The sequence below is a fragment of the Pantoea sp. 1B4 genome, assembly GCF_016925765.1.
GTDB classification, from domain to species: Bacteria; Pseudomonadota; Gammaproteobacteria; order Enterobacterales; family Enterobacteriaceae; genus Pantoea; species Pantoea agglomerans.
The window spans coordinates 1,037,238-1,267,923 of sequence record NZ_JAEUWZ010000001.1; the positions used below are offsets into that span (position 1 = coordinate 1,037,238).

The window sequence follows — 230,686 nt, forward strand, 5'->3', positions numbered from 1 at the left end:
GGCCAGAGGTCTGGGCTTTAGCAATGGTTTCATCCACCAGGGCTTTGAACTGCGGATCATCTTTACGCAGCATGCAGCCATAGGCTTCTTTTGACTGTGGCGTGCCCAGAATTTCCCAGTTGTCCGGCTTTTTGGCTTTGGCGCGTTCGCCTGCCAGCAGGGCATCATCCATCATAAAGGCTACGGCACGACCGGTTTCCAGCGTACGGAAGGAGTCACCGTGATCTTTTGCGCTGATGATGCGCAGATCCAGTTTCTGTTCGTCGTTGAGTTTGTGCAGCAGCACTTCAGAGGTGGTACCTGAGGTCACCACTACGGTTTTGCCTTTCAGGTCAGTGAAATCTTTGATCGGGCCATCTTTCTTAACCAGCAGACGGGTGCCGATAACAAAAATAGTGTCTGAGAAGGCGGCCTGTTTCTGGCGCTCAAGGTTATTGGTGGTCGAGCCACACTCATAATCGTAGGTGCCGTTTTGCAGCAGCGGAATACGGTTTTGTGAGGTGATCGGGATCATTTTGACCTGCAGATCAGGCTTGTTCAGCTTTGCTTTAATCGCTTCAACGATGGCGTTTGAGTAAGCCTGTGAGTAGCCGACGACTTTTTGCTGGTTGTCATAATAAGAAAAGGGAACTGATGATTCGCGATGCCCGACCACAATGACGCCATTGTCATTGATCTTCTTCAGGGTGCCGCTGAGATCTTCCGCCTGGGCCGCTCCCGCCGCTGCGCTGATCAGCAGAAGAGATAATGCCACTTTGCGTAGTTGCATGTTCCAACTCCTTCGTATGAAAAAGGCACAGGATATAACCTGCGCTGATTATGATGTTGTGTCTGTTTTCTGCTGCGTTTCTGCTCATTCTGCGGTTTAAACGGGCGCAGAAGAGTCATTAACATAGCGGATTGTTAACGCAATGAAACAAAAAAGTTTCTTTTTTTGCGAGGTGATGCGCACCAAAAAAAGGCAATTTTTTCACCCTGCGCGTTAATGGTGCAGCAGCGTCAATTGTTTTGGTGCAACCCGCCCGGCATCAGCGCCTGCAATCAGCCTGTTTGCGAAAAGCAGTGAAACATTTTGCAATCATCGTGCCAGAAAGAGGTTATGGGTTAGAAAGACAGCAGAGTGTGCGGCGTGGGGAGTGAAAAAAACCGGAGAGTCACCATGAAAAAGGCGAAGCACGTGCTTCGCCTTCAGTGAGCACAGGAGGGGAGGTTATCGACGACGGCGCAGGAGTGCTATCACCGCCGCCAGCAGCGTCAGTGACCACACTGGCCAGATGCCAGCCCGCGCATACGGGGTTTCTCCCTGCGTTGGCGTAACCTTGCTGGTCAGCACATCGCGGGTAAACTGCGGCAGCATGGCTTCCACATCACCACTGGCATTGACCACCGCCGTCACACCATTATTGGTGCTGCGCAACAGCGGACGTCCCAGTTCCAGCGCACGCATCCTCGCCATCTGGAAGTGCTGCCATGGGCCGATAGAGTGACCAAACCAGGCATCGTTCGAAACGGTCAACAGGAAGTTGGTGTCGGGATGGAAGTTGGCCCGCACCTGTTCACCCAGCACGATCTCATAACAGATGGCGCTGGTCAGGTTATAGCCCGCCACGCTGAGTTGCGGCTGGAGGTAGTTGCCACGACTGAATGCCGACATCGGCAGATCGAAGAACGGGGCCAGCGGACGCAGCAGATCGGCCAGCGGCACAAATTCGCCAAACGGCACCAGGTGATTCTTCTGGTAACGATTGCCGCTGAAGTAGTTGTACGGCGCTTTACCGCCCAGCACGATTACGGTGTTGTAATCGTGATATCGGTTCTGCTCCAGCCGGGAGTCCACAATGCCGGTGATCAGCGAACTGCCGCGCTCACGCAGTTCGTCATCCAGCGAACGCAGGAACGGCTGCTGATTACTCTCCAGATCGGTAATTGCCGATTCAGGCCAGATAATAATCGGCGCTTTGCCCATCAGCGGCTGACTCAGACCGTTGTAAATGCGCAGGGTAGTGAGCAGCTGCTGCGGATCCCACTTCATCGATTGCGGGATGTTTCCCTGCACCAGCGCCACCTCGACGGCCCGCTCGGGCATCGGCTGAACCCACTGGATGTAGCGCAACGGCCATGGCAATGCCAGCAGCAGCAGCGCTGCTACCAGACTTCTGACGTTGCGCTGTTGCAGGGCATAAGCCAGCAGGCCAGCCACCACCATCAGCAGGAAGGTCAGCGTCTCTACGCCCGCCAGTGGGGCCAGGCCTTTTAACGGGCCATCGATCTGGCTGTAACCAAACTGCAGCCACGGAAAGCCGGTCAGCACCCAGCCGCGCAGGAACTCGGTGATCTGCCACAATGCCGGTGCCGCCAGCGCCAGGCGCCACAGCGTCGTTCGCGGCCAGATGCGATTCAGTACGCCGGCAAACAGCGCCGGGTAGATCGCCAGATAAGCCGCCAGCAGCGCTACGATAAAGACATTGACCGGGCCAGGCATGCCGCCAAAGGTGGCGACACTGACATAAACCCAGTTGATGCCACTGCCGAACAGACCTAAACCCCAGACAAACCCAATGGCGCTGGCCTGCGGGCTGGAGCGGTTAAGAGTCAACAGCTGTAAGCCACACAGCGAGAGCAGTGCAGCGGGCCAGAAATCGTAGGGAGAAAAGGCGAGGGTGCCAAGTGCACCCGTTATTAAAGCCAGCAGCAGGCGAACCCGCTGACGCGGGTAGAGTGAGGCTAAAGCCATAGACTTATTCGTCTTCCAGTTGAGGTTGTGGCGAATTTTCCGGAATAGTCACGTGAACCTGGATGATGCGGCGGCTGTCAGCCATCGCCACCTTGAACTGGTAACCCTCAATCTCGATGCTTTCACCGCGAGCGGGCAGATGACCGAAGCCCTGCATCACCAGACCACCGATGGTGTCGACTTCATCGTCACTGAACTGGGTGCCAAACACCTCGTTGAAATCTTCAATGGCGGTCAGTGCACGCACTGTAAAGGTGTGACGGTTGAGCTGACGGATATCACGATCTTCTTCGTCGTCATACTCATCTTCAATTTCACCGACGATCAGCTCCAGGATGTCTTCAATGGTCACCAGACCGGAGACACCGCCAAACTCATCAATGACGATCGCCATGTGGTAACGCTGGGAGCGGAACTCTTTCAGCATCCGGTCGACACGCTTACTTTCAGGCACAACCACCGCAGGACGCAGCACTTTCTCAATGCTGAAAGGCTCAGATTCGCTGCTCATAAACGGCAGCAGATCTTTCGCCATCAGAATCCCTTCCACATGATCTTTATCTTCGCTGATCACCGGGAAACGAGAATGGGCGGATTCGATGATGACATCCAGACACTCTTCGAGGCTCTGATTACGTTTCAGGGTGATCATTTGCGAGCGCGGGATCATGATGTCACGCACGCGCTGCTCCGCAATATCCAGTACCCCTTCGAGCATGTCGCGGGTGTCCTGGTCAATCAGCTCTTTGTTATTCGAGTCGCGGATCAGCTCCAGTAGCTCATCACGGCTTTTTGGTTCACCGTGAAAGAGTTGGTTGATCAACAGGGAGAAAAATCCCTTTTTACTACTGGGTGCATCGCTGTTTTGAGAATGGTCGTCGCTCATGGCGGTTTTTAAAGATCTCTCTGGTGAGGAATGGGTGCTGTCAGTAGCCTGTACTGACAGCAGGATTGACTGAATTCAGGATTCAGGCGTCTTCTTTCTCCGAAATGTACGGATCAGGATACCCAAGAGCAAGCATTATCTCGGTCTCCAGCCCTTCCATCTCGTCCGCTTCGTCGTCTTCAATATGGTCGTAACCCAGCAGATGCAGCGTGCCGTGTACCACCATATGTGCCCAGTGGGCTTCAACGCTTTTACCCTGTTCAGCGGCTTCCTGCTCAACGACCTGGCGGCAGATGATCAGATCGCCCAGCAGCGGCAGCTCAATGCCCGGCGGTGCTTCAAACGGGAAAGAGAGGACGTTGGTCGGCTTGTCTTTGCCGCGATAAGTCAGATTAAGCTCATGACTCTCCGCTTCATCAACCAGACGCACCGTAACTTCGCTTTCCGGCTGAAAAGGGGTGACAGCCGCTGACAGCCAGCGATGAAACTGGCTTTCATCAGGCAGGTCAGCGGTGTTGTCACAGGCGACCTGCAGGTCGAGAATCACCTCGCTCATTTGCTCTCCTGCGTGGCGCTCTGTGCAGCCAGTGCTTCACGTTTACGCTCTTCGGCCTGCTGGTCACGACGGGTCTGATCGGCCGCTTCCCAGGCTTCATAGGCAGTGACAATGCGGGCAACTACCGGATGGCGCACCACATCTTCGCTGTGGAAGAAGTTGAAGCTGATCTCTTCAACGTCCGCCAGCACCTCAATGGCATGACGCAGGCCTGACTTGACGTGACGCGGCAGGTCAATCTGGGTAACGTCGCCGGTAATCACCGCTTTAGAGTTAAAGCCGATACGCGTCAGGAACATCTTCATCTGCTCGATGGTGGTGTTCTGGCTCTCATCAAGAATGATAAACGCATCGTTCAGGGTACGACCACGCATGTAGGCCAGCGGGGCGACTTCAATGACGTTGCGCTCCATCAGCTTTTCCACCCGCTCGAAGCCGAGCATTTCGAACAGCGCATCGTAGAGCGGACGCAGATAAGGGTCGACTTTCTGGCTCAGATCGCCAGGCAGAAAGCCGAGCTTTTCACCCGCTTCGACGGCAGGGCGGGTCAGCATGATGCGGCGAATCTCCTGACGCTCCAGCGCATCCACTGCCGCGGCTACCGCCAGATAGGTTTTACCGGTACCCGCCGGGCCGACACCAAAGGTGATATCGTGGTCGAGCACATTAGCGATGTACTGGGCCTGGTTTGGGGTGCGCGGCTTGATCACACCGCGTTTGGTCTTGATATTGACCGCTTTACCGTACTCCGGCACGCTCTCAGCGGTTTGCTCCAGTACCCGGCTCTCTTTGATCGCCAGGTGAATCTGATCAGGCTCGATATCCGGGATGTCGCCACGCACAGGCGCGGTATCGACATAGAGGGTTTTCAGAATATCTGCTGCGGCATTGACGCAAAGTGGACGTCCTGACAGCTTAAAAACGTTGTCGCGACGATTGATCTCAATGCCCAGACGACGCTCAAGCTGTTTTACATTATCGTCGAAAGGCCCACACAGGCTCATCAGACGACGGTTATCAGCCGGTTCAAGGGCGATTTCACGAGTTTCGATATTCAAACGAATCCTTTGGGTCACTCAGGGCCAGTTATGGGATGTGTCTGACGCACCGTTAAGCTTAACCGGATGCACCATAACGAAATTATTTATGCCGTAACGCCTGGGCGCAAGCTTATGGAGAGATATTTGGGCGACACTTTCAGAAAGCAAGTGGTGCAAAGTGAAATTGGCGACAACGCGATGCGCGCTGCCGCACAGTAAAGCGGGCATCACGGCTGGAACAGACTCACGCCGATTTCATTTTCTTTACGGGTACGGGCGATCACGGACGCTGGGCTTTCCGCCATGCGCAGCCCCATCTCTTCTTCAGTACGCACCAGTTTGCCGCGCAGCGAGTTGGTGTAGACATCAACAATCTCAACATCCACAAAGCGGCCGATCATTTCAGGCGAGCCTTCGAAATTCACCACGCGGTTATTTTCGGTGCGGCCAGAGACTTCCATCACGTTCTTGCGGGAGATGCCTTCCACCAGAATACGCTGCACTGTGCCTACCATGCGGCGACTGATCGCCTGCGCCTGCTGGTTAATGCGGTCCTGCAGGATCCACAGACGCTGCTTTTTCTCCTCTTCGCTGACATCATCCGGCAGGTCAGCGGCGGGCGTGCCGGGACGGGCAGAGTAGATAAAGCTGAAGCTGACGTCGAAATTGATCTCGGCGATAAGCTTCATGGTCTGCTCGAAATCCTGCTGAGTTTCACCGGGGAAACCAATGATAAAGTCAGAGCTGATCTCAATATCCGGGCGCGCCGCGCGCAGCTTGCGGATAATCGACTTATACTCCAGCGCGGTATGAGCACGCTTCATCAGCGTCAGAATACGGTCTGATCCACTCTGAACCGGCAGGTGCAGGAAGCTCACCAGTTCCGGCGTATCGCGGTAGACCTCGATAATGTCATCGGTGAACTCAATCGGGTGGCTGGTGGTGAAGCGAATGCGGTCGATACCGTCGATGGCGGCGACCAGGCGCAGCAGCTCAGCGAAGGTACAGATTTCACCATCAAAGGTGGCACCACGATAGGCGTTAACGTTCTGGCCAAGCAGGTTAACTTCACGCACGCCCTGCGCCGCCAGCTGAGCGATCTCCAGCAGAATGTCATCGCTGGGACGGCTCACTTCCTCGCCACGGGTGTAAGGCACCACGCAGAAAGTACAATATTTGTTGCAGCCTTCCATGATGGAGACAAAGGCCGTCGGGCCGTCTGCGCGCGGTTCCGGCAGGCGATCAAATTTCTCGATTTCCGGGAAGCTGATGTCGACCACCGGGCTTTTGGTGCCGCGCACGGTGTTGATCATCTCCGGCAGGCGGTGCAGTGTCTGCGGACCAAAAACGATATCCACGCAGGGCGCACGCTGGCGGATATGATCCCCTTCCTGCGACGCCACGCAGCCGCCCACGCCGATAATCACATCCGGGTTGCGCTCTTTGAGTTTTCTCCAGCGTCCCAGCAGGTGGAATACCTTCTCCTGCGCTTTCTCACGAATAGAACAGGTGTTAAGCAGCAGAATATCCGCCTCTTCAGGAACCTCGGTCAGCGTATAGCCGTGCGTACTGTTCAGCAGATCAGACATCTTGGATGAATCATACTCATTCATCTGACATCCCCAGGTTTTGATATGCAGTTTTTTTTGTCATCGCGCTAACCATTGATTCAGTGCAGTGAAGTGCGGGGCGCGTATTGTAATGCTTTGATGCTGTTGTGACCAGCCTCAGGGCTTTTCTGCCAGCAATCCGGTTTTCCGGTACACTTTGCTTTATTCAGACCCGTGTTGCGCAGGCTGGCGGGAATAAGAGAGGGACATAAGCAATGCAGGATAATCAGTTTGATGTAGTGATTGTTGGCGGTGGCATGGTCGGTGCGGCGCTGGCCTGTGGACTGACGCAGCAACATTTTCGCGTTGCGGTGATTGAGCGTGCCGAACCCGCGCCTTTTGATGCCGACAGCGATCCCGATCTGCGAATTTCGGCGATTGGGTCATCCTCGGTGGGGTTGCTGAAGCAGCTCAACGTCTGGCCACGGGTAGAGGCGATGCGCAGCGCGCCCTATCGCAGGCTGGAAACCTGGGAGTGGCAGACGGCGCAGGTGAGTTTTGATGCGGCCTCGCTGGGGCTGCCCGAGCTGGGCTTTATGGTCGAGAACAGCGTGCTTCAGCGGGCGCTATGGGAGGAGATGCAGTCGCTGGGCGTGACCTGCTATTGCCCGGCCACACTGGAGAACCTGCAGCCAGAAAATGGCGGCTGGCGCATCGACCTCAACGACGGCGTTGCCTTACACGCCCGCCTGGTGGTTGGGGCTGATGGCGCGAACTCTCAGGTGCGACAGATGGCCGGGATCGGTATTCATGGCTGGAGCTATGCGCAATCCTGTTTACTGATCAGCGTGACCTGCGAACATCCGGCAGGCGATGCGACCTGGCAGCACTTTACGCCTCAGGGACCGCGCGCCTTCTTGCCGCTGTATGGCAACCGGGCCTCGCTGGTCTGGTATGACGCGCCTGCAAGAGTCCGGCAGCTACAGGCGATGCCGATGGCCCAGCTGGAAAAAGAGATAGCCAGCCATTTCCCGGCGCGGCTGGGACGTTTTAAAGCCCACGCGGCGGGCGGCTTCCCGCTGGTACGGCGTCACGCTTCACGGTATGTCCTGCCAGGACTGGCGCTGGTCGGTGATGCCGCGCATACCATTAATCCGCTGGCCGGGCAGGGCGTGAATCTGGGCTATCGCGATATTGATGCGTTGATTAATGTGCTGGTCAGCGCACGCGGTGCGGCGGAGGATTGGGCATCCGAGCGCGTATTGCAGCGCTATCACCGGCAACGTCGTAAAGACAATATGCTGATGCAGGGCGGCATGGATCTGTTCTATTTTGCCTTCAGCAATCAGCTGGCACCGCTGCGGTTTGCACGTAATCTCGGATTGATTGCCGCCGAACATTCCGGGGTACTGAAGCGGCAGGTATTGCGCTACGCGCTGGGGTTATAGCAGATTGCGCATGTTGGCTCGCCGCACGGCGGGCCTGCAATCAGGAAATCAGGAAGGGGAACGACAAAAACAACAAAGCCCGCAAAAGCGGGCCAGGTTGTGCAATTTGGCTGGGGTGCAGGGATTCGAACCCCGGAATGCTGGTATCAGAAACCAGTGCCTTACCGCTTGGCGACACCCCAATAATGGTGTTTTTCAAATTGTCTTTTGTATGGCTGGGGTGCAGGGATTCGAACCCCGGAATGCTGGTATCAGAAACCAGTGCCTTACCGCTTGGCGACACCCCAATTATATGGTGGCTACGACGGGAATCGAACCTGTGACCCCAGCATTATGAGTGCTGTGCTCTAACCAGCTGAGCTACGTAGCCAAATTGTACTGCATTTCAATGATGGCTGGGATACCTGGATTCGAACCAGGGAATGCCGGTATCAAAAACCGGTGCCTTACCGCTTGGCGATATCCCATTCGTCCGTTCTCAGCCTCGAGAATCATCGAAATTGGCTGGGATACCTGGATTCGAACCAGGGAATGCCGGTATCAAAAACCGGTGCCTTACCGCTTGGCGATATCCCATCCACGCTGCCGAATAATGAAATGGTGCGGGAGGCGAGACTTGAACTCGCACACCTTGCGGCGCCAGAACCTAAATCTGGTGCGTCTACCAATTTCGCCACTCCCGCAAAAAAAGATGGTGGCTACGACGGGAATCGAACCTGTGACCCCAGCATTATGAGTGCTGTGCTCTAACCAGCTGAGCTACGTAGCCATCTTTTTTTCGCGTTACCTTCATCGGCGTTGCGGGGCGCATTATGCGGAGTTGACCAGACAGCGTCAACAATTTTTTTACCGTTTTTTGCCAGATAATCGCTGTTTGACTGGCTTATAACCAGCCTGGATGTTTATTCGGCAATTTTTCAGTGAATACAACGCTAATCGTAAAAAAAATGGGCCGCAGCGGGCCCATTCTGGTTGCTTTCAGCCGGCTTATTTATAGGCTGACTGATGCACACCCACGGCACGACCAGAGGGATCGTCCATGTTTTTAAACGCTTCATCCCATTCAATCGCTTTGGCAGAAGAACAGGCGACCGATGGACCGCCAGGCACACACTCTGCCGCGCTCGCCAACGGGAACAGCTCTTCAAAGATCTCACGATAGAGATAGGCTTCTTTCGAACCCGGCGTGTTGAAAGGGAAGCGGAAGTGAGCGGTAGCCAGCTGCTGATCGCTGATTTGCTTCGCAGCCACTTCTTTCAGTGAGTCGATCCAGCTGTAACCCACGCCATCCGAGAACTGCTCTTTCTGACGCCACGCCACGCTCTCCGGCAGGTAAGAGGAGAAACATTCACGCAGAATGTGCTTCTCCATTTTACCGTTGCTGCCGCACATTTTATCGGCCGGGTTAATACGCATCGCCACATCCAGGAATTTTTTATCCAGGAACGGTACGCGGGCTTCAACGCCCCAGGCGGACATCGCTTTGTTGGCACGGGCGCAGTCGAACATATGCAGCGCCTGCAGTTTACGTACGTTTTCTTCGTGGAACTCTTTGGCGTTTGGCGCTTTATGGAAATAGAGATAGCCGCCGAAGACTTCATCTGCGCCTTCGCCCGACAGCACCATCTTAATGCCCATCGCTTTAATTTTACGCGACATTAAGTACATTGGCGTAGAGGCACGAATGGTGGTGACGTCATAGGTTTCAATGTGATAAATCACATCGCGAATGGCATCCAGACCTTCCTGCACGGTGAAATGAATTTCATGGTGTACGGTGCCCAGATGCTCCGCCACCGATTTCGCCGCTTTTAAGTCGGGTGAACCTTCCAGCCCTACCGCGAAGGAGTGCAGCTGTGGCCACCACGCATCACTTTTATCCTGATCTTCAACCCGCTTCGCCGCGTAACGCTTGGTCACGGCTGAAATGATGGAAGAGTCCAGACCGCCTGACAGCAGCACGCCGTAAGGCACATCTGACATCAGGTGGCTTTTCACGGACTCTTCCAGCGCATGTTTCAGGCCAGCGGCGTCGGTGGTGTTGTGCTCAACGTTTTTATATTCCATCCAGTCGCGCTGCCAGTAACGGCGGATCTCGCCATCGGTGCTGGAGAGGTAGCTTCCCGGCGGGAACTCTTTGATTGAACGGCAGGCAGGTACCAGCGCTTTCATTTCTGAAGCAACAAACAGGTTGCCATGCTCATCGTTACCCATATAGAGCGGGATGATGCCGATGTGGTCGCGACCAATCAGGTACGTTTTTTTTAACGGTGTCATAGAGGATAAAGGCGAACATGCCTTCCAGCTCATCGAGGAAATCGACACCTTTCTCCTGATAGAGCGCCAGAATCACTTCACAGTCAGAACCGGTCTGAAACGCGTAGCGATCGCTGAGTTCAGCGCGCAGTGCCTGGTGGTTATAAATTTCGCCGTTAACTGCCAGTACGTGGGTGTGATCGGCGTTGTATAGCGGCTGTGCGCCATTGTTAACGTCAACAATTGAGAGACGTTCATGCGCCAGAATAGCATGGTCATCGGCGTAGACGCCTGACCAGTCCGGGCCGCGATGACGCATTAAGCGTGAACATTCCAGCGCTTTTTTGCGCAGCTCAACAGGATCGGTTTTCAGATCCAGCACACCAAAAATTGAACACATAACTGACTCCTGAGCTCACCTTACGGCGATGTTATCTTTTGCGTTTGTCCGGCAGCCTGATGCTGCGTGATACATAAGAAAATGCGCTATTTGGTGCATTCAATGCAAGAGGAATCGTGATTTACTGATAAAAAGATTGCTTGCATGGCAATAAAATTGAATAAACGATAATTTTAAAGCCGATTCATTGATGGATCAGCAATAAAATAGCTTTTTCGAGCAGAAAGCAGACAGTAAAAGTGGGAGATATAGCGCAAAAAGGGGGGGACGCATCACAGATTAGCCGGATGCGTCATAAGAGAAATGAATCAGAACAGGTCGATATCGGCCACAGAAGGGTAGATCCAGTCCGGACGGAACGGCATGGCATCGATATCACTCAGCGTCGAGACGCCGGAGAGCACCAGCACCGTCTCCAGACCCGCCTGAAAACCGGCCAGAATATCGGTTCGCAGATTGTCACCGACAATCACGGTCTCTTCCGAGTGGGCCTGCATTTTGTTCAGCGCGGCGCGCATGATGTAGGGGCTGGGCTTGCCGACCACAAACGGGCGACGGCCTGATATCTTCTCAATACCCGCACAGAGTGCGCCACAGGCAGGAATAAAACCGCGCGCATGGGTATCCGGATTGGTGGCAATAAAGCGAGCGCCATTAGCCACGAAGAAGGCCGCTTTATGCATCATGTCCCAGTTGAACGAGCGCGTCTCCCCGACAATGACAAAATCGGGATTCACATCGGTAATGGTAAAGCCCGCTTTGTAGAGTTCATGAATCAGTGCGCCCTCACCAATCACATACGCCTTTTTGCCCTCCTGACGGCGCAGGAAGTCGGCGGTTGCCATTGCGGAGGTATAGAAAACGGAGTCGGGCACCTCGACACCGGCCGAGGCAAAGCGGTTAGCCAGATCCTGCTCGGTTTGCGAGGGATAGTTCGTCAGCACCACCAGCGGCATCTCTTTGGCCAGAATGCGCTGTAAAAACTCCTGTGCGCCGGGAACGGCCGTGTTGTCGTGCATCAGCACGCCATCGATATCACAAATTACGCTTTTAATGGTCATAGTCAGATCCGATGTGGCCCGCCACAGCAGCGGGTTAGCTTAGTCTTCCAGAAGATGTTGCAGCAGAATGCCGTTAAGCATGGCACGTTTAGCGAGCGCAAAGGCGCCAATAGCGGAACGATGATCCAGGGTGGAACGCACGACCGGCAGATTTTTACGGAAGGCCTCTAATGCCTGAGTATTAATGCAGCCCTCAATCGCGGGCAGCAGCACTTTTTCTGCTTCAGTGATCTCACCCGCCAGCACCACTTTTTGCGGATTAAACAGGTTGATCGCAATCGCGATAGCTTTGCCAAGATAACGGCCAACGTGCTCAACCACTTCGCAGGCCAGTGCATCACCCTGATTGGCCGCTTTGCAGATGTGAGATATCTGGCACGCCTCCAGCGTCAGTACGCTGGGATAGCCCTGATTCAGCAGATGGCGTACCCGATTTTCAATGGCGCCGTTGGCGGCAATAGTTTCAAGGCAGCCAAAGTTGCCGCAGTGACAGCGCTCGCCAAGCGGGTCGACCTGAATGTGGCCGATCTCGCCAACGTTGCCGTTGCTGCCGAGAAAAATATGGCCGTTGGCAATAATGCCGGCGCCCGTGCCACGGTGTAAACGCACCAGAATCGAGTCAGCACAGTCGCGGCTTGCACCGAAATAGTGCTCGGCCAGCGCCAGGCTGCGAATATCATGACCCACAAAACTGGTAACGTTAAAACGTTTTTTCAGGCTGGCGACCAGCGGCCAGCGGCTGACAGAGATGTGTGGCATATAGCGGATCACGCCGTTAATCGGATCGACCAGCCCAGGCAGGATCACTGAAATCGCGATCAGCTCGCGAATTTTACGCTGGTGCTGCTCAATGAAGCTGCTGATGGCGTTAAACAGCGCATGTTCCAGCGTCTCCTGAGTGCGTTCCGGCAGCGCATAATCTTCCTGCGCCAGCGATTTACCGCTGAGGTCAAACAGAGTCAGGGTGGCGTCGTTGCGTCCGAGGCGGACGCCGATGGTATGGAAATGGCGGGTTTCAGTGATAATGGAGATGGCGCGGCGACCACCGGTAGACGCCTGCTGGTCTACCTCTTTGATCAGGCCGCGCTCAATCAACTGACGGGTAATTTTGGTGACGCTGGCGGGCGCGAGCTGGCTAAGTTCGGCAATCTGAATGCGCGATATCGGCCCCTGTTGATCAATCAGCCGGTAAACCGCTGCGCTATTGAGTTGCTTAACAAGATCGACATTTCCTATTTGTGACTGGCCGCCAGTGGTCATTCAGTGCTTACTCGCTCAGGACGTCGTCTCCGTTGACAAACGTCTTTATGATTTTAAAGTCGCGCGTAAACACAGTCAGGTTCGCGATTTTTCCTGCTTCGATCGAGCCTGACTGCCTTTCCACGCCCATCGCCCGTGCCGGGTAGAGTGTTGCCATGCGCAACGCTTCGTCCAGTGCGATCCCTGCATGCTCAACGCTGTTTTGTACCGCTTCAATCATCGTCAGGGCAGAACCACTTAATGTGCCGTTTTCGTCGACACAGAGCCCATCGCGATAATAGATTGTTTTGCCTGCAAAAATAAACTCGCTTATGTCCGCGCCAGCCGGTGCAGTGGCATCCGTGACCAGCACCAGTTTGTCGCCTTTGATGCGTTTTGCATTGCGCACGTTAGCGTAATGTACATGTAAACCGTCCGCAATAATGCCGCAGTATACATCAGGCGAATCAAACAGCGCACCGATAAGCCCGGGTTCACGTCCGGCAAAGGTGGGCATGGCGTTGTAGAGGTGCGTCGCGAAACTCACACCAGCAGAAAAGCCCGCTTTAGCCTCTTCATAGGTCGCATTCGAGTGACCGGCTGAGACAATAATCCCGGCATCAGTCAATTGACGAATCACATCGCTACCCGCATTTTCAGGGGCAAGCGTGACTTTGGTGATGACGTCCGCGTTGTCGCACAGGTACTGCACCATTGCCGCATCCGGCAGGCGAATCAGCGCTGGATCGTGGGTGCCTTTTTTCGCTTTGCTCAGCCAGGGCCCTTCCAGATGCAGACCCAGCGCCTGATTCTGATGTTTCTGCAGGTAGGCGCGCATGGTTTCAATCGCCCGTTTCATCAGGGCGTCGCTGCTGGTTATCAGCGTCGGTAAAAAGCTGGTGCAGCCAGACTTTTCATTGGCGCGCTGCATCGTTTCCAGCGTTTCAATGCTGAGCGCCTCAAGGCTGTCATTGAATTGCACGCCACCGCAGCCATTGAGCTGGAGATCGATAAAGCCTGGCGCAATATTTGCCCCTGCCATATCCCGCTGCTCCATATCCGCCGGGAGCGCTTCACGCGGACAGACGCGCGCAATACGCCCATCGGCAACCACCACCGCGTGATTATCCAGAACCTCATGGCCACTGTAGATTCGACCGTTAACTAATGCGTACATCTTTCTTCTCCCGTCCTGGCCTGCTGTCACTCAGCGTAACAGCAGGGCATGACAATGTTCTGTTACACGCCTTTCATATTTTCCGCTTCCATTTCGCGGAAATATTTCACGGTTTTCACTTTCAGTTCCATGGTGGCCGGCTCATCGCACACTACCACCGATTTCGCGTGCAGCTGCAGGCAGCTGATGGTCCACATATGATTAACGTTGCCTTCAACCGCCGCCTGTAATGCCTGCGCTTTAACATGGCCGGTAACCAGAATCATCACTTCCTCTGCATCCAGCAGCGTACCGACGCCGACCGTTAGCGCATATTTAGGCACCTGATCAACGTCACCGTTAAAGAAGCGGGAGTTCGCCACGCGGGTGTCATGGGTCAGGGTTTTAATGCGGGTACGGGAAGCGAGAGAGGAAGCCGGTTCGTTAAAGGCGATATGACCGTCGTTGCCAACGCCGCCCATGAACAGGTGAATTTTACCCAGCGCGCGAATTTTCTCTTCGTACTGACGACATTCTGCGTCAATATCGGGGGCATTACCATTCAGCAGGTTGATATTTTCCGGTTGAATATCAACGTGATCGAAGAAATTGCGATACATGAAGCTGTGATAGCTCTCAGGATGCTCCTTTGGCAGGCCAACATATTCATCCATATTGAACGTCACGACGTTTTTAAAACTGACCTGGCCCGCTTTGTGCATATCAATCAGGTGTTTGTACGCTTCCAGTGGCGTACCGCCGGTTGGCAGACCCAGGACAAAAGGTTTATCCGCCGTCGGGTTAAACGCATTGATACGATTAACAATATGTCGGGCGGCCCATTTTCCCACCTGGGTTGGTGTCGCTAAAGGAATCAGTCTCATGTTTCACCTCAATTGAAAATAGAAAGGGGATGGCTAAGCCGTTGCGTGAGTCACCAATCTGAACAGATGATTCATTGTCGCCATGGCCAGCGCATAATTCAATATTTCGGATCATAAAATAAGTTTACGGTCATAGCCAGATGTTGCCGTATGAAACGATGTTTTTTAGTGATAAAAATCACACTTACCAGGCTTTTAATTTGCGAGGCGAATTAATTTATCATTACACTTCGCTGCGTGATATGAAGTGTATTAACGATCTTTGCAGCTGACATAACAACATTAAGCAGCGCAAAGCGACAAGTCAGGCTCATAGGGGGGAAGGGGATATGTTAGGTTACTTACAAAAGGTGGGGCGCGCACTGATGGTGCCGGTAGCAACCCTGCCAGCAGCAGCGATATTAATGGGCGTGGGCTACTGGATCGATCCAGACAGCTGGGGCGCAGGTAATGCGCTGGCGGCATTGCTGATCAAGTCGGGTGCGGCAATCATTGAGCACATGTCGGTGCTGTTTGCGATCGGTATAGCCTACGGCATGTCAAAAGATAAAGATGGTGCCGCTGCCCTGACTGGCTATGTCGGCTTTCTGGTGGTCACCACGCTCTGCTCACCAGCTGCAGTGTCGATGATTCAGAAAATTCCTTTGGATCAGGTTCCAGCAGCCTTTGGCAAAATTGAAAACCAGTTTGTCGGCATCCTTGTCGGTATTCTGTCGGCAGAGGTCTATAACCGCTTCAGCCACGTTGAACTGCCTAAGGCACTCTCTTTCTTCAGCGGACGCCGGCTGGTGCCGATTCTCGTTTCGTTCCTGATGATCTTTGTCGCTTTTATCCTGATGTATATCTGGCCCGTGGTGTTTAATGGTCTGGTTAACTTTGGTGAACATATCCAGAAGCTCGGCTCTGCCGGTGCCGGTATCTACGCCTTCTTTAACCGCCTGCTGATTCCGGTCGGTCTGCATCACGCCCTGAACTCGGTGTTCTGGTTCGATGTTGCGGGCATTAATGACATTCCTAAATTCCTTGGCGGTGCACAGTCACTGGCTGATGGATCGGCAACTGTCGGCATCACCGGTCGTTATCAGGCGGGCTTCTTCCCGATCATGATGTTTGGTCTGCCGGGTGCTGCGCTGGCTATCTACCACTGTGCGCGTCCTGAGAACCGCGTCAAAGTGGGTAGTATCATGCTGGCCGCGGCGTTTGCTGCCTTCTTTACGGGTATTACCGAACCGCTGGAGTTCTCCTTCATGTTCGTGGCACCTGTGCTTTATCTGATCCACGCCGTCCTCACCGGTATTTCTGTCTTCATCGCTGCCAGCATGCACTGGATTGCCGGATTTGGTTTCAGCGCCGGGCTGGTGGATATGGTGCTGTCGACCCGTAATCCGCTGGCGACACACTGGTACATGCTGATCCCGCAGGGTCTGGTCTTCTTCGTTATCTATTATGTGGTGTTCCGCTTTACCATCAAAAAATTCAACCTGATGACGCCGGGCCGCGAGCTGGCGGTTGATGGTGATGAAACTGATGGTTATGACGTTAACGTTGATAAAACGGATAGCGGTGAAAGTGCCACAGAGTCACTGGCGCGCCGCTACATTGGGGCGATTGGTGGTTCAGCTAACTTAACCAGCATCGATGCCTGTATCACCCGTCTGCGTCTTAACGTGAATGACTCGGCGCAGGTGAATGAGGCGGTTGCTAAGCGTCTTGGCGCGTCCGGCGTGATCCGTCTTAACAAACAGAGCGTGCAGATCATCGTAGGTACCCAGGCAGAAAGCATCGCCTCGGCCATGAAAAAAGTGCTGACCAAAGGTCCGGTCGCTGCAGCGGCTACCAGCAGTGCGCCGGCCGAGCCGGATGTTAAACCGCAGGCGGTGCTGAACAGTGAGAAGCAGGTCATCGCCACGCTGCTGGCGCCGGTCAGCGGTGAAGTCGTGGCGCTGGATGATGTGCCGGATGAAGCCTTTGCCAGCAAAGCGGTGGGCGACGGTCTGGCGATCAAGCCCAGCGACAAATGGGTAGTGGCACCGATTGCCGGTACGCTGGTGAAAATCTTTAACACCAACCACGCCTTCTGTCTGGAAACCGACAATGGCGTGGAGATTGTGGTGCACATGGGGCTGGATACCGTGGCGCTGGAAGGTAAAGGCTTCACCCGTCTGGTTGAAGAGGGGGCCAGCGTGGTCGCCGGTCAGCGAGTACTGGAGATGGACCTTGAATTCCTTAACGCCAATGCCCGCTCAATGGTGAGTCCGGTCGTGGTCAGCAACAGCGACGATTTTGCTGGTCTGACTTTACTGGCACAGGGTCAGGTAATAGCAGGGGAAACCCCGCTGTATGAAGTGAAAGGCTAATCCCCGCAACAGAACCCCACAGGCAGGAAGCGATTCCTGCCTTTTTTTGTTTTAAAGGCTTAACAAACGGTTGTTTCCCTCAGACGCTTTGTGGATCATACTCCGTTACTTCGTGGTACAAATCACCCGTTATTCGTATTGAGGATTTTTGAGATGAGTGAGGCTGAAGCCCGCCCAACTAACTTTATTCGTCAGATCATTGACGAAGATTTGGCGAGCGGTAAGCACAGCAGCGTGCATACCCGTTTTCCGCCGGAGCCCAATGGCTATCTGCATATTGGTCATGCGAAATCGATCTGTCTGAATTTTGGCATCGCCCAGGACTATCAGGGGCAATGCAACCTGCGTTTCGACGATACCAATCCGGTTAAAGAGGATATGGAATTCGTTGAATCCATCAAGCGTGACGTTCAGTGGCTGGGTTTTGAGTGGAGCGGTGAGGTCTGTTACTCATCAAACTATTTCGATCAGCTCTACAACTATGCCATCGAGCTGATTTCCAAAGGGCTGGCCTACGTTGATGAACTGAGTCCGGATGAGATTCGTGAATATCGCGGCACCCTGAAAGAGCCGGGTAAAAACAGCCCTTATCGCGATCGCAGCGTGGAAGAGAATCTGGCGCTGTTTGAGAAGATGCGAAACGGTGAGTTTGCCGAAGGCACCGCCTGTCTGCGCGCCAAAATCGACATGGCCTCTAATTTCATCGTGATGCGCGATCCGGTGCTTTACCGCATCAAGTTCGCGGAACACCACCAGACCGGCAATAAGTGGTGCATCTACCCGATGTATGACTTTACCCACTGCATCTCCGATGCGCTGGAAGGCATTACGCACTCGCTCTGTACGCTGGAGTTTCAGGACAACCGCCGTCTCTATGACTGGGTGCTGGACAACATCACTATTCCGGTTCATCCGCGTCAGTATGAATTCTCGCGCCTGAATCTGGAGTATGCGGTGATGTCGAAACGTAAACTCACTCAGCTGGTGACCGAGAAGCACGTAGAAGGGTGGGACGATCCGCGCATGCTGACCGTTTCAGGTCTGCGTCGTCGTGGTTACACCGCCGCTTCTATCCGTGAGTTCTGTCGTCGTATTGGCGTGACCAAGCAGGATAATATCGTGGAGATGGCCTCGCTGGAGTCCTGTATCCGCGATGATCTCAACGAGAATGCGCCCCGCGCCATGGCGGTTTTAGATCCGCTTAAAGTGGTGATCGAAAACCTGCCAGCAGGCCATAGCGAAATCGTCACCATGCCAAATCATCCGGGTAAACCGGAGATGGGCACGCGTGAAGTGCCGTTCAGCCGCGAGATCTGGATCGATCGCGCGGATTTCCGTGAAGAGGCGAACAAACAATATAAGCGTCTGGTGCTGGGCAAAGAAGTCCGCCTGCGTAACGCCTATGTGATTCGTGCTGAGCGGGTCGCCAAAGATGAAGCGGGCAACATTACCTGCATCTACTGCACCAGCGATGTTGATACGCTGAGCAAAGATCCAGCCGATGGCCGCAAAGTCAAAGGCGTGATTCACTGGGTTTCTGCGGATCACGCGCAGCCAGCTGAGTTCCGTCTGTATGATCGTCTGTTCAGTGTGCCAAATCCGGCTGCTGCAGAGGATTTCCTGGCGGTCATTAATCCTGAGTCACTGACCATCAAAAACGGCTTTGTTGAACCCAGCCTGCGCGATGTGGAACCAACAACACCGTTTCAGTTTGAACGTGAAGGTTATTTCTGCGCCGACAGCGTTTACTCGAAACCGACGCAACTGGTGTTTAACCGCACCGTCGGTCTTCGTGATACCTGGACCAAAACGGGCGAATAAATTTTTTGGGGCTGACCTCATAAAATGACAAAAGGGCGATTTATCGCCCTTTTTTTATTGCCCCGATTTTTACCATCGCCGACGTTTATTCTGCACTAACCACAACCGGTTCAATACCGCCTTGTGGGAGTAATCTGAGTTTAAAAAAATTAATCAATTTCAGGATGTGAATTGTCAGCTTTCAGGTAGGCTATCCGCTCTCAGAGGTTGCAAAGCGGGTTACAGAAGGAAAAAAATGACAGTTCTCGCCCAGGAAGCCAAACACAGTGTCGTCGTTTTACATCAGCTCATTGAACGTATTTTTAATCAGCCAGCCGGATCTGACGACAGTTTCCAGCTGCTGATGTCCTATTTTCATCCTGAATTTCGCATGGTGACCCCAAAGGGCAAAGAGTACAATCTGAACGAGGTCGAGGATCTTTTCCAGCAGTTACAAGGGCAGCGGGAAGGGATGCGCATTGCCACCTGTGAACATGTCATTCTCTCTCATCATGAAAAAGAGATCGTCGTACAGTATCGCGAAATGCAGATGATGAACGGCAATAACCAGAGCCGCATTTCGCTGGCCATTCTGGATTGCAGCAGCTCCATTCCACGCTGGCGCTATCTGCAGGAGACGCTGGTCGCCTGAGGTGAGGGCAGAAAACAGACGAAAAAAAACCGGTGAATTCACCGGTTTTTTTATTTCAGGCCGCGCCAGCGTTACTGGTCGTGCAGCGTTTCGTCTTCACGGCAATCGCCCAGCGTACAGTGTCCATAGAGATAGAGGCTGTGGTTGGTCAGCTTGATGCCATGGCGGGTCGCGATTTCACGCTGACGCGTTTCAATCGATTCGTCGCTGAACTCGATAACCTTGCCGCAATCCAGGCAGATCAGGTGATCGTGGTGATGCTGCTGCGTCAGTTCGAAGACAGACTTGCCGCCTTCAAAGTTGTGACGAGTCACAATACCAGCATCATCAAACTGGTTCAGAACACGGTAAACGGTCGCCAGGCCAATCTCTTCGCCAATGTCGATCAGGCGTTTATACAAATCTTCCGCACTGACGTGATGGCACTCAGGTTCCTGAAGCACTTCCAGAATTTTCAGTCTGGGCAGCGTTACTTTCAGGCCAGCCTTCTTTAATGCGGTGTTGTTGTCAGTCATGCGGATTTTGTCCTGTTACTAATATTCACTTTTGTGGCTTATCGCCTTGAATGTCGATCTGTGCTCATTCTCATTTGCGTCTCATTATAGAACTGAAGCGATGAAATGAAAACCAGAGGGCGTGTCTGAATCATCATGGGCTATTGGGGATTCGTCACCGGGCCGGGGAAGATTCTGACAGAGGTCTGTTAGCACATCACTTAGTCTTGCCGCTTGAGAAAATAAGCGGAAGATCGATGCGGGTATTCTACAGATTAAACGGAGAAAGTTAAAAAAAATGTGGCTATTATTTCTATAGGCATTTTCATTGCCTCAATGTGAGCTGGCGCTCACATTGAGTCGGGCAGGATCAGGCTTCGATGATCTCTTTCAGCTGCAGTTCATCAAAAATCTGCTTAACCCACTGGTCAACACGCTGGCTGGTCAGCTCAGGCTGGCGATCTTCGTCAATGGCCAGGCCCAGGAAGTGGGTGTCATCGGCCAGGCCTTTCGAAGCTTCGAAGTGGTAGCCTTCAGTTGGCCAGTGTCCGACAATGACGGCACCGTGCGGTTCGATAATGTCGCGAATCGTGCCCATGGCATCACAGAAATACTCTGCGTAATCTTCCTGGTCGCCACAGCCAAACAGCGCAACCAGCTTGCCGTTAAAATCGATCTCTTCCAGCGTCGGGAAAAAGTCATCCCAGTCGCACTGCGCTTCGCCGTAATACCAGGTCGGAATACCCAGCAGCAGGATATCAAACGCTTCCAGATCTTCTTTTGTGCTTTTTGCGATGTCATGGACTTCTGCAACATCTGTACCCAGCTGTTTCTGGATCATTTTTGCAATGTTTTCGGTATTGCCGGTATCGCTGCCGAAGAAGATGCCTACGAGTGCCATGAGTAAAATAACCTCTTAAATCCTGATGATGAGATGTGTGCCGCAGCACATTTCAGCGAATAATAGCAGACGAGAGAAAACCGGTGAACGGTTAAAGCCCCGACATTTGCTCCTGCGTGCGATTTGCCCACATTAATCCAGTTTGAGCTGTGCCAGTAGCATCTGTTCAATCAGTTCGCTACGGCTGAGATTGCGCTGTTCTGCCAGCGTATTGAGTGCATCGACGGCGTCACTGTTCATTTTCAGTTCGACACGACGAAGCCCGCGTCCTTTGTCACGTTTCAGTTGATTGCGCTTGTTAATGCGCAGCTGTTCATCACGCGAAAGCGGACTGGTTTTGGGTCGACCAGGGCGGCGCTCATCAGCAAAGAGATCGAGCGTCGTGCGGTCAGTCTGTTCTTTTGCCATGGCTTAGTAAAACTGAATGGGGGCGGGCGCCAGACACTCACCGCGCAGATTATAAATTATTGGCCATTGCCGCAGCAAAACTGACCCGCGGCAAAATTTTAGCGCGCCATCATACTTCACGCTTACGCCGGACGCCAATCCTAAACCTTTGCCGCCATCTATTTGCTTTTAAAGCGCAAAAAAAGCGACGGACACTGCGCAAAACGGCATCGGGTTTCTCTGCATGAACCCAGTGTCCTGCGCCACCGATCACATGCGCCTGAGCGGCCGGGAACTGCTGCAGCAACGCATCGCGATAGCTGTTATCCAGGTAGCTGGAGTCGCCGCCGCGAATAAACAGCGCCGGGTGATTCCAGGCGGGAACCGGCTGCCAGCCAGAGATCGTGGTGTAGTTATCCCACAGCACCGGGACGTTGAAGCGCCACTCCCCCCTCCTGGAAGGATTTCAGCAGGAACTGGATCACCCCTTCTTCCTCTATCAGCGTTCGCATGACCTTCGCCGCCTCGCTGCGGGATGAGACGCCCGCATCGGTGACGGCACGAATGCCGGCAAATATCTGGTCATGACGGCGCGTCTGGTAATCCACCGGGGCGATATCGATCATCACCAGGCGCTCAATGCGTTCCGGCACCAGCGCGCTCATGGTCATGGCGATTTTACCGCCCATCGAGTGTCCGATCACCGCGACACGATCAATGCCATGTGCATCCAGTGTTTCGACCATATCCTGCGCCATTACAGCGTAGTTCATCTCGTCAGATCGTGGTGAAAGTCCGTGGTTGCGGACATCTACCTGCAGCAACGGACCGGCATCTTTCAGCCCGCGCGCCAGCACGCCAAGGTTATCGAGACTGCCAAACAGACCGTGAATAAGCAGGATGGGCAGAGAATCAGCAGGGGATTGTTCAGTTTGCAGACGGGCGTTCAAAATCATAGCAAAGTTCTTAAGTTTGAGACCTGAGCTTAGGTTATCATGGTTTCACCTTTTCAGGCGCGCCGGTTCCGGCGGCATTAGGACATATTCTGACTTTTGCCCGTAAACCGTTTGTTTGCTAACAACCCGCCTGACTTTAACTTTATAATCCTGATGTTAGAACCCACACACCCTTTGAATTGCCTGACTATACTCAGAGCTTTTCAGGAAACAGGTGGTTCTGTCATGAGAAAGAACCGTACGGAATAAGATGAAAACGATCGAAGTTGACGAAGAGCTCTACCGTTATATTGCCAGCCACACGCAACACATTGGTGAAAGCGCATCCGACATTCTGCGTCGTATGCTGAAGTTCACGGCCGGTCAGACTGCACCCGCTTCGCCTGCACAGCCAGCCTCAAAAGATGCAGCGAAAGAGTCCCAGCCTGCGTCTGTGGGTTCGCGCCCGCAGGATCGTGTCCGCGCGGTGCGCGAGCTGCTGCTTTCCGATGAATATGCGGAGCAGAAGCGGGCGGTGAATCGCTTTATGCTTATCTTGTCAACGCTCTATCGTCTTGATACCGCAGCCTTTGCTGAAGCTACTGCATCTCTGCAGGGCCGCACCCGCGTCTATTTTGCAGGTGATGAGCATACGCTGTTGCAGAATGGCACCCATACTAAGCCGAAGCATGTGCCCGGCACGCCGTACTGGGTGATCACCAACACCAATACTGGTCGTAAATGCAGCATGATCGAACACATCATGCTCTCGATGCAGTTCCCTGCGGAACTGACCGAGAAAGTTTGCGGCACCATTTAAAACTTAAGCGTCAGGGAGCAGCGCCAATGGCCAATCACCCACGTGCCGGGCAACCCGCCCAGCAGAGCGATTTGATTAACGTTGCACAATTAACGTCACAATATTATGTCCTGCAGCCCGATGTGGCGAACCCGGAACATGCGGTGAAATTTGGCACGTCCGGCCATCGCGGCAGTGCAGGGCGTCAAAGCTTCAACGAGATGCACATTCTGGCGATCGCTCAGGCGATTGCCGAAGAGCGTAAAAAAGAATGGTATCACCGGGCCTTGCTACGTCGGTAAAGACACCCATGCGCTGTCAGAACCCGCCATCCTGTCTGTTCTGGAAGTGCTGGCGGCGAACGGCGTTGATGTGATTGTGCAGCAGGATAATGGCTATACGCCGACCCCTGCGATCTCGAATGCGATTCTTGAGCACAACAAAGCGGGTGGCGCGCTGGCTGACGGCATCGTGATTACGCCGTCGCATAACCCACCAGAAGATGGCGGCATCAAGTACAACCCACCTAACGGCGGACCTGCTGATACCAACGTCACCAAAGTGGTGGAAGATCGTGCCAATCAGCTGATCAAAGATGGCCTGAAAGAGGTGAAACGTCTGCCGCTGGAGCAGGCGATGGCCAGCGGTCATGTGGTCGAGAAAGATCTGATCCAGCCTTATGTTGAAGGTCTGGCAGAGATTATCGACTTCCCGGCGATTCAGAAAGCGGGCCTGAAGCTGGGTGTGGATCCACTGGGTGGTTCCGGTATTGCTTACTGGCAGCGTATTGCTGAGCACTACAAGCTGGATCTGACGCTGGTGAATGACGCGGTCGATCAGACCTTCCGCTTTATGCATCTGGATAAAGATGGCGTGGTCCGCATGGACTGCTCGTCTGAAAGCGCAATGGCAGGCCTGCTGGCTTACCGTGACAAGTTCGATCTGGCGTTCGGCAACGATCCCGATTATGACCGTCACGGCATTGTGACCCCGGCGGGTCTGATGAATCCAAACCACTATCTGGCGGTGGCGATCAACTATCTGTTCCAGCACCGTCCACAGTGGGGTCAGGATGTTGCCGTGGGTAAAACCCTGGTCTCCAGCGCCATGATTGACCGAGTGGTCAACGACATTGGTCGCAAGCTGGTGGAAGTGCCGGTGGGTTTCAAATGGTTTGTTGATGGTCTGTATGACGGCAGCCTCGGTTTCGGTGGCGAAGAGAGCGCAGGCGCTTCATTCCTGCGTTTCGACGGTACGCCGTGGTCTACGGACAAAGATGGCATCATCATGTGTCTGCTGGCCGCTGAAATTACTGCAGTGACCGGTAAAAACCCGCAGCAGCACTATGACGAACTGGCAGCGCGCTTTGGCGCACCAAGCTACAACCGTCTGCAGGCATCAGCCACCTCAGCGCAGAAAGCCGCGCTGTCGAAGCTGTCACCGGAGATGGTCAGCGCTGATACGCTGGCGGGTGATCCTATCACCGCTCGTCTGACTGCCGCGCCAGGTAATGGTGCATCTATCGGCGGTCTGAAAGTGATGACGGAGAATGGCTGGTTTGCTGCCCGTCCTTCAGGCACCGAAGACGCTTACAAAATCTACTGTGAAAGCTTCCTGGGCGCTGAACACCGCGCGCAGATTGAGAAAGAAGCCGTTGAGATTGTCAGCGAAGTGCTGAAAAACGCCTGATTAGTCGGGCAGATAAAGAGGCGCATCGCGCGCCTCAGACTGCTGGTAAAGCGCGGCCTTCATCGCTGTGAGGCCGTGTAGCTAGCTCAGGAAACGCGGCCAGATCGGAAAGACGCAAAAGCCGTCATCCATGACACGCTCGGCCCACGCCATCCCTGGCGTGGGACGCTTTCCTCTTCTGGCCGTGTTCCCTGCGCTTTGAATTTATTCATTGCGGTGAGATTCACAGGATTTGGCTTTATCAGCACTCTGAAGGCGCCTCTGGCGCCTTTTTTTATGGCATAAAGCGATAGCCGATCCCGGTTTCCGTCAGCAGATGAGCCGGTTGTGTCGGATTGGCTTCCAGTTTCTGGCGCAGATGTCCCATATAGATGCGCAGATAGTGGCTGTGCTCAACCGCATTGGGTCCCCAGACCTGGCTCAGCAACTGCCGCTGCGTCAGCACCTTGCCGGCATTGTTCAGCAGAATACTCAACAGACGAAATTCAATCGGGGTAAGGTGAATCTCGCTGCTGCCGCGCTGTACCCGTCGTGCGGCGAAATCGACGCTGACGTCGGCGAACGTCACCCTGGCATCCGGCTGCTGGCCACTATGACGACGCAGCGCAACCCGGACGCGCGCCAGCAGTTCGCCAATGCCAAAGGGTTTAGTCAGATAGTCATCTGCCCCCGCATCCAGTGCGGCGATCTTATCCTGCTCATCGCTGCGCGCTGACAGCACAATCACCGGTATGGCGCTCCACTGTCGCAGGTCACGAATGAAATCGGTGCCATCTCCATCCGGCAGACCCAGATCCAGGATCACTAAGTCCGGCTTGCGGGTCGCCGCTTCAATCAGTCCGCGTTGCAGTGTATCGGCATCAAACACCTTAAGGGCTTCATTTTCCAGCGCCAGCCGGACAAAGCGCCGGATCTCTTTTTCATCTTCAACGATCAAAACCGTGGTCACGCAATACCTGCCTTGAGTGGGGACCGAAGCGCTACTTTATCAACATTTTATGCTGGCGTCCGCGACCATAATCTGTCGGCCCTTTCAACGCTAACGCAACCAGGCGGTAACCTTTTTTGTAACTTAATTACAGGTTGATTCTTAAACAGCAAAAATAGCGGTAAATAAGTGGTCAGATGAGTAGTAAAATTACACAACCTGGCGTAAAGTTGAACACAGATCACATTCACACTATTTCACTTACCGGGAGGAGAAACCATGTATCGGGCTTATCCACGTTATAAAATTATTGCGCGACGTACGCTGGTGATTCTTCTCGGCGTACTGGCACTTCCTGTTATGCTGTTTCGACAGGATCGGGCACGTTTCTACAGCTATCTGCACCGCGTCTGGTGTAAGACCAGCGCCAAGCCGGTCTGGCTGGCGCAGGCTGAAGCGGGCGGTGGCGCGTTCTGGTGATTTCCCCTGCCGCAAAACAGGCCTGGTCATCTGACCGGGCTTTTTTTTGCGTTTTTTCTGAGAATAAGCGATCCGGAATCCCGTTTTAACCCTTTATTCCTGACCATTTTACGCTACACTTAAACCTCTACAAGATTTCAGAGGTTGTACAAGTATGAGCAAAAAAATCCCCGTTGGAATCAGTGCATGCCTGCTCGGCGACCGCGTCAGATTTGATGGTGGGCATAAGCGTCTTACTTTTGCGACCGACGATCTCACCCCATTTGTCCGTTTTGAGCCCATCTGCCCTGAGATGGCGATTGGTCTGCCAACGCCGCGCCCGGCATTGCGTCTGGTGAAGCAGGGCGATGATGAGCTGCATCTCTGCTTCAGCAAAGATGGCGGAGAAGAGGTTACGACGCAGATGCGTGACTGGTCTGCTGAGCGGGTAAAATCGCTGCATCACCTCTGTGGCTATATCCTCTGCGCCAAATCACCCAGTTGTGGCATGGAGCGGGTGCGGGTCTATGAGCCCGATAACAACAATAACCGCAAAGCAGGCACCGGTATTTTTACTGAATTCCTGCAGCGCGAGATGCCCTGGCTGCCGCTGGAAGAAGATGGTCGTCTGCACGATCCCGCGCTGCGTGAGAACTTTATCGGTCGTGTCTGCGCGCTGCATGAATTTAATCAGATGTGGGAAAGCGGTCTGACCCGGCAGGGACTGATCGCCTTCCACAGCCGTTACAAGCTGATGATGCTGGCGCATTCGCAGGAGAAATACCGCGAGCTGGGACCCTTTGTCGCCTCCATGAGCCAGTGGGAGTCGCTGGACGCGTTTGCCTTTGAGTACCGCAATCGCATGATGGAACTGATGTCACGTCCCGCCTCACGTCGCAATCACACCAATGTGCTGATGCATGTGCAGGGCTATTTCCGCACGCATCTGAGTTCACCGCAGCGCCAGGAGCTGGCAACGCTGATTGACCGCTATCGTCAGGGCACACAACCGCTGCTGGTGCCGATTACCATTCTCAAACACTACATGGCGGAGTACCCGCACCCGTGGCTGGCCCAGCAACGCTATTTCGATCCCTATCCCGAAGCCTTGTGCTTACGCTACGGACAGTAATACAGGAGGAGTATGACCACCCATCTGGTCTGGCTGCGTAACGATTTACGCGTCAACGACAATCTGGCGCTGCACGCCGCCTGCCGCGACAGCGATGCAAAAGTGATTGCGCTCTACCTTGCCACGCCAGCACAGTGGCAGCAGCATGACATGTCACCGAAGCAGGCGGCGTTTATCCACGCCAGTCTGTTGCAGGTGCAGCGTGCGCTGGCAGAGCGGGGCATTGAACTGCACTATCAGGCGTGTCACGCCTTCAGCGACAGTATTGATGCGCTGCTGCAGTTCTGCGCTAAGCAGCAGGTCGATCAGCTCTTCTACAATTACCAGTATGAAGTTAATGAACGCCAGCGCGATGCGGAGGCTGAAAAACGTCTCGACGACGCGGGCGTGATTTGCCAGGGCTTTGATGACAGCCTGTTGCTGCCGCCCGGCAGTGTGCAGAGCGGCGATCGCTCGATGTATAAGGTGTTTACCCCGTTCAGCAAAGCCTTTGTCCGCCGCTTGCAGCAGGGGCTGCCTGAGTGCGTGCCTGCGCCGAAAGCGCGCGAAGGCGCACCGCTGAAAGCCTCCCCGATTCCCGCCTTTGACTATCCAACCGAAGACTTTGATCAGGATCTGTTTCCGCCAGGCGAAGCGGCGGCGCTGAAGCGGTTGCGCCATTTCGCCACGCAACCGGTTATCGACTATCCCGCTAAGCGCGACCTTCCGGCGCTGGACGCCACCAGCCGTCTGTCGGTTTATCTGGCGACCGGCGTACTGTCGCCACGTCAGTGCCTGCATCGCGTGCTGCATGAACATCCCGATGCGCTGGAGAACAGCCGCGCGTTCACCTGGCTGAACGAGCTGATCTGGCGTGAATTCTACCGTCATCTGCTGGTTGCCTGGCCGGCGCTGTGCCGACACAAGCCGTTTATCGACTGGACGCGTAATGTTGAATGGCAGCGTAACGACGCACATTTCGACGCGTGGAAAGCGGGTAAAACCGGCTATCCGATTGTCGATGCCGCAATGCGTCAGATGAAGGCGCTGGGCTGGATGCACAACCGCTTACGGATGATCACCGCCAGTTTCCTGGTCAAAGATCTGCTGATCGACTGGCGTGAAGGTGAACGCTATTTCATGCAGCAGCTGATTGATGGTGACCTGGCCGCGAACAACGGCGGCTGGCAGTGGGCGGCCTCGACCGGCACGGACGCGGCGCCCTATTTCCGCATCTTTAACCCGACCACGCAGGGCGAGCGCTTCGATGAGAAGGGGGGATTTTATCCGTCACTATCTGCCTGAACTGGCTGGTGTCCCTGACAGTGATATTCACCAGCCCCATGTATGGGCGGAGAAGCATCATAAGAAACTCGATTATCCGGCACCAATCGTGGATCATAAGGTGGCACGTAAAAAGACATTAGACGCCTTTGAGCGCGCAAAAAGCGCAGCCTGAGGCCTCGAAGGAGCCTGAATGAACCATTACGAATTAGAGACGCTGATCAATCAGCAACTCGACAGCCACAGCTTCAGCGATTACGCCCCCAACGGTTTGCAGGTTGAGGGACGCAGCGAGATCAAAACGATTATCACCGGCGTCACTGCCTGTCAGGCGCTGCTGGATGAGGCGGTGGCGCGTCAGGCCGATGCGATTATTGTCCATCATGGCTATTTCTGGAAAAGTGAACCGGCCGCGATTAAAGGTATGAAGCGCCGTCGTCTGCGGACCCTGCTGGCCAACGATATCAATCTCTATGGCTGGCATCTGCCGCTCGACGCGCATCCTGAATTAGGCAACAACGCCCAGCTGGCGAAACTGCTGGATATCGAAGTGCGCGGCGAAGTGATGCCGCTGGTGTTCTGGGGTGAGCTGGCTGAGCCCCTGTCAGGCGAACAGCTGGCCCGCCGAATCGGTGAGCGGCTGGGACGTGAACCCCTGCATTGTGGTGACAACGCGCCAGCGCTGATCCGTCGTATTGCCTGGTGCAGCGGGGGCGGGCAGGGCTTTATCGACCAGGCCGCGGCGGCGGGCGTCGATGCCTTTATCACCGGTGAAGTCTCTGAACAGACTATTCACAGCGCGCGTGAGCAGGGGCTGCATTTCTTTGCCGCAGGCCATCACGCCACCGAGCGCGGCGGCGTAAAAGCGCTGGGCGACTGGCTGGCGCAACACCACGATCTTGATGTGACCTTCATCGATATCCCTAATCCTGCCTGACACTCTCCCTTGTCCTGCGCGCCTGCGCAGGACCTAAATCTGTTGACACATCCCTGTCACTTTCGCATAACTGTTTGCTTTACGTAGATAAGCAATGGGCTGTACCGGGCATCCGGTCAGGTCGGCCAGGCGCGATCTCAACTGAGCGGGAGGTAGCTGTTGCAACGAGCACGATGTTATTTATTGGGTGAACGCGCTGTCGTGCTGGAGCTGGAACCGCCGGTCTCACTGGAGAGCCAGCAACGAATCTGGGGACTGAATCAGCGCCTGCACGACTATGCCAGCGTGCTGGAGGTGATCCCCGGCATGAACAACATCACCCTGATCCTGCGAGATCCCCAGCAGAGCGCGCTGGACGCGATAGAGCGGCTTCAGCGCTGGTGGGAAGAGAGTGAAGCGCAGTTGCCGGAGTCGCGTCAGGTAGAGATCCCGGTGATCTATGGCGGCGAGTCTGGCCCCGATCTGACGGTGGTGGCGGAACATGCCGCGCTGACGCCCCGCCAGGTGGTTGAGCTGCACAGCAGCAGTGACTATGTGGTCTTTTTTATCGGCTTTCAGCCCGGTTTTCCCTATCTGGGCGGACTGGATCCGCGCCTGCACATTCCGCGGCGTGCTGAGCCCAGGGTTGCGGTGCCCGCCGGCTCGGTAGGCATCGGCGGCAGCCAGACCGGCGTCTATCCGCTGGCTTCGCCCGGCGGCTGGCAGTTGATTGGCCAGACGCGCACCGCGCTGTTTGATCCCCTGCAGCAACCGCCCACGCTGCTCCGTCCCGGTGACAGGGTTCGCTTTGTGCCGCAACAGGAGGGCGTATGTTAAACATTCTGCGAGCCGGCCTGGCCGCGACTATTCAGGATGCGGGCCGTTACGGCTTGCGTCAGTATGGCATCAGCCCTGGCGGTGTGCTGGATCATCCCGCGATGTTCACCGCCAATGTGCTGGTGGGCAATGATCCCGACAGCGCGGTGCTGGAGATGGTGCTCGGCCAGTTCAAAGCGGAGTTTACCCGCGATGGCTGGTTTGCGCTGACCGGCGCAGGCTGCCATGCGGAGCTTGACGGCCAGCCGGTCTGGACGGGCTGGCGCACGCCGGTGAAACGGGGGCAGCTCCTGTCACTGGCGATGCCGCAGCGCGGTATGCGCAGCTATCTGGCAGTGCAGGGCGGTTTTGATATTCCTGCGATGCTCGGCTCTGCCAGCACCGATCTAAAAGCAAAATTTGGCGGCTTTCAGGGGCGAGCCTTGCAGGATGGCGATCAGCTCCCGCTGGGTAAACCGACCCGCACGTTTGACCGTAAAGTCGGGGTGCGGCAACTGCTATGGGGCAACCGCATCCGCGCACTACCTGGCCCGGAGTATCACGAGTTCAGCCGCGAAGCGCAGCAGGCGTTCTGGCGTACCGCATGGAAACTCAGCCCGCAAAGTAACCGGATGGGATACCGGCTTGAGGGACGCAAGCTTGAGCGCGAGAGCCCGCGCGAGCTACTGTCACACGGCGTGATGCCGGGTGTGATTCAGGTGCCGCCGAACGGACAGCCTATCGTGCTGATGGCGGATGCCCAGACCACCGGCGGCTATCCGCGCATCGCCTCGGTTATCGAAGCCGATCTCTATCACCTGGCACAAATCCGGCTGGGTGAGCCGATTCATTTTATTCACTGCACCCTGCCGGAAGCGATGCTGGCACGTCAGCATCAGCAACGCGCCCTGGACCAGATGAAGTGGGGACTCAATGAAAATTGATTTAAACGCCGACCTGGGCGAGGGCTGCGCCAGCGATCAGGCGCTGCTGCAACTGGTGAGTTCCGCCAACATCGCCTGTGGCTTTCACGCAGGTGATGCGCAGACCATGCTGCAGTCGGTGCGCTGGGCACAGGCATCCGGCGTCGCGATTGGTGCACATCCCGCTTTTCCCGATCGGGAGAACTTTGGCCGCAGCGCCATGCAGCTGCCGCCGGAAACGGTCTACGCCCAGATGATCTACCAGATTGGTGCGCTGAAAAGTCTGGCGGAAAGCGAAGGTGCGCGGCTGCTTCATGTTAAACCGCACGGCATGCTCTACAACCAGGCTGCGGCCGATCCGGTGCTGGCGGACGCCATTGCCCGCGCCATCAGGGCGGTCGACAGCCAGCTGATTGTGGTGGGACTGGCTAACAGCGAATCGATTCGTGCGGCGGCGCACTACGGCTTACGCACGCGGGAAGAGGTGTTCGCCGACCGTGGCTATCTCAGTAGCGGTGCGCTGGTGCCGCGCAGCGAGCCGGGCGCGCTGATTGAAGATGAACAGCAGGCTATCAGTCAGACGCTGACGATGGTGCAGCAGGGCAAAGTAAAAAGTATCACCGGAGAATGGGTTGCGGTGAATGCACAGACCGTCTGCTTACATGGCGACGGTGCGCACGCCCTGCAATTTGCACAGCGGTTGCGTGATGCGTTTGCCGATCAGCAGATTCGTGTCACCAGCAACTGAATAACCACACTTAGCCCGGCGTATGCCGGGTTTTTCAACTCTGAGGGAAATCCATGGATAGTGCAGTAAATCTCTGGCCATTACTGGGCATCGCCGCCATCGTCGTCGGCTTCCTGTTACGATTCAATCCGGTGCTGGTGGTGATTGTCGCCGGGTTTGTGACCGGTCTGGCCGCGATGATGCCGCTGGCGGACATTCTGGAAAAGCTCGGGGCGGGTTTTCTTAACACCCGCAACCTGCCGCTGATCCTGCTGCTGCCGCTGGCGGTCATTGGCCTGCTGGAGCGTCACGGACTGAAAGAGCGGGCGCAGGCGTGGATTGCACAGATCAAAACGGCAACTGCCGGACGGCTGCTGATCGTCTACCTGTTTGTGCGCGAAATCACCGCCGCGCTGGGGTTAACCAGTCTCGGCGGACATCCGCAGATGGTGCGTCCGTTGCTGGCACCGATGGCGGAAGGAGCAACTGAAAGCCGCTATGGCGAGATCTCACCTGAGCTGCGCCACCGGCTGCGCGCGATGTCAGCGGCGACCGATAATGTCGGTCTCTTCTTTGGTGAGGATATCTTCGTGGCGTTTGGCGCGATTATCTTTATGCATAACTTTATGCAGGAGTCCGCCGGGATTCAGACCGAACCGCTGCACATCGCCTTATGGGGCATTCCGACTGCCGTCGCCGCGTTCCTGATCCACTCGGCACGTCTGGTGCGGCTGGATCGGCAACTGGCGCGTGAGCTGCAGCAGCTGAACCGTCAGGCGCTGAAAGCCAAAGGAGGTGAGTAATGTTCCAGCAACAATATCTGATGTGGCTGGCGGGCATTATCCTGCTGGTGGTGGCGGTGCTTTCCTGGCGTGACAGCGCGAATCCACGTCGCTTTACCACCGGCCTGTTCTGGGCCTTGTATGGCCTGGTTTTTCTGGTCGGTGACTGGACGACACAACTGATGAGCGCCTGGATGGGTTCAGATGCGGCGGGCACCCGTATGCTGCACATCGGCATCGGTGTCATTGTGGTGGTGATGGCGCTGATTGCCGGGTTTGGCGGTGTCAGGCTGGGTCGCTATCATCAGCGCAGCGATGAAGAGAAACAGGCCAGTGCGCTGCGTCTGCGCAATAAACTGTTTCTGCCTGCACTGTCGATTCCGGTCGTGACCGTGGTCGGTGTGCTGGCGTTTAACCATATTCCCGGTTTGCAGGATGCGGTGTTCGGCCCCGGTAACCACGCTACGTTGGTGACGCTGTTTTCAATGATGGTCGGCTGTGTGATTGGCTGGCTGGTGGCGTTAAAACTGACCCACGAGAAACCGGTGCAGTCGATGCAGGAGACCCGTCGCCTGCTGGATTCGATTGGCTGGGCTTTTATCCTGCCGCAGATCCTTGCCACCCTGGGGCTGCTGTTTACCAGCGCGGGCGTGGGCAGCGCCATTTCGCATCTGACAGAAACCTGGCTGGCGGTAGATAATCGCTTTGTCGCGGTCACCGTCTATGCCGTCGGGATGGCGCTGTTAACCATGATCATGGGTAATGCTTTTGCGGCGTTTCCGATTATCACCGCAGGCGTCGGCATCCCGATTCTGGTGTTGCAGCACGGCGGAAATCCGGCAGTGATGGCGGCAATTGGCATGTTCTCCGGCTACTGCGGCACGCTGATGACGCCGATGGCGGCCAACTTCAATATCGTCCCGGCGGCGCTGCTGGAACTGCCCGATCGTAACGCGGTGATCAAGGCTCAGATTCCGACCGGTGTGCTACTGTTAATCGTTAATATTTTCCTGCTCTATTTCCTGATGTTCCTGTGAGGTTGCATGAAAACTGTCCTGATGACCGCCTTTGAACCTTTTGGCGGTGAAACGATTAACCCTTCATGGGAAGCGGTGCGCGCGCTGGAAGGTAAACAGATTAGCGGGGCGACGATAGTGATCCGCCAGTTGCCGGTGGTATTCAGCGACGTACTCAGGGTGCTGAATCAGGCGCTGGAAGAGGTGAAACCGGATGCGATTCTGTCGGTGGGGCAGGCGGGCGGGCGAAGCGACATTACCGTTGAACGTATTGGTATTAATGTCGATGACGCCCGTATCCCGGACAACGCCGGTCATCAGCCGGTGGATGAGCCCGTTGTAGCAGGTGGCCCGGCAGCCTATTTTTCCCGTCTGCCCATCAAAGCGATTGTGGCGGCGGTGCGTGAAGCGGGGATCCCCGCTTCAGTGTCGCAAACGGCGGGCACCTTTACCTGCAACCGCGTAATGTACGGCCTGCTGCACTGGCTTGAGCAGCATGACAGTCCTGTGCGGGGAGGCTTTATCCATATTCCTTATCTGCCTGAACAGGCGGCGCAGCATCCGGGCGCACCGAGCATGGCGCTGGCGTCCATTATTCAGGCGCTGGAAATTGCGGTAAAGGTCACGCTGGAGACCGGCGAGGATATCAGACAGGCTGGCGGCGCCACCCATTAAGAGGATGAACGATGCCTGAAGGACCGGAAATTCGCCGCGTGGCGGATAAACTTGAAGACGCCATTGTGGGTCAGCCGTTAACGGAAGCGTGGTTCGCGTTTCCTCAGCTCAAAACCTATGAACCGGCATTGATTGGTGAGCAGGTTCAGGCGATTGAGACGCGGGGCAAAGCGCTGCTGACTCATTTCAGCAATGGCCTGACGCTCTACAGTCATAACCAGCTGTATGGTGTCTGGCGCATTGTAAAACCTGACACCGAACTGAATTCCACCCGTCAGTTGCGGGTGAGGCTGGCGACGGCGGGCAAAGCGATTCTGCTCTACAGCGCCTCTGATATTGAACTGCTCAATGCGGATACGCTGGCGGCGCATCCCTTTCTTAATCGTATCGGGCCGGATGTGCTGAACAGTGCGCTGACAGTGGAAGAGGTGAAAGAGCGACTGCTGTCACCCCGTTTCCGGCGGCGGCAGTTCAGTGGTCTGCTGCTGGATCAGGCTTTTCTGGCCGGGCTGGGAAACTATCTGCGCGCCGAAATTCTGTGGCTGGCGCAGCTGCTGCCAAATCATCGGGCGCAGGATCTCAGTAACGATCAGCTGACTGCTTTCAGCGAAGCGCTGCTTTCAGTGCCGCGCCATGCCTATCGGATGCGTGGAACCATGAAGAAATATCATGAGGAAGCGGCGTTTCAGTTTGAGGTTTTTCATCGGCAGGGCAAAAAATGCCGGCGCTGCGGCACGCTGATTGAGAAGGGCACGCTCTCATCACGGCCTTTTTTACTGGTGTCCGGGTTGTCAGAGATAGGCACTTGAAGAAAGCAAAAGCGGGGTAGTGTAGTTCTGGTCTGCGGTGAGATCGAGCCTGCTCAGGAAACACAGTCAGATCGGAAAGACGCAAAAGCCGTCATCCCTGACCTGCTCGGCCCGCGCGATTACGCACCTCATCCTTGAGGTGCGCCCGTAAACGGGCCAACGCTTTGCGTTGTTCAAAAGCGCTCCCGGCGCTTTTGTCCCTGGCGCGGGACGCTTTCCTCTTCTGACCGTGTTCCCTGCGCGTTAAACTTCTTCATTGCTGCCAGATGCGCCCTTATGTGGGCTTCTCAACTGGCTGAGCGGAAATCCCTCTCCGCTATCCACTGAACCTTACTTTTTCAGCTGTGAGCTGAATTCGCGCTCGGTATAACCGGTGTAGAGCTGACGCGGACGGGCAATCTTCATGCCTTCATCGTGCATCTCTTTCCAGTGTGCAATCCAGCCAACGGTACGGGCCATCGCGAAGATCACCGTAAACATGGAGGATGGAATACCCATCGCTTTCAGGATAATACCGGAGTAGAAGTCCACGTTTGGATAGAGTTTACGCTCGATGAAGTACGGGTCGTTCAGCGCAATGTGTTCCAGCTCCATCGCCACTTCCAGCAGGTCATCCTTCATACCCAGCTCATTCAGGACTTCATGGCAGGTATCGCGCATCACGGTCGCGCGTGGATCGTAATTTTTGTAAACGCGGTGACCAAAGCCCATCAGACGGAAGGAGTCATTTTTGTCTTTAGCGCGTTTAACAAATTCCGGAATGTGCTCAACGGTGCTGATCTCTTCCAGCATACGCAGGGTCGCTTCGTTGGCACCACCGTGCGCCGGTCCCCACAGGGAGGCGATCCCGGCGGCGATACAGGCAAACGGATTCGCGCCGCTTGAACCAGCGGTACGAACGGTAGAGGTTGAGGCGTTCTGCTCATGGTCAGCATGCAGGATCAGGATGCGGTCCATGGCGCGTTCCAGCACCGGATTCACTTTGTACTCTTCGCACGGCGTGGCAAACATCATGTGCAGGAAGTTACCCGCATAGGAGAGATCGTTGCGCGGATAGACAAACGGCTGGCCGATAGAATATTTGTAACACATCGCTGCCATGGTCGGCATTTTAGAAAGCAGACGGAATGCTGCGATTTCGCGGTGGCGCTCAATGTTTACATCCAGCGAATCGTGGTAAAACGCAGCCAGTGCACCAGTAACACCGCACATCACCGCCATCGGATGCGAATCGCGACGGAAGCCGTGGAACAGGCGGGTAATCTGCTCATGAATCATGGTGTGGCGGGTAACCGTGGTACGGAACTCATCAAACTGTTTCTGGTTTGGTGCTTCGCCGTTCAGCAGGATGTAGCAGACTTCCAGATAGTTAGAGTGGGTCGCCAGCTCAGAAATAGGGAAACCACGGTGCAGCAGGATACCTTCATCCCCATCGATAAAGGTGATTGCAGATTCGCAGGACGCGGTAGACGTAAAACCGGGATCGAAGGTGAACAGGCCACTTGAACCCAGAGTGCGGACATCAACGACATCCTGGCCCAGCGTACCTTTCAGCACGTCCAGTTCAATAGATGTTCCATCTTGCAGGGTTAGCGTTACTTTTTTTATCTGTCATTTTCGTCTCCATAGCGCCTTATGTAGGTAAGGATCTTTAGACACCTGAAACGCGTTCATGTTGCGGTTGGCAAAACTACACAGTATCACTCTGCGGGGATAAAACGGGTGCAGGGTACAGAGTGAGCGGCGCGTTCCCAGCGGGAACCGGTGAGCCATGGACATGCTGCATATCGCGGTTGTTAAAGATCCGGTCAGGACATAACTTCTTGGTAACCAATAACCTGATGCTTTTTAATGCTCATTATCGCAATGTTACATAACTTGCGCTTAGGGGAAAGTGTATCCCCATAACTTTTGCGCATCATAGGAATTTACAGGCTTAGTTTGTAACTGAATTGTTGAACTATTGTCAAATCAGATAATTAAAATTGTATCAATTGTGAAAATCGTGAGTAGGATCACTGTTCCACCTAAAATATACCAAAGAGTTTGTAGGGGAATTGTAATCAGAATGTGATCCTCCTATACTCCAGGCAGGTCTCCGGAACACCCTGACACCAGGAGCCACCCAGCGTTTACTACCGCGTCAATTAACACTGGATGTTGCTTTTTTTGGTGACGGTTAAAGTCTGCCACGCGTTGTGATTAGACTCCGCCTCAGGTCCGGAGGAAGCAAAATAAAAAAGAGCTGTGTGGGCAAAACCGTGAAAAAACAAAGACCTGTCAACTTGGATCTCTCGACGATCCGGTTTCCCGTTACTGCAATATCGTCCATTCTTCACCGCGTCTCCGGCGTAATCACATTGGTTGCTATTGGCATCCTGCTGTGGCTGCTCGGTCTCTCTCTCTCCTCTCCTGAAGGTTTCCAGCACGCTGCGTCCATCATGGATGGCTTCTTCGCGAAGTTCATTATGTGGGGCATTTTAACGGCGCTGGCCTATCACGCGGTGAGCGGGATTCGTCATATGTTGATGGATTTTGGTTATCTGGCCGAAACGCTGCAGGTTGGTAAGCGTTCCGCTCATATGACTTTTGTGATCACTGTCGTGCTGGCAATTCTGGCGGGAGTCCTCGTATGGTAAGCAATGCATCCGCATTGGGTCGCAACGGCATTCAGGACTGGCTGCTGCTGCGGGCAACTGCAATTCTCATTACGCTCTACATCGTCTACATCCTCGGTTTCGTGGTGATGACAGACACGCTGACTTATGACCTGTGGCGTGGCTTCTTCGCTTCCGCATTCACCAAAGTGTTCACGCTGCTGACGCTGTTCTCCATTCTGATCCACGGCTGGATTGGCATGTGGCAGGTGTTAACAGACTACGTTAAATCACTGCCAACCCGCTTGTTGTTGCAGTTTGTGATTGTCGTGGCGCTGTTGTGGTATGCGATTTATGGATTTGTTGTGGTGTGGGGTGTGTAAATGAGTTTGCCAATCAGAGAGTTCGATGCCGTGGTAATCGGCGCAGGTGGCGCAGGAATGCGAGCCGCACTGCAAATCTCCCAGGGCGGCCAGAGCTGTGCCCTGTTATCTAAAGTTTTCCCGACCCGTTCCCACACCGTATCTGCGCAGGGCGGTATTACCGTTGCGCTGGGTAATACCCATGAAGATAACTGGGAATGGCACATGTACGACACCGTCAAAGGTTCCGACTATATCGGCGACCAGGACGCGATTGAATATATGTGTAAAACCGGACCGGAAGCGATTCTGGAACTGGAACACATGGGTCTGCCTTTCTCGCGTCTGGAAGATGGTCGAGTCTATCAGCGTCCGTTTGGTGGCCAGTCAAAGAATTTCGGTGGCGAGCAGGCGGCACGTACGGCGGCTGCGGCTGACCGTACCGGTCACGCATTGCTGCACACCCTTTATCAGCAGAACCTGAAAAACAAAACCACTATCTTCTCTGAGTGGTATGCACTGGATCTGGTGAAAAACGCCGATGGCGCAGTCGTGGGTTGTACCGCTATCTGCATCGAAACCGGCGAAACCGTTTATTTCAAAGCGAAAGCGACCATTCTGGCCACCGGCGGCGCGGGCCGTATCTACCAGTCCACCACCAATGCACACATCAACACCGGTGACGGCGTAGGTATGGCACTGCGTGCGGGCGTACCGGTGCAGGATATGGAGATGTGGCAGTTCCACCCAACCGGTATCGCCGGTGCGGGCGTGCTGGTCACCGAGGGCTGCCGTGGTGAAGGCGGCTATCTGCTGAACAAACATGGCGAACGCTTCATGGAGCGTTATGCGCCGAACGCCAAAGATCTGGCGGGCCGCGACGTGGTTGCGCGCTCAATGATGATTGAAATCCGTGAAGGTCGCGGCTGTGATGGCCCGTGGGGTCCACATCTCAAACTGAAACTGGATCATCTGGGTAAAGAGGTGCTTGAGTCACGTCTGCCTGGCATCCTTGAGCTGTCACGCACCTTTGCGCACGCCGATCCGATTAAAGAACCGATTCCGGTCATTCCGACCTGCCACTACATGATGGGCGGTATTCCGACCAAAGTGACCGGCCAGGCACTGCGCGTCAATGAGCAGGGCGAAGATGTAGTGATTCCTGGCCTGTTCGCCGTCGGTGAAATCGCCTGTGTATCGGTGCATGGTGCCAACCGTCTGGGCGGTAACTCACTGCTCGACCTGGTGGTCTTTGGCCGTGCAGCGGGTCTGCATCTGCTGGCGAGTATTCAGGAGCAGGGCGACCTGCGTGATGCCACAGAAGATGAGATCGCCGGGGCGATGGCGCGTTTCAACCGCTGGGAAAACAACACCACGGGTGAAGATCCGGTTGAGATTCGTAAAGCGCTGCAACGCTGCATGCAGAATAACTTCTCGGTATTCCGTGAAGGCGAAGCGATGGCACAGGGTCTGGAAGAGCTGAAAGAGATTCGCCAGCGCCTGAAGTCAGCGCGTCTGGATGACCGCTCACCGGATTTCAACACCCAGCGTATTGAGTGCCTGGAGCTGGATAACCTGATGGAGACGGCCTTTGCCACGGCGGTAGCGGCTAACTATCGCACCGAAAGCCGCGGTGCGCACAGTCGCTTCGACTTCCCGGATCGTGATGATGAAAACTGGCTGTGCCACAGTCTTTATGTCCCGGAAACCGAAAGCATGACGCGCCGTGAGGTGAACATGCAGCCGAAACTGCGCGCGGCCTTCCCGCCGAAAGTGCGTACCTACTAATTTCGGAGACGATCATGAGACTCGAGTTTTCAATTTATCGCTACAATCCGGACGTCGATGACAAACCGCGCATGCAGGATTACACCCTGGAAGCGGAAGATGGTCGCGACATGATGCTGCTGGACGCGCTGATTCGCCTGAAAGAGAAAGATCCGACCCTGGCGTTTCGTCGCTCCTGTCGTGAAGGCGTCTGCGGTTCCGATGGCCTGAACATGAACGGTAAAAACGGACTGGCCTGCATTACGCCCGTCTCGGCGCTGGGCAACGGCAAACAGAAAATTGTTATCCGTCCGCTGCCAGGTTTACCGGTGGTGCGTGACTTGGTTGTAGACATGAGCCAGTTTTATGCACAGTATGAGAAAATTAAGCCTTTCCTGTTGAATAATGGGGAAAATCCGCCAGCTCGTGAACATCTGCAGTCGCCGGATGAGCGTGAGCACCTGGATGGCCTGTACGAATGTATACTCTGTGCCTGCTGCTCAACCTCATGCCCATCATTCTGGTGGAATCCTGAGAAGTTCATCGGTCCTGCTGGCCTGCTGGCCGCGTACCGCTTCCTGATTGACAGCCGCGACACCGAAACCGAGGCGCGTCTCGACAATCTGAATGATGCTTTCAGCGTATTCCGCTGCCATAGCATCATGAACTGTGTGAGCGTATGTCCGAAAGGGCTGAACCCGACGCGCGCCATCGGCCATATCAAGTCGATGCTACTGCAGCGCGGCGCATAAACAGTTTCTGCCGGGAACCTCAGGTTCCCGGTGTTTTACGGAAGCCTCTGTAAGCGCGGTGATTACCACGTTTACAAAGGTTCCCTTACGGGCCACGCGCGCTGCGCAAAGTGCTCGTATCGCTGAACTCACTACGGCAAACCGCGAAAGCGGCAACAAATGAAACCTCAAAAAAGCATAGCAATGCTTAAGGGATCACAATGCAGAACAGCGCGATGAAGCCCTGGCTGGACTCTTCCTGGCTGGCCGGCGCGAATCAGTCTTACATAGAGCAGCTCTATGAGGATTTCCTGACCGATCCTGACTCTGTCGATGCAGTGTGGCGCTCGATGTTCCAGCAGTTACCGGGCACCGGAATGAAACCTGAGCAGTTTCACTCCACCACACGTGAGTACTTCCGTCGCCTGGCGAAAGACGCATCTCGTTACACCTCATCTGTCTCCGATCCTGAAACCAACTCCAAGCAAGTAAAAGTGCTGCAGCTGATTAACGCGTTTCGTTTCCGCGGTCATCAGCACGCCAATCTTGACCCGCTTGGTCTGTGGAAACAGGACCGGGTAGCCGATCTCGATCCCGCTTTTCACGATCTGACCGAGGCCGATTTTCAGGAAAGCTTTAACGTCGGCTCTTTTGCCATTGGCAAAGAGACCATGAAGCTGGCCGAACTGTTCGAGGCGCTGACTCAGACTTATTGCGGCTCGATCGGTGCAGAATATATGCACATCAACAACACTGATGAGAAACGCTGGATTCAGCAGCGTCTTGAGTCAGTCGCGGGCCGTGCAGCCTTCAGCAATGAAGAGAAAAAAGGTTTCCTGAAAGAGCTGACCGCGGCCGAAGGGCTGGAAAAATATCTCGGAGCGAAATTCCCGGGTGCCAAACGCTTCTCGCTGGAAGGCGGCGATGCACTGGTTCCGATGCTGCGCGAAATGATCCGTCATGCCGGTAAGAGCGGAACCCGTGAAGTGGTACTGGGTATGGCGCACCGTGGCCGTCTCAACGTGCTGATCAACGTGCTGGGTAAAAAAGCCACAGGATCTGTTCGACGAGTTCGCCGGTAAGCACAAAGAGCATCTGGGCACCGGTGACGTGAAGTACCACATGGGCTTCTCGTCTGACGTGGAAACCGAAGGCGGCCTGGTTCACCTGGCGCTGGCGTTTAACCCGTCGCACCTGGAGATCGTCAGCCCGGTGGTCATGGGTTCAGTGCGTGCGCGTCTGGATCGTCTGGATGAGCCAGCCAGCAATAAAGTTTTACCGATCACCATTCATGGTGATGCGGCCGTGATTGGCCAGGGCGTGGTTCAGGAAACTCTGAATATGTCACAGGCGCGCGGTTATGAAGTGGGCGGTACCGTTCGCATCATCATCAACAACCAGGTTGGCTTCACCACCTCCAACCCGAAAGATGCGCGTTCGACCCCTTACTGCACCGATATCGGCAAAATGGTGCTGGCACCGATTTTCCACGTCAATGCTGACGATCCGGAAGCGGTCGCGTTTGTGACCCGACTGGCGCTCGACTATCGCAACACCTTTAAGCGTGATGTGTTTATCGATCTGGTCTGCTATCGCCGTCATGGCCACAACGAGGCGGATGAGCCAAGTGCGACCCAGCCGCTGATGTACCAGAAAATCAAAAAACACCCGACGCCGCGTAAAATCTATGCCGACCGTCTGGAAGGTGAGGCCATTGCCACGCAGGAAGATGCGACCGAAATGGTCAATCTCTACCGTGACGCGCTGGATGCGGGTGAGTGTGTGGTGCCGGAATGGCGTCCAATGAGCCTGCACTCCTTTACCTGGTCACCTTACCTGAATCATGAGTGGGATGAACCTTACCCGGCTCAGGTCGACATGAAACGTCTGAAGGAGCTGGCGCTGCGTATCAGCCAGGTGCCTGAAGAGGTGGAAGTGCAGTCACGTGTTGCCAAGATTTACAACGACCGTCGTCTGATGGCTGAAGGCGAGAAAGCCTTTGACTGGGGCGGCGCGGAAAACCTGGCATACGCCACGCTGGTTGATGAAGGCATTCCGGTACGTCTGTCGGGTGAAGATACCGGTCGCGGTACCTTCTTCCATCGTCACGCGGTGGTCCATAACCAGGCGAACGGCTCAACCTATACCCCTCTGCACCACGTGCACAGCGGTCAGGGTCAGTTCAAAGTGTGGGACTCCGTGCTGTCAGAAGAGGCGGTGCTGGCCTTTGAATATGGTTATGCCACCGCAGAGCCGCGCATCCTGACCATCTGGGAAGCGCAGTTTGGTGACTTCGCCAACGGCGCACAGGTTGTTATCGACCAGTTCATCAGCTCCGGTGAGCAGAAATGGGGCCGGATGTGTGGCCTGGTGATGCTGCTGCCGCACGGTTATGAAGGTCAGGGGCCAGAGCACTCCTCTGCGCGCCTGGAGCGTTATCTGCAACTCTGCGCTGAGCAGAACATGCAGGTCTGCGTGCCGTCTACCCCTGCGCAGGTTTACCATATGCTGCGTCGTCAGGCGCTGCGCGGTATGCGCCGTCCGCTGATTGTGATGTCGCCGAAATCACTGCTGCGTCATCCGCTGGCTATCTCCACGCTGGATGAACTGGCTAACGGCAGCTTCCAGCCTGCGATTGGCGAAGTCGATGATCTGGATCCGCAGGGCGTGAAACGCGTCGTGCTGTGCTCCGGTAAAGTCTATTACGACCTGCTGGAGCAGCGTCGTAAAAATGAGCAGACCGATGTGGCTATCGTGCGCATCGAGCAGCTCTATCCGTTCCCGCATCACGCGGTACAGGAAGCATTAAAAGCGTATGCTCACGTGCAGGATTTTGTCTGGTGTCAGGAAGAGCCACTGAATCAGGGCGCCTGGTATTGCAGTCAGCATCATTTCCGTGAAGTTGTGCCGTTTGGTGCCACCTTACGTTATGCAGGCCGCCCGGCATCCGCCTCACCGGCCGTGGGATACATGTCCGTACACCAACAACAGCAGCAAGACCTGGTTAATGACGCGCTGAACGTTAATTAATTAAAAGGAAAGATAATGAGTAGCGTAGATATTCTCGTTCCCGACCTGCCTGAATCGGTTGCCGATGCCTCTGTGGCAACCTGGCATAAAAAACCAGGCGATGCAGTCACTCGCGATGAAGTGCTGGTCGAAATCGAAACTGACAAAGTTGTACTGGAAGTGCCAGCCTCTGCGGACGGTATCCTGGAAGCCGTTCTGGAAGAAGAGGGCGCCACCGTCACTTCCCGCCAGATCCTGGGTCGTCTGAAAGAGGGCAACAGCGCCGGTAAAGAGAGCAGCGCGAAGTCTGAAAGCAAAGAGTCTACCCCGGCTCAGCGTCAGACTGCGTCACTGGAAGAAGAGAGCAACGATGCGCTCAGCCCGGCTATCCGCCGTCTGATTGCAGAGCACAATCTTGATGCCTCACAGATCAAAGGCAGCGGTGTTGGCGGTCGTCTGACCCGTGAAGATGTTGAAAAACATCTGGCCAACAAACCGCAGGCTGCCAAAGCCGCTGCGCCAGCTGCTGATGCGGCCGCCGCGCAGCAGCCAGTGGCTAACCGCAGCGAAAAACGCGTGCCGATGACCCGTCTGCGTAAGCGTGTTGCCGAGCGTCTGCTTGAAGCGAAGAACAGCACCGCGATGCTGACCACCTTCAACGAAATCAACATGAAGCCCATCATGGATCTGCGTAAGCAGTATGGTGAGGCCTTCGAGAAGCGTCACGGTGTACGTCTGGGCTTTATGTCCTTCTACATCAAAGCGGTTGTTGAAGCGCTGAAACGCTATCCGGAAGTGAATGCTTCTATCGATGGTGAAGATGTGGTTTACCACAACTACTTCGACGTCAGCATTGCGGTCTCTACGCCACGTGGTCTGGTTACACCCGTCCTGCGTGACGTGGATGCGCTGAGCATGGCGGACATCGAGAAGAAAATCAAAGAGCTGGCAGTGAAAGGCCGTGACGGCAAACTGACAGTTGAGGATCTGACCGGCGGTAACTTTACCATCACCAACGGCGGCGTCTTTGGTTCACTGATGTCCACCCCGATCATCAACCCACCGCAGAGCGCCATCCTGGGCATGCACGCCATCAAAGATCGCCCGATGGCGGTCAATGGTCAGGTTGTGGTGCTGCCGATGATGTATCTGGCGCTCTCCTACGACCACCGTCTGATCGATGGCCGTGAATCAGTTGGTTATCTGGTTGCAGTGAAAGAGATGCTGGAAGATCCGGCGCGCCTGCTGCTGGATGTCTGATTTTCACCGGGCGCGCCTTGCCGCGCGCCCAACCTCATTACTCTTTTCAGACCTGAATGGATAGAACATCATGAACTTACACGAATACCAGGCGAAACAACTGTTTGCACGGTATGGCATGCCGGCACCAACGGGTTACGCCTGTACTACACCACGTGAAGCGGAAGAAGCGGCCTCTAAAATTGGCGCAGGCCCGTGGGTAGTTAAATGTCAGGTTCATGCCGGTGGCCGCGGTAAAGCGGGCGGTGTGAAAGTGGTTAACAGCAAAGAAGAGATTCGCGCTTTTGCTGAAAACTGGCTGGGCAAACGCCTGGTTACCTATCAGACAGACGCAAACGGCCAGCCGGTAAACCAGATTCTGGTTGAAGCGGCGACCGATATCGATCAGGAGCTCTATCTGGGCGCTGTGGTCGATCGCGCAACGCGTCGCGTAATTTTCATGGCCTCCACTGAAGGCGGTGTGGAAATTGAAAAAGTGGCGGAAGAGACCCCGCACCTGATCCACAAAATGGCGCTGGATCCACTGACCGGCCCGCAGCCTTATCAGGGTCGTGAGCTGGCGTTCAAACTTGGCCTGACCGGCAAGCTGGTTGGCCAGTTCACCAAGATCTTCATGGGTCTGGCGACACTGTTCCTGGAGCGCGATCTGGCGATGGTTGAGATCAACCCGCTGGTGATCACCAAACAGGGCGACCTGATCTGCCTGGATGGCAAACTGGGTGCCGATGGCAATGCCCTGTTCCGTCAGCCAGAGCTGCGCGAAATGCGCGATCCAAGCCAGGAAGATCCGCGTGAAGCCCATGCGACACAGTGGGAACTGAACTATGTTGCGCTGGAAGGCAACATCGGTTGTATGGTTAACGGCGCAGGTCTGGCGATGGGCACCATGGACATCGTTAAACACCACGGCGGTCAACCGGCCAACTTCCTTGATGTCGGCGGCGGCGCAACCAAAGAGCGCGTGACCGAAGCCTTCAAAATCATCCTGTCTGACGATGCGGTTAAAGCCGTATTCGTTAACATCTTCGGCGGTATCGTACGCTGCGACCTGATTGCCGACGGCATCATCGGCGCAGTCGCTGAAGTGGGTGTGAACGTGCCAGTTGTGGTACGTCTGGAAGGTAACAACGCCGAGCTGGGCGCCCAGAAACTGGCGGACAGCGGTCTGAACATCATTGCAGCAACCAGCCTGACAGACGCCGCACAGCGTGTTGTTGCTGCCGCGGAGGGTAAATAATGTCCATTCTGATCGACAAAAACACCAAAGTCATTTGCCAGGGTTTCACCGGTGGCCAGGGGACTTTCCATTCTGAGCAGGCGCTGGCATACGGCACCCAACTGGTTGGCGGCGTGACGCCAGGCAAAGGTGGCACGACCCATCTCGGCCTGCCGGTGTTCAACACCGTTCGCGAAGCGGTAGAAGCAACAGGCGCGACCGCCACTGTGATCTACGTTCCGGCTCCTTTCTGTAAAGATGGCATCCTGGAAGCGATCGACGCGGGCATCAAACTGATCATCACCATCACCGAAGGCATCCCGACCCTGGATATGCTGACCGTGAAAGTGAAGCTGGATGAAGCAGGCGTGCGGATGATCGGTCCAAACTGCCCAGGCGTTATCACCCCGGGCGAATGTAAAATCGGCATTATGCCGGGTCACATTCACCAGCCGGGCCGCGTCGGTATCGTGTCACGTTCAGGCACCCTGACCTATGAAGCGGTTAAGCAGACCACGGATATCGGCTACGGCCAGTCAACCTGCGTTGGCATCGGTGGTGACCCGATCCCAGGCTCTAACTTCATCGACATCCTGAAAATGTTCCAGGATGATCCACAGACTGAAGTTATCGTGATGATCGGCGAGATCGGCGGTAGTGCAGAAGAAGAAGCTGCAGCCTTCATTAAAGAGCACGTGACCAAGCCGGTTGTAGGCTACATTGCTGGCGTCACCGCGCCGAAAGGCAAGCGTATGGGCCATGCTGGCGCCATCATTGCCGGTGGTAAAGGTACAGCAGATGAGAAATTTGCTGCGCTGGAAGCGGCAGGCGTGAAAACTGTCCGCAGCCTGGCGGATATCGGTGACGCAGTTAAAGCCGTATTACCTGCTAAATAAGTCAGCGTCATCTGAGACTAAGCCACCTTCGGGTGGCTTTTTTTTATGCCTGTAAATGAGAGGCATAACGCAGGAAGCTAAAGAGAAGAGTGCGCGGTTAAATAACGGGTCTGCGGCTCATCACGTTAAGAAAAAGTGTCAAAGGTAAATTATTTCTTCGCGCTTTATTTCATTACTGACATCTCATTAACAAGAAACCTACCTGACCCTATCTGGAAACTTATTGCGTTAATCCAGATCAATTAATCGCGACTTATATCCAACTATATCTCTGGCAAAGCGCAACGCTAAGGGCGTAAATTGCGCTGCATCAATCCAGCCTTTTACACAAATTTTCAAACGTCTGCTCAACCCGGGATAACACCCGCTTTCCTCCTGTTAAAGCACGCGTTAACGAAAGCGCTGATTGACAATTTTCTGAGCTGCTTCATTCGCTACTCGCCTGTTCGGGCAGCTCACAGACCTGTTCTGCGGGTAATAAAAAACTGGAATCAATAAACAGTCGTTGCTGACTCTGATTGCGTTCGATCTGTTCGCGCGCGTGACGGAGACAAAGCGAGGAGCAAGGAGTCCTTATGTTAGATATCGTCGAGCTGTCGCGGTTACAGTTTGCCTTAACGGCGATGTACCATTTTCTGTTCGTCCCTTTAACGCTGGGTATGGCGTTCTTGCTGGCGATCATGGAAACGGTATATGTCCTGAGCGGCAAACAAATCTATAAAGATATGACGAAGTTCTGGGGCAAGTTATTTGGTATTAACTTTGCGCTGGGTGTCGCCACCGGCCTGACCATGGAATTTCAGTTCGGGACTAACTGGTCATATTACTCTCACTACGTCGGCGATATCTTCGGCGCGCCGCTCGCCATCGAAGGTCTGATGGCGTTCTTCCTGGAATCCACCTTTGTTGGCCTGTTCTTTTTTGGCTGGGATCGCCTGGGCAAAGTGCAGCACCTCGCCGTCACCTGGCTGGTGGCGCTGGGCTCAAACATGTCGGCGCTGTGGATTCTGGTGGCTAACGGCTGGATGCAGAATCCGATCGCCTCTGAGTTCAACTTCGAAACCATGCGCATGGAGATGGTCAGCTTCTCAGAGCTGGTGCTGAACCCGGTCGCGCAGGTGAAATTCGTGCACACCGTGGCAGCCGGTTACACCACCGGTGCGATGTTTATTATGGGCATCAGCGCCTGGTACATGCTGAAAGGCCGTGACTTCGCCTTTGCTAAACGCTCGTTCGCTATCGCGGCCAGCTTTGGCATGGCGGCGGTGCTGTCAGTCATCGTTCTTGGCGATGAGTCAGGTTACGAGATGGGGGACGTGCAGAAAACCAAACTGGCCGCTATCGAAGCGGAGTGGGAAACCCAGCCGGCACCGGCGTCGTTTACCCTGTTTGGCCTGCCCGATCAGGCAACTCAGGAGAACCGATACGCAGTACAGATCCCCTGGCTGCTGGGCCTGATCGCCACCCGATCAACCGATACGCCGGTCACCGGCCTGAAAGATCTGATGGCACAGCATGAAGTGCGCATCCGCAACGGCATGAAAGCCTATGCCCTGCTGAATGAGCTGCGCGGTGGCAGCCAGGATCCGGCGGTGCGTGACGCGTTCAACAGTCATAAACAGGATCTCGGCTACGGTCTGCTGCTGAAGCGTTATACCGACAACGTGGCTGATGCGACCGAAGCGCAGATTAAACAGGCGACGCAGGACTCTATCCCGCGTGTCGCTCCGCTCTATTTCGCCTTCCGCATCATGGTGCTGTGTGGCGTACTGCTGCTGGGCATTATCGCGCTGGCGTTCTGGAGCGTACTGCGTAACCGCATCGGTAAAAATCGCTGGTTACTGAAAGCAGCGCTGTTTGGTATTCCGCTGCCGTGGATCGCTATCGAATCAGGCTGGTTTGTGGCGGAATATGGTCGTCAGCCCTGGGCTATCGGTGAAGTGCTGCCGACTGCGGTGGCCAACTCCTCCCTGACCGTTGGCGATCTGCTGTTCTCAATGATCCTGATCTGCGGACTCTACACAATGTTCCTGGTGGCTGAGATGTACCTGATGTTCAAATTCGCCCGCCTTGGGCCGAGCAGCCTGAAAACCGGGCGTTATCATCATGAGCAGATCACGGCAATCACCCAGCCGGTACAGGGATAAGGAGAGCGACCATGTTTGATTATGAAGTTCTGCGCTTTGTCTGGTGGCTGTTGATTGGCGTACTGCTGATTGGCTTTGCCGTCGCAGATGGTTTTGATATGGGTGTCGGGATGCTGACGCGCATTCTGGGCCGGAATGATACTGAACGTCGCATCATGATTAACAGTATCGCTCCACACTGGGACGGTAACCAGGTCTGGCTGATCACCGCAGGTGGCGCGCTGTTTGCCGCCTGGCCGATGGTTTACGCGGCAGCCTTCTCTGGCTTCTACGTGGCGATGATTCTGGTGCTCGCGTCGCTGTTCTTCCGTCCGGTTGGCTTCGATTACCGTTCGAAGATTGAAGACAATCGCTGGCGCGGTGCCTGGGACTGGGGGGATTTTCATTGGCAGCTTCGTGCCGCCGCTGGTGATCGGCGTAGCGTTTGGCAACCTGTTACAGGGCGTGCCGTTCCATGCCGATGAGTATCTGCGCCTGTTCTATACCGGTAACTTCTTCCAGCTGCTGAATCCGTTTGGGCTGCTGGCGGGTGTGGTCAGTGTGGCGATGATTCTGGCGCAGGGTGCAACCTATCTGCAGATGCGCACTACCGGCGAACTGCATCTGCGTTCACGCACCGCAGCACAACTTGCCGCCCTGGTGATGATGGTCTGCTTTATCCTGGCGGGCGTCTGGGTGAAATATGGTATCGATGGTTATGTGGTGACCAGCACTATGGATCACTTCGCCGCCTCTAACCCACTGGGCAAAACCGTGGTGCGCGAAGCGGGTGCCTGGATGGTCAACTTCCAGAACCACCCTGTGTTGTGGCTGTTCCCGCTGCTGGGCGCTGTGCTGCCGCTGCTGACCATACTCTGCTCGCGGGTTGAGAAGGGCGCCTGGGCGTTCCTGTTCTCCTCACTGACGCTGGCCTGCGTCATCATGACAGCCGGTATTGCAATGTTCCCGTTCATCATGCCATCCAGCACGGTGCCGGGTGTGAGCCTGACCATGTGGGACGCAACGTCCAGCCTGCTGACGCTGCAAACCATGACCGTTGCCGCCGCTATCTTTGTGCCGATCATTCTGGCCTACACCACCTGGTGCTACTGGAAGATGTTTGGTCGTATCACCAAAGAGCATATTGAAAGCAACAGTCACTCACTCTATTAATTAAGGAGACGTCGCATGTGGTATTTTGCCTGGATTCTCGGCACGTTGCTGGCCTGTGCCTTTGGTATCGTGACCGCGCTGGCGATTGAGCACATTGAAGCGCAGGATGAGCCTCACTGATGCGAACGCTAATTCGGATGCTGTATGATCTGATGGATAAGGGCCCGTTACGGGCCCTTTCACTGCTGCTGGCGCTGCTGACCGCAGGCGGCGTGATGTGGGATCCGACACGCTTTGCCAATCAGGCAGGCCATTTACCGGCTCTGCAGGGGCTGGTGCTGATCTGGGCGGTCTGCAGTGGGGTGATCCACGGTGTGGGCTTCCGGCCACAGCAAACCCGATGGCAGGCGCTGTTTGCCCCGTTACCCGCCATGCTGGTGCTATTTATTGCGCTTTACCGTTTTTATCTTTAAGACCCCGCCTCATCGGCGCTGTCAGTGAATTTTTGTCAGCGTCTGGTCAATTAATCTCCCTGAAATCGTTCCGTTTGTTACGGAGCGATAATTATTTTCGCCTGGCTCTGACGAGCCATTCCCAACCCCAATTCTCTTGCGTATAGTAACAACGTTTAAAACGAGGCCGGGATGTAGAGTGAGTACAACGCTGTTTCGCTGGCCGGTTCGGGTCTACTACGAAGATACTGATGCCGGTGGTGTGGTTTATCACGCCAGCTATATCGCTTTTTATGAACGAGCACGTACTGAAATGTTGCGACAGCACCATTTTAATCAGCAGACGCTGTTAGAACAGCAGATCGCTTTTGTGGTACGGCGTATATCGGTGGACTATCTGGCGGCGGCGCGTCTTGATGACCTTCTGGAGATCCAGAGCGAGGTTACATCAATGACACGGGCTACCATGACGTTCACTCAGCGTATCGTGAATACTGAAGGCAAAGTGCTCAATGAGGCAGAAGTCCTGATTGCCTGCATTAACCCACATCTAATGAAGCCGATTGCGCTTCCCAAGTCTATTGTCGCGGAGTTCAAGCAGTGACTGACATGAACATTCTTGATTTGTTCCTGAAGGCGAGCCTTCTGGTCAAACTTATCATGTTGATTTTGATCGGCTTTTCTATTGCCTCCTGGGCCATCATTATTCAGCGCACACGTATTCTGAATGCGGCGGGAAGAGAAGCGGAGGCGTTTGAAGACAAATTCTGGTCCGGCATCGAACTCTCGCGCCTCTATCAGGAGAGCCAGGAGCGCCGGGAAGAACTGGGTGGTTCGGAGCAGATTTTCTATTCCGGCTTTAAAGAGTTCGCCCGCCTGCATCGCGCCAACAGCCATGCGCCGGAAGCGGTCATTGATGGTGCGAGCCGTGCGATGCGTATCTCAATGAACCGTGAGCTGGAAGCGCTGGAAAACCACATCCCATTCCTCGGCACCGTCGGTTCTATCAGCCCTTATATCGGACTGTTCGGCACCGTCTGGGGGATCATGCACGCCTTTATCGCACTGGGTGCCGTGAAGCAGGCAACCCTGCAGATGGTTGCACCGGGTATCGCTGAAGCGTTGATTGCGACCGCTATCGGTCTGTTTGCCGCAATTCCGGCGGTGATGGCGTACAACCGTCTGAACCAGCGCGTAAACAAACTGGAGCAGGGCTACGACAACTTCATGGAAGAGTTCACTGCCATTCTGCATCGCCAGGCTTTCTCCAGCGATAGCGCTAAGTAAATAGAGGTTAATGATGGCCAGAGTACGTGGTCGCAAACGCCGCGACCTGAAGTCGGAAATCAACATCGTTCCGCTACTGGACGTCCTGTTGGTGCTGTTGCTGATCTTCATGGCAACGGCGCCCATTATTACCCAGAGCGTGGAAGTGGATCTGCCTGATGCGACCGATTCGAAAACCGTTGCCAGCGATGATAATCCGCCGGTGATTGTCGAAGTGGCGGGCGTGGGTCAGTACAGCCTGGTCGTGGATCACGATCGTATGGATCAACTTCCGCCAGAGCAGGTAATCAGCGAAGCGCAGCGTCGACTGGAAGCGAATCCTAAGACGGTCTTTTTGATCGGGGGCGCGAAAGAGGTGCCTTACGATGAAATTATTAAAGCGCTCAACCTGCTGCACCAGGCGGGTGTTAAATCTGTCGGTTTGATGACGCAGCCGATTTAAAATCGAACCGTTTTTTGGGAACCGAGTGTGTCGAAGGCAACCGAGCAAAACGAGAAGTTAAAGCGCGCGATAATCATTTCGGTGATTCTGCATATCGTGCTGATCGCGCTGCTGATTTGGAGCTCGTTTAATGAGCACATTGACGCCAGCAGTGCGGGTGGCGGAGGCAGTGATATTGATGCAGTGATGGTCGATCCCGGTGCCGTCGTGAGTCAATACAATCGTCAGCAGAACCAGCAAAGTGACAGCCAGCGGGCTGAGCAGCAGCGTAAAAAAGCAGGCGCAGCAGCAGGCTGAAGAGCTGCAACAGAAACAGGCTGCTGAACAGCAGCGTCTGAAAGCGCTGGAAAAAGAGCGTTTAGCCGCGCAGGAAACCGCGAAAGAAGAGGCAAAACAGCAGGCTGAGCAGCAGAAGGCTGCCGAAGACGCTGCTAAGCAGGCGCAGGAGCAGCAAAAAACGGCGGAAGCGGCGGCTGCCAAAGCCAAAGCGGATGCAAAAGCTCAGGCAGATGCGCAGGCAAAAGCCGCGGCTGAGCAGGCGAAACAGGCCGCAGCTGAAGCAAAGAAGCAGGCTGATCAGCAGGCGAAAGCCGCCGCTGCTGCTGCAAAAGAGAAAGCCGTTGCGGAAGCGAAGGCGAAATCTGAAGCAGATGCGAAAGCGGCGGCTGAGGCCAAAGTGAAAGCTGCGGCGGATGCCAAAGCCAAAGCGGCTGAAGAGGCTAAACAAAAAGCTGCTGAAGCCAAAGAAAAAGCCGCAGAGGCGGCGAAAGAGAAAGCCGCAGAAGCCGCAAAAGAGAAAGCGGAAGCGGCTAAAGAGGCCGCCAAAGAGAAGGCGGAAGCTGCCGCGAAAGCGAAAGCCGATGCCGCGGCGAAAGCCAAAGCCGATGCTGCCGCTAAGGCCAAAGCGGATGCTAAAGCGAAAGCCGCCGCCGATGCTGCCAACGACAGCGATGTCGATGATTTGCTGGGTGGACTCGCTTCCGGTAAAAATGCACCGAAAAGCGGCACCTCTGGCGGCGCAGCAGGGCAGGGAAACCAGAAGAAAGCGGGTGCATCAGGCGCGGAAATCAACTCCTACATGGGTCAGGTTGTGAGTGCGATTCAGAGCCGATTCTATGATGCGGATCTGTATCGCGGAAAAACCTGTGATTTGCGGATTAAACTTGCGCCTGATGGCTTGTTGATTGATGTTAAGTCAGAGGGTGGCGATCCCGCGCTCTGTCAGGCCGCGATTGCTGCCGCAAAACAGGCACGTATTCCGAAGCCGCCTTCGCAGGCGGTCTACGAAGTGTTTAAAAACGCCCCAATGCGTTTTAAACCGCAATAATGCAGTAACGGGCGGCAAGTTGATCTATGTTTAGCGTGCCGTACTTAAGTTGTACTCGTGGTTTCCAGGAACAGTGCCAATTATCGTGGACTGAGGTTCAGATAAGGGAGATAAAATGAAGCAAGCTCTTCGCGTTACGTTAGGCTTTTTTATCCTGCTGTGGGCAGCCATGCTGCATGCAGAAGTTCGAATTGAGATCACCCAGGGTGTCAACACTGCGCGCCCGATTGGCGTGGTGCCGTTTAAATGGGCCGGTGCTGGCGCAGCGCCGGAAGATATTGGCGGCATCGTTGCAGCTGACCTGCGCAACAGTGGCAAATTTAATCCACTGGATCGCTCGCGTCTGCCACAGCAGCCTGCCAGCGCGCAGGAAGTTCAGCCTGCCGCGTGGAGTGCACTCGGCATTGATGCCGTGGTCGTCGGTCAGGTCGCGTCTAACCCGGATGGCAGCTATCAGGTTTCGTACCAGCTGGTCGACACTGGCGGTGCTCCCGGTACCGTGCTGGCACAAAACAGTTATAAAGTGACGAAGCAGTGGCTGCGTTATGCCGCTCACACGGCCAGTGACGAAACGTTCCTGAAGCTGACCGGCATCAAGGGCGCTTTCCGTACCCGTATCGCCTATGTGGTGCAGACCAACGGCGGCCAGTTCCCGTATGAGCTGCGCGTTGCTGACTACGATGGTTACAACCAGTTTGTCGTGCATCGTTCACCACAGCCGCTGATGTCGCCAGCCTGGTCTCCGGATGGCAGCAAAGTTGCTTACGTGACCTTTGAAAGCGGCAAATCTGCGCTGGTGGTACAGACGCTGTCGAACGGTGCTATCCGTCAGATCGCCTCCTATCCACGTCACAACGGTGCCCCAGCGTTCTCGCCGGATGGCTCTAAGCTGGCGTTCGCGCTCTCTAAAACCGGCAGCCTGAACCTCTATGTGATGGATCTGGCCTCAGGTCAGACGCGTCAGATTACCGATGGTCGCTATAACAGCACCGAACCGACCTGGTTCCCGGACAGCCAGACGCTGGCTTACACCTCCGATCAGGCTGGTGCTCCACAAATCTACAAAGTCGGACTTAACGGTGGCGCGCCACAACGTATTACCTGGGAAGGCGGTCAGAACCAGGATGCGGATGTCGCAACAGATGGTAAGTCAATGGTGATGATTAGCACCAACGGTGGTGCTCAACACGTCGCCAAACAGGATCTGGAAACGGGAGCCGTTCAAACGTTAACGGACACGTTCCTGGATGAAACGCCGAGCCTGGCACCCAATGGCACAATGGTAATCTACAGCTCTACTCAGGGTATGGGTTCCGTGTTGCAGTTGGTTTCTACCGACGGCCGTTTCAAAGCGCGTCTTCCGGCAACTGATGGACAGGTAAAATTTCCTGCCTGGTCGCCGTATCTGTAATGTCTGACAGTTCAGACATCACAAACAATAAACAATAATGGGATTTTGAAATGCAACTGAACAAAGTGCTGAAGGGTTTGATGCTGGCTCTGCCGGTTCTGGCAGTAGCGGCTTGTAGCTCACACAAGAACAACAACAATGACCAGACTGGCATGGGCGCTGATGGCGGCGCTTACGGTGCAAATTCTGGCATGAACGGCAACGGCGGCAACATGTCTTCTGACGAGCAGGCTCGTCTGCAGATGCAGCAGCTGCAGCAGAACAACATCGTGTACTTCGGCCTGGACAAGTATGACGTTCAGTCTGATTACGCACAGATGCTGGATCAGCATGCAACCTTCCTGCGCAGCAACCCGTCATACAAAGTGACCATCGAAGGTCATGCGGATGAGCGCGGTACGCCGGAATACAACATCGCCCTGGGCGAACGTCGTGCTAACGCGGTTAAAATGTACCTGCAGGGCAAAGGCGTGTCGGCTGATCAGATGTCTATCGTATCTTACGGTAAAGAGAAGCCAGCCGTTCTGGGTCATGACGAAGCAGCGTATTCTAAAAACCGTCGTGCCGTTCTGGTCTACTAAGAGAATCACATGGTTAGTAACTTCAGACATCACCTGTTGAGTCTGTCGTTACTGATTGGCGTAGCGGCCCCCTGGGCCGCTAATGCCCAAGCGTCAATCAGTAGCGTTGGCTCCGGCTCGGTCGAAGACCGTGTCACCACTCTTGAACGAATTTCTAATGCCCAGGCACAGCTGATGCAGCAATTGCAGCAGCAGATGAGCGATAACCAGCGTGATATCGACGCGCTGCGTGGGCAAATCCAGCAAAACACGTATCAGTTGAATCAGGTGGTGGAGCGGCAGAAGCAGCTTTACCAGCAGATTGACAGCCTGAGCAGCGCCAGCACCAGCGGCGGTCAGCAGGCAGCCGGCAGCAGTGCCGCAGCGGATACCGGCGCAGCAGCAACCGCAGGCGGGGCAGCATCAACGGATAGCGCACCTGCGCAGACCGGTGACGCTAACAGCGATTACAATGCTGCTGTGGCGCTGATTCTGGAGAAGAAACAGTATGATCAGGCGATCAGCGCGCTCCAGGCGTGGGTAAAACGTTACCCGGATTCGACCTATCAGCCGAACGCCAATTACTGGCTGGGACAGCTGAACTATAACAAAGGCAAAAAGGACGACGCGGCTTACTATTACGCCACGGTAGTGAAAAACTATCCGAAGTCGCCAAAAGCTGCAGAAGCGTTGTTGAAAGTGGGCGTCATCATGCAGGAGAAAAAAGACACAGCGAAAGCTAAAGCGGTCTTCCAGCAGGTGATCAAACTTTATCCAGACACCGAATCTGCTAAGCAGGCGCAAAAACGTCTGACAAGTCTGTAATCTGTACGGTTCAGGCCAGATATCGTGTGATTTCTGGTCTTGCCGTATGAAAGGTAAGCAACTGAAGCATTTAGCAGAAATAAGAGTTGCGCTACCCCGCTAAATCAGTAATATATGCCGCCGTTGCCGGGACACATTGCAAAGTGTCTGGTAAGCCTGAAGATGGGTCGTTAGCTCAGTTGGTAGAGCAGTTGACTTTTAATCAATTGGTCGCAGGTTCGAATCCTGCACGACCCACCATCTTCCTCAGACGCGCTTTTACCGCGCAGTTTTAAGAAGAACACTTCAGCATTGCTTCACAACCTAAGATGGGTCGTTAGCTCAGTTGGTAGAGCAGTTGACTTTTAATCAATTGGTCGCAGGTTCGAATCCTGCACGACCCACCATCTTATCTCAGCCGCCTGGCGTGTTGAACGGTTGTAAGCCCCCAGCGGGTCGTTAGCTCAGTTGGTAGAGCAGTTGACTTTTAATCAATTGGTCGCAGGTTCGAATCCTGCACGACCCACCAATTAAGAAAAAAGCGCCCTCAGGGCGCTTTTTTTGTTTCTGCGGCACTAACTCACTTTGAAGAAGCAAAACACCTCAAGGGCTTGAGGTTGTCGCTGCCCGCTGTTTGATCGAGCCTGCGCAGAGAACAGGGTCAGATCGGAAAGACGCTAAAGCCAATCCATGACCTGCTCAACCCGCGCGATTACGCACCTCATCCCTGAGGTGCGCCCGTAGCCGGGCCAACGCGTTGCGTTGTTCAAAAACGCTCCCGGCGTTTTTGTCCCAGGCGCGGGACGCTTTCCTCTTCTGACCCTGTTCCCTGCGCGTTGAGCTTTTTCGTTGCGGCCAAATCCAGTCGGGTGCGAGTTTGTAAGCAGTCTGGAAAAGCCTCTGGCGATGGCTGTCGGCCCGCGCCATTCTCTTCTGACCCTGTTCCCTGCGCGTTGAGCTTTTTCGTTGCGGTCAGATTCAGTCGGGTGCGAGTTTGTAAGCAGTCTGGAAGAGGCTCTGCATTTTTAGTTTCTGCGATACCGACTATGCAGATCAGGGCAGACTATCTGCATCCTTACATCAACCGTCACGGCTTTTTCTTTGCCTTTGCTACTGCCAGGCTCTCCCAGATATGCATCACTGCATAGCTGCGCCAGGGACGCCATGACTGCGATCGCGCCTCCGCTTCTTTCGATGACATGCCGCCCAGGTTATTCCGGATGGCAATATCCTCTTTGGGAAAGGCATCCGGCCAGCGCAAAGCGCGCATCGCGATGTAGTGCGCGGTCCAGGGACCAATACCCGGCAGGCTGACCAGCTTTTTGATGACCTCGTCTGGCGCCTGAGCGGCACTAAGACGCAGATCTCCGCTGGCGCAGGCATTTGCAAAGGCGATGATGGCGCGGGAGCGGGCGGCACTGACAATCCCCATCGGCGCGACATCGTCTACCGTCAGTGCGGCGATGCGTTCAGGATGGGCGGTGTAGCGGGTCAGATCGGCGAACGGCGTCTCACAGGGTTCGCCAAAGGCGGCGGCAAAACGGCTGCTGACCGTGGTGGCCGCTTTGACCGTCACCTGCTGGCCGATAATGGCGCGCACGCCCAGCTCAAAGGCGTCGAATGCGCCAGGCACACGCAGACCCGGATGCGAGATCAGGCTGGGTGCCAGCAGTGGGTCCTGCGCCAGACAGGCGGCGATACGCTGCGGCTGTGCGTCGAGATCGAACAGATCGCGCAGACGGCGCAGCAGCAGAGGCAGAACCGGCGTCAGCGAGGTTGAGAGCGTCACCTGCAGCGCGTTCTTTTGCGGCAGATGCGAAACAGAAACCCAGCCCCGGCAGCGGCCGAGCACCACGGTGCGTCGCCAGCAGCCATCTTCCACCGCCTCGACCTCTTTCATCAGATGCGTCTGCAAAAACCAGAGCATCGCCGCCCAGTCATAGGGAGGGCGATAGGCCAGCCGCAGCGTCACGCGGTCGCCGGGCTGCGCACACTGAGAGCCCGTATCGTCCCTGCGCAGCGCGCCTGGCGTCATGCGGTAACGCGCCTGGAAAACATCATTAAAGCGCCGCAGGCTGCCAAAGCCGCTGGCATAGGCAACGTCAATAATCGGCAGTCGGGTTTCGGTCAGCAGTTGTTTAGCCAGCAGCATGCGCCGCGTCTGCTTCAGTTCCAGCGGCGAGACACCCAGCTCCTGCTGCACGATACGGCGCAGCTGACGCAGGCTGATACCGAATTCAGCGGCAATCGCCTCCAGTCCTTCACGTTCCTCCAGCATGCCTTCCTCGATACGCTGAACCAGCCGCTCTGCCACACGGTGCGGCTGATCAACCGGCGCATTACCGGGTGCCAGTTCGGGCCGACAGCGCAGGCAGGGGCGAAAGCGGGCTTTCTCCGCCGCTTCGGCGCTGCTGAAGAAAAGGCAGTTCTTCTGCATCGGCGCTTTGACCGGGCAGACCGGACGACAATAGATACCGGTTGAGGTCACGCCAACAAAGAAAACGCCGTCAAAGCGGGTATCACGAGAGGTCAGCGCCTGATAGGCAATGTCGGGATCGAGCATGGCAGTTCTCCGGTAAATAAGCGCAGCCTACACCGGTGAATCCCGGCAGACTGGCTGTTTTCGGACAGCACAACAGTTTATCGCCATGACCGAAAACAGCCAGTCAGGCTGATGAAAAGTGCGATAATAGGCGACAGAACCGTGACGGGAGAATCACCATGTACTACTTCAAACCGATAGTCACCCCGGTGGGTGAACTGAAACTGGTCGCCAGCGATAGCGGCCTGGCGGGTATTTTGTGGGAAAACGACGATCCAAAACGCACCCGGTTTTTGCCGCAAACGCGCGATGACGATCATCCCATTCTGATCGAAACTGAGCGTCAGCTCAGCGAGTACTTCACCGGTGCTCGTCGCTGCTTTGAGCTGCCGCTCGATTTTGTCGGCACTGAGTTTCAGAAAAAAGTCTGGCAGGCGCTGGTGGCTATCCCGTTTGGTGAGACGCGCAGCTACAGCCAGATTGCGCGGGAGATCGGCCATCCGCTGGCGGTGCGTGCCGTCGGGGCGGCCAATGGGCGTAATCCGCTCTCGATTGTCGCACCGTGCCACCGCGTGATTGGAGCCAACGGCAAGCTGACCGGCTTTGCGGGTGGGCTGGATATCAAAGCCTTTCTGCTGGCACTGGAAGCGCCGCAAAAACCGCTGGTACTGGCAGATGAAACGCAGCCCGTCAGGGTCGGCGCTGTGATGCAGACAGAATAAATATCGCACGACACAGCAAGGCTTTTCCGCTATCGTGTTTAGCATATAAAACACGATGGCGGATTCAACGCCATAAGTCGCCGGAACAGGCGATTTTCGTTAATTAGACAAAACGAGAGCTGTGTCATGAGTGTGATGTTCGATCCAGAAAGCGCCGTTTATCCCTTTCCGCCCAAACCCGCCCGTCTGAGTGACGACGAGAAGGCGTTCTACCGTGAGAAAATTAAAGCGCTGCTGAAGGCGCGAAACGCGGTGATGGTGGCGCACTACTACACCGATCCGGAAATTCAGGCGCTGGCGGAAGAGACGGGCGGCTGCGTTTCCGACTCGCTGGAGATGGCACGCTTTGGCAGCAACCATTCGGCGACGACACTGCTGGTGGCGGGCGTGCGCTTTATGGGGGAAACCGCCAAAATCCTCAGCCCGGAGAAAACCGTACTGATGCCGACGCTGCAGGCGGAGTGCTCACTGGATCTCGGCTGCCCGATTGAAGAGTTTAACGCCTTTTGCGACGCCCATCCCGATCGCACTGTGGTGGTCTACGCCAATACCTCGGCGGCGGTAAAAGCGCGGGCCGACTGGGTGGTGACCTCAAGCATTGCGGTCGAGTTGATTGAGCACCTCGACAGTCTGGGCGAAAAAATTATCTGGGCGCCGGATCGCCATCTTGGCCGCTACGTTACCCAAAAATCGGGTGCGGACGTGCTCTGCTGGCAGGGTGCCTGCATTGTGCACGACGAGTTCAAAACCCAGGCGCTGCAGCGTATGAAAGCGCTCTATCCCGACGCGGCAGTGCTGGTGCATCCTGAGTCACCGCAGGCGATTGTCGATCTGGCGGATGCGGTCGGCTCGACCAGCCAGCTGATTCAGGCCGCCAAATCCCTGCCGCATCCGCAGATGATTGTGGCGACCGATCGCGGCATCTTCTACAAAATGCAGCAGGCGGTGCCGGATAAAGAGCTGCTTGAAGCGCCGACCGCCGGTGAAGGTGCCACCTGCCGCAGCTGTGCTCACTGTCCCTGGATGGCGATGAACGGCCTTAAAGCCATCGCAGAGGCGCTGGAGTCGGGTGGGATGGAACATGAGATTCAGGTGGATGAGGCGCTGCGTGAGGCGGCGTTACTGCCGCTTAATCGCATGCTATCCTTTGCAGCGGAACTTAAACTCAACGTGAAGGGAAACGCCTAAGCGTTTTCCGGACAGGTGCTCAGCATGGACTTCTTCAGCACACACAATATTCTGGTTCACATTCCTCTGGGTGCCGGAGGCTACGATCTCTCATGGATTGAGGCTATCGGCACGCTGGCGGGCTTACTCTGCATCTGGTTTGCCAGCCTGGAAAAAATCATCAACTATCCCTTTGGCCTGATTAACGTCACGCTGTTTGCGGTGATTTTCTTTCAGATCCAGCTCTACGCCAGCCTGCTGCTGCAGCTCTTCTTTTTTGCCGCCAATATCTACGGCTGGTACGCCTGGAGTCGGCAAACCTCCGATCATCAGGCGGCGCTGAAAATCCGCTGGCTGCCGCTGCCTAAGGCGCTGGCCTGGACGGCGGGTTGTGTGATTGCGATTGCGCTGATGACCCTCTATATCGATCCGGTGTTTGCGCTGTTAACCCGTGCGGCCGTCACGCTGATGAACGGCGTTGGCCTGTCGGTGGCGATGCCCGCGCTGCAGCCGGATGCGTTCCCGTTCTGGGACTCCTGCATGATGGTGTTGTCGATTGCGGCGATGGTGCTGATGACGCGCAAATATGTTGAGAACTGGCTGCTGTGGGTCATCATCAACGTGATTAGCGTGATGATTTTTGCCCGTCAGGGCGTCTATGCGATGTCGCTGGAGTATGTGATTCTGACGCTGATTGCGCTGAACGGCTCACGCATGTGGATCCGCAGCGCGCGGCAACAGGGTTCCCGCGCGCTGTCGGCTTAGTGAGTGTGCGCTTCGCCTTTAGCATGAGCATGCTCATGGTCGTGTGAATGGCTGTGGTCATGGCCGGTGGCGGCAGCGCCGCTTAAGCCGAGTTCACACTCGGCACCGGCACAGGGCTGATACTCCATCTGCACGGTCGCATGCGCAATCTGATAGTGCTGGCGCAGATAGTCGTGGATACGATGCAGCAGCGCATCGTGATCGTAAGGCGGGATCACCTGCGCATGCAGCGTCAGCAGCGGCTTTTCGCCCACCTGCCACAGATGCACATGGTGAACATTGCGCACCTCTGCGATGTTCAGGGTGAGATCCCGTATCAGCCGGTTCACATCCAGCGAACGCGGCGCCCCTTCCAGTAACTCCTGCAGACTCTCACGCAGCAGCGCCCAAGCGCTGCGCAGCACCAGCAGTGACACCAGCAACGACAGAATCGGATCGATTGGGGTCCAGCCGGTCAGCATAATAATCACCGCCGCGACAATCGCACCCACCGAGCCAAGCAGGTCGCCCATCACATGTAGCGCCGCGGCCCGCACGTTGAGATTCTTCTCTTCGCTGCCGTGATGCAGCAGCCAGAACGACAGAATATTGGCCAGCAGGCCGCCAATAGCAATCCCCAGCATCAGGCCGCCGGTCACCGGTTGCGGGTCGGCAAAGCGGCGCACCGCCTCCCAGACGATCAGTGCGGTAATGCCCAGCAGCGCAATGGCGTTAACAAATGCGGCCAGCGTGGTCAGACGCAGCAGGCCAAAGGTGTGGCGTGCATTGGGTTTACGGCGCGAGAACTGCACCGCCAGCAGCGCCATCAGCAGCGCGGCGGCATCGGTCAGCATATGCCCGGCGTCCGCCAGCAACGCCAGTGAACCCGAGAGCCAGCCGCCAATCACTTCAGCCATCATAAAGACAACGGTCACCCCGAAGGCGGCCGCCAGACGCGTGCGATTACTATCCTGCCCGCTATGAGTGTGGGTATGTGCCATAAGATTCCAGTTTTTTCAGTAACCTGTTTGCTAATAATATCAGTAATTGCCACGTCTCAGACGTGTCCTGATGCTGTTTTGCCTGCTCCGCCAGTTGCTGGCTGAGCTGTGCGCCCTGCTCCAGTCCCACCAGTAACCAGCTTCCTTTCATCCGGTGTGCCGCTTCGGCGAACGGTATCCACGCCTCGCGCTCGCGTGCTTCGCGCATCACGGCCAGATCCTGTGTCACCGTGCTGTGCAGCGTCTGGCTCAGACGGCGGAGGAATTTCTCATTCTGCTGTGCCAGTTGCCACAAATTGTCATCCAGCGCCGCCAGCGGATCTGCCTGCCACTCTGCCAGCAGCGCGCTGAGATCGGCTAACTGCACCGGTTTTATCATTACCCGCTCCCGCGCCTCCAGCGGTCGCGACAGCAGCTGGGCATCCGCGGAGCAGAGCACCCGCATCGCCTGACGCTTCCGCTGACGGTCACGCCGCCGCAATATCCGCAGCAGCAGCGTGCCGTCAGGCCGCGGCATCATCTGGTCGATAAACAGCAGGTCATAAGGCTGCTGCGCATCGGCCTGCAGCAGTGCGCGTCCCTGCTCAAAGATGTCAGCCTGAATCGCAAAACGCGACAGCTGCTGCTGCATCACCAGCAGATTGGTCGGATGGTCATCGACAATCGCCACCCGCAGTTGTGGAAGGTCGGGCAGGGCAGTTTCATCCACGTGGTTTGCTGGTGCGCAGACCGCCAGTGGCAGCGTCACGGTGACCTGGGTGCCGTGACCGGGTTCAGAGGCGAGCCGGATGTCGCCGCCCATCCGCAGCACCATTTCCCGGCAGATAAACAGCCCCAGGCCGCTGCCCTGCACCGAAACCGATTTACCGGACGGTGCCTGATACCAGGGGTCAAACAGCTTCTGCTGCTCCTCTGGCGGAATACCGCTGCCGCTGTCGCTCACCGTCAGAATCAACTGTTGTTGCTGTGCGGCCAGCGTCAGGCGAATCGCGCCATGGCGGGTAAATTTCAGCGCATTGGTCATCAGGTTGTTGACCACCTGCTGCAGGCGATCGGCATCGATCATCACGGCATCAGGCAGCGGCGTCAGCGCCTCAACGATCAGATGCGGGCCGTCTTCGCGCATTAACGGATGATAAAAGTGCTGCTGCTGATTGAGCCACTGCGCCAGCGCCAGCGGACGGGGAGCCAGGGTAAAACTGTTGCTCTCGATGCGCGCATGATCCTGCAGATCATTCAGCAACGTCAGCAGCGATTGCGCACTGCTGTGCAGCAGCGTCAGGTTCTGGCTGCTGTGCTGCTGCTTCTCCAGCTCAAGCAGTCCGAGGATCGCCTGCATCGGCGTGCGCAGCTCATGGCTGACGGTTGCCAGGAACTGGCTCTTCATCGCATTGGCGTGCTCAGCCTGTTCACGCTGCTGACGCTCCCGGCGCTGTTGCCAGTAGCGGCGCGCCAGCAGCAACAGCAGCAGCGCAATGGCCGCACCCGCTACCGCCAGCACCATCATCGGCAGCGAACGCATCACCATCACGCTGCCGGGCTGCGGCGGGGTTGACCAGCTGTCGCGCATCTGACTCTGTGTGTCAGCCGGGATCTGCTGCAGCGCGCGATCAAGCAGGGTGCGCAGCACCGGCTGGTCAGGCGTCACACCCAGCGCGATCGGCCAGGCGATGTCGCTGGCGGCAAAGGCGAGATGGATGCGCGCATCATCGCGGCTGGCGATACGCCAGCGGGCGGAGAGCACGTTATCGACCAGCGCATCGATCTGCCCCTTTGCCAGCGCATCATAGAGGCTATTGCGATCGGCAAACTGCTGCGGCTGCAGATCTGCAGGCAGCAGACGCAGCGCCAGGTCATCCTGCAACACGCCGACCCGCTTGCCGCGCAGGTCGCGCCAGTGCGCCAGCGTATCGGGCTGCAGGCTGTAGATGCCCCACAGCGCGCGCCACACCGGCAGCGAGGTGCTCTGCATCGCATCGCCGTTCAGCGGCTGCATCAGCTGCAGCATCGCCTGCTGCTGGCCGATCAGCGTGTTCGCCTGACGCGGATTGCTGACCCACACCGGTTCAAACTGCAGGCCGGTGCTCTGGGCTATCGCTTTCAGCAAATCCACGCCATAGCCTCTGGCGGTCCCGCTGGCATCGCGATAACTCCAGGGATAGTTGTCCGGTTCGGCGGTGTAAGTAATACGCGGATGATCGGCAATCCAGGCGCGTTCAGTGGGGCTGAGCATCAGGGTCTGCGTATCCTGGTAGCGCGGCAGGGTACTGCTCCAGCGCGCCTGTAGCGTGTTCATCAGTTCTGCTGGCAACTGACGCAGGCTCTGATTAATCCAGCTGATAAGCTCCGGATCGCGGGAGACCGCGCGCAGGTTGAGCTGTCCGGCCTCGATGTGTGAGGCGATCTGATAAATCTGGCCCTGTTGCAGCTGGCTTAGCAGAAATCCGGCGCTGGTTTCATCCGCTACCACATAATCATTCTGCTGATTGAGCAGGGTATAGAGCGCCTGCAGGTCACTGCTGTAGCGTCGCCAGCTGTGGCGGGCCGCCAGCGCAGGCGGCAGTTGTGCCAGCGTGCTTTCGCTGATCGCCAGTTGGGCATTCTGGCTGTTAAACATCACGGCACGCTGGTTTTGCTGATTGCGGTAGACCCGAAGCGGGCTGCTGTACCAGTTATCGCTGCTCAGGGTGCCGGCTGGCAGGGGATAAATCCACATGCCAAGCGCAAAATCGATCTGGCCGGTGTTCAGCGCCTGCATCAGATGCGGCTGATCGCTGTAGAGGTTGAGGCTGAACTGCGCGCCAGTCAGCTGGCGCAGTGCGGAAAGATAGTCAGCATTGATGCCATACAGGTCGTTGCCGATGCGCATCGCCCAGGGGGCGTGGTTCTCTTCCAGCAGACCGACGCGCAGGATTTTGCCTTGCATGGTTTCCGCGTGTGTCATCGGCAGCATCATCGGCAGATTGATGCTGCTCACCGGACGCACCTCAGCCAGAACGGAGCCGCACAGCAACAGCAGCATCAGCAGGAGAGTTCTCACTGCTGCGCCTTCCACAGGTCAGCCAGTTCCACCACCGAACGGGCGCCGGTTTTTTCCAGAATGTTCTTTTTTATGGGTGCTGACTGTTTTGTTACTGATGTGCAACTGGGCGGCGATTTGCAGATTGGACAGGCCGCTGGCCAGCAGCGCCAGAATCTGACGCTCTTTCTGGGTCAGCGGGAGTTCCGGTTCATCATCCACCACCGGAAACGCCGTCTGACCGCCCAGCACCGCCAGGATAGCGCTAAGCAGCTGCGCCATGCGCTGGCTCTTCACCACATAACCGGCGGCACCCAGCGCCTGGGCGCGACGCACATAGTGGCGGGTCTGCTGAGCAGAGTAGATCAATACCGGACAGTCGGGTCGATGGATCTTCAGGCGACGCAGGAACTCCAGCCCATCGCTGTCCGGCAGGCCAATATCCAGCACGATGATGTCCAGTGGCTGCTGAAGCAGGGGACGGGCGGCTTTTTCACTGCTGGCAGAGAGGAGCTGAACCGGAATGGGCGACTGGCTCAGAGCGGCTTCAAGTGCCACTTCAACCAGCGGATGATCGTCAATCAGAAGCAAAACGGCCATGAAGGATTTCCTGTAAAATTCACAGGATTAGCATAGCGGAAGAGTGGGACAGAGGGGAGAAAAACCAGGAGAGCGTCAGCTCTCCTGGCTAAACAGAATTACTGGGTGGTGCCGTCGGTTTTGGTATCTACGTCACCGCCGCCCACTTTAGTCTGAACTTTTTTATTGATGTTCGGACATTTACCATCTTTACACTGGGCGTTCTGGTCCATTTCGTTAGCAGACATATTACCATGGCTGGTGGTGCTGCCAGACGTTGCAGGATTGGTATCGTTGCCAGTGTTATTAATTTTGCTGTTATCGACATTATTTGGCGGCAGATTCTCTTTCGCTCCGCCCGCTGCTGCACCTGCACTGGCTGCCTGATTCGATGTACCGTTATTGCTGCTGCTGTCTGCAGCCAGTACCGCACCGCTGCTCAGTGTCATTGCTGCTGTCAAAAAGAGTAAGGCAAACTTTTTCATCATTATGCTCCCGTTAATAAATGAAGATGCTTTAAGCCCAGAGGTGCAATTTCGGGTAAGAAAATCCCTGACGAAATATAATTCGCCGGTTGGCTTAAACAGGGTGATTTAATTTGGTAAGCGGGACGTTCCTCAGTGCTTACCATTAAAAAGTCTAGTCGCTAACCTGATTAATGCAAATATCACCCGCACATTTAACCCGCAGCGGGAATTTACACCCCAGGCGCTTCGGGCTACATTGGGCAGGTTGTGTCCGGCGGGCGCCGGGCCAGAAATAATATGGAATCAGTATGAATTACCAGAACGATGACTTACGCATCAAAGAGATTAAAGAGCTGTTACCTCCGGTTGCGCTGCTCGAAAAATTCCCGGCGACCGATCGTGCTGCACAGACCGTTTCACAGGCCCGTCAGGCGATTCATCAGATCCTGCAGGGCAAGGACGATCGCCTGCTGGTGGTGATCGGCCCCTGCTCAATTCATGACACTGAAGCGGCAAAAGAGTATGCCGACCGCCTGCTGGCGCTGCGTGATGAGCTGAAAGGCGAGCTGGAAGTGGTGATGCGGGTCTATTTTGAAAAGCCGCGCACCACGGTGGGCTGGAAAGGGCTGATCAACGATCCCTACATGGATAACAGCTACCAGCTCAATGACGGTCTGCGTCTGGCGCGTAAACTGCTGCTGGATATTAACGACAGCGGCTTACCGGCGGCGGGCGAGTTTCTGGATATGATTACCCCGCAATATGTGGCTGACCTGATGAGCTGGGGCGCGATTGGCGCGCGCACCACGGAATCCCAGGTACACCGTGAGCTGGCGTCCGGTCTCTCCTGTCCGGTCGGCTTCAAAAACGGCACCGATGGCACCATTAAGGTGGCGATCGATGCCATTAACGCGGCGGGATCGCCGCACTGTTTCCTCTCTGTGACGAAGTATGGTCACTCCGCCATTGTGGAAACCAGCGGCAACGGTGACTGCCATATCATTCTGCGCGGCGGCAAAGAGCCGAACTACAGTGCGCAGCATGTTGCAGAGGTCAAAGAGGGCCTGGCAAAAGCGGCTCTGCCACAGCAGGTGATGATCGATTTCAGCCATGCCAACAGCAGCAAGCAGTTCCAGCGTCAGATGATCGTGGCAGACGATGTCTCACAGCAGCTGATTAACGGTGAGCAGGCGATTGTCGGTGTGATGATTGAAAGTCATCTGGTGGAGGGCAACCAGAGCCTGGAGAGCGGCGAGCCGCTGGTCTATGGCAAAAGCGTCACCGACGCCTGTATCGGCTGGGAAGATACGGACAAGGTGCTGCGTCAGCTGGCGGCAGCGGTTAAACAGCGCCGCGGTTGAGTGGGATAACTGACAAGGTCTGACCCGGTTCGCGTTGAGGATTGTGCCTCTGACCATATTCCCTGCGATTTGAGCCAATCAGTTGTTGCCTGGCTCATTGATCTCTTTATTCTGACAACGAACACAGTGCGCAGCGTCCGTGCGCGCAGCCCAATAAAAAAAGGCCAGACGAAAGTCTGGCCTTTTTTGCATTTCAGCGAGAAATTACTTCGCTTTACCCTGATTCGCAACGGCTGCGGCTTTCGCGGCAATCTCATCCTGGTCGCCCAGGTAGTAGCGTTTCAGCGGTTTGAAGTTTTCATCGAACTCATAGACCAGCGGTACGCCGGTAGGGATGTTCAGTTCGAGGATTTCATCTTCGCTCAGGTTATCCAGATATTTCACCAGCGCACGCAGTGAGTTGCCGTGTGCGGCAATGATCACTTTCTCACCGCTTTTGATGCGCGGCAGAATGGTTTCGTTCCAGTAAGGGATAACGCGGTCGATGGTCAGCGCCAGGCTTTCGGTGGTTGGCAGCTGCTCTGGGGTCAGTTTCGCGTAACGCGGATCATGGCCCGGGAAGCGCTCATCTGAACGATCCAGCTCTGGCGGAGTAACGGCAAAGCCGCGACGCCACTGCTTAACCTGCTCATCACCATATTTGGCAGCGGTTTCCGCTTTATCCAGACCCTGCAGCGCACCGTAGTGACGCTCGTTCAGACGCCAGGTTTTCTCAACCGGCAGCCAGGCCTGATCCAGCTCATCCAGCACATTCCACAGCGTGTGAATGGCACGCTTCAGTACTGAGGTGTAAGCGAAATCGAAAACAAAGCCCTCTTTTTTCAGCAGCTGACCTGCTGATTTGGCTTCGCCACGACCTTTCTCAGAAAGGTCAACATCATACCAACCGGTAAAGCGGTTTTCGTTGTTCCACTGGCTTTCGCCGTGTCGCACCAGAACCAGCTTAGTTACAGCCATAGCTTAACTCCTTAATACTGTGATGTTTCTGTGAGATTGGAAACCTGCTGCTGCCCGCCTGACACGCGAGCTGATTGCGCCATACCATAACGGAAAAGCGGGCAGCGCGTAAGCCTGTGTGTGACGCACTGCGCGTTTTTCAGCCGGAGGCTCAGCGTGGCGTGAAGCGATAACGCGTCACGGATTCCCAGCGATCTCCCGGCTGCAGCCAGCAATCAGGCTGAGGCCACTCAGCATGATTAGGCGAATCCGGTAAAAATTCGCTCTCCAGCGCAATACCCTGAAATGCAGTATAGCTCGCCTGCTCGCGGGCACGGGTGCCCGCCAGGTAGTTGCCGGAGTAGAACTGCAATGCCGGTGCCGAAGTGGTCACGCTGAGTTGCAGTCTGCCATCTTCCGACCAGAGTTCTGCCGCAGGCTGAGTGTCGTCGCCTGTGCTGTTGAGCAGAAACGCATGGTCATAGCCCTTCACCGCCCGCTGGTCGTCGTCTGCCAGAAACTCCTGTGCCACGACTTTGGCCTCGCGGAAATCAAAACTGGTTCCGGCAACCTCTTTCAGCGGCGCATTCGGGATGCCTTCGCTGTCGACCGGCAGATAATGGTCGGCGTGCAGTTGTAAGCGATGCTGGCGAGCGTCGCCATGATGCGCATCAAGGTTAAAGTAGGCGTGGTTAGTCAGATTGACCGGGCAGGGCTGATCGCAGCGCGCTTCATAGCTAATGCTCAGGCAGTTCTGGTCATCCAGCTGGTAGCGCAGATCGGCAATCAGATTGCCGGGATAGCCCTGATCGCCATCAGGCGAATCAATGCGGTAGTGCACCTCACTGTCAGACTGGCTGACAATCTGCCAGCGGCACTTATCAAAGCCTTCTGGTCCGCCATGCAGCTGATGTGCGCCCTGGTTCGGCACCAGCTGGCGATTCAGTTTATTCAGTTTCGCCCCGGCGATGCGGTTAGCGTAGCGGCCGACCGTCGCGCCCAGATAGGCATCCTGATGCAGATAGTCAGAGGGCGTGGCGCAGCCGAGCAGCGCTTCACGCACCGTGCCATCCTGCATCGGCACGCGGGCGGAGAGCCAGGTTGCGCCCCAGTCCATAAAGGTGGCCAGCATGCCGTTGGCATTGCGCAGCACCGTTATGCGCCACGGCTGACCGTCGGGCGCATGGGAGTTGACGTCGTTCAGCATTGGCCAGCTCCTTCAGAGGCTTTGCAGACGTAGAAGGTCTCTTTGATGCCGGTTGCTGCTTCATACTGCTCCGCTACGGCGGCTTTGACCTGATCGACCAGGTCCAGTGGCATCAGCGCGACGATACAGCCACCAAAGCCGCCGCCGGTCATACGCACGCCGCCGCGCTCACCGATCTGCGCTTTCACGATCTCTACCAGGGTATCGATCGGTGGCACGGTGATCTCGAAGTCGTCACGCATCGAGGCGTGAGATTCGGCCATCAGCTGGCCCATACGGGTCAGGTCGCCCTGCGTCAGCGCATCGGCTGCTTCCAGGGTGCGGGCGTTCTCGGTCAGAACGTGACGCACGCGTTTTGCCACCTGCGGGTCGAGCTGCGCCTGTGCCGCTTCAAACTCGGCCAGTTCAACGTCACGCAGTGCCTTCTTATTGAAGAAACGCGCGCCCGCTTCACACTGCTCACGACGCGTGTTGTATTCGCTGCCAACCAGGGTACGACGGAAGTTGGAGTTGATGATCACCACCGCGATATCTTCCGGCATCGACACCGGACGCGTGCCCAGCGTGCGGCAGTCGAGCAGCATGGCGTGATCTTTCCGGCCCAGCGCGGAGATCAACTGGTCCATGATGCCGCAGTTACAGCCGACGAACTGGTTTTCCGCTTCCTGACCATTCACGGCAATGGCGGCGCCATCCAGCGGCAGATTATAGAGCTGCTGCACCACGGTGCCGACCGCCACTTCCAGCGACGCAGATGAGCTGAGGCCCGCGCCCTGAGGCACGTTGCCGCTGATCACCATATCGATACCGCCGAAATCGGCATGTCGCTGCTGCAGATGTTTCACCACGCCGCGCACATAGTTGGCCCACATCGGTTCCTGCAGGCTGACGATCTCTTCATCGAGAGAGAATGTGTCCTGCGCATTTTCATAATCCGCCGCGACCACCCGAATCTGGCGATCGTCACGGCGGGCACAGGCAATCACCGTCTGGTAATCGATGGCGCACGGCAGCACAAAGCCGTCGTTATAGTCGGTATGCTCGCCAATCAGGTTAACGCGGCCCGGTGCCTGAATGGTATGCGTAGCGGCGTAACCGAAGGTGTCAGAGAAAAGCTGCTGCGTGATGGTTTTTAAGCTCATTGTTGTGCCTCACGGAAGTGAACGTCGCTGACAGAACGCAGACGTTCCGCCGCCTGTTCCGCCGTTAAATCGCGTTGGGTTTCGGCCAGCATTTCATAGCCAACCATAAATTTACGCACCGTTGCTGAGCGCAGCAGCGGCGGATAGAAGTGAGCATGCAACTGCCAGTGATCGTTGGCTTCGTCGTTAAACGGCGCGCCGTGCCAGCCCATGGAGTAGGGGAATGAGCACTGGAACAGGTTGTCGTAGCGGCTGGTCAGCAGCTTAAGCGCCAGCGCCAGGTCGGTACGCTGCGCCTCATTGAGGTCGGTAATTCGTTTGACGTGCGCTTTCGGCAGCAGCAGGGTTTCAAACGGCCAGGCGGCCCACCACGGCACCACCGCCAGCCAGTGATCGGTTTCCACCACGGTGCGGCTGCCATCCTGCTGTTCACGTGCCAGATAATCGACCAGCATCGGCGAGCCATGTTTAGCGAAATAGTCGCGCTGATGATCATCTTCACGCTGCGCTTCATTCGGCAGGAAGCTGTTGGCCCAGATCTGACCATGCGGATGCGGGTTGGAGCAGCCCATCGCCGCGCCTTTGTTCTCAAACACCTGCACCCAGGGATAGTGCTGACCCAGATCGGCGGTCTCTGCCTGCCAGGTACGCACCACCTCTTCCAGCGCGTTCAGCGACATCTCCGGCAGGGTTTTGCTGTGATCGGGCGAGAAGCAGATGACCCGACTGGTGCCGCGAGCGCTTTCACAACGCATCAGGATATCGTCGCTCTCAGGCGCGTCTGGCGTGTCGGTCATCAGCGCAGCAAAGTCATTGGTAAAGACGTAGGTGCCCGCATAGTCCGGGTTTTTGTCGCCGGTGATGCGGGTGTTTCCGGCACACAGGAAGCAGTCCGGATCGTGCGCCGGTAACGTATTGACCGCCGGGGTTTCCTGCGCGCCTTGCCACGGACGTTTGGCCCGATGAGGTGAAACTAAAATCCATTGATCAATCAGTGGATTGTAACGGCGATGCGGGTGATCGACCGGGTTGAATTTTTCCATGTTAGATCCTGGTAAGCGTCAAAAGCCAAAGAGGCATCGGTAAAAAAGTAGCACATCAGCGCGCCCGAAAGCGTGATCAAGTCTGGATAAATGGTATCGTTTACACAAGCTGAATATTCTTATTTCGTGGCATTGTGTGCGGATATATGGCGTGAAAGGTGATGTGGAATGGTAGCGCTTACACAAGGGTGCTTTAAAACGCCGCAGCAGCGGCGTGGGGTGACGCGTTACAAGAGCCTTAGTGCAGGGTTTCCTGCTGATAGTGATAGCCGCCGTCATGGGCGATAAAGCTCAGGCGATGTGTGATGCAGGCGGGCGCATCTTCCGCGTGATGCGAAACAAACAGCAGCTGAGTCCGTCCCTCGCCAATCAGCACATCGACAAAGCGCCGCACGAGCTGGCGGTTAATCGGGTCGAGCCCCTGTAGTGGCTCATCCAGTATCAGCAGCGTCGGATGCTTAACCAGCGCGCGGGCAATCAGCACCAGCCGCTGCTGTCCCCATGAGAGCGAGTGGAACGGCGCATCGGCCTGTCCGTTATCCATCCCCAGCAGTGCCAGCCACTGCTGCGCCAGCGCTTTTTGTCGGTCAGAAGCCGCCTGATAGAGACCAATAGAGTCGAAGAAGCCCGACAGGATCACCGTGCGCACATTGGTGCTGACGCGGTAATCGAGATGCAGGCTGCTGCTGACATAGCCAATATGCTGCTTGATATCCCAGATGGTTTCACCACTGCCGCGACGGCGGCCAAACAGGGTTAAATCATTGCTGTAGCCCTGAGGATGATCGCCGGTCACCAGGCTGAGCAGAGTCGATTTTCCGGCGCCGTTCGGGCCGGTAATCTGCCAGTGCTCGCCGGCGTTGACCTGCCAGTTCAGCCCCTGAATTACTGGCTTATCGTTATACGAGACGGTGCCGTTGCGCAGGATAACGCGCGGCGCATCATCCGCCAGCGATGGCAGCTGATCCGGCACATCCGCCTCAGGTAACGCCATTCCCATCAGCTGTTCACTGTGTGCCAGCTGCGCCACCAGCGCTTCCGTTAAAATGGCCTGGCGTGGCCCGCTGTGGGTGAGGGTGCACTCCGCCAGCACGCCAACCTGCTGAATGAAATCGGGAATATCGTCAAAGCGATTGAGCACCAGCACCAGGGTAAATGTCGGCTGCTGCAGGCCGCGCAGCGTGTCGGTCAGGCTGGCGCGCGACGCCACATCCAGCCCGTCAAACGGCTCATCCAGAATCAGCAAATCTGGCTGGTTCATCAATGCCTGACAGAGCAGGGTTTTGCGGGTTTCGCCGGTAGAGAGAAATTTGAAGCGGCGTGAAAGCAGCGCTTCGATGCCGAACTGCTGTGCCAGCTGCTCGCAGCGCTCGGGCTGCTGCACCTCCGCCTGAATCACCTCTGCCACGGTCAGCCCGGTATCCTCTTCACCTTCGCTGAGCATATCGGTGTTGTTGCGCTGCCACTCCTGCGCCACCAGGGTTTGTAGCTGCTCCAGCGACAGCCGGACCGGCCGTCTGAAGTCGCTGCTGACTGAACCGGCCAGCGGCGGAAGTTCACCAGAGAGTGCGCGCGCCAGTGATGATTTGCCGCTGCCGTTGGCTCCGACAAACGCCCAGCTTTCGCCGCGCTGCAGTTCCACCTGATTCAGACTCAGTATCCGGGTATCGCTAAGACGAAACGTGCCTTGCGAAATGTGCAATGAAGCCATGATCTGTTCCATTTTTTGCATCGTGTCACTGAGTTGTAACCATTGCCCTTAATGAAGTCAAATCAACCGCTAGAGCAGGGTGGCGACGATGGCGTGTTCGGCATTGAAACTGGCGATCACTGCGTCGCCGGGCTGCAGCGTCAGTTGCTGCAGCTGATCGTTGCTCAGGGTCGCGCACAGGGTTTCGCCGCTGGGGAGCTTCATCAGCACTTCACTCATCTGCTCGCCGGGTTCGATGGCACTGACCGTCGCTGCCAGCTGATTGTCATCCTGTGCGGCGTCACGACTGATGCGGATCCACGGCGCCTTGATCAGCACCAGCACCTCTTTACCTGCGGCCAGTTGCAGGCGATCGGCGCTGCGCTGGGTCAGCGCCACATTAAGCTGCGTGACGCCATCGGCCAGTTGAATCAGCAGATGCTGGACCACCTGCTGCGCATCGTTACTGACGACGGTGCCAAACAGCTGGTTACGGGCGCTGGTCTGCAGCGAGAAGCGGGCGATGGCCGCCAGCAGACTGTCGAGCGGTAACGTATCCTGCTGCAGCGCATCAAAGGCTTTCTGCTGGATCTGCTCCATCAGCTGGAACAGCTGAATCAGGCGTTCACCGTAGCGGGTGAGCGTGGCACCGCCGCCGCCTTTGCCACCGGTGGCCCGCTCCACCAGCGTTTCATCCGCCATCTGGTTCATCTCATTAATCGCATCCCAGGCACTTTTGTAGCTGATACCGGCCAGCTTCGCCCCCTGACTGATCGACCCGGTCTGCTGTACGCGTTTCAGCAGCTCAATACGTCGCGGATCGGCAAACAGTTTCTGTTGTAAACGGATATGAAGGGACAGTTCGGCTTCCATGACAGCTCCGGCAAAGGGTTAAGGCGAAGGCCGATGATAGCGGCGTTTTGTGACCAAAGTAAAAGCACGAAAAGGGCTGCGCAAAATTTTGCTGACCCGTTACAATCTCTTTTTTTGTTAGCAGAGTGAGACTCTCCATGCTGGAATTACTTAAAAGCCTCGCCGTTGCCATACTGATGGTGCCTGTCGTGATGGCGCTGATGCTGGGCATGATTTATGGCCTGGGTGAAGTGTTTAACGTCATCTCTAAAATTGGTCATCGCGAAAAATCCTCAGCCCGTTCGCACAATTAATTGCTGCCACGCCCGCCATCTGCGCGGGCGTGGTCGTTTTTATCTCTCCTGATTTAACCTTTTGTTCCCCCCTGCCGATAATTTACTGAACCTCACTGACATTGCGCTATATTATCCGCTACACAACGAATAGCCGGAGAAAATCATGTCATTTAAACACTATCGCTGGGGCGTCGCGGCCCTGATCACCGTTTCGCTGGCCGGGCAGGCTGTGGCCGCCGACAACATCACTGTGTTTGCCGCGGCTTCTCTGACCAACGCGATGCAGGATATTGCCAGCCGTTACAAGCAGGAAAAGGGGGTGGCGGTGGTCTCTTCGTTTGCCTCCTCTTCAACGCTGGCGCGCCAGATTGAGCAGGGTGCTCCTGCCGATCTCTTTATCTCTGCCGATCAGCAGTGGATGGATGATGCGGTGGCGAAAAAAGTGTGATTACCAGCAGCCGCTATACCCTGCTGGGCAACGATCTGGTATTGATTGCGCCACGCAGTGCCGCCGCGAAAGCGGTGACGCTGGACCCGCAGACTGACTGGAAAACCTTGCTGCACGGTGAGCGTCTGGCAGTCGGCGATCCGGACCACGTTCCTGCGGGCATCTACGCCAAAGAGGCGCTGCAAAAGCTGGGTGCCTGGGAAGGCGTTGCGCCTTCGTTAGCGCCAGCCAATAATGTGCGGGCAGCGCTGGCGCTGGTCGAGCGTAATGAAACGCCCTATGGCATTGTCTACGGGTCTGACGCGGTCGCCAGCGATAAAGTGCAGGTCGTCGGGCATTTTCCGGCAACCAGCCATAAACCCGTAGAATATCCGATGGCGATCGTGAACGATCACGACAACGCTGCCGTTAAAGCGTTTTATGATTATCTGAAAGGGCCTCAGGCCGCGGCTATCTTTAAACATTACGGATTCACACCGACGAAATGATACTCAGCGATCCCGAATGGCAGGCGGTACTGCTTAGCCTTAAAGTCTCTGGCATAGCCGTGATAGGCAGTCTGCCGTTTGGCATCCTGATGGCCTGGATTCTGGTGCGCTGCCGTTTTCCTGGTAAAGCGCTGCTCGACAGCCTGATCCACCTGCCGCTGGTGCTGCCGCCGGTGGTGGTGGGTTATCTGCTGCTGATTAGCCTTGGGCGGCGCGGCATCATAGGCGAAAAGCTTTATGACTGGTTCGGCTTCAGCTTTGCTTTCAGCTGGCGTGGTGCCGCACTGGCCTCTGCCGTGATCGCTTTTCCATTGATGGTGCGCGCCATCCGGCTGGCGCTGGAGGCGGTGGATTGCCGGCTGGAGCAGGCGGCGCGCACGCTGGGCGCCGGACGCTGGCGGGTCTTTTTTCACCATTACGCTCCCGCTGACCTTGCCGGGCGTGATCGTCGGAACGGTGCTGGCGTTTGCCCGATCGCTGGGCGAGTTCGGCGCCACCATCACCTTTGTTTCCAATATTCCCGGCGAGACGCGCACGCTGCCGCTGGCGATGTTTACCCTGATAGAGACACCGGGCGCGGAAGGGGCGGCGGCACGGCTCTGCGTCATCGCGATCGTGCTGGCCCTGGCGTCACTGCTGGCGTCGGAATGGCTGGCACGCGCAGGCCGTAAGCGGATGGGAAACTGATGCTATCACTCAACGTTATGCAGCAGCAGGGCGATCACGTGCTGGAGGTCGATCTGCAGATCCCGGCCAAAGGGATCACCGCTATTTTCGGCGTGTCAGGCGCCGGAAAAACCTCCCTGATCAACGCGATCAGCGGACTGACCCAGCCGCAGCGGGGACGGATCCAGCTGCACAATCGTCTGCTGTTTGATGCGGAGCAGAAGATTGCGCTGCCGCCGGAAAAACGGCGTATCGGTTATGTGTTCCAGGATGCGCGGCTGTTCCCGCACTATCGGGTCCGAGGCAACCTGCAATATGGTATGGCACCTAAGATGAAAGTGCAGTTCGACAGTCTGGTCTCTCTGCTGGGTCTGGAGGCGCTGCTGCCGCGCTTTCCGCTGTCGCTGTCGGGCGGGGAAAAGCAGCGGGTCGCGATTGGCCGTGCGCTGCTGACCGCACCGGATATGCTGCTGCTGGATGAGCCGCTGGCGTCACTGGATCTGCCACGCAAACGTGAACTGATGCCCTATCTGCAAAAGCTGGCGAAGCAGGTCGATATTCCGATGCTCTACGTTTCGCACAGTCTGGAGGAGATCCTGCAGCTGGCTGATAACGTGCTGGTGCTGGATGCGGGCAAGGTCAAAGCCTTTGGTCCGCTGGAGCGGGTCTGGAGCAGCAGCGCGATGCGGCCCTGGCTGCCGGTGAGTGAACTGACCAGCGTGCTGCGGGTGCAGGTGCTGGAACAGCATCCCGACTATCCGATGACCGCGCTGTCGCTGGGCGATCAGCACATCTGGGTCAGCCGGGTGAATCAGCCGGTTAAAACCCCGCTGCGTATTCGCATTGCCTCGGCCGATGTCTCGCTGGCGCTGCAACCGCCGCAACACAGCTCCATCCGCAACATTTTACCGGCACAGGTGGTGGAATTGCTGGAGGTCGGGGACCAGGTTGAGGTGAAGCTGCGCATCGGCATCAGCGAACTCTGGGCGCGCATTACGCCGTGGGCGCGGGATGAGCTGGGCATCCGGCCAGATCAGTGGCTTTATGCCCAGATCAAAAGCGTCTCGGTGACGCCCTGATTACAACACGTACTGATAGAGGGTATCGGCAATACCGGTTTCAAGGTTGGTGCCGATGACCATTTTCGCCCGCGCTTTGATCGCCTCATCGGCATTGCCCATCGCCACGCCCAGTCCGGCCGTTTCCAGCATGCTGAGATCGTTATAGTTATCACCGAACGCGATCACATCGGACATACTCAGCCCCAGTGATTCAACCCACTGCGCCAGTCGTTTGCCTTTGCTGTTGCCGCCTTTGGCGATATCGACCTGATCGTGCCACGACCATTCGCAGGCCAGCCCCAGTTCCGCTTCCACTCTGGTGGCGAACTGCTGCAGTTCCGGAATGTTGTTGTGCGACAGGGCAAACTTCCAGATCGAACCGGCGTCGCGTGCCGCCTGGGCTAAGTCGGGCACCTGGCGGAACAGTGGACGCTGGTGGGCGGGCAGCGATTCGGCCCACTTCAGGGTGCGCATCACGTGGCCGGTCGGGGTCTGATAGAGCATCGCATCATCCACGTAGAGCAAACCGTGAATCTGCTGCTGATTCAGCATCTCAATCACCTGCAACGCCAGTTGCGGGTCGAGGGGATCGGACGCCAGCACCTTTTTCGCCTGGTAATCATACAAATAGGTGCCATTACAGCAGATTGCGGGTGTATCCAGCTGTAACGCCTGATAAAAAGGGTGGATAGCGCAGTGATGGCGTCCGGTCACGATAGCGACATGAACGCCCGCCTGGCGTGCCTGATTTAGCGCTTCGATTGACTGCGGCAGAATCGTTTTGGCTGGGGTCAGCAGCGTGCCGTCGAGGTCGAGGGCAATTACACGGTAGTTCATTAATCCTCTCGTTTTTCCTGGTTTGCAGGGGCTGAAGTCTACACCTCACCACGGTCCGGAGACAAAAAACAGGGCACAAATGATCCCAGCGTAGGGCAATAAAACAGGCTACAGTGATTCACAGATCATGATCAGGCAGCAAAAAAGGAGAATGCATGAAACAAGTTGTCTACACCGCCAGTCCCGAGAGCCAGCAGATCCACGTCTGGCAGATGAATGATGAGGGCGGGCTGACGTTGCTTCAGGTGACCGATGTCGCCGGCCAGGTTCAGCCGATGGTGGTGAGTCCGAACCGCGATTTTCTCTATGTCGGTGTGCGTCCCAATTTCCGCGTGCTGGCGTTTCGCATTGCCGCCGATGGCACGCTGACCGAAGCGGGTCAGGCGCCGTTGCCCGGCAGTCCGACTCACATTTCCACCGATCGCCAGGGCAGATTCCTGTTCTGCGGCTCCTACAATGATGCCTGCGTCAGCGTCAGCCCGATTGGCGATGACGGCATTCCGCAGGCCCCGCTGCAGGTGATCAGCGGACTGGATGGCTGTCACTCGGCCAACATCGATAATGACAACAAGACGCTCTACGTGCCGGCTCTGAAGCAGGACCGTATCTGTCTGTTTAAGCTGGGCGAAGACGGTCAGCTGACGCCGCGTAAACAGGCTCAGGTCACGACAGTAGAAGGCGCTGGCCCGCGTCATATGCAGTTCCATCCGGGCGGCCAGTACGCTTACTGCGTGAACGAGCTCGACAGCACGGTTGAGGTGTGGGCATTAAATACGGGCGAAGGCGAAGCAGAAAGCGTGCAGACGCTGGATATGATGCCGCCTGATTTCAGCGGTACGCGCTGGGCAGCCGATATTCATCTGACGCCGGATGGCCGTTTCCTCTATGCCTGCGATCGCACCAGCAGCACGCTGGCGGTCTTCAGCGTCAGCGACCTGGGCGATGAGCTGACCCTGGAAGGGTTCCAGCCGACGGAAACGCAGCCGCGCGGATTTAATATCGATCACAGCGGACGCTATCTGGTGGCGGCGGGACAGAAATCTCATCACATCGAAGTTTATGCGATTACCGAACCGAAAGGGCTGTTAAAGCCGCTGGGACGTTATGCGGTGGGGCAGGGCCCGATGTGGGTTGTGATTCATCAGTTACAGGCGTAACCCGCTACGAAAAACGCCTCTCCTGTCAGGGAGAGGTATGAGATAGTTGACGAAGTCTGCCGCAGCCCAGCTGTGAGATCGAGCAGACACAGGGAACGGCGTCAGATCGGAAAGACGCAAAAACCGCCATCCATGGCACGCTCTGCCCCCGCCATCCATGGCGTGGGACGCTTTCCTCTTCTGACGCCGTTCCCTGCGTTTTGAGCTAATACGTTGCTGCCAGGTCACCCAGCCTTGGGTTGGCCAGTAGTCTGGCGTGCTGAATTACTGATAATTCACGGTCAGCGAGGCGCTCGCCAGTGCGTGGAAATGCACATTAAAGCCGACCATTGCGCCACTGGCGCCTTCATCTACTTCAATCGTCTCCACATCCAGCGCATGCACGGTGAAAATGTAGCGATGGGTTTCGCCCTGTGGCGGCGCCGCGCCACCGTAGCCCGCCTGACCGAAATCGGTACGGGTCTGGATTGCGCCTGCTGGCAGTGATGCTTTGCCGGAACCGGCACCCTGCGGCAGTGACGTCGTGCTGGCCGGAATATTCGCTACCACCCAGTGCCACCAGCCGGAACCGGTCGGGGCATCAGGATCGTAGCAGGTCACCACAAAACTTTTGGTACCCTCTGGTGCCGCTTCCCAGGCAAGATGGGGAGAGATATTCTCGCCCTGATAACCCATGCCGTTGAAAACATGCTTTTCAGGCATTTTCTCGCCGTCATTAAAATCCTGACTAAAAACGCGCATCACATCTCCTTAATTGTCGATGAATAGCCTGTCATCATAACCAAAAGTGCCGTCAGTGCCAGCGGTCAGCCCGCTTCAGGCGGCAAAATGTTGAGAATGCTCCAGCGCGCCGCCAATCGCCTGCACCAGCCTGCTCAGCGCCTGCGGCGTGATGATGTAGGGTGGCATCAGGTAGATCAGCCGGCCAAAAGGCCGGATCCAGACGCCCTGTTCAACAAAGAACTGCTGCAGCGCCGCCATATTTACCGCCTGATGGGTTTCCACTACGCCAATCGCGCCCAGCACGCGCACATCGGCCACCTGCGGTGAACTGCGCAGTGGCAGCAGCTCAGCCCGTAACTGCTGTTCGATCGCCGCCACCTGGCGCTGCCAGTGACCTTCCGCCAGCATGGTCAGGCTCTCCGCCGCGACCGCGCAGGCCAGCGGATTGCCCATAAAGGTCGGGCCATGCATAAAGCAGCCCGCCGCGCTGCGGCTGATGGTGTCCGCGACCTCGCGGGTAGTCAGGGTCGCCGCCAGCGTCATCATGCCACCGGTCAGCGCTTTGCCGACGCAGAGAATATCCGGGGTAATGCCCGCATGCTCGCAGGCAAAGAGTTTGCCGGTACGGCCAAAGCCGGTGGCGATCTCATCCGCAATCAACAGCACGCCATAGCGATCACAGGCTTCCCGTACCTGCTGCAGATAGCGCGGATGGTAGAAACGCATGCCGCCCGCACCCTGCACAATCGGCTCCAGAATGACGGCTGCCAGTTGCCGGTGATGCTGTTCTATCAGCTTGGCGAAATCATCGAAATCAGGCTGGTGCCATTCATCATCAAAGCCGCAGGCCGGGGCCGCCGCAAAGTGATGCTCGGGCAGATAGCCGCGCCACAGGCTGTGCATTGAGTTCTCGGGGTCGCACACCGACATCGCTGCAAAGGTATCGCCGTGATAGCCGCGTTTCAGCGTCAGGAACTGCTGGCGCGTCTGGCCACGCCCCAGCCAGTACTGCAGCGCCATCTTCATCGACACTTCCACCGCCACCGAGCCTGAATCGGCCAGGAAGACGCACTCCAGCGCCTCAGGCGTCATCGCCACCAGCTGACGGCAGAGCGCCACCGCCGCCGGATGGGTAATGCCGCCAAACATCACGTGCGACATCTGTGTGACCTGCTCTGTCAGCGCCCGGTTCAGGCGCGGATGGTTGTAACCGTGGATCGCCGCCCACCACGAGGACATCCCATCCACCAGCTCACGGCCATCGGCCAGTTGCAGCTGAAAACCCTGTGCGGCGACCACCGGGTAGCAGGGCAGCGGATCCTGCATCGAGGTGTAGGGATGCCAGATATGCTGGCGGTCAAAGCGGGCATCGTCTGAGGAGAAAACGGGGATAGTCATCGGAGTTGTAAACCAAAATAAAAAAATATAGTTTACAAGTATAACCCTGCTTTTCGTCGGGATGACACCCTTTTTTGGAGTAAGTAATGGCTCAACGCTGGACAATTGCACAGGCGCAAGCGCTGTTTGATCAACCCTTTCTTGAACTGATGTTTAACGCGCAGCAGGTGCATCGGCAGCACTTCGATCCGCGCCAGGTGCAGGTCAGTACCCTGCTGTCGATTAAAACCGGTGCCTGTCCGGAAGATTGTAAATACTGCCCGCAGAGCGCGCGCTACAAGACCGGCCTGGAGTCGGAGCGGCTGATGGAAGTGGAAGAGGTACTGACCTCAGCGCGTCAGGCCAAAGCCGCCGGTTCAACCCGTTTCTGCATGGGTGCCGCGTGGAAAAATCCGCACGAGCGCGATATGCCCTATCTGGAGAAGATGGTGGAAGGCGTGAAGGCGATGGGAATGGAAACCTGCATGACGCTGGGCACGCTCAGCGAGCACCAGGCGCAGCGACTGGCGGGCGCGGGTCTCGATTTTTACAATCATAACCTCGACACCTCACCGGAATTCTACGGCTCCATCATCACCACCCGCAGCTATCAGGAACGTCTGGATACGCTGGGCAAAGTGCGCGACGCCGGCATTAAAGTCTGTTCGGGTGGCATTGTCGGCCTGGGCGAAACCGTTAACGACCGCGCCGGTCTGCTGGTGCAGTTAGCCAATCTGCCAACGCCGCCGGAGAGTGTACCGATCAATATGCTGGTGAAGGTAAAAGGCACGCCGCTGGCGGATAACGATGATGTGGAACCGTTCGATTTTATCCGCACCATCGCGGTGGCGCGCATCATGATGCCGACCTCGCATGTGCGCCTCTCAGCGGGCCGTGAGCAGATGAGCGAACAGACCCAGGCGATGTGCTTTATGGCCGGGGCGAACTCGATTTTCTACGGCTGCAAACTGCTGACCACGCCGAATCCGGAAGAGGATAAAGACCGCGTGCTGTTCCGCAAACTGGGTCTTAACCCGGAGCATACTCACACTCAGCACGGCGATCAGCAGCAGGAGCAGCAACTCAGCGAGCAGCTATTCCATGCCGACACTGAACAGTTCTACAACGCGGCGCTGTAATGGGCTGGCAGCAACGTATCCGTCAGGCGCTGACGCAGCGCCGTGCGGCCAATGGCTGGCGGCAGCGACGGGTGATCGATCAGCAATCGACCCGCACGCTGCACAGCGGCGGCCGCAGCTATCTCCACTTCTCCAGCAATGATTATCTCGGCTTAACCCAGCATCCGGCGGTGATTGCGGGCTGGCAACAGGGCGCGGCGCAGGCGGGCGCAGGTGCCGGTGCTTCAGGGCATGTCACGGGTTATCACCGTCAGCACGCCGATCTTGAGGCGCAGCTGGCCGACTGGCTCGGCTACGACCGTGCGCTGCTGTTTATCTCTGGCTTTGCGGCCAATCAGGCGATCATTCATCTGCTGGGCGAGAAAAACGATCGCATCCTGGCCGATAAACTCAGCCACGCCTCGCTGCTCGACGCCGCCAGCCATAGTCCGGCACAGCTACGACGTTTCCATCACAACGCGCCGGAGAGCCTGGCAGCCCGGCTCGCCTCTCCCTGCGAGGGCGAAACGCTGGTGGTGACGGAAGGTATTTTCAGCATGGATGGCGACAGTGCGCCGCTGGCCGCCCTGGCGCAACAGACGCGCCAGGCAGAGGGCTGGCTGCTGGTGGATGATGCGCACGGCATCGGCGTAGTGGGTGAGCAGGGGCGCGGCAGCTGCTGGCAGCAGGGCGTTAAACCGGAACTACTGGTGGTCACCTTTGGCAAAGCCTTTGGCGTCAGCGGTGCCGCGCTGCTGTGCGACGCAGCCACCGCCGACTATTTTCTGCAGTTCAGCCGACATCTGATCTACTCCACCGCGATGCCCGCGGCGCAGGCGAGCGCGCTGCAGGCGGCGCTGCGTGAAGTTCAGCAGGGCGATGCCCTGCGGCAGCAACTGCAACAGAACATCGGGCATTTCCGGCGCGGTGCGGCCTCGCTGCCGTGGCAACTGATGGACTCCGGCAGCGCGATTCAGCCGCTGCTGGTGGGCGAAAATGGCGATGCGATGGCGCTCTCCCAGCGGCTGGCTGAGGCGGGCTGCTGGGTCAGCGCGATCCGGCCACCGACCGTGCCGCCGGGGACGGCCCGGCTGCGCATCACTCTGACCGCGGCTCATCGCCCCGAGGATATTGACCGGTTACTGGAGGCGCTGCATGACGCTGCGGGTTGACAAGCAGGCGGTGGCACGCGCCTTTGGCCGGGCGGCCAGCCATTACGATGCCCATGCGGCGCTGCAACGCCTCAGCGGCGATGCCCTGCTGGCACTGGCGCCCGCACAGAGTGGTCTGCAACTGCTGGATGCCGGTTGTGGCACCGGCTGGTACAGCAGGCTGTGGCGCGAACGTGGCAAACAGGTAACGGCTCTGGATCTCTCTCCGCAGATGCTGCAACAGGCGCGGGACAATGACGCGGCACAGCACTATCTGGCCGGTGATATCGACGCGCTGCCGCTGGCGGATAACACGATTGATCTGGTGTGGAGCAACCTGGCGGTGCAGTGGAGCGAGGATCTGCCCGGCGCGCTGAGCCAGTTCCGGCGGGTGCTGCGGCCCGATGGCACGCTGCTGTTTTCCACTCTGGGCGACGGGTCTCTGCAGGAGGTTCATGAAGCCTGGTCCCATCTGGATGCGCTGCCTCACGCCAATCGCTTTCTCAGCGAGCCGCAGATTGCGGCGGCCTGCCACGCAGAGCAGCTGCGCTGTACCTCAGAGGTGGTGACCCTGCATTTTCCCGATGCGCTCAGCGCCATGCGCTCCCTGAAGGGGATTGGCGCGACCCATCTGCACCAGGGGCGTGACGGGCAGGTATTAACCCGACAACGGCTCAACCAGTTAGAGGCGCACTGGCCGCGCGATCGGCACGGCTATCGCCTGAGTTACCATTTAATCTATGGAGTAAGTGCATCATGAAACGCCTGTTTATCACTGGCACCGACACCGAGGTCGGTAAAACCGTGGCCAGCGGCGGGCTGCTGCAGGCGGCAGCCGCAGCGGGCTATCGCTGTGCGGGCTATAAGCCGGTTGCCTCAGGCTGTGAGATGACGCCAGAGGGCATCCGTAACAGCGATGCGCTGGCGCTGCAGCGTTACAGCAGCGTGCCGTTAACCTATCAGCAGGTCAATCCGCTGGCGTTTCTCGAGCCGACATCGCCGCACATCGTCAGCGCCGAAGAGGGCAGGCCGATTACCCATCAGGCGCTGTCGGCGGGTCTGGCGGCGCTGCAACCGCTGGCAGACTGGATTCTGGTAGAGGGCGCGGGCGGCTGGTATACCCCGTTGTCAGAGACGCACACCTATGCGGACTGGGTGGTCAGCGAAAAGCTGCCCGTGATTCTGGTGGTGGGAATTAAGCTCGGCTGCATCAATCACGCCATGCTCACCGCTGACGCGGTGCGGGCAAGCGGCCTGCCGCTGGTGGGCTGGATCGCCAACACCGTCGAATCCCCGGGTAAACGCTATCAGGAGTATCTCACCAGCCTGAAAAATCGACTGCCTGCGCCCTGTCTGGGCACCATCCCGTTTCTCACCGATGCGGCGCAGCAGGCGTCCTGTGGTCAATACCTGACGCTGCCGGAGTAACCTCCTGGCCTGGCTATTTTATTTGTCGTGCTGAATCCGGGCAGTGCTCTCCATCCTTGCGCGCTGTGTACACGCTCCGATGGTTCTGTGCTTTCCGTCTCCAGCCTGCCTGCAACACTTACGCTCGGTGGGGCAGGCGCTGAGTGTCAGGCCACCGTCAGCCATTTATCGACGGTGTGGTCATCGAGCTGTTCCATGCTGCCCTGCGCCACATTGCGGCCGCGGTGCAGCAGCAGGAAATAGTCCGCCACGCGACGGATCAGCGACAGGCGCTGCTCCAGCAGCAGGATGGTCAGTCCGTAGTCGAGGTTAAGCCGACGGATCAGATTGCCCATCTCCTCTTCCAGCCACGGCGACATCCCGTCGGTCGGCTCATCCAGAATCAGCAGTTTGGGCTGCAGCACCAGCGCGCGCGCCAGGGCCAGCTGTTGCTGCTGATCGATCGGCAGATCGCCGCTGCGCTGCTGGCGCAGAGAGTAGAGCGCCGGGAAGAGGTCGAACACCATTTCGGGAATGGCGCGATGGCTGGCACCCGCCAGCAGGGCAATCAGCAGATTATCTTCCACGCTCATCTGGGTAAAAATATGGCGGCCCTGCGGCACATAGCCAATCCCCATCTGCGCCCGCTGTTCAGCCGGTTGCAGCAGCAGATCTTCCGGCGGCGAGCCATCCTCTTTCCAGGAGATAGAGCCGCTGTTAATCGGCAATCTGCCCATGATGCAGTTCACCAGCGTGGTTTTACCCATGCCAGGTCGGCCCAGAATGCCGGTGCAGGTGCCAGGCGACAGATCCAGGTCCACATCCCACAGAATATGGTTTTGACCGTAAAATTGATTTACCGAACGTAAACTCAGCATCTGACACTCTCCTTCCCGATCGTTAGCCTGATTGCTTCCGCGCTCTGTCGTCTGGCAAACAAGTCATCAGCAATGGCAGCCTCGCCATTGCAGCACAGTGCGCGTTCCGCGCGGTGACGCAACTGACTCCTGCAATTCCCAGGCCAGATCTAAAAACGGCCCTGTTTCCTGCTGCAGCGCCACGTATCAGGGATGAAAGGTGAGAAAAACTTATCAATTCCCCACGGTGACCACGCATCTGCACTTTTGCAGTGCCCTGGAGCGCTGTTTCTGGTGCAGACGTACTGTAACGTGGCAGGAAGTCCGATTAAGAATCTTAGTATGAGGCGTGCAAATTTGCGTACGACACCCGGTGACAGATTAAAATTGCAGAATAATCCGTCAGCAGGCGACGCGAAATTTAACGCAAAAAAAATTATTTTCACGGTAGTGAGAAGGCAGGGAAAAATTATACACAGCAGATGGCGTCGGGGCTGCCATCACTTATCCACCATTCCTGTGGATAACCTTGTGCATTAGGTAATGAAAACCAGTTGGAAGCGAGGAAATACGCGGCCTGGTAACATAATGACGAGAATCTGGCCTCATAGTCTTATGTCAGTAAAATCAGTTGCTTATCAAAAAACAAGCCTGAGAATTATCTGTCAGGTAACCGTACTGTAATTTTGTGACACTCTATTGACAAATGTTAAATCAGATCCCTTCCTGGGGATAACATTGCGCAACATGCTGAGCGATAACGCTGCCAGCCTGCAGGGACATCAGGTGCCATCCTGCTGGCGTTAACATTGCACCAATACTGTTTTTATATCCAGTATTATTTTCTGGCAAAATCACCATAGCAGAGTAAAATAAGTGCCTGCCCGCCGACTTCTCCAGCAGGAACTGCATTCATGAGCAAAGCCTTTAAATTGAACTCCGCCTTTAAACCTTCGGGCGACCAGCCTGAGGCGATACGTCGCCTGGAAGAGGGGCTGGAGGATGGACTGGCCCATCAGACCTTATTAGGCGTAACCGGCTCTGGTAAAACGTTTACCGTCGCCAACGTGATTGCCGACCTCAACCGTCCGACCATGGTGCTGGCGCCCAACAAGACGCTGGCCGCCCAGCTCTATGGCGAGATGAAAGAGTTTTTCCCGGATAACGCCGTCGAGTTTTTCGTCTCTTACTACGACTACTACCAGCCTGAAGCCTATGTGCCGAGCTCCGACACCTTTATCGAAAAGGATGCGTCGGTGAACGAACATATCGAACAGATGCGTCTGTCGGCCACCAAGGCGCTGCTGGAACGGCGCGATGTCATTGTGGTGGCATCGGTTTCGGCTATCTACGGTCTGGGCGATCCCGATCTCTATCTGAAAATGATGCTCCACCTGACCCGCGGCATGATTATCGATCAGCGCAGTATTCTGCGCCGTCTGTCAGAGCTGCAGTACACCCGCAACGACCAGGCGTTCCAGCGCGGCACATTCCGGGTGCGCGGCGAAGTGATCGATATCTTCCCGGCGGAGTCGGACGATATTGCGCTGCGCGTCGAGCTGTTTGACGAAGAGGTTGAGCGTCTGTCGCTGTTTGACCCGCTGACCGGCCAGATCGATTCGGTCGTGCCGCGCTTTACCATCTACCCCAAGACGCACTACGTCACGCCGCGTGAGCGTATTCTGCAGGCGATGGAAGATATCAAAGTTGAGCTGGCGGACCGCCGCCGGGTGCTGCTGGAGAACAATAAGCTGCTGGAAGAGCAGCGCATTACCCAGCGTACCCAGTTTGACCTGGAGATGATGAGTGAGCTGGGTTACTGCTCTGGCATTGAGAACTACTCACGCTACCTCTCCGCACGCGGACCGGGCGAAGCGCCGCCGACGCTGTTTGACTATCTGCCCGCCGATGGCCTGCTGGTGGTGGATGAGTCGCACGTGACCATTCCGCAGATTGGCGGCATGTACAAAGGCGACCGGGCGCGTAAAGAGACGCTGGTGGAGTATGGCTTCCGCCTGCCGTCGGCGCTGGATAACCGTCCGATGAAGTTTGAAGAGTTTGAGGCGCTGGCCCCGCAGACCATCTATGTTTCGGCGACGCCGGGCAAATATGAGCTGGAAAAGTCGGGCGACGAAGTGATCGATCAGGTGGTGCGTCCTACCGGTCTGCTGGATCCGATCATCGAAGTGCGTCCGGTCGGTACCCAGGTCGACGATCTGCTGTCAGAAATCCGTCAGCGCGTGGCGATCAACGAACGTGTACTGGTGACGGTGCTGACCAAACGCATGGCGGAAGATCTCACCGAATATCTGTCTGAGCATGGTGAGAAGGTGCGTTATCTGCACTCCGATATCGACACGGTAGAGCGTATGGAGATTATCCGCGACTTACGTCTGGGCGAGTTTGATGTGCTGGTGGGCATCAACTTACTGCGTGAGGGGCTGGATATGCCGGAAGTGTCGCTGGTGGCGATTCTCGATGCGGATAAAGAGGGCTTCCTGCGCTCCGAACGCTCGCTGATTCAGACCATTGGCCGTGCGGCGCGTAACATCAACGGTAAGGCGATTCTCTACGGGGATAAAATCACGCCGTCGATGGCGCGCGCCATTGAAGAGACCGAGCGCCGCCGTGAGAAACAGCAGCTGCACAACGAAGAGAACGGCATCGTGCCGCAGGGCCTGAATAAGAAGATCACCGATATTCTGGAACTGGGCAAAAACGTGGTGAAAACCCGCGGCAAAGCGAAACCCGCCCGTCCTGGCGAAGCCCAGGCGCTGGCCGATTTCCAGCTGTTAACGCCGCAGGCTCTGCAGAAGAAGATCCACGAGCTGGAAGGGCAGATGCAGCAGCATGCGCAGAACCTGGAGTTCGAACAGGCGGCCAACGTGCGCGATCAGCTGCATGAACTGCGAACGCTGTTTATTGCGGCCTCGTAGCGCCGTTAAAGCCCTGAATGGCGTGTTCCAGCGCCACCCGTAACAGCTGGCGGTCGTGACGATATTGGATATCGGCGGCCTCCAGCGGTTCACGGACAATCAGTCGGTTTTCAATGCCACGGGTGTCCACTGCCGGGCTGACGACCAGCGCATCAATCACCCGCTTGCCGATATAACGCTCCATCATCTGCAGCTTGTCAGCCACTGAGAGACTGGCGGCGGCAGGACTCAGCTCGCGGCCCAGATTGCCGATAAACACCATAGTGGCAGGCGTGCGACGCAAGGCCTGCGCCATCTCTTCCATCAGCAGAATCGGCATCAGGCTGGTGTAAAAGCTGCCGGGTCCAATCAGGATCAGATCCGCTTCACCAACCGCCTGCAGCGCTTCCCGCGTTGGCTGGACGTTGGGATGCAGCATCAGCTCCTGCGGCGGCTGCTTCATCTCGTCAATTGCGGTTTCGCCATAAACCATGTTGCCTTCAACATCCATCGCCACCAAATCCACCGGCTGCTCCGACATCGGGATTAAAAAGGCGTCGACCTTCAGCAGGTTACGGATAATGTTGATCGCTTCCAGCGGACGAACGCTGAGATGATCCAGCGCCCGCAGCATCAGATTACCCAGGTTGTGTCCGGCCAGTTCGCCATTACCGGCAAAACGGTACTCAAACATCGCCGAAGCGACGCTGGGTTCTGCAATCAGCTGGTTAAGGCAGTTACGCATATCGCCCCAGGCGATACCACCTTCTGAGCGACGAATACGGCCGGTTGATCCGCCGTTGTCGGTGGTGGTGACGATGCCGGTGAGACGCGAGCCCAGCGGGGAAAGGGCAGACATGACGCGGCCTAAACCGTGTCCGCCTCCCAGTGCCACAACGCGATCAAGATCGGCCAGAGTGCGATTCATACTTCTCCTTAATATCCGTTCGCGTGGCGTGGCTCTAATCGCTAAGCCCGCGCGGATGACTTACGTCAAAATCTGGATCGCATTTTAACGTATCCTGTCGCGAAAATGCGGTGAAAATTCGATATGTATAAGAATATATAGCGAAAACAGCAAATGGAAGAGTGACGAAAATCACGCTACCATCATGCTTACCGCGCTGATCAACGGGTCAGCGTACACTCAAGCCTGAATGCCTACGTCTGCGGATAGGGGATTCAGGCCGTAGCCATCGAGCTGCCAGGGTGCAGGAAGAAATGACTGCATCTCCCAATCTGGAAAGGTGTTCTGGTGTCACAATTTACTGATGCATACGCGCGTAAGTTCTATTACCTGCGCCTGTCGGTCACGGATGTCTGTAATTTCCGCTGTACCTACTGTCTTCCTGACGGCTACAAACCGCAGGGAATTCGTAACAAAAGCTTTCTCTCGCTGGATGAAATCCGCCGCGTCACGCGGGCCTTTGCCGCTGCCGGAACGGAAAAAGTGCGGCTGACCGGCGGTGAGCCGTCGCTGCGCCGTGATTTCACCGACATCATTGCGGCGGTGCGCGAAAACGCCTCCATTCGCCAGATCGCGGTAACCACCAATGGCTACCGGCTGGCGCGTGACGTGAAACAGTGGCGTGACGCGGGGTTAACCGCACTCAACGTCAGCGTCGACAGCCTGGATGCCCGTCAGTTTCACGCCATTACCGGCCAGGATAAATTCCATCAGGTGATGAGTGGTATTGATGCTGCCCTCGACGCCGGTTTTCGCCAGGTCAAAGTCAACAGCGTGCTGATGCGCGATCTCAACAGCCGTAATCTGGCCACGTTCCTCGACTGGATCCGTACCCGTCCGATTCAGCTGCGCTTTATCGAGCTGATGGAGACCGGCGACGGCGGCACGCTGTTCCGCGATCAGCATGTTTCCGGCATGGTCATCCGCGATCAGCTGATCGCCCAAGGCTGGCAGCGTCGGGAGAGCGGACGCAGCGACGGCCCGGCGCAGGTCTTTTACCATCCCGATTATGTCGGCGAGATTGGTCTGATCATGCCTTATGCCAAAGATTTCTGTGCCAGCTGCAACCGTCTGCGCGTTTCGGCGCACGGTAATCTGCATCTATGCCTGTTTGGTGACGGCGGTGTGCCGCTGCGCGATCTGCTGGCGTCAGACGACCAGCAGGCCGAACTGCAGGCGCGCATCGCCAGCAGCCTGGGGCAGAAAAAGCAGACGCACTTTCTGCATCAGGGCAACACCGGCATCACACAGAATCTCTCTTACATTGGCGGCTAATTTCAGGAGGCAGTATGGGTAAACCAGCCAGCGAATTTCAGGCAGTGCAGATTGCGGTGATGACAGTGTCAGATCGTCGCGATGCCAGTGACGATACCTCCGGCGACTATCTGCGCGAAGCCGCAGCCGAAGCGGGGCATGAGGTGGTCGATCACGCTATCGTGCCGGATAATCTCTATCGTATTCGCGCCACCGTGTCGCGCTGGATCGCCAGTGAAGATGTTCAGGTCGTGATTATTAATGGCGGAACCGGCTTTAACCTGAAAAACAGCACGCCGGAAGCGCTGCTGCCGCTGTTCGACCGCGAGATTGATGGATTTGGCGAACTGTTCCGGATGATCTCCTATGAAGAGATTGGCGGTTCGACATTGCAGTCGCGCGCGATTGCCGGTCTGGCTAATCAGACGCTGATCCTGGCCGTGCCGGGTTCCACCAGCGCCTGCCGCACCGCCTGGGAACGCATTATCGCTGACCAGCTTGATGCGCGAACCGCGCCCTGTAATTTTGTCTCACATCTCAAGAAACGGTAAGTATGTCTCAACTCACACACATTAACGCCGCGGGCGAAGCGCACATGGTGGATGTCTCCGCCAAGGCGGAAACCGTGCGCGAAGCGCGGGCAGAAGTGCTGGTGCTGATGCAGCCGGAAACGCTGCAGATGATTATCGAAGGCAGCCACCACAAAGGGGATGTCTTTGCCACCGCGCGCATCGCCGGTATTCAGGCGGCGAAACGCACCTGGGAACTGATTCCGCTCTGTCATCCGCTGATGCTGAGCAAAGTGGAAGTGAACCTGGAGGCTGAACCGGACCATAACCGGGTCCGCATCACCACGCTCTGTCGCCTGACCGGCAAAACCGGCGTGGAGATGGAAGCGCTGACGGCCGCATCGGTTGCCGCGCTGACTATCTACGACATGTGCAAAGCGGTGCAGAAAGATATCGTTATCGATCAGCTGCGGTTAATCAGCAAGAGCGGTGGCAAAAGCGGCGATTTCCAGGCGGTCGCGCATGATTAAGGTGCTGTTTTTCGCCCAGGTCCGTGAGCTGATCGGCACCTCATCGCTTGAGGTCGGTGCTGATTATCCGGATGTGGCCGCGCTGCGCAGTGCGCTGGCAGATCGCGATGACCGCTGGGCGCTGGCGCTCGAGTCGGGCAAGCTGCTGGCGGCGGTGAATCAGACGCTGGTGCCGATGAGTCATCCGCTGCACGCCGGTGATGAAGTGGCCTTTTTCCCGCCCGTGACCGGAGGCTAAGATGGAAACGCAGATTCGCGTCGGTCCCGCGCCCTTTGATATGGCGGAAGCCTATCGCTGGCTGGCGGCCTGTGATGAAGATGGTGCGGTAGTGACCTTTACCGGCAAAGTCCGTAACCACAATCTGGGCAACGACGTCGCGGCACTGACGCTGGAGCACTATCCCGGCATGACCGAAAAAGCGCTACAGGAGATTGTTGATGCGGCGCGCGAACGCTGGCCGCTGCAGCGCGTCACGGTGATCCATCGCGTGGGCGAACTGTTTCCCGGCGATGAAATCGTGCTGGTGGGCGTGACCAGTGCCCATCGTGGCAGCGCCTTTTCCGCTGCAGAGTTCATCATGGATTACCTGAAAACCCGCGCGCCGTTCTGGAAGCGAGAAGCGACAGAGCAGGGCGATCGCTGGGTGGATGCCCGCGACAGCGACCATCAGGCGGCTCAGCGCTGGGACTAAGCTGCATTAACGGCTTAGCGGGCAGAAGTGTCTGCGCCCGCTGAGCCGTTAACCGCAGACACGCCGCTGCCCGCATCCCCGGACATCACGACGCTTAGGGCGGGATTAAGGCTGCTTTAGCTGCTCAGCCGGACCAAAACCGGTCTGACCGTGGCTGTGTTCGCCGCCGCCGGCGGTGCGCTTCAGCTGAATGACCTGGCCCTGTTGCCAGGCATTGGCACCTGCTGCGGCAGGATGCGCCACGATATCCGCACGCTGGGCGCGGATCTTTTTTGCTGTCGACGTCAAAACGACGATCGCGGTCCGCCAGCAGTCGCGAGTCCATCTGACCATCCTCCGTAAAGCCCATCATCAGCGCCGGAATGCCGATCGGCAGCGTTTTGTCGCGATCGGTGTGCCAGGTGTGCCAGGTTTTCCCGTAGGTGTTCACAATGCGCTTCATCAGGGCGTGGTCGGCGGCTTCCGGTAAGCCTGGTGCAATCAGCGTGCCCGATTTCACCTCATACTGATGGCTGTGCCAGAGCTTCTTCTCTTCGGGCGGCAGGGTGTTAAACAGCCGTTCGCTGATAATGTACTCCACGCCCATCAGCCGTGCATCGCGCGTGTTGCCGTCGTAAATCACCGCCTGCATCACATCGTCGTTCAGCACGGTGACATAGTGGTGCGCCTCCATCTGACCGTTCTTATCGCCGTTATAAAAATGGAATCCGTCGAGATAGGTGTTGATGGCGTCGATGGGCGGACGTGACTGCATCACGCTGGCGCCGGTCTCCAGCACCTTAAGCGAGGAGGAGGTGGGGGGCGCCCGGTGATTTTACCTGGGCAGGCGTATTATTGGCGCCGCAGCCGGTTAATAACAGGCTGAACGCCGCAACAGGCCAGAGTTTAAACATCGTAAGTTCCTTTAACGGTAAAAAAGATAACCTTAGTTCAGTTCTCGCCTGCCTGTGAAACTCTGGCAATGGTAGAGTAGAGCTTTGGTTCATTCTGAGGACAGGCATGTCATCCACCCCGATTCTGCAACGTCTGACACTGGTCGCCGCACTGGTGCTGGCAGGTTGTAGCAGCAAGAAAACCCCTGAGGCGCCGGTGCGGCAGCCTGAAGATGTCAAAGCGCAGATCCAGCGGCTATTGCCGTCGCACGTCAGCAATAAAGCGGCATGGAGCGACGATATCTACACCACCTTCCGCACTCAGCAGATCGATCCCAGCGCCAGCAACCTCTGCGCGGTGATCGCCGTGGCGGATCAGGAGAGCAACTTCAGCGCGGAGGCCGCCGTACCGGGTCTGCCAAAAATCGCATGGGGCGAGATCAACCGCCGTGCGGCGCAGGTGCACGTCCCGGCATTCCTGGTGCGTACCGCGCTGCAGATCAAATCGCCCACCGGTGAAAGCTACGCCGCCCGGCTGGACAAAGTGCGCAGTGAGAAAGAGCTGAGCGCTATTTTCGATGACCTGATCGATATGGTGCCGATGGGCCAGACGCTGTTCGGCAATCTCAATCCGATCCACACCGGCGGGCCGATGCAGGTCAGCATTGCGTTTGCCGAAGCGCATGCCAAGGGCTACCCGTGGCCGATTGATGGCACCATCCGGCGTGAAGTCTTTACCCGCCACGGCGGGATCTACTTCGGGACGATGCACCTGCTCGGCTATCCGGCTGACTACAGCCAGCCACTCTACCGCTTTGCCGACTACAATGCGGGCTGGTATGCCAGCCGCAATGCGGCTTTCCAGGCGGCGGTGTCGCGCGCTACCGGCATGAAGCTGGCGCTGGATGGCGATCTGATTCTTTATGGATCGGATGCGGCGGGTGGCACCGAACTGGCGGTGCGCACGCTGTCGAAGCAGATCGATATGAGCAACAGCGACATTCGCCGCGATCTGGAGAAAGGGGAGAAAGCGTCGTTCAGCGACAGCGAACTCTGGAAACAGGTCTTTACCCTGGCGGATAAAATGGCGGGTAGAAAGTTACCGCGTGAAATGCTGCCGGGCATCAAGCTGGAAAGTCCGAAAATTACCCGTAATCTCACCACGGCGTGGTTTGCGCAGCGTGTCGACAGCCGTTATCAGCAGTGCCTGTCGCGACGTTAAGCGGCATGTTGTGGCGCAGTTGAGCTGAGCTGTGCCACACTTAGAGCCAGTTCCGGGCGACTTTTATTGTTATTCTGGCCCTGAACTGTGCGCATCCTCATAAGGCCGTATGAGCCCGTGGCGGTTGTGTCGCGCTGTCGCTGGCCCAACGGGCTGAAACAGAAACAACGTATGCCTGCCAGACCAGGTTATTCATCCGGTTCCCTGTGTGGAGCCGGTCCTAATCCGTTTAACAAGAGGTGCATCATGGACCGATATCCACGAAATGATTCCATCGTTCAATCCGCATCTCGCGGTTTACAAGCCTATATGGCGCAGGTCTATGGCTGGATGACCTGCGGTCTGTTACTGACGGCGTTTGTCTCCTGGTACGCTGCGCGCACGCCAGCGATCATGGAGCTGGTGTTTGCTAACCGCATCACCTTCTTCGGACTGATTATCGTGCAGCTGGGGCTGGTCTTCTTCCTGTCAGGCATGGTGCATCGCCTGAGCGGGGCCGTGGCAACCGGGCTGTTTATGCTCTATTCGGCGCTGACCGGCCTGACCATGGCGAGTATCTTCCTGGTTTACACCAACTCTTCGATCGCCAGCACCTTCTTTATCACGGCGGGGATGTTTGGCGCGATGAGCTTCTACGGCTATACCACCAAACGCGATCTCAGCCGTTTTGGCAGCCTGCTGTTTATGGCGCTGATTGGCATCGTGCTGGCGTCGCTGGTGAACTTCTGGCTGAAAAGCCCGGCGCTGATGTGGGCGATTACCTACATCGGGGTGGTGGTATTTGTGGGGTTAACGGCCTATGACACGCAGAAGCTGAAAAATATCGGTGAGCAGATCGATGCCCGCGATACGGAAAACCTGCGTCGCTACTCGATTATGGGCGCACTGACGCTGTATCTCGACTTTATCAACCTGTTCCTGATGCTGCTGCGGATTTTCGGCAACCGCCGTTAAGCCTGAGGGAGTAGCGGGGGGAGGCGCACTGTCTGCGCCTCCCCTTTTTTTATTACGACTTCTGCAACTTCTGCTCGTTCTTCTGACGCAGATGCTTCGCCCGACTCTCCAGCCCCAGATAGAGCACCAGCGCTAACAGCAGCGGCAGGATAAAGTAGAGCACGCGATAAGCCAGCAGCGCCGCAATGATAGTGCCATGCGAGGCGTGCTGACCGCTAAGCAGCGCCAGGAAGACCGCTTCCAGTACGCCAATGCCCGCCGGAATATGAATGATTACCCCGGCAATACTGCTGATCAGCAGCACGCCCAGCACCATCGGATAATCGACGTCTCGTCCCAGCAGCAGCCAGATAATCGCCCCCCATCACCATCCAGTTGGCACAGGAAACCGCAAACTGCAGCAGCGCCATGCGCAGCGAGGGCAGCTGCAGCGTCTGACCTTTTACCGTCCAGCGCCGCTGTTTTGAGAAGGCACAGGCCCAGAGGTAGACCGCCACCAGCACCAGCAGAGCGCCACCAATCAGCCGCAGGGTAGTTTCACCAATAAACCAGCCGCTGGGGATTGACACCATGCCCGCACTGAATACCACGCCCGCCAGCAGAATATAGCCCAGCCAGTTAGTGGCGATGCTCAGAGAGAAGATGCGGGTAATGGTGCCGCTATCCAGCCCTAACCGTGAATAGAGCCGGTAGCGCATCGCGACGCCACCCACCCAGGTGCTCAGCGTCAGGTTGAAGGCGTAACAGATAAACGACACCAGCATTACCTGCCGCTTCGCCAGCTTATGGCCGCAGTAGGCGCGTCCAATCAGGTCATAGCAGCCATACACCAGGTAACTCAGCACCACCAGTCCGGCGGCGGTCAGTACCACAAAGCGGTTGTAGTTAACGATGACGTCATAAACATCTTCCCAGTTCACTTTGCGGGCATAGACCACCAGCAGAACCACCACCGCGATGAAAAAGAGCACGGTGAGGATTTTTTCGCCAGTTGCCAGCGTGGATGTTTTTTTGCCATCAGGATTTTGCTCCCGAGTTATCAGTTTCAACGCGATCCTGCGTCTCCATTTCAGGCTGTACCGGCTCACCCACCTGGGCCAGCAGCGGCGTATGCGCCGGCAGCCAGCCAGCGATGGCCGGGAAATGGCGCAGGAAGTGGAATACCACCACGCTTTTACTCAGTTGCCACCAGTTGCGCGGCGGTAAGCGATCTTCCTGCACGCGCTGGCAATCGTTGGCCAGCAGCGCTTCCAGGTTATCGCGCAGCGTCTGGTTAAACGGCCTGTCGTGGATGATCAGATTGGCTTCAAGGTTAAGTGACAGGCTGAGCGGATCGAGATTGCTGGAGCCGACGGTGGCCCAGTAGTCGTCTTTTACCGCGATCTTGCCGTGCAGCGGGCGACGGATATATTCGTAGACTTCGACCCCGCCATCGACCAGATAGTTGTAGAGCAGCTCCGCGCCCACTTTCACAATCGGCATATCCGGTTCGCCCTGCACAATCAGTCGCACCCGGACGCCACGCTGCGCGGCGTTGCGCATCTCACGCAGCAGCCGGTAACCCGGGAAGAAGTAGGCATTGGCGATAATCACATCCCGCTTCGCCTCACGCAGCATCTCCAGGTAGTGGACTTCGATGTCGTCACGATGCTCGTCGTTATCGCGATAAACATAGAGCACCTGAGCATCGCCTGGCGTGGCGTTGACCGCCGGACGATGAGAGCGCGATCCCCACCAGCGGCGGGTATTCTGTTCGCTGCCAATCGCCTGTTGCAGATAGCGGGCGATGTCACCCACCACCGGGCCTTTGACCTGTACCGCATAATCCTGTTTCGCTTCCGGGCCATAATCCGTGTTGTGCTCGGCCGAGAAGTTAATGCCGCCCACAAAGGCCACCACGTCATCCACCACCACGGTTTTGCGGTGCAGGCGGCGGAAAACGTTGGTGCGCATCCCCATCACCAGCGGACGCGGATCGTAATAGATGAAACGCACGCCAGCGCTGGTCAGGCTGTTAACAAATTTGTCGGAGAGTTCGGCAGAGCCATAACCATCGACCATCACTTCGACCCGCACGCCGCGCTGGGCTGCCGCCAGCAGTTCGCGGTGCAGGGCGTTGCCCACGTCATCCTCAAACAGAATAAAGGTTTCGATTAATACCGTACGTTCCGCCCGCTGGATCGCGCCAAAGACCCGCGGGAAAAACGCTTCGCCATTTTCCAGCAACAGCAGCCGGTTGCCTTCCTGCCAGCTAAAATTCATAGGTGAATCTCCACCGCCAGCGGCGCATGGTCGGAAAGATGGGACCAGGGCTTGCGCGGCAGCGCCCACGGATGACTGACGGTGGCGTTGCGGACATAGATGCGGTCAAGCCGCAGGATCGGGAAGCGCGCCGGGAAGGTGCGCGCCGGGCGTCCGGTTTTCATGCTGAATACCTCTTTCAGGCCTGCGCCATGTTTCAGAATGGAGTTAGCGCGTCGCTGCCAGTCGTTGAAATCGCCCGCCACCACCACCGGCGCGTCGGGCGGCAGTGAGTTAACCATTTCACATATTTTCTTCATCTGCGCGTGACGATGGGCCACTTTCAGACCCAGATGAACGCAGATGACATGCAGCGTGCCGTGCGGCTCGGGCAGGGCGATCTGGCAGTGCAGCATGCCGCGGTTTTCACTGCCCGCCACCGAGATATCCCGGTTCTCATAGTCGGCGATCGGGAAGCGAGACAGCACCGCATTGCCGTGATGCCCCTCCGGATAGACCGCATTACGCCCATAGGCGAAATCGTTCCATATGGTGTCGGCCAGAAACTCATAATGAGGAGAATCGGGCCACTCCTCATGGTTAAGGGAGTGGATGGCATGCGTGCCCATCACCTCCTGCAGAAAGACCACATCCGCCTCCGTCGCGCGAACGGCGTCGCGTAATTCGGGCAGGATGAAGCGGCGATTGAAAGGGGCGAAACCCTTATGTGTATTGATCGTCAGGACTTTTATTGAAAATCCTTGCTTGTTTTGTGGCATACTCGCGACGCACTCCTTTTCATCATCAATAGAATCAAAGTGTAGTCTTTGTCACAAATGGGTGGTGAAAGAGGGCGAAAATTAGGGCGTTATCCGAAAATTGTTTTACATTGAGGAAATCGTTTCCGGCTTGTGCCGGTAGCACTTGGGCGACCTGTTGGGTCTGCCAGGAGAACTGAATGAAATGGTCTAATCGTATTCAAATTATCACGGGTCAAACGTTGTTGCATATTGCTATGCATCTGCTGGTGATCGCTGCACTGATCTGGGGCTGGAAGCACAAAGCGCTGGTTGATGTGTGCAGTACGCTGGTGGCGATGTACGCACTGGTTTTTGTTGCCATGCTGGTGACACAGCGCATTGCCCGTTTACGTACTCTCGGCGATTATCTTGAAGAAGCGACCACCACTTACTACTTTGGCGCCGCCATGATGACACTGTTCCTGGTGTCGCGGATTTACCACAACAACCTGCTGCTGGCGTGTCTCGGCGTAGTGATGTTGCTGGGTCCGGCGCTGGTCTCGCTGCTGGCGAAAGAGCCACCGCGACGAATCGAAAACAAACGTAGTTAAGTTGAAGGCCACCGGAAGGTGGCCTTCCTGTTTTCAGGCGGTTAAGTTGTGTCAGGAAATGTGAGCTATCTCGCACACTTCTCTTAAAGCTGTTACACTCGCCCGCTTACGCATCGTAGTTTGCGCCCTTTTCACGCGTCAGCCCTGGCTGGCGTCACTATCCCTCTGAAAACTACACCGTGAATCACGGTCAGAGCGGACCGGAGTAAATCACTTAATGTCTTTTGACTCTCTCGGCCTGAGTGCCGATATTTTGCGCGCGGTCGCCGAACAAGGCTACAGCGAACCCACTCCTATCCAGCGCCAGGCGATTCCTGTTGTGCTGGCAGGCCGCGATCTGCTGGCGAGCGCCCAGACCGGCACCGGCAAAACAGCCGGCTTTACCTTACCGATGTTACAAAAACTCTCTGCCACTGCCACGCCCATCCGCGGTCGTCGCCCGGTGCGCGCCCTGATCCTGACCCCAACCCGTGAACTCGCGGCGCAGGTCGGCGAAAACGTCAGCGACTACAGCAAATATCTCTCGCTGCGTTCCATGGTGGTGTTTGGTGGCGTCAGCATCAATCCACAGATGGTAAAACTGCGTGGCGGCGTCGATATCCTGGTGGCAACGCCTGGACGCCTGCTGGATCTGGCACAACAGAATGCGGTTGACCTGTCACAGGTCGAAATTCTGGTGCTGGATGAAGCGGACCGTATGCTGGATATGGGCTTTATCCACGACATCCGTCGCGTACTGGCACGTCTGCCGGCCAAACGTCAGAACCTGCTGTTCTCTGCCACCTTCTCTGATGAGATCAAAGGCCTGGCTGAGAAACTGCTGACCAACCCGGAAATGATTGAAGTGGCTCGCCGCAACACCGCCTCCGAGCAGGTCGCGCAGCAGGTGGCTTTCGTTGATAAGAAGCGTAAGCGTGAATTGTTGTCTCAGCTGATTGGCGAAGGCAACTGGCAGCAGGTGCTGGTCTTTACCCGTACCAAACACGGCGCGAACCACCTTGCCGAGCAACTGGGTAAAGATGGTATCTCCGCTGCCGCGATCCATGGCAACAAAAGCCAGGGTGCACGTACCCGCGCGCTGGCCGACTTTAAGTCAGGCGGAATTCGCGTCCTGGTTGCCACCGATATCGCGGCCCGTGGCCTGGATATCGAAGAGCTGCCACACGTCGTGAACTATGAGCTGCCTAACGTCGCCGAAGATTACGTTCACCGTATTGGCCGTACCGGCCGTGCGGCGGCGACAGGTGTCGCACTGTCGCTGGTTTGCGTCGATGAGCATAAACTGCTGCGTGATATCGAACGTCTGCTGAAGCGTGAAATCCCGCGTCTGGCCGTTGAGGGTTATGAACCCGATCCGAGCATCAAAGCGGAGCCGATCATCAACGGTCGTCAGCAGCAGTCTCGCGGCGGTGCAGGTGGCGGCGGCGGCGGCCGTGGTCGCAGCCAGGGCGGACAGGGTGCAGGCGCATCGCGCTCATCTTCATCCGGCGAAAAGCGTCCTCAGGCGCGTCGTCAGAGCCAGGCCGCTCCTCAGGGCGATAGGCCCGCAGCCCGTCCGCGTCGTCCGGCAGCAGCGAAGCGTACCGGAAACGTCTGAGTATGAGGGTTTTACTGGCACCGATGGAGGGCGTGCTGGATTCACTGGTGCGCCAGCTGTTATCGGAAGTAAACGACTACGATCTCTGCATCACTGAGTTTTTGCGCGTGGTCGATCAACTGCTGCCGGTAAAATCTTTCTACCGTCTCTGCCCCGAACTGCATAACGCCAGCCGCACGCCTTCCGGCACGCGGGTGCGTATGCAGCTGCTGGGGCAGCATCCCGAATGGTTAGCCGAAAACGCCGCACGTGCGGTGGAGCTGGGCTCATGGGGTGTGGATCTCAACTGTGGTTGTCCTTCTAAGCTGGTCAACGGCAGCGGAGGCGGCGCAACTCTTCTTAAAGATCCCGATCTGATCTATCGCGGCGCGAAAGCGATGCGTGAAGCGGTGCCTGCAGATTTGCCGGTAACGGTGAAAGTGCGGCTCGGCTGGGACTCCAGCGCCCGCAGTCTGGAGATTGCCGATGCGGTGCAACAGGCCGGTGCCAGCGAGCTGGCGGTGCATGGGCGGACCAAAGAAGAGGGCTATCGCGCAGAGGCGATCAACTGGCAGGCGATTGGCGACATTCGTCAGCGGCTGCGCATTCCGGTGATTGCCAATGGCGAAATCTGGGACTGGCAAAGCGCGCAACACTGTATGGCGGTAACCGGCTGCGATGCGGTGATGATTGGCCGTGGCGCACTGAACATCCCCAACCTGAGCCGGGTAGTGAAATATAACGAGCCGCCGATGGCCTGGCCTGATGTGGTGCGGTTATTACAGAAATACAGCCGGCTGGAAAAGCAGGGCGATACCGGTCTCTATCACGTGGCGCGTATCAAACAGTGGCTCGGTTATCTGCGCAAAGCCTATGGCGAAGCCGATGGCTTATTCAGCGAAATCCGTGCGTTAAAATCGTCGGGCGACATTGCACAGGCGATTGATCGTCACGCACATGTTCATGGTTTGTGATAAAAAATCAGGCGACCCCTTAGCGGCCTGACGGTATAGTGGGAAAAATTTCCTGGACCCCTTGCCTGCTATGTCTGACTCCGCTGTGTTGAGCAACAGCCAGCTCAACAAACGAATCCTCTCTGTTATTATCTTCACCTTCTTCTGCTATCTCTCTGTCGGACTGCCGCTGGCCGTGCTGCCAGGCTTCGTCAAAAATCATCTTGGCTTCAGCTCCTTTATCGCCGGACTGATTATCAGCATTCAATACTTTGCGACGCTGCTCAGCCGTCCGCAGTCGGGCCGTCTGGCCGATCGCCTTGGGCCAAAGCGGGTGGTGATGCTGGGACTGCTCTGCTGCGGTATGAGCGGGGTGCTGACTATCGTGGCCGCACTGCTGAGCGGCTGGCCGTGGCTGAGTCTGGCGCTGCTGGCCATCGGACGGCTGTTTCTCGGCGTAGGTGAAAGCTTCAGCAGCACCGGCTCTACCCTGTGGGGTATGAACATCGTCGGGCCAATGCAGACCGCGCGCGTGATCTCCTGGAACGGTGTTGCGACCTATCTGGCCATGGCCGTCGGTGCACCGCTGGGCGTGCTGCTGAACAGTGAATTTGGTATGAGTGGATTTGCCGGGCTGATTGCGCTGATGGGCGTGGCGGGCTATCTGATGGCCAGTCGCAAACCGGCGGTGACGGTCAGTGTGGGCGAGCGCATTCCGTTTCACCGCGTCTTTTCGCGCGTCTGGCTTTATGGCCTGGCGCTGGGCTTCGGCACCATCGGTTTTGGCGTTATCGCCACCTTTATCACCCTCTATTTTGCCAGCCGTGACTGGCAGGGCGCGGCCTATGCGCTGACGCTGTTCAGCCTGGGTTTTGTGCTGGTGCGTCTGGGGTTTGGTCGCTTTATTACCCGTTTCGGCGGGCTGCGCGTGTCGCTCTTCTCATTCCTGCTGGAATGTCTGGGACTACTGATTATCTGGCAGGCGGACAGCGCCTGGCTGGTAGGGGCGGGCGCATTCCTTACCGGCAGCGGATTTTCGCTGGTCTTTCCGGCGCTGGGCGTTGAGGCGGTTAAACGGGTTGAGCGCCAGGATCAGGGCTCTGCGCTGGGCACCTATTCCGCTTTTCTCGATCTGGGCCTGGGTTTAACCGGCCCGGTGGCGGGATTGCTTATCGGACACTGGGGGGATGCAGTCAGTCTATCTGGCGGCGGCGTTGATGGTGCTGGGAGCGCTACTGATTACCCTGCGGCTTTACTGGCAGCAGCGGCTTATCGCCTGAATGACGATAAGCCGCAAACCGTTAAAAATGGCTGAACGCCCAGTAGAGCAGGGCAGAGAGCAGAATAGAAACCGGCAGCGTTAAAATCCAGGCGACGGCCAGGTTACGCAGCGTCGAGAGCTGCAAGCCGGAACGGTTCGCCGCCATGGTGCCCGCCACGCCGGATGAGAGCACGTGGGTGGTAGAAACCGGTAAACCGAAACCGTCTGCCGCGCCGATGGTCATCATCGCCACCAGTTCGGCGCTGGCGCCCTGGGCATAGCTCAGATGGGTTTTACCGATCCGTTCTCCCACTGTGACTACAATCCGGCGCCAGCCGACCATGGTGCCCAGTCCCAGCGCAATCGCCACCACCACTTTCACCCACATCGGAATAAAGCGGGTGGCGCTGTCGAGTTCCGTTTTCACTGCCTTAAGGTTGCGTTCCGTCTCCTGCGGCAGTCTGACCTCGGCGCTCTGCAGATGCTTGATCGATTCTGACGCCAGATACATCTGGTTGCGGGTATTGGTCACCGCCTGGGCTGGAATGTTTTCCATTGAACCGTAACGACGAATCTCATCGCCGACTTCGCGCAGCGTCATCGCCAGCGCGGGCAGCACGTCGGGATTCATGCTGTTGCTGCCAACAAAGCCGGTCAGTACCTCACGGGCCGGAGGAGGGTTCGCCGAAGCGGGTTGCAGTTGCAGCAGCTGATGGGCGGTCACTTCGTTCAGCGCCGCGACGCGCGGGATCTGATCGGGTGGCAGCGATCGGTTCAGGGCGTAGGCGATCGGCATGGTGCCCACCAGGATCAGCATAATCAGCCCCATTCCTTTCTGACCATCGTTAGAGCCGTGCGCAAACGACACGCCGGTACAGGTCAGGATCAGCAGGCCGCGGATCCAGACCGGTGGCGGCTGATTGCTTTCTGGCGCCTGATAAAGCTGGCGATTGCGGATAAACAGTTTCATCACCCACAGCAGCAGCCCGGCGCAGACAAAGCCGACCACCGGCGACAGCAGCAGTGCATAGCCGACCTTCAGTGCCTGATCCCAGTCAACCCCGCTCAGACCGCTGCGTCCGTGCAGCATCGCATTGGCAACGCCGACGCCGATGATCGAGCCGATCAGCGTATGGGACGACGACGACGGCAGCCCTAAATACCAGGTGCCCAGGTTCCAGATAATCGCTGAGAAGAGCAGCGCATAGACCATGGCAAACCCGCTGCCGCTGCTGGCCTGCAGGATCAACTCCACCGGCAGCAGTGAGATAATGCCAAACGCCACCACGCCGCTGGAGAGCAGCACACCCAGAAAGTTACAGAAACCGGACCAGACCACCGCGACGCCGGGCGTCAGCGAATGGGTGTAGATCACGGTCGCCACGGCATTGGCGGTATCGTGAAAGCCATTCACGAACTCAAAGCCGAGCGCAATCAGCAGTGCCAGCCCCAGCAGAAAGAACGGCAGATAGCTGGTGACCGGCATATTGGTCTCTTCAACATCGCTGACCAGATTGAGACCGGCGAACGCCAGTCCGGCAACCAGCAGAATAAAGAACAGCGGTTTACTGAAACGGCTATTTTTGCCGTTGAAATCGGGGCGACCTCGGGCTGATGAGGAGGAGAGACTGTTTTCGCTCATGGTGTACCTCTGGTGGCTGATGCCGGATGCTGATTTGCACCGGGTCAACGCAGTGTGATACGCGCTTTATATGACAGATTAATGATCGTCGGACGGGGCATTCTGAGCGGAGTGCGGGGAAAAACGCAGAAACGCAGGCAATAAAAAAAGCCAGCGACAGGCGCTGGCTTCTGAAAGCAGGACGGCAATTACGAGCTGGTATTGGCCGCGGCTGCAGGGGCTGCTGGTGTTACCGGAGCGGCCGGTGCGGCTGGCTCAGTGGCCGGCTGCTGTGGCTGCGCGGCATCACTGTTTGCGCCCTGAGAGGTGACTGGCGTCATTGGCTCTTCCTGTGGCACAGCCTGCGGATTTTCCGGCATCGGAACTGGCGCAGTCTGGATGTTGTTCTCCACGCCGTTCACTTTTACTGGCATACCGGTACGGCGCTGAATCGCGCCATTAACCTGATCCTGATTGACGCTGGCATCAACCAGAACTTTGCTCACCGCCTGATTCAGCGTAATCGGCACCAGCTCACGCGAGTTGAACTGCTCTTCGGTGGTCGACAGCGGGTTATGCACTTCTACATACCGTGAACCGTCTGGCTCCACGGTCGCTTTTACCGGCTGATCAACGAACTGTACGCGCGTACCGACCGGCACGTTCTGATACAGCCATTTGATATCGTCAGCGCGCAGACGCACACAACCATGGCTCACGCGCAGGCCGATACCGAAGTTGGCGTTGGTGCCGTGAATCGCATAGAGGCGACCGATATAGAGCGCATACAGGCCCATCGGGTTATCCGGGCCTGGCGGGAAGACCGCTGGCAGGGTTTCACCGCGCGCCGCGTAATCCGCATGCATGCCTTTGGTTGGCGTCCAGGTCGGGCCATCTTTTTTTACGTTCTACCGCTGTGGTCCAGTTAATCGGGGTATCTTTACCCAGTTCACCGATACCAATAGGCAACACCACCACGGTTTTGCTGCCTTTCGGATAGTAGTAAAGACGCATCTCCGCGCTGTTAATCACAATGCCTTCACGCGGTGCGTCCGGCAGGATCAGCTGCTGTGGGATGATCATTTTGCTGCCAGCCTTAGGCAGATAAACGTCAACACCCGGATTGGCTTCCAGCATATTGCTGAGGCCCATCTGGTACTGCGCCGCAAAAGCTTCCAGCGGCAGTTTGCTGTCTTCAGGGACAGTAATTTCGATATTTTCGCCGATCAGACGGCTGTTGGCCGGCGGTAACGGGTAAACCACAGCAAAGGCTGACTGGCTGAAGGCCGCCAGAGCCAGTGCGATTGAAGCGAAAGCGCGAATGATTTTCATATTTTACAATTCTTTATCGCCATATTTCAGGCTGTTCAGTGTGTCGAATTCATGCTGGCCAATGTGACCTGCTGCGCATTATATGTTCATTAATCTGACGTTGTGAATCGGGATTTTAACCTGCCTGCAATACTTTACGTAAATTCACCGCGGATGTTAGCGCATTTCCGGAAAGCAGGGCGCTAAAAATGGGGCTTTCCGGGCTTATCGCTGACTAAGGTTGCCACTGTGTTTGTTCGCCGCTGAGTTTGCGGTTCAGGAAAAAGGCGGCACTGATTAACGCCAGATGGGTCAGCGCCTGCGGCGTGTTGCCCAGCGCATGGCCGTGGCTGTCAAACTCCTCCGCGTAGAGGCCCAGTGGATTGGCGTAGCTCAGCAACTTTTCAAATTCAAAATGCGCTTCCTGAATCCGGCCCGCGCGCGCCAGACACTCGACATACCAGAAGGAGCAGGCTCCGAACGACCCTTCTGAACCTTTCAGGCCATCGGCGGGCGTCTCATGCGTATTGTAACGGCGCACCATACCGTCGCTGACCAGATTGGTTTTGATCGCATCCAGCGTGGCAATCCAGTCCGGGTCGGTGGCTCCCACAAAACGCACCAGCGGCATCAGCAGCATTGAGGCGTCGAGATATTCGCCATGACGGGTCGAAGAGAAGTGACCCTTCTCACTGTTCCAGAAGTTAGCCCAGATATCTTCGCGGATCTCCCGGCGCGCCCGATCCCAGCGTTCATAAGGCATTGGCAGCGATCGCTTCATGCCCAGACGCAGCGCGCGATCCATCGCCACCCAGCACATCAGACGAGAGTGCAGGAAATGTTCCGGTTCACCGCGCATCTCCCAGATACCGGCATCGGGCTGATCCCAGTTCTCACACAGCCAGTCGATCATTTTGACGACATGTTCCCAGCCGCGCTGGGAGATCGCCTCACCATATTTATTGGCCAGATAGACCGCATCCATCAGCTCGCCATAGATGTCGAGCTGGGTCTGCTGCCAGGCGTCATTGCCGATGCGCACCGGACGGGAGTCGGCATAGCCGGAGAGATTCAGCAGCTCCATCTCGTGTAGCTCGGTGCCGCTGTCCAGCCGGTACATGACCTGCAGGCGCATCTCATCGTGATGGCTGTTTTCAACGCAGCGACCAACCCAGTGGGTAAAGAGTTTGGCTTCATCAATATAGCCCAGCCGCATCAGGGCATACATGCTGAACGAGGCGTCACGGATCCAGGAGGCGCGATAGTCCCAGTTGCGTTCACCGCCCAGCTCTTCGGGCAGGCCAAAGGTTGCCGCCGCCGCAATAGAGCCGTGCTGATGTGAGGTCAGCAGTTTGAGGACCAGCGCCGAACGCTGCACCATTTCGCGCCAGCGTCCCTGATAGTTACTGTGGGCGCTCCAGCGTCGCCAGTAGTTCAGCGTCTCTTCAAAGCAGTGTTCGGTGGTCAGCGCTTCGATATGCGCATCATCCACGCTGCCAAATTCAAACTGCGCATGTTCACCGGGTTGTAACGTGAAGAGGGCGGTCGCGCTCTCATCCTCCAGCGTCATCACCACGCTGGCGGCGAGACGCAACGACGGCTGGCCTTCGGCATGAAAATCGATACAGCCGTTGTGCGCCTCTGCGCGGGTCTGCGCCCGGGCATAGTCGTGGCGCGGTGAACAGCGCAGGCTAAAGGTCGCGCTGCCGCGTACCATTTTGACCCGCCGGATCAGACGCGGCAGCTTGTCCTTGTCATCACAAATCGGCATGTAGTCGGTAATCTCCGCCACGCCTTCATCATCCAGCCAGCGGGTCTGCAGGATGTTGGTATCGGGCAGGTAGAGCTGCTGACGTCGCGCATTGGGCCAGTCAGGGGCCAGGGAGAAAAGCCCGGCATCATCGCTGTCGAGCAGGGCGGCAAAGACCGACGGGCTGTCGAGTTCCGGCCAGCAGAGATAATCAATGGTGCCATCATTCGCGACCAGTGCGCAGGTGCGCAAATCTCCGATCACGCCATGGTCTTCAATCTTACGTTTTACCTTACTCATCCTCATCTCCCTGTCAGTGTCCATCCTAACTATAGCTGAGCCATCTGATGCGGCTTCGTTTGGGCACAGATGGTTAACGTACGGTTGAATGAGGCAGGGAAGGGGTGAGGGCGGGTGAAACATGGGAAATCGCCAGCAGGGTCGCCTGTCGCTGCTCAGCGTCGGCGACCTTTGCCACCGGTCAGCTCACTCTCATAGCCGGTGGCGTCTGCTGGCGAATCCGTGGTTCATTTATTCCTGATCGGCACGACGATTGTGCCAGCGGCGGATCACCCAGCGCAGCGCAAAGGCGAAAACCACTGCGCCGACCAGCCACAGCAGATGCTTCAGATGCTGGTCGAGTTTATGCAGCCACGGCGCGATGATGCCGCCCGCGAAATAGCCCAGGGTGACAAAGATCAGCGCCCAGATGGCCGCCCCGATGACGTTAAGAATAAAAAACTTCATCGGATTGAGGCGGCTGGCCCCAATGATGATTGGGCCAATCAGTCGAAAGCCATACATAAAGCGCACGCCAATCACAAACAGGCTGGGACGGCGTTTAATCAGGCGGTTCGCCTTGACCACTTTATCCTGATGCTTTTTAAAGCGGCGCAGGATCTGTGTGCCCCAGCGGCGACCGACCCAGTAGAGCAGTTGATCGCCGACAATACCGCCACCCATCGCGGCCAGCACCACCCCTACATAATGCAGCAGCCCCTCATGCGCGGCGACGCCGCCCAGCAACGTAAATGTTTCCCCCTCGGCGATACAGCCAATAAAAAGTGCCAGATAACCGTACTGCGTAATTAATGCGTTGATATCCAGATGCAAAATGACCCTCCCTGTTCAGTGACTGTTTCTTCAAGTCTATACGCGATTTGGCTTCGCTTCCGCCCATGGCTCATGGGGCGTTTATTTATGCTGTTTTTTTTGTCCGGTCACCACGAAAGTTTCGCTGCCGTTTATACTTGAGAGGACGCTGCCCCCAAAGACGGATGCATTATCGGGCGGCCCACTGCATCAGAGGAGTGAATCTATGAATCATGTCTGGGGTCTGCTGGCGCATCCGAATCAGGAAATGCGTCATATCAAGCAAGAGAATGAGAGCGTATCTCACCATTACACCCACCATGTTCTGCTGATGGCGGCGATTCCGGTGATCTGCGCCTTTATCGGTACAACTCAGCTGGGCTGGAATCTGGGCGAGGGGCAATATGTGCAACTCAACCTGTTGACCGGGATTGGGCTTGGCATTCTGTTCTATCTGATTATTCTGGGTGGCGTCGCGGTAATGGGACGCGTGATTCACTGGATGGCACGTGATTATCCGCAGCGCCCCGGCGTACAGCGCTGTACGGTGTTTGCGGGCTATGTGGCCACGCCGCTGTTTCTCAGCGGGCTGGTGGCGCTCTATCCGCTGGTCTGGCTCTGCGTGCTGGCGGGCGCCCTGGCGCTGCTCTACACCGGCTATCTGCTCTATATCGGTATTCCACTATTTCTTAATATTGACCGTGACGAGAGTCTGCGCTTTTCCGGTTCAACGCTGGCCATCGGCGTGCTGGTATTTGAAGTATTACTGGCATTAACCGTGGTGCTGTGGGGATACGGACCGCATCTGTTCTGACCGACCGCTGCCGCCACTCTGGCGGCAGTTCTCTTTTTTACGCCCGGAAACACTCTCACCAGGAAATTTCTTAACCTTACGGGTATGATATCGCCGCCAGCCCGCGCTCTGACCTCACTGAAGCGGGCGGCCTGTGTCGGTCTGACACAGTACATATTCATAACCGGGTTTTTTCTACGATGCCTGCAAAAATTCGTTCCACCCTGCTTTCGCTGGCGCTGCTCGTTTCAGGGCAGATTGTTTCACTTCCGGCGCAGGCGACGACGTCGCTGTCGCAACTGGCGCCGATTGCTCAGCCGCAGATCGCCTCTGGCAGTGCGATGATTGTCGATCTCACGACCAATAAAGTGCTGTTTTCAAGCCACCCTGATCGGGTCAGGCCCATTGCCTCCATCACCAAGCTGATGACTGCTATGGTGGTGCTGGATGCGCATCTGCCGATGAACGAGATGATAACTGTCGATGTCAGCCAGACGCCGGAAATGCGGGGTGTATTCTCACGCGTTAAGCTCAACAGCCAGATCAGCCGCCGGAATATGCTGCTGCTGGCGCTGATGTCCTCAGAAAACCGCGCCGCCGCCAGCCTGGCTCATGCTTATCCGGGCGGCTATAACGCTTTTATCCGGGCGATGAACGCGAAAGCGCGGTCACTGGGCATGAAACAGACCCGCTACGTGGAGCCAACCGGCCTGTCGACGCAAAACGTCTCCAGCGCGCAGGATCTGGTTAAACTACTCAAAGCGACGCGGGAATATCCGCTGCTTGGCGCGCTCAGCACCACTAAAGAGGAGACGGCGGTGTTTGCCCATCCGAGCTATGCGCTGCCGTTCCGCAACACCAACCATCTGGTCTATAAAGATGACTGGCATATTCAGCTGACTAAAACCGGCTACACCGATGAGGCGGGCCACTGCCTGGTGATGCGCACCATGATTAATAATCGTCCGGTGGCGCTGGTGGTGCTGGATGCCTTTGGCAAATATACCCACTTTGCCGACGCTAACCGTCTGCGCAGCTGGATTGAGACCGGTAAAGCGGCGCCGGTGCCGGCTGCCGCACTGGCCTATAAAAAACAGAAGTCGGGCCAGGTTGCCAGTAATGGGGCCAGCAGCGCCGACGTTGAGTAGAATATAGCCGGTGTTGCGCGCTGCGGACACTGGCATTACCTGCAGGCTGAGCGGGTATCCGGGATGATGCAGGCAGAGGCGTACAGCGATTTTCACGCTTCTGTCTGCACCGAATTAGCCCGAAAAATGCCCGTTATTCCTATATTGCCATCCCTTGCAAAGCCCTACACTACGCGCGACTGGCGAGGGACGATCGCCTGATTTAAGCTGCCGGAATCTTACTCATATGTTTAAGCTACGATCCTTTTTTTGCATTGTTAATGCTGGCGCTGGTGGCGTTTGCCCCGGCGCTGACGCTGGCCGCGGATGATAAGGCCACTGCTGCTCAGGAACAGGATGCTCCGCCGAAGCTGAATGCTGCGGTTGAACTGCCGAAAATGCAGAAGATCCTCGATAAAATCAAAAGTCAGGTCTCCGTTGATGCTGGCGAAAACAAGCTGACTCAGCTGAATGAAATGGCGCTTGAGCTCTCAGGCAGTGCCGACACGCTGGGCCAGGCGCTGCTCCCCGATCGCCAGCAACTGGAAGCCCAGTTGCAGGTTCTGGGGCCGGCACCTAAAGCCGACAGCGGCGTAAAAGAGACGTCGGAAGTGACGCGCAAGCGTAACGCGCTGGAGAGTCAGAAAAGCAAACTCGACGACCAGATCAAACAGGCCGAAGGCATTAAAAATGGCGCGCTGATGCTCTCCTCGCAGATTGTTAACCTGCGCCGCGATCAGCTGAAAAGCCAACTGGCGCTGAACTCCGGCACCATTCTGGGGCCGCGCTTCTGGTCACCGCTGCTCAATAGTCAGGATCTGGATGGCGAGAAAATCGGTGAATTCCTGCAGGAGTTGCAGGACACTGCGGCACTCTCATGGGAGCCGGGCTGGCGCGTGGGCAGTGTCTTCTGGCTGTTGGCTGCGATGCTGGTGATGACGGCTGGCCGTCGTTACAGCGAAGAGTTTCTGGCCTGGATTAGCATTCACAAACTGCCGGAAGGGAAGCTGCGCCGCAGTTTCCTGGCGGCAGCGATAGCCCTGACCACCCTGGTGGCTGTCGTCCTCACCTTTAACTTTATCGCCCTGGCCTTTACCCGCCGTGATGAGGTTTCTGAAAACGTTCAGGACTTTGTGGATCAACTGGTTCGGCTCAGTGTCTTTTGTGGCCTGATTGCCGGACTGGGACGCGCTTTCCTCTCTACCCGTCGACCCAGCTGGCGGTTACCGACCATCTCCAATGAAGTGGCGATGGCGTTAAAACCGTTTCCACCGATTACCGCCGTGCTGGTCTTTATCTTCCAGACGGTCGAAGCGTTTAACTACAGCGTCGGCACCAGCCTGAATACCACCATTTTTGCCAACGGGCTGACGGCACTGCTGATTGGTACTACCGCGCTGGCGATCAGCATGCGCACCAACCGGGTTCGTCGCCGTATGACCCAGGCGGGCACACCACCAGAGGCTCGTTCTACGCTGGTCGGACTGATCCAGATGGGCCTGACGCTGACCGGCATCGCCATTCTGGTGTCGCTGCTCATCGGTTACGTCACGCTGGCACGCTTCCTGAGTTATGAAGTGATCTGGTGCGGCCTGCTGTTTGGTTCGTTCTACTTCCTCAGTCATCTGCTCAACGATGGCTGTGAGAGCCTGTTCTCGACCAGTAACGCAACCGGTCGCCGTATTCAGAGTTCGCTTAACATCAATGAGCGCCATCTGCAGCAAACGGCTACGTTGCTGACGGCCATCGGTAAAACCTTCCTGGTGCTGGTTGTGGCGCTGGCGCTGGTCAACGGGACCTTTGCCTCTTCAACGCCGATTGAACTGCTGCAAAAAGTGATTGAGTTCTGGGGCGGTAAAGGGCTTGAATCCCTGAATATCGTCCCGGCGCATATGGTGAATGCGATTATCTGCCTGATCGTCGGCATCTATGTGCTGCGAACGGTGCGCCGCTGGCTCGACACTGATTTTCTGCCGAAAACCACCATGGATGTGGGCATGCGGGTGTCGCTGGTGACGCTGTTCAGCAACATCGGTTATGTACTGGTCATCCTGCTGACGTTGTCGATCATGGGTCTGCAGTGGAATAAGCTGGCCTGGATCGTCAGTGCCTTGTCGGTAGGTATCGGTTTTGGCTTACAGGAGATTGTGAAGAATTTTATCTCGGGGCTGATTCTGTTGACCGAGCGGCCAGTGAAGGTTGGCGATCTGGTGAGCATCAGCGGTATCGAAGGGGATATCCGCCGGATTAACGTGCGCGCTACCGAGATCCAGCTGGGCGATAAATCCACGGTGATTGTGCCGAACTCGCAGTTTATCTCGCAGAACGTGCGAAATGCCACCATGGGTAATGCGCAGGGGGTGGTCACGATTACGCTGACGTTCCCGCTCGACATCGATCCGGCGAAAGTGCGCGATATCCTGCTGGAAGTCTACAACGAAAATGAACGCATTCTGGAGACGCCAGAGCCATCCGTTTCGTTTAAAGATCTGACTCAGCAGGGAATTATACTGAGCGTCACCGGTAACGTGGCGGGTCAGCGCCAGATCGCAGGGGCGAAGAGCGATCTGCTGTTCGATATTCTGACGCGTCTGCGTAAAGAGGGCATTCTGCTTTCCACACCGCAAACCATGATTATCGAGCGCCGTCAGCAGATGGCGGGTGCGGAGCCGGTCCCCGAAGAGAAGCTGGTTTAGGTGTGAAAGGGCCGACTTCTGTCTAATGCTGATCAGTTAAGATCAGATTTGTAAAGGCTGCCACGGTCAAACGTGGCAGCCTTTTTTCTGGGCGAGCGAGCAGCAGCGGCGCTCAGGCCTTCACTATCGTGCCCTTTTTAACAATACACACTGAAGTTTCAGAGCAGGCTGGGGCCGGGCAGGGGCAGGTAATCCGCAGCGCTGAACAGAATGAGTCTGCCAGGAGAGCCCGCAGGACGCGGGCGAAAGGCGGGGCGGCACAGGATGTGCCATCCCCGGCGGTCCGTCAGGCAGGCGAATGAAGTGAAGGAACCGCGCAGCGGCGCGAGGACCGCCAGCCCCTGCCCGGCACCAGACTGCGTTATCCCCTGTCGCTTAACTGACTGCCATTAGACTTCTGTCGGCCTTTTTCATATTCAAACGCTGGCTTCTCAGCCCGTTCACACTTCGCTTTCTACAGGGATTCAACGCGGCTGGTGTGCTGCCCGTCTCGGCTCACCGAGCGAATTGCCACCGCACCGCTGACCTGCGGCGGTCTGGTGGCATCGTAGCGCTGCCAGTTTGTGCCCTTGTCCAGGCTGTACTCCAGAGTAACGCCCGGTAAGGCCACGTTCATCGACAGGATGCCATCAACGATTCTGGCTCCCGGCACCGGCAGGCGATAATCGATACCCGCCTTATCCAGCTTCGCCAGTTCCCGCTGTCCCAGCAGATTGGCAAATCGCTGCCAGTCATTCAGGCGTGCCTGCAGATCGACGAGATGGGTTTTACCCCCCCGCATACTCCTGACCCGCCTTGTAATCCTGCTCCCAGCTGGCGCGGTGCCAGCTTCGTTCCGCTGCTGCAAACAGGCGAGGATAGATCATGTGCTCCATTTGAGCATCAGTGCGTACCGTTTCGCTCCACAGCTGGGCCGAAATGCCGTAAGCACCGCTCCAGAGCTTCTCTGATTTGGCGCTGAAAAAGTTGCCGTCGCGATCCACCGAGGTTTCAGCATTCTGCGGCAGGTTGTCCGGCGCGAAGCCAAAGATTTTGCGCTCGTCGTTGAAGCGCGTGCCCCAGTAATAGCCGCGTTCCAGCGGGTTAACTTCATACGGAAAATCCAGATAGAGATAGTCGGGGCTGGAGATCACCACGTCGTAACCTTTCTGTGACCAGTCGCTGGCTGTGTCAAAACCGCCCCAGTAGAGGGTGTCCCAGAAGTTGACCGCGACGCGCGGTGTGGCAAAGGCTGCTGAATCTTTGGCATGTTTTAAACCATCCTGCCAGGCCTGCATTTTGCCAATACCGTGCCGGTTAACAATGTCACTGACGGTCAGGGCAAAGTAGCTCGGCAGGTGCGCCAGATCGTCCACTTTGCCGCTCTTCACCAGCGCCTGACAAACCTGCGATTTCGCCCACGGCAGATCTTCTTTACTCCAGTCGCGCAGACCGGTGCCCGGTTTAGGGTCGCGTTTATCCGAGTAGCCAGCACCCAGCCGGATATTCTTCGCTTCGTCACCGCCAAAATGCCAGACACCGAGCGGCTGTCCCGCTTCCCGGTGCATTGCCTGCATCTCACCGATCACTTTATCGACAAACCGCTGCGAACCCGCAATGCAGGGATTGAGATAGCTGGTGCGATCATAGAGCTGCACCGAGGTGGTATTGGAGTCGTCGGTGGGATCGATCAGGCGATACGCACTGGCCTGTTCAGATTGTCCCTCCTTCATCAGCCGCTGATAGCGCGCTTCCATGGCGATGACGGCGGCACGGGCATGGGCGGGCATATCGATTTCCGGGATCACCTGGATGTGACGGGCCTGCGCATACTTCACAATCTCGATGTAGTCGGCACGGCTGAAGTAGCCGCTGCCGTTGTTATCGCTGAACGGACCGGAACCGAGCTGCGGCAGCAGGCAGCGCTGTTCGCTCAGGTCATGGCAGCGTTTAGCCCCCACGTCAGTCAGTTCCGGTAAGCCGGGAATCTCAATCCGCCAGCCCTCATCGTCACTGAGGTGAAAGTGGAAGCGGTTCATCTTCCAGGCCGCCATCTGATCAAGCAGCCGCATGACCGCCTGTTTACTGTGAAAGTTACGGGCAACGTCGAGAAACGCGCCGCGATAGGCAAAGCGTGGCGCATCATGGGCTTCCAGCGTGGCAAAACGCGGCGCGCCTTCTGTAGGAATCAGCGAGAGAATCGACATCAGACCGTAGAACGCACCGGCAGCATCGTAGCCCACCACAATGGCACGGCGTGGGGTGATATCCAGATCGTATGCGCCCGGTTTAGCCTGTTTGCCGCTGAAGTGACCCGGTTTGATCTGCGTCCTGATGGCAAATCCGGCAGGATCTTCTTTCAGGCCGAGCAGGGTCAGACGCTGCTTCACCGCCTCACCGGTTTCACGGGTCAGCCCGGTCAGAGACAGACTGACGCCACGGCTGAGATCGGCATCCTGCGGACGCAGTTTTACCGCAAGCGGCGTGGGTGTGATTTGACCGCGCAGCGCGGAGGCGGGCAGGGTGGCAACATCGCTGTTTTTATCAAACCGGCTGGCGGGTTGCATCAGGATATTCCGGTCATCGGCACTGCGTCGCCAGTTATCCCCCAACGGCAACACAAACTGGCTGGGATCTTCATGATCGGTGCTGGCAATAATTTTGGGGGTGGCCTGCCCGGACGTCACATACCAGCGCGGCATCACATCCGTGGCAAACAGCTGCCAGTATTCGTTAACGATCGGAATCTGCACCGATTCGCCCGCGCCAATGCCGGTGAACTTCTCAGTCGGCTCCAGCCGGGTCAGGTCGCCGACCAGATGGGTCATTTTAAACTGTTCGTTATCGACCCGCAGCGTCTGGTGGACGTTGCTCATGTAGATTGCCCAGTGTTTATCGGTCAGGGCTGGGCCGTTATTGATCAGGGTAATGATGGCGCGATTGCAGGCGGCATAGTCGGCACCCAGCGCAGCGCAGTCGGTGCCATGCAGTGCGGCCTGATTATCGTTCACCTGATAAGTGACGCCAAACTGGCTGATCTGATTCACCACCTGCTGCGCTGACGAGCTGGCGTGGCCTGTGGCTGCAGCGCCCAGCAGAGTGAGCGCGATAAGGCTTAACTTAAACATATTGATTCATCCTTGCTGCTGAAGAGATATCCGGGAGTCTGCAGGGCGTCAGAACAGCGTAAACGGCACGATAACCATAAATTTGATGTCCTTCTCGTCCTGAAAAATGTTGCCGTAACCGCCGCTGTAACTGGGCAGATTGCTGTGATTGTCGTAGCGGGTGTAATGCAGTTTAAACAGGGTATCTTTGGCGCGGCCCTGCTGGATTTGATAGCTCAGATCAAGGTTCCAGGCGGACTCTTTCAGCCGCTGGCTCTGGTCAACGGTGGGCAGCGTGGCGGGTCTGGCATCCCAGCCCCAGACGTACGATGCGCCCACTTTCCATCCCGCCAGTTGCCACGGCGTTAAGTCGAGCATCGCCCCGGCAAAGATCGCTTTTTCGCCATTGGCGTTCCAGTCGGAACGGGCATCCCACCAGATATCCAGTCGTCCATTGGAGCTGGCGTAGCCTGGCGTCATGCGCTGCAGGAAGAAGCCCTGATTCCCCTCTGCTTTGACCCAGTTGCCTTCCAGGCGCAGATCAACCGGGCCGACGGTGTAACCGACCGTGATCGCCTGTAACCAGGCCAGGCCGTCATAGACATCACGGGGATTAGCGGCACCGCCCGCTACTTTGTCGTGCGCCCCATAAAACTGATAGCTGGTGTAAAGTGCATTGCCACCGGGCGTGGCTGACCACGAGGCTTTGGCAAAATATTGATCCATATAATCCGCCGCCTGGCCAAATGCGCCCTCAAGCACCAGGTTATTTTTGAAGTCATATTTCATACCGAACGAATGCAGGTAGCTGACAGATGTTTTGCCATCAGCCTGGCGAAAATTATATAAATCACGATACCAGGGCGCTTTATATTTGTCGCTCCACATCCAGGAGAGCGATAATGTACCAGCCTGCTGGAAATCATACAGCGCACCGACTTCGATGCCGCGATAAGTTCCGGGTAAAAAACTCCAGTGTGGCGCAATAATTGTCTGGCCGGTTGGCTGAATATAACCGGCACGCAACCAGTAATCGTTATATTTTAATTTCAGTGCGGCTTTATAAACAGAAGCACCGCCGCTGTCGCCATTCCACTTTTCATCCCAGCGGGTACGCGCCTTACTGAAGCCAATTTCATTGGGTGCGGCGGGGCCGCTGTTGGAAAGCTCAGCAGCACCGAAAATCGCGAGGTCCAGACCAATCCACTCTCCGGCATAGCCTGACTGATAGTCGAGATTACTGTTGAGCGAGGCATGATGTAAATTAGCCCGATACTGCCCCTGATATTCACTAGCGGGATTGGTGTCTCTGCGATCTCGCTGACGCTGCCAGTAAAAAAACATTACCTTTAAGCGATGAGTCCTCAATAAATCCGCTGGCGTAAGCCGGTGATGAACTTATTGCAGTTAACGCTATTAATACGGTGGCTATTTCAACTAACGCTAATGCGTAATTAATTTTTCGCATGATTATTCCTCCCTGAATGCAATCCGGATAATTAAGCAGAATATTATTATTGTGGCGTTAATCTATTTTTCGCGACGCGAATTATCAATTGGCAGCGTGGTGATTTGTGAACTATTGCGCAGAACCCGATGAGATAAAATAAAGCAGGTGCAATATGGGAGGGGAGATTAATTTTCTGATGAAAATGTTAGCTATTGGCAGGACTGTTGCAATGGGAAGCTGGTGGTGCGAACGGGCCTCCCGGTTGTATGACAATCAGCCTGCTCAGATAAGCAGGCTAATCCATAAGGCGATTAAACCTGCTTCACCGCCCATCCCTTTTGCTTACTGGTTTTGCCAATCCCAGGATTGAAGCTGTTGGTGGGATCGAGCTGGCGATAGAACGCCGCCAGCTGCGGTTTGGCCTGATAAAGATGTCCGACGTTATGTTCAGCGGGATATTCCGCGCCCCGCGCCTGAAGAATCTCCAGCATCTGAGCTTTGAGCGCATGCACATCGACGCCTTTTCTGACGATGTAATCCTGATGAAACACATGACAGAAGAAGTGACCATAGTAGAGACGATGGCTCAGCGAGGCGCGGATCTCATCGGGCAGGGTTTCGAACCAGTCCGCATCATTACGACGCAGGGCGATATCCAGCGCCAGAATGTCCTCGACCTCATCAGAATGCACTGCGTGGTAGCGCACCGCCGCACCCGCCGCTGCGAAGCGATGCAGAAAGGCGTGCGCACCTTCTTTGCCTTCACACTCGAAGAATTCGCCACCGCCTTCACGGAAGTAGTCGCGCAGATAGTTACGCGCTTCCGCCACGCCGTCGCCAGACATCTTCAGCATCAGATGGTGTTCATATTTGTCGCGATACTGCTTCATGCGTTTCGGCAGATGCGCCGGAAACAGTTTACTCAGGCGCTGCAACAGGCGATCGCTGAAGTGTGGTTTAACAAAAGAGAGTTTGCTCAGCCAGGCATCAACCCGCCCCTTCAGCGTGAAAAACAGCGGCATCTTGTCGGTGCCCAGCTTGTCGATCATCAGGAAGGTATCTTTGCCGTAGACTTCCGCAATGTCATAGATGTCGCGGTGCATATATTCGCCCGCCACCGGCAGATGGGTGAAATGCGCCAGCATGTGACGGCGGATATCGCTGAGAACGCCGGGCTCGTTGGTGCCGATGTAAAACACCTGCTGCTGCGGTTCGCTGGCGAAGGTATCGAGTCGCACCGCGAAGACCGCCAGCTTCCCGGCACAACCGGAGGCTTCAAACAGGCGACGCGCATCGGCGTTATAGCGGGCGGGCGTATCCGCATCCACTTCACGAACCCGGTCGGCATATTCATGATCGGAGGCGTGACGGCCATCGTGCTGCACATCTTTGGGCTGCCAGCGGTCATCATCCAGCCGCCCCAGAATCTCTTCCGGTGACGTCCCAAGATCGATACCGAGATGGTTCACCAGCTTCAGTTTTCCCTGCGCATCAATCTGGGCAAACAGCGCCATTTCACTGTAGGCCGGTCCGCGTTTGATCAGCGATCCGCCGGAGTTATTACAGATGCCGCCCAGCACCGAGGCACCAATGCAGGAGGAGCCAATCACCGAGTGGGGTTCACGCCCCAGCGGCTTCAGTGCTTTTTCCAGCTGATAGAGTGTGCTGCCGGGGAACGCCAGCACCTGCTGGCCTTCGTCGATCAGCTGAAGCTTATCCAGCCGCAGGGTACTGACAATCACCAGCGGACGATCATAATCGTCGCCATGCGGCGTCGAGCCCTCGGTCAGGCCGGTATTCGCCGCCTGCATCAGGATAATGACATCGGCATTTACCAGCGTTTGCAGTACCCGCCAGAGCTCCAGCAGCGTACCGGGAAACGCCACCGCCAGCGCCTCGCCTTCGCCGGAGCGAAAGCCTTTGCGATAGCGCGCGGTCTGTTCAGGTTCAGTCAGCAGATGGGTGGGGCCGACCAGGCGGCGCAGGTCAGAAAGCAGGGCAGAGGTTTGTATCATGAGCAATTCCCTTGTCTTATCAGTGCGTCCTAACTGTAGCACGTCAACTCACCTCAACGCAGTGTGACAGCGGCAGCTACCTGCTATTCTCATCTTGTGGCACACTGCCGCCTGTTTATTCGATATTGCGCAGTTACTTAAGAGAACCCAACCTGATGAAATGGATTTACTCTGTTAGTCTCGCTGTCTCCCTCGCGATGCAACCCGCATTGGCTGAGACAGTGCCAGGTAACCACCCGATGACCGAACAGGCGCGGGATGCCTTCGTCAACCAACTGCTTAAAAAAATGACGCTGGACGAGAAGATCGGCCAGCTGCGTTTAATCAGCGTCGGACCTGATAATCCGAAAGAAGTGATTCGCGACATGATTCAGAAGAGTCAGGTTGGCGCGATTTTTAATACCGTAACCCGTCAGGATATCCGCGCGATGCAGGATCAGGCGATGCAGCTCAGCCGCCTGAAGATCCCGCTGTTTTTCGCCTACGACGTTATTCATGGTCAGCGCACCATTTTCCCGATTCCTTTGGCGCTGGCGTCGAGCTGGGATCTGGATGCGGTGAAAGAAGTGGGGCGCGTCTCTGCCTATGAAGCGGCCGATGATGGCCTGAACATGACCTGGGCGCCGATGGTGGATGTCAGCCGTGAACCGCGCTGGGGCCGTGGCTCCGAAGGTTTCGGTGAGGATACGTATCTCACCAGCGAAATGGGTCGCAGCATGGTGCAGTCGATGCAGGGCAAAAGTGCTGCCGATCGCTACAGCGTGATGACCAGCGTGAAGCACTTCGCACTTTATGGCGCAGTGGAAGGCGGACGCGATTACAACACCGTGGACATGAGCCCGCAGCGCATGTTCCAGGACTATCTGCCGCCCTATAAAGCTTCACTGGATGCCGGCAGCGGCGGCGTGATGGTGGCACTGAACTCGATCAATGGCGTACCCGCCACGGCGGACAGCTGGTTGCTGAAAGATCTGCTGCGCGATAAGTGGAAGTTCAAAGGCATCACCATCAGCGACCATGGCGCAATCAAAGAGCTGATCAAGCATGGCGTCGCCAGCGATCCGCAGGAAGCGGTGCGCATCGCCCTGAAGTCGGGCGTCGATATGAGCATGAGCGACGAATATTACAGCAAGTATCTGCCCGCTCTGGTGAAGAGCGGCGACGTCACCATGGCAGAGATTGACGATGCGGCGCGCCATGTGCTCAATGTCAAATATGACATGGGCCTGTTTAACGATCCCTACAGCCATTTAGGTCCGAAAGAGAGCGATCCGCAGGACACCAATGCGGAAAGCCGTCTGCACCGGGCTGAAGCGCGCGACGTCGCGCGTAAGAGCATCGTGTTGCTGAAAAACCGCCTGGAAACGCTGCCGCTGAAAAAATCGGGCACCATTGCCCTGATTGGTCCGCTGGCAGACAGTCAGCGCGACATTATGGGCAGCTGGTCCGCCGCTGGCGTGGCGAAGCAATCCGTTTCGCTGCTGCAGGGCATGCGCAATGCCACCGAAGGCAAGGCTACGCTGCTCTATGAGAAGGGCGCCAACGTTACCGATAACAAAGGGATTCAGGACTTCCTGAACCTCTATGAGCAGGCGGTTTCCGTGGATACGCGTTCACCGCAGCAGTTGATTGATGACGCGGTTGCCAAAGCGAAGCAGGCCGATGTGGTGGTTGCCGCCGTGGGCGAAGCGCAGGGTATGGCGCACGAAGCCTCCAGCCGCAGTGACCTGGTGATCCCGCCGAGCCAGCAGAAGCTGTTAGCAGCACTGAAAGCCACCGGTAAGCCGCTGGTGATTGTGCTGATGAACGGACGCCCGCTGTCAGTGGTGAATGAAGATCGGATGGCCGATGCGATGCTGGAAACCTGGTTCAGCGGCACCGAAGGCGGCAACGCCATCGCCGATGTGCTGTTCGGCGACTACAACCCGTCGGGCAAGCTGCCGGTTTCCTTCCCGCGTTCAGTGGGTCAGATTCCTATCTACTACAACCATCTGCCAACTGGCCGCCCTTACAACTTTGCTAAGCCGAACAAATACACGTCGCACTACTACGACGCGGCTAATGGCCCGCTCTATCCGTTTGGTTACGGCCTGAGCTACACCACTTTCACCGTGTCGCCGGTAAAAATGTCCTCACCGACTATGCCGCGTAACGGCAGCATTGAAGCCAGCGTGACCGTGACCAACAGCGGTAAACGCGATGGCGCGACGGTGGTGCAGATGTACCTCAACGATCCGGTCGCTTCCATCAGCCGTCCGGTGCAGGAGCTGCGTGGCTTTAAGCGCATCATGCTAAAAGCGGGCGAGTCGCAAACCGTGACCTTTAAAATCGACGTGGATGCGCTGAAGTTCTGGAACCAGCAGATGCAGCATGTTGCAGAACCCGGCACATTCAACGTGATGATTGGACTCGATTCCGTTCGTACCGAGGATGGGCAGTTCAACTATTTATAACCGTCAGCCTTTCCCCTGACGTCAGGGGAAGGTGATGCGGCGCGTCGTTAGCGTCCTGCTACGGCGCGCCGCGTCATATCCACTATCAGAGCCATCATGATTAATCTGCGTGACCGCATTCAGCAGCAGGTATTCCGCCTTAACGGCCTGTCGATGAATGAATTTGACCTCTCTCAACCGCCTGGCGATCCCGGCCTGTTTGGCCCGGACAGCGTGATCTGGCGCGTCCACGGTGACTTCACCTCCATGATGTGCGGTGGGATCAGCGCGCTGCTGTTGCAGATGCTGCATCCGGCGGCGCTGGCGGGCGTCTGGGATCACTCCAATTTCCGCGAAGATATGATGGGCCGCCTGCGGCGCACCAGTCAGTTTATCGCGGTGACCACCTACGGTAATTCGCAGGATGCACAGACGCTGATTGACCGGGTGAAACGCATTCACCTGAAAGTCAGCGGCGTCGACAGCGAAGGCAAACCCTATGCCGCCAGCGATCCGCATCTGCTGACCTGGGTGCATGTGGCGGAGACCAGCCGTTTTCTGGCCGCCCATCTGCGCTACAAAAATCCACACCTCACCCGCGCCGGGCAGGATCAGTACTATCAGGAAGCGGCGCAGATTGCCGAAGCGCTGGGGGCGGAGAAGGTACCGAAAAGCGTTGTCGACGTCGCGGATTATCTGCAACAGATGCGTTCAGAGCTGCGCTTTGATCATCGCACTGCCGAAGTGACGCGATTGCTGATGAATGCCCCCGCACCCAGCTGGCAGGCAAAACCGGTGATGAAAATCATGCTGAAGTCAGGGTTCGGGCTGATGCCAGCCTGGGCGCAGGCAATGTCCGGTACGGAGATCGGCCGCTTTCAGCAGGCGATCATTGACCGGAAGATTAATGCGATTGCGGTGGGATTAAGGTGGTCGATTCAGCGCGGAGCCTGGTATCGGGCAATGGTGCGGATGGGAAGGGTGGGGTGAGGTGTTTAGTTGTAAAAGGATAGATTGATGTAGCCCATAAAAGATTCCTCAACCGCAGTGATAGATACCGGGGCCCGGGCAGGTGCTTTTGTGCAGACGTTAACTTATTGGGTTTAGCAATAATAGGCTACTTGACTTAAGTCGCAATGTTCTCTTTTTGTCAAAAAAAACATTGCTAAAGAAAGTTGAGTTAAGTTATAGACAGCAAGTTATGCTAGCCCTGAACATACTTTATGATCAATGGGGGCGACTAATTGAACGAAATTATCTACTGAGCTTAAAGTTTTTTAAGTCATGATAAATTTCTAACTTTAAGTTGGCCCCCCTTTTAATAAAGATTGCTAGGGTGTTTGGGGCTTTTGTTCGGCTTCAGTTGGTTCAGTAAGGGCTTTAACAATATTGGCCACAAATTCTGTTCCTTTAGCTGTAGTGTCGTCACCACCTAATAGATCATATTCAGTCCATACCAAAGAGAAGACCTCTGCAAAATATTCCTTAGTAATCCTGCTATTATCAAATTCACCAACAAATCTAGGGATGTCATCCCGTTTGCCATCAGCGATAGCTAATTTAAAAACTACAGCCATTGCTGTGTGATAAATTACATTATTAAAGTCTCTTTTGCTATCAAACTCATAGGCTTTCAATAGTTCAGTGCATTTTTTTAAAATCAAGTAAGAGTTCAAATAAAGTGCAAGCGGGTTTTTTTTATTAAATATTTGTCCATATCGCGTATTGTCATTTATTAGTGTTGAGGGTCTTGCCCTTGCATTATTCGGTTGAAGAAGAACAGTAGTTATGACGCATTGTGATAAGTATGGTATAGATACGATGCGAGAGGCAGGCTTGCCCTCATTTTTGTATAAATTTTTTCTTCGATCGTAGAAATAACCATTAGCTTTGAAGAAATCCTCTATATCACGATGTATTACGTCTGCACTTCTTAAGGAAGCCGGAGGGATACTAGTCTGACTATTAGTTGCCCTTATTATTTTATCTCTCGATTCAGCATTACCCTCACAAATAACACGAACCAATACATTTCTTACTTCATGGTTATCTTCTTCCAAATTAGAAAAATAGTTATAAATTTCGTGTGATGTTTGTAGTCCATTAACCACTTGCGGGTTTTCTATAGTTAAGGTTTTACCTGAGAGAACAGCTTTTGATGTGATTACCGTCACACCATTATTTAAAAACCAAAAATCTTCCTTACCTGAGGTCAGAGTTTCTTGAATAGCTACGTTTACTACAACATCTCCATTATGATCTCTCACGTTTGACTCAAAAATGCTTCTCGAAAGAGAATCGTTATCAGAAATAAACTCGTAGTATTTTTTCAGGTTAACTAGGCAAAGATAGCTACCAGTAACTGTTGCAATAGGCGATTCAGCTAACTCCATCATCCGTGATGTGCTTTTTACCTTCCTGTTTAATTCAACTAAATTACTTGCACCGACAAAATCTAATGAGAACTTGGAACCTGTAAACATTCTTAGAATTGTTTCTTTTAAAGGGTTCCCTTTATCGACAACATTAGGATGAACTTCTTCTCCCAGAGTTGAGTAATAATATGAGAAAGTTAAATCAGGAAAGTTCTTCATTAAATTGCTATAGACATCTCTAAAAATAGAAACTCTTCCTCTAAGATCATCATTATATCTTCTTTTTAAAGTTTCGCTACCTATATCCGCAGATATATTGAATAAGTCTCTAGTTACTTCGTTGAATTTGATAATTGCATCTTCGCCAAATTTCTTAGATGTTTTTGATTGTATGATAACAACTTCAATTTTGTTATGTTTTCCGGATTTAGAGTAATCAGTATCTTCTTTTATTAGTTCACCATTGAGGAATGTATAAAAAAGAGTCTACACCGCCATCTCCACCATCCCCAACTATGCTATATTCAATGTCTGAATATGTTACATCATAATCCTTCAGTATCTGTGATGCAGTATATAATTCAAAGTAATCTGAAAAATGTGCACCCTGCTCTGCTGCTTCTTCCTTGATTATTTTTTCCATTATTATTTGGGAGTTAGTGAATTCACTCATTATTTCAGTATCCTTTTTTTTAGATTAAAGTTTATAAATAATAAAGATTTCGTTAATAACATTGGGTTTTAATCTTATCTGTATATTTATTCAATTATGTAAGTTTTATCTAAGCAAATCTGAGTTTCAATGGTGATAATATCTTCATCCTCTACACGAAAATTTATTTTTCGGACATTCTTGTACATCAACGTGTACTATGAGGCCGAAGCTGACATCACTCCTACAACACTGTGCCAGACAACATTAAACGTAAGAAACAAATCTATCTCATCATGAATATCGTCACACTTTAGCGCTTAAAAAGCGAGCTAGAGCAATGGGGTATTTATCATCTCAAATTTTTAATTTCAATTAACTCATTAAAAGGTATCCTTAGGAAAAATCCTATCATCGCCTTTTACGGGCAAAAGTGCTACTCATATGTTCAATAAAACTTAACTATTTTCATTCAGACGAGAATCGCTGCTTTAAGCTTAAAGGAGTATCTAAGACCGACAATGGCCACATGCCTGAAGTGCTGCATCTCATCGAAAACCTCCCCCCGTCTCCAACTCCCACACTTTGAGACTATTACCCTTGTCTCAGATAGCCGCAGCCAGGATCCTGCTCTATTCTCGGGGAAAATGGATTCCTCCAGGCTTTGTCGAGGCACTATGACGTACAAATCCCTGATTGCTGAAGTCCACAATCAGCAGCGCACCCTGACCGCCATTGTCGAACAGGATGAGCGCACTGCCTATTTTTACATCTGGCCAACCGACCTGTTCCGCAGCCAGTATGCGGTACGCGGCTGCTGGCTACGAAACCTGCTGCCGGCACCGGCGCAGGAAGATCGCGAGGCGATGGAGCAGGGCATAGCGCCGCTGCTCAGCGCCGAGTATTGCCGTAATCTGGAATCGGAACCCGCGCTGGATCCAGCTGGTCTGCAGGTGCTATGGGAGCCGAGCGATGATGGCGCGGCGCTGTGGTACTACGGCCAGCTGCTGGCGGTGATCCCCGGCTGGAGTCTCTATCAGGAGAAGCAGGTGAGCTTCTCCGCGGGCTGCATCAAAAAGAACCGGCTGACGGCACCGCTGGGATCGGCATCAACCAATGACTACTACGCCCGTGCAGAGCATCAGCGTCAGTTCTGGCGCGAATGGCACGACGGCAGCGAGTGGGATAAGGTGCAGAACGATCTGATGGCCTGCTATCAGGCGCGCTTTGGCGAGTCAGTGAAGTATTACGCTATCGATCAGGGCAGCTGGCCGCCGATGGCAATCTCCCAGCACTGGCATCAGGGCGTCTGGTATTTCCTGACCATCGGCATGAGCATCCGGCCGATGCCGCAGGTCGATTATCTGTTTGATGAACTGGCACCGCAGTATCGCCGCATTGAACTCGGCATGGCGGTTGACGGTGAAGTCATGACCGAAGGCAACGCGGTGCAGATGGCCAGCGCGCTGGCGGAGTTCGTGCATCTGCCGTGGGCGCGGCTGACCTGGCTGGGCGAGGGCCATACGCTGGCGTCGGAAGTGGCCCCCGTCGGCTTTGAAAGCTTCCTGCTGGCCAATGAGCTGGCAACCGATCAGGCGCAGTTCTCGCTGCCAAAACGCGACGGCGATCGCCCGACTCTGCTCTGGACTACGCCGATTACGGAAGCGGAACGGCAGTTCGCGCAGGCGGATGAACATGGCGGTCAGAAGTTACGGGAATTGTTAACGGCGGATGGCAATAATCACATCTTCCGCCCGCGCCAGCAGGTCGTCAGTTCAGAAGAGTAGGCCAGCAATAATGCACCTGTTCGCCCATTCCCCGGCGCCCGCCGGGGAAGTGATAGTTCCGCTCTGAAATTAAATTTTTACAAAAATCAAACATTTCTTAAATATGTGATCCTGCTCATCTCAAGTTCCCGCTTGCCGCGCCGTTAAACCCGATCAGGCAATCGCGCCGCACCAGGTTCAGGGGAACGAAGATGTTTAAAACAACACAATCCCGCTTCACCGCAACAATGATCGCGTTCTTTGTTGCGCTTTTACTCGTTACAGTCTGGGTTATTAATCAGTTTGTCGCGCCACAGCTGGTCGATAGCGAAAGCCGTCTGGTTCGCTATCAGGTGGATTCGCTGGCTTCCGGTATCGTTGAACAGATGAACCGCGTTCAGGCCCAGCAGCGCGCCATTACCGAAGCCGCATCCGTCATGGACAGCGCCACTATCGACACCCTGTTACCGACGCTGGTTAACCAGTATCAGGACAGCAATGTGTTTGGTGGCGGGATCTGGCCACTGCCAAACCGTCGTGATCCGGCCAAAGAGAAGGACAGCAGCTTCTTTGCCCGTAATACCAGCAATGAACTGCAGGTGAACACTTACTGGAACTCCGACGCGGCTGACAAATACTGGGAGCAACCCTGGTACAAAGATGGCATGGCCGCTCCAAAAGGCCAGTGTGCCTGGGCAAAAGCCTATCAGGATGCCGCCAGCCCGCAGCCGCGCACCAACTGTGCGATGGCTATCTACAAAAACGGCACGGCCTGGGGTGTCGCCACCATCGACGTGACGCTGGGGTTCTTTAACCAGCTGGCGAAGCAGATGGGTGAAACCATTCAGGGCAACGTCCTGATCGTCGAAGCTGACGGTAAAGTCGTAGGCAATGGCGCACTGGTGAATGCTGCACCGAAGCTCGAAAACCTGGCTGACGTGCAGATGCCGATGGCAGCACCGCTGAAAACGCTGCTTAACGGTGTTGGCAATCAGCCGCTGGAAACCACCTATGACAGCAGTGAAGGCGAGCAGACGCTGTTCGTGCAGGCCATTCCTGGCAGCCCGTGGTATCTCGCCAGTAGCCTGCCAACCAGCCTGCTGAAAGCGCAGTCGCATAACATGCTGACCCGCCTGGGTCTGGTGCAGATCCCTCTGGCGGTAATCCTGCTGCTGGTGTCGCTGGGCTTTGTCCGCGCCATGATGAAACGTCTTAACGTGCTGAACAGCAACATCGAAGCGCTGTCGACCGGTGGTGCGGATCTGACTCAGCGTCTGCCAGCCAGCAACAGCCCGGAGTTCAACGCCGTCGCGCAGAGCTTTAACCAGTTCATCAGCTATCTGCAGGGGCTGCTCCAGCAGGTGGGCGACAGCGCGCTGGCGATCACCGCCGCGTCGCGGGAAATTGCCAGCGGCAACGCCAATCTCTCCTCCCGTACCGAAGATCAGGCCAGCTCGATTGTAGAAACGGCCGCGTCGATGGAGCAACTGACCGGCACCGTGCGTCAGAACGCCGACAACGCGACTCACGCTAACCAGCTGGCGGGTGATGCCTCGCAGGTGGCCGCACGTGGCACTGAAGTGGTCCGTCAGGTGGTCACCACCATGGGCGAGATTCATCACTCATCCCGTAAAGTGGTCGATATCATCAGCGTGATCGACAGCATCGCATTCCAGACCAATATCCTGGCGCTGAACGCCGCAGTAGAAGCCGCTCGTGCCGGTGAACAGGGTCGCGGTTTTGCGGTGGTGGCATCGGAAGTGCGTAATCTGGCACAGCGTTCAGCCAACTCTGCGCGTGAGATTAAAAAGTTAATCGAAGAGTCGGTGGCGAACATCGATACCGGCAGCGCGCTGGTCGAGCAGGCGGGTCAGACCATGGATGAGCTGATGAAGGGCGTGAGCAGTGTGACAACGCTGATGAGTGAAATCATGTCAGCCAGCCGCGAACAGAGCCTGGGCATCGAACAGGTTAACGTTGCGATTACCCAGCTGGATGGCACCACGCAGCAGAACGCCGTGCTGGTGGAGCAGGTTTCTGCTGCCGCGCAGGCGATGGAATCGCAGAGCACTCAGCTTGAGCGGGTGGTTCAGAGCTTCCGACTGTAATCCCTCTCCAGGCCAGCCTTGCTGGCCTGATTTTCTCTCTGCTTCATCCGCTTATCTCCGCCTGACCCGGGTAAAAAATCCTCGATGATCCGCCCAAACCGATAATTCTGTGCCAGAATAGTTGGGAATAATCTCAAGGAAACGCCATGTCTGCTATTGAAGTTATCCTCGTTGACCACCTCGATCGTCCCACCGGCAAGATGGAAAAGCTGGAAGTGCATGAAAAAGGATTACTGCACCGCGCGGTGACGGTCTACGTCTTCAATTCCCGGCAGGAGCTGTTGCTACAACGGCGTGCCAGCGATAAATATCATTGTGGTGGCTTGTGGAGTAATACCTGCTGTGGTCATCCTTATCCCCATGAATCAACCCGCGACGCCGCCGAGCGCCGCCTGCGTGAAGAGATGGGGATGGTGGTGACGCTGACGCCGGTGTTTGAGCTGAGCTACAACCTGAAACTGAGCAATGGCCTGACTGAACATGAGTATGGTCACGTCTTTTTTTGCCGTCTGCGACAGCCTGCCGCAGCTGAATCCGCAGGAAGCGGATGCCTGGGATTATCGCCCGATGGCGCTGATTGAGCAGCAGATGCAGCAGCAGCCACAGCAGTTCACACCGTGGTTTTTGCATACCTTCCCGCGCATCCCGGACTATCTGGAGCAGTTTCCTTTCCCGGCAGTTACCGCATAAAAAAACCGCACTAAGGTGCGGTTTCAATGCTGGCCGGAGAAGTCGGGCCGGGGTAAACAATGCGCCAGGGTTATGAGCCCGTTTGCTTCCTGAGCCGGCGCGCTATCCACGCCCTGACCGTTGATTATCGCTGCAGCTCGAAATCTTCCGCATCCACATCATAACCCGACGGTTCCCAGCGGATCGCCAGCAGCGCCAGCAGGCCCGCCAGTGGTGCCAGGAAGATCACCCAGAACACGCCGGTGCCCAGCGCCGCGACCAGCACCGGAAACAGAAACAGCGAAACGGTAGAGCTGCCGCGCATCAGCGTCTGATTAAAGCCGACACCCACGCCGCGCAGCGACGTCGGGTAGCTCAGCGAAGCAAAAGTCATGGTATGCGAACCTGGCCCGAATCCCTGTCCAAACAGGAACAGCGCCAGCATGCCGATCGCCAGCGCGGCTTCCTGACCGCCTTCCGGACGACCAATCAGCGCCAGCCCGAGCAGCGCCACGCACTGACAGGCATAACCCGCCACCGACATCTTCCACGCCCCGAGGCGCGGCACCAGTCGCACCGCCAGTATCCCGCCGACAAAGGCGAACAGCAGATTCAGCGCCAGCGACACCAGAATGGTGGTAAGCATTGACTGGGCAAAGAAGCTGGAGATGATCACCGGCAAGCCAAACGCCACCGCGTTATAAGCAAAAGATGAGGCAATGGAAGTGATGGTCGCCAGCAGGGTACGGCGGCGATAAACGCCCTGTAACAGCGCGCCATAGTTACGCCAGCTCGCCTTGCGCACCGGCGTGGCAGGCGTCAGCGCGGCGTCGGGTGCCACCTGGGCATTAATACTCCACGCACTGCGTAAAATCGCCGCGGCACCTTTCAGGTCGCCCTGATTCGCCGCCCAAACCGGGGATTCGCTCATGTAACGGCTACGGATGGCGATGATGATAATCGCCGGAACGGCACCAAAACCAAGGATCAGCCGCCAGAGCCAGTCGGTGTGGCTTTCGGGTAACACGGCATAGAGCAAGAGCACCAGCAGATAAGAGATGCTGATCGCCGCATACCAGGTTGGGCACCACATCGCCACGCTGGCCGCTTTATTCCCCTTGCCACGCAGCCTGGAAAACTCCGCCAGAAACGCCATCGCCACCGGCAGATCGATTCCGACCCCCAGGCCCATCACAAAACGCGCGCCGGCCAGCACATACTCATTGGGGGCAAACGCACAGGCGATAGCCGCCACCACGAAAAAGAACATATCGGCCATAAACACCCGATAACGGCCAATTTTATCCGTGAGATAGCCGCCGATCAGTGCGCCGATAATGGCCCCGAAGGTGATTGCCGAGGCGACCATGCCGGTGCCGGTCGGGGTGAGATTGAATTCGCGCGTGATGTCTTTGATGCCAAAGGCCAGCGCACCCAGGTCGTAGGCGTCAAGGAAGACGCCCCCCAGCGCAATCGCCACCACAATGCGGGCATTATTACGGGCGCTGTCGCCACTGTTCACTAATCGGGAGACGTCAGCTGCGCTGCGGATCCACTGTGTTTCGCCACCGGGCGAACTCCCTGCTGTTGCCACGTGGGCGGAAGAGGTCAGGTCGGACATGATGTTGTGCGTCTTTTATTATAAAAACAGATTTCCGAGAATAGCCGTTTAGACGCCCAGACGTAAATTCATTTCGGTTATATGAGATGAATTTATAATCTCAAATCGTTATCAATTTGCGATAAAGTCAGCTACATCGCCGCTGCGCCAGGCTACGCTTTTAAGGCAGATAATTTCCGCTGTACGCCTTGCCAGCCTCCCGCAGAGTGGCAGGAGGGCAGCCTGAACGCGCAGGCGCACAACGCCTTGTTAATCATCACGCACGAACAAAACGTAAAAACAACACACTGCGATAAGGAAAAAGCCATGGTCAGAATTCGGGGTTGGATGGGCGTCAGCGCTTTGCTGCTCAGCATGGGGATAGCACAGGCGGCGGACCCGGTGCGGGTCGGCTCAAAAATTGATACCGAAGGATCGCTGCTGGGCAATGTGATTCTTCAGGTGCTGGAAAAGCACGGGGTAAAAACCGTCAATAAAATTCAGCTCGGCACCACGCAGGTGGTGCGCGGTGCCATCACGGCGGGCGAACTTGATATCTATCCGGAATATACCGGCAACGGTGCATTTTTCTTCAATGATGAGAAAGACAGCGCCTGGAAAAATGCCACCGAAGGCTACGAGAAAGTGAAGAAGCTGGATGCGGAGAAAAACCATCTGGTCTGGCTGACACCCGCTCCGGCCAATAACACCTGGACCATCGCTGTGCGAAAAGATCTGGCTGAAAAAAATCAGCTCAACTCTCTGGCGGACCTCAGCGCCTGGCTGAAAAAAGGCGGCACCTTCAAACTGGCGGCCTCAGCAGAATTTATTGAACGCAGCGATGCCTTACCCGCCTTTGAAAAAGCCTATGGCTTTGACCTCAAGCAGGACCAGCTGCTGTCGCTGGCTGGCGGCGATACCGCTGTTACCATCAGCGCAGCGGCACAGCAGACTTCCGGCGTAAACGCAGCGATGGCGTACGGCACCGACGGTCCGGTAGCGGCATTAGGTCTGCAGACGCTCAGCGATCCTAAAGGGGTTCAGCCGATTTATGCACCGACGCCGGTGATCCGTGAATCGGTACTCAAAGCCTATCCAGAGATTGCAGAGTGGCTGAAGCCGGTGTTCAGCGCGCTTGATGAGAAGACGCTGCAGCAGCTTAACGCCAAAATCGCGGTCGACGGTCAGGATGCCAGCAGCGTAGCGACCGAATGGCTGCAGCAGAAAAAGCTGCTGTAACCGATGCAGATATCGCGGGAAGCGATACGCCGTCCGGTTGAGCAGCCGGTGGCACTGCTGCTGCTGACGCTGCTGACTCTGGCGCTGGTGGCATTGCCGTTTCTGAACTTCGCCCCGAACCGCCTGGTGGCGGGTGAACCGCTGATGGGCTGGCAGATTAGCCGCTTCGGGCTGTTGCTGCTGCCGCTGGTGACGCTGTGGCTGCTGCTGTGGCGGCATCCGACCCGCATCACGCTGATGCTGGCGCTGCTGGCGGCAGAGCTGATGCTGGCGGCGATCATCTGGCTCAGCGGTCATCAGGCCACTTTACTCAGCCAGCAGGGCAGCCGTCTGGCGCGCACCAGCTTTGCCAGCGGCCTGTGGTGCAGCGGCGCGCTGATCCTGCTGCTGATCACCGATCAGGTGCGGCAACTGACCCGCCATCGGCTGGCACAGCTGCTGCTCAATCTGCAGGTCTGGCTGTTGCCGCTGCTTCTGCTGTTCAGTGGCCAGCTCAGCGATCTCTCCCTGCTGAAAGAGTATGCCAACCGCCACGCGGTGTTTGATGCCGCGCTGAGCCGTCATCTCATCCTGCTGGCGGGAACGGTGGTGCCTGCGCTGATGATTGCGCTGCCGCTGGGCGTCACACTGTTCAGGCGGCCTGGCTGGCAGGGCGGGGTGTTCGGCGTGCTGAATGTGATTCAGACTGTGCCCTCGGTGGCGCTGTTTGGTCTGCTGATTGCGCCGCTGGCCGGACTGGCTCAGCAGTTTCCGTGGCTCGGCGACTGGGGCATCAGCGGCATTGGGATGGCTCCGGCGCTGATCGCGCTGGTGCTTTACGCCCTGCTGCCGCTGGTGCGCAGCGTGGTGGTGGGGCTGCAACAGGTGCCGCACGAGGTGCGTGAGAGTGCACGTGGCGTCGGCATGGGTAGCTGGCAGCAGTTTATTGCGGTGGATGTGCCGCTGGCGCTGCCGGTCTGGCTGGCGGGCCTGCGGGTAGTGGTGGTGCAGACGCTGGGCATGGCGGTGGTTGCGGCGCTGATTGGCGCGGGCGGCTTTGGCGCGATTATTTTCCAGGGACTGCTAAGCAGTGCGCTTGATTTGGTGTTGCTGGGTGTGATCCCAGTGATTGCGCTGGCGGTGGTCATCGATGCGCTGTTCCGCCTGCTGATCTCACTGCTGGAGAGAAAAGATGATTGAGTTTGACGGCGTTTCCCGCGCGTTTAACGGTAAAGCGGCGGTGAAAGATCTGTCGTTACAGGTGGCGAAAGGGGAATTTTGCGTGCTGCTTGGCACCTCCGGTTCGGGCAAATCGACCACCCTGAAGATGATCAACCGGCTGGTGGAGTTTGACAGTGGTGAAATCCGCTTTGCCGGAGAGTCGATTCGCCAGCTCGATGCCCGCACGCTGCGGCGGCGCATGGGCTACGCGATCCAGTCGATTGGTCTGTTTCCGCACTGGACGGTGCGGAAGAATATCGCCACGGTGCCAGTGCTGCTGGGCTGGCCCCGGGCACAGGTCAATGAACGTATCACGGCGCTGCTGGCGCTGCTGAATCTCGATGCGCAGCTGCTGGACCGCTATCCGCATCAGCTCTCGGGTGGGCAGCAGCAGCGCATCGGCGTGGCACGGGCGCTGGCGGCGGATCCGGAAGTGTTACTGATGGATGAGCCGTTTGGTGCACTCGATCCGGTGACGCGTGGGGTGCTGCAACAGGAGATGTTGCGCATTCATCAACTGTCGGGCCGCACCATCGTGCTGGTGACGCATGACATCGACGAAGCGCTGACGCTGGCAGACCGTATTGTGCTGATGGATAACGGCGAGATTGTTCAGCAGGGCAGGCCAGTCGAGCTGCTGACCCAGCCGAAAAATGATTTTGTGCGCGACTTCTTTGGTCGCAGCGAAATGGGGGTACGGCTGTTGTCGCTGGAGCAGGTCGGTAATGCCGTGCGGCGCGGCGAGTGGCTGCCGGGCGAACCGATCGCTGCGGCACTGACGCTGCGCGATGCCCTGTCGCAGTTTATCGCCCGGCGTACCGATAAACTGCCGGTCATTGACGATCAGCAGCGGCCGCTGGGCGTGCTCCACTTTGGCGATCTGCTGCAACTGCGCGAGGATTTAACATGCGCAGGCTAAGGGATCCGCTGCTGTGGCTGGTGCTGTTCTACGGCGCGCTGCTGACCCTGATGCCTTACAGCGGGCCGCTGTTTCACCGCTGGTTTCCCGAACTGGCGCGGCCTCTCTATCAGCAGGAGAGCTTCTGGCAGCTGACGCTGGCGCATCTGTTTCTGGTGATCACCGCCAGCCTGCTGGCGATTGTGATTGGCATTGGCAGTGGTGAGCTGGTGACACGGCGGGCGGGGCGGGCCTTCCGGCCGTTGATGGAAACCATTGTGGCGGCAGGGCAGACGATTCCGCCGGTGGCGGTGCTGGCAATTGCGGTGCCGGTGATGGGATTTGGCGCCTGGCCCGCAGTCGTGGCGCTGCTGCTCTATGGATTGCTGCCGATTTTACAGGGGACGCTGGCGGGTATTGATAGCGTACCGGCCAGCAGCCGGGAGATCGCCATCGGGGTCGGCATGAGTAGCTGGCAACGGCTGTGGCAGATTGAGCTGGCGCTGGCTGCGCCGGTCATCATCGCCGGGATACGCACCTCGGTGATCATCAACATCGGCACCGCTGCCATCGCCTCGACGGTCGGCGCGAAAAGTCTGGGATCGCCGGTGATTATCGGCTTAAGCGGCTTTAATACAGCCTATGTCATTCAGGGGGCATTACTGGTGGCGCTGCTGGCGATAGTCAGCGATCGCCTGTTTGAACGCCTGCAGCGCTGGCTTAGCGTGAGTGAACGATGAGAGAGTATCCCACCAGCATCAGACCGCCGGTGCCACCTGCCGCCATAATAAAAAACAGCGTGGCGAAGAAAGCTTTTTTACAGTTCATGGGTAAAACCTGAGCTCGTTAACAGTGAGGCGGGGATAATAGCGCGCGCAAGGCAGCAGGCAAAGTGCCCGGCGTGCGTTTTTGTTATCAGGCGGGATCGTGCAACCGCACGGCATAACCCTGTTCCTGCCAGTGTGACAGCTGTTCCTGCTGGCGGCGGGTCAGTTTTTTTACCGGTAAAGACAAACATATTCATGCCGGGAAAGAGTTCAGGACGCGGTAAATCCAGCGGTTCTGCCAGCACATCAATCCGCCAGCCATGCTGCGACAGACGCCAGCCTTCCAGCCAGATTCGGGTACGATCGTCGATACCCCAGCCAATAATCAGCGCATCTTTACCCGATTTTTTGCGGCTGCCGGTCAGGCAGAACGCGACATAATCGATCAGCAAACCATCCAGCAGACTGCACATGGTGCGAGCGGTGTTCTGGTCCAGACTCAGCTTCTGGCGCACCGGCATAAAAACATGGTCGATCAGTGCATCAATCGGATGTTCGCGACCAATCGCGGCAATTTTATTACGAAGTTTAGCGGGTCTGACGTGACGCAGGACGCTGATCAGCTCATCCTGGAGTGTGGTCCAGCCGTCATGGGCATCAACATCGCCACCTTCCAGCAGTGCCTTAACTTTACCGACCGGCACGCCGCTTTCAATCCAGCGCATAATCTCTTCGATGCGATGAACATCTTCTTCGTCAAACTGACGATGTCCGCCTTCGGTACGTTGCGGCTTCAGTAAGCCATAACGACGCTGCCAGGCGCGCAGGGTGACTGGGTTTATGCCACAGCGCTCGGCGACGTCACCGATACTGTATAAGGTCATAAATTCCTCTTTCGATTGGTCTGAGTGCAATTACCATAACGAAGCCGACTAAGTTGTACAATACATTTCTCGATGTACAACTTGACTGATACGCCGTTTCTCCGTTATATCTCATATAAGAGAATTATTCCCAAATATGAGAAATCACCATGTCAGAGCTGAATACAGAGCAACGACTGGCGGTGAGGCTGGCAGAATTACGCCTGCAACGCGGCTGGTCGCTGGATGAACTTGCTGTCGCAACGGGCATCAGTCGTGCGTCATTATCGCGCATTGAGCGAAGCGAGACCAGCCCTACTGCTGCGCTGCTTAACCGTCTGTGCGTTGCCTACGGATTAACGATGTCGCGCCTGCTCAGTGAAGTGGAGGAGGAGTCCAGCCTGCTGATCAGAGATGACCAGCAGCCCGTGTGGCAGGATGAATCCAGCGGATTTATTCGCCGGAATGTCTCACCCCCTGCGCTTCATTTCCGATGCGAACTGGTTGAGGGCAGATTACGGCCTGGTGCACGTATAGATTACGATGCGCCACCCATTCAGGGGCTGGAGCAGCATATCTGGCTACGCGAGGGCGGCCTCACCGTCACGATGGGGGCGCAGCAGTGGGCGCTGAAGCCCGGTGACTGCTTACGTTTTCATCTGGTCGGGAAATCGGCTTTTGAGGCGCACCTGACTGACGGCGCGCGCTATTTACTGGTGGTGGCGAAACCATGATCGATTACACAATACTTCGCGCCGACGAAGCGCAACAGCAACTGGGCGAACTTACAGCGGTGCTGCAGGCCTGTGTGGCAGACGGCGCCAGCGTCGGCTTTATTGATGCTGAAGACGAAGAGGTGATGACGCGATTCTGGCAGCAGCGGATTGCCGGTCTGGCAGACGGCGACAGCGAACTATTCGTTGCGCGGCAGCACGGTCGCATCGTGGGCACGGTCATTCTCAATGGCAGCGCCATGCCTAATGGCCGACACCGGGCGGAGATCAGCAAACTGCTGGTGCATCCGCAGGCGCGCCGTCAGGGCATCGCGCGTGAGCTGATGCAGCGCGCTGAGCAGCAGGCCCGTGCGCAGGGCAAAACGCTGCTGGTGCTGGATACGCGCAGCGGCGATGTCGCCAGCGATCTCTATCGCTCGCTGGGCTGGCAGGTGGCGGGGTCGATCCCGTTTTATGCCGAATCCACCGCAGGCGTGCTGGATGCCACCACCTATATGTACAAAGTGCTGGCGTAGCCAGCCGCTAGCTCATGCGGCTGGCCTTTCTTCGTGCCGGACCGGCCCGGGTTGACGGGCTGCCCGCACGACCCTGAAACGGGCAACTGCTGAAATTTACGACGTCGCACGAAAAATTCGGCGCGAAAGCTGACGCCAACAGGATACTGTGTAAAAATACAGGCCATATTTTCGGTGTGGTAACGCAAATCATGGCCCTGACAGCCGCAGTAAAAAGCCAGATAGCGCAATGGTATAAAGCGCTTCAGGAGCAGGTGCCTGACTTCATCCCACGTGCGCCGCAGCGCCAGATGATCGCCGAAGTGGCGAAATGCCTGGCGGGCGACGATTCGCGCCATCTGGCGGTTGAAGCGCCAACCGGCGTGGGCAAAACCCTCTCTTATCTGATCCCGGGCATCGCGGCCAGCCGCGCCCAGGAGAAGCGGCTGGTGATCAGCACCGCCAACGTGGCGCTGCAGGATCAAATCTTCACCAAAGATCTGCCGCTGCTGAAAAAAATCATTCCCGATCTCACCTTTACCGCCGCCTTTGGTCGCGGGCGCTATGTCTGTCCGCGTAATCTGGCGGCGATGGCGGCTGATGACGATGAGCAGGGCGATCTGCTGCTTTATCTGGACGATGACGCCGTCAGCAGCACTAAAGAGGAGCAGACGCAGTGTGGCCGGTTGCAGAAATCGCTGGATCGCTATCAGTGGGACGGCCTGCGCGATCACAGCGACGAGAACGTCAGCGACAGCCTGTGGCAGCGGCTCTCCACCGACAAAGCGAGCTGCCTTGGCGCACACTGTCGCTGGTATCGTGAATGCCCGTTCTTTGTGGCGCGGCGCGAAATCGAGCAGGTCGATGTAGTGGTGGCGAACCATGCGCTGGTCATGGCAGCAATGGAGAATGAGTCGGTGCTGCCACCGGCAAAAAACCTGATGCTGGTGCTGGATGAAGGGCATCACCTGCCGGAAGTGGCCCGCGATGCGCTGGAGATGAGCGCCGACATCACGCCGGGCTGGAGCAGCCTGCAGCTCGACCTCTTTATCAAGCTGGTAGAGAGCATTATGACGCAGATGCGGCCAAAATCGCCGCCGCCGCTGGCTAACCCGGAGCGGCTGAAAGCGCACTGCGATGAGCTGCGTGAACTGCTGACGATTACCGCTCAGGCGCTGAATCCGCTGCTGCCACCGCATAATCAGCCGGGCGAATTCCGCTTTGTGCTGGGGGCGTTGCCCCAGGAGTTGCTGGATCTCTGCGCCCGGCTCTTTAAGCTCAGCGATGCGCTGCGCGGCCTGAGTGAAGGTTTGATTAATGCGCTGAGCGAGCAGACCGGCAAGGTGGATGTGGTGCGACTGCATCGCAATCTGCTGCAGCTCAATCGCCAGTTTGGCTGGTTTGAATCGGTCAGCAAACTGTGGCGGCTGGCGGCGATGGAAAAAGCCTCTGGCGCGCCGGTGTCGAAGTGGATCACCCGCGAGCTGCGCGAAGGTCAGGCGCACCTGCTGTTTCACTGCGCTGGCATCCGCGTCAGCGACCAGCTGGAGAAGATGCTGTGGCGTAAAATTCCGCACGTGGTCGTGACCTCCGCCACGCTGCGATCGCTTAACAGTTTCAACCGCCTGCAGGAGATGTCGGGACTCAGCGAGAAAGCGGGCGACCGCTTTGTGGCGCTGGACTCCCCGTTTAACCACGTGGAGCAGGGCAAGCTGGTGATCCCGCAGATGCGCTATGAGCCGCTGATGACGCACGAAGCGGAGCATATCGCGGAGATGGCCGGTTTCTTCCGGCAGCAGATGGCGGAGAAAAAGCACAAAGGCGTGCTGGTGCTGTTTGCCAGCAACCGGGCGATGCAGCAGTTTGTCGCCTGTCTGCCCGACCTGCGCCTCTCAATGCTGGTTCAGGGCGATCAGCCGCGCAGCCGCCTGGTCGATCTGCATCGTCAGCGCGTCGCCAAAGGAGAAACCAGCATCCTGATTGGCCTGCAGTCGTTTGCCGAAGGGCTGGATCTCAAAGGCGATCTGCTGAGTCAGGTGCATATCCATAAAATCGCTTTTCCCCCGGTAGACAGTCCGGTAATTTTGACCGAAGGCGAATGGCTGAAAAGCCTGAAACGCTATCCGTTTGAGGTGCAGAGCTTACCCAGCGCCTCTTTTACCCTGATTCAACAGGTCGGACGCCTGATTCGCAGCCATCAATGTTATGGCGAAATCGTCATTTACGACCGCCGTCTGCTGAGCAAATCTTACGGCAGCCGGCTGTTAGCGGCGCTGCCGATCTTCCCGATTGAGCAGCCGGAAACGCCAGAGCCGGCAGCGATACCGGCCACCGTGGTGCCAAAAAATACGGTGCGTAAACGACGTCCCACGCGGCGCTGAGCCGCGCACTTAACCGGAAGCGAGTGATGGAACTGAATAAAATCATTAAAGAGATTGGTCGCGGTAAAAATCATGCCCGCGATATCGACTTTGATACTGCCGTGGCGCTCTATGGCGCGATGCTGGCGGGCGAGGTGCCGGACATGGAGCTGGGCGGCATTCTGATTGCGCTGCGTATCAAAGGCGAAGGCGAAGCGGAAATGCGCGGCTTTTATCAGGCGATGCAGGCGCAGATGATGCAACTGCAGGCGCCGGAAAACCGCCCGATGCCGATTGTGATCCCCAGCTACAACGGTGCGCGTCGGCAGGGCAATCTCACGCCGTTGCTGGCGCTGCTGCTGGTGAAACTCGGCTTCCCGGTGCTGGTGCATGGCGTCAGCGACGACGCGACGCGCATCACCAGTGAAGCGGTGTTTGCCGCGCTGGGTATTACCCCCGTCACCACCGCAGAGGCGGCGCAGGCAAAACTCGATCAGGGCGAACTCGCCTTTATCACCATCGATCATCTCTGCCCGCCAATGGCGAAACAGCTGTCGCTGCGCTGGCGAATGGGCGTGCGTAACAGCGCGCATACGCTGGCAAAACTGGCGACCCCGTTTGCCGAACGTGCGGCGCTGCGTCTGTCGAGCGTGTCGCATCCGGAGTATGTGCCGCGTGTGGCGAAATTCTTCAGTGACATCGATGCGCCTGCGATACTGCTCAATGGCACCGAAGGGGAAGTCTATGCCAATCCACAGCGCTGCCCGGCGATCAGCATGATTCAGGGCGCAGGCGCAGAAGCGGAAGTGTGGGTTGAGCGTCAGCCCGAAGTGGCCGTTGAACTGCCGGCCGATAAGACGGCAGAGGTAACCGCGCGCTGGATTGAGCAGGTGCTGAATCAGCAGCGGCCGGTGCCCGCATCAATGCGACTGCAGCTCGCCTGCTGCCTGCGCGCCAGCGGCCAGTGCGACTCGCTGGCGGCGGCAGAGCAGCAGATCCTCGCCGCCGGTTACTGACTCAGGCTGCTGGCAGCGCCTGTTCAACCAGGTTCTGCCAGAAAGTAATGCCAATTGGCAGCAGCGCGTCGTTGAAGTCATAGCGGGCGTTGTGCAGCGGGGCGGAAGGCGTGTCGCCATCCGCGCCCAGCCAGAAGTAAGCACCCGGACAGGCCTCCATCATGCAGGCAAAATCTTCAGACGCCATCGACGGATTAACCTGCCACTGAACCTGTTCGGCCCCCAGCGACGCCAGCGCCACCTCGCGTACCTGCTCAGCCGGGACCGCATGGTTGGCGGTCACCGGATAGCCCGGTAACCACTCAATCTCACCGCTGACGCCAAACGGACGTGGCAGGGTAGCGACAAATTCATCAATCAGTCCGCGTACTTTTTCGCGCACGCTGGTCTGCAGGCAACGCACCGTGCCGCGCAGCACAATCTGTTCCGGGATCACGTTGATCGCTTCGCCACCGTGGATCTGCGTCACGCTAACCACCGCCGAGGCGAGCGGCGAGAGGCGACGTGACGGAATCGTCTGCAGCGCCAGAATCAGCTCAGCCGCTACCACCATTGGATCGGCACCGCTTTCCGGCATCGCCGCGTGGCAGCTTTTGCCGTGCAGGGTAATCTCAAACGAATCCAGCGACGCCATCATGGCGCCAGGGTTAACCGCCAGTGACCCCAGCGGCAGGCCCGGCCAGTTGTGCATCGCATAGATCGCATCCATCGGGAAGCGCTGGAACAGTCCCTCTTCCACCATTTTGCGCGCACCGCCCAGGTTCTCTTCGGCAGGCTGAAAAATGAAATGTACCGTGCCGCTGAACTGGCGTGTGGCGGCCAGCTGTCGGGCGGCGGCCAGCAGAATGGCGCTGTGACCGTCGTGCCCGCAGGCGTGCATCACGCCGGGAGTGGCGGAGCGCCATTCAGTGTCGCCTTTTTCCGTAATCGGCAGCGCATCCATATCCGCACGCAGCCCGATAACCGGGCCGGGACCGTTTTCCAGCGTGCCGATCACGCCGGTGCCCGCCAGACCACGAAACACCTGCAATCCCGCCCGCTCTAACTCATCAGCGATAAACTGGCTGGTTTGCTGTTCCTGGTAACCTAATTCGGGGTGGCGATGAAACTCACGGCGCCAGCGCAGGGCATCTTCAAGCAGGGCAGGGGAAAGGGTCATGCAGAGTCGCGCTCCATACAGAATGAGAAGATTTCACTTTAGAGGTCGGGTGGCGCTGCGTCTATCGCCGGCAGGACGAAATCTGGCTATAGGCTAAATCAAAATGGAATAAGTAATAAGGAAGTGATGTCCGGGCAGGGCTTCAGAAGGGAAAAACGCGAAGAAAACGGGGCAAGCCGCTGCCCGCCCCGTTCAGCGTATTACTTCTGCATCGGCAGGTTCAGTTCATGCTCTGCCGCGCAACTTTGTGCCAGCTCATAACCCGCGTCGGCATGACGCATCACGCCGGTGGCCGGGTCATTCCACAACACCCGACCCAGACGCGCATCCGCCTCTTTGCTGCCGTCACAGACAATCACCATACCGGCGTGCTGCGAGAAGCCCATGCCAACACCGCCGCCGTGATGCAGGCTGACCCAGGTCGCACCGCCTGCGGTATTCAGCAGCGCGTTGAGCAGCGGCCAGTCTGAGATCGCATCCGAGCCATCCTTCATCGCTTCGGTTTCACGGTTAGGTGAGGCAACCGAGCCGCAGTCGAGATGGTCGCGGCCAATCACCACCGGCGCTTTCAGCTCGCCGTTGCGCACCATTTCATTGAACGCCAGACCGGCAAGATGCCGTTCGCCCAGTCCCAGCCAGCAGATACGTGCTGGTAGTCCCTGGAAGGCGATGCGCTCCTGCGCCATATCCAGCCAGCGATGCAGCGTTTTGTGGTGCGGAAACAGTTCTTTGAGTTTTGCGTCGGTCTTGTAGATATCTTCCGGATCGCCGGACAGCGCCACCCAGCGGAACGGGCCTTTTCCTTCGCAGAACAGCGGACGGATGTAGGCCGGTACAAAGCCAGGGAAGTCGAAGGCGTTGCTGACACCCTCATCCAGCGCGACCTGACGGATATTGTTGCCGTAGTCCACGGTCGGGATGCCCATATGACAGAAGTCGAGCATTGCCTGCACGTGGACCGCCATTGAGGCACGCGCCGCTTTCTCCACTGCCTTCGGCTGTGAGACGCGTTCCTGCTGCCAGCGCGCCAGATCCCAGCCAGCCGGCAGATAGCCATTAATTGGATCGTGTGCCGAGGTCTGATCGGTCACGATGTCCGGTTTTGGCCCTCCCGCCCGGGCGCGTTTCACCAGCTCCGGCAGGATCTCGGCGGCATTGCCCAGCAGCCCGACCGAAATCGCTTTTTTCGCCGCGGTCGCTTCGCTGATTAACGCCAGCGCTTCATCCAGCGTAGTGGCTTTGTAATCTACATAGCGGGTACGCAGGCGGAAATCGATGCGCGACTCCTGACACTCAATCGCCAGCACACAGGCCCCGGCCAGAACGCCCGCCAGCGGTTGCGCGCCGCCCATGCCGCCCAGCCCGGCGGTGAGGATCCAGCGTCCGCTGAGGTCGTTGTTGTAGTGCTGACGTCCCGCTTCCACGAAGGTTTCGTAGGTGCCCTGCACGATGCCCTGCGCGCCGATATAGATCCAGGAACCGGCGGTCATCTGGCCGTACATCATCAGGCCCGCTTTATCCAGCTCATGAAAGTGATCCCAGGTCGCCCAGTGCGGCACCAGATTGGAGTTCGCCAGCAGCACGCGGGGTGCATCCGCGTGGGTGCGGAAGATGCCGACCGGCTTGCCACTCTGGATCAGCAGGGTTTCATCCGGCTGCAGTGCCCGCAGCGAACGCAGGATCTGCTCGAAGCACTCCCAGTTACGCGCCGCCTTACCGATGCCGCCGTAAACCACCAGATCTTCCGGCCGCTCGGCAACATCGGGATCGAGGTTGTTCTGAATCATGCGGTAAGCGGCTTCAATCAGCCAGTTGGCGCAGTGCAGCGTGGTACCGTGAGGCGCGCGAATTTCACGTGCCACAGCCTGAGAAAGAGTTTCGCTCATGAAAGATTCCTTAATTCAAGAAGTTGGGCGCATGCTCGGCAGCAGCGCGGTCAATGCCTGAGGCCAGTCAGTGCGACTTGCCCACTGACGCATTGCCTCGATATCGGGAGCCAGCAGGCGATCCTCCTCAAGGAAGGCGACCTGCTCGCGAATGGTGTCGATGGCCTGCTCAATCAGCGCAGAGCTTTTCAGCGGCCGGTTGAATTCAATGCCCTGTGCGGCGGCCATCGCCTCAATGCCGACTACCGCGGCGCTGTTAAAGCACATGCTGCCGAGACGGCGGGCGGCGTAGGTTGCCATCGAGACGTGATCTTCCTGATTAGCGGAGGTCGGCAGGCTGTCGACGCTGCCCGGATGGGCCAGCGATTTGTTCTCAGAGGCCAGGGCTGCGGCGGTCACCTGGGCGATCATAAAGCCGGAGTTTACGCCGCCGTCGCGCACCAGGAAGGGCGGCAAACCCGACAAGCCGCTGTCCAGCAGCAGCGCCAGCCGCCGCTCGGAGATGGCCCCGACTTCGGCAATCGCCAGCGCCAGGATGTCCGCGGCAAAGGCCACCGGTTCGGCGTGGAAGTTGCCGCCGGAGATCACATCGCCGCTGTCACTGAACACCAGCGGGTTGTCAGAGGCCGCGTTCGCTTCGATTTCCAGAATCCGCGCGGCGTGGCTGAAGTTGTCCAGGCAGGCACCCATCACCTGTGGCACGCAGCGGATGGAGTAGGGATCCTGAACGCGGCCGCAATGCGTATGCGACAGCACTATTTCACTGCCCTCAATCAGGGTGCTGACGGCAGCGGCGACCGCAATCTGACCATGCTGACCGCGCGCCTGATGGATACGGGCGTCGAACGGTTTTAGCGAGCCTTTAATCGCCTCCAGCGACAGCGCACCGGCCATCAGACCAGCGGCAAACAGGTTTTCACCCTCAAACAGGCCGCGCAGCGCCAGCGCAGTTGAGACCTGGGTGCCGTTAAGCAGCGCCAGTCCCTCTTTCGGGCCGAGTACAAACGGCGACAGACCTACGCTTGCCAGGCCTTCGGTTGCCGGGATCAACTCACCCCTGAGCCGGACCTGACCTTCGCCCAGCAGCATCAGGGACATGTGCGCCAGCGGCGCCAGATCGCCGGAGGCACCGACCGAGCCTTTTTCCGGGATGCAGGGCATGACACCCGCATTGAACAGCGCCAGCAGCGCCTCAACCAGTTCGATTCGCACGCCAGAGTGACCGCGTGCCAGGCTGATGATTTTGGTGGCGACCACCAGACGGGTAACATTGTCGGGCAGCAGATCGCCCAGCCCGACGCTGTGTGACAGCACCAGATTACGCTGCAGATCCGCCAGCCGGTTGGCCGGGATTTGCGTCTGCGCCAGCTTGCCGAAGCCGGTATTAATGCCATACACCACGTTGCCGGAGGCGACAATCGCATCCACGGTCTGCTGCGCCGCCGCAATCGCCTGACGCGCGGGCTCATCAAGCGTGAGCGTGACGTTGCCCTGATAGATAGCGCGTAATGTGGCGAGGTCCACCTCGCCTGGCACCAGGCGCAAAACCTGAAACGAACCTGACATAGTCTACTCCTGTCTATACAAGTGTGCTGGTGTGGCTAAACTGCTCTCCTTGCCCTGATCCAGCGGAATAATACGAGTGAAACATAAGCGTTAATTCTTGTCTATGCTTGTCTATACAATCAAAGGGAGCAAGCAAGTGCCGTGCCAGGCCGATCACAAAAATCGATTGCCCGTCCGCTGCGGGTTGACTATTTAGCGCTACTCAGAGGCTGCACCATCAGGATGCGCAGACTGCACCATTGGGGCACCGCGCAGCGTACTGGATGTATATACATTCACACGGTGAGACAGTAAACTTAGGGGACTTTCAGCATAAGGAACAGCAAATGGTTGAGCATACGGCACTGGCACAACTGGCGGCGGCAATGAGCGATGAGCCTGCCCCGATTTATCAGCGGGTGAAGCAGGCCATCGTCAGCCAGATCCGTGAAGGGTTGTGGAAAGCGAATCAGCGTGTGCCATCAGAAAGTGAACTGGTTAATGAACTGGGCGTCAGCCGCATGACCATTAACCGGGCGCTGCGTGAACTCACCAGCGAAGGCTTTCTGGTGCGGATGCAGGGCGTCGGAACCTTCGTGGCGGAGATGAAAGGCTACACCGCCATGCTGGAGGTGCATAACATCGCCGATGAGATCGCTCAGCGCGGCCATCAGCACAGCTGCAAAATTCTCGCCATCGGCCAGGACAAAGCCGATCCTGAGCAGGCGGCGGTGCTGGGACTGACCACCGGGCAGACGCTTTATCATTCGCTGATTGTGCATTACGAAAATGATCTGCCGGTGCAGCTGGAGGACCGTCTGGTCAATCCGCTGGTCGCGCCCGATTACCTGACGCAGGATTATCAGCAGATGACGCCTTACACCTATCTGATGCGCGTTGCGCCGCTGACGGCGGGCGAGCACATTGTTGAAGCGGTGTTGCCCGATGCGCGTCAGCGTAAACATCTGTCGGTGGATGAGCACGAACCCTGCCTTCTGATTCGCCGTCAGACCTGGAGCGACACTAAAATCGTGACCTATGCGCGGCTGCTCTATCCCGGCTCACGTTACAAACTACTGGGCCGCTTCAGGGGACACGGTTAAGACGGGTAAACAGCAGCCGGGCATCGGTATCGCACGGGCTGAGTGCTGTTTCTTCATCGACCCACCACGCGCCCTGCTGCGCAGTCAGCCGTTCCCCGTCAGCCGTCTGCCAGGTGCCAGCCAGCACCCAGGCAACGCCATGCAGAGTGCTGACCGGCGTGGTCACCATCTCCACCGCTGCCTGCCATTCCCCGCGCCGCGTCATAATATTAAAATCTTCGCTGACGCTGCCCTGCAGCTTTGCCGTTAAGGCGAGTTCGCCGGCAAACGCCCAGGGCTGCTGAGGCGTCAGTAAGTGCTGCCCGCCCGGCGCGGTCAGCAACACCGGATCGCCATGCAGCAGGGTAATCACCCGATCAATGTCAGGAAAGGCAGAGAAGGGACCATCCTGCGCCAGCGTCGCAATGCTGGCGCGCCAGCCGAAGCGCTCCGCGCCGGGTGGAAAGCTGATGATTTCGCGGGTTTCGCCGCCGCCGTTGCGCCAGCGGCTGACCGCCAGCTCCGCGTACGTGAACCGGGCGATCATCGCAGCGCCTCCATCGCCTGAGCAAAGCGGGCGGCACACGACGTCTGGTGCGGATGCACCCCATCTTCTACCACGGCTTTACCCGCCACATAAACGTCCCGAATCTGATCGCGCTGCCCGGCAAAGAGCCAGCGGTTGAGGACGGCGTGCGACCCGACGCTGCCGAGCCACGCCTCATCCCGCAGCACCAGCCAGTCGGCACGTTGTCCCACCGCCAGCGTGCCCTGCTGAATGCCACACGCCTGCGCACCGCCTGCTGATGCCTGTTGCCACAGCAGATCGCCTACCGACGGCTGGCCGGGCAGGGTAATCCGGTTGCGGCGCTGGTCGCGCAGTCGCTGAGCATACTCCAGCCAGCGCAGCTCTTCCCGGGCGCTCAGCGAGACGTGACTGTCAGAGCCGATGCCCCAGCGTCCGCCCTGCGCGATGTACTCCACTGCCGGGAAGATGCCGTCACCGAGGTTGGCTTCGGTGGTCGGGCAGAGACCCGCCACTGCGCCACTGCGGGCGAGACGCACCAGCTCACTCTCATCCAGATGGGTGGCGTGGATCAGGCACCAGCGCGCATCCACCTCAAAGCGGTTCAGCAGCCAGGCCACCGGACGCTCGCCGCTCCACGCCAGCGAGTCATTCACCTCTTTCTGCTGTTCAGCCACATGGATATGTACCGGCAGTGTCAGATCACTGGCCGCCAGCACGTCCTGCATCTGGCTTTCACTCACCGCCCGCAGTGAATGGAAACAGAGGCCACGGTTCAGCAGTGGCCTTTGCCGCTGCCACGCATCAAGCCGCGCCTGCTGTTGCAGATAGCGGTCGGTCTGCTGGATAAAACGCTTCTGACCCGCCGACGCTGGCTGGCTGCCGAAGCCGCTGTAGCTGTAGAGCACCGGCAGCAGCGTCTGGCCGATACCGGCGATCTCCGCCGCTTCAATCAGCTGTTGCAGCATCGCATCATCACTGTAGGGCGCACCCTGTGTGTCGTGGTGCAGGTAGTGAAACTCTGCCACCTGGGTGTAGCCGCCTTTCAGCATCTCGATGTAGAGCAGGGCGGCAATATCGCCCACCTGTTGCGGCGTCAGGCGCTGCACCATGCGGTACATCAGATCCCGCCACGTCCAGAAACTGTCCTGAGGATCGCCCGCTACTTCAGCCAGACCCGCCATGGCACGCTGGAAGGCGTGCGAGTGCAGGTTGGCGATTGCCGGGATCACCTCGCCGTTGAGCCGGATAGCCTGATCAGCGTGGCTATCCGGGGTAATGGAGTCGATAAAACCGGCCTGATTGACCGTGATACGCACCTGCTGCTGCCAGCCCTCCGCCAGCAGGGCACGCGAGGCAAAAAAAGTCGCCATGGTTGATCCTCATCGGATGTGGTTGTATATACATATACATACTTTGAGGCACAGTGTAAACGGCGGAGGCATGAGGCAGCGATGGCAGAAGAGATGCGCGTAGAGACGGTGTGGACCGGGGCTGACCTGGTCACCATGCGTGACGGAAAGTACCATCTTATCCCGCAGGGCGCGCTGGCGGTGCGGGCGGGCAGGCTGGTGTGGGTCGGGCCGCAGGCGGAGATGCCCGCGTTCGTCGCCGATCAGCATCATCATCTGCCGGGCGGCATCGTGACCCCGGGGCTGGTGGATTGTCATACCCATCTGGTGTTTGGCGGCGACCGCAGCCAGGAGTTTGAACAGCGCCTGAATGGCGTCAGCTATGCAGAGATTGCCGCGCAGGGCGGTGGCATCCTCTCAACCGTGCGCGCTACCCGCGCCGCCACTGAAGAGGAACTGGTGGCATCGGCTCGCTGGCGGCTTAACCGCCTGCTGGCCGAGGGCGTCACCACCGTGGAGATCAAGTCCGGCTATGGTCTGGATGAAGAGAGCGAACTGCGGATGCTGCGGGCGATTCGCGGGCTGGGAGAGAGCGTAGCCGCTGACGTGCGCGCCACCTGTCTGGCGGCACATGCTTTTCCGCCGGAGTTTAAGCACGACCCGGATGGCTGGGTCGATATCATCTGCGAACGGCTGCTGCCGCAGGTGCAGGCACTGGGACTGGCGGATGCGGTGGATGCGTTCTGCGAGCATCTCGCCTTTTCACCGCAGCAGGTGGCGCGGGTGTTTGATCGGGCGGTGGCGCTTGGCATGCCGGTGAAACTGCATGCTGAGCAGCTCTCGGCGTCAGGTGGCGCAGCACTGGCGGCGCGCTATGGGGCGCTCTCTGCCGACCACCTTGAATATGCCACCGAGGAGGATGCCAGAGCGATGGCACAGCATGGCACCGTGGCGGTGCTGCTGCCTGGTGCATTTTATCTGCTGCGGGAGACGCAGCGTCCGCCGGTAGATCTCTTCCGGCGCTATGGCGTGCCGATGGCGCTGGCCAGCGATGCCAATCCCGGCACCTCGCCTGCGCTGTCGCTGCGTCTGATGCTTAATATGGGCTGTACCCTGTTTGGCATGACGCCGGAAGAGGCGCTGGCGGGCGTCACGCTGTGGGGGGCAAAAGCGCTGGGGCTGGCTGACAGTCACGGCTCGCTGGAGGCGGGAAAAGTGGCGAACTTCGTTCACTGGCCGCTGGCCCGTCCGGCAGAACTGGTTTACTGGCTGGGTGGTGAACTGCCCTGTACCGTTATCTATCGTGGAGAACCGCAATGAACCCTTTCCATTTTACCCAGGGCAGTCTGCCGCTGCTGGTCAGCATTCCCCACGCCGGTACCGAGCTGACGCCCGACGTGGAAGCCGGACTGAGTGAGGCCGCGCGCGGCTTACCCGACACCGACTGGCATATTCCCCTGCTGTATGATTTTGTGCGTGATCTCGGAGCCAGCGTGTTAATCGGCCGCTACTCCCGCTTTGTGGTCGATCTCAATCGCCCGCCCGATAACCAGCCGCTCTACACCAGCGCCACCACCGGCCTGTTCCCGGAAACCCTGTTCGACGGTACACCGACCTTTGCACCAGGCAAAACACCCGACGACACGGCGCGTCAGGGCTACATCGATCAGATCTGGCAGCCCTATCATCAGCAGATTCAACAGGAGCTGGCGCGGCTCAAAGCGCAGCATGGCTATGCGCTGCTGTTTGACGCCCACTCTATCGCCAGTGAAATTCCCCGCCTGTTTGACGGCCGTCTGCCCGATATCAACATCGGCACCAACGACGGCGCAAGCTGCACGCCTGCAATGAGTGCGGCGCTGGAGGCCGTGTGCGCGGCGCAGAACGACTACAGCTGGGTGATTAACGGGCGCTTTAAAGGCGGTTACATCACCCGCGCCTACGGTCAGCCGCAGCAGCAGATTGAGTCGGTCCAGCTGGAGCTGGCGCAGCTCAACTATATGGATGAAACCCCGCCTTACGCCTGGCAGCAGGCGCGTGCCGCCCGGTTGCAGAACGTGCTGAAGGCATTGATCCACGCCATGCTGGCGCAGGCTAAATCGCAATAAAACTCACCAGAGCGATGCGCCACTCCGGTGCATCGCTGCCCTGATTAAGTGCAGCGGCGGGCAGGTCGCCTGCCCGCTCCCAGGCTACCGCCGCTTTTTTCCACCTCTGCAGAGCTGGCATAACCTTTGCTTGGTTGTATGTACAAGTGCAGCAGCACCGCCATCTGCGTAATAAATTCTGTCTGGCTCACAAAACGATAAAGCCGGCAATGAACTGCGCTGCGTTAACTTGTATATACATGACATATCATCCTGTGAAATTTATGTTAAATCTCGTCAGGGCGATCACCAGGCCGCTACTTTCAGGAGAACCGTATGACGCACCCTCTGACTCTTCGTCGTTTATGTCTCACTACGCTGGTTTCCAGCCTGCTGCTCTGTGGCGTCAGCGCCCAGGCCAAAGAGTGGAAGTCGATCACCATTGCCACCGAAGGCAGTTATGAACCCTGGAACCTCACCCTGCCAGGCGGCAAGCTGGGCGGTTTTGAACCGGAGCTGATGGCCGATCTCTGCCAGCGTATGGCAATACAGTGCAAGCTGGTGGTGCAGAACTGGGATGGAATGATCGCCGGTCTGAATGCCGGAAAATATGATGTGATCATGGATGCAATTGTGATCACCCCCCGAGCGCAAGAAAGTGATCAATTTCACCGTGCCCTACGCCTCTACGCCCGCCACCTTCATCACGGTGAAAGGGTCGTTGCTGCCTGCCGACAGTAAGATCATCAAACTCACCGACGATGAGAAAACCGTGGAGCCAGCCATCGCACCCCTGAAAGCGGCGCTGAAGGGCAAAACCATCGGAATCGCCTCTGGCACCGTCTACACGCCGTTTATCGACAAGTACTTCAAAGAGGTGGCGGATGTCCGGGAATACACCAGCTCAGCCGATGCGATCCTCGATTTGCAGGCGGGGCGTATTGACGCGGTGTTTGACGATGTGACCTTTGCGCAGTCGATGCTGGCGCGACCGGATAACCGTAACCTCAGCTTTAGCGGTCCGCAGCTGGGTGGCCCAATCTGGGGTGAGGGCGAGGCGATGGGCGTGCGCATGGCAGACAACGATCTGAAAGCCCGGCTGGATCAGGCGATCAAAGCCGCGCTGGCCGATGGCACAGTGAAAAAGCTGAGCGAGAAGTGGTTCAAAACTGACGTCACACCCTGAGTGAGGTAACTGATGATAAGCCTGCTGAGTTTTGGCCCGGAGGGCTGGGGACGGTTGATTCTGAGTGCCACGCTGACGACGTTGCTGCTCTCATTTGCCGCGCTGCTGGTCGGTGCGGTAGTGGGATCGGGCGTTGCCGCTGCAAAGTTATCCCCGCACCGCGCGGTGCGCTGGGCAGGGGAAGGCTACTCGGTGATCTTTCGTGGCATCCCTGAGCTGCTGGTGATCTACCTGTTCTACTTCGGCGGATCGGGATTGATCACGCAGATCGGACAACTGTTTGGCGCGGACGGGTTTATCGAAGCGCCACCGTTTCTGATCGGGGCGCTGGCCATCGGGCTTATTTCCGGCTCTTACCAGGCGGAAGTCTATCGTGCCGCACGGCTGGCCCTGGCGAAAGGGGAGATCGAAGCCGCTGTCGCTATTGGTATGCCGCGCTGGCGCATCCGGCAACGCATCCTGCTGCCGCAGGTAGCGCGCTATGCGCTGCCCGGCCTGTCAAACGTCTGGCAGATGAGCCTGAAAGACTCGGCGCTGGTGTCAGTGACCGGCATTGTCGAGCTGATGCGGGCCAGCCAGATTGCGGCCGGCTCCACCCGTGATTACTTCTCCTTTTATCTGGTGGGCGGTGCCTGTTATCTGCTGCTGACGCTGCTGTCGAACCGCGCCTTTCTGCGGGCTGAATCCCGTCTTGGTCGCGCCTGGCAAAGCCGCACCGCTGCACAGCATTAAGGAGACTTATGATCGATTTCGCGTTCCTCACTGACACCTTCCTGAAACTCAGCGCCGCGTTGCCGGTTACGCTGGGCCTGTTTATCAGCGCCTTTCTGTGTGGTGGCGTGCTGGCGGTGGGTATTCTGGCGCTGCGCATGAGCCGCTGGCGTCTGCTGAGTGCTTTTGCCCGTGGCTACATTCTGGTGTTTCGCGGCTCGCCGCTGATGATCCAGCTGTTCCTGATCTACTACGGTCTGGGGCAGTTTGGTGTGATCCGGCACAGTCTCTTCTGGCCGTTTCTGCGTGAGCCCTTTACCTGTGCGGTGCTGGCGCTGTCGCTCTGCACCGCCGCCTACACCGCGGAGATCCTGCGCGGTGCGCTGCTGGCTGTGCCGCCCGGTCAGGTGGAGGCGGGGATGGCGTGCGGCATGTCGCGCGGGCTGCTGCTGCGGCGCATTATCGCGCCGGTGATGCTGCGTTATGCGCTGCCCGCTTACTCCACCGAGGCGATTCTGCTGGTGAAGTCGACCGCGCTGGCCAGTCTGGTCACGGTCTGGGATGTCACCGGGGTGGCGCAGCAGATTATCCAGCGTACTTACCGCACCATGGAGGTGTTTCTCTGTGCGGCGGCAATCTACCTGATCCTCAACTTCATCATTGTGCAACTCTATGCCCTGCTGGAGCGGCGTCTGACGCCGGTTCATAAACCGGAAAAAAGCCGTTACCGGCCGCTAAGCCGATTCCTGGAGGAAAATAAACATGTCTGAACTGCCACCCGTCACGCTGTCGGCCAGCGATATCCATAAATCCTTTGGCGCCATGGAGGTGCTGAAAGGCATCTCGCTGCAGGCGCACCAGGGCGATGTTATCTCAATACTCGGTGCCAGCGGCTCGGGCAAAAGTACGCTGCTGCGCTGCATTAATCTGCTTGAGACGCCTGACGCGGGCGTGGTCAGCGTGGGCGGTGAAACCATTGAGATGAAGCGCCATGCCCGGGGACACCAGCTGGCGGCTAACCCGCGTCAGATTGAGCGGCTGCGCTCCCGGCTCGGTATGGTGTTTCAGAGCTTTAACCTCTGGTCGCACCTGACGGTGCTGCAGAATGTCATTGAAGGGCCGCACTACGTCCTCAAGCGCGATAAAAAAAGCCTGTATTGCCCAGGCGGAACAGCTGCTTGATCGGGTCGGTCTGCTGAATCGCAAAGATTTCTATCCCGCCCAGCTTTCAGGCGGTCAGCAGCAGCGGGTGGCGATCGCCCGGGCGCTGGCAATGGACCCGGAGGTGATGCTGTTTGATGAGCCAACTTCGGCACTCGATCCGGAACTGGTAGGCGAGGTGCTGAAGGTCATGCGCAGCCTGGCGGAAGAGGGCCGCACCATGCTGGTGGTGACCCATGAGATGGGTTTTGCCCGCAACGTCTCTAACCGGGTGGTGTTTATGCATCAGGGCACTATTGATTGTCAGGGCACGCCAGAGGCGATGTTCGGCGAGGCGGGATCGGCGCGCTTTAAGCAGTTTATCTCCAGTCATCATCAGGTGGAGCCGGTGGTATGAGCGACGTAATACGTCAGACGCTGGTCTGGGGCGATGGCTCGCTGAAATGGCAGGCGCTGGTGCAGGTCGCCCGGCACGGCGCCACCCTGACGCTGAGCGACAGTGCCTGGCAGCGCATTGCGCAGAGCCGTGAAATCGTCGGTAATATCGTGGCGGCGGGGCAGGTGGCTTACGGCATCAATACCGGGCTGGGGGCGTTGTGTAACATCACCCTGTCTGAAGATGAGCTGAGCCAGCTGTCGCGCAATACACTGCTGAGCCATGCCTGTGGCGTCGGGCCGGTGCTGGCAAAATCCGAGGTCCGCGCCATTCTGTGCGCTGCGATTGCGAACTACAGCCACGGAAAATCAGGTGTTTCAGTGGCGCTGGTGCAACATCTCCTGGCGCTGCTAAACCTGCAGATTACGCCACAGGTACCGTCGCAGGGATCGGTGGGATATCTGACCCACATGGCGCATATCGGCCTGGCGCTGATTGGCATCGGCGAGGTGGAGTGGCAGGGTGAAATCATGCCCGCGCAGCAGGCGCTGGCCCAGGCGGGATTAGCCCCTTACCGGCCTGGTGCCAAAGAGGGGCTGAGCCTGGTCAACGGCACGCCCTGCATGACCGGCTTAGCCTGTCTGGCGCTGGACGATGCCGAACGGCTGCTGGACTGGGCAGACGTCACCGGTGCGATGAGCTTTGAAGCGCTGCGCGGTCAGCTGGTGGCGTTTGACCCTGAGGTGCTGGCGATGAAGGCCAGCCCGGGGATTCAGCGCAGCGGCGAACGCCTGCGCCAGTTGCTGAGTGACAGCCCGCTGCTGAAAGCCAGCGTTGGCATCCGGACTCAGGATGCACTCAGTCTGCGCTCGATGCCGCAGGTGCACGGCGCCTGTCGCGATCAGTTTAGTCATGCTGTCCGTCAGGTGGAGACCGAACTCAACGCCTGTACCGACAATCCGCTGGTGCTGGGGACGCCGCAGGCCTGGCGGGTGGTGTCACAGTCCAATCCGCATGGCGAGTCGGTGGCAATGGCCTGCGACCTGCTGGCGATTGCGATGGCGGAGCTGGGCAGCATCGCCGAGCGGCGGCTTGATCGGCTGGTGAATCCGCTGGTCAGCGGCCTGCCGCCGTTTCTGGTGGCCGAGCCGGGCGTCAATTCCGGCATGATGATTGCGCAGTACGTGGCGGCATCACTCTGCGCGGAGAACCGTCAGCTGGCGCAGCCTGCGGTGCTTGATAACTATGTCACTTCAGGATTACAGGAGGATCATCTGAGCCTCGGCACCGGCTCGGCGCTGAAGCTGCTGAAACTGGTCAGCAATGTTGATCACATTATCGCGATTGAGTATCTGCTGGCGGCGCAGGCGCTGGAGTTTCACGGTGAGTCACAGCTGGCAGCAGGCACGCGGCGCGCCTGGCAGCATTTGCGGCAGGTTGTTGAGCGCTGGCAGCAGGATCGCTGGCTGGCACCCGACATCGCCTGCGCGGTAGCTCAGATTAAAGCGCACCGGGCCGATGCGCTTGTGGGGTAAGGATTATCTGCGGCGTGCGTCCGGACGGACTAAATCAAAACGTTGCGCTTCGCTGATGCCGTAATAGGCGCTGGGGCCGCCCGCGCGCAGAATCGGCTCGGCTTTAGCGGTCTGATAAATGCCCTCTTCCAGCAGCGATTCATCGATGTGAATCGCCACCGCTTCCCCCAGCACCAGCCAGCTGTCGATCAGATTGCCGCTGGCATCCTGCAGCTGAATCAGTTGCGTCAGGCGGCACTCGAAGTTGACCGGGCTCTCTGCCACCAGACTGGCGCTGACCTGAGAAGCCGCCAGCGGCGTTAAACCGGCAAAGGCGAACTCATCCTGATCGGCAGGCAGCGAGGCGGAACTTTCGTTCATCGCTTCCGCCAGCGGACGGGTCGCCAGGTTCCAGACAAACTCTTTGGTCTCAGCAATATTTCTCACGCTGTCTTTCCAGCCGCTGCTGGCGAAACCGATAATCGGCGGATGATAGTTGAAGCAGTTAAAGAAGCTGTAAGGTGCCAGATTGTGCTGGCCGCTGCTGCTCACTGAGCTAATCCAGCCGATCGGGCGCGGCCCGATAATGGCGTTCAGCGGATCGTGCGGCAGACCGTGACCAGCACGGGGTTGATAGGAATAGCGTTTCCGGGTCATAACTTCTCCAGCAGGGAATTTTATTTATCTTAGCCCGACAGCATCGCCCGACGGAATCGGAAAGAGGTAAGCGGATGGTGCGGGTTTATTTTCCGCCGCCTACAGCGTATTGTACGCGCGCCTGAATAATTGAGAGAACGTATGAAAAAGTCAGCCAGCACGTCGCCCTTCCACGCCCGCAATCGCCATCAGGGCGAATACGATTTTGCCGCGTTAACCGCTGCCCATCCGCTGCTGAAAGCCAAAGTCCGGCCCAATGGTTATGGCGTGCAGTCCGTGGATTTCGCGGACCCGGAGGCGGTGATGCTGCTGAACCAGGCGCTGATCAAACTATTTTACGACATCGACTGGCAAGCTGGCTCCCGGCTCACTCTGCCCGCCCGTGCCGGGACGCGCCGATTATCTGCACTACCTTGCCGATCTGCTGGCGCTGGATAACAACGGCGTGATCCCGACGGCGGACGTTCTGGATGTCGGCTGCGGTGCAAACTGCATCTATCCGCTGATTGGCGCGGCAGAATATGGCTGGCGCTTTACCGGCACCGAGGTCGATGAAGCCGCCATCAAAGCTGCTAACCGTATTGTTGCGGCCAATCCGCGCCTGACGCGCCAGATCCGTCTGCGTCGTCAGAAAAACAGCGATGCAGTGCTGGCTGGTGTAGTCAGTAAAACTGAATTTTTCAGTGCAGTGATGTGTAATCCGCCATTCCACGCGTCGGCGGAAGAGGCGGTATCGGGATCGCAGCGTAAGGTCCGCAATCTCGGACTGGATAAGAGTGCGCCGCTCAACTTTGGCGGCCAGCACAATGAATTATGGTATCCCGGTGGCGAAAAGGGCTTTATCGGCAAGATGATCGCCGAGAGCGTGGCGTTTGGTCGTCAGATCGGCTGGTTTACCTCGCTGGTGTCGCGCAAAGAGAACTTACCGGCGCTGGAAAAACAGCTGCAGGCGCTCGACGTGGCGGAGATGCGGGTGGTTAATATGGCGCAGGGTCAGAAGCAGAGTCGCTTCCTGGCGTGGAGTTTTATGCCTGCCGCCCAGCGCACTAAACTACTGAGTCGCCTGGGGAACTGAGGTGTCGCTTTACATGGGTAACAGGTGTATCTGTGGGCGAAGAGTAAAATAGAACGGGCCGCGATGCGGCCCGTTTTGATTGTTGACAACGCCCGACTCGGTGGAGGTAAGACCGAGCTGGCACAGGGAACCCGGTCAGATCGGAAAGACGCAAAGGCTGTCATCCATGACACGCTCGGCCCGCGCCGTCCCTGGCGCGGGACGCTTTCCTCTTCTGACCGGGTTCCCTGTGCTTCGGGTTTATTCGTTGCTGCCAGATTTACCCTGGTTTGGATTGTCATCAGTTTTAACGGGCCGCTTAGCGGCCCATTTTGATCAGGAGACGTGCTGCAGGAATTCGCGCAGACGCTCGCTCGGTGGGTTGCTGATCAGGCTGTCGGGATCGCCATCTTCCGCAATCCGGCCTTTATCGATAAAGATCAGCCGTGAGGCCACCTTCTGTGCGAAGCCTACTTCGTGCGTCACAATCACCATCGTCATGCCTTCTTCCGCCAGATCCTGCATCACCTTCAGCACTTCGTGACGCAGTTCCGGGTCGAGCGCTGAGGTTGGCTCATCAAACAGCATCATTTTCGGCTTAACTGCCAGTGCACGGGCAATCGCCACGCGCTGCTGCTGACCGCCGGAAAGCTCAGACGGAAAGTGGTGCGCGCGCTCGGCGAGGCCCACTTTGCCCAGCAACTCACGCGCCAGCTGGCGTGCCGCCTCTTTGCTGGCACCGCGCACACGGATAGGACCAAAGGCGACGTTATCCAGCGCACTCATCTGTGGGAACAGATGAAACTGCTGAAACACCATGCCCGCTTCCTGACGAATCAGGCGGTCATCGACTTTCGGATCATTGACGCGCAGGCCATCGACAATCAGTTCGCCACTGGTGATCTCTTCCAGCTTGTTAATACAGCGCAGCAGGGTTGATTTACCGGAACCGGATGGGCCGATAATCACCACCACTTCGCCCTGGTTAATCTTCAGGTCGATATTGTGCAGCACCTGGGTCTGGCCAAAATGTTTGGAGACATCTTTAAATTCAATCACAGGATTTTCACCCTTTTCTCAATGCGGCGCAGCACAAAGCTCAACACCAGCGTAATAACCAGATAGATAATCGCGACGGCGCTCCAGATTTCCAGCGCGCGGAAGTTACCGGCAATAATCTCCTGACCCTGACGGGTCAGTTCAGCCACACCAATAACGATAAACAGCGAAGTATCTTTGATGCTGACAATCCACTGGTTGCCCAGCGGTGGCAGCATGCGGCGCAGCGCCAGCGGCATAATCACGTAGCGCAGCGTCTCGCGGCTCGACAGGCCAAGCGCCAGTCCGGCTTCGCGGAAGCCCTTGTTGATCGACAGCACGGCACCACGGGTAATCTCGGCAATGTAAGCGCCGGAGTTAATCATGATGGTCACCACCGCCGCGCTGAAGGGATCAATGCGCAGGTCGGGGAACGCCATCGGCAAAGCAAAATAGATAAACATCACCTGCACCACGATAGGGGTGCCGCGAATGATTTCGATAAACACCAGTGCGATGTTATTGGTGATCCAGCCACCGTAAGCGCGGGCAAAGCCCGCTACCAGGCCGATGAAGAGGCCGCCAACCAGTCCAATAATTGAGATAATTAAGGTCAGTTTAGCGCCTTCAAGCAGCGCTGGCATGGCGGGCCAGATGACGCTCCAGTCAAACTCCATGGTGTCACTCCAGATATGTTGCGATGGAAAAAAGCAGGGAAAAGGTTTCCCTGCTGAAATCAGATAACGGGCAAATTATTATTTAGGTTCGGTGCCAAACCATTTTTTATAGAGCGTGTTATAGGTGCCGTTCTCTTTCAGGGTTTTCAGTGCGCCGTTGACTTTTTCACGTAAATCGTCGCTGCCTTTCGGGAAGGCGATACCATACTGCTGCGCTTCAATTGAATCGCCTACCGCTTTAAAGCGGCCTTTACCGGCGGTATGGATGAAGTAAAGGATGTTAGGCGTGTCATGCAGCACGGCGTCCGCACGGTTGGTGCCCAGCTCCATATAGGCGCTGTCGATATTCGGGAACTGACGCAGATCTTTGGATTTGATGTTGGCTTTCGCGTATTCCACGGAGCCGGTGCCGCTTTTCACTGCGACCACTTTACCGTTCAGATCGCTGATGCCTTTGATGTCGTTTTCATTGTTACGCACCATCACCTGCAGACCGCTTTTGTAATAGCCGTCAGAGAACTCAATCGCTTTTTTTACGCTCCTCGGTAATGGTGATACCCGCCAGTGCCAGATCGACATTGCGCGTTTGCAGTGCAGGGATAATGCCGCTGAAGTCCATTGGCTTCAGGGTGTAATCGAGCTTCAGCTCTTTCGCAATGGCATCCCACAGATCCACATCGAAGCCGACATATTTATCACCCTGTTTAAATTCAAACGGAACAAAGGCGGTATCCGTGGCGACGACCAGCTTTTTGTCTGCTGCAGTGGAAGAGAGGGAGAAGGCCAGCGCCAGCGCGGCCACAGAAACTTTTAACAGTGACTTCATCATTTTTCCTTTTTTTACTACCAGGCGGCAGGGCCTGCGTTTGCGGCTTGTCATATGAAAGAATTATGCCAACTTTGCAAAATCCGCGAAATCAGAGAGTTAAATAACATAGCTGACACGATTTTGCAGTTAATTCTGCCATTGCACTATTTTGGTGCTCAGTTTTGGTGCAGGTGGCTGTTTTGGTGCAAGCGGTAGTGTGCCTCAGATGTTAAGGCTGTGAAGCGGAGGAGGGAAGAACTGTTAACAGGGTCATAAAAATGCGGTAACACAGACGTAAAAAAAGGCGGGTTTCCCCGCCTGACAGACTGCATTGAGTCTTATTCGATGTTCGCTTCGATAAACCACAGGAATTTATCAAGGTCACGTGATGCCGCAGTAAAGATATCAGCGGTATCTTCGTCTTTTACTTCAGTGATCGCTTTACGGGTGTCATTCGCGACAACGCTGTAACGATCTGCCAGCGCTTTCAGATGATCCTGAACGCTGTGAATATTCAGCGGATAGCTCTTCAGCGGAGTCGTATCGTTAACGACCTGCGTGGTGCCCAGTGCCACGCCACCCAGCTGAACCACACGCTCGGCAATAGTATCCTGATGATCGGTAATCGCGGTGCGGAAGCCGTCCAGCATCTCATGCACACCGATAAAATTAGCACCGCGCATGTTCCAGTGCGCCTGCTTAGTGATCAATGACAGGTCAATAAACTCGACTACCAGACGGTTTAACACCGCGATGGTGGCTTTTTTTATCGTCTTCGGCCACATCATTGCGGGTATAAATCAGGTCAGAAGATTTAGTTTTAACCAATTTAGCGGTACTCATCGTTTCAGTCCTCTCTTTGATGGTTGTCCTAATCAAGTACCGGATAAGTATAGCAGCGCTTTTCAGCTTTGCAGAAACGACTTTGTCGATGGATGAAATAGCGAGCGTCTTTAGTCAGAGCAGGGCTGGGCTAAGAAGGTTAATGCCATGTTAAAATATAAAATCAAATAAATAGATAATTAAATCATTAGGTTATTCTATTATGTAAATAACTGGTAAGTGTCTGTTTCAAAATAGACAACGCAGGAAGGAGCGAAGATTAGGAATAATTCTCATGATGAGCATGATTATTATTTAGCCCCGCCAGCAGGCGGGGCGGATAGCGTTTATTTTTGGATATCGTCTGATAATTCAACGCTGTTTAACTGACTCTTTTTCGGCCGCATGGTCAGCGTTGAACCTGCCGAGGCGATGATGATCGCCAGCAGCGCCAGCCACTGAAGTCCGGTCAGGGTTTCCCCCAGAAACAGCATGCCGGAAAAGGCAGCCATGGCGGGTTCCAGACTCATCAGCGTGCCGAAGATGCGCGCCGGTAAGCGGGTGAGGGCGATCATCTCCAGCGAATAGGGGATGGCGCTGGAGAGCAGGGCAACCAGCAACGCGATCGGCATAACGGCCCATGTCCAGATGCCACTTTCTGCGAACGTCAGCCCCAGCGGTACAAAAATCACTGAGGCAATCAGCGACCCGATAGCTACTGTCGCCGGGCCATGTTCTGCGCCTGCCCGCTGTCCCGCCAGGATATAGATCGCCCAGCAGGCGCCTGCACTCACTGCCAGCGCAGCGCCCAGCGGATCAATCGCAGTCATGCCTGTGCCAAAAGGCAGCAGGAACCACAGACCAATCACGGCCAGCAGCACCCAGACAAAATCCAGTGGCCGGCGCGATCCGAATAGCGCCAGCGCCAGTGGGCCGGTAAATTCCAGTCCCACCGCCACACCCAGCGGCACGGTACGAATCGCCAGATAGAACGTGAAATTCATTGTGCCCAGCGCCAGTCCATACATCAGGAGTGGCAGACGTTGCTCCCGGCTAAAGCGTAAACGCCAGGGTTTGAAGATAATACAGAGTATCAGGGTGCCAAATCCCAGACGCAGCGCGGTGATGCCAGTGGCACCGACGGCAGGAAACAGGCTTTTCGCCAGCGAAGCACCGCCCTGAAGCGACAGCATCGCAATCAGCAGTACGGCAATCGGCATCACTATCGGGGCAAGGTTTTTAGAAGCGGGAGAGGCAGACATCCTGTGTACTTTTCCTGGTCATCAACGTAATGAGTCAGCCAGTGTAAAGGAAATAGCAGGCAAAAAATCACGGAATGGGGTTTTAAATTTCTCTCAAGTGAGCGATTTTTGGCCAGAATCAGGGCCAATTAGGTAAAGAAATGTCAGGTTTTTTTAGGATTTAACTTAAAGAACGAAATGAGCACGAAATGATTATTGCAGAAAGATGACGGATTTTATAAGAAAAATGAATGACATAGGTTGTCGCATTAACTTCCTGTTACACCAAACATTCTGTTAGACAACAAAATCCGGGCAGAGTTTCTCGCTATTTTTTGTTATATTTTCAGCGTTGTCAGGAGAGAAGTATTTTCACATTTGAGGTGGTTATGAAAAAAATTGCATGTCTTTCAGCATTAGCCTGTGTACTGGCAGTATCTGCAGGTTCAGCAATGGCACAGAGCACCGTAACTGGTGGCTATGCTCAGAGCGACTATCAGGGCGTAGCTAACAAAGCTAACGGCTTCAACCTGAAATACCGCTACGAAGACGGTTCTAACCCACTGGGTTGGATCGGTTCATTCACCTACACAGAAAAAGATAACACCGATTCTGGCATTTATAACAAAGGCCAGTACTACGGTGTGACCGGTGGTCCTGCTTTCCGTCTGAACGACTGGGCAAGCATCTACGGTGTTGTGGGTATCGGCTACGGTAAATTCCAGCAGAACGATACTTCATCACGCGATAAAACTGATTCAAGCGACGTAGGTTTCTCTTACGGCGCAGGTCTGCAGTTTAACCCAGTTCAGGACTTCGCAGTTGACGTTGGTTACGAGCAGAGCCGTATCCGTAACGTTGACGTTGGCACCTGGATTGCTGGCGTAGGTTACAGCTTCTAAGTTTAGCTTAGCTGACCTGCAAAAAAAGCGGCCCCTTGTGGGCCGTTTTTTTATTGTGCTGATTTACTCACCCTTCTCTCGTATCTGCACGTTTCCCGACTTTTCCGGATCGCTGTAGCCGATCAGCAACCATGCTGGTTGAAGCCGCAGGTCATATTGATTCGATGGGGAAACAGGAAAAAGAGAGAGCAGAAAGGGAGAGTGCGCCTCTCAGCCAGCGGCTGAAAGGCATAGAATCAGGATTAGCCGCGCCAGATGAGATTCTCACAGCGACGATCGTCAGACTTATGGCCCAGCAGTTTTTCCAGCAACATCAGACGCAGTGTGAACGGTGAACGCGTCAGCAGGCACAGCCAGGATTTCATCTCCGTGGTTGTTTTCTTCTCAGCCTGGAAGCATTTACTGCAATCTAAGCAACATTTCAGGGTGCTCATAGAATCACCTCCCAATCATTGTCGACGCGGTAGTCAGCAGCCTGCGGTGAGAGGCGTCATCATCACCGGAGCAACAGAGGATCAACTGGGATCGCTCTTTTGCTGCTTACATTATCGTCAAATATAGCACTGGCTATATCCTTTAGCCAAGGCTAATGACGAAAAATTTGAGCTTCTTTGCGGCTGGTTTACAATGAGCGCAGCTAAATCCGTACAGCAGTGACAGTACGGGAAAAAATAATGAGGAAGCTGAATGAGTCGTCGTGCTAAAAGCGTGGTTTCTGCGCCAAAAGGACCACTGAAAGATATTGAAGAGCATGTCGAAGGTTTTCGGCAGGTGCGTGAAGCGCATCGTCGGGAATTAATTGATGACTACGTTGAGTTAATCTCTGATTTGATTGGTGAATTTGGCGAAGCGCGTCAGGTTGATATGGCGGCCCGCCTGGGCGTTTCACAACCGACCGTAGCGAAAATGCTGAAGCGGCTTGGCAGTGCCGGGCTGGTTGAACAAGTGCCTTACCGCGGTGTCTTTCTGACTGGTGAAGGAGAGAAACTGGCAGAGGAGAGTCGCGCCCGTCATCACATTGTTGAAAGTTTTCTGCTGGCGTTAGGCATCAGTCCCGAAACTGCCCGACGTGATTCAGAAGGTATTGAGCATCACGTCAGTGATGAAACGCTGGCCGTATTTAAGAAATTCTCCGAAACCCGCTAACGCTAAGGCGTACCTTCATCATGCCTCAACTGCTTCGATCTTTTTTTGCATGACTCTGTTTTGCATTTATTAATCGTGATTGGTGTAGTTCTGGCATTTCTGGCGGATTTTCGCTGGGCCGATCTGCCCGGTGCCGTAGACTGGCATACCATTATTACGCTCACCGGGTTGTTGATCCTGACCAAAGGGCTGGAAACCAGTGGCTACTTTGACGTGCTGGGGGGGACGACTGATTGCGCGTTTCCGGCACGAACGTGCGCTGGCGCTGTTTATGGTGCTGGCTGCCGCGTTGCTCTCTACGTTTCTGACCAATGATGTGGCGCTGTTTATTCTGGTGCCGCTGACGCTGACGCTGCGAAAGTTCTCTCACTTACCCATCTCGCGACTAATCATCTTCGAAGCGCTGGCGGTCAACGCCGGATCCCTGCTGACGCCGGTCGGCAACCCGCAAAACATTCTGCTGTGGAGCCACGGCAAATTAAGCGTTGTCGCGTTTATTGTTCAGATGCTGCCGCTGGCCGCCTGGCTGCTGCTTAGCCTGATGGTATTAACCTGGTTCAGCTTTTCAAAGCGGTCGATTGACAAGCATGACAATCCGGAACAGCCGCAGTGGCAGAAGCCACTGTTTATTGTCAGCGTGGTGTTATATCTGCTGTTTATCGCCGGCCTGGAGCTGGAAATCACCGGTTGGGTCCTGCTGCTGATTCTTGCCACGTTCCTGGTGATGGCGCGTCCGGTGCTGCTGCGCATCGACTGGAGCCTGCTGGCGGTGTTTATCGCCATGTTTATTGACGTCTTCCTGATGACGCGTCTGCCGGTGATGCAGGCTCACTTTGATGCGGTTTCTCATTTCGGTCAGGGGCAGCTCTACCTGCTGGCGATTGGTCTGTCACAGGTGATCAGCAACGTTCCGGCGACGATTCTGCTGCTGCAAAAAGTCCCGCCTGGCGATGTGCTGGCCTGGGCGGTCAATATTGGCGGATTCGGTCTGCTGCCGGGTTCGCTCGCTAACCTTATTGCCCTGCGTATGGCGAAAGATCGGGCCGTCTGGTGGCATTTCCATCTCTTTTCTCTCCCTCTGCTTGCCTGGTCGATGGCCAGCGGCTGGCTGCTGTTGCGGCTGCTCAATTAGGCCCGACGCATCCTGCTACCCGCCACAGGTGGCAGGATGTGCGCCATTTCTCAAGTTTCGTAAAGTTGCGCTGGATTTTGTCAGTTTCCGATATAAGGTTAACAGGACCTTTATGCCCGGGAATTAGGGCCTTAGCCAGTGATGGGAACTATGAGCGAGAATAACCAACGCGATCCACACCAGCAGGACGCAGAAAATGCGACGGATAAAAACCGTCAGTCAGAGGAAAATCAGGACAACGACCAGCAGCCTGAGCGTAAACGCCCCGGTAAAAAGCCGCTGATTATTCTGGCGGTAGTGGTGGTGATTATGCTGATTGTCGGCTTCTGGTTCTGGTTCACTACCCGCAATATTGAAACTACCGACGACGCCTTTACCGAAGGCGATGCCGTTACCATTGCGCCTAAAGCCTCCGGCTATGTCGTGAAGTTGCTGGTGAAAGATAACCAGCGGGTGAAGAAGGGCGATCTGCTGGTGGAGATCGATCCCAGCGACAATCGTGCCCAGCGTGAACAGGCGAATGCGCAGCTCGGTTTAGCTGTCGCACAGCTGCATCAGGCGCAGGCTCAGCTGGCGCTGTCAAAGGTACAGTATCCGGCACAGCGCGATCAGGCGCTGGCAGATCAGGCGAAAGCCGAAGCGAATCTGCTTAATGCGCAGGCGGATTATCGTCGCCAGCGCGGCGTCGATCCGCGTGCGACCAGTCAGCGTAATATCGACAGCGCGTCCGCGCAGTTACGTTCGGCGCAGGCGCAGTTACAAAGCGCGAAAGCACAGGTTGAAGTGGCGTCACAGGTTGCTCTGCAGATTCGCCAGCAGGAGACCAATGTTGAAGCGCGTCAGCAACAGGTTGAGCAGGCTAAGGCGCAGTTAAGCACGGCCGATCTTAATCTCTCCTATACCCAGGTTCGCGCGCCCTATGACGGGTTTGTCACCAAGCGTAACGTTCAGCTGGGCACACTGGTGCAGGCGGGATCGTCGCTGTTTTCGCTGGTCTCGCCTGAGATCTGGGTCACCGCTAACTTCAAAGAGTCTCAGCTGCAACACATGAATCCTGGCGACAAAGTTGAAATCAGCGTCGATGCCTGGCCGGATATGAAGCTGGAAGGGCATGTTGACAGTATTCAGATGGGCTCTGGTTCACGCTTCTCGACTTTCCCGTCAGAAAACGCCACCGGTAACTATGTGAAAATCGTTCAGCGCGTGCCGGTGAAAATCATCATCGACAAGGGCCTTGATCCGAACCATCCTCTGCCGCTGGGTCTCTCTGTTGAACCGAAGGTAACGGTGGAATGAGTACGGCGCAGAGCTGGAAACCCGCCAGTAATCCGTGGTTAGTGGCGATCACGGTCACGCTGGCGGTGTTTATGGAGATCCTCGACACCACCATTGTTAACGTGGCGCTGCCGCATATCGCCGGTTCGCTCTCCTCCAGTTACGATGAGTCAACCTGGGTGCTGACCTCTTATCTGGTGGCGAACGGCATTGTGCTGCCTATCTCTGCGTTCTTCAGCCGACTGTTTGGCCGTAAACAGTTTTTCCTGATCTGCATCGTGATGTTTACCATCTGCTCCTTCCTGTGCGGCATCGCTACCGAACTGTGGCAAATCATTCTGTTCCGCGTGCTGCAGGGCTTTTTTTGGTGGCGGATTGCAGCCGGTTCAGCAGTCTGTGCTGCTGGACTACTTCAAGGCGGAAGATCGCGGCAAGGCATTTGGGCTCTCCTCTATCGCCATTATTGTCGCGCCGGTGATTGGTCCGACATTAGGTGGCTGGATTACCGACAACTACAGCTGGCGCTGGGTGTTCTTTATCAACATTCCGGTCGGCGTACTTACCGTGCTGGCGATCTATCAGCTGCTGGAAGATCCACCGTGGGAGCGTAAATGGGCCAAAGGTAAACTGAAGATCGACTATATCGGTATCAGCCTGATTACCTTAGGACTGGGTTGTCTGCAAGTGATGCTGGATCGCGGAGAGGATGAGGACTGGTTTGCCTCGCACTTTATCGTGCTGTTCGCCATTCTGGCCTTGATTGGCATCGTCGGCGCCATCTACTGGCTGATGTATGCCCGTAAGCCAGTGGTCGATATTCTGGTGATGAAAGACCGCAACTTCTGGGTCGCCGGGCTGTTGATGGCGGGGATGGCGATGATTCTGTATGGCAGCTCCGTAGTGCTGCCACAGCTGGCGCAGCAGGATCTGGGGTACACCGCCACCTGGTCAGGTCTGGTGCTGTCGCCTGGCGCGGTGCTGATTGTGCTGACCATACCGCTGGTGCTGAAACTGATGCCAATCGTTCAGACGCGCTACATCATTGCCTTTGGCTTTAGCTGTCTGGCCGTGGCGTTTCTCTACTCCGCCACCTTAACGCCCAACGTTGATTTCACCACTTTAGTGTTGATGCGCAGCGCACAGTCAATCGGGCTGGGTTTCCTGTTTGTCCCGCTGACGACTATCGCTTTTGTCACCATTCCGCAGCGGCTTAATGCTGACGCCTCGGCGCTGTTTACCATGTTCCGTAACGTTGCCGGATCGATTGGGATTTCACTCTCGACCGCTGCCATTACCGAGCGCGAACAGGTGCGGTCAGCGCACATGGTGCATAACATGACGCCGCTGAATGAGCCGTTCAACATTACGCTTCAGCACTGGGCGCAGGCGATACGCGACTTTACCTCGGCGGTGGGCGATCCCGTCACGCTGGCAACCGGTCAGCTCTATCAGGAGATGATTGCGCAGTCGCGTATCCTCGCTTACATCGATGTCTTCTCAGGCCTGAGTATTGTCGCCCTGATTTTGATTCCATTTTGTTGGCTGCTGTCGCCGATTAAGAGCGAAGGCAGTGCAGGAGCACACTAACATGAAGGTTTTTTACTCTCATCGCCTGAAACCCCTGAGTTTACTGCTGGCCCTCGGGCTGGCGGGCTGCGCTGTCGGACCTGACTATCAGGCGCCGAAACCTGCCGTGCCGGGTGGCTACAACACCCTGGATTCGCAGGAGGCGTCAAAGCCACAAAACGCCGCGATTAATTCACGCTGGTGGCGCAGCTTCAATGATCCGCAGCTCGACAGTCTGATTGAACGGGCGATTGCGGGCAACCTGAGCCTGCAGCAGACGGTGCTGCGCATTGCCGGAGCACGTGAACAGCTGACGCAGGCGCAGGGCAGCCTGTTCCCCACCCTGGGCGGTTCAGCCAAAGTGACGCGTCAGCAGCTCGGGCTGGAAGGCTTGCTTAAATCCAATGGCGCAACCGATCAGCTCGACAGCAACGTGGCCAGCCAGCTCAATGGATTGACCCAGCCGGTTAACCTCTACCAGGGCAGCTTCGATGCCAGCTGGGAGCTGGATCTGTGGGGCAAAGTGCGCCGTCAGGTTGAGGCAGCTAATGCCCAGCAGCAGGCAGCGATAGAACAGCGCAACGATGCGCTGGTCTCACTGGAGGCCGAAGTGGCGCGTGCCTGGCTGCAACTGCGCGGCGCGCAGAGCACGATTCAGACGCTGCAACAGCAGATTGAGGTGGCGCAGCAGACGACCGAGCTGACCCAAAGCCAGCAGCGTAATGGCCTGGCCCCGCTGACCGATGTGGAAAATGCGCGTGCCCAGCTCAGCACGCTGCAGGCGCAGCTGCCGCAGTATCAGTCGCAGGCACGGCAGGCGATGAATGGGTTAGCGGTGCTGCTCGGCAAGACACCGGGGGGCGCTGGATGCTGAACTCAGTACGCCAAAAGCGTTACCCCCGCTGCCACAGTTTGTCCCGGTAGGCATTCCTTCTACGCTGGCACGTCGTCGTCCTGATATTCGTCAGGCTGAAGCGACGCTGCATGCACAAACCGCTGAGATTGGGGTTTCTGTCGCGCAGCTTTTCCCGAGCCTGTCACTGACCGGCCAGCTGGGCGTGCGCAACACCGATGTCAGCTATCTGGATAACTGGAGCAGCCATTTCTACAGTTATGGCCCGTCGTTATCGATTCCGATTTTCCAGGGCGGACAGCTGGTGTCGAGCGTGAAGTTAGCGCGGGCACAGCAGGCCAGTGCCGCGCTGGATTATCGCCAGACGGTGCTGACGGCGTTGCAGGATGTGGAGAATGCGCTGGTCAGCTATCGCGCCGATCAGCAGCGGGTCACCGCGCTGGATGAGACAACCGGTGCGCTTCAGCGCGCCTTTGATCTCGCCAGCGACAGTTATCGCCAGGGGCTCTCGACCTTCCTGGAGGTGCTGGATGCGCAGCGTCAGCTGGCTCAGGCAGAGGAGCAGGCGACACAGGCGCGGATGCAGAGTGCACTCGATTTAGTGGCGCTCTATAAAGCGCTGGGCGGCGGCTGGGAGACTTACCAGAACGTGGATATGCCGCAATATCCGGTATTTGGCCCGGCCACGCAGGCGAATTAGTCATCCGGCGGTAGCTGCCTCTGCGCAGTTACCGCTTTATCTCTCCTCCGGCAGCGTTTAAACCGGTGCTGCCTGCCTCTCCATGTTGTTCATCATGATCTAACCCGTTGATAAAGAGAGCTTCTGAGCATCACTGGAACGGGTGCAGCCAGCAGAAAATAAAACAGTGATAATCGCAGGGTTATTATCAGCGCCTCTGGCGAGCGATTATTTTCATGTTGCTGGCACTTTCCGCATTCAGGTTTTTGAGCTCTGTCACCTTTCTCAGTTTATTTCTTTGACGTTTTTTTAAGGCAACTTACGACTGAACGAGTGGGGGCGCGTAAGGCTATTCAATCAGCCTGAGCCGGGCGGAACTGTTATTGCGCAGCTAAGCGATCTGCGAATAATCCGACTCTGCTATAAATCGCAGCGGCAAAAATGGTTAACAGGTGGCAAAGGGCATAATTAAAAAAAGCCACCAGAGCGTTAATTCTTTTGCGCTATTTAACGGTGCCGGGGGTGGCTTTTTTAAGCATAATCTGTAAGCTGGTGTGACTGGGGTCACGTGCAGGCACATTTTTAATCTGTTATCTCCGGCCCGTAAGCGTAAATAATGAGGCTGCATGGCCCGCATTTAGTAGATAGCGTTAACTGCCTTCTGCCGGGATAATCTGCCTGAAATCGTTTTCAACTCCTGAGTAAAAGTGCCATTTGTTGTTAATTCAGCGTTAATAAAAGGTCAGGCACGCCCGATTTTAATAGCTCTGTTTTGCCCGAATTAATACTTAGGAATTATCTGTAGCGTAAAAATAATTTATTTTTTTATTTGAATTAGGTAGTCTTGGCGCTACAGTTTTATTAACCCCCCCTTAATCAAGGACATTGTGATGAGTGACGCATTTAAGGTACTGAACAATATTCGCACATTACGTGCCCAGGCTCGTGAACTGCCACTGACCGATCTTGAAGAGATCCTGGAAAAATTAACGGTTGTTGTTACTGAGCGCCGTGAAGAAGCAGAAGCGGAAGAGACGCAGAATCGCGAAAAAGAAGAAAAGCTTTCTAAATATCGCGAAATGCTGCTGGCTGACGGCATCGATCCTAATGAATTATTAGGTGCACTGGAAAGCGGAAAAAAACGTACCAAGCGTGCGCCGCGTCCGGCTAAATATTCTTACACCGACGAAAATGGTGAGCAGAAATCCTGGACTGGCCAGGGCCGTACCCCGGCAGCGATTAAAAAAAGCGCTGGATTCCGGTAAAAGCCTGGACAGTTTCCTGATCGATTGATCAACACAATCCTTGTAAGTGGGAGCCGGGGGGCCATCATGGCCTTCCGGCTTTTTTATTTCTGCCGGGATATCAATCACCCCGCAAGGAATCCACGGCTGACGCTGGCGTGCGCTGCGTCACATCTGGCATAATAGCCGCCGTTTTTTCATCCATTCTCTTCACAAAGGTCAATGCCGTGTTAGTTAGCAGCAATATCACCATGCAGTTTGGCAGCAAGCCACTGTTCGAAAATATCTCCGTTAAATTTGGCGGCGGTAATCGTTACGGTTTAATCGGTGCGAACGGCAGCGGAAAATCCACCTTCATGAAGATTTTGGGTGGCGATCTGGTGCCTTCAGGCGGCAATGTTTCTTACGATCCCAACGAGCGCATCGGTAAGTTGCGTCAGGATCAGTTCGCCTTTGAACAATTTAGCGTACTGGACACCGTTATCATGGGTCACCATGAGTTATGGGAAGTGAAGCAGGAGCGCGACCGTATTTATTCTTTGCCAGAAATGAGCGAAGAAGAGGGGTATAAAGTCGGCGATCTTGAGGCACTTTACGGTGAGATGGACGGCTATAGCGCGGAGTCTCGTGCCGGTGAGTTATTACTCGGCGTCGGCATTCCGGTTGAGCAGCATTATGGCCCGATGAGCGAAATTGCGCCGGGCTTTAAATTACGTGTGCTGCTGGCGCAGGCGCTGTTTTCTAATCCTGATATTCTGTTACTCGACGAACCGACGAACAACCTGGACATCGATACTATTCGCTGGCTGGAGCAGGTGCTGAACGAGCGTGACAGCACCATGATTATCATTTCGCATGACCGTCACTTCCTTAATATGGTCTGTACGCACATGGCTGATTTGGATTATGGCGAGCTGCGGGTTTATTCCGGTAATTATGACGAATATATGACCGCGGCGACCCAGGCGCGTGAACGTCTGTTATCCGATAACGCCAAGAAAAAAGCGCAGATTGCTGACTTACAATCGTTCGTCAGTCGTTTTAGCGCCAACGCCTCTAAATCGCGTCAGGCGACATCACGCGCTAAGCAGATGGATAAAATTAAACTGGATGAAGTGAAAGCCTCCAGCCGTCAGAACCCGTTTATCCGTTTTGAGCAGGACAAGAAGTTGTTCCGTAATGCGCTGGAAGTGGAAGGTTTGACCAAAGGATTTGATAACGGTCCGCTGTTTAAGAATTTAAATCTGCTGCTGGAAGTGGGTGAGAAGCTGGCGGTGATCGGTGCCAACGGTATCGGTAAATCAACACTGTTAAAATCGCTGGTGGGTCAGCTGACGCCAGATAACGGCAGCGTTAAATGGTCAGAGAATGCACGTATTGGTTATTACGCTCAGGATCACGCCGATGATTTTGCCAATGACCTGACGGTATTTGACTGGATGAGTCAGTGGAAACAGCCTGGCGATGATGAGCAGACCATTCGCGGTATTCTGGGTCGCCTGCTGTTTTCGCAGGATGATATTAAGAAGCCGGCCAAAGTGCTTTCTGGTGGAGAGAAGGGTCGTATGCTGTTCGGTAAGCTGATGATGGAAAAACCGAACATTCTGATTATGGATGAGCCGACCAACCACCTTGATATGGAGTCGATTGAATCGCTCAATATGGCGCTGGAGATGTATGAAGGCACGCTGGTGTTTGTTTCACACGACCGTGAATTTGTCAGTTCGCTGGCAACCCGCGTGATAGAGCTGAAAGCAGATCGCGTTGTGGACTTCACCGGTAATTACGAAGATTACCTGCGGAGTCAGGGTATCGTCTGATTGAAACGGGGTGGCGCAGGTCACCCCGTTTTTTTTGGTGGTTTGTTGGTTCAGCACGGGCTTCAGGGAGCAGAGGCGTTCCTGCCGATGCTACTCGCTACCACCACATACTTCACAGTGCGCATCCTGCGCCACCTTCATGCTGCGGAACTCCGCGCTCATTGCATCGTACATCAGCAACCGGCTGGTGGCGGGCGTGCCAAATGCCGTCAGCACTTTAATCGCTTCCATCGCCTGCATCGCACCAATCACGCCAACCAGCGGAGCCATGACGCCCGCTTCCACGCAACTCAGGGTTTGTTCCCCAAACAGGCGGCTGATGCAACGATAGCAGGGTGTGCCGGGCTGCCAGTTGAATACACTGATCTGACCTTCCATCCGAATCGCGGCGCCGGAGACCAGTGGCACCCGCTGCTGACGGCAGAGTCGGTTAAGCTGCTCACGCACCGCAACGTTGTCGGTGCAGTCCAGCACCACCTGCTGCCGGGCGATCAGCGCCAGCAGCGCTGCATCGTCCAGCTGTCCATTAACCGGATGCAGCTGACAGTGCGGATTGATGGCGGCCAGGCTTTGTGCGGCGGAGTCCACTTTGGCGCGGCTAATGTCAGCATCGTGATGCAGGATCTGCCGTTGCAGGTTAGAGTGCGATACGGTATCGAAGTCGAGCAGCGTCAGGCTACCGACACCGGCAGCCGCCAGATAGGGCGCAGCGGCGCAGCCGAGTCCGCCCAGCCCCACGACCAGCGCGTGACTCGCTTTCAGCAGCTCCTGACCGTCGAAATCAAAGCCGCGCAATACAATCTGCCGGTTGTAGCGCAGCATCTCCTCATCGCTTAATTCAGGCAGCATTTACGCCTCCAGCAGGGCGTTGAACGGTTCCACCTCGACCCATTCGCCCGGTTCAACATTGCCGCGATCCCGTTCCAGCACAATAAAACAATTTGCCTGGGCGAAGGAGCTGAAGACGTGCGAACCCTGCATCCCGGTGGTTTCCACCTCCAGTTCACCCTGTGCGTTCTGTCGCAGGATACCGCGCTGGAAATCGAGCCGGCCTGGTGACTTTTTCAGCCGCGAGGCGCAGCGCACTTTCTGACGTGGCGGCAATGCTGATTTTTGCTGGCCGGTGAGGGTGGCAAGCAGCGGCTGAACGAGCTGATAAAAGGTCACGGCGGCGGAGACCGGATTACCTGGCAGGCCGCAGAACCAGCTGCTGTTGAGGCGGCCAAAGGCAAATGGCTTGCCAGGCTTGATCGCCAGCTTCCAGAAGCTGATGGCACCAAGCTCCTCCAGCATCGTTTTGGTAAAGTCCGCTTCGCCCACCGAGACGCCGCCGGTAGTAATCACGACATCCGCCTGCCGATCGGCCTCGGTGAAAGCAGCACGCAGTGCGGCCGGGTCATCTTTGATGATGCCAAGGTCGATGACTTCGCAACCCAGCTTATGCAGCATCAGTGATACCGCAAAGCGGTTGGTGTCGTAGATCTGGCCTTCGGCCAGCGGCTCGCCTACCGGCTGGAGTTCATCACCGGTGGAGAAGATAGCGACCCGCAGTTTTCGCAGCACGCTGACCTGCGCGATACCCAGTGAGGCGAGCAGTGGCAGCTCCGCCGCGCCCAGCCGCGTTCCTGCTTCCAGCACCACGGTGCCTGGCTGAATATCATCGCCGATGAGACGAATGTTCTGTCCGGGACGGACCGGCGCGGTGATCATAATCGCATCACCCTGTGTTTCGGTCTGCTCCTGCATCACTACTGCTTCACAGCCTGCAGGCACCGGCGCACCGGTCATGATGCGAATCACGCTGCCCTGCGGCCACTCACCGTTAAACGGTGCGCCGGCAAAGGCTTTACCCGCCACTGGCAGCGGCTGACCGCTGCTGGCGTCTGCCAGCCTGACGGCGTAGCCATCCATCGCAGAGTTATCAAATGGCGGGACGGCAATCGGTGAGGTCACCGCTTTGGCGGTGATACGCCCGACCGCTTCGGCCAGCGGCACGCTAAGAGAGTCGGTGACGGGCGTCAGCTGTGACAGCATTTTTTGTTGTGCCTCCTCAAGGGAGATCAAGCCTGCAGTAAAACTTTCCATGGATATTCCAGCCTGGTTATCTCAGATGCTGCCTATTATGGTGGGAATTAGCCGCTGAGTCACATCGGTGTCGGCCTGACTTGCCTGTTGTTGTGGCCAAAGTGAAATATGGCGGTAAGAAAAGGTTATAACCACAGGAACAGTTTCCGCTTTACAACACTTAGCAGGCTTTCTATAGTCAAAAATCACCAAAAATGGGTGAAAACCATTTTAAATCAGTGTTTTTCGTCCTGATGCAACCACAGGGTAGATCGTTATGGTCAATGCAGTGATCGCCATTCATGGAGGCGCCGGTGCCATTACGCGCTCAGCAATGAGCGCCGAAAAAGAGCAACTCTATCGTCAGGCGCTACACGATATTGTCACTCAGGGCCAGCAGATACTGGCTCAGGGCGGCAGCGCACTCGATGCGGTGACCGAAGCGGTGCGGCTGCTGGAAGAGTGCCCGCTGTTCAACGCCGGTAAAGGCGCGGTCTTCACCCATCAGGGCACCCATGAACTCGATGCCTGCATCATGGATGGCCGCACGCTGGGTGCAGGGGCGGTCGCGGGCGTAACGCGGGTACGTAATCCGGTGCTGGCGGCACGTGCCGTGCTGGAACATAGCGAGCATGTCCTGTTTATCGGCGAGGGCGCAGAGCAGTTTACTGAGGCGCACGGGCTGGAAATGGTCACGCCTGATTACTTCTCGACCCCGGAACGCTGGGAGCAGTTGCAGCGCGCGCTGAACAGCGATACGGCAGTGCTGGACCATGATGGAGCCGCGCACAGCGATGACCCGCTCGACCCGGACCGTAAGTTTGGTACGGTGGGGGCCGTCGCGCTGGATCTTGAGGGCAACCTCGCGGCCGCCACGTCAACGGGCGGTATGACCAACAAGCAGGCCGGGCGGGTCGGCGACTCGCCGCTGCCGGGCGCAGGCTGCTACGCCAGCAACGACAGCGTGGCGGTCTCCTGTACCGGCACTGGTGAAGTCTTTATGCGGACGCTGGCGGCCTATGATGTGGCAGCCCAGATGCGCTACGCCGGGCGCTCACTGCAGCAGGCCACAGTTAATGTCATTCATGACAGCGTGCTGGAGCTGGGCGGCAGCGCGGGGGGCTGATTGCCGTCGACCGCGCAGGCAACGTAGCGCTGCCGTTCAACAGCGAAGGGATGTATCGCGGTGTGGCGCGGGTTGGCGAAGTGGCAGACGTCGCTATCTATCGCGAAAGTTAAGGAGCAGAGATGAGCGACAGGCAAACGTTACCGCCGCTGGCCCCTGAGCAGGTCCTGGCGGTGCGCGATCTCAATGTGCGTTTTCAGCACGAAACCACCGTCACTGACGCGGTGCGTCATTTGTCACTCGATCTGTTTCGCGGCGAAACGCTGGCGCTGGTGGGGGGAGTCAGGCTCGGGGAAATCAGTGACCTCGCTGGCGCTGATGCGGCTGATTGAGCAGGCTGGCGGGAGGGTCAGCGGCGAGGTGCTGTTACGGCGTCGCAACGGCGACGTGCTGGATCTGATGCGCGCCTCAAAAGGTCAGATGCGGCGGGTGCGCGGTGCGGATATGGCGATGATCTTTCAGGAGCCGATGACCTCGCTGAATCCGGTCTTCTCCGTGGGCGAGCAGATTGCGGAATCCATCCGTCTGCATCAGGGCCTGAGCCACGCCGGCGCGCTGGCCGAGGCGCGCCGGATGCTGGATCTGGTACGAATCCCGGATGCGCAAAATGTGTTATCCCGCTTCCCGCATCAGCTGTCGGGCGGGATGCGTCAGCGCGTGATGATCGCCATGGCGCTCTGCTGCAAACCGGCTCTGCTGATTGCCGATGAGCCGACCACCGCGCTCGACGTCACCATTCAGGCGCAGATTCTGCAGCTTATCCGCGTGCTGCAAAAAGAGATGCAGATGGGGGTGATTTTTATCACTCACGATATGGGCGTGGTCGCCGAAATGGCCGATCGGGTTCAGGTGATGTACCGCGGCGAAGTAGTAGAAAATGCCCCGGTAGCCAGGCTGTTCAGCGCCCCGCAGCAGCCCTATACCCAGGCGCTGCTGGCGGCGGTGCCAAAGCTCGGTTCGATGCAGGGCCAGCCCCTGCCGGCCAAATTTCCGTTGCTGCACAGCGATGCCGTTGATGACGTACCGCAGGATACAGTTCGCCGCCTGCAGCCACCCATTTTGCAGGTGCGCGATCTGGTCACCCGCTTTGATATTCGCGGCGGCCTGCTGAACCGCGTCAAAAGCCGGGTGCATGCCGTCGAAAAAGTCAGTTTTGATCTCTATGCCGGTGAGACGCTGGCGCTGGTGGGCGAGTCTGGCTGTGGTAAATCGACCACCGGGCGATCGCTGCTGAAGCTGGTTGCCAGTCAGGGTGGCACCCTCACCTTTGACGGGCAGCGGATAGACCATTTGTCGGGTGCCGCGCTGGCCCATCTGCGACGCGACATTCAGTTTATCTTCCAGGATCCCTACGCCTCGCTCGATCCCCGGCTGACGGTTGGCTTCTCCATTATGGAGCCGCTGCTGGTTCACAAGGCGATGCCGCGTCGCGAGGTGGAGCAGCGCGTTGCCTGGCTGCTGGATAAAGTGGGTCTGCTGCCGGAACATGCTCAGCGCTATCCCCATGAGTTTTCCGGCGGCCAGCGTCAGCGCATCTGTATAGCCCGCGCGCTGGCGCTAAACCCCAAAGTGGTGATCGCCGATGAGTCCGTCTCGGCGCTGGATGTGTCAATTCAGGCGCAGATTATTAATCTGATGCTCGACCTGCAGCGCGAGTTTGGCATCGCCTTCCTGTTTATTTCTCACGATATGGCGGTGGTGGAGCGTATCAGCCACCGCGTGGCGGTGATGTATCTCGGTCAGATTGTCGAGATGGGGCCGCGTCAGGCGGTGTTTGAGCAGCCTCAGCACCCTTATACCCGAAAACTCATGGCGGCGGTGCCGGTAGCCGATCCGGCTCACCGGCGTCGCGAACGAGCCTTACTGGTCGATGAGATCCCCAGCCCGATTCATGCGTTAGGGGATGAACCTGAAGTGGCGCCGCTGATGGAGGTGGCTCCGGGCCATTTCGTCGCCCGCCACGTTATCAGTGCGACCTGAACAGTGACGATGTCGCCCCGGCGACCAACCCGACAGGGATTACAGGAGAACAAGATGCAGATTACGATGCGTAAAGGGTTACTGGCGGCTGGCGTGTTAAGCAGCGCAATGGCATTGCCCGCCTGGGCAGCACAGGATGCGGTGATTGCCGTCGCGTCCAACTTCACCACTCTCGATCCCTATGACGCCAACGACACGCTGTCGCAGGCTGTCGCGAAATCCTTCTATCAGGGCCTGTTTGGCTTTGATAAAGAGATGAAGCTCACTAACGTGCTGGCTGAGAGCTATCAGGCCAGCGCCGACGGCCTGACCTATACCATTAAGCTGCGTTCCGGAGTTAAATTCCAGGATGGCACTGACTTCAATGCGGAAGCGGTAAAGGTCAACCTCGATCGCGCCAGCAATCCGGATAACCATCTCAAGCGCTACAACCTGTTTAAACATATCGCCAGCACCGAAGTGGTGGATCCAACTACGGTAAAAGTAACGCTGAAAGAGCCGTTCTCCGCCTTTATCAACATTCTGGCCCATCCGGCGGCGGCGATGATTTCGCCCACCGCGCTGAAAAAATATGGCAAAGAGATCGGTTTCCATCCGGTAGGAACCGGCCCGTTTGTGTTTGAAACCTGGAACCAGACCGATTTTGTGAAGGTGAAGAAGTGGGACGGCTACTGGAAGCCGGGCTATCCGAAGCTGGACAGCATTACCTGGCGACCGGTGGTGGATAACAACACCCGCGCGGCGATGCTGCAGACCGGCGAAGCGAACTTTGCTTTCCCGGTGCCCTATGAGCAGGCAAAACTGCTGGAGAAGAACAGCAAGCTTGCTGTGGTAACGACGCCATCGATTATGCAGCGTTACATCAGCCTTAACGTCACTCAGAAGCCGTTCGATAATCCGAAGGTGCGTGAAGCGCTGGAATATGCCATCAACCGTCAGGCGCTGGCGAAAGTGGCGTTCTCCGGTTACGCCACGCCTGCTACCGGCATCGTGCCGCCCACCATCGACTTCGCTCAGACCTATCCGGCCATCAGCTACGATCCAGCCAAAGCGAAAGCCCTGCTGAAAGAGGCGGGTTACCCGAACGGGTTTGAAACCACGCTCTGGTCGTCACACAACCACAGCACCGCGCAGAAAGTGTTGCAGTTCACCCAGCAGCAGCTGGCGCAGGTTGGCGTGAAAGTTAAAGTTACGGCGATGGATGCGGGTCAGCGTGCCGCTGAAGTAGAAGGCAAGGGCCAGAAAGAGAGCGGCGTGCGCATGTTCTACACCGGCTGGTCCGCCTCCACCGGCGAAGCGGACTGGGCACTGACGCCACTGTTTGCTACTACGGCCTGGCCACCGGCGATCTTCAATACCGCGTTTTACAGCAATCCTAAGGTCGATAAAGATCTGGCAGATGCGCTGAAAACCACCGATCGTGCTGAGAAAGCGCGTCTCTACAAAGATGCGCAGGATACCATCTGGCAGGATCACCCATGGATCCCACTGGTGGTTGAGCAGCTGGTTTCTGCCAACAGCAAAAACCTCAGCGGTTTTTATGTAATGCCCGATACCTCATTCAATTTCGATGAGGCAACTCTGAAGTAACGGAGCCGGCCAGCCCGTGAGGCTGGCCGCAGCTGCAGGATGTTGCATGTTTAACTATTTTCTCAAACGACTCTTTGGGCTGATCCCCACGCTGCTGATTGTGGCGGTGCTGGTGTTCCTGTTTGTTCACCTGCTGCCGGGCGACCCGGCGCGTCTGATCGCCGGGCCGGAAGCCGATGCTTCGGTGGTGGCGCTGGTGCGTCAGGAGCTGGGACTCGACCTGCCGCTGCCGCAGCAGTTCTGGCACTTTATGCTGAATGCGCTGCAGGGCGATTTCGGCCAGTCGATGGTCTCGAAGCGGCCGGTCGCGGAGGAGATCGCCTCACGCTTTATGCCGACCCTGTGGCTGACGCTGGTCAGCATGATCTGGGCAGTGATTTTTGGCATGGCAATCGGCATCGTTTCTGCTGTCTGGCGCAATCGCTGGCCCGATCGACTGGGGATGACGCTGGCGGTGTCGGGCATTTCGTTTCCCGCCTTTGCGCTGGGCATGCTGCTGATGCAGGTCTTCTCAGTTGAACTGGGATGGCTGCCAACCGTCGGTGCAGAGAGCTGGAAACATTACATTCTGCCCTCCATCACCCTGGGTGCGGCGGTGGCGGCGGTGATGGCGCGCTTTACCCGTGCCTCGTTCGTGGAGGTGATGCAGGAAGATTATATGCGGACCGCCCGGGCCAAAGGGGTGCGCGAGTCGCTGGTGGTGGTGAAGCATGGCCTGCGCAACGCCATGATCCCGGTGGTGACGATGATGGGGCTGCAGTTTGGTTTCCTGCTGGGCGGATCGATCGTGGTCGAGGTGGTGTTTAACTGGCCGGGCCTGGGGCGACTGCTGGTCGATTCCGTGGCGATGCGCGACTACCCGGTTATTCAGGCGGAAGTTTTGCTGTTTTCATTGGAGTTTATTCTGATCAACCTGTTTGTCGACATGCTCTATGCGGTGATTAATCCCGCTATTCGCTTTAAGGAGTCGCGATGAAAAACTGGCGACGCGAAGCGGCACTGAAAACGATGCCGCTGATTGCGGAGAATCGGGTGCGAACGCCGTGGCGTGAATTCTGGCGGCGTTTCAGAGGGCAGCCGGTGGCGCTGCTGGCCGGGCTGTTTGTGCTGGTACTGATTGTGCTGGCGGTTATTGCCCCGTGGATTGCGCCGTTCGACGCAGAGAACTACTTCGATTATGACCGGCTCAATGACGGCCCCTCGCTGATGCATCTGTTTGGCGTCGATTCGCTGGGGCGTGACATTTTCAGTCGGGTGCTGGTCGGCACGCGGATTTCCCTGATTGCGGGCTTCTTTTCGGTAGTGATCGGCGCGCTGATCGGCACATTCTTTGGTCTGTTAGCCGGCTATTACGAAGGCTGGTGGGACCGCATCACCATGCGTATCTGCGATGTGCTGTTTGCCTTTCCCGGCATTCTGCTGGCGATTGCGGTGGTGGCGATTATGGGCAGCGGCATGAGTAATGTGATTGTGGCAGTCGCTATCTTCAGTATCCCGGCTTTTGCCCGGCTGGTTCGCGGCAATACGCTGGTGCTGAAGCATCAGACCTATATTGAGTCGGCACGCAGCATCGGCGCTTCTGACTGGACTATCCTGATGCGGCATATCCTGCCCGGCACGGTATCGCCGATTGTGGTCTATTTCACCATGCGGGTCGGTACCTCAATCATTACCGCGGCCAGCCTGTCATTTCTGGGGCTGGGCGCACAACCGCCTACGCCGGAGTGGGGTGCAATGCTGAATGAGGCGCGGGCCGACATGGTTATCGCGCCTCACGTGGCAATTTTCCCCAGCCTGGCCATCTTCCTCACCGTTCTGGCATTTAATTTACTCGGAGACGGGCTGCGCGACGCACTTGATCCTAAACTAAAGAGATGAAACCTTTCGATTATGATCAGGACTTCAGCACTATCGACTTCCGCCAGCACCCCGAGCTTTATCAGGTCGGGCGTGGTGAGCAGGGCGTGCTGATGGTCGAGCCTTATAAAGGCGAAATACTGCCACACTGGCGTTTTCGTACCGTTCCCATTGCTGAAGAGTCGGCTGAGAAAATCATGGCGCTGTTTGAGGAGTATCGGCGCAAAGATGATTTTGTCGGCATGGATATGGCGCGTAAATTTATTCAGATGGGGTATACCCGTGCGCGCCGTTACAGCAACCATAAGGGCGGACGTAAATATGACGCAGATGGCAAGGAGCTGCCGCGCGGCATCAACGAGGAAAAAGCCGCGGCGGCGGCTGTTTTCAAAGGCTACTGGGACAAACTTCGTGCAGATGAAGACTATCTGCGACGTAAAAAAAGCGCATCAGCAGCAGTATGGCTAAGCGTTAATCCTGCTCTCCCGGCAGCCGCTAACCCCTGCTGCCGGGGTTGTTTTAATGAACCCGTCCTGCTCTCTCTTATCCCTCATTCCTTGTCTGCAACGGTTCTGCTGCAGCGCCCGTGCTGCCAGATGCGCAGCCGTTTCGCCACGCCCTAAAACGCCGTAGCCCGCCACGCTTGCCAGATAAGGTCAGACGGCAGCAGAAGAGAAACCTTTTCTGCTGGCGAGCCGGGGGGCGTAAAGTAGTGAAAAAACGCGTAAAAGCCGATCCACAGCACAGGCAAAAAAACGGGCGGTTCAAACCGTGCTTTTTCCAATAACTTCCCGTGCTATAAAAAGAAATTGGCTGCGGAGCCTCTGACTGATGAACAAGCGAAACGCTGACAGTGGCCGCTGTTTAGAGCATCCGGTAAAAGGCGGGTTGATATTCACTTGTTTTCATTAATAATAAACGGGCAAACCCCACTGAGGGGGCTATGCCCCTCAGGTAATGAAATGGATAATGTGAGAGCTAAATAATGAAAGAGATCATCAACGGATTTCTGAATTTCCAGCAGAATGTGTTTCCTGAAAGGAAGGATCTTTTCAAAAGCCTGGCATCAAATCAAAATCCGAAAGCGCTGTTCATCTCCTGTTCAGACAGTCGTCTGGTGCCTGAACTGGTGACGCAGCAGGAGCCAGGAGAGCTGTTCGTTATCCGCAATGCGGGCAACATCGTTCCCTCATTCGGCCCGGAGCCAGGCGGTGTCTCCGCCACTATCGAATATGCGGTGGTCGCGCTGGGCGTCTCCGACATCATCATCTGTGGTCACTCTAACTGTGGTGCCATGAACGCCATCGCCTCCTGCGCCTGCATGGATACCATGCCTGCGGTTGAGCACTGGCTGCGCTATGCCGATGCGGCAAAAGCGGTGGTTGAGCAGCGTGAGTATGACTCACCAGAGAAGAAGCTGAACGAGATGGTCAAAGAGAACGTTATTGCCCAGCTGAACAACATGAAAACCCATCCTTCCGTGTCCGTCGCGCTGCGTAACGGTAAGCTGCGTCTGCACGGCTGGGTTTACGATATCGAAAGCGGCACCATTATGGCGCTGACCCAGGGTGGCAAACAGTTCATCACCCTGTCTGAGAATCCTGATACCTGCTTTGAGTAATCTTTTTCGCCCGCTGTGCTCTGCAGCGGGTTTTCCTGCTATTTATTCTGCATAACAGCGTTAAATCGCCTCTGTTATTCTGCATTTCCCCTCTGGCTTATCTATGCTTGCTTAAACCTTCCTGATACAAGCGAGTTGATGATGCGTAAAACTTCCGTTGCTGCTCTTCTGGCGGTCTCTGCCGTGCTGCTCAGTGGTTGTACTTCTCATGTTGCTGATAAGCAGCAATATTCAGGTTTTTTAAGCGATTACAGCCAGTTGCAACCGACGTCGTCAGCCAGTGGTGAACCGACTCTGCGCTGGATATCACCCGACTATCAAAGCAGCCATTATAAAGATGTGCTTTATACATCGCTGGTCTACTACCCGGCGGCGCACCCCACGCCACGCGTCACTCAGCAAACGCTGGATCAGGTGCTCAGTTACACCGAGATCCAGCTAAAAGGCGCGATAGCCACCCGCCTGCCGCTGGTGAATCAGGCTACGCCGCATACCCTGAAGGTAAGGGCCGCCATTACCGCCGTGTCAGCAGAAAATCAGGGCGTGCAGTTTTATGAAGTGGTACCGGTTGCCGCGGTCGTTGCCAGCACCATGGCGGCGTCAGGGCATCGTACTCAGAACAGCGAACTGTTTCTGGAGATAGAAGCCAGCGATGCGGTGACGGGCAAACCGATGATCCGGGTGGTTCGCAAAGCCTTTGGCAAAACGGTCAGTAACAGCAATACGCCGATCACCTTTGACGAGCTGAAGCCTGGTATCGATACGATGGTGCGTGACACGGTAAGTTTTAACGCGCCCTGACTCTGACGGGCGACAGCAGAGCGCTGTCGCCCTGATTAATCTTTTGTAAATCCTCAACATCATTGCAGAGGGGCTGACTACGCTTAAGGGCATTCTATTCCGTCAGGAGATCGTTATGGCCCGTTTCTCAACTACCTTGTTGCTAAGTGGCTCCCTGTTTTGTACCGCCCCCCTGTTTGCCGCCGACGTAAAGGTCGAGGTATTACAGGATAAGTTACAACATCCATGGTCCGTCGCCTTCCTGCCCGACAACAAAACGCTGCTGATTACCGAACGTAGCGGACAACTGCGCAGCTGGAGCCCGGAGAGCGGCCTGTCGCAGCCGATCCAGGGCGTGCCAAAGGTCTGGGCAGAACGGCAGAGTGGCCTGCTGGACGTGGTGCTGGCACCCGATTTTGCCACCAGTCGTCGCGTCTGGCTTAGCTATACCGAAGCGAACAGCAGTGGCAAAGCGGGCGCGGTGGTAGGCGTTGGCACGCTGAGCAAGGATAACCGGCAACTCAGCGATTTCCGCGAGGTGATTCGGCAGACGCCGATGCTCTCCAGCGGCAACAACATCGGTACCCGGCTGGCGTTTGATACCCAGGGCTATCTCTGGATCGCCTTCGGCGATAACTTTGCCAGCAGCGCTGCGCAGGATCTCGATAAGCTGCAGGGCAAACTGCTGCGGCTCAACGCCGATGGCAGCGTGCCGGACGATAACCCGTTTGCGAAACAGCGCGGCGCACGGCCAGAGCTCTGGGCCTTTGGTTTGCGTAATCCGCAGGGGCTGGCGCTTAACCCCCTGGACCGGCAAGATATGGGAAAATGAACATGGCCCGCGCGGCGGCGATGAAGTGAATATCATGGAGCGGGGCAAGAATTACGGCTGGCCGCTGGCAACCTACGGCATCGACTATAGCGGTGACAAAGTGCCGGAGTCACAAGGCACACAGGTTGCGGGTACCGAACCGCCGCTTTATCACTGGAAGGATTCTCCGGCCATCAGCGGCATGGCGTTCTACAATAGCGCCCGTTTTCCGCAGTGGAAAAACTCGCTGTTTATCGGCGCTCTGAAAGAGAAAAACCTGATTCGTCTGAGTATCAACGGCGAGAAAGTGGTGGAAGAGCAGCGTCTGCTGGACGATCAGAAGGCGCGCATTCGCGATGTTCGCCAGGGGCCGGATGGTTGGCTCTATGTGCTGACCGATGAGGCCAATGGCAAGCTGCTGAAAGTGGGATTAGCGCAGGACGCTGGTGCGTCCCGCGGCTAAGAGCCTGTCCCCAGGCTATTTTATTGGTCAGTCTGGGCCAGGGCAGTGCTCACACAGGCTGCTTTAGCAACCTGAACGCCCGTCAGGGCGGCCCTGAAGGGGCGAGCGCAGCGAGTAATCCTCACGGACTACGTGTACTACGGATTATTCCGCGCTGTCCGTGTCCAGGCTGCCAGCAACAGTTACGCCTTATGGAATAAGCTCGGAGTCAGCGCGCCCAGTGATAAACCTGCCAGCCGCGGTTTAACGCTTCCTTGTGTAACTGTTCGTCAGGGTTGATGACATGGGCATGATCGGCCTGTTCCAGTAGCGGCAGGTCGTTCATCGAATCGCTGTAGGCCCAGGTGCGGTCAAAGGCCTCGTCCTGCTGCAGCGCTTTCCAGTCACCCAGTCGCGTGACTTTGCCCTCTTTATAGGTCATGGTGCCGTAAGTGTTGCCGCTGTAGCGCTCGTCCACGATTTCAACGCCAATCGCCAGCGCGCCGCAGGCACCCAGCTTTTCTGCAATCGGCACCACCAGATGCTCGCCGCTGGCGGAGATGATCATGACCTTGTCGCCACGCGCCCGGTGCCACTCAATCCGCTCGCGGGCTGCAGGATAAACGCGTGGCATGATGTCGCGGTGAATGAAGCGGCGCACCCAGCCTTCAACGGTAAGCGTGGCCATGCCCGCCAGGGGGGGAGAGTGTTTTATTCATATACTCTTCAATCGACAGCGTACCGGCATAGTACTGGCTCATTAATGCCTGTTCCTGATCAATCAGTTCACTGGGAGCGAATCCCTGTGATACCAGCCAGCGCAGCCACAGGCTGGTGCTGTCTTCACAAATGAGTGTTTCATCCAGATCAAAAAGGGCTAAGTCCATGGTCGGTCTCCTCGGCTGACTGGCGTTCAGGTTAACTGATATTTGTGACGGGCTTAACTCTTCTGCGAAAAATCGGAATTTCACGCAGTTTTGATAGCGACAGAATCGGGGAAAAGCGGCACGCGCGCAGCACTTATGCCAGGGTTACTCTACTAAACTCTAAAAAACTTTACGATTCGACGGTTTTTTTCGCTGCCGTCAAGGGTTAGCGTTTGAGTGAGAATTTTCTGCCCCTGGAATTTCGATTTAACAAGGACAATCCGGCCAAGCCCATGACAAACACTCGCTTCACATCTCGCCTGCGGCACCTTGCTGCCACTTCATTACTGATTCTTGCCCCCGTCAGCGTTTTTGCTGAGCAGGCTCCCGCCGCGCCAGGCATTGATGCTAAAGCGTGGATTCTGATCGACTACGCCAGCGGTAAGGTGTTAACCGAATCCAGTGCCGATCAGCGCCTCGACCCCGCCAGTCTGACTAAAATGATGACCAGCTATGTTGTGGGTCAGGCGATTAAAGCGGGGAAAATCAAGCCGGATGACCTGGTTACCGTCGGACAGGATGCCTGGGCCACCGGCAACCCTAAGCTGCGCGGCTCGTCGCTGATGTTCCTCAAGCCGGGCGATCGTATTCCGGTGCATGAGCTGAATAAGGGAATCGTGATCCAGTCCGGCAATGACGCCTGTATTGCGCTGGCGGATTATGTGGCGGGCAGTCAGGATTCGTTTATCGGCCTGATGAACAACTATGTGAAGGCGCTGGGACTGCAGAATACCCACTTTATGACGGTGCATGGTCTGGATGCAGAAGGGCAGTACAGCACCGCGCGTGATATGGCGCTGATTGCTCAGGCGCTAATCCGCGATGTGCCCGAAGAGTACGCGCTGAATAAAGAGAAAGAGTTCACCTTCAATAATATTCGCCAGATCAACCGCAACCGCCTGTTGTGGAGCACCAACCTCAAGGTTGATGGCGTCAAAACCGGCCACACCTCGGGCGCGGGGAATAATCTGGTCGCTTCAGCAACCGAAGGGGATATGCGTCTGATCTCGGTGGTGCTGGGCACCGCCAGCGATGCGATTCGTTTCCGCGAAAGTGAAAAGCTGCTGACATGGGGCTTCCGTTTCTTTGAAACGGTTACGCCGATTAAAGCGGATGCGCCGTTTGCGCAGCAGCGGGTCTGGTTTGGTGATCGCAGCCAGGTCAATCTGGGCGTGGCGAAAGATGCTGCGCTGACCATCCCTAAAGGGCAGATGAAGAATCTGAAGGCGAGTTTCAGACTCACTACGCCGCAGCTGGAAGCTCCGCTGAAGAAGAATCAGGTGGTCGGCACCATCGATTTCCAGCTGGACGGGAAAACCATTGAGCAGCGGCCGCTGGTGGTGATGCAGGATGTGCCGGAAGGCGGGTTCTTCAGCCGGATGATTGATTTCGTGATGATGAAATTCAATGGCTGGTTCGGGAAGTGGTTTTCATAAGTAAGCAGGGACGCAGGCTCGTACTGCGTTGAGCCCGAGCCTGCACAGGGAACAGGGTCAGATCGGAAAGACGCAAAATCCGTCATCCATGACACGCTCGGCCCGCGCCGTCCCTGGCGCGGGACGCTTTCCTCCTCTGACCCTGTTCCCTGCGCTTTAAGCTTATTCGCTGCGGTAAATCCGGGTTTGCCACAGTGCTGGGGACGCTAACGCGTCCCTTTCTTAATCCTGCGTCCAGCCTTTGCGAATCGGCACGGCAAACAGCGACCGATAGAGTGGATTGATTACCGCCAGCATCCGCTCGCCATAGAACTGCCACGCCAGATGCGAAGCCAGACAGCTCAGCAGCCCCACCAGGAACCCGCCCAGCATATCCATTGGCCAGTGAACGCCAAGGTAGACCCGCGACCAGGCAATAGCGCAACCGGCCACCATCAGAACCACACCTGACCAGAGGCGATGCCAGAAGATAAAGGCCAGTGCAAAGGTGAAGATCGTGGTGCCGTGATCGCTGGGATAGGAGTCATCGGCGGCGTGATGCAGGAACTGATAACCAAAACCGATAGCGAAAGGGCGGGGATGCGGCAACAGCTGGCCCACAGACCAGGAGATCGCCAGCGCATAGATCAGCGCCATACCGGTTTTCAGTACCAGCACCCGCTGCGAAGAAACCTGATCGCGCGGTCCCCAGAGCCACATCGCCACGATTAACAGCGGCACGATGGCGATCAGATCTTTGGCAAAAAACGTCGCCAGCTGCAGTAACCAGGCGGGTGAAGCCGGTGTGGCATTAATGGCAGTAAACAGTAAATGGTTCAGCTCTTCCATTTCGGGATAAATTCCTCAGCAGACAGTCCGGTTAACGGCAGCTGGCAGCATCCCGCCAGCCCGGTCCGATAACAGCGGCAAAAAAAACGGTCAGCGACAGCACGCTCACCCAATCAGCCAGCACAAATTGCTAACTAAACAGCGGTCTATCCTGCTTTTTACCGTTTTGTTCGTCTATAGAAAGGCTCTTAATCTGCCGTTGAGTTGTGTAACGGTTTAAGTTTTATGACACATGCAGTTGCGAATCAGGGGGGGAATGACGGGCAGGGACGAAAAAAAGGCATAAAAAAACCCGCCGGGAAAAAGACCAGCGGGCTCCACAATTTGGGGATTTCAAAGAAAAGCAGTGGCACTTATTATGACTATCCCTTAACAATAAAGTTCTGGACGCAGGCAAAAAAATTTTATAGGGGCAATATCGGCCAGATAATCACAATCAGCGTTCCCGCCAGCGTCAGCAACACGTTGGCGATGGCATAGGTCCCGGCATAGCCCAGCGCCGGGATATTGCTGCGTGCCGTATCACTGATGATCTCCATGGCCGGTGCGCAGGTACGTGCGCCCATGATGGCGCCAAACAGCAGGGCGCGGTTCATCCGCAATACATAAGCACCAAACAGATAGCAGATGATCACCGGAATCAGGCTGACCAGCAGGCCGCACAGCAGCATCAGCGCACCGTCGCTGCTCAGGCCGTGATTAATGCCGCTACCGGCACTCAATCCCACTCCCGCCATAAACACCATCAGACCGAACTCTTTCACCATAGTGAGCGCGCCCTGCGGAATATAACCAAAGGTTGGATGGTTGGCGCGCAGGAAGCCGAGCATGATACCGGCGAACAGGAGGCCCGCGGCGTTACCAATACCAAAACTGAAATTGCTGAACTGGAAGGTGATCAGACCAATCATCAGACCCACGATAAAGAAGGCGCAGAAGGCTAAAAGATCGGTCATCTGACTGTGAATCGCGATAAAGCCAATGCGATCCGCCACGCTTTTCACTCGTCGTGCCTCGCCGCTGACCTGCAGCACATCACCTTTGTTCAGCATGATACTGTCGTCGATCGGCATCTCAATCTGACTGCGTATCACCCGGTTCAGGAAGCAGCCGTGATCGGTGAGGTTTAACTTGCTGAGGCGTTTGTTTACCGCATTGTGGTTTTTCACCACGATCTCTTCAGTGACGATGCGCATATCCAGCAGGTCGCGGTCAAAAACCTCTTTGCCGTTGCGGAAGCTGGGGTCTAGCCGGGCGTGAGCATCGGGATAGCCCACCAGCGAGATATCATCACCGAGCTGTAACACCGCATCGCCATCGGGACTGGCGAGAATACCGTTGCGGCGGATGCGCTCAATGTAGCAACCGGTCTGACGATAGATACCCAGTTCGCGCAGGTTTTTGCCGCCGCTCCATGCCACCAGTTCCGGACCGACGCGATAGGCGCGGATCACCGGCAGGAAAACTTTGCGCTGGCTGTCCGCATCCAGACCGCGTTCCCGGGCGATCTGCTGGGCGCAGGTGGGCAGATCCTGATGTTGCAGACGGGGCAGATAACGTGCGCCGAAAATCAGACTGACCAGGCCTATCAGATAGGTCACGGCATAACCGAGGCTCAGCTGATCCTGCATCAGTCCAAGCTGTTTCGGATCGCTGATGCTTTGCCGCAGGGTATCGCCCGCTCCGACCAGCACCGGCGTTGAGGTCATCGACCCCGCCAGCATGCCGGCGGTGAGGCCGATATCCCAGCCAAAGAGTTTGCCCAGTCCCAGCGCCAGCAACAGTGCGCTGACCACCATGACGATGGCGAGCATGAAATAGTTTTTGCCGTCGCGAAAGAAAATGGAAAAAAAGTTGGGACCCGCTTCGACGCCGACACAAAAAATAAACAGCATAAAGCCCAGACTCAATGCATCGGTATTGATCGTAAAGTGCTGCTGGCCTAATAAGAGCGAAACCACTAATACGCCAATCGAATTTCCCAGCTGAACCGAGCCCAGACGCAACTTACCCAGACAGAGGCCGAGCGCTAAAACGACAAACAATAACAAAATGTCATTTCCGCTTAACAATCCTGCGACGTTAATATTCACTGTTTAACTTCTTGTTTACATGTAACCTATTGAAGAGTAGCCTGTTTTTCGCTATCGTGAGCAGGCCGTTGAGGTGCTGTTGCATCAGTACTGCAAATGGAACCTTTACCGCGGCGCTATTCTAATCACAAATATCTTTCACAGCCATTGGCTGTTTTCATTCGTTGCCACAGCGAACTGTTTCTTTTTTATTTCCATCTGAACGCATCAGGGTTATCAGCAGGTTATTGTCGGGGTTACTTTTAATCAGTGGGGTGGTATGCCGCAGCGTTCTTATCTCTGGACTACCCGCCTGTGCGGCGTGGTGTTGTATAGTCTGGTGTTTGTCTTTACCTGTCATTTCTGGCAGGTCGGTCCCGGCCCGCTTCGCGGTCAGCCCGAATTACTGCTCTTTATGTTGCCCGGTATCGTGATGGCATTGGTGCAGGTGGAAAGCCCGTTAAAAAAGCACTCTGCTGATGGGGCTATGGGGAACGTTACTGGCAGCACTGCTGTTAAACAGCAGCCTGTTTATCCACAGCAATGCACTTTTTGTGGTCGCATGGAGCCTTAGCGCGCTGTTCTGGGCAGGCTGCGGGGCTTTGCTGGTGCGGTTGATGCAGATAGTGATGGCCTCACTCAATTAAACAGTGCCGGGTGACGGGTGTCAGGCAGAGCGCAAAAAGGCGAGACAGGAAAATCCTGGCTCGCCTTTTTCATTCCGGCTATCAGCGCTTACGCGGCAAATCCCAGATTCTCTTTGGTCCAGGCCGCAAACTCGGTGTAGCCACCGATATGTTTTTCGTCGACGAAAATCTGTGGCACGGTGCTGACCGGTTTACCGGCGCTCGCTTCCAGGTCGGCTTTAGTAATGCCTTCTGCGTTAATATCGACATACTGGTAGCTAAAATCATCACGTTCAGCGGTTAGTTTGTCGGCCAGTTCATGGGCACGCACACAGTAGGGACAGCCCGGACGACCAAAAATAACAGCAATCATTGAGAACTCCTTGCAGCGACTATTATGTGATGTGTATCACACAATGAAACAGAGAATGGCAACCATGATGCCCGCTCGTATCGCTTAAGGAAAGCAGGATTTGCCTGTTAGTCTGATGCCCGCACGCTATCGCTGCCCGGTCAGGAAGCCTCTGAATCAGAGGCTTTTTCGCGCCGGCAGCCCGTGTATCTCGCGCAATTTTTGGGTTGTTGACCATAATTGACGCTCAGTCAGCCGCTAAGGCAGGAGGATATCATGCAGAGTGTAGCCAGATTACCCCGGTTTGTGGTGGTGCTGGAGGCGGCTGGCGGCCTGTTAATCGTGGCCGCGCTGCTGCTGATCAACCACTGGCTTCCGCTGCCAGACAAGGCGGATGTAAAAACGCTGGCCACTGTGCTGTTTATTGCTGGCGTGGTTCTGATGCTGCCTGCTGCCTGGCTGTTAATGTGGCGCACCGCGAAAGCGATAGCACCACAGCTGTTTAATCAAACTGACAAAAAAAGATAATATTGCTGGAGACTTTATGACACCGACCATTGATCTACTGTGCAGCCATCGTTCAATCCGCGCCTTTACTGACCAGCCGGTCAGCGAAGCACAGCGTGAAGCGATTATTACTGCGGCGCAATCGGCGTCCACATCCAGTTTTTTACAGTGTTCTTCCATTATCCGTATCACCGACAAAGCCCTGCGCGACAAGCTGGTGACGCTGACGGGCGGACAGACCTGGGTCGCGGATGCGCCTGAGTTCTGGATCTTCTGCGCTGACTTTAATCGCCACCTGCAGATTTGCCCTGATGCGCAGCTGGGTCGTGCCGAGCAGTTGCTGCTGGGCTGCGTCGATACCGCGCTGATGGGTCAGAATGCCATGGTCGCAGCGGAATCGCTGGATCTGGGCGGCGTCTTTATCGGCGGAATCCGTAACAGTATCGTGGAAGTAACCGAACTGCTGGGCCTGCCGAAATTTGTTCTGCCGTTGTTTGGTTTTTGCCTGGGCCATCCGGAGTCAAAGCCGGACGTCAAACCGCGTATGCCGCATGCGATGCTGGTGCATGAGAACCGCTATCAGCCGCTGGATCCGGCGGTACTGGCCGAATACGATAGCCGCACAGAACTCTATTATCAGCAGCGCGGCAGCAACCAGCGCAGCGAAACCTGGAGTGAGCTGATCCAGCGCCTGATCATTAAAGAGACGCGTCCGTTTATGCTCGATTATCTGCATCAGCAGGGCTGGGCCACGCGTTAAGCCAGTAAGGGAGAGCAGCGATGAAGATAGCTATCCTGTCACGTGATGAGACGCTCTACTCCAGTCGGCGACTGCGTGAGGAGGCCGCCGCACGCGGCCACCAGGTTCAGATCATCGATCCGCTCTCCTGCTATATGAATATTAATCCCGCCTCACCGGCGGTTCACTACTGTGGTGAACCGCTTGGCCATTTTGATGCGGTTATCCCGCGCATCGGCAACCCTATCACTTTTTATGGCACGGCCGTGCTGCGACAGTTTGAGATGTGCGGCAGCTATCCGCTGAATGAGTCCGCCGCCATTACCCGCACCCGTGACAAATTGCGCTCGCTGCAGCTGCTGGCACGGGAAGGCATCGACATGCCGGTCACCGGCTTTGCCTCCTCACCCGATGACACCGCTGATCTGATCGCCCTTGTCGGCGGTGCGCCGCTGGTGGTCAAGCTGGTGGAAGGTACCCAGGGCATTGGCGTGGTGCTGGCGGAAACGCGGCAGGCGGCAGAAAGCGTTATCGATGCCTTTCGCGGCCTGAACGCCCATATTCTGGTGCAGGAGTTTATTAAAGAAGCGCAGGGTCGTGATGTTCGCTGTCTGGTGATTGGCAATCAGGTGGTGGCAGCGATTGAGCGGGTGGCGAAAGAGGGCGACTTTCGCTCTAATCTGCATCGCGGCGGCAAAGCTTATCCCGTCGTCATTACGCAACAGGAGCGCCAGATCGCCGTGAAAGCGGCGGCTACGCTCGGGCTGGAAGTGGCGGGCGTCGATATTCTGCGCGCCCATCGCGGCCCGCTGGTGATGGAAGTTAACGCCTCGCCCGGTCTTGAAGGCATTGAAACCAGCAGTGACCTTAACATCGCCGCCCTGATGATCGAGCGGATTGAGCAGCAGGCCATCCCCGGGCTCCGTCCTAAAACCGCTGGCTGACACGCGCTTTTCAGCGGTTTTCATGGCATCGTCGCGCATTTTTCCGTAAGCTAAGTCGCCTGTTTATCACCCCACTGGGATTTTACGATGGATTCTCTTGTCGTTCCGGATATCGACCTGCTGCGTCGCTGGCTGGATCAGCAAAATATCACCTGGTTCGAATGCGATGCCTGTCAGGCACTTCATCTGCCGCACATGCAAAACTTCGATGGGGTGTTTGACGCCAAAATCGATCTGGTCGACAACGTCATTCTGTTTTCGGCGCTGGCTGAAGTGAAGCCGACGGCGCTGATTCCACTGGTTGGCGATTTGTCGCAGATCAATGCCAGTTCGCTGACGGTGAAAGCATTTATCGACATTCAGGATGATAATCTGCCGAAACTCATTGTCTGTCAGTCAATGATTACCACCGCCGGGTTAACCTTTGGTCAGTTCTCGCACTTTATGAAACAGAGTGAAGAGCAGATCTCCATGGTGATCCTGGAAGCCTTTGCCAACAATCTGTTGATCGTGGGCGAAGAAGAAGAGCACGTTCCGGTGACCAGCGTTCATTCTGTGCTGCACTAAGCCCGACATGGTCACACACTAAGCCGTCCCTGAGACGGCTTTTTTTATGCCCGCCATCCGCTGCCGCGATAATTTTTTATTCTGCATTTTGCCCTTTAACGCCAGATATTAGTCGTGGTTTATGCCATCAAAGCCGAACCTCATAGCTCAAACATGCATAAAATATCGCTTTCAGGCGTTTTTTACGCTGGGGTCTGGTGAAGCCTCACGGGGGGGGGGCTATGCTTGCGGGGCTGTAACAGGCGCGTAACTGCGCCTCAGCTATAGGTTTTTGCTATTAAACTCCCGCTGAATAATGATTCATTGTGTCACTGACGTCTTGTACAGAACGCAATGCAGGGATCTCTGGTTTGCAGCGTTGTAATGACCCGCTCAGGAGGATGGAAAAATATGTTCAACTCACGTCAGAAATGGCTGTCAGCTGTGGTAGCTGCTGCGCTGATGGCCGCATCGGCCAGCAGCATGGCGGAAGATAAAACGCTGCACGTCTACAACTGGTCCGATTATATTTCGCCAGATACCGTGCCGAACTTTGAAAAGCAGTCCGGCATCAAAGTGGTCTACGATGTGTTTGACTCTAACGAAGTCCTGGAAGGCAAACTGATGGCGGGCAGCACCGGCTATGATGTGGTGGTGCCATCCTCCAGCTTCCTGGCGCGTCAGCTGCAGTCCGGGGTATTCCAGCCGCTGGATAAGAGCAAACTGCCTAACTACAAAAACCTCGATCCGGCGCTGATGGAAAAAGTGGCGCAGCACGATCCGGGTAATAAATATGCCATTCCCTATCTGTGGGGCACTACCGGTATCGGCTACAACGTCGACAAGGTCAAGGCCGCACTGGGCGCCGATGCGCCGGTCAACAGCTGGGATCTGGTGCTGAAGCCGGAAAACCTGGAGAAGCTGAAAAGCTGCGGCGTCTCCTTCCTGGATGCGCCAGAAGAGATTTTCGCCACGGTGCTCAACTACCTGGGCAAAGATCCCAATACCTCTGATGCCAAAGAGTATTCCGGCGCGGCCACTGACCTGCTGCTGAAACTGCGTCCGAATATCCGCTACTTCCATTCATCGCAGTACATCAACGATCTGGCCAACGGTAATATCTGCGTCGCCATTGGCTGGTCGGGCGATATTCTGCAGGCGAAAAACCGTGCTGATGCGGCGAAAAATGGCGTGCATCTGGGCTACAGCGTACCGAAAGAGGGCGCACTGGCCTTCTTCGATATGATGGCGATCCCGAAAGATGCGAAAAACCTCGATGGTGCTTACGCCTGGCTGAACTACATCATGGATCCGAAAGTGATCGCCGATGTCTCCAACAAAATGAACTACGCCAACGGCAACAAAGCGTCGCTGCCGTTGATCAATGCCGACGTCCGCAACAACCCGGGTATCTTCCCGACGCCAGAAGCGATGTCGAAATTGTTTGTGCTGAAAGTCCAGGATCCTAAACTGGATCGTGTGCGTACGCGCGCATGGACTAAAGTAAAAAGTGGTAAGTAATTCGTCCTTAACGGATTGACCTGTCATGTATCAGCAACAGAGGCGCGGTGTCGGCCTCTGTTGTGCCATTTTTAGCGGCAAATTTTGTCGCCATGTTCCGCCTGGCTCCGGAGAGAACCTTTGTGAACGATGCCATTCCCCGTCCTCAAAATAAAACCGCAAAGGCGTTAACGCCACTGCTGGAAATTCGCAATCTGACCAAATCCTTTGACGGGCAACACGCCGTGGATGATGTCAGCCTGACTATTTATAAAGGTGAGATCTTTGCCCTGCTGGGCGCATCGGGCTGTGGTAAATCAACGCTGCTGCGCATGCTGGCCGGTTTTGAGCCGCCAACCAGCGGGCAGATTGTGCTGGATGGCCAGGATCTGTCCCACGTTGCTCCCTATCAGCGCCCGATCAACATGATGTTCCAGTCCTACGCGCTGTTTCCCCACATGACGGTGGAGCAGAATATCGCCTTTGGTCTGAAACAGGATCGGCTGCCGAAAGGAGAGATCACCAGCCGGGTAGCAGAGATGCTGGCGCTGGTGCATATGCAGGAGTTTGCTAAACGCAAACCGCACCAGCTCTCCGGTGGTCAGCGTCAGCGTGTGGCGCTGGCCCGCAGCCTGGCGAAACGGCCAAAACTGCTGCTGCTGGATGAGCCGATGGGGGCACTGGACAAGAAGCTGCGCGACAGAATGCAGCTGGAAGTGGTCGATATTCTGGAGCGTGTTGGCGCTACCTGCGTGATGGTGACGCACGATCAGGAAGAGGCGATGACCATGGCGGGCCGTATCGCGATTATGAATCGCGGCAAGTTCGTGCAGATTGGTGAACCGGAGGAGATCTACGAGCATCCTACCAGCCGCTACAGCGCGGAATTTATCGGTTCGGTTAACGTCTTCGAAGGCTTACTGCGTGAACGTCAGGCGGATGGCCTGGTGATCGACAGTCCCGGCCTGATGCATCCGCTGAAAGTCGACTCCGATGTCTCGGTGGTGGATAACGTTCCGGTCCATGTCGCACTGCGCCCGGAAAAAGTGATGTTGTGCGATGAGGTGCCTGCCGATGGCTGTAACTTTGCGGTGGGTGAAGTGGTCCACATCGCCTATCTCGGCGACCTCTCTATCTTCCATGTCCGTCTGCACAGCGGACAGATGATCAGCGCACAGTTGCAAAACGCGCATCGCTACCGCAAAGGGTTGCCGACCTGGGGTGATGAAGTCCGCCTCTGCTGGGAATGCGACAGCTGCGTGGTGTTGACGGTTTAAGGAGCGGCTATGAGCCAGATTTTCCAACGCGCTAAAGCGCCTGCCCGACTGGTCGGCACGCCGCTGCAACGCTGGGCCACGCGGATAAAAATGCAGCATGGCCGCAAGCTGGTGATCGCCTTGCCTTATGTCTGGCTGGTGCTGTTGTTTCTGCTGCCGTTTCTGACGGTGCTGAAGATCAGCTTCGCGGACATTGCGCGTGCGATTCCCCCCCTACACCGAGCTGGTGAGCTGGGCTGATGACCAGTTCAGCATTGTGCTCAATTTCGGCAACTACCTGACGCTGACCGACGATCCGCTCTACGTCGATGCCTATCTGCAATCGCTGAAAGTGGCGGCGATCTCCACGGTGATCTGTCTGCTGATTGGCTACCCGCTCGCGTGGGCCGTGGCGCACAGCAAGCCATCCATGCGCACCATTCTGCTGCTGCTGGTGATCCTGCCGTCATGGACCTCATTTCTGGTCCGCGTCTACGCCTGGATGGGGCTGCTTAACAACAACGGTATTCTGAACCGGTTCCTGCTGTGGCTGGGGGGTGATCGATCATCCGCTGGTGATCCTCTACACCAATACAGCGGTCTATATCGGTATCGTCTACTGCTATCTGCCGTTTATGGTGCTGCCAATCTACACCGCGCTGACCCGCATTGATTACTCGCTGGTGGAAGCCTCACTGGACTTGGGTGCGCGTCCGCTGAAGACCTTTTTCAGCGTAATTGTCCCGCTGACCAAAGGGGGGCATTATCGCCGGATCGATGCTGGTGTTTATCCCGGCGGTGGGGGGAGTACGTGATCCCTGAACTGCTGGGTGGCCCGGACAGCATCATGATTGGCCGTATCCTGTGGCAGGAGTTCTTTAACAACCGCGACTGGCCGGTGGCCTCCGCGCTGGCGGTTATCATTCTGTTGATCCTGATTCTGCCGATCATCTGGTTCCATAAGCATCAAAACCGTGAAATGGGAGAGAAGGCATGAATAATTTGCCAACCATTCGCTCACCCTGGCGTACCGGTATTCTGGTCTGCTGCTTCCTGTTCCTCTATGCGCCGATGCTGTTGCTGGTGGTTTACTCCTTCAACAGCTCACCGCTGGTGACGGTGTGGGAGAGCTTCTCGTTCCACTGGTACAGGGTGCTCTTCCAGGACAGCGCGATGATTGACGCCGTTCTGCTGAGTCTGAGCATTGCCGGTCTCTCCGCCACCATGGCGGTGGTGCTGGGCACGCTGGCGGCGGTGATTATCGTGCGCTTTGGTCGCTTCCGCGGCCACAACGGTTTTGCCTTCATGCTGACCGCGCCGCTGGTGATGCCCGACGTCATCACCGGACTGTCGCTGCTGCTGCTGTTTGTGGCAATGGGCAACGCCTTTGGCTGGCCGAGCGAACGCGGCATGCTGACCATCTGGCTGGCCCACGTCACCTTCTGTACCGCCTATGTGGCCGTGGTGATTAACTCGCGTCTGCGTGAGCTGGACCGCTCCATCGAAGAGGCGGCGATGGATTTAGGCGCAACGCCGCTGAAGGTCTTTTTTGTGATTACCGTGCCCATGATTGCACCGGCTATTGTGACCGGCTGGCTGCTGGCGTTTACCCTGTCACTCGACGATCTGGTGATTGCCAGCTTTGTGACCGGGCCGGGTGCCACCACATTGCCGATGGCGATCTTCGCCACCGTGCGACGCGGCGTTAACCCGGAAATCAATGCGCTGGCTTCATTGATCCTGTTTGTGGTCGGTTTAGTGGGTTTTATCGCCTGGCGGGTGATGGCACACGAAGAAAAACAACGTTTAAGCGATATTCAGAAAGCTAAACGTGGCTGAAATCCGTAACCTTTGCCACTATATGAACGGGCCGGTCTGACCGGCCCGTTTTTCGATCAGGTGGAGTCACGGACTATGTCAGAAATCTTCAAAAGCAGTGCCACGCTTTCAATCGCGCCGGTTCCGGTGACGGTTGCGGGCATTGCTATTATTGCGACCCGCTGCCTGAGCGTCCTGATGCTGGCAAACGAGCTGGGTTACAGTGAACTCGCCAATTTTGTTCACCGCAGCGCCCAGTCCTGGGACGCGACACTCATCTTTGTCGCCAGCCAGCTGATCTTCCTGTTCGAACTGCGCTGCGCCTTTACCCTGATGCGCGGCAGTAACCGTGGACGCTGGGGCTATGTGGCGACGCAGGTGATTGTGCTCAGCTATATGCTGGTCGCCTCGCTGGGCTGGATCTACCCCGAGATTTTCAGCATTGATGGCGAAAACAACGTCCAGATTGTCCACCATACCCTGTCGCAGAAAATCCCCGATCTGCTGGTGCTCCTGCTGCTGTTTCTGCCTGCCAGCAGCCGCGCTTTTTTCAGGAAGCGATGATACAATCGCGCTCCGCCCGACCCCATCGTTAAGGCTTTACCATGCACTGCGCGCTTTATGACGCTAACCGCTGCCGCTCCTGTCAGTGGCTGGAAAAACCCTATCCCACTCAGCTGAACGACAAACAGTCGCTGCTGGAACAGTTACTGGCTGAGCAGCCGGTCGCTGCCTGGTTGCCGCCGATCGCATCACCGCAGCAGGCATTTCGTAATAAAGCCAAAATGGTGGTGAGTGGCAGCGTCGAGCGTCCGGTGCTGGGATTAATCCATCGTGATGGTGAAGCTGTGGATCTGTGCGATTGTCCGCTCTATCCCGCCAGCTTCCAGCCGGTTTTTGCTGCACTTAAGCCCTTTATCGCCCGTGCCGGACTGACGCCCTATAACGTGGCGCGCAAACGCGGCGAACTCAAATTCCTGCTGATAACCGAAAGCCAGCAGGGCGGCGTGATGCTGCGCTTTGTCCTGCGTTCAACCGCGAAACTGGAACAGCTGCGCGCCGCATTGCCGTGGCTGCAACAGCAACTGCCGCAGCTGGCGGTGATCTCTGCCAATATTCAGCCGGTGCATATGGCGATTCTGGAGGGGGAAGAGGAGATTGCGCTGACGCCCGCGCAGTCGCTGGCAGAGAACTTCAACGGCGTGCCGCTGTGGATCCGCCCGCAAAGCTTCTTCCAGACCAACCCGCAGGTTGCCAGCGCACTCTATGCCACCGCGCGCGACTGGGTCAGGGCGCTGCCGGTCAACAGCATGTGGGATCTCTTCTGCGGCGTGGGCGGTTTTGGTCTGCACTGCGCGACAGCGGAGATGGAACTGACGGGCATTGAGATCAGCGCCGAGGCGATAAAATGCGCCCAACGTTCCGCTGAGATGCTGGGGCTGGAAAAAGTGCAGTTTGCGGCGCTGGATTCTACGGCGTTTGCGACCGGACGCGATGCGGTGCCGCAGCTGGTGCTGGTTAATCCACCGCGTCGTGGGATTGGTGAGGCGCTGTGTAACTATCTCAGCCAGATGGCTCCGGATTATCTGCTCTATTCAAGCTGCAATCCGCAGACCATGGCGCAGGATATTGCCCGACTGAGCGCCTATGAGGTGACGAAGGTGCAACTGTTCGATATGTTTCCCCACACCGCCCATTTTGAAGTGCTGACGCTGTTAACCCGCCGTCAGCACGAGTCCGGGAAAGCATCGGCAGAGGCTGCCTCAGCCGGTAATTACTCCGGGAACCACTTCTGATTAAGCTGCTGCCAGCTGCCGTTGGCTTTCAGTTCGTTCAGCGCCTGATTAAACTGATCGCGAAGCGCCGTATTGCCTTTGCGTACGGCAATGCCGAGACCGGTGCCAAAGTAGTCCGCATCCGTAACATGTTCACCGACAGTGGCGAGATCCGCATTGGTCTTCAGCCACTGATTCACCACCGCGCTGTCGCCAAACACGCCATCCAGCCGGCCACTTTTCATATCCAGAATCGCATTCTGATAGCTGTCATAGGCTACCACTTTCACTTCCGGATGCTTATCCTGCAGGTACTTCTGGTGAGTGGTGCCGTTTTCCACGCCGATGCGTTTGCCCTTAAGCTCAGCAAAGCTGCTGAACTGGCCTTTACGGGCGATCACGATGGCGGAGTTAGCGTAATAAGGCTGGGTAAAATCGACCTGCTTGCTGCGCTCAGTGGTGATATCCATGCCGGAAATCACTGCGTCATAGCGGCGGAACTTCAGTGACGGGATCAGGCTGTCGAAGGCATTGTTGGTAAAGGTACACTCCGCTTTCATCTGCTGGCACAGCGCTTTGGCCAGATCGATATCGAATCCCACCAGGTTATTTTCCCGATCCAGGGATTCAAACGGCGGGTAGGTCGCTGAGGCGGCGAAGCGAATCTTTTCCGCTGCCTGGGCGGTAAGTGCCAGTGAAGCCAGCGCAGCGGCAACAATCCATTTTTTCATTTTATGATTCCTGTGATGTGGTCAGCCAGAGAAGGCGATACCCTGCCATAAAATGCATTTTTATGCAATTAGTGTGATTTTTCAGGCGAAAAGGGCGAGGGGCCTCGCCCGGATATCAGTTACGTCGTTCGAAGGCCAGGGCGCGCTTTTCGATCAGCCGCATCATCAGCGTCAGCAAACCGTTAACGCAGAGATAAACCAGACCCGCCGCGGCATAGACTGTGATGTCGTAGGTGCGGCCATAGAGCAACTGGCCGTGTCCCATGACTTCCATCAGGGTGATGGTGTAGGCCAGCGAGGTGCCTTTGAACACCAGCACCACTTCATTGGAGTAGGAGGAGAGGGCGCGTTTAAATGCATATGGCAGCAGAATGCGCAGCGTATCTTTGCGGCTCATGCCGAGCGCGGCACACGATTGCCACTGTCCGGAAGGAATCGCACGCACCGCACCGTAAAACAGCTGCGTGGTGTAAGCCGCGCTGTTCAGCGACAGCGCCAGCATCGCGCACAGCCAGGGCTGCGACAGTAAATGCCACAGCCAGGGGATCTGCTGGATCGAGGGAAACTGTCCCGGACCGTAATAGATCAGGAAGATCTGCACCAGCAGCGGTGTGCCGGTAAACAGTGTAATAAAGCCTTTGACCAGCGGGTTGAACACCGGCGTTTTCAGCGACAGCATCACGGTGAAGAGCAGCGCCAGCAGCAGGGCCACGACCAGCGAGGCTGCCGTCAGCGTCAGGCTGGTATGCAACCCTTTCAGGAGTTCAGGCAGATAGGCCAGCATTAGCTGTTCCCCCGTTCAAAGCGGGTGGTGCGCAGTTCGATGCGGCGTAACACCGCCTGGCTGAACAGCGTGATCACTAAGTAGATAGCGGCCGCCACCAGGAACCAGGTAAACGGCTCCTGCGTGCGGGTGGCGATACTTTTGGTTTGCAGCATCAGATCGTTGACGCTAATCAGCGAGACCAGCGCGGTATCTTTCAGCAGCACCAGCCACTGATTGCCCAGACCGGGCAGGGCGTGACGCCACATCTGCGGCATAATCAGCCGGAGAAAGATGGCCGATTTTTTCATGCCCAGCGCCTGACCCGACTCCCACTGACCCATCGGCACCGCTTTCAGCGCGCCGCGCAGCGTCTGCGAGGCGTAGGCGGCATAGAGCATCGCCAGCGCTATCACACCGCACAGGAACGGACTGACGTCGAAGTTTTCAATTTCAACCTGAATCGGTAACTGAAACAGGCCGAAATTCAGGGTGAAGCCGTCAGAGAGGGTGAGCAGCAGCTGTGAGGCGCCAAAATAGATAAACAGCACCACCAGAATTTCCGGCAGGCCGCGGATCAGCGTCACCAGGCCGGTGCCAATCCACGCCAGCGGTTTCAGGCGCAGTGACTCCCAGCCAGCGAAAATCATCGCCAGCACCAGGCCAGCGATGAGAGCACAAACAGCAAGGCCGACGGTCATGCCGGCGGCGCTTGCGAGGGTCATCATTTCATTCATCAGAGATTACTGCTGGAACCATTTGCTGTAGATGGTTTTGTACGTGCCGTCTGCTTTGATCTTATCCAGCGCGCCATTGAATCTGGTCTGCAGATCGGTGTTACCGGTACGTACCGCAATGCCCAGGCCGGTACCAAAGTAGGCTTTGTCCGTGACTTTCTCACCAACGGCAGCCAGCGCGGCATTTTGCTTCAGCCATTCGTTGACGACTGCGGTGTCACCGAACACAGCATCAATACGGCCATTTTTCAGATCCAGCACCGCATTCTGATAGCTGTCGTAAGGAACGGTGGTGATTTCGTTGTGTTTCTCAGTCAGGTATTTCTGATGGGTGGTGCCGTTCTGGACGCCAACCCGCTTGCCTTTCAGCGCTTCCACGCTGGCGACTTTGCCTTTCTGGGCAACAAACAGCGCGGAGTTGTCGTAGTAAGGCTTGGTGAACAGGACCTGTTTTTCACGATCTGGCGTGATATCCATGCCCGCCATCACCGCATCAAAACGACGGAATTTCAGGCTTGGGATCAGGCTGTCGAACGCCTGATTGGTGAAGGTGCAGGTCGCGTCAATCTCTTTACACAGCGCATTGGCCAGATCGACATCAAAGCCCTGAATCTTGTTGTCCGCATCCACAAACTCAAAAGGAGGATAAGAGGCTTCGGTCGCAAAACGAATCGTCTGTGCCGCCGTAGCGCTCAGGCTAAAACCAGCAAGCAGTGCAGCAAGTACCATTTTTTTCATTTTTAGCATCCTGACTTAGTGCGAAAGATAGTGAGCAAACGCCTCGGTTTGCGGCTGTGTAAAGCGGCTGGCATCGCCCTGTTCCACAATGTGACCGTTCTCCATATAGACGACGCGGCTGGCCGTTTTACGTGCCACCTCCACTTCATGGGTCACAATCACCTGGGTAATGCGGGTCTGGGCCAGTTCGCGAATGATACTGACAATCTGTGCGGTAATTTCAGGGTCCAGCGCGGCTGTCGGCTCATCGAACAGCAGCACCTGCGGCTCCATCATCAGCGCGCGGGCAATTGCCACACGCTGCTGCTGACCACCGGAGAGATGCAGCGGAAAGCGATCGCTGTAGGGCGTCAGGCGCAGCCGGTCAAGCAGCTTGTCGGCGCGGGCGCGGGCGTCACTTTTGCTGAGACCCAGTACCCGGCAGGGCGCTTCAATCAGATTCTGCAGCACGGTAAGATGCGGCCAGAGATTGTACTGCTGAAACACCATACCGACGTTCTGACGCAGTTCGCGAATCGCAGCATCGGAGGGTTTCTGGCTGAAGTCGAACTGATTACCGGCAATCTGCAACTGACCTGAACGCGGTTGCTCCAGCAAGTTAAGCACCCGCAGCAGCGAACTCTTACCCGCACCGCTGGGACCCAGCAGTACCAGGGTCTCGCCTTGCGGACACTCAAGGTTAATGTCGAACAGCGCCTGATGAGCACCGTAGAAGCAGTTTATTGCGTTTAGTTGAATACTCATGCGCCAGATTTGAATAGCTATTAGTGTCGCGGATTTTAACGTCACCAGAATAGTTATGCAAATAAGGTGGGTTAAAATTTGTAAAACAGCAGGCTAACCGCAAAAGCTTAGCACAATATCATGCGCTGCCTGGGGGCAGCGCGCTGCAGCGGGACGGGCGGCGGAAATAAAAAAAGCGCAGCGCCCGGAGGCGACTGCGCTTCTCTGAACGGTTAAGCCTGAGGTTATTTTTTCGATTTCTCAAGCATCTGGCTCAGGCTGCCACCCTCTGCATGCGCAGGGTTGGCCATGTAGCGCACATCATCCACCACCCAGCAACTGCCCTGATGGATCATCAGCACTTCATCCTGCCACTGCTTGCCGTCGCGGCTCAGATCGACCCGCAGCGGGATGTTGCGCGCATCGCGGTTCGGAATGGTGGAAGCATCAGCGACGCTGGCGGCGGTCGGACCCTGTGACAGGCTGGAGAAGAGATCGCCATTGCGCCACTGTGCGCCTGCATTGCTGCCGCTGGCCGCCTGCAATGAGTGGTACAGCGCATCACTCAGATAAGGGCGATATTTTGCCAGGGTGTTGCTGTCGGGCAGACCCTGCGTAGGCTGTTCGATACGCAGGTCGTAAAACTGCTGGGCCACCTGGTCAGGACCGCCTTCAATGCACGGTGCGGTACGAGGGCCATTATCCTTAATCACTGGCTCAACGGTGGTACAGGCGCTGAGCAGCAGGGCCGCCGGGATCATTAGCGCAAACGCGTTGTTTCTCATCTCGATTTCCTTATGGTTCTCTGGCAAGGTGCCCTTTTTAGCATAGAGTATAGCCGTGCTTTTTAGTCGAAAGAGCCTTAGCCCGGTTTTCAACAAGGAGAATGCGATGAAATTTTCAACAACCCCCACGCTGGAAGGTCACAGCATCAGCGAATATTGTGGCGTCGTCACCGGTGAAGCGATTCTGGGTGCCAACATCTTCCGTGACTTTTTCGCTGGCATCCGTGATGTGGTCGGTGGCCGCTCCGGTGCTTACGAGAAAGAGCTGCGTAAAGCGCGAGAGATCGCGTTTGAAGAGCTGGAGGAGCAGGCAAAAGCGCTGGGCGCCAACGCAGTGGTCGGTATCGATATTGACTACGAAACGGTCGGCAAAGATGGCAGCATGCTGATGGTGAGCGTCAGCGGCACGGCGGTGATCATTCGTTGAAACGGTGGCTGTGGCTGATACTGGCGCTGCTGCTGGCGGGCTGCCAGTCCGGGATAGAATCCCGTGACGGCTACTGGGCCGATCTGCGGCATCCGGCGCAGGGCGCGCGACCGAGGGTGAAGGTGATTGTGATCCACTACACCGCCGAAGATTTTTCTTCGTCGCTGGCGACCCTGACCGATCGGGAAGTCAGCGCCCACTATCTGATCCCCCGCCAGCCGCCACAGCGCGCCGGGAAAGGTGTTATCTGGCAACTGGTGCCGGAGCAGCAGCTCGCCTGGCATGCCGGTCCAAGCTTCTGGCGCGGAGCCAGCCGCATCAATGACACATCGATTGGTATCGAACTGGTAAACCAGGGTTATCGCCGGACCCTGACCGGTCTTGAATGGCAGCCGTTTACCGCTGCGCAGATCACCACGCTGGAGGCGCTGCTGCGCGATATTGCACAGCGCTACGGCATCACACCGGAAAATATTGTCGGTCACAGTGATATCGCGCCGCAGCGTAAGCAGGATCCAGGCCCACTCTTTCCGTGGCATCAGCTGGCCCAGCGCGGAATGGGTGCCTGGCCCGAAGCCGGACGAGTGCAGTTTCATTTAGCGGGTCAGGATCCGCACGCGGTGGTGCCCGTGGAGCCACTACTGGAAAGTTTGCAGCGCTATGGCTATCCGGTGACGGCAGAGATGAGCGCGCGTGAACAGCAGAGGGTGATCGCCGCGTTTCAGATGCATTTCCGGCCTGCGGATTATCGCGGGCAGCCCGATGCAGAAACCGCCGCGATAGCCGCCGCGCTACTGGATAAATATGGCGCGGCGCAATAGCGGATTATTGGTGTAAAAACGCCTTCCAGTGGGCGACGACCTGCGCCAGTGCCGCACGATCAGCATCCAGATGGGTGACCAGACGGGTGCGGGTTCCTGCGCTGATTAACACCCCGCGCGCCTTCATCCACTCACCTAATGGTTTGACCTGGGCTTCCGGCACCGCCACAAACAGCATGTTGGTCTGCTGATCGATGACCTGAACGCCCAGCTCATGCAACTGCTGTCCCAGCCAGGCGGCATTGTCATGATCCTCCTGCAGCCGCGCCACATTGTGTTCTAACGCATAGAGACCCGCCGCGGCCAGAATACCGGCCTGGCGCATGCCGCCGCCGGTCATTTTACGCCAGCGACGTGCGCGCTCAATCAGCGCCGTGTCGCCACACAGCAGAGAACCGACAGGCGTGCCCAGACCTTTAGAGAGACAGATGGTCAGGGTGTCGCAGTAGCGGGCAATCGCCGCCAGCATGGTCTGCTGCGCGACTACCGCATTGAAAATGCGTGCGCCATCAATGTGCAGCGCCAGCTGGTGCTCGCGGGTAAAGGTCCACGCCTGTTCCAGATACGCCAGCGGCAAAACTTTACCGTGATGCGTGTTCTCCAGACTCAGCAGGCGGGTGCGGGCAAAGTGAATGTCGTCCGGCTTGATGGCGGCCGCTACTACGTCGAGCGGCAGCGTACCATCGTCGGCGGCCAGAATCGGCTGTGGCTGAATACTACCCAGCACCGCCGCGCCGCCCGCCTCATATTTGTAGTTGTGCGCCTGCTGACCCACGATATATTCATCGCCGCGTTCGCAATGGCTGAGTAGCGCCACCAGATTCGCCTGGGTGCCGGTCGGGAAAAACAGCGCCGCTGCTTTGCCGCTCAGCCTTGCGGCTTCCGCCTCCAGAGCATTTACGGTGGGGTCGTCACGGTATACGTCATCACCGGTTTCGGCAGACATCATCGCGCTTAACATGGCGGCGCTGGGCCGGGTTACGGTATCACTGCGTAAATCGATCACCCTATGCTCCTGAACGTGGCGGAAGAAAAAAAGGCGGGCATCGCGCCCGCCTGGATGGAGTCTCTGTTTTACCGCAGCCAGTTGGTTTTCGCCAGTTCTACTACCTCATCACCGCGACCATTCATAATGGCGCGCAGCATGTAGAGACTGAAGCCTTTAGCCTGCTCCATTTTGATCTCGGGCGGCATCGCCAGTTCCTCTTTGGCGGTAATGACATCCACCAGCACCGGGCCATCGTGGGCAAACGCCTGCTCCAGCGCGCCATTGAGATCGGATGCCTTTTCCACCCGGATACCCCGGATACCGCAGGCCTCGGCGATAGCGGCAAAGTCAGGATTCTCCAGCTCGGTGCCATCGGTAAGATAGCCACCCGCTTTCATTTCCATCGCCACAAAGCCCAGCACGCTGTTGTTGAAAATCACCAGTTTGACCGGCATTTTCAGTTGCGCCAGCGAGATAAAATCCCCCCATCAGCATGCTGAAGCCGCCGTCGCCACACAGTGCTACCACCTGACGATTGCGATCAATCGACTGCGCGCCCAGCGCCTGTGGCATCGCGTTCGCCATTGAGCCGTGGTTAAACGAACCCAGCAGGCGACGTCTGCCGTTCATCTTCAGATAGCGCGCCGCCCAGACGGTCGGTGTCCCGACATCGCAGGTAAAGATGGCGTCATCACTGGCGTAGTGGCTGATCTGCTGTGCCAGATATTGCGGATGGATCGGCTGCTTGTCGTTGGGCTGCGCCAGCTCGTCCAGACTTTTTGCGCGCCTCGCCATAGTGCTTAACCGCGCTGTCGAGATGGCTGCGATCGCTTTTGTGTGTCAGTTGCGGCAGCAGCACCTGCAGTGTGCTTTTCACATCGCCGACATAGGCCTGATCGACGTGACAATGTGACCCAAGGCTGCCCGGATTGATGTCGATCTGGATGATTTTAGCCTTTTCCGGATAGAAGGCGCGATAGGGGAACTGCGTGCCCAGCAACACCAGCGTCCCGGCATTCATCATGGCGTGGAAACCGGATGAGAAACCGATCAGTCCGGTCATGCCGACATCATAAGGGTTGTCATATTCGATGTGTTCTTTGCCGCGCAGCGCATGGACGATAGGGGCTTTCAGCGCTTCTGCCAGCGCTACCACCTCCTGATGCGCTCCGGCGCAGCCACTGCCGCACAACAGCGTAATATCGCTGGCTTCGTTCAGCGTCTGCGCCAGCTGCGCCAGTTCGGCGGGCTGTGGCAGGACCTGCGGCAACTGTGGCGGATACCATTCCGCGCTGGCGCTCTCTGGCGCCAGTTTAAGCGCGACCTCCCCAGGCAGCACCACCACCGAGACACCACGATTCAGAATCGCTTTACGCATCGCGATGCCCAGCACCTGCGGGAGCTGCTCAGGGTTCGAAACCAGTTCGCAGTAGTGGCTGCATTCGCGGAACAGCTCCTGCGGATGGGTTTCCTGAAAATAGCCGCTGCCGATTTCGCTGGAGGGAATATGTGCCGCAATCGCCAGAACAGGAACGCGGTTACGATGGCAATCGAATAGACCGTTGATCAGATGTAAGTTGCCTGGCCCACAGGAGCCGGCGCAGACCGCCAGTTCACCGCTGATGTGCGCTTCCGCGCCCGCTGCGAATGCGGCGACTTCTTCATGGCGCGTCGGCATCCATTCAATGGTGCCCATGCGATTAAGACTGTCGCTCAGGCCGTTAAGGGAATCCCCGGTGACGCCCCAGATGCGTTTTACGCCCGCGCTTTCCAGCGTTTTGGCGACCAGCGCCGCGACGGTTTGTTTCATGCTCTTCTCCTTTGTCGGCCCGCCCTGAAGAGTGACGTGACCAGAACCGAAAAAAGAAGCGTAGACGACACGGCAGAAAAGCAGGCGTGAAAAAATGCGCTGGCAGAGCTCAGCGCATATCAGACAGGATTCAGGCGGAGAAGAGGGCGATAAGAATCGGGGCCAGCAGGCTCATCACAAAGCCGTGCACAATGGCGGCCGGGACGATCTCATTGCCGCCCGCCCGCTGCAGCACCGGCAGGGTAAAGTCCATTGAAGTGGCGCCACACAGGCCCAGTGCGCTGGAGCGATGACGGCCAATCAGCGCCGGAATGAGCATGATTGCCACCAGTTCACGTATCAGGTCGTTGAAGAAGGCGGCGCTGCCGATGACCGGACCAAAAGCTTCGGTCATCAGAATGCCGGAGAGAGAGTACCAGCCAAAACCGCTGGCTAACGCCAGACCGGTTTTCAGCGGCACGCCCAGCAGCAACGCCGCAATCATGCCGCCGATAAGCGCGCTGACCAGCACCACGCTGGCAACCAGCAGGCCACGACGGTTCAGGATAATCTGACGCAGCGTCATGCCGCTGCCGCGCAGCTGAATGCCAACCAGAAACAGCAGGAAGATCAGCGCATATTCGCTGGCCGTTGAGGCGTGGTGCAGCAGTGGCCACTGGGTCAGGCCAAGCAGAAAACCGATGACAACCACGCCGCACAGCTTCAGAGAGTCCAGCGCCATATGCAGCCGCGAGGGCAGTTTCTCCTGCCGGTGCGCATGCTGCCAGGGGGCATATTTTTCCAGCCCGCGCAGCGCCAGCAGGTTGCACAGCAGAATGCAGAAGGCCGCTACCAGCGCGGTGTGAAATACCGCCAGCAGATTGCTGCTCAGGTTGTCGAGAAAGGCCAGGCTGATGCCCATAAAGAACAGAATGACGTAAACCATCCAGCCCAGCAGCTGATTGACCCGGCGCAGGGTTGAAGTTTGACGGAACGGTAGCAGCCAGCCGGCGATCAGCGGCAGAAGAATAATCAGGAGTCCGGAGTACATAGCGATAAGGGCCATCCATGGTGGAAGAGGCCACACGCTAGCGAAAAAGCGTAACGGAGTAAACCCTGAGAAAGCGGCTTGACCGGCTCGCTGGCGGCAACCATGCTGTTTATAAACTGAGGATGGACGCCTATGATTCTGGAACATATCGACATTCGCGGTTTCCGCGGCATCAATAAGCTCTCACTGCCTTTAACCCAGACCAATCTGCTGATTGGTGAGAACGCCTGGGGCAAATCCAGTCTGCTGGATGCCCTGAGCCTGTTACTTTCGCCCCATGAACCGGCCTATGTTTTTACCGAGGCTGATTTCCATTTCACCCCAGGCGATGTGACCGATGCGATGCGCCGCCTGTCGGTGGTGTTCCACTTTCGCGATGACGGCAACGACCCGGATGCGGTGCTCTCGACCTTCTGGCAGCGTGATGCTCAGGGCCAGCGTCAGCTCTGTTACAGCGTCAGCGCCACCTGGCGTGACAGCGGTATCGAAACCCGCCGCCGTTTTGTTGACCTGAACTATCAGCTGTTGCCTGAGCAGAACTGCGCGGCGGCCATCGATCTTTTGCTGAAACGGTATCCGGTTCTGCGATTGCGCGATGCGCGTTTCAGTAAGCGGACGCGGAGTAGTGCACCGCTCCCCACCGCACATCCTGAGCTACTGGCGGGTATGGAGACGCTGGCGCGCGATCTGGAGCACCATCCGCAACAGCTCAGCGATGAGGTGCTGCGGCAGGGGCTGAAGACGATGCAGCAACTGATGCAGCACTACTTCCTGGTACAGCCGCCCGATGCGGGCAACGAGGTCAGGCTACGGGATCCTCAGACGCGTGAGGGGGAACAGGGATGGCGGGCGCTGGATCACCTGAATCAGCTGATTGCCGGAACCGACTCCCGCAGCCGTCAGCTGATACTGCTGCAGATGTTTACCCTGCTGATTGAGGCACGAGGAGACGTCCCGCTGGCCGCCGGTGCCCGCCCGCTGCTGCTGATTGAAGATCCGGAAACCCGGCTGCATCCGATTATGCTGTCGGTAGCATGGAATCTGCTGAGGCTGCTGCCGCTGCAAAAAATCGCCACCACTAATTCGCCGGAGCTGCTGTCGCAGGTGCCGGTGGAAAACGTCTGTCGTCTGGTGCGTGGACCCTCGCGCGTAGCGGCCTGGCGCATCGGTCCGGAGGGACTGAGTGCCGAAGAGAGCCGGCGCATCGGCTTCCATATTCGGGTCAACCGGCCTGCTGCGCTGTTCGCCCGTTGCTGGCTGCTGGTGGAGGGAGAAACCGAAGTCTGGATCATGAATGAGCTGGCGCAGCAGTGCGGTTACAACTTCGCCGCTGAAGGCGTGAAGGTGATTGAGTTTGCGCAGTCGGGGTTAAAACCGCTACTGAAGTTTGCCCGGCGCATGGGTATCGCCTGGCATGTCCTGACTGACGGTGATCAGGCGGGGAATAAATATGCCAGTACGGCACGCACTCAGTTACAGCCGGGTGAACCGGAGCCGCGTTTTCTGACGCAGTTACCAGCGCTGGATATGGAAAATTTTCTCTATCAGCACGGCTTTCAGGATGTCTATCATCAGATGGCGCACCTGCCGTTAAACGTTCCGATGAGTTCCAGGCGTATTATTACTAAAGCGATTCACCAGAGCTCCAAGCCGGAACTGGCGATCGCAGTGGCTACGTCGGCGGCGGAACGCGGGCCAGAGGCCATCCCGCCATTGATGCGGCAGATGTTTGCCCGGGTGATTGGACTGGCGCAGGGCCAGGCAGATTAGGTGACATCGAACAGGAAAATGCCAGCGGCACTGGCTGGCATTTTTGGGTCTTTGTTCAGAAAGGCGATATGTGTCAGGCCACAGCCTGCACCTCGACCGGCACGATCAGGCTGGCGTGATTGCCTTTCGGGCCTTCGTGGACATCGAACTGAACCTGCTGGCCTGCCTTAAGCGTGCGGTAGCCTTCCATCTGAATGGTGGAGTAGTGCGCAAAAATATCTTCGCCACCGCCAATCGGACAGATAAAGCCAAAGCCTTTGGAATTGTTGAACCATTTAACTGTGCCCGTCTCCATGCTTTTACTTCCCTCGCAAGACATTTTATAAGTAGGTGAGGTCATCGAAGCTGTGAGTCGGATTTGATTAAAACTCAATCAGCCTGTGCAGCTAGAATGTAGAGAAAGCGCGGCTGACGTCAAGCAAACCACCGGGCCAGGTGGGGAAAAAATCATCAAAATTTGAGGCAGTTAACGCTATTGCAAATTTTGTGATGCAGGTCGCGCAGGGGAATTTCTGAATAAATTTTCAGCAGCGGCATGCGGCTTGACAGGCATGTTAAACTCTCAATATGTAGCTACTTAAAGGCTAAAAGCAAAATCTCAACGGAACACTATGGCAAATGCAAACGACTGGCTTAACTTTGAACATCTGGCCGACGATAAAGTACGTGAAGGGTTAAAGCCGCCTTCTATGTATAAAGTCATTCTGAATAATGACGATTATACACCTATGGAATTTGTTATTGACGTTGTACAAAAGTTCTTTTCTTATGATGTTGAACGTGCAACGCAGCTGATGTTGAAAGTTCACTATCACGGCAAGGCGATCTGTGGTGTATTTACTGCAGAAGTCGCCGAAACAAAAGCGGCCCAGGTGAACAACTATGCACGGGAAAATCATCATCCGTTGCTGTGTACGCTGGAAAAGGCCTGAACCCGTCTCCATATAGGAAACAGGTAAGGGCGATAATTGGGGGGAGGTGCCTAATGCTCAATCAAGAACTGGAACTCAGTTTAAATATGGCTTTCGCCAGAGCGCGTGAGCACCGTCATGAGTTTATGACCGTCGAGCATCTGTTACTAGCGTTGCTCAGTAACCCGTCGGCCAGAGAGGCACTGGAAGCCTGTACGGTGGACATTGTGGCTCTGCGGCAGGAACTCGAAGCCTTCATCGAACAAACTACGCCCGTGCTGCCTGCCAGCGAAGAGGAGCGTGATACACAACCCACGCTTAGCTTCCAGCGCGTCCTGCAGCGTGCGGTTTTCCATGTCCAGTCATCCGGTCGCAGCGAAGTCTCCGGTGCGAATGTGCTGGTCGCCATTTTCAGCGAGCAGGAGTCGCAAGCGGCTTATCTGCTACGCAAACATGAAGTGAGCCGCCTTGATGTGGTGAACTTCATCTCTCACGGTACGCGTAAAGATGAGTCCGGCCAGGCGCCAGGCGCAGAAAATCCGGTTAACGAAGAGCAAGCAGGCGGGGAGGAGCGTATGGAAAACTTCACCACCAATCTTAATCAGCTTGCTCGCGTCGGTGGTATTGATCCACTGATTGGTCGCGATAAAGAGCTGGAACGTACCGTTCAGGTGCTATGTCGTCGCCGTAAAAATAACCCGCTGCTGGTGGGTGAGTCGGGTGTGGGTAAAACCGCCATTGCTGAAGGTCTCGCCTGGCGCATAGAGCAGGGCGATGTACCGGAAGTGATGAAAGACTGCACGATCTACTCGCTGGATATCGGTTCGTTATTAGCCGGCACCAAGTACCGTGGTGACTTTGAAAAACGTTTCAAAGCGCTGCTGAAGCAGCTGGAGCAGGACGAACACAGCATTCTGTTTATCGATGAGATCCATACCATCATCGGTGCGGGTGCGGCATCCGGCGGCCAGGTCGATGCTGCGAACCTGATCAAACCTCTTCTTTCCTCTGGCAAGATTCGGGTGATGGGTTCCACCACCTATCAGGAATTCAGCAACATCTTTGAAAAAGATCGTGCCCTGGCGCGTCGCTTCCAGAAGATCGATATTACGGAGCCTTCACCAGAAGAGACCGTGCAGATCCTGAATGGCCTGAAGACCAAGTACGAAGCGCATCACGATGTGCGCTATACCGCGAAAGCGGTGCGCGCAGCCGTGGAACTGGCGGTGAAATATATCAACGACCGTCATCTGCCTGACAAGGCGATTGATGTGATTGATGAAGCGGGTGCGCGAGCGCGCCTGATGCCAGCCAGTAAGCGCAAGAAAACCATCAACGTCTCTGACATTGAAACGGTGGTGGCTCGTATTGCCCGTATTCCTGAGCAAAGCGTGTCAGCAAGCGACCGAGATACGCTGAAAAATCTGGGCGATCGTCTGAAGATGCTGGTGTTTGGTCAGGACAACGCCATTGAGGCGCTGACGGAAGCGATCAAAATGAGCCGTGCAGGTCTGGGTCAGGATCGTAAGCCGGTCGGTTCCTTCCTGTTTGCCGGGCCTACCGGTGTCGGTAAAACGGAAGTCACCGTGCAGCTGGCGAAAGCGCTGGGCATTGAGTTGCTGCGCTTTGATATGTCCGAGTATATGGAGCGTCACACCGTCAGCCGTTTGATTGGTGCGCCTCCGGGTTACGTCGGTTTTGATCAGGGCGGCCTGCTGACGGATGCAGTGATTAAGCATCCTCATGCGGTGGTGTTGCTGGATGAGATTGAGAAAGCACACCCGGATGTCTTCAACCTGCTGCTGCAGGTGATGGATAACGGTATGCTGACCGACAACAACGGTCGCAAAGCGGACTTCCGCAACGTGGTGCTGGTCATGACCACTAACGCCGGTGTCCGCGAGACTGAACGTAAGTCGATTGGCCTGATTCATCAGGACAACAGCACCGATGCCATGGAAGAGATCAAAAAAGATGTTTTCTCCAGAGTTTCGTAACCGTCTCGACAACATTATCTGGTTCAGCCACCTGTCACCAGAGGTGATCCATCAGGTGGTCGACAAGTTCATTGTCGAGTTGCAGGCGCAGCTGGATGCCAAAGGCGTGTCGCTGGAAGTCAGCGATGAAGCACGCGACTGGCTTGCTGAGAAAGGCTACGACAAAGCGATGGGCGCTCGTCCGATGGCGCGCACCGTGCAGGACAGCCTGAAGAAACCGTTAGCCAATGAACTGCTGTTTGGTTCGCTGGTGGATGGCGGCTCGGTGTCAGTGGCGCTGGATCGTGAGAAAGGTGAACTGACCTATCACTTCCTGAGTGCTGAAAAACGCAAAACCGAAGGCACTGTTCATTAATCACCTGCTGCAGATATGAAAAAGGCCGGATTAAAATCCGGCCTTTTTTTTCGCTGCAAATTGCAGAGCGATGAGATTACTGCAAATTAGCGACTACGGAAGACAATGCGGCCTTTGCTCAGGTCGTACGGGGTCAGCTCAACGGTCACTTTATCACCCGTCAGGATGCGGATGTAGTTTTTGCGCATTTTACCGGAGATATGAGCAGTAACCACGTGTCCGTTCTCAAGTTCTACGCGGAACATGGTGTTAGGTAACGTATCCAGTACGGTACCTTGCATTTCAATATTGTCTTCTTTGGCCATCGAATCCTCTGGGTGTACTACCTTTCAGTTGAACCGGCAAGATAATGCCCAATTCAACGATTTATGTAAAGAACCGTCGGCGATTTTGCCAACGCTTTGCAGGGGTGCACGTCAGTCGCGCGCATCCGGTAAAATTAGGGTGTTTATGTGACGTCTGCGGGGGGATTAGCGGGCTAAGAATCTGTATCAACCGGTTACACGCGCACGATTGAAAACAGTTCCGAGAGTGCGTTGAGATTCCCAGCCTGGCAATTCCGGCTCGTTATTGCGAAGCGCGGACGACATACCAAACTCGACCATTATACCACTTAATACGCCTTTATGTGTGCAAAACATCTCTGTGCGACTAAAAAAAGGGTTTGTGTCTGCCAGCAGCCATCGCTGACAGGCTGGCACGCAAGGCTTTGTACATATTGCAGATAGTCAGCGCGCGGTATCTCCTGCGCGCCCAACGAGGCCGTATGAGGGTTAAGTACCTGACAATCCACCAGACGGCCCTGATGTCTGAGGAAATGCTGACAAAATACCCAAAGTGCGGTTTTTGACGCATTCTGCTGACGGCTGAACATTGATTCGCCGCAGAAGATTTGCCCCATCGCCAGCCCATACATGCCACCTGCTAGCTGATGTTCGTCCCATACTTCAATGGAGTGAGCGTGGCCCAGTTCATACAATCGCAACCAGGCGCGCTTCATTTCAAAGGTGATCCAGGTGCCTTCCTCACGACCGGTGGCACAGCCCTCGATCACCTCGGCAAATGACTCATTCATCGTCACCCGATAGGGCGAACGGCTGTGGAAACGCTTCATGCTCCGGCTGAGATGAAACTGCTCAGGCAACAGCACTGCACGGGGATCGGGCGACCACCAGAGAATCGGGTCGCCAGAAGAAAACCACGGAAAGATGCCGCGCTGATAAGCGTTAAGTAACCGGGCAGGGGGAGAGATCACCCCCCCATGGCCAGCAGGCCGTTTGGCTCGCGCAGCGCCATCTCCGGTGGGGGAAATTGCAAAGATTCCCGTGACAGTTGTACCAGTCTCATCGCGTTATGTTACCTATCAGCATTTCGCTAAGACTATAGCGCAATCCGCTGTCGGAAACGCCAGTACCGACCCGCTTTTGAGATTAATTCGGCATGACTTCCCTGTTCCACAATCACGCCATTATCCATCACGCAGATGCGATCCATCTGCTCCAGGCCGCTGAGACGGTGCGTGACCATTATCACGGTCTTGCCAGCGGTCAGCCGCTGCAGCAGGGTGAGGATATGCTGCTCGGTTGTGGCATCCAGTCCTTCGGTGGGTTCATCCAGCAGCCAGAGATCGCCGTCATGCAGTAACGCACGCGCCAGCGCCAGCCGACGCAGTTCACCGCCTGACAGCGGGCGACCGCCTTCTCCCATCCAGGCGTTTAATCCTTCCGGGCTCTCAAGCAGGCGCTGCAGGCCGACGTCATTCAGCACGCGGCGTAACTGCTCATCAGTAGCATCGGGACAGGCCAGCAGTAAGTTATCACGCAGGCTCTGACTGAAGAGATGCACCCGCTGAGTCACTACACTGATGCGCTGACGCAGCGCTGGCTCTGACCATGCGGTGATCGGCAGGTCATTCAGGCTGATGACACCGTGCTGGCTATCCCAGCCACGGGTTAACAGCGCCAGCAGAGTGGATTTACCGCAGCCGGTCGGCCCCAGCAGTGCAATGTGTTCACCGGCTGCCACCTTAAGGGTAAAGCGGTTCAGCACCTTATCCGGGCGGTCGGGATAGCTGAAGTCGAGCTGATCGATATCGACCGCGAGACGTCCTGGCCGGGCATCTGAATCTGCCGGAAAGGTGATAGCGGGTGACTGATCGATAATGTCATTGACCCGCTGAGCGGCATTGATCACCTGCGACATGGGCAGAAAGGCCCCTGCAACCGGTGCCAGCGCCTCGAAAGCAGCCAGCGCGCAAAACACCACCAGGGCAATCAGCGAGCCGGGCAACTGCTGCTGGCTGATTGTCGCCGCACTGAGCCAGAGCAACAGTGTGACGGTTACGCCGCTGATCAGCAGCAGCAGGCTCTGTGCCGCAGCCTGCAAGCGCTGTTGCTGGCTCTGAGCCTGCTGCCAGCGCTGTTCATCTTCATCAAGTTGCTGACGCCAGCCCTGCGAGGCACCGTACAGGGTGAGTTCAGCCTGAGCCGCCAGCCACTGCATCAGCTGCAAGCGCCAGCGGGCGCGCCCACGGGCAATAGCGCCGCCTGCCGGCGATCCCAGACGGTAAAACAGCGCTGGCATCACCACCAGCGTACTCAGCATAATGCCGCCCAGCGTCAGTGCCAGCTGAACATCGATGAAGCTCATTCCGAAGGTAACCACGACAATCACCACCAGTGCGCCGAACAGCGGCGAGATGACGCGCAGATAGAGGTGATCCAGCGTATCGACATCGGCCACGAAGCGGTTGAGCAGGTCCGCCTGCCGGAACCGCGAAAGCTGGCCTGGCGAAAGGGCCATCAGGCGACTGAAGGTGTGGACACGCAGATGCTGAAGAACCCTGAATGTTGCATCGTGGCTGACCAGCCGTTCAGCATAGCGTGCGGCAGTGCGAATGATGGCGGCGCCACGCACGCCTGCCGCAGGCAGCATATAGTTGAAGGTATAGAGACCGGCTACGCCTGCCACTGACGAGGCGGCCAGAAACCAGCCTGAAAGCGTCAGCAGGCCGATGCTGGCCAGCAGGGTAACAATCGCCAGCACGATGCCCAGCGCCAGGCGATAAGGGTGGCGCAGCCAGAGACGAAGAAAAGGACGCAAGGCGGACATCAGCGAATCTCCTGTTGACGATGCTTCAGCATCTCACTGAACGCACCCGGCTGTTGCGACAGCTGCTGCCAGTTACCCTGTTGCACCAGCTTACCGGCTTCCATTACCCAGAGGGTCTGCCAGTGACTTAGCGTATCAATCTGATGGGTTATCATCAGCGTAGTCTGGCGGGCTGCCGCCTGGTTCAGCGCCAGCATCACATGACGTTCACTGAGCGCATCCAGGCTGGCTGCGGGTTCATCGAGCAGCAAAAAATGCGAGGATTTATAGAGTGCGCGCGCGACCGCGACCCGCTGCGCCTGACCCACCGACAGCTGATTACCGCCATCGCCTGGCAGGGTGTCAATGCCCTGGGGCAGACGAGGCAGGAACTCATTAATGCCGCACGACTCCAGCAGTGCCGCAAAACGCTCGTCATCCCAGGCCGCATTCATCACGATATTGTCGCGCAAGGTGGCGGCCGGTAACTGAGGATTCTGTCCTACCCAACTGAGCTGCTGATGCCAGTCACTCCGTCGTATATCGCGAAGTTCAACGCCATTCGCTTTCAGCGAACCCTGATAAGGCAGAAAACCGAGCAGGGCGTTCATCAGGGCCGTTTTACCGGCCCCGCTTTGACCGACCAGCGCAATCTGTTCGCCGGGGGGCGACAGTAAAAGAGAGCGGGCCGCACAACACCTGACCATCAGGCGCACTGACACGCAGATCTTCGGCGATAAGTGCGATTGAGCGATCGGCAGTGAAGGGCAACTGGCCTTCCTGCGGCGCGGTGGCAGGCGTCGCCTGCATAAAGGCTTCAAGGGCATCGGCACCGCCTACAGCCTGGGCTTTGGCGTGATAGAAAGCGCCGAGATCGCGCAGCGGCTGGAAAAACTCCGGGGCGAGGATCAGCACCAGAAAGCCGGCAAACAGCGTCACGCCCTGGCCGTAATCACCAAAATGCAATTCGCCCAGATAGGAGAAGCCAAAGTAGACGGCCACCACGGCAATCGCCAGCGAGGCAAAAAACTCCAGTACGGCAGAGGAGAGAAAGGCTAAGCGCAGCACTTCCATGGTGCGCTGGCGAAAATCGGTGGTGGCGGCGGCAACCGCCTGCTGCTCAGCTGCGCCACGATGAAACAGCCGCAGCGTCTCTCTGCCGCGCAGGCGGTCGAGAAAGTTACCGCTCAGGCGGGCCAGCACCAGGAAGTTCCGGCGGTTGGCCTCGGCCGCACCCATCCCGACCAGCGCCATAAACAGCGGAATCAGTGGCGCGGTGGCAAACAGGATCAGACCCGCCGTCCAGTTGAGCGGAAAAATAGTCAGCAGAATGCAGCAGGGGATCAGCACCGCCAGGGTCATCTGCGGCAGATAGCGCGAGTAATACTCCTGCATCTCTTCGATCTGCTCCAGCAGCAGCGTCGCCCAGCTGCCGGCTGGCTTTCCCTGAATCCACGCCGGCCCCAGATCAGATAACCGATCTAATACCTGCTGACGTAAAGCCTGACGGATAGCCTGTCCGGCACGATAACCGGTCAGTTCACGGGCATAGTTAATCAGGGCGCGGAGCACAAAGCAGAGCAGTAACAGCAGGATGCTGACTGTCAGGGATTCACGCGGCTGCTGGTCAACAATCAGAGCCTGCAGCAGCGAGGCCAGTAAACCCGCCTGAGCAATGATCAGAAGTGCACTTGCCATGCCCAGCAGGGTGTTGAGTCGCAACCAGCGACCGGCGAAATGACGTTGCTGACGAAGCCAGCGGGTAAGATGCTGCTGCCGCGATTTGTCCATGCGAGACCATGATGAATGTCGATGACGGGTGAAAATGGAAAGACATTTCCATCTCTTCAGGCGCAAGAATCTAGCATGAGAGCAATAAAAAAAGGCGACGGAAAAACCGTCGCCAGGAACATTTGAGATCAGAGGGTTAACAACTTACTGATCGTTTTTAACCAGTCCGTCAAGAAAGCGTTCGGCGTCTAACGCGGCCATACAGCCGGTGCCCGCAGAGGTGATCGCCTGACGATAGATATGGTCCATCACATCGCCTGCCGCAAAGACGCCAGGGATGCTGGTCTGAGTGGCGTTGCCGTGCAGACCTGACTGAACTTTGATGTAACCGTTCTCCAGCGCCAGCTGACCCTCAAAAATGGCCGTATTCGGGCTGTGTCCGATAGCAACAAAAAAGACCCGCCACCTCCAGCGCTTCTGTCTCATCACTGTTCTGGGTAGAACGCAGCGTCAGACCGGTGACACCCATCTGATCGCCCACCACTTCTTCCAGCGTGCGATGGGTGTGCAGCACGATATTGCCATTGCGCACTTTTTCCATCAGGCGGTCGATCAGGATCTTCTCTGCGCGGAAGCTGTCACGACGGTGAATAAGGTGCACTTCAGCCGCAATATTCGCCAGGTAGAGCGCCTCTTCCACAGCCGTGTTGCCACCGCCAATCACCGCGACTTTCTGGTTGCGATAGAAGAAGCCGTCACAGGTTGCACAGGCAGAGACGCCTTTGCCTTTAAAGGCCTCTTCGGAAGGCAGACCGAGGTAGCGCGCTGACGCACCGGTGGCGATGATCAGGGCATCTGCCGTGTATTCGCCACTGTCACCCGTGAGGCGGAACGGACGGTTCTGCAAATCGACGGTGTGAATGTGATCGAAAATGATCTCAGTATTAAATTTTTCGGCATGCTCATGCATCCGCTCCATCAGCGATGGACCTGTCAGATCGTGCGGGTCGCCCGGCCAGTTCTCCACCTCGGTGGTAGTGGTCAGCTGTCCGCCTTTTTCCAGACCCGTGATCAGTACCGGGTTCAGGTTGGCGCGTGCAGCATAAACGGCTGCGGTATAACCCGCTGGGCCGGAGCCCAGAATGAGTAACTTACTGTGTTTGGCCGTACTCATGCGTTCCTCAGTTTCATTCGGCTGACATAGCCTGCGATTGTAGGGAATATCCGGCGACAATGACAAGGCTTAGGCAATTTTGTTAACGATAGCTGCAAACGGCGTAGACGATGAGCGACGGTTTTGCCTGGCCAATGCGCCAAAAGGGGGGCAAAACTCGGGTTAGAGGGGTGCAATAGTGGAAAAATAGTCATTTAAAAACAGATACCCAGCGGACTGTCTGGCATCTTGTCCTGAATTTGGTGATTTTACTTTGACAATCGCCTGCGCTTTTGCGAAAACATTATCAGAAGCGAATAACATTTATCGGAACAAAACAGGTTTTCATCGCCCGTTTTGCACGTAACGCCGAATAAAAGCAGCCTGATATGGATAATGACGCATGATGTGGACAGACAACATGCGTCATATCGATAGGTGTCAGAACACAGGCTCTGTTAGCTCACTTCAGAAATGCCCCGAACAATGAGCGTTTTCAGGGCGTGGCAGGTAAAGGGAAGGAATTAAGAGAGACAATAATAATGGTAGACAATAAGAAACGCCCCGGGAAAGACCTCGACAGAATTGACAGGAACATTCTGAATGAACTTCAGAAAGATGGTCGCATTTCAAACGTAGAGCTTTCCAAACGCGTAGGCTTATCGCCTACGCCATGTCTTGAACGCGTGCGTCGTCTCGAACGTCAGGGATTTATTCTTGGCTACACCGCGCAGTTGAACCCGCACTATCTGGATGCGTCGCTGCTGGTGTTCGTTGAGATTACTCTGAATCGTGGTGCACCGGATGTGTTTGAGCAATTTAACGCCGCTGTGCAAAAACTTGAGGAAACTCAAGAGTGTCACCTCGTTTCCGGCGATTTCGACTACCTGCTGAAAACGCGCGTACCTGATATGTCAGCCTACCGTAAGCTGCTGGGTGAAACCCTGTTGCGCCTGCCGGGCGTAAACGACACGCGTACATATGTGGTGATGGAAGAGGTTAAACAGAGCAATCGACTGGTGATCAAAACTCGCTGATGCAGGGCAGGTGCAAAACCTGTGAGATTTCGGTACACTCCTGTGCATTCATACAGGATCAGCGTCGGGCTCGCCCGGCGCTGTTGCTTCTTACTTTACAGGCACCTGGAGAGTCCTCTTGAGCCAGGAATATACAGAAGATAAAGACGTTTCGTTACAATCGATGAGCAGTGGACGTCGTCTGCTGGAAGCAATGCTCATTCTGGTGGCGCTGTTTGCCATCTACCTGATGGTTTCTCTGGTCAGTTTTAACCCTTCCGACCCGAGCTGGTCGCAAACGGCCTGGCATGAACCTATCCATAATATCGGCGGCAGCGTCGGTGCCTGGCTGGCTGACACCTTACTCTTCATCTTTGGTGTGATGGCGTATGCTATTCCGCCCGTCATCCTGGGTCTGTGCTGGATTGCTTTCCGTCAGCGCGACAGCCAGGACTACTTTGACTACTTTGCCGTCGGGCTGCGCTTAATTGGCGTCCTCGCGCTGGTGGTGACGACCTGTGGTATGGCGGCGCTGAACGCCGATGATATCTGGTACTTTGCTTCGGGCGGCGTGATCGGCAGCCTGGTCAGTAATGCTATTGCACCCTGGTTCAGTCCGGCTGGCGGCACGCTGATGCTGCTCTGCGTCTGGGCGGCGGGCATTACCCTTTACACCGGCTGGTCATGGCTCACCATTGCAGAAAGAATTGGTGGCGTAGTCATGGGCGTACTGACGTTTGCCAGCAACCGCTCACGTCACGATGAACCCTGGCAGGAAGAGGATGACGAGCGGGACGCGCGTGAATACGCGGATGTGCCTGAGCTTCATGCCGCCGATCAGGATGATGATGTGCTGCTTTCTGCCCCACGTGCAGCTGCTGAGCCTGCGACGTCACAACAGGATCCGCTGCTGGCTAAAGCTGCAGCAGCCACCAGTGCGGCAGTCGCGGCTACCGCTGAAGCCGCCGAGGTGACCCTCGCCCCGGCAGCCACGGTGACGCCTGCACCTGTCGCCGCATCTGCTGCTGCTGTGGTTTCAGCTTCGGCGCCTGCCGCGTCAGCGACATCCATTCCTGCATCGCCGTCTGCACAACCTGCGCCTGCGTACGCACAGAGCGCGCCAGCTCCGCAGAGTGTGGCGAACTCCCCGACGCCGCCGCAGAGTGCTTCTGCACCCGCAGACTCACCACCGCTTTATCACTTTGAAATGCCAGACGACGCTCCGGCTACGCCGTCGTTCAGTGCTTACGACGATGATGAACCTAAAATGGGTAACTGGCGGGATACGTCAGCCATCCCCGCGGCATCGGCATCGGCGGCAGCCGCTGCAACGGCAGCCCAGGCAACAACGCGTACTGCGCCTGTTTTTGATTTAGCCCCTGAAACCAATCTCAATCCGCAGGTTAAACAAGGTATCGGCCCGGCACTGCCGCGTCCTAACCCGGTAAAACTGCCAACCCGTCGTGAGCTGGCCTCTTATGGCATTAAGCTGCCTTCTCAGCGCATGGCAGCAGAGAAAGCGAAAACGGAAGAGACCGAACCGGTTAGTGCTGGCTCCGTTTCCTCGACTCCGGATGCTGAAGAGGCGTTGCAGCAGGCTGAACTGCGACAGGCTTTCCAGTCTGAACAGCAGCAGCGTTACGGCACCAGCTGGCAGCAGGACGAGGAAGATGAACAGGATGCACTGCAGCAGGATGCACTGGCCCGTCAGTTCGCAGAGCAGCAACAGCAGCGCTATGAGCCAGAAGTGAAAAAAGAGCCGGTATTCAATATTGATACCGCCTCAGCGTTTGATTTTTCACCGATGAAAGATCTGGTGGATGACGGTCCTTCTGAACCGCTGTTTACCATTGCGGCGACGCCAGAACCTGAAGCCCCAGCGGTTTCACACGAACCCTGGCAGCAGGTGAGTGAGGTTTCAAGACCTCAGGCTCCGGCTCATGTTCCTGCACCAGCCAGCTTTGCCCCGGCAGAGCCTGCCTATAGCGCCCCGGCAGCACCGTCTGAACCTGACTATGCTGCGCCTGCGGCGACCTCTGCGCCCGCTTATGGTGCCCCTGCAACTCCTCAGGCTCCGGCCTACTCTGCGCCTGGCTATGGCACGCCAGCGGCAGCGCCGGTTCAGCCGGTGGAAGAGGCGAAACCTTCACTGCATGACAGCCTGATTCATCCTTTCCTGATGCGCCATGAGCAGCCGCTGGAGAAACCTTCCACGCCACTGCCTTCGCTGGATCTGCTGACCGCACCGCCTGAAGAGGAAGAGCCGGTTGATATGTTCTCGCTGGAGCAGACTGCCCGTCTGGTGGAGTCGCGCTTAGGCGATTATCGCGTCAAAGCGGAGGTGGTCGGTATCTCGCCTGGCCCGGTTATTACCCGTTTCGAACTTGACCTGGCACCAGGCGTTAAAGCGGCGCGTATCTCCAACCTGTCCCGCGATCTGGCGCGTTCGCTGTCGACAGTAGCGGTTCGTGTGGTGGAAGTGATCCCAGGCAAACCTTACGTGGGTCTGGAACTGCCAAACAAGCATCGTCAGACCGTCTATCTGCGTGAAGTGCTGGATTGCCCTAAATTCCGCGACAACCCTTCACCACTGGCCGTCGTGCTGGGTAAAGACATTGCCGGTCAGCCGGTGGTGGCCGATCTGGCGAAAATGCCACACTTACTGGTCGCCGGTACCACCGGTTCCGGTAAATCTGTGGGCGTGAACGCCATGATTATCAGCATGCTGTATAAGGCGACGCCGGAAGAAGTTCGCTTCATCATGATCGACCCGAAAATGCTTGAGCTGTCGGTCTATGAAGGTATTCCGCATCTGCTGACCGAAGTGGTCACAGACATGAAGGATGCTGCCAATGCGCTGCGCTGGAGCGTCGGTGAAATGGAGCGTCGCTACAAGCTGATGTCGGCGCTGGGCGTGCGTAATCTGGCGGGCTACAACGAAAAAGTGGAACAGGCCGAAGCGATGGGTCGTCCGATTCCCGATCCGTTCTGGAAGCCGGGCGACAGCATGGATATGACGCCGCCGGTTCTGGAGAAGCTGCCTTATATTGTTGTGATGGTCGATGAGTTTGCTGACCTGATCATGGCAGTCGGTAAAAAGGTGGAAGAGCTGATTGCCCGCCTGGCACAGAAAGCCCGTGCTGCCGGCATCCATCTGGTACTGGCGACACAGCGTCCATCCGTGGATGTCATTACCGGTCTGATCAAAGCGAACATTCCGACGCGTATCGCCTTTACCGTTTCCAGCAAAATTGACTCACGTACCATTCTCGATCAGGGCGGCGCGGAGTCATTGCTGGGTATGGGTGACATGCTCTACATGCCGCCGAACTCCTCGCTGCCGATTCGTGTTCACGGTGCGTTTGTTCGTGACCAGGAAGTGCATGCAGTGGTTCAGGACTGGAAAGCGCGTGGTCGTCCGCAATATATCGACAGCATTACGGCGGGCGAAGAGAGCGAAAATGCCGGTGGCATCGACAGTGATGAAGAGCTCGATCCGCTGTTCGATCAGGCGGTCGGTTTTGTGGTCGATAAGCGCCGTGCGTCGATTTCAGGCGTTCAGCGTCAGTTCCGCATCGGCTATAACCGCGCGGCACGTATCATTGAACAGATGGAAGCGCAGGGCATCGTTTCTGCACCTGGACACAATGGTAACCGTGAAGTGCTGTCGCCACCGCCACACGATATGTAGTGGCTAAATGTTTTGAAACACAACGCAATGAGCCAGTTCCGACTGGCTCATTGTTTTTATGCGGTTAAACCCCATATCTGAATCAGCTTTCGGTTTTTTCCTCTGTTCTGATGGCGGAACGGCGGCCAGGCTTAATGCAGTTATCGATGGGAACGTTTAAATAAGGAATTGAAGCAGATGAAATTACGCGTAATCGCTCTGGGCCTGTTGGCCACCTTTTCTTCAGCCAGCGTTCTGGCTGATGCTTCCAGTGATCTGCAACAGCGCCTGAACAAGGTCAGCAGCTTCCACGCCAGCTTCACCCAAAAAGTGACCGACAGCAGCGGCGCGAATGTGCAGGACGGCGAAGGCGAATTGTGGGTAAAACGTCCCAGCCTGTTTAACTGGCACATGACCGCGCCGGACGAAAGCATCATCATCTCCGACGGTAAATCGCTGTGGTTCTACAACCCGTTTGTTGAGCAGGCGACAGTCAGCCTGTTGCAGAATGCGACCAGCAACACGCCCTTTATGCTGATTGCCCGCAACCAGTCAAATGACTGGAAGCAGTACAATATCAAACAGCAGGGTGACAATTTTGAACTGACACCTAAGAACAGCGACGGCAATCTGAAACAGTTCACCATCCAGGTGACGTCCAGCGGGACCATCAACCGCTTCAGTGCTATCGAGCAGGATGGCCAGCGCAGCGATTACCAGCTGAAAAGCCAGCAGAATGGCGCTATCAGCCCGGATAAATTCACGTTCACACCGCCAAAAGGCGTGACGGTGGACGACCAACGTCAGTGAGGTCACGGTGAGTAACCTGTCCCTGGATTTTTCCACCGAAAATTTCAAACCTCTGGCCGCGCGTATGCGGCCAGAAACATTGAAACAGTACATTGGTCAGCAACATCTGCTGGGCGCAGGCAAACCTCTGCCGCGCGCGATTGAAGCAGGGCACCTGCATTCAATGATCCTGTGGGGACCTCCCGGGACCGGCAAGACCACGCTGGCTGAGATCATTGCCCATTACGGTAACGCCGATGTGGAGCGTATTTCGGCCGTCACCTCCGGCGTAAAAGAGATCCGTGAGGCGATTGAGCGGGCCCGTCAGAATAAACATGCCGGGCGGCGCACGATCCTGTTTGTGGACGAGGTCCATCGGTTCAACAAGAGCCAGCAGGATGCCTTTCTGCCCCATATCGAAGATGGCACCATTACCTTTATTGGTGCGACCACCGAAAACCCCTCTTTTGAACTTAACTCTGCGTTGTTGTCACGCGCCCGCGTTTACCTGCTGAAATCACTGACTCTGGAAGATATTGAGCAGGTGCTGGATCAGGCGATGCAGGATAAAGCGCGAGGTTATGGGGACAGTGACATCGTGCTGCCGGACAACACACGCAGGATGATCGCTGAACTGGTTAATGGTGATGCACGTCGGGCGCTGAACACGCTGGAGATGATGGCTGATATGGCCGAAATCACCGCATCAGGTCAGCGAGAACTGACGCCGCAGCTGCTTAACGAAGTCTCTGGTGAGCGATCCGCGCGGTTTGATAATAAAGGCGATCGTTTTTACGATCTGATTTCCGCACTGCACAAATCGGTACGCGGCTCCGCACCGGATGCGGCGCTCTACTGGTATGCGCGCATTATCACTGCGGGCGGCGATCCGCTCTATGTGGCTCGTCGGTTGCTGGCTATTGCCTCCGAAGATGTCGGCAATGCCGATCCGCGCGGTATGCAGGTGGCGATTGCGGCCTGGGATTGCTTCACGCGCGTCGGTCCGGCAGAAGGGGAGCGCGCGATTGCCCAGGCCATTGTTTATCTGGCTTGCGCGCCTAAAAGTAATGCGGTCTACAACGCGTTTAAAGCCGCAATGCGTGATGCGCGCGACCATCCCGATTACGATGTGCCGGAACATCTGCGCAATGCCCCGACTAAGCTGATGAAAGAGATGGGCCTGGGTAAAGAGTACCGTTATGCCCATGATGAAACCAACGCCTATGCTGCTGGCGAAGTCTATTTCCCGCAGGAACTGGCCAGCGCGCGCTATTACACCCCAACCCAGCGCGGGCTTGAGGGTAAGATTGGTGAAAAGCTAAGCTGGCTGGCCGAGCAGGATCAAAATAGCCCGACAAAACGCTACCGCTGAAACAGACGTTACGGTAATGTGGGCAATGTTTTCAACGCATTCCGCTGGAATGCGTCCCTTCTTTCAACCAACTTTTTATACACAGGATAAGCATGCTCGATCCCAATCTGCTGCGTAACGAGCCAGACGCAGTCGCAGAAAAACTGGCACGCCGGGGATACAAACTGGATGTGGAAACGCTGCGTTCGCTTGAAGAGCGTCGCAAAGTGTTGCAGGTGGAAACAGAAAATCTGCAGGCAGAGCGTAACTCCCGATCCAAATCCATCGGTCAGGCCAAAGCACGTGGGGAAGACATCGAGCCGCTGCGTCAGGAAGTGAACGCGCTGGGCGAACGCCTGGATGCCGCAAAAGCAGAACTGGATGAACTGCAGAATCAAATCCGTGACTTCTCACTGGCACTGCCGAACATTCCGGCTGATGAAGTGCCGCTGGGCAAAGATGACAGCGAAAATCAGGAAGTGAGCCGCTGGGGTACCCCGCGCGAGTTCAGCTTCCCAGTTAAAGATCACGTTGAGCTGGGTGAAGCGGCTAAAGGCCTGGATTTTGCGTCTGCCGTGAAACTGACCGGTTCACGCTTTGTGGTCATGCAGGGGCAGATTGCCCGCCTGCACCGTGCACTGAGTCAGTTTATGATTGACCTGCACACCGAGCAGCATGGCTACCTTGAAACCTACGTGCCTTATCTGGTTAACCACGAAACGCTTTACGGTACCGGACAGCTGCCTAAGTTTGGCGAAGACCTGTTCCACACCCGTCCGCTGGAAGAGGAGTCAGACAGCAGCAACTATGCGTTGATTCCTACTGCGGAAGTGCCGCTGACTAACCTGGTGCGCGATGAGATCCTCGAAGAGGATAGCCTGCCGGTTAAACTGACCGCGCATACGCCGTGCTTCCGTTCTGAAGCGGGTTCTTACGGTCGTGACACGCGTGGCCTGATCCGTATGCACCAGTTCGACAAAGTTGAAATGGTGCAGATCGTCACGCCGGAGCATTCAATGGATGCCCTGGAAGAGCTGACCGGTCACGCTGAGAAAGTGCTGCAGCTGCTGAACTTGCCATATCGTAAGGTTTTACTCTGCACCGGCGATATGGGCTTTGGATCGACTAAAACTTACGATCTGGAAGTCTGGCTACCGGCGCAGAATACCTATCGTGAAATTTCATCCTGTTCCAACATGGGTGATTTCCAGGCGCGTCGTATGCAGGCGCGTTGCCGCAACAAACAGGATAAGAAACCGCGTCTGGTTCATACCCTGAATGGCTCAGGGCTGGCCGTAGGCCGTACCCTGGTGGCGGTGCTGGAAAATTATCAGCAGGAAGATGGCCGCATCACTGTGCCTGAGGTTTTACGCCCTTATATGAATGGCGTCGAAATTATCGGCTAAGCAACTGTAACTCTCTGAACCCGGCCATGGCCGGGTTTTTTTATGTTATTGCTCAGGAAAAACTGTTTAGTCAGGCCTCAATTTAATCACAAATAAACGTTATCGATACCAGCCAGGCCGGAATGGCTAAAAACCTAGTTTTTCATAGAGATAGCATTTAGCGACCTGCCGCTTCTTACGATTGTAACCCACTGAAGATTAGTAAATTAAATTGTCGCACAGCAAAATGTGCTGCCGTTAAAATTCGCCCATTGACTTTAAAAAAAGCCAATGGCAAACTGCGCGCAATTTCCTTCATTT

At 56.6% G+C, this 230,686-nt stretch carries 167 protein-coding genes, 10 tRNA genes, 41 pseudogenes and 1 riboswitch (1 of these 219 running past the window's edge); of the genes and pseudogenes, 128 read left to right on the forward strand and 90 right to left on the reverse strand.

Annotation, left to right across the window (positions count from 1 at the left end; all coding sequences use genetic code 11):
• From JNO11_RS05050 to miaB, 6 genes are all read right to left on the reverse strand, one after another.
• Nucleotides 1–769, reverse strand: the 5' portion of a protein-coding gene (locus JNO11_RS05050) for an amino acid ABC transporter substrate-binding protein (protein ID WP_325177032.1). Its footprint begins 128 nt before the window's first position; only the first 769 of its 897 coding nucleotides appear in the window; it begins with the start codon at nt 767–769; the stop codon falls past the left edge of the window.
• Nucleotides 770–1,210: 441 nt separating this feature from the next.
• Nucleotides 1,211–2,734 carry an apolipoprotein N-acyltransferase gene (lnt, locus tag JNO11_RS05055; protein ID WP_010258955.1) on the reverse strand — a complete coding sequence of 508 codons (1,524 nt, stop codon included), beginning with the start codon at nt 2,732–2,734 and terminating at the stop codon, nt 1,211–1,213.
• A gap of 4 nt (nt 2,735–2,738) precedes the next feature.
• Nucleotides 2,739–3,620: a CNNM family magnesium/cobalt transport protein CorC gene (corC, locus tag JNO11_RS05060; protein WP_008925004.1), complete on the reverse strand. Its 882-nt coding sequence runs from the start codon at nt 3,618–3,620 to the stop codon at nt 2,739–2,741.
• 82 nt (nt 3,621–3,702) lie between these two features.
• Nucleotides 3,703–4,176 (reverse strand): rRNA maturation RNase YbeY, encoded by a 474-nt coding sequence (gene ybeY / locus JNO11_RS05065; RefSeq protein ID WP_033785461.1) that lies wholly within the window; start codon nt 4,174–4,176, stop codon nt 3,703–3,705.
• A complete protein-coding gene (locus JNO11_RS05070) occupies nt 4,173–5,234 on the reverse strand; it encodes a PhoH family protein (protein ID WP_010258952.1) in 1,062 nt (353 codons plus the stop codon). Before JNO11_RS05070 ends, ybeY begins: the two co-directional genes overlap by 4 nt.
• A gap of 209 nt (nt 5,235–5,443) precedes the next feature.
• A complete protein-coding gene (miaB, locus tag JNO11_RS05075) occupies nt 5,444–6,856 on the reverse strand; it encodes a tRNA (N6-isopentenyl adenosine(37)-C2)-methylthiotransferase MiaB (RefSeq protein ID WP_325177646.1) in 1,413 nt (470 codons plus the stop codon).
• Nucleotides 6,857–7,041: 185 nt separating this feature from the next.
• Between miaB and ubiF the strand changes: the two genes are divergently transcribed.
• Nucleotides 7,042–8,214 carry a 3-demethoxyubiquinol 3-hydroxylase gene (ubiF, locus tag JNO11_RS05080; RefSeq protein ID WP_022626049.1) on the forward strand — a complete coding sequence of 391 codons (1,173 nt, stop codon included), beginning with the start codon at nt 7,042–7,044 and terminating at the stop codon, nt 8,212–8,214.
• Nucleotides 8,215–8,321: 107 nt separating this feature from the next.
• Here the strand turns inward: ubiF and JNO11_RS05085 are convergent.
• The 12 genes and pseudogenes from JNO11_RS05085 to nagB form a co-directional block, all read right to left on the reverse strand.
• Nucleotides 8,322–8,396, reverse strand: a tRNA-Gln gene (locus JNO11_RS05085).
• A 30-nt stretch (nt 8,397–8,426) separates the two neighbouring features.
• Nucleotides 8,427–8,501, reverse strand: a tRNA-Gln gene (locus JNO11_RS05090).
• 6 nt (nt 8,502–8,507) lie between these two features.
• Nucleotides 8,508–8,584 (reverse strand) — tRNA-Met (locus tag JNO11_RS05095).
• 22 nt (nt 8,585–8,606) lie between these two features.
• Nucleotides 8,607–8,681 (reverse strand) — tRNA-Gln (locus tag JNO11_RS05100).
• A gap of 34 nt (nt 8,682–8,715) precedes the next feature.
• Nucleotides 8,716–8,790 (reverse strand) — tRNA-Gln (locus tag JNO11_RS05105).
• A gap of 22 nt (nt 8,791–8,812) precedes the next feature.
• Nucleotides 8,813–8,897 (reverse strand) — tRNA-Leu (locus tag JNO11_RS05110).
• A gap of 9 nt (nt 8,898–8,906) precedes the next feature.
• Nucleotides 8,907–8,983, reverse strand: a tRNA-Met gene (locus JNO11_RS05115).
• Between the two features lie 218 nt (nt 8,984–9,201).
• Nucleotides 9,202–10,870: pseudogene (gene asnB / locus JNO11_RS05120) on the reverse strand (asparagine synthase B).
• 308 nt (nt 10,871–11,178) lie between these two features.
• On the reverse strand, nt 11,179–11,931 hold the full coding sequence (locus tag JNO11_RS05125; protein WP_010260664.1) for an HAD-IIA family hydrolase: 753 nt from the start codon (nt 11,929–11,931) through the stop codon (nt 11,179–11,181).
• Nucleotides 11,932–11,970: 39 nt separating this feature from the next.
• Nucleotides 11,971–13,191 (reverse strand): N-acetylglucosamine repressor, encoded by a 1,221-nt coding sequence (locus tag JNO11_RS05130; protein WP_010260667.1) that lies wholly within the window; start codon nt 13,189–13,191, stop codon nt 11,971–11,973.
• 7 nt (nt 13,192–13,198) lie between these two features.
• On the reverse strand, nt 13,199–14,347 hold the full coding sequence (gene nagA / locus JNO11_RS05135; protein ID WP_060679664.1) for an N-acetylglucosamine-6-phosphate deacetylase: 1,149 nt from the start codon (nt 14,345–14,347) through the stop codon (nt 13,199–13,201).
• Between the two features lie 62 nt (nt 14,348–14,409).
• Nucleotides 14,410–15,210, reverse strand: coding sequence for a glucosamine-6-phosphate deaminase (nagB, locus tag JNO11_RS05140; RefSeq protein WP_010260676.1), 801 nt, complete (start codon nt 15,208–15,210; stop codon nt 14,410–14,412).
• 329 nt (nt 15,211–15,539) lie between these two features.
• Here nagB and nagE point away from each other — a divergent pair, with 329 nt between their 5' ends.
• The 3 genes from nagE (at nt 15,540) to JNO11_RS05155 (ending at nt 20,019) form a co-directional block, all read left to right on the forward strand.
• Nucleotides 15,540–17,567 carry an N-acetylglucosamine-specific PTS transporter subunit IIBC gene (gene nagE / locus JNO11_RS05145; protein WP_033771135.1) on the forward strand — a complete coding sequence of 676 codons (2,028 nt, stop codon included), beginning with the start codon at nt 15,540–15,542 and terminating at the stop codon, nt 17,565–17,567.
• Nucleotides 17,568–17,720: 153 nt separating this feature from the next.
• Nucleotides 17,721–19,388 carry a glutamine--tRNA ligase gene (gene glnS, locus JNO11_RS05150; protein WP_010671287.1) on the forward strand — a complete coding sequence of 556 codons (1,668 nt, stop codon included), beginning with the start codon at nt 17,721–17,723 and terminating at the stop codon, nt 19,386–19,388.
• 235 nt (nt 19,389–19,623) lie between these two features.
• Nucleotides 19,624–20,019 (forward strand): hypothetical protein, encoded by a 396-nt coding sequence (locus tag JNO11_RS05155; RefSeq protein ID WP_010260686.1) that lies wholly within the window; start codon nt 19,624–19,626, stop codon nt 20,017–20,019.
• Nucleotides 20,020–20,090: 71 nt separating this feature from the next.
• Here the strand turns inward: JNO11_RS05155 and fur are convergent, their stop codons facing one another.
• The 4 genes and pseudogenes from fur to ybfF all read right to left on the reverse strand — a co-directional run.
• The gene (gene fur / locus JNO11_RS05160; RefSeq protein ID WP_009091454.1) at nt 20,091–20,534 is read right to left on the reverse strand and encodes a ferric iron uptake transcriptional regulator; all 444 of its coding nucleotides are present in this window, start codon (nt 20,532–20,534) and stop codon (nt 20,091–20,093) included.
• A 349-nt stretch (nt 20,535–20,883) separates the two neighbouring features.
• Complete coding sequence (fldA, locus tag JNO11_RS05165; RefSeq protein WP_010260687.1) at nt 20,884–21,414, reverse strand: flavodoxin FldA; 531 nt, start codon at nt 21,412–21,414, stop codon at nt 20,884–20,886.
• Between the two features lie 132 nt (nt 21,415–21,546).
• On the reverse strand, nt 21,547–21,822 hold the full coding sequence (gene ybfE, locus JNO11_RS05170) for a LexA regulated protein (RefSeq protein WP_010260688.1): 276 nt from the start codon (nt 21,820–21,822) through the stop codon (nt 21,547–21,549).
• A 178-nt stretch (nt 21,823–22,000) separates the two neighbouring features.
• A pseudogene (gene ybfF, locus JNO11_RS05175) lies at nt 22,001–22,757 on the reverse strand (esterase); the annotation flags it as partial.
• Nucleotides 22,758–23,007: 250 nt separating this feature from the next.
• On the opposite strand from ybfF, the gene seqA reads away from it, so the two are divergent.
• Nucleotides 23,008–23,556 carry a replication initiation negative regulator SeqA gene (gene seqA / locus JNO11_RS05180; protein ID WP_010260690.1) on the forward strand — a complete coding sequence of 183 codons (549 nt, stop codon included), beginning with the start codon at nt 23,008–23,010 and terminating at the stop codon, nt 23,554–23,556.
• Between the two features lie 26 nt (nt 23,557–23,582).
• Nucleotides 23,583–25,224: pseudogene (gene pgm / locus JNO11_RS05185) on the forward strand (phosphoglucomutase (alpha-D-glucose-1,6-bisphosphate-dependent)).
• 274 nt (nt 25,225–25,498) lie between these two features.
• Here the strand turns inward: pgm and kdpE are convergent.
• Nucleotides 25,499–26,173, reverse strand: a complete 675-nt coding sequence (kdpE, locus tag JNO11_RS05190; RefSeq protein WP_010260694.1) for a two-component system response regulator KdpE — start codon at nt 26,171–26,173, stop codon at nt 25,499–25,501.
• Between the two features lie 258 nt (nt 26,174–26,431).
• Here kdpE and JNO11_RS05195 point away from each other — a divergent pair, with 258 nt between their 5' ends.
• The 11 genes and pseudogenes from JNO11_RS05195 to nei all read left to right on the forward strand — a co-directional run bounded on the left by JNO11_RS05195 (nt 26,432) and on the right by nei (nt 35,662).
• Nucleotides 26,432–26,632, forward strand: coding sequence for a YbfA family protein (locus JNO11_RS05195; protein WP_325177033.1), 201 nt, complete (start codon nt 26,432–26,434; stop codon nt 26,630–26,632).
• A 154-nt stretch (nt 26,633–26,786) separates the two neighbouring features.
• Entirely contained in the window at nt 26,787–27,743 is a 957-nt protein-coding gene (locus JNO11_RS05200; protein WP_010260698.1) for a 2-thiouracil desulfurase family protein, read from the forward strand.
• Nucleotides 27,744–27,755: 12 nt separating this feature from the next.
• Nucleotides 27,756–29,181: pseudogene (gene phrB / locus JNO11_RS05205) on the forward strand (deoxyribodipyrimidine photo-lyase).
• 18 nt (nt 29,182–29,199) lie between these two features.
• Nucleotides 29,200–29,943 carry a type 2 GTP cyclohydrolase I gene (locus JNO11_RS05210; RefSeq protein WP_010260703.1) on the forward strand — a complete coding sequence of 248 codons (744 nt, stop codon included), beginning with the start codon at nt 29,200–29,202 and terminating at the stop codon, nt 29,941–29,943.
• Between the two features lie 159 nt (nt 29,944–30,102).
• Entirely contained in the window at nt 30,103–30,759 is a 657-nt protein-coding gene (pxpB, locus tag JNO11_RS05215; RefSeq protein ID WP_033771143.1) for a 5-oxoprolinase subunit PxpB, read from the forward strand.
• Nucleotides 30,753–31,682, forward strand: a complete 930-nt coding sequence (gene pxpC, locus JNO11_RS05220; protein WP_325177034.1) for a 5-oxoprolinase subunit PxpC — start codon at nt 30,753–30,755, stop codon at nt 31,680–31,682. The genes pxpB and pxpC overlap by 7 nt, the downstream gene beginning before the upstream one ends.
• Nucleotides 31,672–32,409, forward strand: coding sequence for a 5-oxoprolinase subunit PxpA (gene pxpA / locus JNO11_RS05225; protein ID WP_010260713.1), 738 nt, complete (start codon nt 31,672–31,674; stop codon nt 32,407–32,409). Before pxpC ends, pxpA begins: the two co-directional genes overlap by 11 nt.
• Before the next feature lie 53 nt (nt 32,410–32,462).
• Nucleotides 32,463–33,191, forward strand: coding sequence for a DUF969 domain-containing protein (locus JNO11_RS05230; RefSeq protein ID WP_010671295.1), 729 nt, complete (start codon nt 32,463–32,465; stop codon nt 33,189–33,191).
• Complete coding sequence (locus tag JNO11_RS05235) at nt 33,191–34,207, forward strand: DUF979 domain-containing protein (RefSeq protein ID WP_031592206.1); 1,017 nt, start codon at nt 33,191–33,193, stop codon at nt 34,205–34,207. The genes JNO11_RS05230 and JNO11_RS05235 overlap by 1 nt, the downstream gene beginning before the upstream one ends.
• Before the next feature lie 6 nt (nt 34,208–34,213).
• The gene (gene pcp, locus JNO11_RS05240; RefSeq protein ID WP_010671296.1) at nt 34,214–34,861 is read left to right on the forward strand and encodes a pyroglutamyl-peptidase I; all 648 of its coding nucleotides are present in this window, start codon (nt 34,214–34,216) and stop codon (nt 34,859–34,861) included.
• Between the two features lie 11 nt (nt 34,862–34,872).
• A pseudogene (nei, locus tag JNO11_RS05245) lies at nt 34,873–35,662 on the forward strand (endonuclease VIII).
• A gap of 338 nt (nt 35,663–36,000) precedes the next feature.
• On the opposite strand, the gene JNO11_RS05250 reads toward nei, so the two are convergent.
• Complete coding sequence (locus JNO11_RS05250) at nt 36,001–37,278, reverse strand: citrate synthase (protein ID WP_325177647.1); 1,278 nt, start codon at nt 37,276–37,278, stop codon at nt 36,001–36,003.
• A 641-nt stretch (nt 37,279–37,919) separates the two neighbouring features.
• Between JNO11_RS05250 and sdhC the strand changes: the two genes are divergently transcribed.
• The 22 genes and pseudogenes from sdhC to JNO11_RS05360 all read left to right on the forward strand — a co-directional run bounded on the left by sdhC (nt 37,920) and on the right by JNO11_RS05360 (nt 57,559).
• Complete coding sequence (gene sdhC, locus JNO11_RS05255; protein ID WP_029519433.1) at nt 37,920–38,309, forward strand: succinate dehydrogenase cytochrome b556 subunit; 390 nt, start codon at nt 37,920–37,922, stop codon at nt 38,307–38,309.
• Complete coding sequence (gene sdhD, locus JNO11_RS05260; protein ID WP_009091417.1) at nt 38,303–38,650, forward strand: succinate dehydrogenase membrane anchor subunit; 348 nt, start codon at nt 38,303–38,305, stop codon at nt 38,648–38,650. The genes sdhC and sdhD overlap by 7 nt, the downstream gene beginning before the upstream one ends.
• Nucleotides 38,651–40,417, forward strand: a complete 1,767-nt coding sequence (sdhA, locus tag JNO11_RS05265) for a succinate dehydrogenase flavoprotein subunit (protein WP_022626042.1) — start codon at nt 38,651–38,653, stop codon at nt 40,415–40,417.
• A 14-nt stretch (nt 40,418–40,431) separates the two neighbouring features.
• Entirely contained in the window at nt 40,432–41,148 is a 717-nt protein-coding gene (locus tag JNO11_RS05270; protein ID WP_010260736.1) for a succinate dehydrogenase iron-sulfur subunit, read from the forward strand.
• Between the two features lie 200 nt (nt 41,149–41,348).
• Nucleotides 41,349–44,157 (forward strand): annotated as a pseudogene (sucA, locus tag JNO11_RS05275) (2-oxoglutarate dehydrogenase E1 component).
• A gap of 15 nt (nt 44,158–44,172) precedes the next feature.
• Nucleotides 44,173–45,396 carry a 2-oxoglutarate dehydrogenase complex dihydrolipoyllysine-residue succinyltransferase gene (odhB, locus tag JNO11_RS05280; RefSeq protein WP_010260740.1) on the forward strand — a complete coding sequence of 408 codons (1,224 nt, stop codon included), beginning with the start codon at nt 44,173–44,175 and terminating at the stop codon, nt 45,394–45,396.
• Between the two features lie 70 nt (nt 45,397–45,466).
• Nucleotides 45,467–46,633: an ADP-forming succinate--CoA ligase subunit beta gene (gene sucC, locus JNO11_RS05285; RefSeq protein ID WP_003853151.1), complete on the forward strand. Its 1,167-nt coding sequence runs from the start codon at nt 45,467–45,469 to the stop codon at nt 46,631–46,633.
• Nucleotides 46,633–47,508 (forward strand): succinate--CoA ligase subunit alpha, encoded by an 876-nt coding sequence (gene sucD / locus JNO11_RS05290; protein WP_010260744.1) that lies wholly within the window; start codon nt 46,633–46,635, stop codon nt 47,506–47,508. The genes sucC and sucD overlap by 1 nt, the downstream gene beginning before the upstream one ends.
• 575 nt (nt 47,509–48,083) lie before the next feature.
• Nucleotides 48,084–49,655 (forward strand): cytochrome ubiquinol oxidase subunit I, encoded by a 1,572-nt coding sequence (cydA, locus tag JNO11_RS05295; RefSeq protein ID WP_010260749.1) that lies wholly within the window; start codon nt 48,084–48,086, stop codon nt 49,653–49,655.
• Between the two features lie 11 nt (nt 49,656–49,666).
• Nucleotides 49,667–50,807: pseudogene (gene cydB / locus JNO11_RS05300) on the forward strand (cytochrome d ubiquinol oxidase subunit II).
• Nucleotides 50,808–50,822: 15 nt separating this feature from the next.
• Complete coding sequence (gene cydX, locus JNO11_RS05305; RefSeq protein ID WP_010260755.1) at nt 50,823–50,927, forward strand: cytochrome bd-I oxidase subunit CydX; 105 nt, start codon at nt 50,823–50,825, stop codon at nt 50,925–50,927.
• Entirely contained in the window at nt 50,927–51,220 is a 294-nt protein-coding gene (ybgE, locus tag JNO11_RS05310; protein WP_249654389.1) for a cyd operon protein YbgE, read from the forward strand. Before cydX ends, ybgE begins: the two co-directional genes overlap by 1 nt.
• A gap of 178 nt (nt 51,221–51,398) precedes the next feature.
• Entirely contained in the window at nt 51,399–51,803 is a 405-nt protein-coding gene (gene ybgC / locus JNO11_RS05315; protein WP_010260759.1) for a tol-pal system-associated acyl-CoA thioesterase, read from the forward strand.
• On the forward strand, nt 51,800–52,486 hold the full coding sequence (tolQ, locus tag JNO11_RS05320; protein ID WP_010260762.1) for a Tol-Pal system protein TolQ: 687 nt from the start codon (nt 51,800–51,802) through the stop codon (nt 52,484–52,486). Before ybgC ends, tolQ begins: the two co-directional genes overlap by 4 nt.
• A gap of 13 nt (nt 52,487–52,499) precedes the next feature.
• The gene (tolR, locus tag JNO11_RS05325) at nt 52,500–52,928 is read left to right on the forward strand and encodes a colicin uptake protein TolR (RefSeq protein ID WP_010260764.1); all 429 of its coding nucleotides are present in this window, start codon (nt 52,500–52,502) and stop codon (nt 52,926–52,928) included.
• 27 nt (nt 52,929–52,955) lie between these two features.
• Nucleotides 52,956–54,255: pseudogene (tolA, locus tag JNO11_RS05330) on the forward strand (cell envelope integrity protein TolA).
• A gap of 115 nt (nt 54,256–54,370) precedes the next feature.
• Nucleotides 54,371–55,666 carry a Tol-Pal system beta propeller repeat protein TolB gene (tolB, locus tag JNO11_RS05335; protein WP_010260769.1) on the forward strand — a complete coding sequence of 432 codons (1,296 nt, stop codon included), beginning with the start codon at nt 54,371–54,373 and terminating at the stop codon, nt 55,664–55,666.
• Between the two features lie 50 nt (nt 55,667–55,716).
• Nucleotides 55,717–56,247, forward strand: coding sequence for a peptidoglycan-associated lipoprotein Pal (pal, locus tag JNO11_RS05340; protein ID WP_010260771.1), 531 nt, complete (start codon nt 55,717–55,719; stop codon nt 56,245–56,247).
• 9 nt (nt 56,248–56,256) lie between these two features.
• On the forward strand, nt 56,257–57,051 hold the full coding sequence (gene cpoB / locus JNO11_RS05345; RefSeq protein ID WP_045140667.1) for a cell division protein CpoB: 795 nt from the start codon (nt 56,257–56,259) through the stop codon (nt 57,049–57,051).
• Between the two features lie 164 nt (nt 57,052–57,215).
• Nucleotides 57,216–57,291: transfer RNA gene (locus JNO11_RS05350), tRNA-Lys, on the forward strand.
• Between the two features lie 70 nt (nt 57,292–57,361).
• Nucleotides 57,362–57,437 (forward strand) — tRNA-Lys (locus tag JNO11_RS05355).
• A 46-nt stretch (nt 57,438–57,483) separates the two neighbouring features.
• Nucleotides 57,484–57,559 (forward strand) — tRNA-Lys (locus JNO11_RS05360).
• 558 nt (nt 57,560–58,117) lie between these two features.
• Here JNO11_RS05360 and JNO11_RS05365 read toward each other — a convergent pair.
• Nucleotides 58,118–59,593 carry an AlkA N-terminal domain-containing protein gene (locus JNO11_RS05365; RefSeq protein ID WP_325177035.1) on the reverse strand — a complete coding sequence of 492 codons (1,476 nt, stop codon included), beginning with the start codon at nt 59,591–59,593 and terminating at the stop codon, nt 58,118–58,120.
• A gap of 158 nt (nt 59,594–59,751) precedes the next feature.
• Between JNO11_RS05365 and JNO11_RS05370 the strand changes: the two genes are divergently transcribed.
• From JNO11_RS05370 to pnuC, 3 genes are all read left to right on the forward strand, one after another.
• Nucleotides 59,752–60,294 carry a methylated-DNA--[protein]-cysteine S-methyltransferase gene (locus tag JNO11_RS05370; protein ID WP_325177036.1) on the forward strand — a complete coding sequence of 181 codons (543 nt, stop codon included), beginning with the start codon at nt 59,752–59,754 and terminating at the stop codon, nt 60,292–60,294.
• A gap of 126 nt (nt 60,295–60,420) precedes the next feature.
• Nucleotides 60,421–61,482, forward strand: a complete 1,062-nt coding sequence (gene nadA / locus JNO11_RS05375; RefSeq protein WP_010260151.1) for a quinolinate synthase NadA — start codon at nt 60,421–60,423, stop codon at nt 61,480–61,482.
• Between the two features lie 24 nt (nt 61,483–61,506).
• On the forward strand, nt 61,507–62,226 hold the full coding sequence (gene pnuC, locus JNO11_RS05380) for a nicotinamide riboside transporter PnuC (protein WP_325177037.1): 720 nt from the start codon (nt 61,507–61,509) through the stop codon (nt 62,224–62,226).
• Here pnuC and zitB read toward each other — a convergent pair.
• The 4 genes and pseudogenes from zitB to JNO11_RS05400 form a co-directional block, all read right to left on the reverse strand.
• Nucleotides 62,223–63,206, reverse strand: a complete 984-nt coding sequence (gene zitB, locus JNO11_RS05385; RefSeq protein ID WP_325177038.1) for a CDF family zinc transporter ZitB — start codon at nt 63,204–63,206, stop codon at nt 62,223–62,225. The genes pnuC and zitB overlap by 4 nt on opposite strands.
• The gene (locus JNO11_RS05390; RefSeq protein ID WP_325177648.1) at nt 63,184–66,228 is read right to left on the reverse strand and encodes an ATP-binding protein; all 3,045 of its coding nucleotides are present in this window, start codon (nt 66,226–66,228) and stop codon (nt 63,184–63,186) included. Before JNO11_RS05390 ends, zitB begins: the two co-directional genes overlap by 23 nt.
• 14 nt (nt 66,229–66,242) lie before the next feature.
• Nucleotides 66,243–66,825, reverse strand: a pseudogene (locus tag JNO11_RS05395) (response regulator transcription factor).
• Nucleotides 66,826–66,923: 98 nt separating this feature from the next.
• Nucleotides 66,924–67,292 (reverse strand): YbgS-like family protein, encoded by a 369-nt coding sequence (locus JNO11_RS05400; protein ID WP_022626030.1) that lies wholly within the window; start codon nt 67,290–67,292, stop codon nt 66,924–66,926.
• Nucleotides 67,293–67,579: 287 nt separating this feature from the next.
• Between JNO11_RS05400 and aroG the strand changes: the two genes are divergently transcribed.
• Entirely contained in the window at nt 67,580–68,632 is a 1,053-nt protein-coding gene (gene aroG, locus JNO11_RS05405) for a 3-deoxy-7-phosphoheptulonate synthase AroG (protein ID WP_325177039.1), read from the forward strand.
• Nucleotides 68,633–68,836: 204 nt separating this feature from the next.
• Here the strand turns inward: aroG and gpmA are convergent, their stop codons facing one another.
• From gpmA to modE, 6 genes are all read right to left on the reverse strand, one after another.
• The gene (gene gpmA, locus JNO11_RS05410; RefSeq protein ID WP_033756988.1) at nt 68,837–69,589 is read right to left on the reverse strand and encodes a 2,3-diphosphoglycerate-dependent phosphoglycerate mutase; all 753 of its coding nucleotides are present in this window, start codon (nt 69,587–69,589) and stop codon (nt 68,837–68,839) included.
• A gap of 151 nt (nt 69,590–69,740) precedes the next feature.
• Nucleotides 69,741–70,775: a galactose-1-epimerase gene (gene galM / locus JNO11_RS05415; RefSeq protein WP_325177040.1), complete on the reverse strand. Its 1,035-nt coding sequence runs from the start codon at nt 70,773–70,775 to the stop codon at nt 69,741–69,743.
• Nucleotides 70,769–71,917, reverse strand: coding sequence for a galactokinase (gene galK, locus JNO11_RS05420; RefSeq protein ID WP_010669660.1), 1,149 nt, complete (start codon nt 71,915–71,917; stop codon nt 70,769–70,771). Before galK ends, galM begins: the two co-directional genes overlap by 7 nt.
• A complete protein-coding gene (galT, locus tag JNO11_RS05425; protein WP_089414463.1) occupies nt 71,914–72,960 on the reverse strand; it encodes a galactose-1-phosphate uridylyltransferase in 1,047 nt (348 codons plus the stop codon). The genes galK and galT overlap by 4 nt, the downstream gene beginning before the upstream one ends.
• A gap of 238 nt (nt 72,961–73,198) precedes the next feature.
• A complete protein-coding gene (modF, locus tag JNO11_RS05430) occupies nt 73,199–74,671 on the reverse strand; it encodes a molybdate ABC transporter ATP-binding protein ModF (protein ID WP_325177041.1) in 1,473 nt (490 codons plus the stop codon).
• A 69-nt stretch (nt 74,672–74,740) separates the two neighbouring features.
• On the reverse strand, nt 74,741–75,523 hold the full coding sequence (gene modE / locus JNO11_RS05435; protein WP_052270815.1) for a molybdenum-dependent transcriptional regulator: 783 nt from the start codon (nt 75,521–75,523) through the stop codon (nt 74,741–74,743).
• Nucleotides 75,524–75,660: 137 nt separating this feature from the next.
• Between modE and JNO11_RS05440 the strand changes: the two genes are divergently transcribed.
• The 4 genes and pseudogenes from JNO11_RS05440 (at nt 75,661) to modC (ending at nt 78,479) form a co-directional block, all read left to right on the forward strand.
• A complete protein-coding gene (locus JNO11_RS05440) occupies nt 75,661–75,816 on the forward strand; it encodes an AcrZ family multidrug efflux pump-associated protein (protein ID WP_010260183.1) in 156 nt (51 codons plus the stop codon).
• A gap of 145 nt (nt 75,817–75,961) precedes the next feature.
• Nucleotides 75,962–76,734 (forward strand): annotated as a pseudogene (gene modA, locus JNO11_RS05445) (molybdate ABC transporter substrate-binding protein).
• Nucleotides 76,731–77,421, forward strand: a pseudogene (gene modB, locus JNO11_RS05450) (molybdate ABC transporter permease subunit). The pseudogenes modA and modB overlap by 4 nt, the downstream one beginning before the upstream one ends.
• Nucleotides 77,421–78,479 carry a molybdenum ABC transporter ATP-binding protein ModC gene (gene modC, locus JNO11_RS05455; RefSeq protein ID WP_325177042.1) on the forward strand — a complete coding sequence of 353 codons (1,059 nt, stop codon included), beginning with the start codon at nt 77,421–77,423 and terminating at the stop codon, nt 78,477–78,479. Before modB ends, modC begins: the two are co-directional and overlap by 1 nt.
• Here modC and JNO11_RS05460 read toward each other — a convergent pair whose 3' ends face one another.
• Nucleotides 78,480–79,298 carry a pyridoxal phosphatase gene (locus JNO11_RS05460; RefSeq protein WP_010260198.1) on the reverse strand — a complete coding sequence of 273 codons (819 nt, stop codon included), beginning with the start codon at nt 79,296–79,298 and terminating at the stop codon, nt 78,480–78,482. It abuts the gene before it with no gap.
• A 155-nt stretch (nt 79,299–79,453) separates the two neighbouring features.
• Between JNO11_RS05460 and pgl the strand changes: the two genes are divergently transcribed.
• Complete coding sequence (pgl, locus tag JNO11_RS05465) at nt 79,454–80,455, forward strand: 6-phosphogluconolactonase (protein ID WP_022626021.1); 1,002 nt, start codon at nt 79,454–79,456, stop codon at nt 80,453–80,455.
• Nucleotides 80,456–80,719: 264 nt separating this feature from the next.
• Here pgl and JNO11_RS05470 read toward each other — a convergent pair whose 3' ends face one another.
• A complete protein-coding gene (locus JNO11_RS05470) occupies nt 80,720–81,196 on the reverse strand; it encodes a kinase inhibitor (protein WP_013357177.1) in 477 nt (158 codons plus the stop codon).
• Nucleotides 81,197–81,271: 75 nt separating this feature from the next.
• Nucleotides 81,272–82,576 (reverse strand): adenosylmethionine--8-amino-7-oxononanoate transaminase, encoded by a 1,305-nt coding sequence (gene bioA / locus JNO11_RS05475; RefSeq protein ID WP_325177043.1) that lies wholly within the window; start codon nt 82,574–82,576, stop codon nt 81,272–81,274.
• 86 nt (nt 82,577–82,662) lie between these two features.
• Here bioA and bioB point away from each other — a divergent pair, with 86 nt between their 5' ends.
• The 4 genes from bioB to bioD are packed head-to-tail and all read left to right on the forward strand — an operon-like array spanning nt 82,663 to nt 86,252.
• Nucleotides 82,663–83,694 (forward strand): biotin synthase BioB, encoded by a 1,032-nt coding sequence (gene bioB, locus JNO11_RS05480; RefSeq protein WP_122459028.1) that lies wholly within the window; start codon nt 82,663–82,665, stop codon nt 83,692–83,694.
• Nucleotides 83,694–84,845: an 8-amino-7-oxononanoate synthase gene (gene bioF / locus JNO11_RS05485; protein ID WP_325177044.1), complete on the forward strand. Its 1,152-nt coding sequence runs from the start codon at nt 83,694–83,696 to the stop codon at nt 84,843–84,845. The genes bioB and bioF overlap by 1 nt, the downstream gene beginning before the upstream one ends.
• Nucleotides 84,829–85,584: a malonyl-ACP O-methyltransferase BioC gene (bioC, locus tag JNO11_RS05490; protein ID WP_022626017.1), complete on the forward strand. Its 756-nt coding sequence runs from the start codon at nt 84,829–84,831 to the stop codon at nt 85,582–85,584. Before bioF ends, bioC begins: the two co-directional genes overlap by 17 nt.
• Complete coding sequence (gene bioD / locus JNO11_RS05495) at nt 85,581–86,252, forward strand: dethiobiotin synthase (protein WP_325177045.1); 672 nt, start codon at nt 85,581–85,583, stop codon at nt 86,250–86,252. The genes bioC and bioD overlap by 4 nt, the downstream gene beginning before the upstream one ends.
• A gap of 146 nt (nt 86,253–86,398) precedes the next feature.
• Here bioD and JNO11_RS05500 read toward each other — a convergent pair whose 3' ends face one another.
• Both JNO11_RS05500 and JNO11_RS05505 read right to left on the reverse strand, forming a co-directional pair.
• On the reverse strand, nt 86,399–87,109 hold the full coding sequence (locus tag JNO11_RS05500; RefSeq protein ID WP_325177046.1) for an ATP-binding cassette domain-containing protein: 711 nt from the start codon (nt 87,107–87,109) through the stop codon (nt 86,399–86,401).
• Between the two features lie 693 nt (nt 87,110–87,802).
• Nucleotides 87,803–88,000 (reverse strand): hypothetical protein, encoded by a 198-nt coding sequence (locus JNO11_RS05505; protein ID WP_010669673.1) that lies wholly within the window; start codon nt 87,998–88,000, stop codon nt 87,803–87,805.
• Nucleotides 88,001–88,002: 2 nt separating this feature from the next.
• Here JNO11_RS05505 and uvrB point away from each other — a divergent pair, with 2 nt between their 5' ends.
• Nucleotides 88,003–90,024, forward strand: coding sequence for an excinuclease ABC subunit UvrB (uvrB, locus tag JNO11_RS05510; protein ID WP_010260230.1), 2,022 nt, complete (start codon nt 88,003–88,005; stop codon nt 90,022–90,024).
• Here the strand turns inward: uvrB and yvcK are convergent.
• Nucleotides 90,008–90,931, reverse strand: a complete 924-nt coding sequence (gene yvcK / locus JNO11_RS05515; RefSeq protein WP_010260233.1) for a uridine diphosphate-N-acetylglucosamine-binding protein YvcK — start codon at nt 90,929–90,931, stop codon at nt 90,008–90,010. The genes uvrB and yvcK overlap by 17 nt on opposite strands.
• 204 nt (nt 90,932–91,135) lie before the next feature.
• A riboswitch (molybdenum cofactor riboswitch) is annotated at nt 91,136–91,269 on the forward strand.
• Here yvcK and moaA point away from each other — a divergent pair.
• The 5 genes from moaA (at nt 91,259) to moaE (ending at nt 93,955) form a co-directional block, all read left to right on the forward strand.
• Nucleotides 91,259–92,245, forward strand: coding sequence for a GTP 3',8-cyclase MoaA (gene moaA, locus JNO11_RS05520; protein WP_022626014.1), 987 nt, complete (start codon nt 91,259–91,261; stop codon nt 92,243–92,245). It overlaps the preceding riboswitch by 11 nt.
• A 14-nt stretch (nt 92,246–92,259) precedes the next feature.
• Nucleotides 92,260–92,775: a molybdenum cofactor biosynthesis protein B gene (gene moaB, locus JNO11_RS05525; RefSeq protein WP_022626013.1), complete on the forward strand. Its 516-nt coding sequence runs from the start codon at nt 92,260–92,262 to the stop codon at nt 92,773–92,775.
• A gap of 2 nt (nt 92,776–92,777) precedes the next feature.
• On the forward strand, nt 92,778–93,263 hold the full coding sequence (gene moaC, locus JNO11_RS05530; protein ID WP_050680592.1) for a cyclic pyranopterin monophosphate synthase MoaC: 486 nt from the start codon (nt 92,778–92,780) through the stop codon (nt 93,261–93,263).
• Entirely contained in the window at nt 93,256–93,501 is a 246-nt protein-coding gene (moaD, locus tag JNO11_RS05535) for a molybdopterin synthase sulfur carrier subunit (protein ID WP_010260243.1), read from the forward strand. The genes moaC and moaD overlap by 8 nt, the downstream gene beginning before the upstream one ends.
• A gap of 1 nt (nt 93,502) precedes the next feature.
• The gene (gene moaE / locus JNO11_RS05540; protein WP_010260246.1) at nt 93,503–93,955 is read left to right on the forward strand and encodes a molybdopterin synthase catalytic subunit MoaE; all 453 of its coding nucleotides are present in this window, start codon (nt 93,503–93,505) and stop codon (nt 93,953–93,955) included.
• A 105-nt stretch (nt 93,956–94,060) separates the two neighbouring features.
• Here moaE and JNO11_RS05545 read toward each other — a convergent pair.
• Nucleotides 94,061–94,848: pseudogene (locus JNO11_RS05545) on the reverse strand (OBAP family protein).
• A 106-nt stretch (nt 94,849–94,954) separates the two neighbouring features.
• Here JNO11_RS05545 and JNO11_RS05550 point away from each other — a divergent pair.
• Together JNO11_RS05550 and JNO11_RS05555 are read left to right on the forward strand one after the other, a co-directional pair.
• A complete protein-coding gene (locus JNO11_RS05550; protein ID WP_010669679.1) occupies nt 94,955–96,049 on the forward strand; it encodes a DUF1615 domain-containing protein in 1,095 nt (364 codons plus the stop codon).
• Nucleotides 96,050–96,295: 246 nt separating this feature from the next.
• Complete coding sequence (locus JNO11_RS05555) at nt 96,296–97,003, forward strand: Bax inhibitor-1/YccA family protein (RefSeq protein ID WP_010260256.1); 708 nt, start codon at nt 96,296–96,298, stop codon at nt 97,001–97,003.
• 52 nt (nt 97,004–97,055) lie between these two features.
• Here the strand turns inward: JNO11_RS05555 and JNO11_RS05560 are convergent.
• From JNO11_RS05560 to JNO11_RS05570, 3 genes and pseudogenes are all read right to left on the reverse strand, one after another.
• Nucleotides 97,056–98,021: pseudogene (locus JNO11_RS05560) on the reverse strand (lysylphosphatidylglycerol synthase domain-containing protein).
• A complete protein-coding gene (clsB, locus tag JNO11_RS05565; RefSeq protein ID WP_325177047.1) occupies nt 98,021–99,265 on the reverse strand; it encodes a cardiolipin synthase ClsB in 1,245 nt (414 codons plus the stop codon). The pseudogene JNO11_RS05560 and the gene clsB overlap by 1 nt, the downstream one beginning before the upstream one ends.
• Nucleotides 99,262–100,023: an endonuclease/exonuclease/phosphatase family protein gene (locus JNO11_RS05570; RefSeq protein ID WP_022626009.1), complete on the reverse strand. Its 762-nt coding sequence runs from the start codon at nt 100,021–100,023 to the stop codon at nt 99,262–99,264. Before JNO11_RS05570 ends, clsB begins: the two co-directional genes overlap by 4 nt.
• 179 nt (nt 100,024–100,202) lie before the next feature.
• On the opposite strand from JNO11_RS05570, the gene JNO11_RS05575 reads away from it, so the two are divergent.
• From JNO11_RS05575 to JNO11_RS05590, 4 genes and pseudogenes are all read left to right on the forward strand, one after another.
• Nucleotides 100,203–100,595 (forward strand): YbhQ family protein, encoded by a 393-nt coding sequence (locus tag JNO11_RS05575; protein WP_031594396.1) that lies wholly within the window; start codon nt 100,203–100,205, stop codon nt 100,593–100,595.
• 217 nt (nt 100,596–100,812) lie between these two features.
• Nucleotides 100,813–102,192: an ATP-dependent RNA helicase RhlE gene (gene rhlE / locus JNO11_RS05580; RefSeq protein ID WP_022626008.1), complete on the forward strand. Its 1,380-nt coding sequence runs from the start codon at nt 100,813–100,815 to the stop codon at nt 102,190–102,192.
• A gap of 2 nt (nt 102,193–102,194) precedes the next feature.
• On the forward strand, nt 102,195–103,145 hold the full coding sequence (dusC, locus tag JNO11_RS05585) for a tRNA dihydrouridine(16) synthase DusC (protein WP_022626007.1): 951 nt from the start codon (nt 102,195–102,197) through the stop codon (nt 103,143–103,145).
• A 70-nt stretch (nt 103,146–103,215) separates the two neighbouring features.
• Nucleotides 103,216–104,404: pseudogene (locus tag JNO11_RS05590) on the forward strand (MFS transporter).
• Nucleotides 104,405–104,425: 21 nt separating this feature from the next.
• Here the strand turns inward: JNO11_RS05590 and JNO11_RS05595 are convergent.
• From JNO11_RS05595 to JNO11_RS05610, 4 genes and pseudogenes are all read right to left on the reverse strand, one after another.
• The gene (locus JNO11_RS05595; RefSeq protein ID WP_060679790.1) at nt 104,426–106,027 is read right to left on the reverse strand and encodes an inorganic phosphate transporter; all 1,602 of its coding nucleotides are present in this window, start codon (nt 106,025–106,027) and stop codon (nt 104,426–104,428) included.
• A 188-nt stretch (nt 106,028–106,215) separates the two neighbouring features.
• Nucleotides 106,216–107,338, reverse strand: a pseudogene (locus JNO11_RS05600) (L,D-transpeptidase family protein).
• 214 nt (nt 107,339–107,552) lie between these two features.
• Nucleotides 107,553–109,367 (reverse strand): glycoside hydrolase family 15 protein, encoded by a 1,815-nt coding sequence (locus JNO11_RS05605; protein WP_325177048.1) that lies wholly within the window; start codon nt 109,365–109,367, stop codon nt 107,553–107,555.
• Between the two features lie 231 nt (nt 109,368–109,598).
• The gene (locus JNO11_RS05610) at nt 109,599–110,180 is read right to left on the reverse strand and encodes a DedA family protein (RefSeq protein WP_010260294.1); all 582 of its coding nucleotides are present in this window, start codon (nt 110,178–110,180) and stop codon (nt 109,599–109,601) included.
• 205 nt (nt 110,181–110,385) lie between these two features.
• On the opposite strand from JNO11_RS05610, the gene JNO11_RS05615 reads away from it, so the two are divergent.
• From JNO11_RS05615 to JNO11_RS05625, 3 genes are all read left to right on the forward strand, one after another.
• Nucleotides 110,386–110,973, forward strand: a complete 588-nt coding sequence (locus tag JNO11_RS05615) for a Yip1 family protein (RefSeq protein WP_191922009.1) — start codon at nt 110,386–110,388, stop codon at nt 110,971–110,973.
• A 179-nt stretch (nt 110,974–111,152) separates the two neighbouring features.
• Nucleotides 111,153–112,100, forward strand: coding sequence for a D-alanyl-D-alanine endopeptidase (gene pbpG / locus JNO11_RS05620; protein ID WP_010669685.1), 948 nt, complete (start codon nt 111,153–111,155; stop codon nt 112,098–112,100).
• A gap of 260 nt (nt 112,101–112,360) precedes the next feature.
• Nucleotides 112,361–114,775, forward strand: a complete 2,415-nt coding sequence (locus JNO11_RS05625; protein WP_325177049.1) for a DUF3772 domain-containing protein — start codon at nt 112,361–112,363, stop codon at nt 114,773–114,775.
• A 454-nt stretch (nt 114,776–115,229) separates the two neighbouring features.
• Here the strand turns inward: JNO11_RS05625 and JNO11_RS05630 are convergent.
• The 3 genes and pseudogenes from JNO11_RS05630 to dld all read right to left on the reverse strand — a co-directional run bounded on the left by JNO11_RS05630 (nt 115,230) and on the right by dld (nt 121,326).
• Nucleotides 115,230–117,882, reverse strand: a pseudogene (locus JNO11_RS05630) (beta-N-acetylhexosaminidase).
• Nucleotides 117,883–117,930: 48 nt separating this feature from the next.
• Nucleotides 117,931–119,329 (reverse strand): annotated as a pseudogene (locus JNO11_RS05635) (OprD family outer membrane porin).
• A 293-nt stretch (nt 119,330–119,622) separates the two neighbouring features.
• Nucleotides 119,623–121,326 (reverse strand): D-lactate dehydrogenase, encoded by a 1,704-nt coding sequence (gene dld / locus JNO11_RS05640; RefSeq protein WP_010260312.1) that lies wholly within the window; start codon nt 121,324–121,326, stop codon nt 119,623–119,625.
• Between the two features lie 155 nt (nt 121,327–121,481).
• Here dld and bglX point away from each other — a divergent pair, with 155 nt between their 5' ends.
• Both bglX and JNO11_RS05650 read left to right on the forward strand, forming a co-directional pair.
• Nucleotides 121,482–123,779, forward strand: coding sequence for a beta-glucosidase BglX (gene bglX / locus JNO11_RS05645; protein WP_325177050.1), 2,298 nt, complete (start codon nt 121,482–121,484; stop codon nt 123,777–123,779).
• Nucleotides 123,780–123,875: 96 nt separating this feature from the next.
• Nucleotides 123,876–124,748: an oxygenase MpaB family protein gene (locus JNO11_RS05650; RefSeq protein WP_325177051.1), complete on the forward strand. Its 873-nt coding sequence runs from the start codon at nt 123,876–123,878 to the stop codon at nt 124,746–124,748.
• A 341-nt stretch (nt 124,749–125,089) separates the two neighbouring features.
• Here the strand turns inward: JNO11_RS05650 and JNO11_RS05655 are convergent, their stop codons facing one another.
• Both JNO11_RS05655 and JNO11_RS05660 read right to left on the reverse strand, forming a co-directional pair.
• The gene (locus JNO11_RS05655; protein ID WP_325177052.1) at nt 125,090–126,352 is read right to left on the reverse strand and encodes an AIPR family protein; all 1,263 of its coding nucleotides are present in this window, start codon (nt 126,350–126,352) and stop codon (nt 125,090–125,092) included.
• A 238-nt stretch (nt 126,353–126,590) separates the two neighbouring features.
• Nucleotides 126,591–126,806 carry a hypothetical protein gene (locus JNO11_RS05660; protein WP_325177053.1) on the reverse strand — a complete coding sequence of 72 codons (216 nt, stop codon included), beginning with the start codon at nt 126,804–126,806 and terminating at the stop codon, nt 126,591–126,593.
• Nucleotides 126,807–127,462: 656 nt separating this feature from the next.
• On the opposite strand from JNO11_RS05660, the gene JNO11_RS05665 reads away from it, so the two are divergent.
• The 3 genes and pseudogenes from JNO11_RS05665 to idi all read left to right on the forward strand — a co-directional run bounded on the left by JNO11_RS05665 (nt 127,463) and on the right by idi (nt 131,349).
• Complete coding sequence (locus JNO11_RS05665; RefSeq protein WP_033771207.1) at nt 127,463–128,572, forward strand: suppressor of fused domain protein; 1,110 nt, start codon at nt 127,463–127,465, stop codon at nt 128,570–128,572.
• A gap of 191 nt (nt 128,573–128,763) precedes the next feature.
• On the forward strand, nt 128,764–130,659 hold the full coding sequence (locus JNO11_RS05670) for a methyl-accepting chemotaxis protein (protein ID WP_325177054.1): 1,896 nt from the start codon (nt 128,764–128,766) through the stop codon (nt 130,657–130,659).
• Between the two features lie 146 nt (nt 130,660–130,805).
• Nucleotides 130,806–131,349 (forward strand): annotated as a pseudogene (gene idi / locus JNO11_RS05675) (isopentenyl-diphosphate Delta-isomerase).
• A 124-nt stretch (nt 131,350–131,473) separates the two neighbouring features.
• Here the strand turns inward: idi and JNO11_RS05680 are convergent.
• Nucleotides 131,474–132,949, reverse strand: a complete 1,476-nt coding sequence (locus JNO11_RS05680; protein ID WP_033785500.1) for an MFS transporter — start codon at nt 132,947–132,949, stop codon at nt 131,474–131,476.
• 306 nt (nt 132,950–133,255) lie between these two features.
• Between JNO11_RS05680 and JNO11_RS05685 the strand changes: the two genes are divergently transcribed.
• The 4 genes from JNO11_RS05685 to JNO11_RS05700 are packed head-to-tail and all read left to right on the forward strand — an operon-like array spanning nt 133,256 to nt 137,005.
• The gene (locus JNO11_RS05685) at nt 133,256–134,167 is read left to right on the forward strand and encodes an ABC transporter substrate-binding protein (protein WP_062758107.1); all 912 of its coding nucleotides are present in this window, start codon (nt 133,256–133,258) and stop codon (nt 134,165–134,167) included.
• Between the two features lie 3 nt (nt 134,168–134,170).
• The gene (locus JNO11_RS05690) at nt 134,171–135,346 is read left to right on the forward strand and encodes an ABC transporter permease (RefSeq protein ID WP_325177055.1); all 1,176 of its coding nucleotides are present in this window, start codon (nt 134,171–134,173) and stop codon (nt 135,344–135,346) included.
• A complete protein-coding gene (locus JNO11_RS05695) occupies nt 135,339–136,286 on the forward strand; it encodes an ABC transporter ATP-binding protein (RefSeq protein WP_010254263.1) in 948 nt (315 codons plus the stop codon). Before JNO11_RS05690 ends, JNO11_RS05695 begins: the two co-directional genes overlap by 8 nt.
• Entirely contained in the window at nt 136,274–137,005 is a 732-nt protein-coding gene (locus JNO11_RS05700) for an ABC transporter permease (RefSeq protein ID WP_325177056.1), read from the forward strand. The genes JNO11_RS05695 and JNO11_RS05700 overlap by 13 nt, the downstream gene beginning before the upstream one ends.
• Nucleotides 137,006–137,180: 175 nt before the next feature.
• Here JNO11_RS05700 and JNO11_RS05705 read toward each other — a convergent pair.
• A pseudogene (locus JNO11_RS05705) lies at nt 137,181–137,916 on the reverse strand (MerR family transcriptional regulator).
• A gap of 149 nt (nt 137,917–138,065) precedes the next feature.
• On the opposite strand from JNO11_RS05705, the gene JNO11_RS05710 reads away from it, so the two are divergent.
• From JNO11_RS05710 to ybiB, 4 genes are all read left to right on the forward strand, one after another.
• A complete protein-coding gene (locus tag JNO11_RS05710) occupies nt 138,066–138,629 on the forward strand; it encodes an XRE family transcriptional regulator (RefSeq protein WP_122458995.1) in 564 nt (187 codons plus the stop codon).
• Nucleotides 138,626–139,144, forward strand: a complete 519-nt coding sequence (locus JNO11_RS05715) for a GNAT family N-acetyltransferase (RefSeq protein WP_325177057.1) — start codon at nt 138,626–138,628, stop codon at nt 139,142–139,144. The genes JNO11_RS05710 and JNO11_RS05715 overlap by 4 nt, the downstream gene beginning before the upstream one ends.
• A 191-nt stretch (nt 139,145–139,335) precedes the next feature.
• Nucleotides 139,336–141,504 (forward strand): ATP-dependent DNA helicase DinG, encoded by a 2,169-nt coding sequence (dinG, locus tag JNO11_RS05720; protein ID WP_033767358.1) that lies wholly within the window; start codon nt 139,336–139,338, stop codon nt 141,502–141,504.
• A 26-nt stretch (nt 141,505–141,530) separates the two neighbouring features.
• The gene (gene ybiB / locus JNO11_RS05725) at nt 141,531–142,499 is read left to right on the forward strand and encodes a DNA-binding protein YbiB (RefSeq protein WP_325177058.1); all 969 of its coding nucleotides are present in this window, start codon (nt 141,531–141,533) and stop codon (nt 142,497–142,499) included.
• 1 nt (nt 142,500) lies between these two features.
• Here ybiB and JNO11_RS05730 read toward each other — a convergent pair whose 3' ends face one another.
• The 3 genes from JNO11_RS05730 to hutH (JNO11_RS05740) all read right to left on the reverse strand — a co-directional run bounded on the left by JNO11_RS05730 (nt 142,501) and on the right by hutH (JNO11_RS05740) (nt 147,110).
• Nucleotides 142,501–143,658 carry a M20 family metallopeptidase gene (locus JNO11_RS05730; protein ID WP_325177059.1) on the reverse strand — a complete coding sequence of 386 codons (1,158 nt, stop codon included), beginning with the start codon at nt 143,656–143,658 and terminating at the stop codon, nt 142,501–142,503.
• Between the two features lie 200 nt (nt 143,659–143,858).
• Complete coding sequence (hutU, locus tag JNO11_RS05735; RefSeq protein WP_033757077.1) at nt 143,859–145,544, reverse strand: urocanate hydratase; 1,686 nt, start codon at nt 145,542–145,544, stop codon at nt 143,859–143,861.
• 15 nt (nt 145,545–145,559) lie between these two features.
• Nucleotides 145,560–147,110, reverse strand: coding sequence for a histidine ammonia-lyase (hutH, locus tag JNO11_RS05740; protein WP_325177060.1), 1,551 nt, complete (start codon nt 147,108–147,110; stop codon nt 145,560–145,562).
• A gap of 326 nt (nt 147,111–147,436) precedes the next feature.
• Here hutH (JNO11_RS05740) and hutC point away from each other — a divergent pair, with 326 nt between their 5' ends.
• Complete coding sequence (gene hutC / locus JNO11_RS05745) at nt 147,437–148,192, forward strand: histidine utilization repressor (protein WP_010254300.1); 756 nt, start codon at nt 147,437–147,439, stop codon at nt 148,190–148,192.
• Here hutC and JNO11_RS05750 read toward each other — a convergent pair.
• Both JNO11_RS05750 and JNO11_RS05755 read right to left on the reverse strand, forming a co-directional pair.
• On the reverse strand, nt 148,176–148,718 hold the full coding sequence (locus JNO11_RS05750; protein WP_256849420.1) for a HutD family protein: 543 nt from the start codon (nt 148,716–148,718) through the stop codon (nt 148,176–148,178). The genes hutC and JNO11_RS05750 overlap by 17 nt on opposite strands.
• Entirely contained in the window at nt 148,715–150,070 is a 1,356-nt protein-coding gene (locus JNO11_RS05755; protein WP_325177061.1) for a formimidoylglutamate deiminase, read from the reverse strand. Before JNO11_RS05755 ends, JNO11_RS05750 begins: the two co-directional genes overlap by 4 nt.
• Before the next feature lie 81 nt (nt 150,071–150,151).
• Between JNO11_RS05755 and hutI the strand changes: the two genes are divergently transcribed.
• Together hutI and hutG are read left to right on the forward strand one after the other, a co-directional pair.
• The gene (hutI, locus tag JNO11_RS05760) at nt 150,152–151,369 is read left to right on the forward strand and encodes an imidazolonepropionase (RefSeq protein ID WP_325177062.1); all 1,218 of its coding nucleotides are present in this window, start codon (nt 150,152–150,154) and stop codon (nt 151,367–151,369) included.
• Entirely contained in the window at nt 151,366–152,157 is a 792-nt protein-coding gene (hutG, locus tag JNO11_RS05765; RefSeq protein ID WP_033771222.1) for an N-formylglutamate deformylase, read from the forward strand. Before hutI ends, hutG begins: the two co-directional genes overlap by 4 nt.
• Here the strand turns inward: hutG and JNO11_RS05770 are convergent.
• Complete coding sequence (locus JNO11_RS05770; RefSeq protein ID WP_274605509.1) at nt 152,144–152,278, reverse strand: hypothetical protein; 135 nt, start codon at nt 152,276–152,278, stop codon at nt 152,144–152,146. The genes hutG and JNO11_RS05770 overlap by 14 nt on opposite strands.
• Nucleotides 152,279–152,472: 194 nt before the next feature.
• On the opposite strand from JNO11_RS05770, the pseudogene JNO11_RS05775 reads away from it, so the two are divergent.
• From JNO11_RS05775 to hutH (JNO11_RS05795), 5 genes and pseudogenes are all read left to right on the forward strand, one after another.
• A pseudogene (locus JNO11_RS05775) lies at nt 152,473–153,322 on the forward strand (transporter substrate-binding domain-containing protein).
• Between the two features lie 12 nt (nt 153,323–153,334).
• Complete coding sequence (locus JNO11_RS05780) at nt 153,335–154,054, forward strand: ABC transporter permease subunit (RefSeq protein WP_010254310.1); 720 nt, start codon at nt 153,335–153,337, stop codon at nt 154,052–154,054.
• Nucleotides 154,055–154,062: 8 nt separating this feature from the next.
• Nucleotides 154,063–154,793 (forward strand): annotated as a pseudogene (locus JNO11_RS05785) (ABC transporter permease subunit).
• Nucleotides 154,794–154,795: 2 nt separating this feature from the next.
• Nucleotides 154,796–155,591 (forward strand): annotated as a pseudogene (locus JNO11_RS05790) (ATP-binding cassette domain-containing protein).
• Nucleotides 155,588–157,105: a histidine ammonia-lyase gene (hutH, locus tag JNO11_RS05795; protein ID WP_325177063.1), complete on the forward strand. Its 1,518-nt coding sequence runs from the start codon at nt 155,588–155,590 to the stop codon at nt 157,103–157,105. The pseudogene JNO11_RS05790 and the gene hutH (JNO11_RS05795) overlap by 4 nt, the downstream one beginning before the upstream one ends.
• 3 nt (nt 157,106–157,108) lie before the next feature.
• Here the strand turns inward: hutH (JNO11_RS05795) and JNO11_RS05800 are convergent, their stop codons facing one another.
• A complete protein-coding gene (locus JNO11_RS05800) occupies nt 157,109–157,741 on the reverse strand; it encodes a flavin reductase family protein (protein ID WP_022625978.1) in 633 nt (210 codons plus the stop codon).
• Between the two features lie 141 nt (nt 157,742–157,882).
• Between JNO11_RS05800 and rlmF the strand changes: the two are divergent.
• A pseudogene (gene rlmF / locus JNO11_RS05805) lies at nt 157,883–158,816 on the forward strand (23S rRNA (adenine(1618)-N(6))-methyltransferase RlmF).
• Between the two features lie 315 nt (nt 158,817–159,131).
• Here the strand turns inward: rlmF and glnQ are convergent.
• The 5 genes and pseudogenes from glnQ to rhtA all read right to left on the reverse strand — a co-directional run bounded on the left by glnQ (nt 159,132) and on the right by rhtA (nt 163,402).
• Nucleotides 159,132–159,854: a glutamine ABC transporter ATP-binding protein GlnQ gene (glnQ, locus tag JNO11_RS05810; RefSeq protein ID WP_010254327.1), complete on the reverse strand. Its 723-nt coding sequence runs from the start codon at nt 159,852–159,854 to the stop codon at nt 159,132–159,134.
• Nucleotides 159,851–160,510: a glutamine ABC transporter permease GlnP gene (glnP, locus tag JNO11_RS05815; RefSeq protein WP_022625976.1), complete on the reverse strand. Its 660-nt coding sequence runs from the start codon at nt 160,508–160,510 to the stop codon at nt 159,851–159,853. The genes glnQ and glnP overlap by 4 nt, the downstream gene beginning before the upstream one ends.
• 78 nt (nt 160,511–160,588) lie before the next feature.
• Nucleotides 160,589–161,336 (reverse strand): annotated as a pseudogene (gene glnH, locus JNO11_RS05820) (glutamine ABC transporter substrate-binding protein GlnH).
• Between the two features lie 320 nt (nt 161,337–161,656).
• Nucleotides 161,657–162,161, reverse strand: a pseudogene (gene dps / locus JNO11_RS05825) (DNA starvation/stationary phase protection protein Dps).
• Nucleotides 162,162–162,487: 326 nt separating this feature from the next.
• Nucleotides 162,488–163,402, reverse strand: a complete 915-nt coding sequence (gene rhtA, locus JNO11_RS05830; RefSeq protein WP_010254339.1) for a threonine/homoserine exporter RhtA — start codon at nt 163,400–163,402, stop codon at nt 162,488–162,490.
• Between the two features lie 368 nt (nt 163,403–163,770).
• On the opposite strand from rhtA, the gene ompX reads away from it, so the two are divergent.
• On the forward strand, nt 163,771–164,283 hold the full coding sequence (gene ompX / locus JNO11_RS05835; RefSeq protein ID WP_010254344.1) for an outer membrane protein OmpX: 513 nt from the start codon (nt 163,771–163,773) through the stop codon (nt 164,281–164,283).
• A gap of 242 nt (nt 164,284–164,525) precedes the next feature.
• Here the strand turns inward: ompX and JNO11_RS05840 are convergent, their stop codons facing one another.
• The gene (locus JNO11_RS05840; protein WP_122458979.1) at nt 164,526–164,717 is read right to left on the reverse strand and encodes a hypothetical protein; all 192 of its coding nucleotides are present in this window, start codon (nt 164,715–164,717) and stop codon (nt 164,526–164,528) included.
• A gap of 253 nt (nt 164,718–164,970) precedes the next feature.
• Here JNO11_RS05840 and mntR point away from each other — a divergent pair, with 253 nt between their 5' ends.
• From mntR to JNO11_RS05875, 7 genes and pseudogenes are all read left to right on the forward strand, one after another.
• Nucleotides 164,971–165,429 (forward strand): manganese-binding transcriptional regulator MntR, encoded by a 459-nt coding sequence (mntR, locus tag JNO11_RS05845; RefSeq protein ID WP_010254350.1) that lies wholly within the window; start codon nt 164,971–164,973, stop codon nt 165,427–165,429.
• A gap of 20 nt (nt 165,430–165,449) precedes the next feature.
• Nucleotides 165,450–166,561, forward strand: a pseudogene (locus JNO11_RS05850) (SLC13 family permease).
• Between the two features lie 150 nt (nt 166,562–166,711).
• Nucleotides 166,712–167,857: an HlyD family secretion protein gene (locus JNO11_RS05855; RefSeq protein WP_325177064.1), complete on the forward strand. Its 1,146-nt coding sequence runs from the start codon at nt 166,712–166,714 to the stop codon at nt 167,855–167,857.
• A pseudogene (locus JNO11_RS05860) lies at nt 167,854–169,423 on the forward strand (DHA2 family efflux MFS transporter permease subunit). The gene JNO11_RS05855 and the pseudogene JNO11_RS05860 overlap by 4 nt, the downstream one beginning before the upstream one ends.
• A gap of 1 nt (nt 169,424) precedes the next feature.
• Nucleotides 169,425–170,955, forward strand: a pseudogene (locus JNO11_RS05865) (efflux transporter outer membrane subunit).
• 869 nt (nt 170,956–171,824) lie between these two features.
• Nucleotides 171,825–172,227: pseudogene (locus JNO11_RS05870) on the forward strand (H-NS family nucleoid-associated regulatory protein).
• Between the two features lie 178 nt (nt 172,228–172,405).
• On the forward strand, nt 172,406–173,998 hold the full coding sequence (locus tag JNO11_RS05875) for an ABC-F family ATPase (RefSeq protein ID WP_010254366.1): 1,593 nt from the start codon (nt 172,406–172,408) through the stop codon (nt 173,996–173,998).
• A gap of 90 nt (nt 173,999–174,088) precedes the next feature.
• Here JNO11_RS05875 and moeB read toward each other — a convergent pair whose 3' ends face one another.
• Together moeB and moeA are read right to left on the reverse strand one after the other, a co-directional pair.
• Nucleotides 174,089–174,847: a molybdopterin-synthase adenylyltransferase MoeB gene (moeB, locus tag JNO11_RS05880; protein WP_325177065.1), complete on the reverse strand. Its 759-nt coding sequence runs from the start codon at nt 174,845–174,847 to the stop codon at nt 174,089–174,091.
• A complete protein-coding gene (gene moeA / locus JNO11_RS05885) occupies nt 174,848–176,083 on the reverse strand; it encodes a molybdopterin molybdotransferase MoeA (RefSeq protein WP_163637315.1) in 1,236 nt (411 codons plus the stop codon). It lies immediately after the preceding gene.
• A 256-nt stretch (nt 176,084–176,339) separates the two neighbouring features.
• Here moeA and JNO11_RS05890 point away from each other — a divergent pair.
• The 9 genes and pseudogenes from JNO11_RS05890 (at nt 176,340) to JNO11_RS05930 (ending at nt 186,290) form a co-directional block, all read left to right on the forward strand.
• Nucleotides 176,340–177,301 (forward strand): annotated as a pseudogene (locus JNO11_RS05890) (isoaspartyl peptidase/L-asparaginase).
• A 9-nt stretch (nt 177,302–177,310) separates the two neighbouring features.
• Nucleotides 177,311–179,168 (forward strand): annotated as a pseudogene (locus JNO11_RS05895) (dipeptide ABC transporter ATP-binding protein).
• 54 nt (nt 179,169–179,222) lie between these two features.
• Entirely contained in the window at nt 179,223–180,758 is a 1,536-nt protein-coding gene (gene gsiB / locus JNO11_RS05900) for a glutathione ABC transporter substrate-binding protein GsiB (protein WP_010669736.1), read from the forward strand.
• 46 nt (nt 180,759–180,804) lie between these two features.
• A complete protein-coding gene (gene gsiC / locus JNO11_RS05905) occupies nt 180,805–181,734 on the forward strand; it encodes a glutathione ABC transporter permease GsiC (protein ID WP_010254376.1) in 930 nt (309 codons plus the stop codon).
• Nucleotides 181,731–182,636 carry a glutathione ABC transporter permease GsiD gene (gene gsiD / locus JNO11_RS05910; protein ID WP_010254377.1) on the forward strand — a complete coding sequence of 302 codons (906 nt, stop codon included), beginning with the start codon at nt 181,731–181,733 and terminating at the stop codon, nt 182,634–182,636. The genes gsiC and gsiD overlap by 4 nt, the downstream gene beginning before the upstream one ends.
• Nucleotides 182,633–183,083 (forward strand): annotated as a pseudogene (locus tag JNO11_RS05915) (DUF4385 domain-containing protein). Before gsiD ends, JNO11_RS05915 begins: the two are co-directional and overlap by 4 nt.
• Nucleotides 183,084–183,600: 517 nt before the next feature.
• Nucleotides 183,601–184,236 carry a carbonic anhydrase gene (locus tag JNO11_RS05920; RefSeq protein ID WP_010254395.1) on the forward strand — a complete coding sequence of 212 codons (636 nt, stop codon included), beginning with the start codon at nt 183,601–183,603 and terminating at the stop codon, nt 184,234–184,236.
• A 141-nt stretch (nt 184,237–184,377) separates the two neighbouring features.
• Complete coding sequence (locus JNO11_RS05925) at nt 184,378–185,037, forward strand: DUF3313 domain-containing protein (RefSeq protein WP_050679483.1); 660 nt, start codon at nt 184,378–184,380, stop codon at nt 185,035–185,037.
• Between the two features lie 115 nt (nt 185,038–185,152).
• A pseudogene (locus tag JNO11_RS05930) lies at nt 185,153–186,290 on the forward strand (PQQ-dependent sugar dehydrogenase).
• A gap of 208 nt (nt 186,291–186,498) precedes the next feature.
• Here the strand turns inward: JNO11_RS05930 and JNO11_RS05935 are convergent.
• Nucleotides 186,499–187,156, reverse strand: a pseudogene (locus JNO11_RS05935) (HAD family hydrolase).
• 272 nt (nt 187,157–187,428) lie between these two features.
• Here JNO11_RS05935 and JNO11_RS05940 point away from each other — a divergent pair.
• Complete coding sequence (locus tag JNO11_RS05940) at nt 187,429–188,631, forward strand: serine hydrolase (protein WP_010254406.1); 1,203 nt, start codon at nt 187,429–187,431, stop codon at nt 188,629–188,631.
• A gap of 222 nt (nt 188,632–188,853) precedes the next feature.
• Here JNO11_RS05940 and ybjG read toward each other — a convergent pair whose 3' ends face one another.
• Nucleotides 188,854–189,459, reverse strand: coding sequence for an undecaprenyl-diphosphate phosphatase (ybjG, locus tag JNO11_RS05945; RefSeq protein WP_325177066.1), 606 nt, complete (start codon nt 189,457–189,459; stop codon nt 188,854–188,856).
• Between the two features lie 404 nt (nt 189,460–189,863).
• Nucleotides 189,864–191,552 (reverse strand): aspartate:alanine antiporter, encoded by a 1,689-nt coding sequence (locus JNO11_RS05950; RefSeq protein ID WP_010254410.1) that lies wholly within the window; start codon nt 191,550–191,552, stop codon nt 189,864–189,866.
• Between the two features lie 259 nt (nt 191,553–191,811).
• Between JNO11_RS05950 and ybjM the strand changes: the two are divergent.
• Nucleotides 191,812–192,178: pseudogene (gene ybjM / locus JNO11_RS24760) on the forward strand (inner membrane protein YbjM).
• Nucleotides 192,179–192,266: 88 nt separating this feature from the next.
• On the opposite strand, the gene JNO11_RS05965 reads toward ybjM, so the two are convergent.
• The gene (locus JNO11_RS05965; protein WP_010254413.1) at nt 192,267–192,530 is read right to left on the reverse strand and encodes a GrxA family glutaredoxin; all 264 of its coding nucleotides are present in this window, start codon (nt 192,528–192,530) and stop codon (nt 192,267–192,269) included.
• Between the two features lie 255 nt (nt 192,531–192,785).
• On the opposite strand from JNO11_RS05965, the gene JNO11_RS05970 reads away from it, so the two are divergent.
• The 10 genes and pseudogenes from JNO11_RS05970 to rlmC all read left to right on the forward strand — a co-directional run bounded on the left by JNO11_RS05970 (nt 192,786) and on the right by rlmC (nt 201,615).
• A complete protein-coding gene (locus tag JNO11_RS05970; protein ID WP_010254414.1) occupies nt 192,786–193,037 on the forward strand; it encodes a DUF1418 family protein in 252 nt (83 codons plus the stop codon).
• 16 nt (nt 193,038–193,053) lie between these two features.
• Nucleotides 193,054–193,776 carry an oxygen-insensitive NADPH nitroreductase gene (gene nfsA / locus JNO11_RS05975; protein WP_050679485.1) on the forward strand — a complete coding sequence of 241 codons (723 nt, stop codon included), beginning with the start codon at nt 193,054–193,056 and terminating at the stop codon, nt 193,774–193,776.
• Nucleotides 193,777–193,796: 20 nt separating this feature from the next.
• Nucleotides 193,797–194,699, forward strand: coding sequence for a 30S ribosomal protein S6--L-glutamate ligase (gene rimK / locus JNO11_RS05980; RefSeq protein WP_010254416.1), 903 nt, complete (start codon nt 193,797–193,799; stop codon nt 194,697–194,699).
• Between the two features lie 87 nt (nt 194,700–194,786).
• Nucleotides 194,787–195,266 (forward strand): YbjN domain-containing protein, encoded by a 480-nt coding sequence (locus JNO11_RS05985; RefSeq protein WP_022625960.1) that lies wholly within the window; start codon nt 194,787–194,789, stop codon nt 195,264–195,266.
• A 390-nt stretch (nt 195,267–195,656) separates the two neighbouring features.
• On the forward strand, nt 195,657–196,766 hold the full coding sequence (potF, locus tag JNO11_RS05990) for a spermidine/putrescine ABC transporter substrate-binding protein PotF (RefSeq protein WP_010254418.1): 1,110 nt from the start codon (nt 195,657–195,659) through the stop codon (nt 196,764–196,766).
• Nucleotides 196,767–196,888: 122 nt separating this feature from the next.
• Nucleotides 196,889–198,022 carry a putrescine ABC transporter ATP-binding subunit PotG gene (gene potG / locus JNO11_RS05995; RefSeq protein ID WP_010254420.1) on the forward strand — a complete coding sequence of 378 codons (1,134 nt, stop codon included), beginning with the start codon at nt 196,889–196,891 and terminating at the stop codon, nt 198,020–198,022.
• Nucleotides 198,023–198,112: 90 nt separating this feature from the next.
• Nucleotides 198,113–198,998 (forward strand): annotated as a pseudogene (potH, locus tag JNO11_RS06000) (putrescine ABC transporter permease PotH).
• On the forward strand, nt 198,995–199,840 hold the full coding sequence (potI, locus tag JNO11_RS06005) for a putrescine ABC transporter permease PotI (protein WP_010254422.1): 846 nt from the start codon (nt 198,995–198,997) through the stop codon (nt 199,838–199,840). The pseudogene potH and the gene potI overlap by 4 nt, the downstream one beginning before the upstream one ends.
• A 75-nt stretch (nt 199,841–199,915) precedes the next feature.
• Nucleotides 199,916–200,383 carry a YbjO family protein gene (locus JNO11_RS06010; protein WP_325177068.1) on the forward strand — a complete coding sequence of 156 codons (468 nt, stop codon included), beginning with the start codon at nt 199,916–199,918 and terminating at the stop codon, nt 200,381–200,383.
• Nucleotides 200,384–200,424: 41 nt separating this feature from the next.
• Nucleotides 200,425–201,615 carry a 23S rRNA (uracil(747)-C(5))-methyltransferase RlmC gene (rlmC, locus tag JNO11_RS06015; protein WP_325177069.1) on the forward strand — a complete coding sequence of 397 codons (1,191 nt, stop codon included), beginning with the start codon at nt 200,425–200,427 and terminating at the stop codon, nt 201,613–201,615.
• Here rlmC and JNO11_RS06020 read toward each other — a convergent pair.
• The 6 genes from JNO11_RS06020 to JNO11_RS06045 all read right to left on the reverse strand — a co-directional run bounded on the left by JNO11_RS06020 (nt 201,594) and on the right by JNO11_RS06045 (nt 206,071).
• The gene (locus tag JNO11_RS06020; protein ID WP_010254425.1) at nt 201,594–202,325 is read right to left on the reverse strand and encodes an arginine ABC transporter substrate-binding protein; all 732 of its coding nucleotides are present in this window, start codon (nt 202,323–202,325) and stop codon (nt 201,594–201,596) included. The two genes, rlmC and JNO11_RS06020, sit on opposite strands and share 22 nt — an antisense overlap.
• Nucleotides 202,326–202,440: 115 nt before the next feature.
• Complete coding sequence (gene artM, locus JNO11_RS06025) at nt 202,441–203,109, reverse strand: arginine ABC transporter permease ArtM (RefSeq protein WP_325177070.1); 669 nt, start codon at nt 203,107–203,109, stop codon at nt 202,441–202,443.
• Nucleotides 203,109–203,825 carry an arginine ABC transporter permease ArtQ gene (gene artQ / locus JNO11_RS06030; RefSeq protein ID WP_010254430.1) on the reverse strand — a complete coding sequence of 239 codons (717 nt, stop codon included), beginning with the start codon at nt 203,823–203,825 and terminating at the stop codon, nt 203,109–203,111. Before artQ ends, artM begins: the two co-directional genes overlap by 1 nt.
• Nucleotides 203,826–203,831: 6 nt before the next feature.
• The gene (artJ, locus tag JNO11_RS06035; protein ID WP_325177071.1) at nt 203,832–204,563 is read right to left on the reverse strand and encodes an arginine ABC transporter substrate-binding protein; all 732 of its coding nucleotides are present in this window, start codon (nt 204,561–204,563) and stop codon (nt 203,832–203,834) included.
• A 15-nt stretch (nt 204,564–204,578) separates the two neighbouring features.
• Nucleotides 204,579–205,307 carry an arginine ABC transporter ATP-binding protein ArtP gene (artP, locus tag JNO11_RS06040; RefSeq protein WP_010254433.1) on the reverse strand — a complete coding sequence of 243 codons (729 nt, stop codon included), beginning with the start codon at nt 205,305–205,307 and terminating at the stop codon, nt 204,579–204,581.
• 224 nt (nt 205,308–205,531) lie between these two features.
• The gene (locus JNO11_RS06045) at nt 205,532–206,071 is read right to left on the reverse strand and encodes a lipoprotein (protein WP_010254434.1); all 540 of its coding nucleotides are present in this window, start codon (nt 206,069–206,071) and stop codon (nt 205,532–205,534) included.
• A gap of 106 nt (nt 206,072–206,177) precedes the next feature.
• Between JNO11_RS06045 and JNO11_RS06050 the strand changes: the two genes are divergently transcribed.
• Together JNO11_RS06050 and JNO11_RS06055 are read left to right on the forward strand one after the other, a co-directional pair.
• Entirely contained in the window at nt 206,178–206,498 is a 321-nt protein-coding gene (locus JNO11_RS06050) for a heavy metal-binding domain-containing protein (RefSeq protein ID WP_003849304.1), read from the forward strand.
• Nucleotides 206,495–207,319 (forward strand): N-acetylmuramoyl-L-alanine amidase, encoded by an 825-nt coding sequence (locus tag JNO11_RS06055; RefSeq protein WP_325177072.1) that lies wholly within the window; start codon nt 206,495–206,497, stop codon nt 207,317–207,319. The genes JNO11_RS06050 and JNO11_RS06055 overlap by 4 nt, the downstream gene beginning before the upstream one ends.
• Before the next feature lie 4 nt (nt 207,320–207,323).
• Here JNO11_RS06055 and ltaE read toward each other — a convergent pair whose 3' ends face one another.
• From ltaE to JNO11_RS06070, 3 genes and pseudogenes are all read right to left on the reverse strand, one after another.
• The gene (ltaE, locus tag JNO11_RS06060; RefSeq protein ID WP_325177073.1) at nt 207,324–208,325 is read right to left on the reverse strand and encodes a low-specificity L-threonine aldolase; all 1,002 of its coding nucleotides are present in this window, start codon (nt 208,323–208,325) and stop codon (nt 207,324–207,326) included.
• 68 nt (nt 208,326–208,393) lie between these two features.
• Nucleotides 208,394–210,117, reverse strand: a pseudogene (gene poxB, locus JNO11_RS06065) (ubiquinone-dependent pyruvate dehydrogenase).
• Between the two features lie 130 nt (nt 210,118–210,247).
• Nucleotides 210,248–211,147, reverse strand: a complete 900-nt coding sequence (locus tag JNO11_RS06070; RefSeq protein WP_010669750.1) for a lysine exporter LysO family protein — start codon at nt 211,145–211,147, stop codon at nt 210,248–210,250.
• A gap of 132 nt (nt 211,148–211,279) precedes the next feature.
• On the opposite strand from JNO11_RS06070, the gene JNO11_RS06075 reads away from it, so the two are divergent.
• Complete coding sequence (locus tag JNO11_RS06075; RefSeq protein ID WP_167429933.1) at nt 211,280–212,917, forward strand: ATP-dependent endonuclease; 1,638 nt, start codon at nt 211,280–211,282, stop codon at nt 212,915–212,917.
• 73 nt (nt 212,918–212,990) lie between these two features.
• Here JNO11_RS06075 and cspD read toward each other — a convergent pair whose 3' ends face one another.
• Nucleotides 212,991–213,212: a cold shock-like protein CspD gene (cspD, locus tag JNO11_RS06080; protein ID WP_010254451.1), complete on the reverse strand. Its 222-nt coding sequence runs from the start codon at nt 213,210–213,212 to the stop codon at nt 212,991–212,993.
• A 316-nt stretch (nt 213,213–213,528) separates the two neighbouring features.
• Between cspD and clpS the strand changes: the two genes are divergently transcribed.
• The gene (clpS, locus tag JNO11_RS06085; RefSeq protein ID WP_010254453.1) at nt 213,529–213,849 is read left to right on the forward strand and encodes an ATP-dependent Clp protease adapter ClpS; all 321 of its coding nucleotides are present in this window, start codon (nt 213,529–213,531) and stop codon (nt 213,847–213,849) included.
• Nucleotides 213,850–213,902: 53 nt separating this feature from the next.
• Nucleotides 213,903–216,180: pseudogene (gene clpA / locus JNO11_RS06090) on the forward strand (ATP-dependent Clp protease ATP-binding subunit ClpA).
• A gap of 86 nt (nt 216,181–216,266) precedes the next feature.
• Here clpA and infA read toward each other — a convergent pair.
• The 5 genes and pseudogenes from infA to trxB all read right to left on the reverse strand — a co-directional run bounded on the left by infA (nt 216,267) and on the right by trxB (nt 222,175).
• The gene (gene infA / locus JNO11_RS06095; RefSeq protein WP_002211347.1) at nt 216,267–216,485 is read right to left on the reverse strand and encodes a translation initiation factor IF-1; all 219 of its coding nucleotides are present in this window, start codon (nt 216,483–216,485) and stop codon (nt 216,267–216,269) included.
• A gap of 308 nt (nt 216,486–216,793) precedes the next feature.
• Nucleotides 216,794–217,527 (reverse strand): annotated as a pseudogene (gene aat / locus JNO11_RS06100) (leucyl/phenylalanyl-tRNA--protein transferase).
• A 33-nt stretch (nt 217,528–217,560) separates the two neighbouring features.
• The gene (cydC, locus tag JNO11_RS06105; protein ID WP_325177074.1) at nt 217,561–219,291 is read right to left on the reverse strand and encodes a cysteine/glutathione ABC transporter ATP-binding protein/permease CydC; all 1,731 of its coding nucleotides are present in this window, start codon (nt 219,289–219,291) and stop codon (nt 217,561–217,563) included.
• Nucleotides 219,291–221,061, reverse strand: a pseudogene (cydD, locus tag JNO11_RS06110) (cysteine/glutathione ABC transporter permease/ATP-binding protein CydD). Before cydD ends, cydC begins: the two are co-directional and overlap by 1 nt.
• Nucleotides 221,062–221,205: 144 nt before the next feature.
• Nucleotides 221,206–222,175: pseudogene (gene trxB / locus JNO11_RS06115) on the reverse strand (thioredoxin-disulfide reductase).
• 521 nt (nt 222,176–222,696) lie between these two features.
• On the opposite strand from trxB, the gene lrp reads away from it, so the two are divergent.
• From lrp to serS, 5 genes are all read left to right on the forward strand, one after another.
• Nucleotides 222,697–223,191, forward strand: coding sequence for a leucine-responsive transcriptional regulator Lrp (lrp, locus tag JNO11_RS06120; protein ID WP_006118610.1), 495 nt, complete (start codon nt 222,697–222,699; stop codon nt 223,189–223,191).
• Between the two features lie 118 nt (nt 223,192–223,309).
• Nucleotides 223,310–226,861, forward strand: coding sequence for a DNA translocase FtsK 4TM domain-containing protein (locus tag JNO11_RS06125; protein ID WP_325177075.1), 3,552 nt, complete (start codon nt 223,310–223,312; stop codon nt 226,859–226,861).
• 177 nt (nt 226,862–227,038) lie between these two features.
• Nucleotides 227,039–227,650, forward strand: coding sequence for an outer membrane lipoprotein chaperone LolA (lolA, locus tag JNO11_RS06130; RefSeq protein WP_003849334.1), 612 nt, complete (start codon nt 227,039–227,041; stop codon nt 227,648–227,650).
• A 7-nt stretch (nt 227,651–227,657) separates the two neighbouring features.
• A complete protein-coding gene (locus JNO11_RS06135) occupies nt 227,658–229,001 on the forward strand; it encodes a replication-associated recombination protein A (protein ID WP_033757131.1) in 1,344 nt (447 codons plus the stop codon).
• 92 nt (nt 229,002–229,093) lie between these two features.
• Complete coding sequence (serS, locus tag JNO11_RS06140; RefSeq protein ID WP_033779489.1) at nt 229,094–230,386, forward strand: serine--tRNA ligase; 1,293 nt, start codon at nt 229,094–229,096, stop codon at nt 230,384–230,386.
• Nucleotides 230,387–230,686 lie beyond the last annotated feature (300 nt).

Excerpts from the sequence above, each read along its gene's own strand:
- JNO11_RS05925 (WP_050679483.1), top strand. The coding sequence starts at position 184,378 with ATGCGTAAAACTTCCGTTGCTGCTCTTCTGGCGGTCTCTGCCGTGCTG.
- JNO11_RS05665 (WP_033771207.1), top strand. The coding sequence starts at position 127,463 with ATGACGTACAAATCCCTGATTGCTGAAGTCCACAATCAGCAGCGCACC.
- pxpC (WP_325177034.1), top strand. The coding sequence starts at position 30,753 with ATGTTAAACATTCTGCGAGCCGGCCTGGCCGCGACTATTCAGGATGCG.
- JNO11_RS05230 (WP_010671295.1), top strand. The coding sequence starts at position 32,463 with ATGGATAGTGCAGTAAATCTCTGGCCATTACTGGGCATCGCCGCCATC.
- JNO11_RS05730 (WP_325177059.1), bottom strand. The coding sequence starts at position 143,658 with ATGACCCTTTCCCCTGCCCTGCTTGAAGATGCCCTGCGCTGGCGCCGT.
- JNO11_RS06020 (WP_010254425.1), bottom strand. The coding sequence starts at position 202,325 with ATGAAAAAATGGATTGTTGCCGCTGCGCTGGCTTCACTGGCACTTACC.
- moaE (WP_010260246.1), top strand. The coding sequence starts at position 93,503 with ATGGAAACGCAGATTCGCGTCGGTCCCGCGCCCTTTGATATGGCGGAA.
- ybeY (WP_033785461.1), bottom strand. The coding sequence starts at position 4,176 with ATGAGCGAGGTGATTCTCGACCTGCAGGTCGCCTGTGACAACACCGCT.
- JNO11_RS05920 (WP_010254395.1), top strand. The coding sequence starts at position 183,601 with ATGAAAGAGATCATCAACGGATTTCTGAATTTCCAGCAGAATGTGTTT.
- JNO11_RS05970 (WP_010254414.1), top strand. The coding sequence starts at position 192,786 with ATGCAGAGTGTAGCCAGATTACCCCGGTTTGTGGTGGTGCTGGAGGCG.
- cydA (WP_010260749.1), top strand. The coding sequence starts at position 48,084 with ATGTTAGATATCGTCGAGCTGTCGCGGTTACAGTTTGCCTTAACGGCG.
- nagB (WP_010260676.1), bottom strand. The coding sequence starts at position 15,210 with ATGAGACTGATTCCTTTAGCGACACCAACCCAGGTGGGAAAATGGGCC.
- JNO11_RS06045 (WP_010254434.1), bottom strand. The coding sequence starts at position 206,071 with ATGAGAAACAACGCGTTTGCGCTAATGATCCCGGCGGCCCTGCTGCTC.
- dinG (WP_033767358.1), top strand. The coding sequence starts at position 139,336 with ATGGCCCTGACAGCCGCAGTAAAAAGCCAGATAGCGCAATGGTATAAA.
- JNO11_RS05575 (WP_031594396.1), top strand. The coding sequence starts at position 100,203 with ATGAAATGGTCTAATCGTATTCAAATTATCACGGGTCAAACGTTGTTG.
- nfsA (WP_050679485.1), top strand. The coding sequence starts at position 193,054 with ATGACACCGACCATTGATCTACTGTGCAGCCATCGTTCAATCCGCGCC.
- cydC (WP_325177074.1), bottom strand. The coding sequence starts at position 219,291 with ATGTCCGCCTTGCGTCCTTTTCTTCGTCTCTGGCTGCGCCACCCTTAT.
- JNO11_RS05365 (WP_325177035.1), bottom strand. The coding sequence starts at position 59,593 with ATGCTCGATCCCGACATTGCCTATCAGGCGCTGACCTCTCGTGATACC.
- pcp (WP_010671296.1), top strand. The coding sequence starts at position 34,214 with ATGAAAACTGTCCTGATGACCGCCTTTGAACCTTTTGGCGGTGAAACG.
- JNO11_RS05470 (WP_013357177.1), bottom strand. The coding sequence starts at position 81,196 with ATGCGCGTTTTTAGTCAGGATTTTAATGACGGCGAGAAAATGCCTGAA.
- JNO11_RS05840 (WP_122458979.1), bottom strand. The coding sequence starts at position 164,717 with ATGAGCACCCTGAAATGTTGCTTAGATTGCAGTAAATGCTTCCAGGCT.
- pnuC (WP_325177037.1), top strand. The coding sequence starts at position 61,507 with ATGGACTTCTTCAGCACACACAATATTCTGGTTCACATTCCTCTGGGT.
- bioF (WP_325177044.1), top strand. The coding sequence starts at position 83,694 with ATGGGCTGGCAGCAACGTATCCGTCAGGCGCTGACGCAGCGCCGTGCG.
- JNO11_RS05625 (WP_325177049.1), top strand. The coding sequence starts at position 112,361 with ATGCTGGCGCTGGTGGCGTTTGCCCCGGCGCTGACGCTGGCCGCGGAT.
- modC (WP_325177042.1), top strand. The coding sequence starts at position 77,421 with ATGCTATCACTCAACGTTATGCAGCAGCAGGGCGATCACGTGCTGGAG.
- JNO11_RS05780 (WP_010254310.1), top strand. The coding sequence starts at position 153,335 with ATGATAAGCCTGCTGAGTTTTGGCCCGGAGGGCTGGGGACGGTTGATT.
- bioA (WP_325177043.1), bottom strand. The coding sequence starts at position 82,576 with ATGACTATCCCCGTTTTCTCCTCAGACGATGCCCGCTTTGACCGCCAG.
- JNO11_RS05460 (WP_010260198.1), bottom strand. The coding sequence starts at position 79,298 with ATGAACTACCGTGTAATTGCCCTCGACCTCGACGGCACGCTGCTGACC.
- galT (WP_089414463.1), bottom strand. The coding sequence starts at position 72,960 with ATGGAAAAATTCAACCCGGTCGATCACCCGCATCGCCGTTACAATCCA.
- sucD (WP_010260744.1), top strand. The coding sequence starts at position 46,633 with ATGTCCATTCTGATCGACAAAAACACCAAAGTCATTTGCCAGGGTTTC.
- ybiB (WP_325177058.1), top strand. The coding sequence starts at position 141,531 with ATGGAACTGAATAAAATCATTAAAGAGATTGGTCGCGGTAAAAATCAT.
- tolB (WP_010260769.1), top strand. The coding sequence starts at position 54,371 with ATGAAGCAAGCTCTTCGCGTTACGTTAGGCTTTTTTATCCTGCTGTGG.
- bglX (WP_325177050.1), top strand. The coding sequence starts at position 121,482 with ATGAAATGGATTTACTCTGTTAGTCTCGCTGTCTCCCTCGCGATGCAA.
- JNO11_RS05550 (WP_010669679.1), top strand. The coding sequence starts at position 94,955 with ATGTCATCCACCCCGATTCTGCAACGTCTGACACTGGTCGCCGCACTG.
- JNO11_RS05685 (WP_062758107.1), top strand. The coding sequence starts at position 133,256 with ATGGTCAGAATTCGGGGTTGGATGGGCGTCAGCGCTTTGCTGCTCAGC.
- pal (WP_010260771.1), top strand. The coding sequence starts at position 55,717 with ATGCAACTGAACAAAGTGCTGAAGGGTTTGATGCTGGCTCTGCCGGTT.
- JNO11_RS05400 (WP_022626030.1), bottom strand. The coding sequence starts at position 67,292 with ATGATGAAAAAGTTTGCCTTACTCTTTTTGACAGCAGCAATGACACTG.
- infA (WP_002211347.1), bottom strand. The coding sequence starts at position 216,485 with ATGGCCAAAGAAGACAATATTGAAATGCAAGGTACCGTACTGGATACG.
- gsiB (WP_010669736.1), top strand. The coding sequence starts at position 179,223 with ATGCAGATTACGATGCGTAAAGGGTTACTGGCGGCTGGCGTGTTAAGC.
- potF (WP_010254418.1), top strand. The coding sequence starts at position 195,657 with ATGTTCAACTCACGTCAGAAATGGCTGTCAGCTGTGGTAGCTGCTGCG.
- dld (WP_010260312.1), bottom strand. The coding sequence starts at position 121,326 with ATGATACAAACCTCTGCCCTGCTTTCTGACCTGCGCCGCCTGGTCGGC.
- clsB (WP_325177047.1), bottom strand. The coding sequence starts at position 99,265 with ATGAATTTTAGCTGGCAGGAAGGCAACCGGCTGCTGTTGCTGGAAAAT.
- moaB (WP_022626013.1), top strand. The coding sequence starts at position 92,260 with ATGGGTAAACCAGCCAGCGAATTTCAGGCAGTGCAGATTGCGGTGATG.
- dusC (WP_022626007.1), top strand. The coding sequence starts at position 102,195 with ATGAGGGTTTTACTGGCACCGATGGAGGGCGTGCTGGATTCACTGGTG.
- serS (WP_033779489.1), top strand. The coding sequence starts at position 229,094 with ATGCTCGATCCCAATCTGCTGCGTAACGAGCCAGACGCAGTCGCAGAA.
- artM (WP_325177070.1), bottom strand. The coding sequence starts at position 203,109 with ATGCTGGCCTATCTGCCTGAACTCCTGAAAGGGTTGCATACCAGCCTG.
- JNO11_RS06070 (WP_010669750.1), bottom strand. The coding sequence starts at position 211,147 with ATGTACTCCGGACTCCTGATTATTCTTCTGCCGCTGATCGCCGGCTGG.
- JNO11_RS05855 (WP_325177064.1), top strand. The coding sequence starts at position 166,712 with ATGAGCGAGAATAACCAACGCGATCCACACCAGCAGGACGCAGAAAAT.
- moaC (WP_050680592.1), top strand. The coding sequence starts at position 92,778 with ATGTCTCAACTCACACACATTAACGCCGCGGGCGAAGCGCACATGGTG.
- sucC (WP_003853151.1), top strand. The coding sequence starts at position 45,467 with ATGAACTTACACGAATACCAGGCGAAACAACTGTTTGCACGGTATGGC.
- JNO11_RS05440 (WP_010260183.1), top strand. The coding sequence starts at position 75,661 with ATGCTGGAATTACTTAAAAGCCTCGCCGTTGCCATACTGATGGTGCCT.
- glnP (WP_022625976.1), bottom strand. The coding sequence starts at position 160,510 with ATGGAGTTTGACTGGAGCGTCATCTGGCCCGCCATGCCAGCGCTGCTT.
- glnS (WP_010671287.1), top strand. The coding sequence starts at position 17,721 with ATGAGTGAGGCTGAAGCCCGCCCAACTAACTTTATTCGTCAGATCATT.
- odhB (WP_010260740.1), top strand. The coding sequence starts at position 44,173 with ATGAGTAGCGTAGATATTCTCGTTCCCGACCTGCCTGAATCGGTTGCC.
- JNO11_RS06075 (WP_167429933.1), top strand. The coding sequence starts at position 211,280 with ATGATTCTGGAACATATCGACATTCGCGGTTTCCGCGGCATCAATAAG.
- hutH (WP_325177060.1), bottom strand. The coding sequence starts at position 147,110 with ATGTCAGGTTCGTTTCAGGTTTTGCGCCTGGTGCCAGGCGAGGTGGAC.
- JNO11_RS05965 (WP_010254413.1), bottom strand. The coding sequence starts at position 192,530 with ATGATTGCTGTTATTTTTGGTCGTCCGGGCTGTCCCTACTGTGTGCGT.
- ybjG (WP_325177066.1), bottom strand. The coding sequence starts at position 189,459 with ATGGAAGAGCTGAACCATTTACTGTTTACTGCCATTAATGCCACACCG.
- JNO11_RS05155 (WP_010260686.1), top strand. The coding sequence starts at position 19,624 with ATGACAGTTCTCGCCCAGGAAGCCAAACACAGTGTCGTCGTTTTACAT.
- hutH (WP_325177063.1), top strand. The coding sequence starts at position 155,588 with ATGAGCGACGTAATACGTCAGACGCTGGTCTGGGGCGATGGCTCGCTG.
- JNO11_RS05130 (WP_010260667.1), bottom strand. The coding sequence starts at position 13,191 with ATGACCACTGGCGGCCAGTCACAAATAGGAAATGTCGATCTTGTTAAG.
- JNO11_RS06010 (WP_325177068.1), top strand. The coding sequence starts at position 199,916 with ATGTCAGAAATCTTCAAAAGCAGTGCCACGCTTTCAATCGCGCCGGTT.
- hutC (WP_010254300.1), top strand. The coding sequence starts at position 147,437 with ATGGTTGAGCATACGGCACTGGCACAACTGGCGGCGGCAATGAGCGAT.
- lolA (WP_003849334.1), top strand. The coding sequence starts at position 227,039 with ATGAAATTACGCGTAATCGCTCTGGGCCTGTTGGCCACCTTTTCTTCA.
- JNO11_RS05650 (WP_325177051.1), top strand. The coding sequence starts at position 123,876 with ATGATTAATCTGCGTGACCGCATTCAGCAGCAGGTATTCCGCCTTAAC.
- cydX (WP_010260755.1), top strand. The coding sequence starts at position 50,823 with ATGTGGTATTTTGCCTGGATTCTCGGCACGTTGCTGGCCTGTGCCTTT.
- JNO11_RS05615 (WP_191922009.1), top strand. The coding sequence starts at position 110,386 with ATGAATCATGTCTGGGGTCTGCTGGCGCATCCGAATCAGGAAATGCGT.
- gsiC (WP_010254376.1), top strand. The coding sequence starts at position 180,805 with ATGTTTAACTATTTTCTCAAACGACTCTTTGGGCTGATCCCCACGCTG.
- mntR (WP_010254350.1), top strand. The coding sequence starts at position 164,971 with ATGAGTCGTCGTGCTAAAAGCGTGGTTTCTGCGCCAAAAGGACCACTG.
- corC (WP_008925004.1), bottom strand. The coding sequence starts at position 3,620 with ATGAGCGACGACCATTCTCAAAACAGCGATGCACCCAGTAGTAAAAAG.
- nadA (WP_010260151.1), top strand. The coding sequence starts at position 60,421 with ATGAGTGTGATGTTCGATCCAGAAAGCGCCGTTTATCCCTTTCCGCCC.
- sdhA (WP_022626042.1), top strand. The coding sequence starts at position 38,651 with ATGAGTTTGCCAATCAGAGAGTTCGATGCCGTGGTAATCGGCGCAGGT.
- sdhD (WP_009091417.1), top strand. The coding sequence starts at position 38,303 with ATGGTAAGCAATGCATCCGCATTGGGTCGCAACGGCATTCAGGACTGG.
- artJ (WP_325177071.1), bottom strand. The coding sequence starts at position 204,563 with ATGAAAAAAATGGTACTTGCTGCACTGCTTGCTGGTTTTAGCCTGAGC.
- JNO11_RS05670 (WP_325177054.1), top strand. The coding sequence starts at position 128,764 with ATGTTTAAAACAACACAATCCCGCTTCACCGCAACAATGATCGCGTTC.
- JNO11_RS06050 (WP_003849304.1), top strand. The coding sequence starts at position 206,178 with ATGAAATTTTCAACAACCCCCACGCTGGAAGGTCACAGCATCAGCGAA.
- pgl (WP_022626021.1), top strand. The coding sequence starts at position 79,454 with ATGAAACAAGTTGTCTACACCGCCAGTCCCGAGAGCCAGCAGATCCAC.
- JNO11_RS05770 (WP_274605509.1), bottom strand. The coding sequence starts at position 152,278 with ATGCCAGCTCTGCAGAGGTGGAAAAAAGCGGCGGTAGCCTGGGAGCGG.
- JNO11_RS05390 (WP_325177648.1), bottom strand. The coding sequence starts at position 66,228 with ATGCTGCTGTTGCTGTGCGGCTCCGTTCTGGCTGAGGTGCGTCCGGTG.
- tolR (WP_010260764.1), top strand. The coding sequence starts at position 52,500 with ATGGCCAGAGTACGTGGTCGCAAACGCCGCGACCTGAAGTCGGAAATC.
- JNO11_RS05700 (WP_325177056.1), top strand. The coding sequence starts at position 136,274 with ATGCGCAGGCTAAGGGATCCGCTGCTGTGGCTGGTGCTGTTCTACGGC.
- JNO11_RS05200 (WP_010260698.1), top strand. The coding sequence starts at position 26,787 with ATGAGCAAAAAAATCCCCGTTGGAATCAGTGCATGCCTGCTCGGCGAC.
- JNO11_RS05555 (WP_010260256.1), top strand. The coding sequence starts at position 96,296 with ATGGACCGATATCCACGAAATGATTCCATCGTTCAATCCGCATCTCGC.
- artQ (WP_010254430.1), bottom strand. The coding sequence starts at position 203,825 with ATGAATGAAATGATGACCCTCGCAAGCGCCGCCGGCATGACCGTCGGC.
- lrp (WP_006118610.1), top strand. The coding sequence starts at position 222,697 with ATGGTAGACAATAAGAAACGCCCCGGGAAAGACCTCGACAGAATTGAC.
- rimK (WP_010254416.1), top strand. The coding sequence starts at position 193,797 with ATGAAGATAGCTATCCTGTCACGTGATGAGACGCTCTACTCCAGTCGG.
- JNO11_RS05660 (WP_325177053.1), bottom strand. The coding sequence starts at position 126,806 with ATGAGTGAATTCACTAACTCCCAAATAATAATGGAAAAAATAATCAAG.
- clpS (WP_010254453.1), top strand. The coding sequence starts at position 213,529 with ATGGCAAATGCAAACGACTGGCTTAACTTTGAACATCTGGCCGACGAT.
- JNO11_RS05505 (WP_010669673.1), bottom strand. The coding sequence starts at position 88,000 with ATGCAGTTCCTGCTGGAGAAGTCGGCGGGCAGGCACTTATTTTACTCT.
- nagE (WP_033771135.1), top strand. The coding sequence starts at position 15,540 with ATGTTAGGTTACTTACAAAAGGTGGGGCGCGCACTGATGGTGCCGGTA.
- seqA (WP_010260690.1), top strand. The coding sequence starts at position 23,008 with ATGAAAACGATCGAAGTTGACGAAGAGCTCTACCGTTATATTGCCAGC.
- moaD (WP_010260243.1), top strand. The coding sequence starts at position 93,256 with ATGATTAAGGTGCTGTTTTTCGCCCAGGTCCGTGAGCTGATCGGCACC.
- rhlE (WP_022626008.1), top strand. The coding sequence starts at position 100,813 with ATGTCTTTTGACTCTCTCGGCCTGAGTGCCGATATTTTGCGCGCGGTC.
- JNO11_RS05715 (WP_325177057.1), top strand. The coding sequence starts at position 138,626 with ATGATCGATTACACAATACTTCGCGCCGACGAAGCGCAACAGCAACTG.
- JNO11_RS05605 (WP_325177048.1), bottom strand. The coding sequence starts at position 109,367 with ATGAGTAAGGTAAAACGTAAGATTGAAGACCATGGCGTGATCGGAGAT.
- JNO11_RS05195 (WP_325177033.1), top strand. The coding sequence starts at position 26,432 with ATGTATCGGGCTTATCCACGTTATAAAATTATTGCGCGACGTACGCTG.
- pbpG (WP_010669685.1), top strand. The coding sequence starts at position 111,153 with ATGCCTGCAAAAATTCGTTCCACCCTGCTTTCGCTGGCGCTGCTCGTT.
- lnt (WP_010258955.1), bottom strand. The coding sequence starts at position 2,734 with ATGGCTTTAGCCTCACTCTACCCGCGTCAGCGGGTTCGCCTGCTGCTG.
- artP (WP_010254433.1), bottom strand. The coding sequence starts at position 205,307 with ATGAGTATTCAACTAAACGCAATAAACTGCTTCTACGGTGCTCATCAG.
- JNO11_RS05755 (WP_325177061.1), bottom strand. The coding sequence starts at position 150,070 with ATGGCGACTTTTTTTGCCTCGCGTGCCCTGCTGGCGGAGGGCTGGCAG.
- modF (WP_325177041.1), bottom strand. The coding sequence starts at position 74,671 with ATGGCTTCATTGCACATTTCGCAAGGCACGTTTCGTCTTAGCGATACC.
- JNO11_RS05800 (WP_022625978.1), bottom strand. The coding sequence starts at position 157,741 with ATGACCCGGAAACGCTATTCCTATCAACCCCGTGCTGGTCACGGTCTG.
- moeA (WP_163637315.1), bottom strand. The coding sequence starts at position 176,083 with ATGGAAAGTTTTACTGCAGGCTTGATCTCCCTTGAGGAGGCACAACAA.
- ybfE (WP_010260688.1), bottom strand. The coding sequence starts at position 21,822 with ATGGCAAAAGAACAGACTGACCGCACGACGCTCGATCTCTTTGCTGAT.
- hutI (WP_325177062.1), top strand. The coding sequence starts at position 150,152 with ATGGCAGAAGAGATGCGCGTAGAGACGGTGTGGACCGGGGCTGACCTG.
- rlmC (WP_325177069.1), top strand. The coding sequence starts at position 200,425 with ATGCACTGCGCGCTTTATGACGCTAACCGCTGCCGCTCCTGTCAGTGG.
- fldA (WP_010260687.1), bottom strand. The coding sequence starts at position 21,414 with ATGGCACTCGTAGGCATCTTCTTCGGCAGCGATACCGGCAATACCGAA.
- bioB (WP_122459028.1), top strand. The coding sequence starts at position 82,663 with ATGGCTCAACGCTGGACAATTGCACAGGCGCAAGCGCTGTTTGATCAA.
- pxpA (WP_010260713.1), top strand. The coding sequence starts at position 31,672 with ATGAAAATTGATTTAAACGCCGACCTGGGCGAGGGCTGCGCCAGCGAT.
- JNO11_RS05655 (WP_325177052.1), bottom strand. The coding sequence starts at position 126,352 with ATGAAGAACTTTCCTGATTTAACTTTCTCATATTATTACTCAACTCTG.
- ubiF (WP_022626049.1), top strand. The coding sequence starts at position 7,042 with ATGCAGGATAATCAGTTTGATGTAGTGATTGTTGGCGGTGGCATGGTC.
- JNO11_RS05690 (WP_325177055.1), top strand. The coding sequence starts at position 134,171 with ATGCAGATATCGCGGGAAGCGATACGCCGTCCGGTTGAGCAGCCGGTG.
- ybgE (WP_249654389.1), top strand. The coding sequence starts at position 50,927 with ATGCGAACGCTAATTCGGATGCTGTATGATCTGATGGATAAGGGCCCG.
- ompX (WP_010254344.1), top strand. The coding sequence starts at position 163,771 with ATGAAAAAAATTGCATGTCTTTCAGCATTAGCCTGTGTACTGGCAGTA.
- modE (WP_052270815.1), bottom strand. The coding sequence starts at position 75,523 with ATGGAAGCCGAACTGTCCCTTCATATCCGTTTACAACAGAAACTGTTT.
- galK (WP_010669660.1), bottom strand. The coding sequence starts at position 71,917 with ATGAGCTTAAAAACCATCACGCAGCAGCTTTTCTCTGACACCTTCGGT.
- JNO11_RS05695 (WP_010254263.1), top strand. The coding sequence starts at position 135,339 with ATGATTGAGTTTGACGGCGTTTCCCGCGCGTTTAACGGTAAAGCGGCG.
- JNO11_RS05370 (WP_325177036.1), top strand. The coding sequence starts at position 59,752 with ATGTACTACTTCAAACCGATAGTCACCCCGGTGGGTGAACTGAAACTG.
- JNO11_RS05680 (WP_033785500.1), bottom strand. The coding sequence starts at position 132,949 with ATGTCCGACCTGACCTCTTCCGCCCACGTGGCAACAGCAGGGAGTTCG.
- potI (WP_010254422.1), top strand. The coding sequence starts at position 198,995 with ATGAATAATTTGCCAACCATTCGCTCACCCTGGCGTACCGGTATTCTG.
- JNO11_RS05210 (WP_010260703.1), top strand. The coding sequence starts at position 29,200 with ATGAACCATTACGAATTAGAGACGCTGATCAATCAGCAACTCGACAGC.
- aroG (WP_325177039.1), top strand. The coding sequence starts at position 67,580 with ATGAATTACCAGAACGATGACTTACGCATCAAAGAGATTAAAGAGCTG.
- bioC (WP_022626017.1), top strand. The coding sequence starts at position 84,829 with ATGACGCTGCGGGTTGACAAGCAGGCGGTGGCACGCGCCTTTGGCCGG.
- gsiD (WP_010254377.1), top strand. The coding sequence starts at position 181,731 with ATGAAAAACTGGCGACGCGAAGCGGCACTGAAAACGATGCCGCTGATT.
- cpoB (WP_045140667.1), top strand. The coding sequence starts at position 56,257 with ATGGTTAGTAACTTCAGACATCACCTGTTGAGTCTGTCGTTACTGATT.
- JNO11_RS05270 (WP_010260736.1), top strand. The coding sequence starts at position 40,432 with ATGAGACTCGAGTTTTCAATTTATCGCTACAATCCGGACGTCGATGAC.
- rhtA (WP_010254339.1), bottom strand. The coding sequence starts at position 163,402 with ATGTCTGCCTCTCCCGCTTCTAAAAACCTTGCCCCGATAGTGATGCCG.
- JNO11_RS05235 (WP_031592206.1), top strand. The coding sequence starts at position 33,191 with ATGTTCCAGCAACAATATCTGATGTGGCTGGCGGGCATTATCCTGCTG.
- fur (WP_009091454.1), bottom strand. The coding sequence starts at position 20,534 with ATGACTGACAACAACACCGCATTAAAGAAGGCTGGCCTGAAAGTAACG.
- hutG (WP_033771222.1), top strand. The coding sequence starts at position 151,366 with ATGAACCCTTTCCATTTTACCCAGGGCAGTCTGCCGCTGCTGGTCAGC.
- zitB (WP_325177038.1), bottom strand. The coding sequence starts at position 63,206 with ATGGCACATACCCACACTCATAGCGGGCAGGATAGTAATCGCACGCGT.
- JNO11_RS05570 (WP_022626009.1), bottom strand. The coding sequence starts at position 100,023 with ATGCCACAAAACAAGCAAGGATTTTCAATAAAAGTCCTGACGATCAAT.
- cspD (WP_010254451.1), bottom strand. The coding sequence starts at position 213,212 with ATGGAGACGGGCACAGTTAAATGGTTCAACAATTCCAAAGGCTTTGGC.
- JNO11_RS05595 (WP_060679790.1), bottom strand. The coding sequence starts at position 106,027 with ATGAGCGAAAACAGTCTCTCCTCCTCATCAGCCCGAGGTCGCCCCGAT.
- gpmA (WP_033756988.1), bottom strand. The coding sequence starts at position 69,589 with ATGGCTGTAACTAAGCTGGTTCTGGTGCGACACGGCGAAAGCCAGTGG.
- JNO11_RS05985 (WP_022625960.1), top strand. The coding sequence starts at position 194,787 with ATGGATTCTCTTGTCGTTCCGGATATCGACCTGCTGCGTCGCTGGCTG.
- JNO11_RS05940 (WP_010254406.1), top strand. The coding sequence starts at position 187,429 with ATGACAAACACTCGCTTCACATCTCGCCTGCGGCACCTTGCTGCCACT.
- moeB (WP_325177065.1), bottom strand. The coding sequence starts at position 174,847 with ATGCTGCCTGAATTAAGCGATGAGGAGATGCTGCGCTACAACCGGCAG.
- JNO11_RS05125 (WP_010260664.1), bottom strand. The coding sequence starts at position 11,931 with ATGACCATTAAAAGCGTAATTTGTGATATCGATGGCGTGCTGATGCAC.
- hutU (WP_033757077.1), bottom strand. The coding sequence starts at position 145,544 with ATGAGCGAAACTCTTTCTCAGGCTGTGGCACGTGAAATTCGCGCGCCT.
- galM (WP_325177040.1), bottom strand. The coding sequence starts at position 70,775 with ATGCTGAACGACGTCAACTCCCATGCGCCCGACGGTCAGCCGTGGCGC.
- JNO11_RS05710 (WP_122458995.1), top strand. The coding sequence starts at position 138,066 with ATGTCAGAGCTGAATACAGAGCAACGACTGGCGGTGAGGCTGGCAGAA.
- yvcK (WP_010260233.1), bottom strand. The coding sequence starts at position 90,931 with ATGAATCGCACTCTGGCCGATCTTGATCGCGTTGTGGCACTGGGAGGC.
- uvrB (WP_010260230.1), top strand. The coding sequence starts at position 88,003 with ATGAGCAAAGCCTTTAAATTGAACTCCGCCTTTAAACCTTCGGGCGAC.
- bioD (WP_325177045.1), top strand. The coding sequence starts at position 85,581 with ATGAAACGCCTGTTTATCACTGGCACCGACACCGAGGTCGGTAAAACC.
- nagA (WP_060679664.1), bottom strand. The coding sequence starts at position 14,347 with ATGTACGCATTAGTTAACGGTCGAATCTACAGTGGCCATGAGGTTCTG.
- JNO11_RS05750 (WP_256849420.1), bottom strand. The coding sequence starts at position 148,718 with ATGATCGCCCGGTTCACGTACGCGGAGCTGGCGGTCAGCCGCTGGCGC.
- JNO11_RS05500 (WP_325177046.1), bottom strand. The coding sequence starts at position 87,109 with ATGCTGAGTTTACGTTCGGTAAATCAATTTTACGGTCAAAACCATATT.